The sequence below is a fragment of the Aquamicrobium sp. LC103 genome, assembly GCF_001014615.2.
GTDB lineage: Bacteria > Pseudomonadota > Alphaproteobacteria > Rhizobiales > Rhizobiaceae > LBCQ02.
Genome location: NZ_LBCQ02000001.1, coordinates 504,950 through 692,684 on the forward strand (window position 1 = coordinate 504,950; position 187,735 = coordinate 692,684).

General features: G+C 65.5%; 189 protein-coding genes and 3 tRNA genes (1 of these 192 only partly in view). 98 read left to right on the plus strand and 94 right to left on the minus strand.

Annotation, left to right across the window (positions count from 1 at the left end):
- From XW59_RS02460 to rimM, 5 genes are all read right to left on the minus strand, one after another.
- Positions 1-131, minus strand: the beginning of a protein-coding gene (locus XW59_RS02460) for a GNAT family N-acetyltransferase (protein WP_047145505.1). It extends 391 nt beyond the left edge of the window; only the first 131 of its 522 coding nucleotides appear in the window; it begins with the start codon at positions 129-131; the stop codon falls past the left edge of the window.
- A complete protein-coding gene (locus XW59_RS02465) occupies positions 128-949 on the minus strand; it encodes a class I SAM-dependent methyltransferase (RefSeq protein ID WP_047145506.1) in 822 nt (273 codons plus the stop codon). The genes XW59_RS02460 and XW59_RS02465 overlap by 4 nt, the downstream gene beginning before the upstream one ends.
- 89 nt (positions 950-1,038) lie before the next feature.
- Complete coding sequence (rplS, locus tag XW59_RS02470) at positions 1,039-1,545, minus strand: 50S ribosomal protein L19 (RefSeq protein WP_047145507.1); 507 nt, start codon at positions 1,543-1,545, stop codon at positions 1,039-1,041.
- Between the two features lie 189 nt (positions 1,546-1,734).
- Positions 1,735-2,460, minus strand: coding sequence for a tRNA (guanosine(37)-N1)-methyltransferase TrmD (gene trmD / locus XW59_RS02475; RefSeq protein WP_047145508.1), 726 nt, complete (start codon positions 2,458-2,460; stop codon positions 1,735-1,737).
- Positions 2,457-3,056 carry a ribosome maturation factor RimM gene (rimM, locus tag XW59_RS02480; RefSeq protein ID WP_047145509.1) on the minus strand — a complete coding sequence of 200 codons (600 nt, stop codon included), beginning with the start codon at positions 3,054-3,056 and terminating at the stop codon, positions 2,457-2,459. Before rimM ends, trmD begins: the two co-directional genes overlap by 4 nt.
- 120 nt (positions 3,057-3,176) lie before the next feature.
- Between rimM and XW59_RS02485 the strand changes: the two genes are divergently transcribed.
- From XW59_RS02485 to XW59_RS29245, 3 genes are all read left to right on the plus strand, one after another.
- Positions 3,177-4,115, plus strand: a complete 939-nt coding sequence (locus tag XW59_RS02485; protein WP_047145510.1) for a tyrosine recombinase XerC — start codon at positions 3,177-3,179, stop codon at positions 4,113-4,115.
- Positions 4,116-4,177: 62 nt separating this feature from the next.
- The gene (locus XW59_RS02490) at positions 4,178-5,248 is read left to right on the plus strand and encodes a TraB/GumN family protein (RefSeq protein WP_047145511.1); all 1,071 of its coding nucleotides are present in this window, start codon (positions 4,178-4,180) and stop codon (positions 5,246-5,248) included.
- Positions 5,249-5,357: 109 nt separating this feature from the next.
- Entirely contained in the window at positions 5,358-5,525 is a 168-nt protein-coding gene (locus tag XW59_RS29245; RefSeq protein ID WP_170990092.1) for a hypothetical protein, read from the plus strand.
- 155 nt (positions 5,526-5,680) lie between these two features.
- Here the strand turns inward: XW59_RS29245 and XW59_RS02495 are convergent, their stop codons facing one another.
- The gene (locus tag XW59_RS02495; RefSeq protein WP_047145512.1) at positions 5,681-6,715 is read right to left on the minus strand and encodes an aspartate-semialdehyde dehydrogenase; all 1,035 of its coding nucleotides are present in this window, start codon (positions 6,713-6,715) and stop codon (positions 5,681-5,683) included.
- A 113-nt stretch (positions 6,716-6,828) separates the two neighbouring features.
- Complete coding sequence (locus XW59_RS29770; protein WP_281406216.1) at positions 6,829-6,951, minus strand: hypothetical protein; 123 nt, start codon at positions 6,949-6,951, stop codon at positions 6,829-6,831.
- Between the two features lie 142 nt (positions 6,952-7,093).
- On the opposite strand from XW59_RS29770, the gene XW59_RS02500 reads away from it, so the two are divergent.
- From XW59_RS02500 to XW59_RS02520, 5 genes are all read left to right on the plus strand, one after another.
- The gene (locus XW59_RS02500; RefSeq protein ID WP_047145513.1) at positions 7,094-7,489 is read left to right on the plus strand and encodes a DUF6152 family protein; all 396 of its coding nucleotides are present in this window, start codon (positions 7,094-7,096) and stop codon (positions 7,487-7,489) included.
- A gap of 140 nt (positions 7,490-7,629) precedes the next feature.
- The gene (locus XW59_RS02505) at positions 7,630-7,965 is read left to right on the plus strand and encodes a hypothetical protein (protein ID WP_246665973.1); all 336 of its coding nucleotides are present in this window, start codon (positions 7,630-7,632) and stop codon (positions 7,963-7,965) included.
- 57 nt (positions 7,966-8,022) lie between these two features.
- Complete coding sequence (locus XW59_RS02510) at positions 8,023-8,862, plus strand: UDP-2,3-diacylglucosamine diphosphatase (protein WP_136068188.1); 840 nt, start codon at positions 8,023-8,025, stop codon at positions 8,860-8,862.
- Positions 8,863-8,897: 35 nt separating this feature from the next.
- On the plus strand, positions 8,898-10,166 hold the full coding sequence (locus XW59_RS02515) for a DUF3419 family protein (RefSeq protein ID WP_082137576.1): 1,269 nt from the start codon (positions 8,898-8,900) through the stop codon (positions 10,164-10,166).
- 1 nt (position 10,167) lies between these two features.
- Positions 10,168-10,845, plus strand: a complete 678-nt coding sequence (locus tag XW59_RS02520) for a class I SAM-dependent methyltransferase (protein ID WP_047145515.1) — start codon at positions 10,168-10,170, stop codon at positions 10,843-10,845.
- A 165-nt stretch (positions 10,846-11,010) separates the two neighbouring features.
- Here XW59_RS02520 and leuB read toward each other — a convergent pair whose 3' ends face one another.
- The 4 genes from leuB to XW59_RS02540 all read right to left on the minus strand — a co-directional run bounded on the left by leuB (position 11,011) and on the right by XW59_RS02540 (position 13,830).
- Complete coding sequence (gene leuB, locus XW59_RS02525; RefSeq protein ID WP_047145516.1) at positions 11,011-12,117, minus strand: 3-isopropylmalate dehydrogenase; 1,107 nt, start codon at positions 12,115-12,117, stop codon at positions 11,011-11,013.
- 154 nt (positions 12,118-12,271) lie between these two features.
- Complete coding sequence (locus XW59_RS02530) at positions 12,272-12,652, minus strand: RidA family protein (RefSeq protein ID WP_047145517.1); 381 nt, start codon at positions 12,650-12,652, stop codon at positions 12,272-12,274.
- A 19-nt stretch (positions 12,653-12,671) separates the two neighbouring features.
- Positions 12,672-13,277, minus strand: coding sequence for a 3-isopropylmalate dehydratase small subunit (gene leuD / locus XW59_RS02535; RefSeq protein WP_047145518.1), 606 nt, complete (start codon positions 13,275-13,277; stop codon positions 12,672-12,674).
- A gap of 118 nt (positions 13,278-13,395) precedes the next feature.
- Positions 13,396-13,830 carry a glyoxalase superfamily protein gene (locus XW59_RS02540; protein ID WP_047145519.1) on the minus strand — a complete coding sequence of 145 codons (435 nt, stop codon included), beginning with the start codon at positions 13,828-13,830 and terminating at the stop codon, positions 13,396-13,398.
- 289 nt (positions 13,831-14,119) lie between these two features.
- Between XW59_RS02540 and XW59_RS02545 the strand changes: the two genes are divergently transcribed.
- Positions 14,120-14,557, plus strand: coding sequence for an OsmC family protein (locus XW59_RS02545; protein WP_047145520.1), 438 nt, complete (start codon positions 14,120-14,122; stop codon positions 14,555-14,557).
- A 155-nt stretch (positions 14,558-14,712) separates the two neighbouring features.
- Entirely contained in the window at positions 14,713-15,837 is a 1,125-nt protein-coding gene (locus XW59_RS02550; protein ID WP_137326966.1) for a Glu/Leu/Phe/Val dehydrogenase dimerization domain-containing protein, read from the plus strand.
- 78 nt (positions 15,838-15,915) lie between these two features.
- Here XW59_RS02550 and msrA read toward each other — a convergent pair whose 3' ends face one another.
- From msrA to ccmA, 7 genes are all read right to left on the minus strand, one after another.
- Positions 15,916-16,515 carry a peptide-methionine (S)-S-oxide reductase MsrA gene (gene msrA, locus XW59_RS02555; protein ID WP_047145682.1) on the minus strand — a complete coding sequence of 200 codons (600 nt, stop codon included), beginning with the start codon at positions 16,513-16,515 and terminating at the stop codon, positions 15,916-15,918.
- A gap of 85 nt (positions 16,516-16,600) precedes the next feature.
- Positions 16,601-17,644 (minus strand): DUF2332 family protein, encoded by a 1,044-nt coding sequence (locus XW59_RS02560; protein WP_047145521.1) that lies wholly within the window; start codon positions 17,642-17,644, stop codon positions 16,601-16,603.
- Between the two features lie 20 nt (positions 17,645-17,664).
- Positions 17,665-18,249 (minus strand): DsbE family thiol:disulfide interchange protein, encoded by a 585-nt coding sequence (locus tag XW59_RS02565; RefSeq protein ID WP_047145522.1) that lies wholly within the window; start codon positions 18,247-18,249, stop codon positions 17,665-17,667.
- Positions 18,246-18,413 carry a heme exporter protein CcmD gene (gene ccmD, locus XW59_RS02570; protein ID WP_047145523.1) on the minus strand — a complete coding sequence of 56 codons (168 nt, stop codon included), beginning with the start codon at positions 18,411-18,413 and terminating at the stop codon, positions 18,246-18,248. Before ccmD ends, XW59_RS02565 begins: the two co-directional genes overlap by 4 nt.
- A complete protein-coding gene (locus XW59_RS02575; protein ID WP_136068190.1) occupies positions 18,410-19,183 on the minus strand; it encodes a heme ABC transporter permease in 774 nt (257 codons plus the stop codon). The genes ccmD and XW59_RS02575 overlap by 4 nt, the downstream gene beginning before the upstream one ends.
- 107 nt (positions 19,184-19,290) lie before the next feature.
- Positions 19,291-19,956, minus strand: a complete 666-nt coding sequence (gene ccmB / locus XW59_RS02580) for a heme exporter protein CcmB (protein ID WP_047145524.1) — start codon at positions 19,954-19,956, stop codon at positions 19,291-19,293.
- Between the two features lie 130 nt (positions 19,957-20,086).
- Positions 20,087-20,695, minus strand: coding sequence for a heme ABC exporter ATP-binding protein CcmA (gene ccmA / locus XW59_RS02585; RefSeq protein ID WP_047145525.1), 609 nt, complete (start codon positions 20,693-20,695; stop codon positions 20,087-20,089).
- A gap of 279 nt (positions 20,696-20,974) precedes the next feature.
- Here ccmA and acnA point away from each other — a divergent pair, with 279 nt between their 5' ends.
- On the plus strand, positions 20,975-23,665 hold the full coding sequence (gene acnA, locus XW59_RS02590) for an aconitate hydratase AcnA (RefSeq protein ID WP_047145526.1): 2,691 nt from the start codon (positions 20,975-20,977) through the stop codon (positions 23,663-23,665).
- A gap of 190 nt (positions 23,666-23,855) precedes the next feature.
- Here acnA and XW59_RS02595 read toward each other — a convergent pair whose 3' ends face one another.
- A complete protein-coding gene (locus XW59_RS02595; RefSeq protein ID WP_047145527.1) occupies positions 23,856-24,527 on the minus strand; it encodes a ceramidase domain-containing protein in 672 nt (223 codons plus the stop codon).
- Between the two features lie 141 nt (positions 24,528-24,668).
- On the opposite strand from XW59_RS02595, the gene XW59_RS02600 reads away from it, so the two are divergent.
- Both XW59_RS02600 and XW59_RS02605 read left to right on the plus strand, forming a co-directional pair.
- Positions 24,669-25,427, plus strand: coding sequence for a DUF1223 domain-containing protein (locus tag XW59_RS02600; protein ID WP_136068212.1), 759 nt, complete (start codon positions 24,669-24,671; stop codon positions 25,425-25,427).
- A gap of 537 nt (positions 25,428-25,964) precedes the next feature.
- Entirely contained in the window at positions 25,965-26,351 is a 387-nt protein-coding gene (locus XW59_RS02605) for a DUF2794 domain-containing protein (protein ID WP_047145529.1), read from the plus strand.
- A gap of 46 nt (positions 26,352-26,397) precedes the next feature.
- On the opposite strand, the gene XW59_RS02610 is transcribed toward XW59_RS02605, so the two are convergent.
- From XW59_RS02610 to XW59_RS02625, 4 genes are all read right to left on the minus strand, one after another.
- Positions 26,398-26,964: a GNAT family N-acetyltransferase gene (locus XW59_RS02610; RefSeq protein ID WP_047145530.1), complete on the minus strand. Its 567-nt coding sequence runs from the start codon at positions 26,962-26,964 to the stop codon at positions 26,398-26,400.
- 100 nt (positions 26,965-27,064) lie between these two features.
- Entirely contained in the window at positions 27,065-27,844 is a 780-nt protein-coding gene (locus XW59_RS02615; protein ID WP_047145531.1) for a Bax inhibitor-1/YccA family protein, read from the minus strand.
- Positions 27,845-28,160: 316 nt separating this feature from the next.
- Positions 28,161-30,710, minus strand: a complete 2,550-nt coding sequence (locus tag XW59_RS02620) for an ABC transporter permease (RefSeq protein ID WP_047145532.1) — start codon at positions 30,708-30,710, stop codon at positions 28,161-28,163.
- Positions 30,711-30,724: 14 nt separating this feature from the next.
- Positions 30,725-31,423: an ABC transporter ATP-binding protein gene (locus tag XW59_RS02625; RefSeq protein WP_047145533.1), complete on the minus strand. Its 699-nt coding sequence runs from the start codon at positions 31,421-31,423 to the stop codon at positions 30,725-30,727.
- Between the two features lie 61 nt (positions 31,424-31,484).
- On the opposite strand from XW59_RS02625, the gene XW59_RS02630 reads away from it, so the two are divergent.
- From XW59_RS02630 to XW59_RS02680, 11 genes are all read left to right on the plus strand, one after another.
- Positions 31,485-32,129, plus strand: coding sequence for an arylesterase (locus XW59_RS02630; protein WP_047145684.1), 645 nt, complete (start codon positions 31,485-31,487; stop codon positions 32,127-32,129).
- Between the two features lie 131 nt (positions 32,130-32,260).
- Entirely contained in the window at positions 32,261-32,860 is a 600-nt protein-coding gene (gene thpR / locus XW59_RS02635; protein ID WP_047145534.1) for an RNA 2',3'-cyclic phosphodiesterase, read from the plus strand.
- Positions 32,861-32,929: 69 nt separating this feature from the next.
- Complete coding sequence (locus XW59_RS02640; RefSeq protein WP_047145685.1) at positions 32,930-33,301, plus strand: YkvA family protein; 372 nt, start codon at positions 32,930-32,932, stop codon at positions 33,299-33,301.
- A 271-nt stretch (positions 33,302-33,572) separates the two neighbouring features.
- A complete protein-coding gene (locus tag XW59_RS02645; RefSeq protein WP_047145535.1) occupies positions 33,573-34,076 on the plus strand; it encodes an invasion associated locus B family protein in 504 nt (167 codons plus the stop codon).
- Positions 34,077-34,243: 167 nt separating this feature from the next.
- Positions 34,244-35,470, plus strand: a complete 1,227-nt coding sequence (gene rlmN / locus XW59_RS02650; RefSeq protein ID WP_047145536.1) for a 23S rRNA (adenine(2503)-C(2))-methyltransferase RlmN — start codon at positions 34,244-34,246, stop codon at positions 35,468-35,470.
- Positions 35,471-35,475: 5 nt separating this feature from the next.
- The gene (locus XW59_RS02655; RefSeq protein WP_246665985.1) at positions 35,476-35,928 is read left to right on the plus strand and encodes a hypothetical protein; all 453 of its coding nucleotides are present in this window, start codon (positions 35,476-35,478) and stop codon (positions 35,926-35,928) included.
- A 148-nt stretch (positions 35,929-36,076) separates the two neighbouring features.
- Positions 36,077-37,207, plus strand: a complete 1,131-nt coding sequence (locus XW59_RS02660) for a TRAP transporter substrate-binding protein (protein ID WP_137326967.1) — start codon at positions 36,077-36,079, stop codon at positions 37,205-37,207.
- Between the two features lie 69 nt (positions 37,208-37,276).
- A complete protein-coding gene (locus XW59_RS02665; RefSeq protein ID WP_047145539.1) occupies positions 37,277-37,936 on the plus strand; it encodes a TRAP transporter small permease subunit in 660 nt (219 codons plus the stop codon).
- Positions 37,933-39,354 (plus strand): TRAP transporter large permease subunit, encoded by a 1,422-nt coding sequence (locus XW59_RS02670; RefSeq protein WP_047145540.1) that lies wholly within the window; start codon positions 37,933-37,935, stop codon positions 39,352-39,354. Before XW59_RS02665 ends, XW59_RS02670 begins: the two co-directional genes overlap by 4 nt.
- Positions 39,355-39,360: 6 nt before the next feature.
- Positions 39,361-39,546: a hypothetical protein gene (locus tag XW59_RS02675; RefSeq protein ID WP_047145541.1), complete on the plus strand. Its 186-nt coding sequence runs from the start codon at positions 39,361-39,363 to the stop codon at positions 39,544-39,546.
- A gap of 121 nt (positions 39,547-39,667) precedes the next feature.
- Positions 39,668-40,891, plus strand: a complete 1,224-nt coding sequence (locus tag XW59_RS02680; RefSeq protein WP_047145542.1) for an argininosuccinate synthase — start codon at positions 39,668-39,670, stop codon at positions 40,889-40,891.
- A gap of 276 nt (positions 40,892-41,167) precedes the next feature.
- Here the strand turns inward: XW59_RS02680 and XW59_RS02685 are convergent, their stop codons facing one another.
- The gene (locus XW59_RS02685) at positions 41,168-41,995 is read right to left on the minus strand and encodes a lytic murein transglycosylase (protein WP_047145686.1); all 828 of its coding nucleotides are present in this window, start codon (positions 41,993-41,995) and stop codon (positions 41,168-41,170) included.
- A 324-nt stretch (positions 41,996-42,319) separates the two neighbouring features.
- Here XW59_RS02685 and XW59_RS02690 point away from each other — a divergent pair, with 324 nt between their 5' ends.
- The 9 genes from XW59_RS02690 (at position 42,320) to XW59_RS02730 (ending at position 51,578) form a co-directional block, all read left to right on the plus strand.
- On the plus strand, positions 42,320-42,997 hold the full coding sequence (locus XW59_RS02690) for a DUF1236 domain-containing protein (RefSeq protein WP_047145543.1): 678 nt from the start codon (positions 42,320-42,322) through the stop codon (positions 42,995-42,997).
- A gap of 305 nt (positions 42,998-43,302) precedes the next feature.
- A complete protein-coding gene (gene ffh, locus XW59_RS02695; RefSeq protein ID WP_047145544.1) occupies positions 43,303-44,880 on the plus strand; it encodes a signal recognition particle protein in 1,578 nt (525 codons plus the stop codon).
- Positions 44,881-44,891: 11 nt separating this feature from the next.
- Positions 44,892-45,239, plus strand: a complete 348-nt coding sequence (locus XW59_RS02700; protein ID WP_047145687.1) for a chorismate mutase — start codon at positions 44,892-44,894, stop codon at positions 45,237-45,239.
- On the plus strand, positions 45,236-45,742 hold the full coding sequence (locus XW59_RS02705; RefSeq protein ID WP_047145545.1) for a GNAT family N-acetyltransferase: 507 nt from the start codon (positions 45,236-45,238) through the stop codon (positions 45,740-45,742). Before XW59_RS02700 ends, XW59_RS02705 begins: the two co-directional genes overlap by 4 nt.
- Before the next feature lie 29 nt (positions 45,743-45,771).
- On the plus strand, positions 45,772-46,200 hold the full coding sequence (gene rpsP, locus XW59_RS02710) for a 30S ribosomal protein S16 (RefSeq protein ID WP_047145688.1): 429 nt from the start codon (positions 45,772-45,774) through the stop codon (positions 46,198-46,200).
- Positions 46,201-46,431: 231 nt separating this feature from the next.
- Positions 46,432-47,142 carry a DUF899 family protein gene (locus XW59_RS02715; protein ID WP_047145689.1) on the plus strand — a complete coding sequence of 237 codons (711 nt, stop codon included), beginning with the start codon at positions 46,432-46,434 and terminating at the stop codon, positions 47,140-47,142.
- Positions 47,143-47,267: 125 nt separating this feature from the next.
- Complete coding sequence (locus XW59_RS02720; RefSeq protein WP_047145546.1) at positions 47,268-48,083, plus strand: methyltransferase domain-containing protein; 816 nt, start codon at positions 47,268-47,270, stop codon at positions 48,081-48,083.
- A 139-nt stretch (positions 48,084-48,222) separates the two neighbouring features.
- Positions 48,223-50,361 (plus strand): TonB-dependent siderophore receptor, encoded by a 2,139-nt coding sequence (locus tag XW59_RS02725; RefSeq protein ID WP_082137570.1) that lies wholly within the window; start codon positions 48,223-48,225, stop codon positions 50,359-50,361.
- Positions 50,361-51,578, plus strand: a complete 1,218-nt coding sequence (locus XW59_RS02730) for an MFS transporter (protein ID WP_047145547.1) — start codon at positions 50,361-50,363, stop codon at positions 51,576-51,578. The genes XW59_RS02725 and XW59_RS02730 overlap by 1 nt, the downstream gene beginning before the upstream one ends.
- A gap of 22 nt (positions 51,579-51,600) precedes the next feature.
- On the opposite strand, the gene XW59_RS02735 is transcribed toward XW59_RS02730, so the two are convergent.
- A complete protein-coding gene (locus XW59_RS02735; RefSeq protein ID WP_047145548.1) occupies positions 51,601-52,281 on the minus strand; it encodes an FCD domain-containing protein in 681 nt (226 codons plus the stop codon).
- A 114-nt stretch (positions 52,282-52,395) separates the two neighbouring features.
- Here XW59_RS02735 and XW59_RS02740 point away from each other — a divergent pair, with 114 nt between their 5' ends.
- Positions 52,396-53,373 carry a bile acid:sodium symporter family protein gene (locus tag XW59_RS02740; RefSeq protein WP_052958147.1) on the plus strand — a complete coding sequence of 326 codons (978 nt, stop codon included), beginning with the start codon at positions 52,396-52,398 and terminating at the stop codon, positions 53,371-53,373.
- A gap of 25 nt (positions 53,374-53,398) precedes the next feature.
- Here XW59_RS02740 and XW59_RS02745 read toward each other — a convergent pair whose 3' ends face one another.
- Positions 53,399-54,013 (minus strand): MarR family transcriptional regulator, encoded by a 615-nt coding sequence (locus XW59_RS02745; protein WP_246665974.1) that lies wholly within the window; start codon positions 54,011-54,013, stop codon positions 53,399-53,401.
- Positions 54,014-54,168: 155 nt separating this feature from the next.
- On the opposite strand from XW59_RS02745, the gene XW59_RS02750 reads away from it, so the two are divergent.
- Complete coding sequence (locus tag XW59_RS02750; RefSeq protein ID WP_047145549.1) at positions 54,169-54,777, plus strand: superoxide dismutase; 609 nt, start codon at positions 54,169-54,171, stop codon at positions 54,775-54,777.
- Positions 54,778-54,844: 67 nt separating this feature from the next.
- The gene (locus XW59_RS02755; protein WP_137326968.1) at positions 54,845-55,954 is read left to right on the plus strand and encodes a hypothetical protein; all 1,110 of its coding nucleotides are present in this window, start codon (positions 54,845-54,847) and stop codon (positions 55,952-55,954) included.
- A 51-nt stretch (positions 55,955-56,005) separates the two neighbouring features.
- Here the strand turns inward: XW59_RS02755 and XW59_RS29250 are convergent, their stop codons facing one another.
- The 6 genes from XW59_RS29250 to XW59_RS02780 form a co-directional block, all read right to left on the minus strand.
- Positions 56,006-56,182: a hypothetical protein gene (locus tag XW59_RS29250; RefSeq protein WP_170990093.1), complete on the minus strand. Its 177-nt coding sequence runs from the start codon at positions 56,180-56,182 to the stop codon at positions 56,006-56,008.
- A gap of 58 nt (positions 56,183-56,240) precedes the next feature.
- Positions 56,241-56,504, minus strand: coding sequence for a cell division topological specificity factor MinE (minE, locus tag XW59_RS02760; protein WP_047145551.1), 264 nt, complete (start codon positions 56,502-56,504; stop codon positions 56,241-56,243).
- A complete protein-coding gene (gene minD, locus XW59_RS02765) occupies positions 56,501-57,316 on the minus strand; it encodes a septum site-determining protein MinD (RefSeq protein ID WP_047145552.1) in 816 nt (271 codons plus the stop codon). The genes minE and minD overlap by 4 nt, the downstream gene beginning before the upstream one ends.
- A 31-nt stretch (positions 57,317-57,347) precedes the next feature.
- Positions 57,348-58,100, minus strand: coding sequence for a septum site-determining protein MinC (gene minC / locus XW59_RS02770; protein WP_047145553.1), 753 nt, complete (start codon positions 58,098-58,100; stop codon positions 57,348-57,350).
- Between the two features lie 470 nt (positions 58,101-58,570).
- Positions 58,571-58,645, minus strand: a tRNA-Gly gene (locus tag XW59_RS02775).
- Positions 58,636-58,845, minus strand: a complete 210-nt coding sequence (locus XW59_RS02780; RefSeq protein WP_082137571.1) for a hypothetical protein — start codon at positions 58,843-58,845, stop codon at positions 58,636-58,638. Before XW59_RS02780 ends, XW59_RS02775 begins: the two co-directional genes overlap by 10 nt.
- A gap of 3 nt (positions 58,846-58,848) precedes the next feature.
- Here XW59_RS02780 and XW59_RS02785 point away from each other — a divergent pair, with 3 nt between their 5' ends.
- From XW59_RS02785 to XW59_RS02800, 4 genes are all read left to right on the plus strand, one after another.
- Complete coding sequence (locus XW59_RS02785) at positions 58,849-59,346, plus strand: prolyl-tRNA synthetase associated domain-containing protein (protein ID WP_047145554.1); 498 nt, start codon at positions 58,849-58,851, stop codon at positions 59,344-59,346.
- A 114-nt stretch (positions 59,347-59,460) separates the two neighbouring features.
- Positions 59,461-60,384, plus strand: coding sequence for a thioredoxin (trxA, locus tag XW59_RS02790; RefSeq protein ID WP_246665986.1), 924 nt, complete (start codon positions 59,461-59,463; stop codon positions 60,382-60,384).
- 62 nt (positions 60,385-60,446) lie between these two features.
- Positions 60,447-61,118, plus strand: a complete 672-nt coding sequence (locus XW59_RS02795) for an LON peptidase substrate-binding domain-containing protein (RefSeq protein WP_047145693.1) — start codon at positions 60,447-60,449, stop codon at positions 61,116-61,118.
- Between the two features lie 35 nt (positions 61,119-61,153).
- Positions 61,154-61,360 (plus strand): Trm112 family protein, encoded by a 207-nt coding sequence (locus tag XW59_RS02800; RefSeq protein ID WP_047145694.1) that lies wholly within the window; start codon positions 61,154-61,156, stop codon positions 61,358-61,360.
- 176 nt (positions 61,361-61,536) lie between these two features.
- On the opposite strand, the gene XW59_RS02805 is transcribed toward XW59_RS02800, so the two are convergent.
- The 3 genes from XW59_RS02805 to XW59_RS29580 are packed head-to-tail and all read right to left on the minus strand — an operon-like array spanning position 61,537 to position 67,338.
- Complete coding sequence (locus XW59_RS02805) at positions 61,537-64,887, minus strand: error-prone DNA polymerase (RefSeq protein WP_047145556.1); 3,351 nt, start codon at positions 64,885-64,887, stop codon at positions 61,537-61,539.
- Positions 64,884-66,449, minus strand: coding sequence for a DNA polymerase Y family protein (locus XW59_RS02810; protein WP_246665987.1), 1,566 nt, complete (start codon positions 66,447-66,449; stop codon positions 64,884-64,886). The genes XW59_RS02805 and XW59_RS02810 overlap by 4 nt, the downstream gene beginning before the upstream one ends.
- Complete coding sequence (locus XW59_RS29580; protein WP_136068192.1) at positions 66,334-67,338, minus strand: hypothetical protein; 1,005 nt, start codon at positions 67,336-67,338, stop codon at positions 66,334-66,336. The genes XW59_RS02810 and XW59_RS29580 overlap by 116 nt, the downstream gene beginning before the upstream one ends.
- A gap of 203 nt (positions 67,339-67,541) precedes the next feature.
- On the opposite strand from XW59_RS29580, the gene XW59_RS02820 reads away from it, so the two are divergent.
- Complete coding sequence (locus XW59_RS02820) at positions 67,542-67,964, plus strand: metallopeptidase family protein (RefSeq protein WP_047145558.1); 423 nt, start codon at positions 67,542-67,544, stop codon at positions 67,962-67,964.
- 350 nt (positions 67,965-68,314) lie between these two features.
- Here the strand turns inward: XW59_RS02820 and XW59_RS02825 are convergent, their stop codons facing one another.
- Entirely contained in the window at positions 68,315-68,521 is a 207-nt protein-coding gene (locus tag XW59_RS02825) for a DUF1737 domain-containing protein (protein ID WP_047145559.1), read from the minus strand.
- Positions 68,522-68,534: 13 nt separating this feature from the next.
- Complete coding sequence (locus XW59_RS02830) at positions 68,535-69,407, minus strand: CoA ester lyase (RefSeq protein ID WP_047145560.1); 873 nt, start codon at positions 69,405-69,407, stop codon at positions 68,535-68,537.
- 113 nt (positions 69,408-69,520) lie between these two features.
- Here XW59_RS02830 and XW59_RS02835 point away from each other — a divergent pair, with 113 nt between their 5' ends.
- Complete coding sequence (locus tag XW59_RS02835) at positions 69,521-70,690, plus strand: FAD-binding oxidoreductase (RefSeq protein ID WP_047145561.1); 1,170 nt, start codon at positions 69,521-69,523, stop codon at positions 70,688-70,690.
- 20 nt (positions 70,691-70,710) lie between these two features.
- On the opposite strand, the gene XW59_RS02840 is transcribed toward XW59_RS02835, so the two are convergent.
- The gene (locus tag XW59_RS02840; RefSeq protein WP_047145562.1) at positions 70,711-71,958 is read right to left on the minus strand and encodes a ubiquinone biosynthesis hydroxylase; all 1,248 of its coding nucleotides are present in this window, start codon (positions 71,956-71,958) and stop codon (positions 70,711-70,713) included.
- 113 nt (positions 71,959-72,071) lie between these two features.
- On the opposite strand from XW59_RS02840, the gene tesB reads away from it, so the two are divergent.
- The 6 genes from tesB (at position 72,072) to XW59_RS02870 (ending at position 79,539) form a co-directional block, all read left to right on the plus strand.
- Positions 72,072-72,947: an acyl-CoA thioesterase II gene (gene tesB / locus XW59_RS02845; RefSeq protein WP_137326969.1), complete on the plus strand. Its 876-nt coding sequence runs from the start codon at positions 72,072-72,074 to the stop codon at positions 72,945-72,947.
- 224 nt (positions 72,948-73,171) lie between these two features.
- On the plus strand, positions 73,172-73,510 hold the full coding sequence (locus XW59_RS02850) for a P-II family nitrogen regulator (RefSeq protein WP_047145564.1): 339 nt from the start codon (positions 73,172-73,174) through the stop codon (positions 73,508-73,510).
- A 28-nt stretch (positions 73,511-73,538) separates the two neighbouring features.
- Entirely contained in the window at positions 73,539-74,885 is a 1,347-nt protein-coding gene (locus XW59_RS02855) for an ammonium transporter (RefSeq protein WP_047145695.1), read from the plus strand.
- Positions 74,886-75,106: 221 nt separating this feature from the next.
- Positions 75,107-77,734 carry a DNA translocase FtsK gene (locus XW59_RS02860; RefSeq protein ID WP_047145565.1) on the plus strand — a complete coding sequence of 876 codons (2,628 nt, stop codon included), beginning with the start codon at positions 75,107-75,109 and terminating at the stop codon, positions 77,732-77,734.
- A gap of 158 nt (positions 77,735-77,892) precedes the next feature.
- Complete coding sequence (locus XW59_RS02865; RefSeq protein WP_082137572.1) at positions 77,893-78,603, plus strand: outer membrane lipoprotein carrier protein LolA; 711 nt, start codon at positions 77,893-77,895, stop codon at positions 78,601-78,603.
- Positions 78,604-78,732: 129 nt separating this feature from the next.
- Entirely contained in the window at positions 78,733-79,539 is an 807-nt protein-coding gene (locus XW59_RS02870) for an exodeoxyribonuclease III (RefSeq protein WP_047145566.1), read from the plus strand.
- Positions 79,540-79,542: 3 nt separating this feature from the next.
- Here XW59_RS02870 and XW59_RS02875 read toward each other — a convergent pair whose 3' ends face one another.
- Entirely contained in the window at positions 79,543-79,998 is a 456-nt protein-coding gene (locus XW59_RS02875) for a cyclic nucleotide-binding domain-containing protein (RefSeq protein ID WP_047145567.1), read from the minus strand.
- A 58-nt stretch (positions 79,999-80,056) separates the two neighbouring features.
- Positions 80,057-80,740 (minus strand): response regulator transcription factor, encoded by a 684-nt coding sequence (locus tag XW59_RS02880; RefSeq protein WP_047145568.1) that lies wholly within the window; start codon positions 80,738-80,740, stop codon positions 80,057-80,059.
- 152 nt (positions 80,741-80,892) lie between these two features.
- On the opposite strand from XW59_RS02880, the gene XW59_RS02885 reads away from it, so the two are divergent.
- On the plus strand, positions 80,893-81,411 hold the full coding sequence (locus XW59_RS02885) for a L,D-transpeptidase family protein (RefSeq protein ID WP_047145697.1): 519 nt from the start codon (positions 80,893-80,895) through the stop codon (positions 81,409-81,411).
- A gap of 60 nt (positions 81,412-81,471) precedes the next feature.
- Here the strand turns inward: XW59_RS02885 and XW59_RS02890 are convergent, their stop codons facing one another.
- From XW59_RS02890 to tsaD, 5 genes are read right to left on the minus strand one after another with little or no spacing between them, the layout of a single operon-like run.
- A complete protein-coding gene (locus XW59_RS02890) occupies positions 81,472-82,131 on the minus strand; it encodes a methyltransferase (protein WP_047145569.1) in 660 nt (219 codons plus the stop codon).
- Positions 82,128-82,556, minus strand: a complete 429-nt coding sequence (locus XW59_RS02895; protein ID WP_047145570.1) for an EVE domain-containing protein — start codon at positions 82,554-82,556, stop codon at positions 82,128-82,130. Before XW59_RS02895 ends, XW59_RS02890 begins: the two co-directional genes overlap by 4 nt.
- Entirely contained in the window at positions 82,556-82,852 is a 297-nt protein-coding gene (locus tag XW59_RS02900; protein WP_047145571.1) for a YciI-like protein, read from the minus strand. Before XW59_RS02900 ends, XW59_RS02895 begins: the two co-directional genes overlap by 1 nt.
- A complete protein-coding gene (locus XW59_RS02905; protein WP_047145572.1) occupies positions 82,849-83,868 on the minus strand; it encodes an NAD(P)H-dependent glycerol-3-phosphate dehydrogenase in 1,020 nt (339 codons plus the stop codon). Before XW59_RS02905 ends, XW59_RS02900 begins: the two co-directional genes overlap by 4 nt.
- Entirely contained in the window at positions 83,865-84,950 is a 1,086-nt protein-coding gene (tsaD, locus tag XW59_RS02910; RefSeq protein ID WP_047145698.1) for a tRNA (adenosine(37)-N6)-threonylcarbamoyltransferase complex transferase subunit TsaD, read from the minus strand. The genes XW59_RS02905 and tsaD overlap by 4 nt, the downstream gene beginning before the upstream one ends.
- Before the next feature lie 113 nt (positions 84,951-85,063).
- On the opposite strand from tsaD, the gene hemC reads away from it, so the two are divergent.
- The 6 genes from hemC to XW59_RS02940 all read left to right on the plus strand — a co-directional run bounded on the left by hemC (position 85,064) and on the right by XW59_RS02940 (position 91,285).
- Positions 85,064-85,993 (plus strand): hydroxymethylbilane synthase, encoded by a 930-nt coding sequence (hemC, locus tag XW59_RS02915; RefSeq protein WP_047145573.1) that lies wholly within the window; start codon positions 85,064-85,066, stop codon positions 85,991-85,993.
- A complete protein-coding gene (locus XW59_RS02920; RefSeq protein WP_047145574.1) occupies positions 85,984-86,709 on the plus strand; it encodes a uroporphyrinogen-III synthase in 726 nt (241 codons plus the stop codon). The genes hemC and XW59_RS02920 overlap by 10 nt, the downstream gene beginning before the upstream one ends.
- A 110-nt stretch (positions 86,710-86,819) precedes the next feature.
- A complete protein-coding gene (locus XW59_RS02925; RefSeq protein ID WP_047145575.1) occupies positions 86,820-88,319 on the plus strand; it encodes a hypothetical protein in 1,500 nt (499 codons plus the stop codon).
- Between the two features lie 15 nt (positions 88,320-88,334).
- Positions 88,335-90,005, plus strand: a complete 1,671-nt coding sequence (locus XW59_RS02930) for a heme biosynthesis protein HemY (RefSeq protein ID WP_047145576.1) — start codon at positions 88,335-88,337, stop codon at positions 90,003-90,005.
- A gap of 88 nt (positions 90,006-90,093) precedes the next feature.
- On the plus strand, positions 90,094-90,567 hold the full coding sequence (locus XW59_RS02935) for a TerB family tellurite resistance protein (RefSeq protein WP_047145577.1): 474 nt from the start codon (positions 90,094-90,096) through the stop codon (positions 90,565-90,567).
- Between the two features lie 7 nt (positions 90,568-90,574).
- Positions 90,575-91,285: a glutamine amidotransferase gene (locus tag XW59_RS02940; protein WP_047145699.1), complete on the plus strand. Its 711-nt coding sequence runs from the start codon at positions 90,575-90,577 to the stop codon at positions 91,283-91,285.
- Between the two features lie 10 nt (positions 91,286-91,295).
- On the opposite strand, the gene XW59_RS02945 is transcribed toward XW59_RS02940, so the two are convergent.
- Positions 91,296-92,531, minus strand: coding sequence for an MFS transporter (locus XW59_RS02945; RefSeq protein WP_047145578.1), 1,236 nt, complete (start codon positions 92,529-92,531; stop codon positions 91,296-91,298).
- 228 nt (positions 92,532-92,759) lie between these two features.
- Positions 92,760-92,835 (minus strand) — tRNA-Ala (locus tag XW59_RS02950).
- 200 nt (positions 92,836-93,035) lie between these two features.
- On the opposite strand from XW59_RS02950, the gene XW59_RS02955 reads away from it, so the two are divergent.
- Genes XW59_RS02955 through XW59_RS02965 form a run of 3 tightly spaced genes read left to right on the plus strand, consistent with a single transcriptional unit; the run spans position 93,036 to position 94,291 of the window.
- The gene (locus XW59_RS02955; RefSeq protein WP_047145579.1) at positions 93,036-93,326 is read left to right on the plus strand and encodes a YggT family protein; all 291 of its coding nucleotides are present in this window, start codon (positions 93,036-93,038) and stop codon (positions 93,324-93,326) included.
- A 4-nt stretch (positions 93,327-93,330) separates the two neighbouring features.
- A complete protein-coding gene (locus XW59_RS02960) occupies positions 93,331-93,663 on the plus strand; it encodes a DUF167 family protein (protein ID WP_047145580.1) in 333 nt (110 codons plus the stop codon).
- A gap of 28 nt (positions 93,664-93,691) precedes the next feature.
- Positions 93,692-94,291: a hypothetical protein gene (locus XW59_RS02965; RefSeq protein ID WP_047145581.1), complete on the plus strand. Its 600-nt coding sequence runs from the start codon at positions 93,692-93,694 to the stop codon at positions 94,289-94,291.
- Between the two features lie 12 nt (positions 94,292-94,303).
- Here the strand turns inward: XW59_RS02965 and ppa are convergent, their stop codons facing one another.
- The 5 genes from ppa to XW59_RS02990 form a co-directional block, all read right to left on the minus strand.
- A complete protein-coding gene (ppa, locus tag XW59_RS02970) occupies positions 94,304-94,837 on the minus strand; it encodes an inorganic diphosphatase (RefSeq protein WP_047145700.1) in 534 nt (177 codons plus the stop codon).
- A 105-nt stretch (positions 94,838-94,942) separates the two neighbouring features.
- Positions 94,943-95,449: a GNAT family N-acetyltransferase gene (locus XW59_RS02975; RefSeq protein ID WP_137326970.1), complete on the minus strand. Its 507-nt coding sequence runs from the start codon at positions 95,447-95,449 to the stop codon at positions 94,943-94,945.
- Positions 95,450-95,535: 86 nt separating this feature from the next.
- Entirely contained in the window at positions 95,536-96,171 is a 636-nt protein-coding gene (locus XW59_RS02980; protein WP_047145583.1) for a TPM domain-containing protein, read from the minus strand.
- Positions 96,172-96,180: 9 nt separating this feature from the next.
- Positions 96,181-97,026: a YgcG family protein gene (locus tag XW59_RS02985; RefSeq protein ID WP_047145584.1), complete on the minus strand. Its 846-nt coding sequence runs from the start codon at positions 97,024-97,026 to the stop codon at positions 96,181-96,183.
- Between the two features lie 25 nt (positions 97,027-97,051).
- A complete protein-coding gene (locus XW59_RS02990) occupies positions 97,052-97,687 on the minus strand; it encodes a LemA family protein (RefSeq protein WP_047145585.1) in 636 nt (211 codons plus the stop codon).
- Positions 97,688-97,868: 181 nt separating this feature from the next.
- Between XW59_RS02990 and XW59_RS02995 the strand changes: the two genes are divergently transcribed.
- From XW59_RS02995 to XW59_RS03010, 4 genes are read left to right on the plus strand one after another with little or no spacing between them, the layout of a single operon-like run.
- On the plus strand, positions 97,869-98,099 hold the full coding sequence (locus XW59_RS02995; RefSeq protein WP_047145586.1) for a hypothetical protein: 231 nt from the start codon (positions 97,869-97,871) through the stop codon (positions 98,097-98,099).
- Positions 98,100-98,102: 3 nt separating this feature from the next.
- Positions 98,103-98,987, plus strand: coding sequence for a pyridoxal kinase PdxY (pdxY, locus tag XW59_RS03000; RefSeq protein ID WP_047145587.1), 885 nt, complete (start codon positions 98,103-98,105; stop codon positions 98,985-98,987).
- Positions 98,984-99,745: a DUF429 domain-containing protein gene (locus XW59_RS03005; RefSeq protein WP_137326971.1), complete on the plus strand. Its 762-nt coding sequence runs from the start codon at positions 98,984-98,986 to the stop codon at positions 99,743-99,745. Before pdxY ends, XW59_RS03005 begins: the two co-directional genes overlap by 4 nt.
- A gap of 43 nt (positions 99,746-99,788) precedes the next feature.
- Positions 99,789-100,433 carry a carbonic anhydrase gene (locus XW59_RS03010; protein WP_047145589.1) on the plus strand — a complete coding sequence of 215 codons (645 nt, stop codon included), beginning with the start codon at positions 99,789-99,791 and terminating at the stop codon, positions 100,431-100,433.
- Between the two features lie 70 nt (positions 100,434-100,503).
- On the opposite strand, the gene XW59_RS03015 is transcribed toward XW59_RS03010, so the two are convergent.
- Both XW59_RS03015 and XW59_RS03020 read right to left on the minus strand, forming a co-directional pair.
- The gene (locus XW59_RS03015) at positions 100,504-101,760 is read right to left on the minus strand and encodes a multidrug effflux MFS transporter (RefSeq protein WP_047145590.1); all 1,257 of its coding nucleotides are present in this window, start codon (positions 101,758-101,760) and stop codon (positions 100,504-100,506) included.
- Entirely contained in the window at positions 101,757-102,227 is a 471-nt protein-coding gene (locus XW59_RS03020; protein ID WP_047145591.1) for a MarR family transcriptional regulator, read from the minus strand. Before XW59_RS03020 ends, XW59_RS03015 begins: the two co-directional genes overlap by 4 nt.
- Before the next feature lie 142 nt (positions 102,228-102,369).
- On the opposite strand from XW59_RS03020, the gene XW59_RS03025 reads away from it, so the two are divergent.
- Entirely contained in the window at positions 102,370-104,424 is a 2,055-nt protein-coding gene (locus XW59_RS03025; protein ID WP_047145592.1) for a M3 family metallopeptidase, read from the plus strand.
- A gap of 16 nt (positions 104,425-104,440) precedes the next feature.
- Here XW59_RS03025 and XW59_RS03030 read toward each other — a convergent pair whose 3' ends face one another.
- Positions 104,441-104,656 (minus strand): hypothetical protein, encoded by a 216-nt coding sequence (locus tag XW59_RS03030; protein ID WP_136068196.1) that lies wholly within the window; start codon positions 104,654-104,656, stop codon positions 104,441-104,443.
- A 187-nt stretch (positions 104,657-104,843) separates the two neighbouring features.
- Between XW59_RS03030 and typA the strand changes: the two genes are divergently transcribed.
- Together typA and XW59_RS03040 are read left to right on the plus strand one after the other, a co-directional pair.
- Complete coding sequence (gene typA, locus XW59_RS03035) at positions 104,844-106,670, plus strand: translational GTPase TypA (RefSeq protein ID WP_047145594.1); 1,827 nt, start codon at positions 104,844-104,846, stop codon at positions 106,668-106,670.
- 79 nt (positions 106,671-106,749) lie between these two features.
- On the plus strand, positions 106,750-107,046 hold the full coding sequence (locus XW59_RS03040) for a hypothetical protein (protein ID WP_136068198.1): 297 nt from the start codon (positions 106,750-106,752) through the stop codon (positions 107,044-107,046).
- Positions 107,047-107,078: 32 nt separating this feature from the next.
- On the opposite strand, the gene XW59_RS03045 is transcribed toward XW59_RS03040, so the two are convergent.
- A complete protein-coding gene (locus XW59_RS03045) occupies positions 107,079-107,714 on the minus strand; it encodes a DUF1062 domain-containing protein (protein WP_047145596.1) in 636 nt (211 codons plus the stop codon).
- A gap of 385 nt (positions 107,715-108,099) precedes the next feature.
- On the opposite strand from XW59_RS03045, the gene XW59_RS03050 reads away from it, so the two are divergent.
- Positions 108,100-108,711, plus strand: coding sequence for a LysE family translocator (locus tag XW59_RS03050; protein WP_047145597.1), 612 nt, complete (start codon positions 108,100-108,102; stop codon positions 108,709-108,711).
- Positions 108,712-108,715: 4 nt separating this feature from the next.
- On the opposite strand, the gene XW59_RS03055 is transcribed toward XW59_RS03050, so the two are convergent.
- Positions 108,716-109,282 carry a peroxidase-related enzyme gene (locus XW59_RS03055; protein WP_047145598.1) on the minus strand — a complete coding sequence of 189 codons (567 nt, stop codon included), beginning with the start codon at positions 109,280-109,282 and terminating at the stop codon, positions 108,716-108,718.
- Between the two features lie 123 nt (positions 109,283-109,405).
- Between XW59_RS03055 and XW59_RS03060 the strand changes: the two genes are divergently transcribed.
- Positions 109,406-114,181, plus strand: coding sequence for an NAD-glutamate dehydrogenase (locus XW59_RS03060; protein WP_047145599.1), 4,776 nt, complete (start codon positions 109,406-109,408; stop codon positions 114,179-114,181).
- Between the two features lie 16 nt (positions 114,182-114,197).
- Entirely contained in the window at positions 114,198-115,613 is a 1,416-nt protein-coding gene (locus XW59_RS03065; RefSeq protein WP_136068200.1) for an MFS transporter, read from the plus strand.
- A 40-nt stretch (positions 115,614-115,653) separates the two neighbouring features.
- Here XW59_RS03065 and purH read toward each other — a convergent pair whose 3' ends face one another.
- The 4 genes from purH to htpX all read right to left on the minus strand — a co-directional run bounded on the left by purH (position 115,654) and on the right by htpX (position 121,619).
- On the minus strand, positions 115,654-117,270 hold the full coding sequence (gene purH, locus XW59_RS03070; RefSeq protein WP_047145601.1) for a bifunctional phosphoribosylaminoimidazolecarboxamide formyltransferase/IMP cyclohydrolase: 1,617 nt from the start codon (positions 117,268-117,270) through the stop codon (positions 115,654-115,656).
- A gap of 156 nt (positions 117,271-117,426) precedes the next feature.
- Positions 117,427-119,124, minus strand: coding sequence for a heparinase II/III family protein (locus XW59_RS03075; RefSeq protein WP_047145701.1), 1,698 nt, complete (start codon positions 119,122-119,124; stop codon positions 117,427-117,429).
- A gap of 99 nt (positions 119,125-119,223) precedes the next feature.
- Positions 119,224-120,624, minus strand: a complete 1,401-nt coding sequence (locus tag XW59_RS03080) for an RsmB/NOP family class I SAM-dependent RNA methyltransferase (protein WP_047145702.1) — start codon at positions 120,622-120,624, stop codon at positions 119,224-119,226.
- Complete coding sequence (htpX, locus tag XW59_RS03085) at positions 120,615-121,619, minus strand: zinc metalloprotease HtpX (RefSeq protein ID WP_047145602.1); 1,005 nt, start codon at positions 121,617-121,619, stop codon at positions 120,615-120,617. Before htpX ends, XW59_RS03080 begins: the two co-directional genes overlap by 10 nt.
- Before the next feature lie 102 nt (positions 121,620-121,721).
- Between htpX and XW59_RS03090 the strand changes: the two genes are divergently transcribed.
- From XW59_RS03090 to XW59_RS03100, 3 genes are all read left to right on the plus strand, one after another.
- Positions 121,722-121,946 carry a DUF1674 domain-containing protein gene (locus XW59_RS03090; protein WP_047145603.1) on the plus strand — a complete coding sequence of 75 codons (225 nt, stop codon included), beginning with the start codon at positions 121,722-121,724 and terminating at the stop codon, positions 121,944-121,946.
- Positions 121,947-122,333: 387 nt separating this feature from the next.
- Positions 122,334-123,656 (plus strand): TadE/TadG family type IV pilus assembly protein, encoded by a 1,323-nt coding sequence (locus XW59_RS03095; RefSeq protein WP_052958138.1) that lies wholly within the window; start codon positions 122,334-122,336, stop codon positions 123,654-123,656.
- Positions 123,657-124,038: 382 nt separating this feature from the next.
- Positions 124,039-124,260 carry an excalibur calcium-binding domain-containing protein gene (locus tag XW59_RS03100; protein WP_047145704.1) on the plus strand — a complete coding sequence of 74 codons (222 nt, stop codon included), beginning with the start codon at positions 124,039-124,041 and terminating at the stop codon, positions 124,258-124,260.
- A 48-nt stretch (positions 124,261-124,308) separates the two neighbouring features.
- Here the strand turns inward: XW59_RS03100 and acs are convergent, their stop codons facing one another.
- Positions 124,309-126,264 carry an acetate--CoA ligase gene (gene acs / locus XW59_RS03105; protein WP_047145705.1) on the minus strand — a complete coding sequence of 652 codons (1,956 nt, stop codon included), beginning with the start codon at positions 126,262-126,264 and terminating at the stop codon, positions 124,309-124,311.
- A 305-nt stretch (positions 126,265-126,569) separates the two neighbouring features.
- On the opposite strand from acs, the gene XW59_RS03110 reads away from it, so the two are divergent.
- Positions 126,570-126,842, plus strand: a complete 273-nt coding sequence (locus XW59_RS03110; protein WP_047145604.1) for an usg protein — start codon at positions 126,570-126,572, stop codon at positions 126,840-126,842.
- Between the two features lie 81 nt (positions 126,843-126,923).
- Here the strand turns inward: XW59_RS03110 and XW59_RS03115 are convergent, their stop codons facing one another.
- Positions 126,924-127,958, minus strand: a complete 1,035-nt coding sequence (locus tag XW59_RS03115; protein WP_047145605.1) for an aldo/keto reductase — start codon at positions 127,956-127,958, stop codon at positions 126,924-126,926.
- Positions 127,959-128,115: 157 nt separating this feature from the next.
- Complete coding sequence (locus tag XW59_RS03120) at positions 128,116-129,315, minus strand: MFS transporter (protein WP_047145606.1); 1,200 nt, start codon at positions 129,313-129,315, stop codon at positions 128,116-128,118.
- Between the two features lie 122 nt (positions 129,316-129,437).
- Here XW59_RS03120 and XW59_RS03125 point away from each other — a divergent pair, with 122 nt between their 5' ends.
- On the plus strand, positions 129,438-130,346 hold the full coding sequence (locus XW59_RS03125) for a LysR family transcriptional regulator (protein ID WP_047145607.1): 909 nt from the start codon (positions 129,438-129,440) through the stop codon (positions 130,344-130,346).
- A 5-nt stretch (positions 130,347-130,351) separates the two neighbouring features.
- On the opposite strand, the gene XW59_RS03130 is transcribed toward XW59_RS03125, so the two are convergent.
- The 3 genes from XW59_RS03130 to XW59_RS03140 are packed head-to-tail and all read right to left on the minus strand — an operon-like array spanning position 130,352 to position 131,829.
- A complete protein-coding gene (locus tag XW59_RS03130) occupies positions 130,352-130,762 on the minus strand; it encodes a type II toxin-antitoxin system VapC family toxin (RefSeq protein ID WP_047145608.1) in 411 nt (136 codons plus the stop codon).
- A complete protein-coding gene (locus tag XW59_RS03135) occupies positions 130,762-131,130 on the minus strand; it encodes a DUF1508 domain-containing protein (protein ID WP_348639291.1) in 369 nt (122 codons plus the stop codon). The genes XW59_RS03130 and XW59_RS03135 overlap by 1 nt, the downstream gene beginning before the upstream one ends.
- Before the next feature lie 39 nt (positions 131,131-131,169).
- On the minus strand, positions 131,170-131,829 hold the full coding sequence (locus XW59_RS03140) for a YggS family pyridoxal phosphate-dependent enzyme (protein ID WP_047145609.1): 660 nt from the start codon (positions 131,827-131,829) through the stop codon (positions 131,170-131,172).
- A gap of 139 nt (positions 131,830-131,968) precedes the next feature.
- On the opposite strand from XW59_RS03140, the gene leuS reads away from it, so the two are divergent.
- The 3 genes from leuS (at position 131,969) to XW59_RS03155 (ending at position 136,256) form a co-directional block, all read left to right on the plus strand.
- Positions 131,969-134,611 carry a leucine--tRNA ligase gene (gene leuS, locus XW59_RS03145; RefSeq protein ID WP_047145610.1) on the plus strand — a complete coding sequence of 881 codons (2,643 nt, stop codon included), beginning with the start codon at positions 131,969-131,971 and terminating at the stop codon, positions 134,609-134,611.
- On the plus strand, positions 134,598-135,242 hold the full coding sequence (gene lptE, locus XW59_RS03150; protein WP_082137574.1) for an LPS assembly lipoprotein LptE: 645 nt from the start codon (positions 134,598-134,600) through the stop codon (positions 135,240-135,242). The genes leuS and lptE overlap by 14 nt, the downstream gene beginning before the upstream one ends.
- Positions 135,243-135,356: 114 nt before the next feature.
- Positions 135,357-136,256, plus strand: a complete 900-nt coding sequence (locus XW59_RS03155; RefSeq protein WP_246665975.1) for a 1-acyl-sn-glycerol-3-phosphate acyltransferase — start codon at positions 135,357-135,359, stop codon at positions 136,254-136,256.
- On the opposite strand, the gene fsa is transcribed toward XW59_RS03155, so the two are convergent.
- Positions 136,253-136,906 carry a fructose-6-phosphate aldolase gene (gene fsa / locus XW59_RS03160; RefSeq protein ID WP_047145612.1) on the minus strand — a complete coding sequence of 218 codons (654 nt, stop codon included), beginning with the start codon at positions 136,904-136,906 and terminating at the stop codon, positions 136,253-136,255. The genes XW59_RS03155 and fsa overlap by 4 nt on opposite strands.
- Positions 136,907-136,997: 91 nt before the next feature.
- Between fsa and XW59_RS03165 the strand changes: the two genes are divergently transcribed.
- Complete coding sequence (locus XW59_RS03165) at positions 136,998-139,202, plus strand: primosomal protein N' (protein WP_047145613.1); 2,205 nt, start codon at positions 136,998-137,000, stop codon at positions 139,200-139,202.
- A gap of 11 nt (positions 139,203-139,213) precedes the next feature.
- Here the strand turns inward: XW59_RS03165 and XW59_RS03170 are convergent, their stop codons facing one another.
- The 3 genes from XW59_RS03170 to XW59_RS03180 all read right to left on the minus strand — a co-directional run bounded on the left by XW59_RS03170 (position 139,214) and on the right by XW59_RS03180 (position 140,799).
- Complete coding sequence (locus tag XW59_RS03170) at positions 139,214-139,663, minus strand: type II toxin-antitoxin system VapC family toxin (protein WP_047145614.1); 450 nt, start codon at positions 139,661-139,663, stop codon at positions 139,214-139,216.
- Positions 139,660-139,902, minus strand: coding sequence for a type II toxin-antitoxin system Phd/YefM family antitoxin (locus tag XW59_RS03175; RefSeq protein WP_047145615.1), 243 nt, complete (start codon positions 139,900-139,902; stop codon positions 139,660-139,662). The genes XW59_RS03170 and XW59_RS03175 overlap by 4 nt, the downstream gene beginning before the upstream one ends.
- Positions 139,903-139,995: 93 nt before the next feature.
- Positions 139,996-140,799, minus strand: coding sequence for an endonuclease/exonuclease/phosphatase family protein (locus XW59_RS03180; protein WP_047145616.1), 804 nt, complete (start codon positions 140,797-140,799; stop codon positions 139,996-139,998).
- A gap of 215 nt (positions 140,800-141,014) precedes the next feature.
- On the opposite strand from XW59_RS03180, the gene XW59_RS03185 reads away from it, so the two are divergent.
- From XW59_RS03185 to XW59_RS03220, 8 genes are all read left to right on the plus strand, one after another.
- Complete coding sequence (locus XW59_RS03185; RefSeq protein WP_047145617.1) at positions 141,015-141,410, plus strand: DUF4345 family protein; 396 nt, start codon at positions 141,015-141,017, stop codon at positions 141,408-141,410.
- Between the two features lie 240 nt (positions 141,411-141,650).
- On the plus strand, positions 141,651-142,211 hold the full coding sequence (locus tag XW59_RS03190) for a F0F1 ATP synthase subunit delta (protein ID WP_047145618.1): 561 nt from the start codon (positions 141,651-141,653) through the stop codon (positions 142,209-142,211).
- A complete protein-coding gene (atpA, locus tag XW59_RS03195; RefSeq protein WP_047145619.1) occupies positions 142,211-143,740 on the plus strand; it encodes a F0F1 ATP synthase subunit alpha in 1,530 nt (509 codons plus the stop codon). Before XW59_RS03190 ends, atpA begins: the two co-directional genes overlap by 1 nt.
- 33 nt (positions 143,741-143,773) lie before the next feature.
- Entirely contained in the window at positions 143,774-144,649 is an 876-nt protein-coding gene (locus XW59_RS03200) for a F0F1 ATP synthase subunit gamma (protein WP_047145620.1), read from the plus strand.
- A gap of 75 nt (positions 144,650-144,724) precedes the next feature.
- The gene (gene atpD / locus XW59_RS03205) at positions 144,725-146,296 is read left to right on the plus strand and encodes a F0F1 ATP synthase subunit beta (RefSeq protein WP_047145621.1); all 1,572 of its coding nucleotides are present in this window, start codon (positions 144,725-144,727) and stop codon (positions 146,294-146,296) included.
- 105 nt (positions 146,297-146,401) lie between these two features.
- Positions 146,402-146,809: a F0F1 ATP synthase subunit epsilon gene (locus XW59_RS03210; RefSeq protein ID WP_047145622.1), complete on the plus strand. Its 408-nt coding sequence runs from the start codon at positions 146,402-146,404 to the stop codon at positions 146,807-146,809.
- Between the two features lie 133 nt (positions 146,810-146,942).
- Entirely contained in the window at positions 146,943-147,476 is a 534-nt protein-coding gene (locus XW59_RS03215) for a superoxide dismutase family protein (RefSeq protein ID WP_052958140.1), read from the plus strand.
- A 71-nt stretch (positions 147,477-147,547) separates the two neighbouring features.
- Positions 147,548-148,465, plus strand: coding sequence for a M23 family metallopeptidase (locus tag XW59_RS03220; protein ID WP_246665976.1), 918 nt, complete (start codon positions 147,548-147,550; stop codon positions 148,463-148,465).
- A gap of 128 nt (positions 148,466-148,593) precedes the next feature.
- Here XW59_RS03220 and XW59_RS03225 read toward each other — a convergent pair whose 3' ends face one another.
- The 10 genes from XW59_RS03225 to obgE all read right to left on the minus strand — a co-directional run bounded on the left by XW59_RS03225 (position 148,594) and on the right by obgE (position 158,465).
- Positions 148,594-149,109, minus strand: a complete 516-nt coding sequence (locus XW59_RS03225) for an RNA pyrophosphohydrolase (protein WP_047145625.1) — start codon at positions 149,107-149,109, stop codon at positions 148,594-148,596.
- A 5-nt stretch (positions 149,110-149,114) separates the two neighbouring features.
- Positions 149,115-150,236, minus strand: coding sequence for a divergent polysaccharide deacetylase family protein (locus tag XW59_RS03230; RefSeq protein ID WP_246665977.1), 1,122 nt, complete (start codon positions 150,234-150,236; stop codon positions 149,115-149,117).
- Positions 150,237-150,414: 178 nt separating this feature from the next.
- Positions 150,415-151,740 (minus strand): S41 family peptidase, encoded by a 1,326-nt coding sequence (locus XW59_RS03235; protein WP_047145627.1) that lies wholly within the window; start codon positions 151,738-151,740, stop codon positions 150,415-150,417.
- Positions 151,730-153,052, minus strand: coding sequence for a murein hydrolase activator EnvC (locus XW59_RS03240; RefSeq protein WP_136068202.1), 1,323 nt, complete (start codon positions 153,050-153,052; stop codon positions 151,730-151,732). Before XW59_RS03240 ends, XW59_RS03235 begins: the two co-directional genes overlap by 11 nt.
- A 144-nt stretch (positions 153,053-153,196) precedes the next feature.
- The gene (gene rlmH, locus XW59_RS03245; protein WP_082137575.1) at positions 153,197-153,676 is read right to left on the minus strand and encodes a 23S rRNA (pseudouridine(1915)-N(3))-methyltransferase RlmH; all 480 of its coding nucleotides are present in this window, start codon (positions 153,674-153,676) and stop codon (positions 153,197-153,199) included.
- 33 nt (positions 153,677-153,709) lie between these two features.
- Positions 153,710-154,108 (minus strand): ribosome silencing factor, encoded by a 399-nt coding sequence (gene rsfS / locus XW59_RS03250; protein ID WP_047145630.1) that lies wholly within the window; start codon positions 154,106-154,108, stop codon positions 153,710-153,712.
- 137 nt (positions 154,109-154,245) lie between these two features.
- Positions 154,246-154,857 carry a nicotinate-nucleotide adenylyltransferase gene (locus tag XW59_RS03255; RefSeq protein WP_047145631.1) on the minus strand — a complete coding sequence of 204 codons (612 nt, stop codon included), beginning with the start codon at positions 154,855-154,857 and terminating at the stop codon, positions 154,246-154,248.
- 102 nt (positions 154,858-154,959) lie between these two features.
- The gene (locus XW59_RS03260; RefSeq protein WP_047145632.1) at positions 154,960-156,246 is read right to left on the minus strand and encodes a glutamate-5-semialdehyde dehydrogenase; all 1,287 of its coding nucleotides are present in this window, start codon (positions 156,244-156,246) and stop codon (positions 154,960-154,962) included.
- A 4-nt stretch (positions 156,247-156,250) separates the two neighbouring features.
- Positions 156,251-157,432 (minus strand): glutamate 5-kinase, encoded by a 1,182-nt coding sequence (proB, locus tag XW59_RS03265; protein WP_047145633.1) that lies wholly within the window; start codon positions 157,430-157,432, stop codon positions 156,251-156,253.
- A gap of 1 nt (position 157,433) precedes the next feature.
- Positions 157,434-158,465, minus strand: coding sequence for a GTPase ObgE (gene obgE, locus XW59_RS03270; protein ID WP_047145634.1), 1,032 nt, complete (start codon positions 158,463-158,465; stop codon positions 157,434-157,436).
- A 110-nt stretch (positions 158,466-158,575) separates the two neighbouring features.
- On the opposite strand from obgE, the gene XW59_RS03275 reads away from it, so the two are divergent.
- The gene (locus tag XW59_RS03275) at positions 158,576-159,436 is read left to right on the plus strand and encodes an endonuclease/exonuclease/phosphatase family protein (protein WP_047145635.1); all 861 of its coding nucleotides are present in this window, start codon (positions 158,576-158,578) and stop codon (positions 159,434-159,436) included.
- Between the two features lie 13 nt (positions 159,437-159,449).
- Here the strand turns inward: XW59_RS03275 and XW59_RS03280 are convergent, their stop codons facing one another.
- The 7 genes from XW59_RS03280 to rplU form a co-directional block, all read right to left on the minus strand.
- On the minus strand, positions 159,450-160,748 hold the full coding sequence (locus tag XW59_RS03280; protein WP_047145636.1) for a TRAP transporter large permease: 1,299 nt from the start codon (positions 160,746-160,748) through the stop codon (positions 159,450-159,452).
- Positions 160,748-161,215: a TRAP transporter small permease gene (locus XW59_RS03285; protein WP_047145637.1), complete on the minus strand. Its 468-nt coding sequence runs from the start codon at positions 161,213-161,215 to the stop codon at positions 160,748-160,750. The genes XW59_RS03280 and XW59_RS03285 overlap by 1 nt, the downstream gene beginning before the upstream one ends.
- A complete protein-coding gene (gene dctP, locus XW59_RS03290) occupies positions 161,216-162,352 on the minus strand; it encodes a TRAP transporter substrate-binding protein DctP (protein ID WP_052958141.1) in 1,137 nt (378 codons plus the stop codon).
- A 2-nt stretch (positions 162,353-162,354) separates the two neighbouring features.
- Entirely contained in the window at positions 162,355-162,786 is a 432-nt protein-coding gene (locus XW59_RS03295; protein ID WP_052958142.1) for an OsmC family protein, read from the minus strand.
- Positions 162,787-162,952: 166 nt separating this feature from the next.
- Positions 162,953-163,543 carry a GNAT family N-acetyltransferase gene (locus XW59_RS03300; RefSeq protein ID WP_047145639.1) on the minus strand — a complete coding sequence of 197 codons (591 nt, stop codon included), beginning with the start codon at positions 163,541-163,543 and terminating at the stop codon, positions 162,953-162,955.
- A 129-nt stretch (positions 163,544-163,672) separates the two neighbouring features.
- Entirely contained in the window at positions 163,673-163,942 is a 270-nt protein-coding gene (rpmA, locus tag XW59_RS03305) for a 50S ribosomal protein L27 (RefSeq protein WP_047145640.1), read from the minus strand.
- A 25-nt stretch (positions 163,943-163,967) separates the two neighbouring features.
- The gene (rplU, locus tag XW59_RS03310; protein WP_047145641.1) at positions 163,968-164,405 is read right to left on the minus strand and encodes a 50S ribosomal protein L21; all 438 of its coding nucleotides are present in this window, start codon (positions 164,403-164,405) and stop codon (positions 163,968-163,970) included.
- Between the two features lie 354 nt (positions 164,406-164,759).
- Between rplU and XW59_RS03315 the strand changes: the two genes are divergently transcribed.
- Positions 164,760-164,849 (plus strand) — tRNA-Ser (locus tag XW59_RS03315).
- 211 nt (positions 164,850-165,060) lie between these two features.
- Here the strand turns inward: XW59_RS03315 and XW59_RS03320 are convergent.
- The 4 genes from XW59_RS03320 to XW59_RS03335 form a co-directional block, all read right to left on the minus strand.
- Positions 165,061-166,086 carry a DUF5677 domain-containing protein gene (locus XW59_RS03320; protein ID WP_047145642.1) on the minus strand — a complete coding sequence of 342 codons (1,026 nt, stop codon included), beginning with the start codon at positions 166,084-166,086 and terminating at the stop codon, positions 165,061-165,063.
- Positions 166,087-166,614: 528 nt separating this feature from the next.
- Positions 166,615-168,051 carry an O-antigen ligase family protein gene (locus tag XW59_RS03325; RefSeq protein ID WP_052958143.1) on the minus strand — a complete coding sequence of 479 codons (1,437 nt, stop codon included), beginning with the start codon at positions 168,049-168,051 and terminating at the stop codon, positions 166,615-166,617.
- A 16-nt stretch (positions 168,052-168,067) separates the two neighbouring features.
- On the minus strand, positions 168,068-168,808 hold the full coding sequence (locus XW59_RS03330) for a glycosyltransferase family 25 protein (protein WP_047145643.1): 741 nt from the start codon (positions 168,806-168,808) through the stop codon (positions 168,068-168,070).
- A 227-nt stretch (positions 168,809-169,035) separates the two neighbouring features.
- Positions 169,036-169,728, minus strand: coding sequence for a TetR/AcrR family transcriptional regulator (locus tag XW59_RS03335; RefSeq protein WP_246665978.1), 693 nt, complete (start codon positions 169,726-169,728; stop codon positions 169,036-169,038).
- Between the two features lie 27 nt (positions 169,729-169,755).
- Here XW59_RS03335 and XW59_RS03340 point away from each other — a divergent pair, with 27 nt between their 5' ends.
- Together XW59_RS03340 and XW59_RS03345 are read left to right on the plus strand one after the other, a co-directional pair.
- Positions 169,756-170,919, plus strand: a complete 1,164-nt coding sequence (locus XW59_RS03340; RefSeq protein WP_047145645.1) for an efflux RND transporter periplasmic adaptor subunit — start codon at positions 169,756-169,758, stop codon at positions 170,917-170,919.
- Positions 170,916-174,002 carry an efflux RND transporter permease subunit gene (locus XW59_RS03345; RefSeq protein ID WP_047145646.1) on the plus strand — a complete coding sequence of 1,029 codons (3,087 nt, stop codon included), beginning with the start codon at positions 170,916-170,918 and terminating at the stop codon, positions 174,000-174,002. The genes XW59_RS03340 and XW59_RS03345 overlap by 4 nt, the downstream gene beginning before the upstream one ends.
- An 86-nt stretch (positions 174,003-174,088) precedes the next feature.
- Here XW59_RS03345 and purU read toward each other — a convergent pair whose 3' ends face one another.
- Entirely contained in the window at positions 174,089-174,940 is an 852-nt protein-coding gene (gene purU / locus XW59_RS03350) for a formyltetrahydrofolate deformylase (RefSeq protein ID WP_047145647.1), read from the minus strand.
- Between the two features lie 320 nt (positions 174,941-175,260).
- Here purU and XW59_RS03355 point away from each other — a divergent pair, with 320 nt between their 5' ends.
- The 6 genes from XW59_RS03355 to XW59_RS03380 all read left to right on the plus strand — a co-directional run bounded on the left by XW59_RS03355 (position 175,261) and on the right by XW59_RS03380 (position 181,583).
- Positions 175,261-176,706, plus strand: coding sequence for a hypothetical protein (locus XW59_RS03355; protein WP_246665979.1), 1,446 nt, complete (start codon positions 175,261-175,263; stop codon positions 176,704-176,706).
- A 168-nt stretch (positions 176,707-176,874) separates the two neighbouring features.
- Positions 176,875-178,179: an ABC transporter substrate-binding protein gene (locus tag XW59_RS03360; protein ID WP_047145648.1), complete on the plus strand. Its 1,305-nt coding sequence runs from the start codon at positions 176,875-176,877 to the stop codon at positions 178,177-178,179.
- A gap of 111 nt (positions 178,180-178,290) precedes the next feature.
- Positions 178,291-179,172, plus strand: a complete 882-nt coding sequence (locus XW59_RS03365) for a branched-chain amino acid ABC transporter permease (RefSeq protein WP_047145649.1) — start codon at positions 178,291-178,293, stop codon at positions 179,170-179,172.
- Complete coding sequence (locus XW59_RS03370) at positions 179,172-180,134, plus strand: branched-chain amino acid ABC transporter permease (protein ID WP_047145711.1); 963 nt, start codon at positions 179,172-179,174, stop codon at positions 180,132-180,134. Before XW59_RS03365 ends, XW59_RS03370 begins: the two co-directional genes overlap by 1 nt.
- Positions 180,122-180,883, plus strand: coding sequence for an ABC transporter ATP-binding protein (locus XW59_RS03375; protein ID WP_047145650.1), 762 nt, complete (start codon positions 180,122-180,124; stop codon positions 180,881-180,883). Before XW59_RS03370 ends, XW59_RS03375 begins: the two co-directional genes overlap by 13 nt.
- On the plus strand, positions 180,876-181,583 hold the full coding sequence (locus tag XW59_RS03380) for an ABC transporter ATP-binding protein (RefSeq protein ID WP_047145651.1): 708 nt from the start codon (positions 180,876-180,878) through the stop codon (positions 181,581-181,583). Before XW59_RS03375 ends, XW59_RS03380 begins: the two co-directional genes overlap by 8 nt.
- A 519-nt stretch (positions 181,584-182,102) precedes the next feature.
- On the opposite strand, the gene XW59_RS03385 is transcribed toward XW59_RS03380, so the two are convergent.
- Positions 182,103-182,564, minus strand: a complete 462-nt coding sequence (locus XW59_RS03385) for an Lrp/AsnC family transcriptional regulator (RefSeq protein WP_047145712.1) — start codon at positions 182,562-182,564, stop codon at positions 182,103-182,105.
- 149 nt (positions 182,565-182,713) lie between these two features.
- Here XW59_RS03385 and XW59_RS03390 point away from each other — a divergent pair, with 149 nt between their 5' ends.
- The 3 genes from XW59_RS03390 to XW59_RS03400 all read left to right on the plus strand — a co-directional run.
- Positions 182,714-186,142, plus strand: coding sequence for an indolepyruvate ferredoxin oxidoreductase family protein (locus XW59_RS03390; RefSeq protein WP_047145652.1), 3,429 nt, complete (start codon positions 182,714-182,716; stop codon positions 186,140-186,142).
- A gap of 110 nt (positions 186,143-186,252) precedes the next feature.
- Positions 186,253-186,609: a YciI family protein gene (locus XW59_RS03395; protein WP_047145653.1), complete on the plus strand. Its 357-nt coding sequence runs from the start codon at positions 186,253-186,255 to the stop codon at positions 186,607-186,609.
- A 313-nt stretch (positions 186,610-186,922) separates the two neighbouring features.
- The coding region (locus tag XW59_RS03400) for a CHASE3 domain-containing protein (protein ID WP_137326972.1) at positions 186,923-187,735 on the plus strand (813 nt) is incomplete at its 3' end.

A 187,735-nucleotide genomic window follows, 5' to 3' on the forward strand; every position in this document is an offset into this window, starting at 1 on the left:
AGCCGCGCCTCCTCCTCGACGCTCGCGCCGAAGGATTGCGGGCTCTCGGCAAGTCCGGCCAGCCGCAATCTGCGGCAAGCCTCAACGTCCTGCCTCGTCAGGATCCTGATCGCTGCCGGCGTGCGGTTCATGGGCCCTTCCTTGTCGCGCCGATGGAAAAGGACATCGGGATACGCGGCATGCCGGCCGGCAGCACGAACTGGTCCTCTCCCGCCTCGACCAGATCGGGGAAGGCGCGCCAGACGACGATCTCGTGCTCGTTGAGGAAGTCGATCGACATGCCGGCGGTAATCAGCGCGTTGACGACGTCGCCGATCGGATGGATCCATTCGTAATGAAGGCCGTTCTTCACCGGCCGCTCGTCGCCCGTATAGGTCTGAGCGTCGTCCCAGTGAAGCGGCTCGGCCATGGGCGTGCGCCAGCCATATTCCAGTTCCAGCCTGCCGTTGCGCGCCTCGTACTGGAGCATTTGCGGGTGGCCGTCGAGGAGATAGAGGCGGCCGCCGGGCTTCAGCACGCCGGCCACGGCGCGCGCCCAGGCGCGAATGTCGTCGAGCCAGTTGATCGCGCCCCAGGTGACGAAGGCCATGTCGTAGGTTTCGCCGAGCGCCCGCGGCGCGTCGTAGATGGAAGCCTCGACGAAGCGTGCCTTGGTGCCGGCGCGGGCCGCGAAGTCGCGCGCGGCGGCGAGCGCCTTCGACGAGAAGTCGAGCCCGGTGACGCTCGCCGCGCCCAGATGCTTCAGGCTCAGCGTGTCGAGCCCGATATGGCATTGCAGATGCACGATGTGCTTGCCTGAAACGTCGCCGATTTCGCGTGTTTCAAGCTCGTGCAGCGACGATCCTCCGGCCAGCACCTTGTCGATGCGGTAGGAGCCGGTCGTGTCGGTGGCGTGCAGTTCGGCCCGGTCGTTCCAATTGGCCAGGTTGGCGGCGGTATAGACGTCCAAAGTCCCCTCCCGGACGATAAGCGATGCCAAAAATGAAAATGGCGGCCAGCGGCCGCCATGATCGAGAAACCTGCCGCAAAGGCCAGGTCTTATTCGGCGGTCGCGGCCTTCTCGGCGGCCTCGGCAGCGGCCTTTTCCGCTGCCAGCGCCTCGGCGGCGGCGATCTTCTCGGCCTCGATGCGAGCCTTCTCGGCGTTGAGCGCTTCGCGCTCCGCGTCGTTCAGCTTGCGGGCGCGCACGCCGGTGTTCTCGGAAATGCGGGCCGACTTGCCGCGGCGATCGCGCAGATAGTAGAGCTTGGCGCGACGGACCTTGCCGCGGCGCACGACTTCCACGGCCTCGACCAGCGGCGAGTAGACCGGGAACACGCGCTCCACGCCTTCGCCGTAGGAAATCTTGCGGACGGTGAAGTTTTCCTGGAAGCCCGAGCCGGAGCGGGCGATGCAGACGCCTTCATAGGCCTGCACGCGGGTGCGCGAGCCTTCGGTGACGCGGACCTGCACGCGAACGGTGTCGCCGGGCTGGAATTCGGGGAGCTTGCGCTTTTCTTCGATCTTCGCGGCCTGCTCGGCCTCGATCTGACGGATGATGTCCATCGCTAACCTCTTCTTGTTCTTCGAACAGCCAGAGCGCTCTACGCTCGCCTCGCAGTAATCTCGACCGCTTGGCTATGTTCTGCCGATAACGAGACCGACAAGACAGGAGCGAATAGTCAGTAATTGTTGACGGGTCCGGAAGTCATCTCCGGGCTTCGAGCGGCCACATACACCTTAAAAGGCCGTTTGTCACGGCCCGGCGCGTCCTTTTTTTGAAGCCGCAAGAGCCGTGCCGGCCTCCAGCAGGTCCGGGCGGCGCTCCCTGGTCAGCCGCCGCGCCTCCTCGCGCCGCCATTCGGCGACGCGTGCGTGATTGCCCGAGGTGAGGATTTCGGGAATGCCGCGTCCTTCGAATTCCTGCGGCCTCGTGTAGTGCGGATGCTCGAGCAGCCCGCCCTCGAAGCTTTCCTCCGCGCCCGAGGCCTCGTTGCCCATCACGCCGGGCAGGAGCCGCACCACCGCGTCGAGCAGCACCAGAGCCGCCGGCTCGCCGCCCGAAAGGATGTAGTCGCCGATCGAGACCTCCTCCAGCGCGCGCGCCTCGATGACGCGCTGGTCGACGCCTTCGAAACGTCCGCACAGGATCACCGCGCCGGGGCCGTCCGCAAGCTCGCGGACGCGCGCCTGGGTCAGCGGCCTGCCGCGCGGGCTCATCAGCAGCTTCGGGCGCGCGTCGCCCTGGGGCGCGGCGTGATCGATGGCTTTCGCCAGGATATCGGCGCGCATGACCATGCCCGCGCCGCCGCCTGCCGGCGTGTCGTCGACGGTGCGGTGGCGGTCGCTGGCGAAATCCCGGATCTGCACTGCTTCAAGCGACCAGGTGCCCTCCTCCAGCGCGCGGCCGGCGAGCGACATGCCGAGCGCGCCCGGAAACATCTCCGGATAGAGCGTGAGCACGGTCGCGCGAAAGGTCATCGATTGCCTCCGGCCGATTTCGAGCCACGTGGCCGACCCTTCGGCTGCCGCAGGGGCCGATCCTCGGCATCCTCCTCATCGTTCCCGATCAGCCCGGCAGCGGCGCTGTCGAGCTGGACGAAGCCTTCGGTCACCGAAACCGTCGGAATGGCGGCGAGCGTGAACGGCACCATCACCGCGCGGCCGCCGGCGAGCTTGACCTCGACGATGTCGCCGCCGCCGAAATTCTGGATCGACGCCACCTTGCCGATCGCCTCGCCGGTCTCGTCCTTGACGGACAGGCCGACGAGGTCGGCATGGTAGAATTCGTCCTCATCGAGATCGTCGGGCAGCATCGAGCGATCGACATAGAGCGCGGTGCCGGTCACGGCCTCGGCCGCGCTGCGGTCGGTGATCTCCTTGAATCTCGCCACCACCACCTCCTTGGCCGGGCGCAGATCGAGAAGGGTGAAGCGGCGCCCGTCCTCGGCATGGAGCGGACCGTAGTCGCCCAGCGCGAGCGGGTCGCCGGTGAAGGTCTTCACCCGTACTTCACCCTTTATGCCGTGCGGCGCGCCGATCACGGCCATCTGGATGGGGTTCTTAGGTTTCGCCATGGATCGCGGCTCCTTCCGGCATGTCTGTAGCCGCGAGAGAGTGGCTTTTCAATCGCGCTCTCTTCACCTGCCGCTAACGCCTCGGGCGCAAGATGCGGGGAACACGAAGGTTTCGCACTCATGGAAGAATTCCTCATCTCCGCCAGGCCCGATCTGCAGGAGGCGCGCGCCGAATGGCTGAAGACGCTTGCCAACGAGCGCCGGCTGGCGATGCTGACGGTGGATGCCTACGAACGCGACACGCGCCAGTTCCTGCAGTTCCTTACCGGCCATTGCGGCGGCCCGCCCGGCCTCTCCGATATTGCAGAACTGAAGCCGGTCGACCTGCGCGCGTTCCTCGCCCATCGCCGCAATGGCGGGGCGGGTGCCCGTTCGCTGGGGCGCGGGCTTTCCGGAATACGCTCCCTTCTGCGCTTTCTCGAGCGCCGGGGCATGGCGAATGCGGCGGGTGCCGTCGCGATGCGCGCGCCGAAGCAGCCCAAATCGCTGCCCAAGCCGCTGACGGCGCAGGACGCCAAGCGGGTGGTGGCCGCGCGCGAGCAATTGGCCGAGGAGCCCTGGATCGCGGCGCGCAACGCGGCGGTGCTGACGCTTCTCTACGGCTCGGGCCTGCGCATTTCGGAGGCGCTGGGCTTGACCGGGGCCGATCTCGCGCAGCCGTCGGACACGGTTCTGCGCATCGTCGGCAAGGGCGGCAAGACGCGGCTGGTGCCGATCCTGCCGGTGGCGCTGCAGGCAGTGGCGGAATATCGCCGCCTCTGCCCCTACCATCTTTCGCCGGAAGCTCCGCTCTTCCGCGGCGCGCGCGGCGGACCGCTCGCTCCGGCGATCATCCAGCGCGAGATGCAGAAGATGCGCAGCGCTCTCAACCTGCCGGACACGGCGACGCCGCACGCGCTTCGTCACTCCTTCGCGACGCATCTACTGGCGCGCGGCGGCGATCTGCGCACCATCCAGGAACTGCTCGGCCATGCGAGCCTTTCCACCACGCAGGTCTATACCGGCGTCGACACCAGCCGCCTGCTCGAAATTTACGACGCCGCGCATCCGCGCGCCTGACCGCGTCAATTTTCGGGTCCTGCTTAACGGTTTCGCCGCTTTTGCGGAGCTAGATAGCCGGCATGAAACAAGCCCGTTCCATCGCCGACCGCGCCGCCGATCTGACGCTTCGTCTCATCGCCGCCTTCAACCTGCTTTTCCTCGCGTGTTTCCTGATGGTGACGATGCTCGCCGTGTCGAAGGCGCGCGCCGAGGAGACGATCGCCTGCGCCGGCACGGATCTCTTCACGAAAATGGAGCGGGACGACCCCGAAAAGCTCGCTGGTATCCGCGCCGAGGCCGCGAAGACCGAGAATGGCGAGGCGGTCCTTTGGAAGGTCGAGAAGGAGGGCAGGGCTCCCTCCTACCTATTCGGCACCATGCACATGTCCGATCCGCGGGTCGTGAGCCTGGGCGCCCGGGCACAAGAGGCGTTCGACACTTCCTCGACCGTCGTCATCGAAACGACCGACGCGCTCGACCAGGCGAGGATGATGGCGGCTCTGGCGCGCCAGCCGGAGTTGATGATGTTCACCGACGGAACGACGCTCTCGTCGCTGATACCCGAGGAAGACCGCGATGTTTTCGCGGCGGCGCTGAAGGAGCGCGGCATCCCGCCGGCGAGCATCGAGAGGATGAAGCCGTGGATGCTGTCGGCGATGCTGGCGCTGCCGGCCTGCGAGATGAAGCGCAAGACCGCGGGCGCGCCGGTCCTCGACGCGAAACTCGCGGCCGACGCGCAGCTTGCCGGAAAGTCGCTGGCGGGGCTGGAGACGGCCGCCGACCAGCTCGGCGCCATGGCGTCGCTGCCGATGGAGTTCCACGTCCGCGGGCTCGTCGACACGCTCAAGCTCGGCGACGAGATCGAGGACGTGATGGAGACGATGGTCGTGCTCTACACGAAGGGCGAGACCGGGATGTTCTGGCCGTTCTTCCGCGCGGCGCTGCCGGGCGCCGACGACGAGGCCGCCGGCTATGCCGCCTTCGAGGAAACGATGGTGACGGCGCGCAACCGGACGATGGCGGAGCGGGCCGCCCCGATCATCGACGAGGGCGGCGCCTTCGTCGCGGTCGGGGCGCTGCATCTGCCCGGCCGGGAGGGTCTCGTGGCGCTGTTGCGCGCGAAGGGTTACAGCGTCACCGCCGCGGAATAGCGGCTTTCCACCACGGCCGAGGTTTCGCCGCCCACAACAAAGCGTGATTTGGTGGGTCGGCAATCGACTGTTAACCTTCCCTTGCGTCACGCAGCGAAGGAGACAGACGATGAAGACAGTTCTCGTACTTGCCGCCGCTTTAGGTCTTTCGGTTTCGGCAGCTTCGGCCGCATGCTCGGGCCACAAGAACACCACCGCCTCGACCGATCAGACCACCGTCGCCAGCATTTCCGGCGACGCGTCCAGCGACGGTCAGGTCAAGAAGGAAAAGAACTAAGCTTCGGCCTTGATGCCGTAACGCACCCGGCGCCGCGAGCACGCGGCGGCGGGTTCTTTGCATGCGGCGGCCGCCTTTAGCGATTGCCGGCAATTCTTCCATGAAACGAAGCGTCCTCGCACGGAGGGGGGATGTTCCCGGCCTCCGTGAACGCGTCAGGCGGCGCGCTTCTTCGGCTGGATCAAACCCTTGGCGACGAGGAGTTCGGCGATCTGCACGGCGTTGAGCGCCGCGCCCTTGCGCAGATTGTCGGAAACCACCCACATGTTGAGGCCGTTCTCGATGGTCTGGTCGTCGCGGATGCGCGAGATGTAGGTCGCGTCCTCGCCCGCCGAATCGAGCGGAGTGACATAGCCGCCGTCCTCACGCTTGTCGACGACGAGGCAGCCCGGCGCGTCACGCAGGATGTCGCGCGCCTCGTCGGCGGTGATCGGGTTCTCGAACTCGATGTTGACGGCCTCGGAATGACCGATGAACACGGGCACGCGCACGGCGGTGCAGGTGACCTTGATCTTCGGGTCGAGCATCTTCTTGGTCTCGGCCATCACCTTCCACTCTTCCTTGGTGGAGCCGTCCTCCATGAAGACGTCGATGTGGGGGATGACGTTGAAGGCGATGCGCTTGGTGAACTTCTTGGCCTCGACGGGGTCGGCGACGAAGACGGCGCGCGTCTGGGTGAAGAGCTCGTCCATGCCCTCCTTGCCGGCGCCGGAGACCGACTGGTAGGTCGCGACCACGACGCGCCTGATCGTCGCCTTGTCGTGCAGCGGCTTGAGCGCGACGACGAGCTGCGCGGTCGAGCAGTTCGGGTTGGCGATGATGTTCTTCTTCGTGAAGCCGGCGATGGCGTCGGCGTTTACCTCGGGCACGATCAGCGGCACCTCGGCGTCGTAACGCCAGGCCGAGGAATTGTCGATGACGACGCAGCCCTGCTTGCCGATCTTCGGCGACCATTCCTTCGAAACATTGCCGCCGGCCGACATCAGGCAGATATCGGTGTCGGAGAAATCATAGGTGTCGAGCGTCTTCACCTTCAGCGTGCGGTCGCCGTAGGAAACCTCGGTTCCCTGGCTGCGGCGCGAGGCGAGCGCCACGATCTCGTCGGCCGGAAAGCCGCGCTCTTCGAGAATGTTGAGCATTTCGCGCCCGACATTGCCCGTGGCGCCGGCAACTGCAATCTTGAAACCCATTCCGGTAACTCCTCAATCTCTCCGCTCGTTTCGCTTGGAGAAAACCCGCTGGCCGCTTTGCGGGTCTCGCCCCCGGGCCGGACCCGGGGAGAGGGCGAGCAGGCCAAGGGAAGTCAGACCGTTTTGGTCGTCGTTTTGGCCGTGGTTTTGGTCAGCGAGACGCGCGCGCGACCGCGCCCGGAGATCATCCGGTCGGATATGTCGAACGCCTGGATAGCCTTCAGCGGGCCGTGCATCTCGATTGTCCCAATTCGCGCTTGGCCTTTTACGCGCTTCCGCACAGGAGTCAATCTGACGCGGCGGCGCGTTCATCTCGAAGTGATTTGACCTCGCGCCCGAGCACCATAGTTTTCAATGAGGGCAGGGAAGGAGGATCGAATGAACATTTCGCCCACGGCGGGCAGGTTGATCGGAACGGCGCTGGCGGCCGGCCTCGCGCTCGCTTCCACGGCTGCGGCGCTGGCGCATCACGGCTGGGCCTGGACCGAGGAAGGCTTCTTCGAGCTGACCGGCACGATCACCGCCATCTATTACGGCAATCCGCATCCGGCCCTCGACGTCGACGCTGAGGGCGAGAGCTGGCGGGTCGATCTCGCCACGCCGCGGGCGACCGCGAATGCGGGCTTCATGGAAGACACGGCAAAGGTCGGCGACGAGGTGACGGCCATCGGAAACCGCTCGCGCGACCAGTCTGAACGCGTGATGAAGGCCGTGCGCATCATCGTCAACGGCGAAACCTACGACGTCTATCCGAACCGGGTGCCGACAAACTGACCGAAAGCATTCTCGACATTCTGGCGGGGATCGAGCGCCTTCCGCTGGTCGGCGCTCTGAAGGTCTCCTTCTACGTTTATCCGCTGGTCAACGCGCTGCACATCCTCTCGATCGGCGCGCTCGTCACATCGGCGATCGTGATGGACATGCGCATCCTCGGGCTCGCTGGATTCGTCGAGCGCCAGCCGCTCATCAGGCTGATGCGCGAGATCGCGATTGCCGCCTTCTCCCTGGCGGTGCTGACCGGGATCGCGCTGTTCTCGATCCGCGCCCAGCAATACGCGACCAATCCGGCCTTCCAGGTAAAGATGATGCTGATCGTCGTCGCCGGGCTGAACTTCTGGGCCTTCAGCCATCTCACGGGCAAGACGGGTGAGCACGAAGCCTACAGCCCGGCCGCCCGACTCCTCGCCGGTCTTTCCGTTTTCATCTGGGTCGGCGTGCTGGTCGCCGGCCGCTTCATCGGGTTTATCTGAGCGCTCGCCCGCGGCGGCGTCATTCGCGTGTCATGCAAACTTGCTCAAAGGCGCGGCATGACGAACGCAGCGATCGATGATTCGATGAGCCATTCGGTAAGCCGCCGCTACAGAACGCTTTTCATCTCAGACGTGCATCTCGGCACGAAGGGCGCCCAGGTGGAGGCGCTGCTGGAATTCCTCAGGCAGCATGACGCGGACACGATCTACCTCATCGGCGACATCGTCGACGGCTGGCGGCTGCGCTCGGCCTGGTACTGGCCGCAGGCACACAACGACGTCGTCCAGAAGCTGCTGCGCAAGGCGCGCAAGGGCGCGCGCATCGTCTACATCCCCGGCAATCACGACGAGTTCCTGCGCGAGTTCTGCGGCACGCATTTCGGCGGCATCGAAATCCATGACACCGCGTTGCACCAGGCGGCGGACGGCAAGCGCTATCTCGTCATCCACGGCGATGCCTTCGACGTCGTCGTCCACCACGCCAGATGGCTCGCCTTCCTCGGCGACTGGGCCTACGAGATCGCGCTGGCGCTCAGCACGCGCATCAACCTGGTGCGCCGCAAGTTCGGCTTCACCTACTGGTCGCTGTCGGCCTGGGCGAAGATGAAGGTCAAGCACGCCGTCAACTTCATCGGCCGCTATGAGGAAACCCTTGTCAACGAGGCGCGGCGTCACAATGTCGACGGCGTGATCTGCGGCCATATCCATAGCGCCGCGCTCCGGGACGTCGAGGGCGTCACCTATCTCAACACCGGCGACTGGGTGGAAAGCTGCACGGCGATCGTCGAGCATGCCGACGGCCGGATGGAACTCATCGACTGGTCGAAGCACAGCGAAACGCTGACGCAGCAAAGAACCGCCGCCGCGCCGCTGTGGCGGCGGCGCGCGGCAGCCTGACCAACGACAACACGGCGGAAATGGGAGCACGATCCATGAGCACGGCGGAAGTCCTTTCCCGATCCGCGAGCCAGGCGGAGCGCAGGCAGGCGAGGCGACGGCTCAACCGCGCCGTGCGCCAGAGCCCGCTGCTTTCGCCCACAGGGCTTTCGGAGCGCCTGTTCGCGAAGCTTTTCAACGGCCTGGTCTATCCGCAGATCTGGGAGGACCCGGTCGTCGACATGGCGGCGCTGGCGATCGCTCCCGGCGACCGCATCGTGACCATCGCATCTGGCGGCTGCAACGCGCTCTCCTACCTGCTCGCCGATCCGGCGCGGATCGAGGCGGTCGACCTCAATCCCGCCCATGTCGCCTTCAACAGGCTGAAACTTGCGGCACTCGAGCATCTGCCGGGCTACGATGCGTTCTACAGCTTCCTCGGCAAGGCCGACGAGAAGGCCAATATCGAGGCCTATCAGCGGTTCATCCGGCCGCATCTCGACACGTTCAGCCGCGCCTATTGGGAAAAGCGCGACCTGCGTGGCCGGCGGCGCATTTCGATGTTCTCACGCAATCTCTACCGTCACGGGCTCCTCGGCCTGTTCATCGGCGCCGGCCACGGGGTCGCCCGCCTCTACGGGGTGAACCCGCGCGATCTGCTGCAGGCGCGGACGATGGAGGAGCAGCGCGCCTTCTATGACCGCGCCATCGCGCCGCTGTTCGAGAAGCGGATGGTCCGCTGGGCGACGGCGCGCAAATCGTCGCTCTTCGGGCTCGGCATTCCGCCCCGCCAGTACGACGCGCTGGCAGGCGCGGGCGACGGAGGCATGGCCGGGGTCCTGCGGGAGCGGCTGGAGCGGCTGGCATGCGACTTTCCGCTCGAGGAGAACTACTTCGCCTGGCAGGCGTTCGGGCGCGGCTACTGCGCTTCGGGAAGCGGGCCGCTGCCGCCCTATCTCTCCCGGGAGAATTTCGAAACGGTGCGCACCCGCGCCGACCGGATGAGCGTGGTCAATCTTTCCTTCACCGAGCTTCTCGCGGGCAAGCCCGGCGCCTCCGTCGACCGTTTCGTGCTGCTCGACGCGCAGGACTGGATGTCCGACGCGCAGCTCAACGAGCTTTGGCGCGAGATCACGCGGTGCGCGGCGCCCGGAGCGCGGGCGATCTTCCGCACCGCCGCGCCGGAGAACCTGCTGCCGGGGCGGGTCGTTCCGGCGGTTCTGGAGCGCTGGGACTATCGCGAGGCCGAATCGCTCGCTTTCCATGCCGGCGACCGCTCCTCCATCTATGGCGGGTTCCACCTTCACGTGCTGAAGGATGATTGAGATGGCGGCGCAGATCGAGCACGGCAGGCTGATGGACCGGGTCTACCGCCATCAGCGCCATTTCTACGACGCCACCCGCAAATACTACCTGATCGGGCGCGACCCGATGATCGAAGGGCTCGCGCCGCCGGTGGGCGGCACGGTGCTGGAGATCGGCTGCGGGACGGGGCGGAATCTCGTCAAGGCGGCGGCGCTCTACCCGGATGCGTCGTTCTTCGGCATCGACATATCAGCCGAGATGCTGGCGACCGCCGGCAAGGCGGTGGTGGCGGCGGGCGAGGAACGCAGGATCAGGCTCGCGCTCGCCGACGCGGCAGGGTTCGAGCCGCAGAAGGTTTTCGGCCGGCAGGCCTTCGACCGCGTCTTCATTTCCTATGCGGTGTCGATGATCCCCGCCTGGCGGCAGGTGATGGAGAAGGCGGTGGAAATACTGGAGCCCGGCGGCTCGCTCCACATCGTCGATTTCGGCGATCTCGACCATCTGCCGCCCTGGTCCAGGGCGGCGCTCTACAAATGGCTCGAATGGTACCATGTGACGCCGCGCGGCACGTTGTTCGAGACGAGCGCGGAACTCGCCGAAAGCCACGGCTGCGTGGTGGAGGAGCGGCGTCTTTACCGCGGCTTCGCCTGGATATCGGTCATCCGTCGCCAAGCGGCCGGCCTGCGGCAGGCCGCCTGACGCGTTTCTCGGTCTTTAGGGCGTTTCCAGATGAAATGGAATCGTCGCCTGGAACGCCCGCTTGTCTCGTCCGTCCTTCGGACCCCCGCTTCGCAGGGGAGGAACCCAGCGCCGCGGACCGCCGCACCGTGGTGGAGGGGTGTTTCGGCGAAAACCTGAACTGCCCTAGCCGCGCAGGAAGGCGGCGGCGATCGCGTCGCCCATCGCCGTCGTGCCGATCTCCGTCATGCCTTCCGACATGATGTCCCTGGTGCGCAGCCCGTCGTCGAGAACCTTCGAGATCGACGCTTCGAGACGGTCGGCCTCGGCCACCATGTTGAAGGAATAGCGCAGGCACATCGCGAAGGAGGCGATCATGGCGATCGGGTTCGCCGCGCCGGTTCCGGCAATGTCGGGCGCGGAGCCGTGCACCGGCTCGTAGAGCGCCTTGCGCGACCCGGTCTTGGCATCCGGCGCGCCGAGCGAGGCGGACGGCAGCATGCCGAGCGAGCCGGTCAGCATCGCCGCCACGTCCGACAGCATGTCGCCGAAGAGGTTGTCGGTGACGATGACGTCGAACTGCTTGGGCCAGCGAACGAGCTGCATGCCGCCGGCGTCGGCCAGCATGTGGTCGAGCTTGACGTCGGAATATTTGGCCTTGTGGGTGGCCGTCACCACCTCGTTCCAGAGCACGCCCGACTTCATGACGTTGCGCTTTTCCATGGACGTCACGTGATTGCGGCGCGTGCGCGCCAGCTCGAAGGCGACGCCGGAAATGCGCTCGATCTCGAACGTGTCGTAGACCTGGGTGTCGATCCCGCGCTTCTGGCCGTTGCCGAGATCGATGATCTCCTTGGGCTCGCCGAAATAGACGCCGCCGGTAAGCTCGCGCACGATCAGGATGTCGAGGCCCTCGACCACCTCCTGCTTGAGCGAGGACGAGGCGGCCAGCGCCGGGTAGCAGATCGCCGGACGCAGATTGGCGAAGAGCTCCATGTCCTTGCGCAGGCGCAGCAGGCCGGCCTCGGGCCGCACCTCATAGGCGACACCGTCCCATTTCGGCCCGCCGACCGCGCCGAACAGGACGGCGTCGGCGGCGAGCGCCTTTTCCATGTCGGCTTCGGAGATCGCCTCGCCGTGGGCGTCATAGGCCGAGCCGCCGACGAGACCCTCATCCGTCTCGAAACCGGCATTCATCTCCTTGTTCATGACATCGATCAGCTTCCGGACCTCGCTCATCGCCTCGGGGCCGATGCCGTCGCCGGGAAGTAGAAGAAGCTTGCGCGATGCCATGGGTAGACCTTTCCGAAAGTTTCGTGAAACCGTCGTCTTGCTATCCGCAGCCGATACGGCATGCAAGACCCAATCGTCGGGCCAGAAACCCGTCGTCGCGCTGGAAATACCGGAAAAACGACGCGAAGATGCCGGAGCTTACCGGCCGGGCGGTCTAGTTGTCCCTCAGCGCCGTCACCTCGATCTCGATCTTCATTTCCGGCTCGTTGAGCTGGCAGACGATCATCGTGGCGGCGGGGCGGATATCGCCGAACGCCTCGCCGAGGATCGGGAAGACGAGATCGACATAGGACCGGTCGGTGACGTAATAGTGGGCGCGCACCACGTCCTTCATAGAGAAGCCGCCTTCATCGAGGGCCGCCCCGATGGTGGCGAGGCAATTGCGGGTCTGCTCCTCGACCGTCTCCGGCATGGTCATCGTAGCGTAGTCGTAGCCGGTCGTTCCGGACACGAAACACCAGTCGCCTTGCACGACGGCGCGCGAGTAGCCGGCCGTCTTCTCGAAGGGCGAGCCGGTGGAGATCAGTCGGCGCATCGATCCGCGGCCCGTTCGTTCAGGCCCAGGGGCGGCTTTCGGCGTTGCGCTTCTCGAAAACGTCGATCGACGGCGCCTTCTCCATGGTCAGGCCGATATCGTCGAGCCCGTTGAGCAGGCAATGGCGCTTGAAGTCGTCGAGGTCGAAGCTGATGCTGCCGCCGTCGGGTCCGTGGATCTCCTTGGTCTCGAGGTCGACGGTCAGCGTGGCGTTGGCGCCGCGCTCGGCATCGTCCATCAGCTTCTCGAGGTCCTCGGGGCTGACGGTGATCGGCAGAATGCCGTTCTTGAAGCAGTTGTTGTAGAAGATGTCGGCGAAGGAGGTGGAAATCACGCAGCGGATGCCGAAGTCCAGCAACGCCCACGGAGCGTGCTCGCGGCTCGATCCGCAGCCGAAATTGTCGCCCGCGACGAGGATCTGCGCCTTGCGGTAAGCCGGCTTGTTGAGCACGAAATCGGGATTCTCGGACCCATCCTCATTGAAGCGCATCTCGGCGAAGAGACCGGTGCCGAGGCCGGTGCGCTTGATCGTCTTGAGATAATCCTTCGGGATGATCATGTCGGTGTCGACATTGACGATCGGCAGGGGCGCCGCAACGCCGGTGAGTTTGGTGAACTTGTCCATTTTCGTATACCCGTCGGTTCTGGGCGAGAGCGCTCGCTGGCCCTGCTTTACACAAGGTCGCGCCGTAACGCAAAGGGGCGGCCGTGAAAGCCGCCCCTGGTCGCCGGGATCGTCGGGTTCAGGCGCGGTTGAGCGCCATGACGCCGGTTTCCGTTCCGGTCAGCCGGCGCGAGCGGCCGTCGGCGCCGACGATCATCTCGATGCGCTTCCTCTCGGAGGAGAAGAGCTTCGAGGTGACGACGTCGACCGGAGGGTCGAAGGCGACGGTCACGCGCCAGAGATCGGGCTTGATCGTCTCGGACAGACCGATGACGCGGCCCTGGGCGGGGTTGCCGTTGAAGGTTCCCTCGACGCGCTCGCCGACGGCGAAGGGCGCCGTCGCGTCCGGCGCCTTGCGCGCAGGCCTTGCGGCCAGCGTGTTCCAGTCGCGCTCGCCGTTCTGGCGAGCGACGAGTTCCAGCGCCTTGCCATGCGAGATGGCGATGCCGTCGGCGGCGAGCGCGTCGCGCAGCCTGCGGGCGTGGGATTTGTAGTCCGATGAAGTACGGGTCATCGTTTGCTCCTATAAGGCGAGCGGCATTTTGTCTGACGGGAGCCCGCATTGCCGTTTCGGCCGTCGCAAGACAGGGAAACGATGTCGAAGGGAAGCTTCACCATGGCGTCGAGCCTGCGGGCGGCGGGTGCTTCCGAACCCGAGCGGCTCAAATAGTCATCGTCGCGGCAAATATCAATGGCGTCGCGGAAAGCCGCGCGCGGCCGTGGATCAATCCCTCGCACTGCCCTATCTCTTATGATGCCGCGGCGTCCGCCACGGCATCATCAACGCAGGACGGGAGACGACGATGCAACGCCAGGCCATTGCGAACTGGAAGGGCTCACTCACCGAGGGCAGCGGAACGCTCGATACGCAGAGCGGCGCTTTCGCCGGCCAGCCCTATTCCTTCAAGGGCCGCTTCCAGGACGAGGACGGCAAATCAGGCACCAATCCGGAGGAACTGATCGCGGCCGCGCATGCCGGCTGCTTCGCCATGCAGCTTTCGCATTTCCTCGCCGAGAACGGCACGCCGGCCGAAAATCTCGAGGCCAAGGCGGTGGTGAGCTACGGCCCGGCAGCCGGCGGCGGTTTCGAGATCACCGGAAGCAGCATCAGCCTCGTCGGCAAGGTGCCCGGCATGGAAGAAGCGAAATTCATCGAACTGGCGGAAAAGGCGAAAGCCGGCTGCCCGGTCTCGAAGGCGCTCGGCGCGATCAGGATTTCGCTCGACGCGAAGCTTGCCTGAAGGAGTCGCGGCCGGAAATTTTCCGGCTGCGACATTTTCGCTCCCGGAGAGGTCTTCCCGCGCAACGGAAGTTCGATCCGGGGGACCTATTCGCAACCAAAAAACCGCGATCGGCATTAACATCCCGAGGCAGTTGACCATTCGGGAGGAATGTCATGCTGCAGTCCTACGAGACGCGCACCCTGCGTCCGCTGAAGAGCGGATCTTCGCTGAAACTCACCGACATCACGGCGCGGGCGACCCGCCTGGAAGCCTATGACGGCCACGAGCGGATATGGCTCGGCGAGGATCACGAGCGCGGCCTGACCGCGATCGTGGCGATCCACAACACGGCGCTCGGGCCCGCGCTCGGCGGCACGCGCGTCTGGCCGCATCCGACGTTCGAGGCGGCGCTGACGGACGCGCTGCGCCTGTCGCGCGGCATGACCTACAAGGCGGCGATCACCAACATGCCCTACGGCGGCGGCAAGGCGGTCATCGTGGCCGATCCGAGGACCGACAAGACGCCGGCGATGCTGGAAGCCTATGCCGAGATGCTGGCCGCGCTCAACGGGCAGTATTTCACCGGGGAGGATGTCGGACTGACGCTCGCCGATGCCGACTTCCTGCGCGCCCGTACCCCCAACGTCACCGGCACGACGATCGGCGGCAGCGGCAACCCTTCGCCGGTCACCGCGCAGGGCGTGTTCCTGGGCATCAAGGCCGCGCTGCGCCACCGCAACGGCAACGATGCGATGTCGGGATTGCGGATCGCGGTGCAGGGGCTCGGCTCGGTCGGCTGGTCGCTCTGCGAGAAGCTGCATGCGGAAGGCGCCTCGCTGGTCGTCGCCGATCTCGACGAGGCGCGGGTGCGCAAGGCTATGGAAACGTTCCACGCCGAGGCCGTGGCGGGCGACGCGATCGTCGCGGCCGATGTCGACCTCTTCGCCCCCTGCGCGCTCGGCGGGATACTTTCGGCCGACACGATCCCGACGCTGAAGGCGAAGATCGTGGCGGGCGCGGCGAACAACCAGCTCGAACGGCACGAGGACGCGCGGCGCCTGATGGCGCAGGGCGTGCTCTACGCGCCCGACTACGTCATCAATGCCGGCGGCCTCATCAACGTCGCCACCGAGCTCGATCCGGATGGCTATGACCGCGAGGCGGCCATGACTAAAGTCGAACTTATTCCGCAGACGCTTTCGGATATCTTCCGCCGCGCCGATTCCGATGCGAGGCCGACGAACGACATCGCCCAGGCGATGGGCGAGGAACGTATCGCCAGGGCGCGCGCCGCCTGATCGGCAAGGAGTTGCACGGGGGAGCCGGCCGGGAAGACCGCCCAAAAGAGGCGGCCCCGGCCGCATCCCCCCGGAACGTCAGCTTCCCTTGACGCCCCGGTGGGCCGCCGCGCCCCAAACCTCCTCGAGGCGGGCATCGCGGCCACAGGCGCTGCGGTAATATTTGTAGCGCAGCGGATTCTTCCTGTAGTAGTCCTGGTGATAGTCCTCCGCCGGCCAGAAGGTCGGCGCGGCGCCTATCGGCGTCACGACGTTCCTGCCCAGCTCGTTCTGCGCGTCCGCTTTCGCCTTCTCGGCTTGCGCGGCCTGGTCCGCGCCGATCGTGTAGATGCCGGTGGTGTAGCTGTGGCCGCGGTCGCAGAACTGCCCGTCGCCATCGGTGGGGTCGACCGAGCGGAAGAAGATTTCGAGAAGCTGGGCGTAGCTCACCGCGGCCGGATCGAACTCGATGCGGACCGCCTCGCGGTGGCCGGGATGGTTCTGGTAGGTGGGATTCTCGTTGGTTCCGCCGATATAGCCCGAGACGGTGGAAAGCACGCCGGGCACATGGTCGAAATCCGATTCGACACACCAGAAGCAGCCGCCGGCGAAGATCGCGGTTTCCCGGTCGGCCGACCAGGCGGGGGAGGAGCTTGCGGCAAGAAGGAGAAGCAAGGCGGCGGCGTGGCTGCGGAACATGATCATTCCCTCGGTTTCACCACGATATTGCTAGCATCGCCCGCGCGGCTTTCAACTCAAGCCGCAACAAGCCTTCGTGAACGGATCAGCCGGTCCACTCGATCCAGCGGCCGTGGAAGTCGCATTTCGCCAGTCGTCGGGTCTCGCCGCCGGGCCAGGTCGTCACGCTCAACGTCGCCCATCCGTCATTGGGATCGCGCGGCTCCATGCGCAGCCTCGCGATCGGAGCCTCCCCCGTGGCACCTTCTCCCGCCTCGGCGAGCGCGGCAAGCACCGCGTCCTTGGTGTCGCGCGGCATATATTGCCACATGATGGAATGATATATCACGAGCGCGGCATGCTTCGGACGGTCCGCCAGCGTCTGGCGGACGAAGGCGGCGGCGTCGGCCTTGGCAAGCGTGAAGGGCACGGAGGCCGTGAGCGAAATCGCGGCGTCGAGCCGTGCGAGCCGCATCGCCTGATCCGGCCAGACATAGGAGCGCAGCCGCAGGCGGTCGGCTTCCTTCGCCACCTCGATCGGGGTGATGTCGCAACCGTTCCGCTCGGCAATCTCCAGCCGACCGGAGAGCGGGGGCGGCGCGCCACGCGTTTCCGGTGAAAGCCTGACCGGCGAGGCCTCGTCACCCCACTGCGCGTCGCCGTAGCGATAGTGGAACCTGTCGAAGAGAAGATTGAGGCCGGCGCTTGCGCCGATCTCGCACAGCGCCAACGGCAGCCCGGTTTCGATCGCCACCTTCAGGAAGCCCGGCAGGAGCATGGCCGAGCGAGCGATCTCGTTGGTCTGCGGGGCGGAATCCAGCGCGCGGAGCAGGCGGATGTCATGCTCGGCGAGGGCCTGCGATACGGCCTCAGCGAGCCGCTCGTCGTCGGCGACGTTCGGCGGATAGGCGGCGGCCAGCCTGCGATCGTCCCCGCTCAGCACGAGCGCGTGCAACCCGCCGCAAAGCCTGAGCGCGAGCGCGTCGGCGCGCGGGTTTCCCGGCCAGGAGCCGACGCGGCGGCCGGTCCGTGTCGTATCGTCGACGAGTTCGACGAGGAGCCGGCAAAGCCGGGCGGTGAAAGGGGAGCCGAGCGTGTCGCAGGCTTGCGCCTGTTGCTCGAAATGACGGGCGATCTCTTCCGGTATCATCGCCCGGCAGAGTAGCCGGATCAATTAGAGGTAGAAAGCGCTTTTTCGATCCGGGGCATCAGCTCGGCGGAGACCGATTGCGGCGTGAACGGGCCGACATGCTTGTAGAGAATGCGGCCGTCCTTGCCGACGAGGAAGGTCTCCGGCACGCCGTAGACGCCCCAGTCGATCGCCGAGCGGCCGGAGGAATCGACGCCGACGGCGGAGAAGGGATTGCCGAGCTCGCCGAGGAAGCGGCGCGCGTTCTCCGGCTTGTCCTTGTAGTTCAGCCCCGCGATCTCGATGCGCCCGTCCTTCGCCAGGTCCATGAGCAGCGGGTGCTCCTGCCTGCAAGGGGCGCACCATGAGGCCCAGACATTGACCAGCGTCACCTTGCCGTCGAATTGCGAGGAATCGAGGCCGGGAAGGTCCATCTCCTCGAGCGGCGGGAGGTTGGTCGCGGGCGCTTCCGCTCCGATCAGCGCGGAAGGCACGACGGAATTGTCGCGCCCGGAGAGCAACTGAACCAGAAAGACACCGGCCAGCAGCGCGAAGACCGCAAGCGGAAGAAAGGCCAGCCAAAGTCGCCTGCGGCCCCGCGAACCGGTCGGCGCCTCGGTACTCACCGCCGAACCTCGCCCCGCGCCGAGCGGCGGCGCACGCCGCTTGCCTCGAGCTCGGCCAGCTCGCGGCGGCGGGCGCTCTGGTCGAGCAGTATCCAGCCGATAAGGCCGACGATGACGATCGCCGAGACGGCGTAGGCGGCGCCGACATAGAAAGCGTGGCTCATGCCGTCACCCCCTCCTGCCTGTCGGCGCTGCGGGCCGCGAGCCGGCGCATGGCGGCGACGCGCCGGCGCCAGATTTCCGAGCGCATCGCCATCAGATGCAGCGTGAAGAAGAGCAGGGTGAAGCCGAGCGCGCAGACCAGCAGCGGCCAGAGCATGCTCGGATGGATGGTCGGGCCGTCCAGGCGCAGGACGGAGGCGGGCTGGTGCAGGGTGTTCCACCAGTCGACCGAGAATTTGATGATCGGAATGTTGACGAAGCCGACCAGCGTGACGATCGCCGCGGCGCGCGCGCTCCTCGACGGATCGTCCAGCGCGCGGGTCAGGGCGATGATGCCGAGATACATCAGGAACAGCACGAAGACCGAGGTCAGCCGCGCGTCCCACACCCACCAGGTGCCCCACATCGGCTTGCCCCAGATCGAGCCGGTGGCGAGCGCCAGCATGGTGAAGGCGGCACCGATCGGAGCCGCGGACTTCAGCGAGACGTCGGCGAGCGGGTGGCGCCAGACCAGCGTTCCTATCGCCGAGAGTGCCATCAGCGAGTAGCACATCATGGCCAGCCAGGCGAAGGGCACATGGATATACATGATGCGCACGGTGATGCCCTGCTGGTAGTCTTCCGGCGCGGTGAAGCCGAGATAGAGACCGACGATCAGCAGGAGCGCGCTGGCGCCGCCCAGCCACGGGATCAGCCGCCCGGCGAGCGCGATGAAGCGCGTCGGATTGGCAATATCGGTCCAGGACCTGATCGTGGCGGTGGTTTCGCTCATGCCTGCCTCAATAAACCCGCGCGCCGCGCTTCGCAATTGATCGCCTTTGCCGCAGGCGGGCCGGATCAAGCGAATGTGAAGCCGGCTCCGCTCCGGCCGGACGCTTGTCAGTCGGCATTGGCCTTCAGCGCCAGCGCGGCGGCGAACGGTCCGATTACGGCGAAAAACAACGTCAAGGCGGCGAGAATGAGGAAGGGCGGCAGAAAGGGCTGCGGGCCGGTGGTCGCCGCGTAGCAGGCCGAGACGCCGAAGATCAGCACGGGTATCGCCAGCGGCAGGATCAGCACGGAGACCAGCAGTCCGCCGCGCGGCAGCGCGACGGCGACGGCCGCGCCGACCGCGCCGATGAAGGCGATGGCCGGCGTGCCGACGAGCAGCGTGGCGAAGGCGGCGGCGATGCCGATCGGCTCGATGTTCATGAAGATGCCGAGCAGCGGCGAGGCGATGACGAGCGGCAGGATGTTCGCCACCCAATGGGCGAGGCATTTCACCAGCACGCTCAGCGCCAGCATGTGGCGGCCGTCGGCGAGGACGAGGAGGTCGAGAGAACCATCCTCGCGATCGGCCTGAAACAGCCGTTCGAGGCCGAGAAGACCGGCGAGCAGGGCGCCGATCCACAGGATGGCCGGGCCGATGCGGGCAAGCAGGTTGAGGTCCGGCCCGACGCCGAAGGGGATCACCGCAACGACCGCGAGAAAGAAGATCACGCCGACCAGCGCCCCGCCGCCGGCGCGGATGCCCAGGCGAAGATCACGGAGGAAGAGGGCTAGCATGGCTGGCCTCTTCCATTGCTCCGCGCATGCCGGAGACGGTGTTTCGCCCCGCCTTCGCGGGAGGCTATCCTTGAAGGGACGCCACATGGCTCCGTGCCTCCTGGAGGGGGCAGGGTTTCGAAGGAAGTGATCATCGGCCCGCCCCCATCCGCAACTCCCCGACGCCCTCGAGGCCGAGCGGCAGGTGGGTGGCGGCGATCAGGATGCCGCCCTTTTCGAGATGCGCGCGCATCAGGCCGGCGAAGCGGCGCTCCGAACCGGCGTCGAGCCCGGCCGTCGGCTCGTCGAGCAGCCAGACGGGCCGATGGCTCACCAGGAGCTTGGCGATACAGACGCGCCGGCGCTGGCCGGTGGACAGATAGCCGAAGGGCAGCGAACCGATGCCGGGCAGGCCGACCATTTCGAGCGCCTCGGCCACGTCGAGATGCGGATCGCCGTGGAAATCGCGCCAGAACCGCAGGTTCTCCGCGACCGTCAGCGCCGTCTTCATCGCGTTCTGGTGGCCGAGATAGTGCGAAGCGGCGGCGACCGTCGGCCACTCCTCGCTGCCGCCTTCGAGGCGAATCACGCCTTCGGCCGGCGGCAGCAGCCCCGCCAGGATCCGCAGCAACGTCGATTTGCCGGAGCCGTTCGGGCCGGTGACAAGGAGCCCGCCGCCCGCGGCGAGAACGATGTCGATGCCGGCGAATATCGTCTCGCCGCCGCGCTCTCCGCTCAGTTTCTCGGCCGTCAGCCGCATTTGCACCTCTCGTTCCGGCAGCCGTCGGCACGCGCGGTGCGATGCAGCAAATTTGCCTCGACTCGGTCTAGAACTATTCTACGAAATTCTCTATATGCGGGACAACCGTGCCAGCGGTCGGCACGGGAACCAATTTGCGCCGAACCAGCGCGCGCGCCGCCTTGAACGGCCGGGTCGCGGGGAACGGACAGCGGAAATGACCGTACCCGCACCTTTGCGCGTGTTAGCATGCCACTGGCGTCCGTTTCCCAATCGGCAACCGACAGTTAGGGATCGCACGTGTCAAAATCACTCGACAGCTACAATTGCCGCAGAACGCTCAATGTGGGCGGCTCGGAATATGTCTATTACAGCCTGCCCGAGGCCGAGAAGAACGGCCTGACCGGCGTCTCGCAGCTTCCCTTCTCCATGAAGGTGCTGCTGGAGAACCTGCTGCGCAACGAGGACGGGCGCTCCGTCACCAAGGAGAGCATCGCGGCCGTCGCCGGCTGGCTCGCCGACAAGGGAACGGCGGGCGTTGAGATCGCCTATCGCCCGGCGCGCGTCCTCATGCAGGACTTCACCGGCGTTCCCGCCGTCGTCGACCTTGCCGCCATGCGCGACGCGATGGCCTCGCTCGGCGGCGACCCGCAGAAGATCAACCCGCTGGTGCCGGTCGATCTGGTCATCGACCACTCGGTCATCGTCGACGAATTCGGCACGCCGCTGGCCTTCGCGCGCAATGTCGAGCTGGAGTACCAGCGCAACGAGGAACGCTACAAGTTCCTGAAATGGGGACAGCAGGCATTCCGCAATTTCCGCGTCGTGCCGCCCGGCACCGGCATCTGCCACCAGGTGAACCTCGAATATCTCGGCCAGGTCGTCTGGACGAAAGAGGAGGATGGCGAAACCACCGCCTATCCGGACACCTGCGTCGGCACCGATTCGCACACCACGATGATCAACGGCCTGGGCGTGCTCGGCTGGGGCGTCGGCGGCATCGAGGCGGAAGCCGCGATGCTCGGCCAGCCGGTCTCCATGCTGTTGCCGGAGGTCATCGGCTTCCGCCTGACCGGCAGGCTCAAGGAAGGCGTGACCGCGACCGACCTCGTCCTGACCGTCACCCAGATGCTGCGCAAGAAGGGCGTCGTCGGCAAGTTCGTCGAGTTCTTCGGCCCGGGCCTGTCCTCCATGACGCTCGCCGACCGCGCCACCATCGGCAACATGGCGCCGGAATATGGCGCGACCTGCGGCTTCTTCCCGGTAGACGGCGAGACGGTGAAGTACCTCACCACCTCCAGCCGCAGCGACGAGCGCATCGCGCTGGTCGAGGCCTATTCCAAGGCACAGGGCATGTGGCGCGAGGACGGCATCGCCGATCCGGTCTTCACCGACACGCTGGAACTCGACCTCGGAGAGGTCGTGCCGTCGATGGCCGGCCCGAAGCGTCCCGAGGGTCGCGCGCCGCTCGGCGACATCGCCCCGAATTTCGCCAAGGCACTCGAGACCGAGTACAAGAAGACGGTCGACACGGCGAAGCGCTATGCGGTCGAGAGCGAGGATTTCGATCTCGGCCATGGCGACGTGGTGATCGCCGCGATCACATCGTGCACGAACACCTCGAACCCGAGCGTGCTGATCGGCGCCGGCCTGCTGGCGCGCAACGCCAACCGGCTCGGCCTGAAGCAGAAGCCCTGGGTGAAGACCTCGCTGGCCCCGGGCTCCCAGGTCGTCGCCGAATATCTCGAAAAGTCGGGCCTGCAGAAGGAGCTCGACCAGATCGGCTTCAACCTGGTCGGCTTCGGCTGCACGACCTGCATCGGCAATTCCGGCCCGCTGCCGGGGCCGATCTCCAAGACCATCAACGAGAAGGGTCTGATCGGGGCGGCCGTGCTTTCCGGCAACCGCAATTTCGAAGGCCGCGTCTCTCCGGACGTGCAGGCGAACTACCTCGCCTCGCCGCCGCTGGTCGTCGCCTACGCGCTGGCCGGCACCGTGACGAAGGACCTCACCACCGAGCCGCTCGGCGAGGACAAGGACGGCAATCCGGTCTTCCTGAAGGACATCTGGCCGTCGACGGCGGAAATCCAGGAATTCATCGCCGCCAACGTCACCCGCGACCTCTTCGCCCGCAAATATGCCGACGTTTTCAAGGGCGACGAGAACTGGCAGAAGGTGCAGGCTCCGAGCGGCCAGACCTACACCTGGGACGATGATTCGACCTATGTGCAGAACCCGCCCTATTTCGTCGGGATGGGCACGAAGCCGGGCGCGATCGGCTCGATCCGCGGCGCGCGGGTGCTGGGCCTGTTCGGCGACAAGATCACGACCGACCACATCTCGCCGGCCGGTTCGATCAAGGCGGCCTCGCCGGCCGGCAAATACCTCACCGATCACGGCGTCGGCGTCGCCGACTTCAACCAGTACGGCACGCGGCGCGGCAATCACGAGGTGATGATGCGCGGCACCTTCGCCAACATCCGCATCCGCAACCACATGCTGGGCGAGAACGGCAAGGAAGGCGGCTACACGATCCACTATCCCTCGAAGGAGGAGATGTCGATCTACGATGCCGCCATGAAGTACAAGGAAGAAGGCGTGCCGCTGGTGATCTTCGCCGGCGTCGAATACGGCAACGGCTCGTCGCGCGACTGGGCGGCCAAGGGCACCAACCTGCTCGGCGTGCGGGCGGTGATTGCCCAGTCCTTCGAGCGCATCCACCGCTCCAACCTGGTCGGCATGGGCGTCGTTCCGTTCGTGCTCGATGAGGGCACGAGCTGGGCTTCGCTCGGTCTCAAGGGCGACGAGATGGTCACGATCGAGGGCCTCGAGACGATCAAGCCGCGCCAGAAGATGGTGGCCAAGGTCGCCTATGCCGACGGCACGGAAAAGGACGTCCCGATCCTCTGCCGCATCGATACGCTGGACGAGCTCGACTACTTCAAGAACGGCGGCATCCTGCAATACGTGCTGCGCGATCTGGCGGCGTAAGCGGCGCCTTTCCCTTCTCCCCGCCTCGCGGGGAGAAGGTGGCCCGAAGGGCCGGGTGAGGCGGGGAGCCGCTGGCTTTGCAATGGCCCCTCCACCATGCTTCGCATGGTCTTCCTCCCCCGCTTCGCAGGGGAGGACCAGCGTCGCGGCAGTCCGCGGCGTTGTTGCTCCCGTTTACAGGGCGGAAATTCTACTCGCTCCCGACCGGCTTCCCATATCTCGCCACCGCCGCCAGCAGCACGCCGAGCATGAGGCCGTTGAGCGTGTGCCACAGGAAATGCGTGCCGATCGGCAGCGCGGCACAGACGTGCGGGTCGAGCGCGCGGAAGGCGACCGACGCAACGAAGATCGCGGCGGCCGCGATGTTGTACCAGCCGGCGGGGTTGCCCGCGCGGATCACCATTGCTCCGAAGAAGACGAGCGCAAGGAACGGCGGCAGGTAGCCGGTCGAGCCGTTGGAGGCCTCTCGCAGCCAATCCGGAACGAGGGCGGTGATCACGCCCGCCGCGATATAGAAGGCGATGAAGATCGACAGCGCCCTTGGCCATTCCATCGCCAGGAAGCGGCGCAGATTGAGAAGCGTGTAGGCGAGCGTGAAGCCGGCAATCGGAAGGATGTCGGCCCATTTGGTAAGCTCGTTGGCGAAGGTGTGGAACAGGCCGGAGCCGATGCCGATCGCCACCACCCACCAGCCGAGAAGCTCGGCGAAGGTGCCGGTCTGCTTGCGGCGAACCTCGCGGACGCCCCACAGGCCGGCGGCGACGAAAGCGAGATTCGTCAGCGCATTGAGCGGTTCCGACCAGAATTCCGGCCCCGTGCGTTCGCAATAGAGGTCGACATGGGCGGTCAGGGCTTCGAGCATCGCTTCTCCTGGGGGAAGGCCGCCTTTTGGCACAAAGGTTTCACCGCAACGTGACTTTCGATTGAGCCTCCTATTAGCCTAATCTAAAAGCATCAAGAAAAGGGTTCCCCGAAGAACCTGTAGAAAAGAACCGGGATGATCATGGGCCTTACCACCCTCAGGCTGGCAATGGCCGCGCTTTTCCTTGTCCTATCGTCGGGCGCGCAAGCCGATCAGACAAGCATGCGGCCGAAGGCCGTGGTGGAACTGTTCACCAGCCAGGGGTGCAATTCCTGCCCGCCCGCCGACGAGCTGCTCGCGGAGCTGGCGCGTTCCGGCGAGGTGGTGGCGCTCGCCTATCACGTCAATTACTGGGACTATCTCGGCTGGCGCGACACCATGGCCACGCCGGACAACACCGGCAGGCAATATGACTACAACCGGCAGTTCGGCAACCGGTCCGTCTACACGCCGCAGGCGGTCATAAACGGCCGCGAGCACGTCAACGGTGCCAAACGCTACAAGGTCGAAGGCGCGATGGAGCGGCTGGCCGCGTCGGCGAAGGGCATGAAGGTCGACGTGAACGCCCACTACACCGGGAACACGCTGGTGATCGAGACGAGCGGCGGTGCGGCGGGGCCGGGCGGCGCGCAAATTCTCCTGGTCTATTTCAGGCCGGTCACGCCGGTGGAGATCGAGCGAGGCGAGAACAAGGGCCGTACGGTCACCTACTGGAACGCGGTTTCCGGCTTCCACAGCGCCGGCATGTGGCACGGCAAGGCCTCGCGCATCGAACTGCCCCTGAGCGAGGTCTACAAGAAGGGCGCCGGCGGCTGCGCGGTGCTGATCCAGGAGATGGGCAAGAACGGCCTGCCGGGGGCGATACTCGGCGCGACGATCATCAACCGTCCCTCGAGCTGAAGCGTTTCTCCTGAAACCGGTATCCGTTTTCGTGTCAAGGACATGCGTAACAAGAGCCTGAAGCGCGGTCAGCGAATCCGAAAGATCGCGTCTGCAAAGCGGACTGTCGGCAGGTTCCTCCCGCGTGGACAACAAAAAACCGACGCTGAAGGATTTCCAGCGCCGGCCATATCTTGCTTTGGGATCGTCGTACCGTCGATATCTCCGGACAAAGACCGGAGTTGGTTCGATCCGACCCAGACCCCGTGGGCGGGGGGCTTGGGGTTACGGAGCCGCGCCGGACCGAACCGTCTCAGGCAACGAGGGGATGGTCGCCATACATTGGGGCGCGAACTAGGATAAAAAACGGCAACAATGTGGCGAGCCATCACCAATGACGACAGTCTGTCCCCGTTCGTGAGAAATTCGCGAATGTTTTCAACCATGAGATTCAGCCCCCTAGCGACACACGGAGAAAGCGCAGCCCGACCTCTTGCAATTTCACCGCCGACGCGCGACCTTTCCGACGTCGTCAAACCGTCATGAAAGGTATGATGAATGACCGATCGCGGAGCCGGGGCGGAGGATAGGGAGGATTCCGCAATACTGATCCCGCTCCACGAGGCGCGCCGCGAGCGAATGGAGCTGCCGGTCACTTTCCACCGGCGAGAGCTCGATCTCATTCTTCGACTGTACGGACAGATGGTCGCCGCCGGCGAATGGCGCGACTATGCGATCGACCATCTCAAGGATCGCGCTATTTTCTCCGTCTTCCGCCGGACCAGCGAGGTTCCGCTGTTTCAGATCGTCAAGGCGCCGGAGCTGGCGCGGCGCCAGGGCGCCTTTTCCGTGGTTGCCGCCAGCGGCCTGATCATGAAGCGCGGCCACGAACTGCAGCGCGTGCTCGGCGTGTTCGACAAGAAGCTGAAGCTCGTTCAGGCCTGACGCCCGCCGAGGCCGGTCGTAGGACGATCCCCTTCCAGCAATCTCCCTAAACGCCTCTGAACCTGCGCTCGGGCATCGATGCGGCGTCAGGCGGAAGCGTGTCGCCGCCATTCATCTCAAGCTGCATGAAGGCCGTGTCCAGCCAGCGTCCGTGCTTGTAGCCGGAGCCCCGCAGCGTACCGGCGGGGCGGAAACCAGCCTTTGCATGGAGCTTCACCGAAGGGCTGTCGGCATGGCCGTCGCCGATGACGGCGATCATCTGGCGGAATCCCAGCGCCTCGGCCTCGGCGATCAATCGCGTCAGAAGCACCGAGCCGACACCCTTGCCCCCGGCCTGTGGAGCGACATAGACCGAATCCTCCACGGCGAAGCGATAGGCGGCGCGCGGCCGGAAAGGTCCCGCATAGGCGTAGCCCACCACCTCGCCGGCGATCTCGGCGACGATATAGGGAAAATCCCCCTTGGCGAGCGCTTCGAAGCGGGACGCCATCTCCAGCCGGTCCGGCGGTTCCAGTTCATAGCTCGCCGTGCCGTTTGTCACGGCGTCGGCGTAGATGGCGGTTATCGCGTCGATGTCCTCGCGCGTCGCCGGGCGTGTCGCGACGTGGTCCATGCGTCCCCTCGTGTTGTCCGGCGCATGATTGCGGCTCTTGCGGGCAAAAGAAAAGGGCGGCCGTGAAGCCGCCCTTCGGAATCCTCGATCCGGTTTGCCGTTATTCGCGGTTGCCCAGGAACTGCAGCAGGAACATGAACATGTTGATGAAGTCGAGGTAGAGCCTGAGCGCGCCCATGATGGCCTTGCGGCCGGCCACGAGCGTGCCGTCGCCCTCGTAGTACATTTCCTTGATCTGCTGGGTGTCGTAGGCGGTCAGGCCGGCGAACACCAGCACGCCGATCGCCGAGATGGCGAACTGCAGGGCCGAGGACTGAAGGAAGATGTTGACCAGCATCGCGAGGATGAGGCCGAACACGCCCATGATCAGGAACGAGCCCATGCCGGACAGGTCGCGCTTGGTGGTGTAGCCGAAGAGCGACAGCGCGCCGAAGGCGGTGGCGGTGATGAAGAAGGTCTGCACGATGCTGGCGCTGGTGTAGACCAGGAAGATCGACGACAGCGAAACGCCCATCAGCGCCGCGTAGGCCCAGAAGGTGGTCTGCGCCGCCGAAAGGCTCATCTTCTCGACGCGGAACGACAGGAAGAACACCAGTGCGAGCGGGGCAAGCATCACGACCCAGCGCAGCGGCGAGCCGTAGAGCGCCGTGCCGAGCCCGGTCAGCATCTTTCCGTTGCCGAGCGTTGCAACCGCGGCAGCCGGATCGGAGGTCGTGGCAAGCGAGACGGTCGCCAATGCGGCGACGCCGGTTATCGCGAGGCCAAGCGCCATCAGGTTGTAGACCCTGATCATGTATGCGCGCAGGCCCTCGTCGATGGCAGCGTCGGCGCGTGTGCCGGTCGTCGCGACGCGTGCCTGATAGTTGCGAAGGTCAGCCATAATTTCCTCTTTTCTGCTCCTGTTCCGTCGGGTGTCGGGCATGCGCCCAGGCGCCGCTGGCGGAACTCCAGCATGCCTACGGCGAAATATGCTCATTCTTGATGGCCAGGACAAGGCCTGTTGCACGTCGAAACCGCGCGTGAAGGCCGCAAAAGTCCACTTTTCGACCCTTCGGGAGGCATGGAGACCCCGGCTGACGGTTTTGTGATGCGGCTTCGGGAGCAATCTCGAAAAACGGGAGCCGGTTTTCGGACGAAAATCAGGCCCCGGCAAGGAATAGGCCCCCGACGACGATTCGAGAAAAACTCCGTCAGCTCTACAGATTGCGCAGGATCGGAGCGGCCTTGTGGCCGAGGATGCGCCAGGTGCCCGCAAGGCCGAAGCCGACCGTCAGAACGAGCGCGATCAGTATCGTCGACACGGCCACTTCCGGCAGGAAGACGGAGGGCAGCGACATGATGCGCGAGACGACGAACCAGGCGGCCGCGCCGCCCGCGGCGAGCGCGAAGACCGCGGTGGCGAGGCCGATCAGCAGATATTCGATCGAGAAGGCCCTGATGAGCGTGCGTCGCGTCGCGCCGAGCGTCTTCAAAACGACGGCGTCGTGGATGCGCGCATTGTTGCCGGCGGCGAGCGCGCCGGAGAGCACCAGCACCGAGGCGACGAGCGCCACGGCGGCGGCCGCGCGGATCGCGACCGCGAGCTGCGCGACGATGTCGTTGACGATGTCGAGCGCGTCCTTGACGCGCACGCTGGTGACGGCCGGGAAGTTGCGGGTCACCGCATTGAGGATGCGGGCCTCCTCGGCGCTCGAGGCGGAGGAATCCATCAGCGTGGCGAGCCACGAATGCGGCGCGCCGGCAAAGGTGTTGGGCGAGAACACCATGACGAAATTGATGCCGAGCGATTCCCATTCCACGGCGCGCAGATTGGCGATCCGCGCGGTGATGTTGCGGCCGAGCACGTTCACCGTGACCGTGTCGCCGATCTTGAGGCCGATCTCGCGCGCTTCCTCAGCGGCGAAGGAGACGAGCGGCTCGCCCGAATAATCGGCCGGCCACCATTCGCCCTCGGTGAGGGTCGAGTTCTCCGGCACGTTCTGGGCATAGGTGATGCCGCGATCGCCGCGCAGCACCCAGGCGCCTTCCGGCGGAACCTGGATCTCGCGGATGTCGGTGCCGTTGAGCGCCATGATGCGGCCGCGCAGCATGGGAACGCGCACCAGCTTGCCGTCGGGAGCCTCGGCCTCCACCAGTGAGGCGAAACGGTCGACCTCGCCGCTCTGGATATCGACGAAGAAGAAGTTGGGCGCCTGCGCCGGCAGATTGCCGGCGATCTGGCGGCGCAGATTGCCGTCGATCAGCGCCAGCGTGACGAGCAAGGTGAGCCCCAGGCCGAGCGAGAGCACGACGGAAGGGGTCAGCGCGCCCGGGCGATGGATGTTGCCGATGGCGAGCCGCAGGGCAGTGGAGCGGACGCGCGGGCTTCGGCGCGCAAGCCATTGCACCAGATAGCCGACGAGGCGCAACACCAGGAACGCGAAAACGGTGGCGCCTACGAAGATCACGGCTATGCGCCGATCGGCGGAGAACCAGATCGCCAGCAGCGCGAGCAGGATCGCAAGTCCCGCCGCCGCCGCGACATAGACGAGCCGCGGCATGCCGTGTCCCGCGAAACCCATCTCGCGGAAGAGCGCTGTGGCCGGCACGTCGCGGGCGCGGCCGAGCGGCAGCACGGCGAAGGCGAGCGTCACCAGAATGCCGAACAGGGCGGCCATCGCCAGCGCGCCGGGATAGATGCCGCCCGCCGCCGGGATCGGCAGCACCGAGGAGAGCATGGCGCTTGCCGCGAAGGGCATCAGCGCGCCCAGCACGAGGCCGGCTGCGATGCCGAGCGCCGCGATCATCGATATCTGCACGAGATAGACCACGAAGACGAAACGGCCGGAGGCGCCGAGGCTCTTGAAGGTCGCGATCACGCCGCGCTTGCCGTCGAGATAGGCGCGCACCGCGTTGGCGACGCCCACCCCGCCGACGACCAGCGCGGTGAGGCCGACGAGGGTCAGGAATTGCGAGAAGCGCTCGATGTTGGAGGAAAGCGCCGGCGCGGCATTGTTGCGGTCGCGGATGCTCCAGCCGGATTCCGGAAATTCCTCGCCGGCGCGCGTGCGGATTTGCTCGATGTCGGCATTGGTGACGCCGGGAATCCGGGCCTTGTAGGAATATTCCACCAGGCTGCCGGGCTGGATCAGGCCGGAAGCGCGCAGGCCGTCGAGCGAGACCATCAGGCGCGGCGCGAGCCCGAACCCGTCCGAGATCGCGTCCGGCTCGGTCACGATCCTCGCGCGCAGCTCGAATTCGGAATTGCCGAGGCTGATGCGGTCGCCGATCTCAACGCCGAGACGCTCGAACAGGATATCGGCGGCCGCCGCGCCATAGACGCCGTCCGACTGCGCAGTCAGCCGGTCCAGCGGCAGAGCGGGCTCGGCGGTGAGTTCGCCGTAGAGCGGATAGGCGCCGTCGACCGCCTTCACCTCGACCAGCGTCTGGTCGGAGCCGTCGGCAAGCCGTGCCATGGAGCGCATCGAGGCGCCCTCAGTGACGTCGCCGAGTCCGTCGACGAAGGCGCGCTCCCGCTCGTCCGCCTCGCGGTGGATGAGCTGGAAGCGGATGTCGCCGCCGAGCAGGACCTGGCCCTGGCTTTCCACGCCGGCGGTGATGGCGCGGGCGACCGAGTTGACGCCGCCGATCGCCGCCACGCCGAGCGCGATGCAGGTGAGGAAGATCATGAAGCCGGAAAGCCCGCCGCGCATCTCGCGCAGCGAAAAGCGGAAGGCGAGACGGAGCGTACGCGCGAAGCCGTTCATGTGCGCACCGGCCGCTAAGCCGATACGGCGGTTAGCGCCGGCGGGTTTTCTATCCGGCCCGAGCGCATGGCGATCTGCCGCGTGCAGCGCGCGGCGAGCGCCGGATCGTGGGTGACGAGCACCAGGGTCATGCCGCGTTCCTCGGCCTTGGCGAAGAGCAGATCCGCGATCTGCCGGCCCGTCGCCTGGTCGAGATTGCCGGTCGGTTCGTCGGCGATGAGGATCTTCGGCTCGGGCGCCAGCGCGCGGGCGATCGCGACGCGCTGCTGCTCGCCGCCGGACAGTTCGCCGGGATAGTGGGTGACGCGCTCGGCCAGCCCCACCGCCGCAAGCTCGCGCGCGGCGACGCCGAAGGGGTCGTCGTGGCCGGCAAGTTCGAGCGGCACCGCGACGTTCTCGAGCGCCGTCATGTTCGGGATCAGGTGGAAGGACTGGAACACGATGCCGACATTGCGGCCGCGAAAGGCGGCAATCTCGTCCTCGCTCCTGCCGTTGAGCAGTTCGCCAGCGATCCGGACCTCCCCCGAATCGACGCGCTCGAGGCCGGCCAGGACCATCAGCAGCGTGGACTTGCCGGAACCGGAAGGCCCGACGATGCCGGTCGCCTCGCCGCCGGTCACGTCGAGGCTGACGCCCTTCAGCACATGCACGGAGGAAGCGCCTTCACCCAGGGTCAAGGAAACGTCTTTCATCTGGATGACGGCTTCTGTCACGGCGATATGGTCCTATATGATGGCGGCGGGCAGGTTGCCGCACCAATATGGGTTGAAAATCATGGCTTTCAAACAGTTCCTCGGCGGCTTGATCGCGACCTTCCTGGCCGTTTCGACGGCGATCGGCGCGGCGAACGCGGAAACGTTCAAGATCGTCGGCCTCGGTGACAGTTTGATGGCCGGATACATGCTGGATGCCGGCGAATCCTTCCCGGAAAAGCTTGAAGAAGCGCTGAAGGCGCGCGGTCACGATGTCGTGATCACCAATGCCGGCGTGTCGGGAGACACGACCAGCGGCGGTCTTTCCCGGCTCGACTGGTCCGTGCCCGACGATACCGACCTCGTCATATTGGAGCTCGGCGCCAACGACATGCTGCGCGGCATCCCGCCGGAACTGACCGAGCGCAATCTCGTTTCGATGATCGAGCGCCTGCGCGAGCGCGGCATCGAAATCCTGCTTGCCGGGATGATGGCCGCGCCCAATCTGGGCAGCGGTTATGCGGACGAGTTCAATGCCATCTATCCACGCCTCGCCGAAAAATACGACCTCGCCTTCTACCCGTTCTTCCTCGACGGGGTGGCGGCGGAGCGGAGCCTGCTTCTCGACGACGGGATGCACCCCAACCCGCAGGGCGTGGATCGCATGGTCGAGGGCGCCTTACCCGCGGTCGAAAAGATGCTTCCGGACAAGGCCGACAATTCCTGACCACATTTTGCCGGCTGAATGGCAGGCGGCGGACCATCCACAAGGGGGATCGCCGCAGCGCACAAAACCGCTTGCCCAAGGGTGCGATCGGTGATTCGCTGTCCAAGAGCAGTCGATTCGAGGAGGTAGCAATGCCGCGACTTTTCACCGCCCTCGAGATACCGCGTGACGCCGCCCTTTCGCTCTCCCTCCTGCGCGGCGGACTTCCCGGAGCACGCTGGATCGATGTCGAAAGCTATCACCTGACGCTGCGCTTCATCGGCGATGTCGAGGGCCATGTGGCCGACGAGATCGCCAATGCGCTCGACAGGGTGCGCCGGCCATCCTTCAGCCTGACCCTTTCCGGGGTCGGGGCTTTCGGGTCGAAGAAGCCGCATTCCATCTACGCGGGCGTCATGCCCTCGCCGGAACTCAACGCGCTGCAGGCGGAGATCGAGCGGATCTGCCAGCGCCTCGGCCTGCCGGCCGACCCGCGCAAGTTCGTGCCGCATGTCACGCTGGCAAGGCTGCGCCATGCGAGCCCGCTCGACATCGCCGGCTATCTCTCGGCGCGCGGGAATTTCGCGACGCTCCCCTTCAAGGTCAACCGCTTCGTGCTGATGTCGTCGCGCGATTCGGTCGGCGGCGGTCCCTATATCGTCGAGGAGGCGTGGCCGCTCGCCGGCGGCGACACGAGGCGGCAGGTCGAGCATGCAGGCAACGCGCATCACGCCTCGCGCATCATGCGGTAGAGGCCGGAGCCCGCACTTGCAATGACCGGCGCCGGCGCCCACATCTTCGCCGTCATGGAGAAGGATGCGATGGACGAGGCCAGGATGGCGGAAATCCTTCGGCCGGTCGGAGCCGAGGAGAACGAGCGCCGCGAGGAACGCGTGCGCGGCCAGTTCTGGCGCACGGCCAAGCGCGCCGCGCGCCAGATCCCGTTCATGGGGGAACTGGCGGCGGCCTATTATTGCGCGCTCGACCAGAATACGCCGACACGGGTTCGCGGCACGCTGCTCGCCGCGCTCGCCTATTTCGTCCTGCCGATCGACCTCGTTCCGGATTTCCTGGTCGGTTTCGGTTTCACCGACGACGTGGCGGCGCTGACCGCGGCGATCACGGCGGTGCGCGCGCATATCACCCCCGCCCATCGCGAGGCTGCCCGCAGGGCGCTCGCCGAACTCGACTGATTCTTTCGGCGTCCGCGCCGAATCCGGACGCTTCAGGTCAAATTCTCGCCTTGTTTCGTGTTTTCAACGCGTGAAGAGGGACTTCGAAAGTCGCAGCCGAAAGCGGGGAAACCGCTCGGCACGGGCGGGGTAGGCAAAGTGGCGGTGCGCCGGTTTCGGCGGAGTTCACCCTTTGGTAACCCTGATTAAGTTAGCGTGAAGGCAACGGGCCCGCTCGGGCGCGGCTCTACAAGCCTTTACACGGACCAGGACAGGGATAACGGTTACGACGATGCGTGGACTTATATCGACGATTTCCTGCCTCGCAATGCTCGCGGTCGCCTCGCCGGCGCTCGCTCAGTCTGCCACGAAGATTGGCCAGCACAATGCATGGGGCACCTATTCGTATCAGGCTCAGAACGGCAAGGTTTGCTACGTCCTGACCGTTCCGACCGACAAGCAGCCTACGAGCCTCGACCATGGCGACATCTATTTCTTCGTCAGCCAGAAGCCGGGCCAGAACGTCTCCTACGAGCCGCAGTTCATCGCGTCCTACGATTTCCAGTCGAACTCGAAGGTGCAGGTGACGGTGGGCGACAGGAACTTCACCATGTTCACGCGCGGCAAATCCGCGTGGATGGAGAATGCGGCGGAAGAGCCGCAGCTCATCGCCGCCATGCGCGGCGGCGCCGACATGAAGGTCCAGGCGAAGTCCGGCCGCGGCAACGACACCAACTACACCTTTTCACTGCGCGGCATAACCGCGGCGCTGAACTCGATCCAGAGCTGCAACTGAAGCAAACGAGCAGGAATGCCGAAAGGCCGGGGCAGCGCTCCGGCCTTTCGGCGTTGAAGGCGGCGGCGGGTGACGCGCGGCGACCTTCGTGATATGAGCACCTGAAACTCCGGCCGGGCCCGCAATATATAGGTCCGCATTGGCCGGACAGTGGATTTCCAGAAACCATGACGCTTTCGCTCGATCTTACCAGCAACGACACGCGCGCCGCGCTGCGCCCGCTCACCAGTGAGAAGCCGTCCCTCATCGGCCTGACCCGCGAGGAGATGGCCGACGCGCTGGGGAAGGCCGGCGTGCCCGAGCGCCAGCGCAGGATGCGCGTGCAGCAGCTCTGGCACTGGCTCTATGTGCGCGGCGTTTCCGATTTCTCGCAGATGTTCAACATCTCGAAGGATCTGCGGACGACGCTCGACGCCCATTTCACCGTCGCCCGGCCGGAGGTGGTCGAGGAGCAGATCTCCAACGACGGCACGCGCAAATGGCTGTTCCGCTTTCCGCCGCGCGGGGCCGGCAGGCCGGTCGAAATCGAGACGGTCTACATTCCCGAGGAAGGACGCGGCACGCTCTGCATCTCCAGCCAGGTCGGCTGCACGCTTACCTGCTCCTTCTGCCACACCGGCACGCAGAAGCTGGTGCGCAACCTGACGGCCGAGGAAATCCTCGCCCAGCTCATGACGGCGCGCGACCGGCTCGGCGACTTTCCCGACCGCGACACGCCCGACGGCGCGATCGTGCCGGCGGAGGGCCGCAAGGTGTCCAACATCGTGATGATGGGCATGGGCGAGCCGCTCTACAATTTCGAGAACGTCAAGAAGGCGCTGCTGATCGCGTCGGACGGCGACGGGCTTTCCCTGTCGAAAAGGCGCATCACGCTGTCGACCTCCGGCGTCACGCCGGAGATCGCCCGCACCGGCGAGGAGATCGGCGTCATGCTCGCCATTTCGCTGCACGCCGTGCGCGACGATCTGCGCGACATGCTGGTGCCGATCAACAAGAAGTACCCGCTCGAGCAGCTCATGGAGGCCTGCAGGAACTATCCCGGCCTTTCCAACGCGCGCCGCATCACCTTCGAATATGTGATGCTCAGGGACGTCAACGATTCGCTCGACGACGCCAAGGAACTGGTGCGGCTTCTGCGCGGCATACCGGCCAAGATCAACCTGATCCCGTTCAATCCGTGGCCGGGCACCAACTATCAGTGCTCTGACTGGGAAACGATCGAGAAGTTCGCCGATTACATCAATCAGGCCGGCTACGCCTCGCCGATCCGTACCCCGCGCGGGCGCGATATCCTCGCCGCCTGCGGCCAGCTCAAGTCCGAATCGGAGCGGATGCGGAAATCCGAGCGGCTGGCGCTGGAAGCCATGATGATCGCGGGGCACGGCGAGGCTTGAGCAGCGTGTTCGCCTATCTCACGCGCTTCGCCGTCATCCTGTTCGGCTATGTGGTGGCGTCGCTCGCGGCGGCCGCCTTCCTCAATCTTCTGCTGCTCGGCGCCGTCGGCTTCGCCGAGGAGGCGCCCGCCGACGCGGTGACGATGTCGGTCGCGGTCACCGCGCCGTTCCTCGCCATGCTGGTCGCCTACTACGCCTTCGTTCCGGCGATGGCGGTGATTCTCGTTTCCGAGATCCTCGGCAAGCGCGACTGGCTCTTCCACGCGATCGGCGGCGCCGGCGTGGCGCTTTGCGTGATCGTGCTCTCCTTCATGGGGCTGGAAGGCCCGTTGGCCGGCGACGGCTATTCGTTCGTCGCCGCGGTCATCGGGGCGGGCATCGTCGGCGGGATCGCCTATTGGCTGGTCGCCGGCCGTTCCGCCGGGCGCGGACTGGAACGGGTCGCCGACCCGGACTGACCGGTCTTCCGACAAACGCGTCTTCTTGCCGGCGCGAAAAACTCTTATCCCAACGTCCAAGTTGAAGCCTATTGCGCCAAGTACGCGATCGCCTATTCTGTCTCCGCTGAAAATAAAAACAACAAACAGCACAAAGGGAGGAGATAGAATGTCTGACAGTGCATTTTCTCGCCGTAAATTCCTTAAGAACGGAGCTTTCGCAGGCGCGGCCGCCACGGGTGCCCTGGCGGCGCCGGCCGTGCTTGCCCAGGCACCCGTAACCATCAAGATGCAGACCTCGTGGCCTGCTTCCGACATCTGGATGGATTTCGCCCGCCAGTATATCGAGCGGGTGGAGCGCATGTCCGCCGGCCGGATCAAGTTCGAACTTCTGCCGGCCGGCGCGGTCGTCGGCGCCTTCCAGGTGCTCGACGGCGTCAATGACGGCGTCATCGACGCCGCCCACACCGTTCCGGTCTACTGGTACGGCAAGCACAAGGCAGCGTCGCTGTTCGGCACCGGCCCGGTGTTCGGCGGCAGCGCGACCACGATGCTCGCCTGGTTCCATCAGGGCGGCGGCAAGGATTTCTACCGCGAGCTCACGCAGGACATAATGGGGCTCAACCTCTACGGCTTCTACGGCTTCCCGATGCCGGCGCAGCCCTTCGGCTGGTTCAAGAATCCGGTCACCCAGGTGGCGGAGGTCAACGGCTACAAATACCGCACGGTCGGCCTTGCGGCGGACCTCATGCAGAGCATGGGCATGAGTGTCGCCCAGCTTCCGGGCGGCGAAATCGTGCCGGCCATGGAGCGCGGCGTCATCGATGCCTTCGAGTTCAACAACCCGTCGTCCGATATCCGCTTCGGTTCGCAGGACGTGGCCAAACACTACATGCTCTCATCCTATCACCAGGCGAGCGAATCCTTCGAGTTCCTGTTCAACAAGGACGTGTTCGACGATCTCGACGAGGACCTGCAGGCGATCCTCGAATATTCGGTGGAGGCGGCCAGCACCGCGAACACGGCGCTTGCGCTCGACAACTACTCCGCCGATCTCGCCAAGCTGCAGAACGACCATGACGTGACCGTGCATCGCACGTCGAAGGAGATACTCGACGCGCAGCTCAAGGCATGGGACCAGATCATCCCGACGCTCGAGGCCGACCCGTTCATGAAGCGCATTCTCGACAGCCAGCGCGAATGGGTCGAACGCGTCGTGTTCTACGAACTGATGAACTCGGCCGACCTGGCGCTCGCCTACGAGCATTACTTCCCAGGCAAGCTGAAGCTCGAAGGATAAGCCTTCCACCTGAAGCCGGTCCGGCGGCGAGAGTTGACCCGCCGGGCCGCCTCTGAGGGGATTTCTCGGATGCTCCGCTATATCGCATTCGCCGACGAGTTGTCGGCGTGGTTCGGCAAGGTGTTCGCCTGGGGCGTGGTGGTGATGGCGCTGGGCGTCGGCTACGAGGTCGTCGTCCGCTACTTCTTCCGCGCACCGACCGCCTGGGCCTTCGACCTGAGCTACATGCTCTACGGCACGCTGTTCATGATGGCCGGCGCCTACACGCTGTCGCGCGACGGCCATGTGCGCGGCGACTTCATCTACCGTTTGTGGAAACCGCGCACCCAGGCCGCGCTGGAGCTGGTGCTCTACATCATCTTCTTCTTTCCCGGCGTGACGGCGCTGGTGTTCTCGGGGTGGAAATACGCCAGCCGTAGCTGGCGCTATCTCGAGGTCAGCTCGAACAGCCCGGCGGGCGTGCCGATCTTCCAGTTCAAGACGGTGATCGTCGCGGCCGGCATCCTGCTCTTCCTGCAGGGGATCGCGCAGGTCTTCCGCTGCATCGTGTGCCTGCGCACCGGCGAATGGGTCAAGGCCGCCGAGGACGTCGAGGAACTCGACAAGGTGCTGCTCGAGACACAGAGCCTGGACGTGCTCAGGCACGGCGCGGAAGCGGTCGACATTCCCTCGGGCCTCGACCCTTCCACTATCGATCCCGGCAAACCGCAGGACGGTGACCCCCGATGACAGACGCTCACATCGCCGTCGGGATGCTGCTCATCCTGATCCTCACCATCTTCCTCGGCTTTCCCGTCGCCTTCACGCTGATGGCGCTGGGCGTGGGCTTCGGCTACTACGCCTATTTCGACGCGGGCCGGATGTGGCGGGCCTATGACCGCGCCGTGGAATCCGGCGCCGACGCCTTCACCCAGTGGGAGACCTGGCTCGGCGGCTTCTTCAACAACCGCATATTCGATCTTTTCGTCAACCAGACCTATTCGGTGATCCAGAACGACGTGCTCACCGCGATCCCGCTGTTCCTGTTCATGGGCTACATCGTGGAGCGCGCCAACATCGTCGACCGCCTGTTCTCCACGCTCTACATCGCCACGCGCCGGCTGCCCGGCTCGATGGCGGTCGCGGCGCTCGTCACCTGCACGCTCTTCGCCACCGCCACCGGCATCGTCGGAGCGGTGGTCACGCTGATGGGGCTGCTGGCGCTCCCAGCCATGCTCAAGGCCAAGTACGACGTGCGCTACGCGACCGGCGTCATCTGCGCCGGCGGCACGCTCGGCATCCTGATCCCGCCGTCGATCCTGCTCATCGTCTATGCCGCGACATCGGGCATATCGGTGGTGCGCATGTATGCGGCGGCGCTGCTGCCCGGCCTTCTGCTGGCCGGGCTCTATCTGGCCTATGTGATCACGCGGGCGGTGCTGAAGCCGAGTCTGGCGCCGCAGCCGACCAAGGAGGAAACCGGCGACCACAGCGCGATCGAGATCGCGTGGATGATGCTCACCTCCTTCGTGCCGCTCGCCTTCCTCATCCTCGCCGTGCTCGGGGCGATCCTGTTCGGCTTCGCGACGCCCTCGGAGGCGGCCGCCATCGGCGCGCTCGGCGGCCTGATCCTCGCCGCGGTCTACCGGGCACTGACATGGCAGAGGTTGCGGGAATCGGTCTATCTGACGGCGCGCACCTCGGCGATGGTCTGCTGGCTGTTCGTCGGCTCGGCCACCTTCGCCTCCGTCTTCGCCTATCTGGGCGGGCAGCAATTGATCAGCGATTTCGTGACCGGCCTCGACATGTCGCCGCTGATGTTCCTGATCATGGCGCAGCTCATCATCTTCATCCTTGGCTGGCCGCTGGAATGGACGGAGATCATCGTCATCTTCATCCCGATCTTCATACCGCTGCTGCCGCATTTCGGCATCGACCCGCTGTTCTTCGGCATATTGGTGGCGGTCAACTTGCAGACGGCGTTCCTGTCGCCGCCGATGGCGATGTCGGCCTACTATCTGAAGGGCATCTCGCCCGCCCACGTGAAGCTCACCGACATCTTCATCGGCATGATGCCCTACATGGCGATCGTCATCCTGTGCATGGTGATCATGTATGTCTTTCCAGGCATCGTCTTCTCCCTGCCCAACGCGATCTACGGAGGCTAGGCGGCCATGGGAATGAAACGGTTCCTCGCGCTTTTCGCCCTCGTCGTCTTCGCCGCCTTCTGCAGCGTGGTGGTGATCTTCGTGCCGCATGTGGCGCTGGCGATCACCATATTCATCGGCCTGGCGCTCGCGGGTTACGACATCTGGGATCAACTGTTTCGCCGCCGCGGCCGGCCGGCGGGGCGAAGCTAGATTCCGGACGAGGCGTGGGGCCGCGGCTGGGCCTTGCCCGCGCGGACATTCCTGATAAAAGTGCCGCCGAAGAAAACGGGCGGCGCGGGCCGCCGCGATGTCACGGAAATCCGGGGTCAGAATGTCCAAGTGGAAAGACGTCAAGAAGGTGGTGCTGGCCTATTCGGGCGGGCTCGATACCTCGATCATCCTGAAGTGGCTGCAGACCGAGCTCGGCGCGGAAGTCGTCACCTTCACCGCCGATCTCGGCCAGGGCGAGGAACTCGAGCCGGCACGCAAAAAGGCGGAGATGCTCGGCATCAAGGAGATCTTCATCGAGGACGTGCGCGAGGAATTCGTGCGCGATTTCGTCTTCCCGATGTTCCGCGCCAATGCCGTCTATGAAGGCGTCTACCTGCTCGGCACCTCGATTGCCCGACCGCTGATCTCCAAGCATCTCGTCGACATCGCCCGCCAGACGGGCGCCGACGCGATCGCCCATGGCGCCACCGGCAAGGGCAACGACCAAGTCCGCTTCGAGCTTTCCGCCTATGCGCTGAACCCCGACATCAAGATCATCGCGCCGTGGCGCGACTGGTCGTTCAAGAGCCGCACGGACCTGCTCGACTTTGCCGAAAAGCACCAGATCCCGGTCGCCAAGGACAAGAAGGGCGAGGCTCCCTTCTCCGTCGACGCCAACCTGCTGCACTCCTCCTCCGAGGGCAAGGTCCTGGAAGATCCGGCGCAGGAAGCGCCGGAATACGTCCACATGCGCACCATTTCGCCGGAGGCAGCGCCCGACAAGGCGACGATCATCAAGATCGGCTTCGAGAAGGGCGACGCCGTTTCGATAGACGGACAGCGTCTGTCGCCCGCGACGCTGCTGGCAAAGCTCAACGATTATGGCCGCGACAACGGCATCGGCCGTCTCGATCTGGTCGAAAACCGCTTCGTCGGCATGAAATCGCGTGGAGTGTATGAAACCCCGGGCGGCACGATCCTGCTCGCGGCGCACCGCGCCATCGAGTCGATCACGCTCGATCGGGGGGCGGCACACCTCAAGGACGAGCTGATGCCGCGCTATGCCGAACTGATCTATTACGGCTTCTGGTTCTCCCCGGAGCGCGAGATGCTGCAGGCGGCGATCGATCTCAGCCAGAAGAACGTCGAGGGCGAGGTGACGCTGAAGCTCTACAAGGGCAACGTCATGGTCGTCGGCCGCGAGAGCGCGAAATCGCTCTATTCCGACAAGCTGGTCACCTTCGAGGACGACCGCGGCGCCTACGACCAGAAGGATGCCGCCGGTTTCATCAAGCTCAACGCGCTGCGGCTGCGCACACTGGCCGCCCGCGACCGCAAGGGCTGATCCGGCCTTTTCGAGGATAGGAAGCGAAGAGCCCGGCCATCGCGCCGGGTTCTTTGTTTCCGGCGCCTGTTCGCCGTCCCGTCTTTCCGATGCCGGACAGAGGCCGCGACGCTCCTCGAGCCTGCCAGGCGGCACTCCTGCGCGATGCCCGCGGAAGGCGAGGGAAACGGGCGGGGCGGCCGCGCACCACCGGTTTCCCCGAAAAGAAAAGACCCGGCACAAGGCCGGGTCCGTCATCTGCTTCGCGCCCTCGTCGGAGGGACGAGCGCCGTGAGATCAGTTGCCGTCGATTTCCGCGCCGATGATGGCGATCGCCTGCTGGTAGACGCGAGCCGCGTTCCAGCCCTGCAGGGCGCCGAAATTCGCCTGGCCGGGCTGGTAGCCGCCGCCGGGGCGCCAGCCATGGCCGCGCAGGAAATTCGCCGTCGAGGCGAGCGCGTCGGCGCGCGATCGGATCAGATCGACGCGGCCGTCGCCGTCGCCGTCCACGCCATATTTCAGAACGTTCACGGGCAGGAACTGCGTCTGGCCGATCTCGCCATGGGCGGCGCCGATGGCGTCGGGGTTGAGCGAGCCGTTCTGCACGAGCTGCAAGGCCGCGTAGAGCTGGTTGGTGAAATAATCGGAGCGCCGGCAGTCATAGGCGAGCGTGGCGACGGCGGAAAGGATGTGCTGGTTGCCGAGGAAGCCGCCGAAGCCGGTTTCCATGCCCCAGATGGCGAGCAGCGGGCCCGCCGGCACGCCGTAGCGGCGCTCGATGCTGGCGAAGAGCTGCGCGTGCTGCCGCTTCAGGGACTTGCCCTTGGAGGCGATCTGCTTGCCGCCGCGCCGCTGCATGAACTGGTCGAGGGACAGCTTGAAGCTCTTCTGGTTGCGGTCGGCCGCGATCGTCTTGCTGGCGTATCTGGTGCGGTCCAGTGCCCGCAGGGCGGATTCGCCGATGCCGCGAGAGGCGGCTTCCTGGCGGAACTGGACTTTCCAGTTCTCGAATCCGCCTGAATTGTTTCCGCATTGCGCGGCCTGAGCCGTACCCGCCGAGAGCCCGAGGGTCCCGAGAGCAATGAATGCGGCTGCGAACAGCCCACCCCATCCAGACGTCGCCATTCCCATCTCCTGATGTCCCCAGTGGGGGACTTTGCCAACGAAAGACCGCCGACTAGCCGCCCGCGCGTTGATTTTCAAGCTCCGCGCCGCAACGCGGAGCGATGCGGCACTTATAAACGAAATGCCGTTACCGGTGCCTTACTCGCTGTGGCTTCGCAATGGAAGATGACAATGTTGTGATCTCCGCCCGGAACTTGGGCCTGGCAGTAACGTTGCATCCCAACTGTTGTAATAAAGTGTCATCGGCTCCTCGTGTCTTTTCGGAACTCCCTAATATGCCGGCCCGTTAGGGCTGCGAAGGGAAACGCCACAGGAGTAGGATCAATGAAGACCAAGCTTCTCTTATCGGCCGCGGGCGCCGTTCTTGCGATGACTGGCGCGGCGATGGCGCAAACGGTCGTCGTGGCGACCACCGATCTCAACATGCGCGCCGGACCCGGCCCCCAATATCCGGTGATCGGCGCGATCGCCATCGACGGCGAGGCGATGCTCGACGGCTGCCTGGAAAGCGGAAGATGGTGCCAGGTCAGCTATAACGGCGTCCAGGGCTGGGCCTATTCCGACTATCTGATCGCCGATAGCGGCGGTGTCGAGGTGGTCGTGACCGAGCGCCCGGCGGAAATGCAGGTTCCCGTCGTCACTTACGACGATACGGATGAAGTGGCCGCGGGCGGTGTCGCGGGCGCGGCGACCGGCGCCGTCGCCGGCGCGATCATCGGAGGGCCGGTTGGCGCGGCCGTCGGCGGCATAGCGGGCGCGGCGACCGGCGGCGCGGCCACCAGCGTGCTGGTCGAACCCACGCCGGAAGTTCGCGACTACGTGCTCCAGCACGAGGTCGAGCCGGTCTATCTGGAAGGCGAGGCCGTGGTGGGCGCGAGCCTGCCGGAGACCGTCGAGGTCCGGGAGATTCCGGACTATGAATATCGCTACGTCTATGTGAACGGGCAGCCGGTTCTGGTCGAGCCCGAGACACGACGCATCGTCTACGTCGTTCGCCAGTAGCTCGTATCGCGGACGGTGAAGAAGGCCGCCGGCAGCGCGCCGGCGGTCTTCCTGCGTGAAAAACGCGGTAAAACTTGACTCCGCCGGCGTTTTCCTGTCTAGAGGCGCCGAATTCAGCGACGAGTGATAACTCCGAGCCGCCGACCGGGACGACCCTGTGCAGGAAATCGCACATCGATCCCGGAGGTCAACACCCGGCAGCGCGATGCGCCCCCGGGTGCTTTTCGGCTTTGGGTTTGGCACGGGCGCGGAAAGGCACTACCTCTTCGGCAGTCGATTTGGTTGCCAGAGGACAGGACAAGCGGATGTTTGAATCACTTCAGGAACGCCTCGGTTCGATATTGAACGGCCTCACCGGTCGTGGCGCGCTTTCGGAAGCCGACGTCTCGGCCGCGCTGCGCGAAGTGCGCCGCGCGCTGATCGAGGCCGACGTCGCGCTGGAGGTGGTGCGTCCCTTCGTCGACCGCGTGCGCGCGAAGGCGGTGGGCGCGGAAGTCCTGAAGTCGATCAAGCCCGGCCAGATGGTCGTCAAGATCGTCCATGACGAGCTGATCGAGACGCTCGGCGCGGAAGGCGCCCCGATCGATCTCAACGCGCCCGCGCCGGTCGTCATCATGATGGTCGGCCTGCAGGGCTCGGGCAAGACCACGACCACAGGCAAGATCGCCAAGCGGCTCACGGAGCGTCAGAACAAGAAGGTTCTGATGGCGTCGCTCGACACGCGCCGCCCGGCCGCGCAGGAGCAGCTTCGCCAGATCGGCGAGCAGGTGAAGGTCGCGACGCTGCCGATCGTCGCCGGCCAGTCGCCGGTCGACATCGCCAAGCGCGCCGTCCAGGCGGCTAGGCTCGGCGGTCATGACGTGGTCATTCTCGACACCGCCGGCCGCACCCATATCGACGAGCCGCTGATGGCGGAGATGGCCGACATCAAGCGCGTCTCCTCGCCGCACGAAATCCTGCTCGTCGCCGACTCGCTGACCGGCCAGGACGCGGTCAACCTCGCCAAGAATTTCGACGAGCGCGTGGGCATCACCGGTCTCGTGCTCACCCGCATGGACGGCGACGGGCGCGGTGGCGCGGCGCTTTCCATGCGCGCCGTCACCGGCAAGCCGATCAAGCTGATCGGCACCGGCGAGAAAATGGATGCGATGGAGGAATTCCATCCCAAGCGCATCGCCGATCGCATCCTCGGCATGGGCGACATCGTCAGCCTCGTCGAGAAGGCCGCCGAGACCATCGACGCGGAAAAGGCCGCGGCGATGGCCAAGAAGATGCAGTCGGGCAAGTTCGACCTGAACGACCTGGCCGACCAGCTCGCCCAGATGCAGAAGATGGGCGGCATGGGCGGCATCATGGGCCTGATGCCGGGCATGGGGAAGATGAAGGACCAGATGGCGGCCGCCGGCCTGGACGACAAGATGTTCGGCCGCCAGATCGCCATCATCCAGTCGATGACGAAGGCGGAGCGGGCAAATCCGGATCTCCTCAAGCACAGCCGCAAGAAGCGCATCGCAGCCGGCTCGGGCACCGACGCCGCGCAGATCAACAAGCTTCTGAAGATGCATCGCCAGATGGCCGACATGATGAAGGCCATGGGCGGCAAGGGCAAGGGCGGCGGCATGATGCGCGGCCTGATGGGCGGCATGGCGCAGAAGATGGGCCTGGGCGGTCTCGGCGGCATGGGCGGCATGCCCGACCTTTCCAAGATGGACCCGAAGCAGCTCGAGGCGCTGCAGAAGCAGGCCGAAGCGGCGGGTCTCGGCGGCGGCCTTCCCAAGGGCCTGCCGGGCGGGTTGCCCGGTGGAATGCCCGGCCTGCCCGGCGGATTGAAGCTTCCCGGCCTGCCGGGAGGAGGATTGCCCGGACTGGGCAAGAAGAAATGACGAGGGAGACGATGAGCGAAGCGGACGACGTGGAAAAGGCGAAGGAAATCCTGGCGGGCTACCGCGCATCGATCGACAATATCGATGCCGCGCTGATCCACATGCTGGCCGAGCGTTTCCGCTGCACCCAGGCCGTGGGCATGCTCAAGGCCGCGCACGGCCTGCCGCCGGCCGATCCGGCGCGCGAGCAGATCCAGATCGAGCGGCTGCGCAGGCTGGCCGACGAGGCCAATCTCGATCCCGATTTCGCGGAGAAGTTCCTGAACTTCATCGTCCGCGAGGTCATCCGCCATCACGAGGCGATCGCCGAGACGCATGGCGCGAACCAGTCCGATGCGGTCGAAAGGACGGCGTCTTGACGATACCTGTCCTCGAAACCGAGCGGCTGTCGCTGCGGGGCTGGCGAAAGGATGATTTCGCCGCCTACGCCGCGTTCTGCGCGGACGAGGATCGTGTCCGCTATATCGGCGGCGCGAAGAACGAATATCAAGCCTGGACGGCATTTGCCGCCATGGCGGGCGAGTGGCTGCTCAACGGCTACGGCCTGTTCGCTGTCGAAGAGCGGCAGGAAGGGCGTATCGTCGGCTATGCCGGGCTGTGGCACCCGCCCTATATCGACGAGCCGGAGTTGGCATGGGGTCTCTATGCTGGGTTCGAAGGCCGCGGCTATGCCGCCGAGGCGGCACGCGCGGCGCGCGACTGGGCGGCCGAAGCGCTCGGCCTGCCGCCGCTGATGAGCTTCGTTCACCCCGAGAATCTGCCGTCTCAGGCGGTAGCGAAACGGCTGGGTGCGGCACCCATGCCACCAACCACGCTGCGCGGCGAGCCGCGCCTGCAATTCCGGCACGCATTGCCGGCTTGAAGCATGCCATTATCGAAAGGACCGAAACCATGGCACTGAAAATCCGACTGGCCCGCGCTGGCTCCAAGAAGCGCCCCTACTATCATGTCGTCGTCGCCGACGTGCGCAGCCCGCGCGACGGCCGTTTCATCGAGCAGCTCGGCTCGTGGAACCCGATGCTCCCCAAGGACGGCGAGCGCGTGAAGCTAAACGAGGAGCGTATCAAGCACTGGCTCGCCAACGGCGCGCTGCCGACCGACCGCGTGTTGCGCTTCCTCGACGAGGCCGGCATCTCCAAGCGCGACGCGCGCAGCAACCCGAAGAAGGCCGAGCCGGGCAAGAAGGCGCAGGAGCGCGTCGCCGCCGCCAAGCAGGCCGAGGAAGAAGCCGCCGCCAAAAAGGCTGACGCCGAAGCAGCCGCCGCCGAGGCCGCTGCCGCTCCGGCCGAAGAGGCGCCGAGCGAGGAAGCCGCCTCCTGATCGCTTCGCATTCGCGAAAAACGGAAAATGGCGGGCCTGTCCCGCCATTTTTTGCCCGCAAGGCGCTTTTTTGAACCGCGACCGTCGGCCTGCGACGTCATTTGTTTGTCAGGATCGATCCCCGCGACGGCGGTCGAAGCTCCTTCGTCTTTGACATCGGCCCATTATGTTGATATCAACGTTAATGCGGGGCAGGATCACATGGATCGCGAGAAGCGACAGGGAGCGGCCATGAACACGCAGACAGAACTTGTTCCCGCCAAGGAACTGGCGGAGAAGAACCGCGCCGGCTTTCCGAACGAAAGCGCCGAGTACAGAAGGGCGCGCAACGCGCTTCTTGCCGAGGAGATCGAGCTGAGGCGGCATATCGAGCGCGTCGCCGAGCTGCGCCGCAGGCTTCCGCCGGGCGGCGAGGTGACGAAGGACTATCGTTTCACGGGCGAGACCGGCCCGGTCAGCCTCGCCGAGCTCTTCGGCGACAAGGATACGCTCGTCGTCTACAGCTATATGTTCGGCCCGCAGCGCGAGAAACCGTGCCCGATGTGCACGTCGCTGATGGGATCGTTCGAAGGCAAGGTGCCCGACATCGAGCAGCGCGTGGCGCTGGCGATGGTCGCGCGTTCGCCGATCGAACGGCTGGTCGAGGCCAAGAAGGCGCGGGGATGGACGCAGTTGAAGGTCTATTCCGACAGCGATGGCGCCTATACGCGCGATTATGTCAGCGCGGAGGACGCGGATGTTCCCGGCTACACGGTCTTCACCCGCGGGGACGGCAGGATCCGGCATTTCTGGAGCGGCGAGATCGGCGGCGACATGGTCGATCCCGGCCAGGATCCGCGCGGCGCGCCCGACATGGACCCGTTGTGGACCCTTCTCGACACCACGCCGGAGGGCCGCGGCGCGGATTGGTATCCGAAGCTTGAGTATCGCAACGGCGGCTAGCCGCGATCGTCGGCCTGAACAGCCGAAGCGGCGGCTTAAGCTTTTTGGGCAGCTTTTGCCGGTTCCGCCGGACACCTATAAAATAGCCGCAGCTCGTCCAGTTCCCGCCGACGAGGAGGGAGAGCATGGCAGAACCCGACACATATCTGCTTGGCCGCGCCGAAGCAGAGGAAGCTCGCCTCAAGGGCCAGATCGCCAATCTCGCGCCCGATTCCGACGCGCAGCTCGACCGGATAGGCATAAGGCCGGGTGAACGCGTCGTCGATCTCGGCTGCGGTCCCGGCGGGGTGCTGCACCTGCTCGGCAAGCGCGTCGGCCACACCGGCTCGGTTCTCGGCATCGAGCGCAGCCCGCATTTCGTCGATCTCGCCCGCCGCTTCGCCGCCGGCCACGGGCTGACGCAGGTGGAGGTTCGCGAAGGCGACGCCTACGATACCGGGTTGCCGCGCGCCTCCTTCGACGGCGCGCATATGCGGCTCGTCCTCGTCAACGTGCCGCAGCCCGAACGTATCGTGCGCGAAATGGTGTCGCTCGTGCGGCCCGGCGGCTGGGTCGCCAGCTTCGAAGCGGACTATCTGGCGCATCTGTGCGACCCGTCGCTGCCTGCCTGGAGCCGGCTTCTCGAAGCCTATGGCGCCTATTCGGAGGCTCAGGGGATCGACCTCCACGTCGGCCGGCGCACCCATCGCCTGTTTCGCGACGCCGGCGTCGAGGACATCCATGTCGATGCGATCCTGCATGTCTATCCACCCGGCCACGACCGGCGGCCGATCCTCCGCGATTTCATCAACAATGTGCGCGGCGGGCTGCTGGAGGGAGGCTTCATCGCGCAGGCGGATCTCGACAGGGACATCGAGGCGCTTGAGCGTCATCTCGCCGATCCCGAGGTGCTGGTGACGTCGCATATTTTCTTTCGCCTCGTCGGCCGTATGCCGCCGTGACGCATATCCGGCCCGACCGTTACCCCTGCGCAACATGCCGACGCGCGCGGCGCGCGGCGGCGACATTTTAACTTGACTCCAAAACTCAATTTTGTGAGGCGCTACATCCAAACCGAACCGAGGGATGTGGAGAGGTCTCATGCGCGCCCGATCGACAAGCGGAAGCCTGAAGCTGGCATTGATGGGAGGTGCCGCCGCGCTCGTCGTGCAGTCGCACGGAGCGCTCGCCCAGGACGGCTCGGAGACGATCATGCTCGAGCGGCTGACGGTGGAGGCGGAGAGCGGCGACATCCTAGTCCAGGACGGCTATGTGGCGCGCCAGGACCGCATTGGCTCGAAGATCGACACGCCGCTCGCCGAAATACCGCAATCGATCTCGGTGGTGACGCAGGACCAGATCGAGGACCAGAAGCCGCGGACCCTCAACGAGGCGCTCGGCTACACCGCCAGCGCCAATCCCAACGGCTACGGCTTCGACAGCCGCTACGACGCCTTCTACCTGCGCGGCTTTCCGGCTCACTACAACAGCATCTTCCGTGACGGTCTGCGCCAGTACAACGGTCCTTCCGCCTGGTTCAAGACCGAGCCCTACGGGATGGAGGGCATCACGGTCCTCAAGGGCCCGGCCTCCTCGCTCTACGGCGTCAGCGGCGCCGGCGGCATCGTCAACATCGTGACCAAGCGGCCGAAGGACGAGCAGTTCCGCGAGGTCGAGGCGCTGTTCGGCAACAACGACCGCTACCAGGCGGCGTTCGACTTCTCAGGTCCGGTGAACGACGAGAAGACCATCCTCTACCGCATGACCGGCCTTGGAAGGCTGTCCGATACCGATCTGCCGGGCTATTCCGACGACAAGCTCTATCTGGCGCCGGCCCTCACCTTCAAGCCGGACGAGGACACCAAGCTGACGATCCTCAGCGAATATTCGCAGTCGGTCACCGGTTCCACCGCCTTCTTCTACAATCCCACCTACGGTACCGCCTCCGACATCTATTCCGGCGATCCGGCCTGGAACGATTTCAAGAACAAGCAGGGCCGCATCGGCTACGAATTCGAGCACCGCTTCAACGATCTGCTCACGGTGCGCCAGAACCTGCGCTACAGCGCCGTCGATTCCGACCTCAAATATAGCGGGTTCTGCACCGATCCGGACGAACTCGAATACTACAATTGCGAATACCCCGGCCGCAGTTGGGGTCACTACAAGGAGAAGACGAAGAACTTCGTCGTCGACAACATGGCGCAATTCGAGTTCGACACCGGCCCGGTCGAGCACACGGCGATCGCCGGCTTCGACTATGGCTGGTCTGACTACGACGCCCACTCGGCTCGCTCATATGTTTCCGTCGAGGATATCAGGTCGGCGCCGTTCTCCTTCGCCGGCAGCCAGGAGACCAGCCAATACGGCGTCTATCTGCACGACCAGATGAAGTGGAACAACTGGACGCTTTTTCTGAGCGGGCGGCACGATTGGGTCGACACCAAGAGCGTCGACTATCTGGAACGGGAAACGAACCAGACCGACCGGGAATTTTCCGGCCGCGTCGCGCTCTCCTACAGGACCGATTGGGGCGTCATTCCCTATGCCAACTACTCGACCTCGTTCTCGCCCAATCTCGGCTTCGTCTACGACGGGGTGACAAACGAGCGACGCCCCGCGCAGCCGACCAAGGCCGAGCAGATCGAGTTCGGCGTCAAATACGAGATTCCCGATACCAACGCGGTCGTCAGCGCCGCCTATTTCGACATCTCGCAGAAGAATGGCGTGGTGCTCGACGGTACGTTCGACGACGCCGGCAACCAGCGTCAGCGTCAGCTCGACCTGAGCTCGCGCGGCTTCGAGCTGGAGGCCAACGCCTCCTTCGACAACGGCTTCGGCCTGATCGCCTCCTACACCTATATGCGCATGAAGATCGAAGAGGGATTGCCCGGAACGGTCGGCAACGAGCTCTCCTCCACGCCCAATCACATCTTCTCGCTCTGGGGCCGCTACGACTTCCAGGAAGGCGCGCTTGCAGGGCTCGGCCTGGGTGCCGGCGTGCGCTATGTCGGCGAGAGTTATGGCGACGACCAGAACACGTTCAAGAACGCCGATCGCGCCTTCGTCGACGCAGCGATCTCCTACGATTTCGGCGCCCGCAATCCCGAACTCGACGGCCTGATGCTGCAGGTCAACGCGAAGAACCTGCTCGACACGCGCAAGCAGATCTGCACGGTCGGAAACTGCTATCTCGACGAAGGCCGCTCGGTCTTCGGCAGCCTGCGCTATCGCTTCTGATGCAGCGAGAGCGCGAGGTTCAGGCGCGGCCCTCGCCGATCGGCGTCTTCGCGACGGTCGGCGGGCTCTATGTCGCGCAAAGCGTTATCGGCGGCATCACCTGGAGCGGGTTGCCGGCGGTCATGCGCGCCGAGGGACTTCCGCTCGACCGCATCGGCCTGCTTTCGCTGATCATCCTGCCCTGGGCGCTCAAATTCCTCTGGGCGCCGGCGGTGGAGCGATACCGCCTTCCCTCGACGGGGCCGGCGCGCACGGCAACCATCGTGCTTGCCGGCGGCCTCGTCTCGATCATCGGCCTCGCCGTCGTCGGCGCCATCGGCCCGGCGGCTTTCATTCCGCTGATCGCCTGCCTGACGGTGGTGGCATTCGCCGCGGCTACGGTCGACATCGCCTGCGACGGCTATGCGGTGCAGAGCCTGTCCAGCGAGCACCACGGCTGGGGCAACGCCGCGCAGGTTGGCGGCGCCTATCTGGGCTCGGCGATCGGAGCAGGGCTTTTTCTCGTCCTCGTCGACGTTTCCGGCTGGCGGCTCGCGGTGTGGAGCATGGCGCTGCTTCTGTTCCTGCTCGGCCTGCCTTTCCTGCTCGGCGCTTCGCGCCGCGAGGCGCACGAGGTGCGCGGCCACGTGCCGTCGCTTCGCTCCGCGCTGAGAAGACGGGAGATCCGCCGCGGGCTGGCGGCCGCCGCGATCTACGTGATCGCGCAGAAAGCCGGGCTGGCGATGCTCGGTCCGTTTCTCATCGATGCCGGGCTGGACCTCGCCACCGTCGGCCTGCTCAACGGCGTCGGCAGCATGTTCGTCGGCGTTGCCGCCGCCCTGCTGGGCGGCGCGCTGGTGAGGCCGTGGGGCATTCGCAGCGTGCTGGTGACGGCGCTCATCCTGCAGGCGGCGTGCTTCGCCTTCTTCGCGGCCTACGATTTCGGCGACAGCGCGGCGGCCACGCTTTTGATGGTCGTTGCGGTGGCCAGTTCGTCCGGCATCCTCGCCGTCGGCTTCGTGGCGCTCTATGCGCAGTTCATGCGCTGGTCCGATCCGAAGCAGGCCGGCGTCGATTTCACGCTCTTCCAGTGCATGGATGCGCTGGTGAGCATGGCCGGCGGCGTTGCGGCCGGTTATGTGGCGGAGCATTTCGGCTATGGCGTCTTCTTTGCCGCGGCGGGCATGATCGCCGCGCTCGCCGTGCCGGCGATCGGCCTCGTCGCCGACCGGCACTGAGCGGCGATGTCGTCCTCGGCGACTATTCGACGAGGCTCCTGATAACCGCGAGGTGCTCGGCCATGGCTGCCCGCGCGCCGGCCGCGTCGCGAGCGGCTATGGCATCGACAACCCGCAGATGCATGGCGCCCTGCCTGGCGGCATATTCCTTTCTGTGCGCTTCGCGAAAAACAGCATCGTGGCGGCGCTGCCAGCGCATGCGCCCACGCACCGAAGCCAGGGTCTCCAGAGCGGCGGCGAGCAAAGGATTGCCGGTCGCATGTGCGATCGCCTTGTGGAAGGCATCGTCCGCAGCCTCGTAGCGCCGCCAGTCTTCCGCCCGCCCGGTTTCCAGCGCCAGTTGCCGCAAGGCGGCCACTTCCCCGGCGCTTGCGGTATCGGCGGCCGCGGCCGCTATCGACGGTTCGATGACGAGACGCGCCTCCATGAAATCTGCCGGTGACGCCATATCGTAGAGCAATTGCGGCGGCACATAGTCTCCGCGCGGTCGCGGCCCGATGAACGTGCCCTTTCCCTGATGGCGCCAGATCAGCCCTTCCCGCTCGAGCCGTCCGAGCGCACGGCGCAGGGTCTCGCGGCTGCATCCCAGCTTTTCGGCAAGCCGGCGTTCCGGCTCCACCCGATCCTGCGGACCCAGTCCGGACCGGTCGAAATGGCGTCGCAGCCGGGTGACCGCATCCTCGACACGAATTCGCGACGGCATCGTTCCTCACCTCCTTTCCAGACCAATTTGTAGACCAGTTCGACGCGCGTGTAACCCAGCCGGCGAATTTGTGGCAGGCGGCGTTCGCCGCCGATGTTCGAGGCGATGCGAACCATGAGAATCAAGCTCGATCCATTCCTGATCCTGATGCTGGCCGCGGTGCTGGTGGCCAGCTTCCTTCCCGCGGAGGGGCAGGCCGCGACGGTGGTGGACCGGCTGGGCACCATCGGTGTCGGTATCCTGTTCTTCGCGCATGGCGCCGCCCTGCCGCACAGGGCGATACTTTCCGGACTGAAGCAGTGGCAGCTGCACCTGTTCATCTTCGCGACGACCTTCATCGTCTTTCCGATCGCGATCCAGCCTCTCGGCCTGCTGCCGGAGAGCATCCTGCCGACCGATCTGAGGCTCGGCTTCGTCTATCTGGCGGTGCTGCCTTCGGCGGTCTCTTCCTCGATCGCGTTCACGGCGATGGCAAAGGGAAACGTGCCGGCGGCCGTGTGCAATTCGGCGGGGTCGAACGTGTTCGGGCTGCTTCTGACGCCGCTGCTGATGACGCTCTTCATCAGCGCCTCCGCCGCCGGCGCCATCGACCTGACGCATGCCCTGCGCGACGTTCTCCTCGAGCTCCTGCTGCCTTTCGCGCTCGGCCAGGCGATCCACACCAGGGTCGCCGACTTCATGGCGCGCCACAAGCACCGGCTGGAGCAGTACGATCAGTCGGTGATCGTGCTGATCATCTATTCCGCCTTCTCGCAATCGGTCGCCGCGGGTCTTTGGAGGACATTGCCGGTCGGAGCGCTCGCGCTTGCCGCGATCCTCTGCGTGGCGCTGTTGGCGGCGATCCTTGCCTTCACCACTTTCGGCGCGCGGCGCCTCGGCTTTTCGAGGGGCGACGAGATCGCGGCGGTGTTCTGCGGCTCCAAGAAAAGCCTGGCCTCCGGCCTGCCCCTAGCGCAGGTGCTTTTCGCCGGCGCTCCCGGCTTCGGCATGATCGTGCTTCCGATCATGCTCTACAACCAGATCCAGATCATCGTCGGCGCGATGCTGGCGCGGCGCTACGCGAATGCCGGGCCCGAAACGGCCGAGGCGTGAGTTTACGTCGATGCTTCCGGCGCGCTCAACTCGCCGGCTGTTCCGCACGCTCGCGGATCGAGTAGGTGCAGCGCCGGCCGCCCGAAAGCAGGTGCTCCTCGCGCGCGATGGCGACATCCGGCCCCAGCACGGACTGGAACACCTCCATCTCTGCCCGGCAGAAGCCGCGGCAGGCGGCGGCTGCGGCGCAGATCGGGCAATGGTTCTCGATGAGCGTCAGCGAGCCGTCCTCCTCCTCCCTCCATTCGGCCATGTAGCCTTCGCCGCTGCGGATGGCGGCGAGAAGGGCGACCTTTTGCTTGAGATCGGAGCAGCGTTCCAGCGCCTGGGCGTAGCCGCGTCTGGTCAGTTCCTCCCGCTTGGAGATCATCCTTTCAAGGGCTTGTTCCCCGAGCTCGGCACGGACGATCCCGAGCAGTTGGACGGTCAGGTCGGCATGCGTGTCGGGAAAGCGCGCCTGCGCCTTCGCGGTCAGGCTCCAGTTCTGCCTCGGGCGGCCCACGCCCCTTATCTCCGGCGCGGCTTCCACCAGGCCGTCCTCGGCGAGCCGCGTGAGCTGCTGGCGCGCCGCCTCGCCGGTTATCTTCAGAAGCTCGCCCAGCCGCGCGCTCGACAGCGCGCCATGCATCTTCAGCGCCATGAGAATGCGTTCGGATGGGCCGCGCGGGCCCCAGCTATTTTCCAAGTTTCGACTTGACATATTCTCGGCGCCGGTTTTCAAAGTGGATGCTTGTTTAAATAGCCGCAGCGCCGCGCCATCGCAAGCGCGCAGGCTTCAGCAAAGGAGATTGAGAAATGGCTTTCGAGCTTCCGGCACTTCCCTACGGATACGACGATCTGGGCGAGGGCGGCATGAGCCGCGAAACGCTCGAGTTCCATCACGACAAGCATCACCAGGCCTATGTGACGGCGCTGAACGGCTTCGTCGAGAAGGACGACGCGCTCAAGGGCAAGTCGCTCGAGGAGATCATCGCTCATGCCAGCGGCCGGCCGGAACTGGCGCCGGTCTTCAACAATGCCGGACAGCACTGGAACCACATCCATTTCTGGCAGGCATTGAGCCCAAGGGGCGGGCGCCTGCCGGGCAAGCTCGAAGAGAAGATCGTTTCCGATTTCGGCAGCGTTGCGGCCTTCAAGGACGCCTTCAAGGCGGCGGCCGTCGGGCAGTTCGGATCGGGCTGGGCCTGGCTGGTCCTCGGCGGCGACGGCAGGCTCGCCGTCACCAAGACGCCGAACGGCTCCAATCCGCTCGCCACGGGCGAGGGCAAGCCGCTGCTCGGCCTCGATGTATGGGAGCACAGCTACTACATCGACTTCCGCAATCGCAGGCCGGACTATGCCGCGAATTTCCTCGACAAGCTTGCGAATTACGAATTCGCCGAGGCCAATCTGCTGGCCGCCTGAGCGGTTTAGAAACTAGAACCGTCATCGATCCCGGGCGGATGGTGCCGCCCGGGATCGATCGAATTTCATGAAGAGCACGATTTCCATGCGGACCATTTCCTTCAAGGAAACCGAAGCGCTCCTGGAACGAGCGGCCGACCTCATCTCCAGCATCGTGAAGGTGGTCGTTCCCATCGCCTCGATCCTGGGGGCGATCGTGCTCGTCGCCTATCTCAACCGTTCGGGGGCCGGGCTTCCTCCGGACGGAGCGAGCGCGCTGTTTCTGCTTTTCCTCGCGGCCACCTTGACGACCGTATTCGGAATTATGGTTCTGATACTGCTCCTGCCGGGAGCATCGAAGATGATGCTTGCCGGCGAGAACACAAGGAAGCTGTTCGGCGAACTCTTTGCAGGAAGCCCTCGAAGGCCGGGATGGGTGTGGGCATATACGAAAGCGTATCTGTCGTTCTACCCGCCATTTCTCGCCTTCATGCTGGTGATGGTCGCATCTACCTTTCTCGTCGATCGCTTTCCCGGCGCCCTCGCGCCGATGCTCGGCCTTGCGATGGTGGGAGCTGTCATTGGGCTAGTGGCCATCTATCGGGTGCGAAACCGTTCCCTTGCCGGCTTTGGAGAGTTCCTGCTGGCGTCATCGTTCGCCTCCTTCGTTTCCGTCTTCGCCGTCGTGTTCATCGCGTCGTTCCTGACCGCGATTCTGTCCGATGCCGTCGCCGGACTGCAGGGGATTCCCATGCCTGCGCTCGTCATCGTCTTCTTCGCCGCGCTTGTCGGCCTGCATTGGGCGATGAATATCGCCGCGTTCACGCCGCTCCAGCTTTCCGCCGCGAGCGGTGCATTGCTGATCTTCGCGGTGTTGTTCTGGCCGGGCCCGTCCTATGTGGGCGGCATCGCCCTGCGCGTGCTGGGAAGCGGCGGCCACCTGCCGGTGACGCTCATGGTCAAGTCGACCAAAGCCGATGGCGGAGCGGAGCCGGTAACCGGCTGCCTGATACTGAATTCGAGTTCCCAGGTCATACTCCGCCCCACCACGGTGAGGGCGGAGTGTCGTCCGCTGCTGCCTTCCCTGGCCTCGGAAGATCGTCCCGGGCCGTTTGCGGGAGTGGTGAATTACGGCGCGGGCGAGATCGCGACCATCTCGGAGTTCGTGTCCCGATCTTCCGACGGGACGGCCGAATAGCGACAGGATCGCGCCAGGACCGCCAGCCGCGCTTGCGCCGCGGCGAGAGCGCTAGCCGGCGTGCGAGGCCGAGGCGCTCGATGCGCCGGCCGCCGCCTCGCAGACCTCCACGTGCTTGGCCAGCGCCTCGTTGGACATCATCGCGCTGATCGTGCGGATGTCGCGGTTCTGGAACTTCGGCATCTGCTGGAGTTCCTTGAGGCGTTCGAGAAGTGCGACGCGCGTCATGCTCGTCTCCTTTCCTTCGGTCGGGCGGCTCAACGTGCCGCGGTTAAGGGCGGCTGCGTCAGGCCGCCCGCACTCCCGCCTTCAGCGGGATCTCGATGTCGACTTCCAGCGTCGAGACCTGCTCGCCGCGGTCCATCTTCACCTTGACCTTGTCGCCGTCGACCTGGACGTGCTTGGCGATGACGGCGAGGATTTCCTCGCGCAGTTGCGCCACCAGGTCGGAATGGCCGACGGAAGCCCGTTCATGGGCGAGCAGCACCTGCAGGCGCTCGCGCGCCGTCGGTGCCGAGCTCTTCTTGCTGAAGAAGTTGAAGATGCTCATGCCGCCCTCCTTCCGAATATCTTGCTGAACAGTCCGCGCTTCTCGCCCGGAATGGCCATCGGAACCGCTTCGCCGGCGAGCCGGCGCGCCGCGTCGAGATAGGCGAGCGCCGGCGCGCTGCGGTTGTCGGCAAGCGTGACCGGCGCGCCGAGATTGGAGGCGCGCAGCACGTCCATGCTCTCGGGGATGATGCCGAGCAGCGGGATCGACAGGATTTCGAGCACGTCGTCGACCTTCAGCATGTCGCCGCGCTCGGCGCGGGCGGCGTCGTAGCGGGTCAGCAGCAAATGCTTCTCCACCCGGTCGCCGCGCTCGGCCCTGGCGGTCTTGGCGTCGAGAAGGCCGATGATGCGGTCCGAATCGCGCACCGAGGAGACTTCCGGATTGGTCACCACCACCGCCACGTCGGCGTGGCGCATGGCGAGCGTCGCGCCGCGCTCGATGCCGGCCGGGCTGTCGCAGATGATCCAGTCGAAGGACTTCCTCAATTCGTCGATCACCCGCTCGACGCCGTCGGCCGTCAGATTGTCCTTGTCGCGGGTCTGCGATGCCGGCAGCAGGTGGAGCGTTTCCAGCCGCTTGTCGCGGATCAGCGCCTGCGTCAGCTTGGCGTCGCCCTGGATGACGTTGATCAGGTCGTAGACGACCCGGCGCTCCGCGCCCATGACGAGGTCGAGATTGCGCAGGCCGACGTCGAAGTCGACGACCACCGTCTTCTCGTTGCGCTGCGCCAGCGCCGCGCCGAGCGCGGCGGTGGAAGTCGTCTTGCCGACGCCTCCCTTGCCCGATGTGACCACGATTACTTTCGCCATTTCGCTCTCCTGTTCTCCCGTCCGCCGCAGCTCAGTTCAGTGTTTCCGCCATGATCGCGTCGCCTTCCAACCAGAACTGGACGGCCTGGCCGCGCAGCTTGCGGTCCATGTCCTCCGCCGTCTTGTAGAGGCCGTCGATCGCGAGCAGCTCCGCCTCCAGCTTGCGGCAGAAGATGCGCGCCGAGGCGTTGCCGACCGATCCCGCCAGGGCGCGTCCGCGCAGCGTTCCGTAGACGTGGATCGAGCCGCCGGCGATGATCTCCGCGCCCGACGCGACCGAGCCGACGACGGTGACGTCGCCTTCGGGAAAGATCACCGATTGCCCGGAACGCACCGGTTCCTTGATGATGATGGAAGGCATCGAGCGAACCGGCTGCGCTTCGGCGGGCGACGCGGGCTTTGCCGGGCTGCCGTGATCGTCACCGCGCGCATCCACTGCCTCTTCGACCGACGGCGCCTCGAAATCGGCCGCCGCGCGTCCGCCGCTCATGGCCGGCGGCAGGCCAGGGCCGAGCAGCGAAGGGCGCGCGCCCTCGATGCCCATGACCTGCACGTTGCGTTGCGCGAGCGCGCCGATCAGGTCCGTCAATTGCGCTCGGTCGATATTGAGGTTCTCGACGTCGAGGACGATCGGCCGCCGCAGGAAGAAACCCGCCGAACGTGCCGCCAGATCGTCGAGCCGGGCGAGCCATCCGTCGAAGGGCGGTTCCGGCGACAGCACCAGCGCCAGGAAGGATCGGCCCTTGAGTCGGATCGGGCGGGTGTCTGTTAGTTCTTTGGTCATCTAGGTTAATTTTCCGTTGCTGTGATCTAGGCGGGCGATGGTTAACCAATGGTTAACGATCATGCCCGACATGGGGCTGGACGCTGGATTTGATCGGATCGGCCGCATTTATCCGTGGAAAGCCTGCAGCGCATGGTTGCAAGCCCGCGAGCACCATTTCCGGAAGGTTTAGTCGCGGGCAGGATAACTGAGTCGCGCGGCGCGGCGCAGGCCTTTAAGCGCGAATCGGGGCGCCATCCACATGCCAGGGCAAAGACTACCGTCGCTGCCGGAAGGCAGAGCCGCATCCGGTAAACACCGCTCCGGTTCGCGCCGCTCGTCGACGACGATGCCGCGGTTTCATGCTGCCTCGCCACGGCGCGCGACAACCTCGATGCGGCGCCTTTCGGCGGCATCGATCGGTTATGTTCAATTTGCCTGGAAAACACGAAAGCCGCGACGATGCGCGGCTTTGGACAGTTTTTGAAAACTGGAGCGGGCGAAGGGATTCGAACCCTCGACCCCAACCTTGGCAAGGTTGTGCTCTACCCCTGAGCTACACCCGCTCGTGCGGAACCCGTCCGCAAGCCGCGCCTATATGGCCGAACTCAGCTTCGATTGCAACAGGGAAAATAACGGCATTTTTCAACAACGGCGGTAAATCGCCAGGAACGAGCTTCGCACGGATGCGGGCCGCGATCGACAGGTTGACGAAGCCGCACTTCGCGTGGAGAAACAACGTGGACCTTTCGAAAAAAAACGCCACGATATGCAGCTTTCTCCCGAACAGCTTCTCCAACACCTCGCCGGATTGGGCATCGTCGCGACGACGGTGCGACATCCGCCGCTCTACACCGTCGCCGATTCGCAGGCATTGCGCGGCGAGATTCCCGGCGCCCACACCAAGAACCTGTTCCTGAAGGACAAGAAGGACGATTTCTTCCTGCTGACGGTCGGGGAAGAGGCGGTGGTGGACCTGAAGCAGATCCATCATGTCATCGGCGCGTCCGGCCGGGTTTCGTTCGGAAAGCCGGAAAAGCTGCTGGAGCTGCTCGGCGTGCAGCCGGGATCGGTGACCGCCTTCGGTATCGTCAACGACGTGAATTGCAGGGTGAAGCTTATTCTCGACGAGACGCTGATGGAGAACGAGGTGATCAACGCGCATCCGCTGACCAACGAGGCGACGACGTCGATTGACCGCGACGACCTCGTCCGCTTCATCGAATCGACCGGCCACCAGGCGCATGTCTTGAAACTGACCGCCTGAAAGCCACATTGTAGCAATCGGGCTCGCATTCGCCACGCGGGCGGCGCCGGCCCCCAGCCGATCTGAAGGGAAATCATGAGCGCTCAAGACAATCCGTATGCCGATGGCTACGCAATGCAATATTCGCAGGACGGAACCGGCGGGCAGGACGGTCCGGAGGGCGCGGATGTCGTCAAGGACACGACGACCGCCTCCTTCGCCGCCGACGTGATACAGGAATCGCGGCGCCAGCCGGTTCTCGTCGATTTCTGGGCGCCGTGGTGCGGACCCTGCAAGCAGCTCGCGCCCGCGCTCGAGAAGGTCGTGCAGGAGGCGCGGGGCCGCGTGAAGCTCGTCAAGATGAACATCGACGAGCATCCCTCGATCGCGGGGCAGCTCGGCATCCAGTCGATCCCCGCCGTCATCGCCTTCCGCGACGGGCAGCCGGTGGACGGTTTCATGGGCGCCATTCCGGAAAGCAAGATCCGCGAGTTCGTCGACAAGGTGGCGGGGCCGGACAACAGCGCGCAGGAAGACCTGGCCGAGGCGCTCGCCGCCGCCGAGGAGGCGCGCCAGGCCGGCGACCTCGCGACCGCGACGCAGATATTCGCCGCGATACTGCAGCAGGCGCCCGACAACGTCGACGCCATCGCCGGGCTCGCCGACACGCTTTTCGAGGCGGGCAACGTCGATGATGCCGCCGAGGTCCTGGAGCGCGCGCCCGCGGACAAGGCCGACGCGCCGGCGATTGCCGCCGTGCGCGCGAAAATGGCGCTGGCGGAGCAGGCTTCCGCGCTGGGTGACGCTGCCGAGCTCGAGCAGCGGCTGGCGGCCGACCCCAAGGACCACCAGGCGCGCTTCGACCTGGCGCTGATCCAGAACGCCAAGGGGCAGCGCGACGAGGCCGCCGACAATCTGCTGGCCATCATGAAGGCCGACCGCACCTGGCAGGACGACGGCGCGCGCCAGCAATTGCTGAAATTCTTCGACGCCTGGGGCATGATGGACGAGGCGACGCTGGCGGCACGGCGCAAGCTCTCCTCGCTGCTGTTCTCCTGACGGAGAGGCGGCGCGGCTTTCGCCAGACACGAGGATTCGCAACCCGCAGCGGGAGGATGCAAGTGCAGGCTGGAAATGCGCGGTACCGGACGGCGAGCGATCTGCCGGAAGTCCTGCCGGTTTTTCCGCTGACGGCCGCGCTGCTCCTGCCCGGCGGGCGCATCCCGCTGAACATCTTCGAGCCGCGCTATCTCGAAATGGTCGATCATGCGCTCGCGCATGACCGGCTGATCGGCATGGTGCAGCCGCGGCTGGACGGCGCAACGCGGCCGGACGGCGAACCCGAAATATGCGATGTCGGCTGCATCGGCCGGCTCACCTCCTTCGCCGAAACCGGCGACGGGCGCTATCTGATCTCGCTGCAGGGCGTCTGCCGTTTCCGCGTGGTTTCGGAAAAGACGGTGAAATCGCCGTTCAGGCAATGCGGCGTCAATTGCTTCGCCGCCGATCTCGACGAGGACGCGGGGGCCGCCGATGTCGACCGCTCGGCGCTGCTGAAGGCGTTTCGCGCCTATCTCAAGGCCAATGATCTCGACGCCGACTGGGACAGCATCAGCCGCGCCGAGAACGCGACGCTGGTCAACGCGCTTTCGATGATGGCGCCCTACGGCGCGGCCGAGAAGCAGGCGCTGCTGGAAGCGCCCGACCTGAAGACGCGCGCCGAAACCCTGATCGCGATCACCGAAATGGCGCTGGCGCGCGCCGACGACGATTTCGGCACCAGCCTGCAATGAGCGGCCCGGACGAACCTGCCGGAAAGGAGGACGCGATGGGCGAGACGGAGCGGCATTTCGGCATCGACCCGAAGCTTCTGGAGATGCTTGCCTGTCCGCTGACGAAGGGACCGCTGCGATGGAGGGCGGAGCGGAGCGAGCTGGTCTCGCGCTCGGCAAGGCTCGCCTATCCGGTCCGCGACGGCATTCCGATCATGCTGCCTTCGGAAGCGCGCCGGCTGACGGACGACGAGGAGAATTGAGGATCGGCCCGCGTCGAGGCTGAAGCGCCGTATCCGGATCTGCTGCTTGGCGTGTCACGTGTCAGCATTGGGCGCGCCCTATTTCTTGTCCAAGATCCTGCCCGGCATGCATGGGGACGCTTCAGAGAAACTGGATGCGGCGCCGGAGTGAAAGCGCAGCGCGATTGTGACGGCAATCAATGAAAGTTCCTGCCCTTCGGCATGACCCTGGCGGCTTCCGCCGAAAGCAGCCTGCCGCCGGGTGAAAGCAGGTCGGCCGCCTCGTTGCGGTTCTTATCGGCACGGCTGTCGGCCGATGTCTTCCCGGCCTCGTCCGAGCGGAAATAGACGCGGGGCGTGTCGGCGAAAAGCTCGCCGAGCCGCGGGCTCAGATCCTCGATCCGTTCCGCCACGATATGAATGACGCCCGAGGCCGATTGGAGACGCCCGATGACGCGCACCAGCCGCGCGCCCAGGACGATCGGGCGGTGACGCTCGAAAACCTTTTTCCAGACGATGGCATTGGCGATGCCGGTTTCGTCCTCCAGCGTCATGAAGATCACGCCCTTGGCCGAACCCGGCCGCTGGCGGATGAGAACGAGGCCGGCGACCGAAACGCGCGTGCCGTTGGCAAGCTTGTCGAGCCTGAAGTTTTGGAGGGCGCCTTCCTCGTCGAACCTCTGACGCAGGAAGGAGACCGGGTGAGCCTTGAGCGACATGGAAACCGTGCGGTAATCGTGGAATACATGCTCGCCGAGAGGCATGGAAGGGAGCTGCATCTCCTCCTCGAAATCGCGTAGCCGAAGCTCCGGCCGCTCGAAGAGCGGCAGACGTTCGGCAGCACCCTTCTCGTCGAGCGCCCGCACGGCCCAGAGCGCCTCGCGCCGGTCGAGCCCCAGGGAGCGGAACGCATCGGCCTCGGCAAGCCGCTCGATGACGCTTCTCGTCAGGCCCGAGCGCAGCCACAGGTCGCGCACGGAATCGTAGCCGGCGCCGCGATGCAGGACGAGCAGCTTCATGTCCTCTTCCGAAAGGCCCTTGACCTGCCGGAAGCCCAGCCGGACGGCATGGCATGTCCGGATGGTTCCGCGCATTCCGGCATGGCGCGGGGCGATGCGCGCGGGATCGAGGGGGGCTTCCTCCAGCGTGCAATCCCAGTGGGAAAGATTGACGTCGACCTCGCGGATCTCCACCCCGTGCTCGCGCGCGTCGCGCACGAGCTGCGCCGGGCGGTAGAAGCCCATGGGCTGGGAGTTGAGGATCGCCGCGCAGAAGACGTCCGGATAATAGGCCTTGAACCAGGAGGAGGCGTAGACGAGCAGGGCGAAGGAGGCGGCGTGGCTTTCGGGAAAGCCGTATTCGCCGAAGCCCTCGATCTGCTTGAAGCAGCGCTCGGCGAAATCGCGCTCGTAACCGCGCGAAACCATGCCCTCGATCATTTCCTTCTTCAGCGTGCCGATGGTTCCGGTGCGCCTGAAGGTCGCCATGGCGCGGCGCAGCTTGTCGGCCTTGGCGGGCGAGAAGCCGCCGGCCACGATGGCGATCTGCATCGCCTGTTCCTGGAACAGCGGCACGCCGAGCGTCTTGGAAAGAATCTCTTTCAGTTCGGGCTTGGGATATTCCGGATCTTCCCTTCCTTCCCTCCGCCGCAGATAGGGGTGCACCATGTCGCCCTGGATCGGGCCGGGCCGCACGATCGCCACCTCGATGACGAGGTCGTAGAAGCATTTCGGCCTGAGGCGCGGCAGCATCGACATCTGCGCCCGGCTTTCCACCTGGAAGACACCGATCGTGTCGGCCCGGCTGATCATGGCGTAGACAGGCCCTTCCTCCTCGGTGCGGTCGGAGATGGCCGAGAGCGTCAAGTCGAGGCCGTAATGCGCCTTCATCAGGCCGAAGCAGCGCTGCAGGCAGGTGAGCATGCCGAGCGCGAGGATGTCGACCTTGAGGAGGCCGACGGAATCGAGGTCGTCCTTGTCCCATTCGACCATCTTGCGGTCGTCCATCGCGGTCTTGACGATGGGCACGATTTCGTCGAGCCGGTCCTTGGTGATGACGAAGCCGCCGACATGCTGGGAGAGATGGCGGGGAAATTCCAGTATGTCGTTGGCGCGGTCGATGACGTGGCGGGAGCGGACGTCCGTCAGGTCGAGGCCGCCGGCCCTGGCCTCCGTTTCCCCCAGCTCGGCGGACGACCAGCCCCAGATCGAGCCGGAAAGAGCCGACATCACATCCTCGGAAAGCCCCATGGCCTTGGCGACCTCGCGAAGCGACGAGCGGCCGCGATAGGTGACGACGGAAGCGGCGAGCGCGGTGTGCTTGTTGCTGTACTTCTCATAGACGTACTGCATGACGATTTCGCGTTTCTCATGCTCGAAATCGACGTCGATGTCCGGCGGCTCGTTGCGTTCCTCCGAGATGAAACGCTCGAACAGGCTGCTGATCTTGTCGGGCCCGACCTCCGTGATGCCGATGCAGTAGCAGACCACGGAATTGGCGGCCGACCCCCGTCCCTGGCAGAGGATCCCTTCCGTGCGCGCATATTGGACGATGTCGTGAACGGTGAGGAAATAGCGCGAATATTGCAGGCGGTCGATGAGCGCCAATTCCTCCCTTATGCGCTTGGCCGTGTCGGCGGACACGCCGCCGGGGAAGCGCCGCGCCGCGCCTTCCCATGCCAGGCGTTCCAGCTCCTGCTGCGGGGTCGCGCCGTCGCGGGTCGGCTCGTCTGGATAGTTGTGCTGCAACTCCTTCAGGGAAAAGGTCAGGCTTTCCTCGAAGCGGATGGTCTCGGCCAGCGCCTGTTGATGGTCGCGGAAGAGCCGTGCCATTTCCGAGGGCGGCTTCAGATGGCGTTCCGCATTCGCGGCGAGCTCGAAGCCGGCCTCGGCGACGGGAATGTTGAGCCTGATCGCGGTCAGCACATCCTGGAGCGGGCGGCGCTCGGCGGCGTGATAGCGCACGTCGTTGACCGCCATCAGCGGCAGGCCGAGCCTTTCGGCGAGGCCGGCGGCCTGGGCCAGGCGAAACCGGTCGTTGCCGCCATAGGACGGTGCGGCGGCGATGCGCAAGGCGTCGCCGAAGCGGTCCTTCAGGAGCCGCAGCAGGGAAAGCGCGTCTTCGGCGGGCTTCTCCAGGCCGGGCATGACCGCCAGCGACATGGATCCCCCCCATTCGAGGAAATCCTCCAGCCTGAGATCGGGAGCGCCCTTCTCGCCGCGGGCATTGGCGACGGTCAGCATGCGGCAGAGATGGCCCCAGCCGGCACGATCCCGCGGATAGGCGAGGACGTCCGGCGTGCCGTCCGAAAAGACCAGCCGGGCGCCCGGATGATAGGCGAGGCCCTCCACCTTCGCCTGCTGCCACGCGCGCACCACGCCGGCGACCGTGTTGCGGTCGGCAAGGCCGAGGGCCGAATGGCCGGAGAGGCTTGCCGCCACGACGAGCTCTTCCGGCTTCGAGGCGCCGCGCAGGAAGGAGAAATTCGACTGCACGGCGAATTCGGCATAGGGGATGGGCTTATAGGGGGTGGCCTTGTCCGCGCTCATGCGAATATCCCATGCATGAACCAGCGCGGCATCTCCTTCGAGGCGCCGTAGAGGCCCTGGCGGTAAAGCCAGTAACGGCGGCCCTGTTCGTCCTCGACCCGGAAATAGTCGCGCGTGGGCGCATCGGCCCTGTCGTGCCACCATTCCGGCGCGATGCGTTCGGGTCCCTCGGAGCGGGCGACCTGATGCAGGACGCGGCGCCAGCGGAAGCGCAAAGGCGGCCCTTCCGGCACCTCGACCGCCATGACCTCGACCGGCTCCGGCGAGGCGAAGAGGCGGATGGGGCGTTCCGGCGCGGCTTCGGCGACGGCTGCGGCCGGCACCGCTTTTCCACGCGTGGGCTGCTTTGCGAAGGGGAGGTTCGCGACCGCGCGTTCGGGAATGTGGCTTTGGGCCGGAACCGGCGCGAGCAGGGCGTCGTCGCCGAGCCTGGCGCGGATGCGGTCGGCAAGGAGGGCGAGCGTATCGCCGCCATCGTCGGCATCGCCATGGAGATCGGCCTGCGCCATCTCGAACGGGGCGAGGAGGGCCGCCGACAGCCGCACGAGCTCGAAGCCGCAATCGGCATCGAGACCGTTTTCGAGCGCGGCGAGCCTTTCATGGAACAGCCGCTGGACGAGCGCCGGCTCGCGCAGGGGGCGCGAGGCGCCGACCGCGATGCGGCGCACCGCGCCGTCGACCCTGAAGAGCAGAAGCTCCAACGTCCTGGCGCCCTCGCCGCGCCGTTCGAGATCGGGCTTCAGGCTTGCCGTGAGCAGGACCACCAGCCGTTCTATGTCCTCCATGAGGATCACGGGTTCGGCGAGGTGGCGCTCGACGGAGAGGGGCGCGACCGGCAGGCGCGGGGAAACGGCCTCCTCGACCCGCCCGAGAGCCTGATCGAGCCGGACGAGCAGCATCGCGCCGAAGCGGCGGGCAAGAGGCGCGCGCGGCGCCGAAAGCAGCGCGCCCACGGTGCGCAGCCCCACGCTTTCGAGACCGGCGCGCACGGCGGGATCGAGACGCAGGGCCGACAGCGGCAGCGGCGCCAGAGCTTCCGCCTCGCGGCCCTCGTCCAGGATGGAGGGGCATATCTCTCCAGGCCGACCTTGCCCGAAAGCCCGCTCCAGTTCCTCGGGCACAGGCGCTAGGAAATGCGCCGCCGCCCAGGCCGCGCCCGGCGTGGAGGCGAGGCCGGCCCGCACGTCGAAGCCTTGCTGGAGGAACCGGCGGCCGGCATCCTCGAGCAGCGCCCTTTCGCCGCCGAAAAGATGGGCGCAGCCGCTGATGTCGAGAAAGAGCCCGTCCGCTCCGTCTATCGCCACCAGCGGCGTGTAGCGGTCGCACCAGTCGGCGAGGCCTTCGAGCAGCCGTCTGTCCGCCTGCGGATCGGCTTCGACGATCTCGGCGCCCGGATACATCGCGCGCGCATCGGCAAGTCCCATGCCGCGCTTCAGGCGCAGCGTCTCAGCCCGCTCGTCGAGGGCGACGATGCGCTGGGTGTTCCTCTCGTGGTGGCTGACGAGGAGGGGCGGCGGCGACGGCCGCTCCGCCTGCGGCCGGGAACGCCAGGACCTCCCCAGACGCTGCCGCATGATCCTGTCCGTCGGCAGATGGGGAAACCACAACGCCAGTATCCTGCGCGGGGGCGTCGGCAAGTCTTTCGTGAAAGGTGCGTTCATCGGAGTTCCATTCGAGCGTGAACTGGGCGGTCATGGCCGTCCGGCTTCGGGTGACTGCGGCATTGAAGGCGGGCCGGCCGATCGAGCCCGGCAGGGGCATGGAAAGGATCTGGCGGGGCGCGGCCGGAGCCGAGGCCACCAGGAAGCGCACGGGCGCCGCGGTGGGTTCGGGCTGCGCTGCCTGGCGCAGAAGCAGGAAGGGTCGTTCGGAGAGCTGGGCGCGCCGGTGCAGGCGGCGCGTCGCGGTAAGGTCGAGCCGTGCCGCAGTTCCCCGCATTTCCAGGATGACGGCGGCGAGCGCCTTCAGCCCGGCCGCCTCCTCGGCGATCCAGAGCGCTTCCTCCAGCCTGCCGGCCCGGGAGAAGAGGAGGCTCTCGGGCCTGATGCCGAAACGCGAAAGCAGCCCCGGCGCGTAGGGCATGCCGGCTTCGCGGAAGATCTCGCTCGTGCCGATCCACAGGACCGGGCCGGCGACCCGGCCGTGCGCGAGGGCAAGACCGGCAAGGGCGAGCGCGAAGCCCGCCGTCGCGCCGGCGTCGCGGGTCTGGCGGCCGTGGATCTCGGTGAGGGCGGCGTTGGGCAGGCCGCCGCCCAAAACCGCGTCCAGGCGCTCGACGCCGGTCGGGAGGGGAGCGATGCCGGGAATGCCGGCGCGGCGCAGCACGATCCCGGCCTCGTCGGCGCGGGCCGTTTCCGGCGCCTCCAGCCTCTCGGGCAGGACCCCTTCGATCCTCGCTATTTCCCGGCGTAAGGCAAAAACGGCCTCGTGCGCCACGGCGGACGTCGCCATGTCACTGCTCTTTCGGTATATGTTCTCGTTATGTTCCTATGGATTCCAGAGCGTGCCGAAAGAGTCAAGCAGAGTCTGAAAAAGAATTTATTCCTTTTCGGACGTCTTCAGGATCGGCGCTTGGAAGCCAAAATCGACTCTAGCCCCTAACAGGGCTCGAAAGCGGCATTGCGAAAGGCTATATGGCCCCCAAAGGACGAAATATGGCCCGTATCTACAACACCCGTGCCTGGCACGATCAGCTTTCCCCCTCGCTCGAGGAATTCGAACTTCTTGCGCTCGAGACCTATGCGCATCTGCCGCAGGAATTCCGCACGCTGACTGGTGAGATCGTCATCCAGATAGCCGAGTTCCCGACCGAGGAGATCATGGACGACCTGGCGCTGGAGACGCCCTTCGACCTGCTCGGCCTCTTCGAGGGGCGCGGCATCGCGGAGCGCTGGAACCCGGCCACCGGCGAGGGTCCCAACCGCGTCACGCTCTACCGCCGCGCCATCCTCGACTATTGGTCGGAAAACGAGGAGACGCTGGGCGACATCGTCACGCATGTGCTCGTGCACGAGATAGGCCATCATTTCGGCCTCTCCGACGACGACATGGAAAAGATCGAGGAAAGCGCGGAATGATGCCGGCGCATTGATAGTCGGTGCGTCCTTCGAGGCTCCCCTTCGACAAGCTCAGGGTCGCACCTCAGGATGAGGGAGGTTGTGCATCGAGCTTGCGGTGAGATGCGCGAAAGCCAATTATTTGCTAATATTTACCCCCCACACAAGGGGAAGCGGCCTGGCGGTCAGGACGCGGTGCGTACTCATGGTTGGACATAATTCTGCGCGGCTGCCCGTCTCCCTGTGGGGAGGGTAGTCGGCAAGAGTCGCCATTCAAGAAACGGCAGGGGCTTTCGAGCGTGCAGCCCTCCCTCATCCTGAGGTGCGAGCGCAGCGAGCCTCGAAGGACGCACCAGGCGTTGGTCGCCGGCTCACTGCTCGCCGAGCTTCATCTCCGGATCGTATTCCTTGCCCTCGACGTCCTTCACCACGGCCTGGCCGCAGCGCATCGTCTTCGTCTCCGCGTCGAAGGCATAGGTGGGCGAGCCGTAAATGTGCCAGCCCTTGTTCAGGGCGGCCGTCACCTTGTGGCAGAAGCTCGCATCGTCGGGCCCGGTGAGAAAACGGTAAAGTCTCATCTGCTTTCTCCTGTCATTGTCCGGCCTTGGCGAGAAGCCGTTCCGCCTGGTCGAGATGCAGCCGCTCGACCATCCTGCCATTGAGCGAGATCACGCCCTTGCCGGCATTTTCGGCAAGCGCGAAGGCGGCGCGTATGGAAAGCGCCTCCTCGATCTCCGCGTCCGACGGCGAAAAGGCGCGGTTGGCCGGCTCGATCTGCGCCGGATGGATCAGCGTCTTGCCGTCGAAGCCCATATCGCGGCCTTCGGCGCATTCGCGGCCGAAAGCCTCGAGGTCGCGGAAAACGTTGCTCACGCCGTCGAGCACGTCGAGCCCGCCGGCGCGCGCGGCCAGCACCATCTGCATCAGCCAGGGCGTGAGATAGCGCCGGTCGGCGGTGGCCCGCACGCCGGTTTCCTTGACGAGATCGTTGGTGCCGGCAACCAGGCAGGCGAGCCTCGCGCCGCGGTCACGGCCGAGTTCGGCGATCGATCCGATGTTGAGCACCGCCTTCGGCGTCTCCACCATCGCCCAGAGCGACAGCGACGGTCGGGCATCGACGTCGTCGAGCATGTCGTTGGCTTCGAGAATGTCGCGGGCGTTGTCGACCTTGGGCAGCAGGATCGCGTCCGGGCGGCACTCGCGGGCAGCGAGGAGATCGTCCGCCCCCCACTCGCTCGAAAGCGCGTTGACGCGGATCACCATCTCGCGCGGACCCTTTTCGAGCCCGCCGAAGAACGCCTTGAGCCTTTCGCGGGCCGTCGCCTTCTCGGCAGGCGCAACGGCGTCCTCGAGGTCGACGACGACGGCGTCGCAGTCGAGCGACGCGATCTTGGCGAGCGCCTTGTCGTTGACGGCGGGGACATAGAGCACCGAGCGGCGTGGGCGGGGCGGTCTGATCTGCATGGTTCTTCTTGGCGCAACGGAATCCCCGACGCAAGGGGCAAGCACCCCCTTGCGGGCGCATGGCGAAACTGGTTCCTTCCGCGCAAGGGCCATACCGAAGGAAAGGGTCTCAAATGGCGAATTTCGACGTCGTCATCGTCGGCGGCGCGATCGTGGGCAGCTCGATCGCCTATTTCCTGCGCGAGGAAGGGTTTTCCGGCTCGATCGCGCTCGTCGAGCGCGACCCGCAATTCGCCCATGCCGCGACGACGCTTTCCTGCGCGTCGATCCGACAGCAATTCTCCATCCCTGAGAACATCCGCCTGTCGCAATTCACGCTGCGGCTTTTCCGCGACCTGAAATCGCGTTTCGGCGAGGACGCCGATATCGGCTTCAGGGAAAAGGGCTATCTCATTCTCGCCGGCGAGGCGGGGCTCGACATATTGAAGTCGAACCACGCCGCGCAAGCCGCGGAGGGGGCCGACATCGTGCTGGAGGATCCCATGGCGCTGGAACGGCGCTTCGCCTGGCTTTCGACGGAAGGGGTGAGCGCGGGCGCCTATGGCCGCTCCGGCGAGGGCTGGTTCGACGCCCACGCGCTGCTGATGCTGTTCCGCAGGGCGCTGAAGGAGCGCGACATCGCCTTCCTGTCGCAGCCGGTGACGGAGATCGCGCGCGCCGGCGACAAGGTGACCGGCGTACGGCTGGCCGATGGCGAGATGCTTTCGGCGGGCACCGTGATCAACGCCGCCGGGCCCGATGCCGGCAAGGTCGCCACCATGGCCGGGCTCGTCCTGCCGGTCGAGCCGCGCAAGCGCTCGGTCTTCGTCTTCGAGGCGCGCGAGCGTTTCGAAGACATGCCGCTGATGGTCGACCCGAGCGGAATCTATGTGCGGCCGGAAGGCTCCGTCTACATCACCGGCGGCGCCGAGGACGAGGAAAGCGAGGGGCCCGCCAACGCGGACGATTTCAATCCCGACTGGCCGCTGTTCGAGGAGGCGATCTGGCCGGTTCTCGCCACCCGCGTGCCTGCCTTCGAGGCGATCAAGCCGACGCGCGCCTGGGCCGGACACTACGACTACAACACGCTCGACCAGAACGCGGTGATCGGCCCGCATCCCGAGGTGGCGAATTTCATCTTCGCCAACGGCTTCTCGGGTCACGGGCTGCAGCAGGCGCCCGCCGTCGGCAAGGCGATCGCGGAACTGCTGGTCCATGGCGGCTACCGCACGATCGACTGCTCGGCCTTCGGCTACGAGCGGATCGCCGCGGGTCGAGCGTTTCGCGAGCTCAACGTGATCTGAGCGAAAGCCGCCGTCCGCTGTCAGATCGCCTCGCCGCGCAAGAGGCGCGGGGCCTCGCCGGAAAGGCCGGACGCCTGTCGGATGAAGAATTCCTTGAGGCGCGGCATGCGCTGGACCAGGCCGAGGCCGAAGTCGCGGGCAGCCCGCATCGGCCCGAAATCGTTGGAGAACATGCGGTTGAGCACGTCGGTGGTGGCGCCCATCTGGAAGGTGTCGAAGCGGCGCCACAGCTGGTAGCGCTCGAGCACGTCGATCGCTCCGATGTCCTGGCCGAGCCTGTCGGCCTCCACTATCGTCTCGGCAAGGGCCGCGGCATCCTTGAAGCCGAGATTGAGTCCCTGGCCGGCGATCGGATGGATGCCGTGGGCGGCGTCGCCGGCGAGCGCGAAGCGCGGCTTGACGAAATCGCGCGCCAGCATCAGGCCGAGCGGCCATGCCCGCGGCTTGCCCTCGATGCGGATCTCGCCGAGCTTGAGGCCGAAACGCTGCTCCAGCTCCATCTCGAAGACGATCTCGTCTTCCGCGACGAGGCGATTTGCGTCCTCGGTGCGCTCGGTCCAGACGATGGACGAGCGGTTGCCGGACAGGGGCAGGATGGCGAAGGGGCCGGCCGGCAGGAAGTGTTCCTCGGCACGGCCGTGATGCGGACGCTCATGCGCGATGGTGCAGACGATGCCCGACTGGCCGTACTCCCAATGCACGGTCTTGATGCCGGCCATGTCGCGCAGCCGCGACTTCACGCCGTCGGCGGCGACGAGGAGGCGCGTGCGCAGCGTGACGCCGTCGGCGAGATGCACCAGCGTCTCCTGCGCGCCGGTCTCGAAGCCGGTGACGCCGACGCCCTCGATGATGTCTATGCCGAGTTCAACGGCGCGCTTGCGCAGCGCGCCGTTGAGGACCTTGTTGGCGACCATGTGGGCGAAGGCCTCGCCCGGCGCCACTTCGCCGTCGAAGGTCAGGAAGACGGGGCGAACGGGATCCGAGGTGCGCGAATCGGTGACGATCATCTCCGTCATCGCCTGGGCTTCGGGCGCGATTTCGTCCCAGCAGCCGAGCTGGGCGAGCATGCGCGTGGCCGCCGCCGCGACCGCCGAGGCGCGCGTGTCGTTGCGCCACACGCCTTCCGGCGCGGCGTCGACGACGGCGACGGCGAGATTGGGCCTCGCCTGGCGTATCGAAACGGCGACGGCGAGGCCGACATAGCCGGCCCCCGCCACGAGAACGTCGAGACGGTCCTGAAAACCGGAAGCGCTGTCGGTCCTAGCCATCGAAAATCCTCTCTTCCGCCGGTATGCCCGGAATAATCCGCCTCGCCTTGACTTGTTCCGGCGTTCCTGTTGGAAACCTTCAACCACGTTCGCAAGCCGAGGAAAACCGCCACATGTCACAGGCCATGCAGGAGCTTCTCGCCATACTCGACCTGGAGAGGCTCGAACACAACCTGTATCGTGGTCGCAGCCCGCAATCCGGCTGGCAGCGCGTGTTCGGCGGGCAGGTGATCGGCCAGGCGCTGATCGCCGCGCAGCGCACGGTCGCCGCCGACAGGCACGTGCATTCGCTGCATTGCTATTTCATGCGGCCGGGCGATCCGACCGTCCCCATCGTCTACGAGGTCGACCGGCTGCGCGACGGCGGCTCCTTCACCACGCGGCGGGTGACCGCGATCCAGCACGGCCACGCGATCTTCTCGCTCGAATCCTCCTTCCAGCTCGACGAAGAGGGGTTGGACCACCAATTGCCGATGCCGCTGAACGTGCCGCCGCCGGAGGAACTGAAGACCCAGTTCGAGCTCCTGGAGGAGACCGGCCACGAGGTTCCGGATTCCGTGCGACGCTTCTGGGCGCGCGAGCGGCCGCTGGAGATCAAGCCGGTCAATCTGGAGCACTACACCACGCGCGCGAAGCTGCCGCCCTATCAGAACGTATGGGTGCGCATCACCGGCAAGGCGCCGGACGAGCGGCCGCTGCAGAGCGCGATACTCGCCTATCTCTCCGACATGACCCTGCTCGATACCTCGACCTTCGCGCATGGCCGCACCGGCTTCGACCCGGACCTGCAGATGGCGAGCCTGGACCACGCCATGTGGTTCCACCGCCAGACCGGGCTCGACGATTGGCTGCTCTACACGCAGGACAGTCCGAACGCGATCGGCTCGCGCGGGTTCTCCCGCGGGTTCCTCTATTCGCGCGACGGCACCCTGATCGCCTCCACCGCGCAGGAGGGGCTGGTTCGCGTGCGGACGAAGCCTTCTAAATAGGCAATTTTCAAAATTTGCTTGTTTTTTACGCATATCGGCTGACGCCCGTGCGGCGGCGGCCGTGGGCGAAACGATGATTTTCCAGCAATTATAACTTCTTAAGCCGCGTGCGGAGCAATTGGCACGCGGCTTGAATCACACTTTGCGCTCATCGGCTGTCCTGGGGGAAGGCCGGCGATGTCACCGAAAACGCGGGGACCCGCATCAGCAAAGGGTGAAACCTTATGAAAATCGTGATGGCAATCATCAAGCCGTTCAAGCTGGACGAGGTGCGCGAAGCGCTCACCGCCGTCGGCATCCAGGGCCTGACCGTCACCGAAGTCAAAGGCTACGGGCGTCAGAAGGGGCATACCGAAATCTACCGCGGCGCGGAGTACGCCGTCAGCTTCCTGCCGAAAGTGAAGATCGAGGTCGCGGTGGCGCCAGACATGGTCGACAAGGCCGTCGAAGCGATCTCCAACGCCGCCAAGACCGGGCAGATCGGCGACGGAAAGATATTCGTCTTTTCCATCGAGCAGGCGGTTCGCATCCGCACGGGCGAAACCGACACCGACGCGCTTTGAGCCGCAGATTCGATTTATGGAGATTGCAATGAACCTACCTACGTCCTTCAAGCCCGCGCGGGTCGGCCTTCTGGCCTCACTCGCCATGGGCGCCTTCGGAACGCTCGCAGCCTTCGCCCAGGAAGCCGCGGAGGAGGCGCCCGAGGCGGCCGCCTCCGCGCTCGACACCGGCGACACCGCCTGGATGCTGGTCTCGACCATCCTCGTCCTGTTCATGATCCTGCCGGGCCTTGCCCTCTTCTATGGCGGCCTCGTCCGCGCCAAGAACATCCTCTCCGTGCTGATGCAGTGCACGATGATCACCGCCGTGGTGATCGTGGTGTGGGTGCTGTGGGGATATTCCTTCGCCTTCGGCGGCAGCGAGAGCGCCTTCTGGGGCGGCTTCGGTAAGCTCTTCCTCTCCGGCGTGACGCCTGACTCGGAATCGGGCAGCATTCCCGAACTGGTCTTCATCTGCTTCCAGATGACCTTCGCCTGCATCACGCCCGCCCTCATCGTCGGCGCCTTCGCCGAGCGCGTGAAGTTCGGCGCCGTGGTGCTGTTTACCATCCTGTGGGTCACCTTCGTCTACTTCCCGATCGCCCACATGGCGTGGGACGCCAACGGCCTGTTCTTCGGCTGGGGCGCGATGGACTTCGCCGGCGGCACCGTCGTCCACATCAATTCCGGCATCGCCGCCCTCGTCGGCGCGATCATGATCGGCAAGCGCACCGGCTACGGCAAGGACAACATGGCTCCGCACTCGCTGCCGCTCACCCTGATCGGCGCGTCGATCCTGTTCGTCGGCTGGTTCGGCTTCAACGCCGGCTCGGCGCTCTCGGCCAGCGGCGGCGCGGCTCTCGCCATGATCAACACCTTCACGGCGACCGCCGGCGCGATCATCGGCTGGGTGGCCGTCGAGAAGATGGCGCGCGGCAAGGCCTCGATGCTGGGCGGCGCCTCCGGCATCGTCGCGGGCCTCGTCGCGGTGACGCCGGCGGCGGGCTTCGTCGGTCCGGTCGCCGCGATCTTCCTCGGCCTCGTCGCCGGCGTGGTCTGCTACTACTTCGTGGCGATCGTGAAGGCGAAGGTCGGCTATGACGACGCGCTCGACGTCTTCGGCATCCACGGCGTGGGCGGCATCGTCGGCGCCATCGGCACCGGCTTCCTCGCCTCCACCTCCTTCGGCGGCGTCGGCTACGAGGAGGGCGTCACCATGGGCGGGCAGGTCTGGACCCAGATCATCGCCGTGCTGGTGACGATCGTGTGGTGCGGCGTCATCAGCGCCATCCTCTACAAGGTGGTCGACCTGATCATCGGCCTGCGTCCGGCGGTGGAAGACGAGGCGCAGGGCCTCGACATCACCTCGCACGGCGAAGTGGCCTATCATTCGTGATCATGCGGCGGGGCGGCTCGTCCGCCCCGCGCGACAAATCCCGTCGTGACGGTTGTTCTCGGCCGTCACACTTTGAGGCCCGGCTCCGTCCGGGCCTCTTTTTTTCCGGCGTGCTCCGCGATCCGCCATGGTTAATGCCGTCTTAACCTTCCCGTCGCTAGGGTGGGCGTAAATCCACGCGCACCGTTCGGCTGCGCGACCACAGGCAACGGATAAGACGCATGCGTTCGGGAATGACCGCCCAAATGGCAATCGGCGACACGGGATACGGCATCAAGGGCTTCCTGCACCGGCAGTTGACGCGCGTGATCGGCCTCGCGGTCTTCGCGCTGGTCGCGTTCTGCCTGGCGAGCCTCGGTACCTGGAACGTGGCCGATCCCAGCTTCAGCTTCGCCACCGACAATCCGGTGACCAATGCGATGGGCTATCCCGGCGCGGTCTTCGCCGACCTCGCCATGCAGTTCTTCGGCCTTTCCTCCGTGCTCGCGCTCGTGCCGGCGCTGGCCTGGGGCTTCTGGCTGGTGAGCGCGCGCGGCATCGACCGCATGCCGACGCGTGCCGTCGCATGGTTTGCCGGCTCGGTGCTGGCCGCCGGGCTCGTCGGCTGCGTCGGCGCGCCGCCGACATGGCCGCTGCCGTCGGGTCTCGGAGGCGTGTTCGGCGACCTGACCCTGAACATCCCCTCCTGGCTTGCCGGAGGCTATCCGTCCGGTGCCGCCGCCGTGCTCACCGCGCTTGTCCTGGCCGGGCCGGCCATGTGGCTCCTGCTTTTCGGTTCCGGCGCGATCTCGCGGCCCGCCCCCGCTCCCGACAAGCCGGTCAAGATGCCGGTCAAGCGCCGTGCCGTGCGCGAGGAGGAAGTGTACGAGGAGGAAGACGACGAGGAGGAGGACGATCGCGGCGGCGGCATGCTGGCGATCGGCGCCGTCGTCCACTGGTGGCTTTCCGTCCGTGCGTTCCTGCGCCGCAAGCTCTCCTTCGCCGCGCCCGTGATGGCCCGCGTCCGCTCGCGGCCGGAAGAGGACGACGACGAATTCGCCGATTTCGCGCCGTCGCCGCGCCGCGCCGCGCCGCGTGTCGAACCTGGCTTCGGCGCGCCTTCGATGCCCGAGATCGATCCGCCGTTCGACATGGACGACGACGGATATGACGATTTCGACGACGATACGATCATCCGCCCGACCTCAGCGCGCGCCGCGCCTGCCGGCCAGCCGCAGGTCCAGAATTTCCGTTCGCCGACGCCGGCGCGCGTCGAGAATCCGGCGCCGCGCCCGCAACCCGGCGCGCGCGTCCAGCGCGAGGCGCAGACCTCCTTCATCGGCTCCGGCGATTTCGAAATGCCGTCGCTGCATTTCCTGTCGGAGCCGAAGAACGTCGCGCGCGATCCGTCGCTGTCGAAGGACGCGCTCGAACAGAACGCGCGGCTTCTGGAAGGCGTGCTGGAGGATTTCGGCGTCAAGGGCGAGATCATCCACGTTCGTCCCGGCCCGGTCGTCACGCTCTACGAGCTGGAGCCTGCGCCCGGCATCAAGTCGTCGCGCGTCATCGGCCTCGCCGACGACATCGCCCGCTCGATGAGCTCGATCGCCTGCCGCGTCGCCGTCGTGCCGGGCAGGAACGCCATCGGCATCGAACTGCCGAACTCGAAGCGCGAGACCGTCTATCTGCGCGAAATCCTGGCCAGCAAGGATTTCGAGGTGACCAAGGCCAGGCTGGCGCTGGCGCTCGGCAAGACCATCAATGGCGAGGCGGTTATCGCCGATATCGCCAAGATGCCGCACGTGCTGGTGGCCGGCACCACCGGCTCGGGCAAGTCGGTGGCGATCAACACCATGATCCTGTCGATCCTCTACCGGATGACGCCGGAACAGTGCCGACTGATCATGATCGACCCGAAGATGCTGGAGCTTTCCGTCTATGACGGCATCCCGCATCTGCTGACCCCCGTCGTAACAGATCCCAAGAAGGCCGTCGTCGCGCTCAAATGGACGGTGCGCGAGATGGAGGACCGCTATCGCAAGATGTCCAAGGTGGGCGTGCGCAACATCGACGGCTTCAACCAGCGCGTCGGCGCGGCGCAGAAGAAGGGCGAGCGGATCAGCCGCACCGTGCAGACCGGCTTCGACCGCGAGACCGGCGAGGCGATCTACGAGACGGAGGATCTCGACCTCGAGCCGATGCCCTACATCGTCGTCATCATCGACGAGATGGCCGACCTGATGATGGTCGCCGGCAAGGACATCGAGGGCGCGGTGCAGCGTCTCGCGCAGATGGCGCGCGCGGCCGGCATCCACGTCATCATGGCGACGCAGCGGCCTTCGGTCGACGTGATCACCGGCACGATCAAGGCGAACTTCCCGACCCGCATTTCCTTCCAGGTGACCTCCAAGATCGACAGCCGCACCATTCTCGGCGAGCAGGGCGCCGAACAGCTGCTCGGCATGGGCGACATGCTCTACATGGCCGGCGGCGGGCGCATCCAGCGCGTTCACGGTCCCTTCGTCTCCGACGAGGAGGTGGAAAAGGTCGTCGCGCATCTCAAGCTGCAGGGCGTGCCGGAATATCTCGACGCCATCACTGAGGACGACGAGGACGACGAGGACGGCGGATCGAGGGGCGGCGGCTCCGGCGGCGGTTTCGAGGATTCCGAGGATCCCTACGACCAGGCGGTGGCGGTGGTGCTGCGCGACGGCAAGGCATCGACGAGCTACATCCAGCGGCGCCTCGGCATCGGCTACAACCGTGCTGCCTCGATCATCGAGCGCATGGAGCAGGAGGGCATCGTCGGCCCGGCGAATCACGCCGGCAAGCGCGAAATCCTCGTGCCGACCGAAGACGACAAGTTTTAAGCCGGCGCGCATTTTTCGCGGAGCCCGCGTGAAACCAATTGCCTGCGAAACCGTTGCTTTGCGGCGATATGCGAACGACGCGGAGAGCAGAGCCGAGCCCAATTTCGGCCCAACTGAACGCCTATCTGACCGGCTTACCGTCAAGGAGCAGAGTTGCCATGGACAAGAAGCGGATCGAAGGAAAGACGAAGCCCGGCGCCCGGACCGAAAGGTCGGGGATCACGCGGCGCGGCTTTCTCGGCGCAACCGCCGCCTTTGCCGCCCTCGCCGCGGCCGGCAATGTCCATAAGCCGTTCTCCTTCCTCGGCGAGGCGCAGGCGCAGGCCGACGTCGCGCAGCGCATCGCCCAGCATTTCTCGAGCGTCAAGACGATGATGGGCGAGTTCGTCCAGTTCGGTCCGCGCGGCGAGCAGACCGGCGGAAAGTTCTATATCCAGCGGCCGGGCAAGATCCGCTTCAACTACGAGGCCCCGTCGACCTTCAAGGTCACCTCCGACGGGCGCTCGGTGGTCCTGGAGAACACCAGGCTGAAGACCGCGGACGTCTACCCGCTGGCGCAGACGCCGCTCAAGCTGCTGCTCGACGAGAGGATCGATCTTTCGGGCAACAAGGTGCGCGGCGTGAAGCAGGAGAACGACCTCACCACGATCCAGCTTGCCGACAGGTCGATGTTCGGTAACGCCACCATCACCATGATGTTCGACCCGAAATCCTACGATCTGCGCCAGTGGACGATCACCGACGCTCAAGGCAAGGAAACGACGGTCATGATCTTCAACGTCCAGCAGGGCGTCACTTTCGATCCCTCCGTCTTCAGGATCGACGAAAGCAACATCAACCACTGGAACCGGCAGCAGCAGGGGCGCTGAGCCGGGGCCTTGGCAGGCTTATCTGTGGAATAACCCCTGAGCCGCCGATGCGACCCATCGGCGGCTTGTGTTTATGCGGCGGGGCTGGCAGTTTTCGCGGCGTTTCAAACCGGATGCCGGAAAATTCCCATGCCGTTCTCGATCGCGACCTGGAACATCAACTCCGTGCGGCTGCGCATGCCGCTGGTCGAGCGGTTCCTCGCCGAACACCAACCGGACGTTCTGTGCCTGCAGGAGACCAAGTGCCCGGACGATCTGTTTCCGAGCGCCGCCTTCCGCAAGGCCGGTTACGAGCATGTCGCCATAAGCGGGCAGAAGGGCTATCACGGCGTCGCGACCGTGGCGCGCAGGCCGATCGAGATCGTCGAGAAGCGCGAGTTCTGCAAGATGGGCGACTGCCGGCATATCTCTGTCCATGTCGAGGCGGGCGGGCGGCGCATCCTGGTGCATAATTTCTACGTTCCGGCGGGCGGCGACGAGCCCGATCCGGCGATCAATCCGAAATTCCGCCACAAGCTCGACTTTGTCGCGGAAATGCACGAGGTGCGCGCGCTGCAGGATGACGGCTATTCCTCGATCCTGGTCGGCGACCTCAACATCGCGCCGCTGGAGGAGGACGTCTGGTCACACAAGCAGCTGCTCAACGTGGTCAGCCATACGCCGGTCGAGACCGAGGGACTGGAGGGCATGCGCCGCGGCGGCAACTGGGTCGACCTCATGCGCCAGCACACACCGCCGCCGGAGAAGATCTACACCTGGTGGAGCTATCGTGCCCGCGACTGGGAGCTCTCCGATCGCGGCCGGCGGCTCGACCATATCTGGTCGTCGCCCAATCTTTCCGGCAACCTGGCCGGCCTCGAGGTGCTGCGGGCGGCGCGTGGCTGGGATCGCCCGTCCGACCATGTACCGGTCATCGCCAGTTTCGATCTCGACTGAAAATCAGGACGAGAAGCGCGGGCCGACCCGCTCTATCCGCTCGAGGAGGTCCTGAAGCTCGGCGGTGATGCGGCTGTGCAAATGCGCCGCCAGTTCGGGATATTCCTCGAGGATGCGCCGGAACAGGGTACGGTTGAGGCGCACGACCTCGACATCGGCCTCCGCCGCCGCGCTCGTCAGCCGCTTGGTCTCGGTGATCAGCGCCAGCTCGCCGAGGATCGCGCCGGGACCGAGGCGCGCCAGGACCGTCTGCCCGCCATTGATCTCGCGGTAGAGGACGACCTGGCCGCTCGCCACCACATAGGCGCAATCGGCGGGGGCATCCTCGGCGTAGATCTCGCGTCCGACGGAGAAGCGCATGGTTTCGGCGCCGAAGGCGAGGAGACGCAACTGTTCCGCTGTCAGGTCGGCAAACAGACCCACCCCGGACAATATGCGAATGTCGTCGTCAAGCGCCAATTGGATGTCCCTGTTTGCGCGCCCCCCTTTCGGTTCTTCGACCGCAGGGGGGATTCAGTCAAGGGACGAGCTTGTATCCGCCGCTTTCTGTCACAAGAATCTCGGCATTGGAGGGATCGCGTTCGATTTTCTGGCGCAAACGATAGACATGGGTTTCCAGCGTATGGGTCGTGACGCCGGAATTGTACCCCCACACCTCCTCCAGAAGAACGTCCCGGGTCACCACCTTCTGATCGGCCCGGTAGAGATATTTGATGATGGAGGCTTCCTTCTCGGTCAGCCGAACCTTGCCGCCGCGCTGGTCGGTGAGAAGCTTCTGACTGGGCTTGAAGACATAGGGCCCGACCTGGAAGGTCGCGTCCTCGCTCTGCTCGTGCTGGCGGAGCTGGGCGCGGATGCGGGCAAGCAGCACGGCGAAGCGGAAGGGCTTGGTGACATAGTCGTTGGCGCCCGCCTCCAGGCCGAGGATCGTGTCCGAATCGGTGTCCTGTCCCGTCAGCATGATGATCGGCGCCTTGAAGCCGCCCTTGCGCAGGAGCTTGACCGCTTCGCGACCGTCCATGTCGGGCAGGCCGACATCCATGATGAGGAGATCGACGATGCCGGCACGCGCCGTCTGCACGCCCTTGGTGGCGGTTTCTTCCTGCAGAACCTCGAATTCTTCGCAGAGCGCCAGTTGCTCTGCGAGAGTCTCGCGCAAATCTGCGTCGTCGTCGACGATGAGGATGGTGCGTGACGTCATGTTCTACCCGTTTGTTGGCAATACGCAGAGGACCGGAATCGGTTTATACGAATGCTGACAGCAAAAAAGAAACTCACGGTGATTTGTTCCACGTGCGATCTTATCCCAAAAATCATGAGCGGAATTGGGCAGATGAAAAAAGAAAGGCCCCTATAGTTAATCTCACGGTCCGCGCGCGGCCGGGAAAACGCTGCGAGGGCATCCTGCAATGGGGTCATCTCGCATTTCCGTGCGCGCTGGGGCGTGGCGGCATCAGCGCGTTCAAGCGCGAGGGCGACGGGGCGACGCCGCTGTCGCGCATGCGGCTGCTGAACGGCTATTTCCGCAAAGGCCGCATAGCCGGCTTGCGCTCCAGCCTGGCCATGGCGCCGATCGGTGATCGGGACGGCTGGTGCGACGCGGCCGGCGACCGCAACTACAACAGGCCGGTGTCGCTTCCCTATCCGGCAAGCCATGAGCGCATGCTTCGCGCCGACCGGCTCTACGACTGCTGCATCGTTCTCGACCACAACATCCGTCCGCGCCGGCGCGGCATGGGCAGCGCGATCTTCTTCCACATCGCCAAGGACGGATTCCCGCCGACGGAGGGCTGCGTGGCCGTCGCGCCGGGCACGATGGCGCGACTGTTGCCGAGGCTGTCGCGGAAGACGATATTGCGGGTGGCGAGGTGACTTCGCGAAAATTACGGGGAAGTCAGGCTTTGCGATGGTGCAAAGCAGCCACGGGTCCCCTCACGCCAGCCGCCACACCGTCGTCTTCTTGACCTCCGCGTCCTCGAGCGCGCGGGTGACCGCGACCTCGTAGGTCGCCAGCGGCTCCAGCCCGGATTTCGGCAGATAGGCGCGGCCGGGATCGCCCACCAGCACCGTCGCGCCGCGGGCGTGCAAATCGGCGAACCAGGGCAGGAGCCGTTCGGCGAAGGCGCGGTCGTAGAAGACGTCGCCGGCCAGCACCACGTCCCAGCCTTCGTCGCCGCCGACGAGGTCGGCGTCGGTGAAGGCAAGGGCGACGTGGTTCGCCGCGGCGTTGAGCCGGATCGCTGCTTCGCAGAACGGGTCGATGTCGGCGGCGGTCACGCCTGCCGCGCCGGCCTTCGCGGCGGCGATGCCGACGAGGCCCGAGCCCGAGGCGAAATCGAGCACGCGCTTTCCCCCGACACTATCGGGATTGTCGAGGATGAAGCGCGCAAGCGCCTGTCCACCGGCCCATGCGAAGGCCCAGAACGGGGGCTGCAGGCCGATTTCCTGCAATTCCTCCTCGGTGCGCCGCCACAGATCGTGTGCTTCGTCCGCGAGGTGAAGCGCGATTTCCGGCACGTGCGGCGGGGCGAGCAGGGCGGTGTTGGCGAGGATGAAATCCTCCGCCTCGCCCGGCCCGAGCCCGCGGGTCACGGCGCGGGAACCAGCCCGCCCATGCGGCAGACCTCCACCCACTCCTCGGGGGAGACCGGCTGGACCGAAAGACGGGAATTGTTGACGAGCACCATCCCGGAAAGCCTAGGATTGGCCTTGATCTCCTCGAGCGTGACCGGCCGCGGCACGTCCTTCACGGCGCGGATGTCGACGCATTCCCAGCGCGGGTCGTCGGTTGTCGTGTCGTGATGGGCGAGCTTGCAGACCTCGACGATGCCGACGACCTCGAGACCCTCGTTGGAATGATAGAAGAAGCCGAGATCGCCGAGCTGCATGGCGCGCATGTTGTTGCGCGCCTGATAGTTGCGTACCCCGTCCCATTGCTCGCCGGTTTCGCCCTTGGCCTTCTGCATCTCCCAGGACCATTTGAAGGGTTCGGATTTGAACAGCCAGTAGGCAGCCATCACTTCGCCTCGGGATTCTTGAAGACCCAGTTCCAGGCGCTGATCTCGACGGCCTCGAACAGGCCGGCCCTGGCGTAGGGATCCTCGGCCGCGATCTTCTCGGCCGCGGCGCGGTCCTCCGCCTCGACGGCGACGAGGCTGCCGGTGGGCTTGCCCTCGGCATCCAGGAAGGGGCCCGCGAATTTCAGCTTGCCGGCGGCGTCGAGCCCGTTGAGATAGTCGACATGGGCCGGGCGGTTCGAAAGGCGAACCTCCAGATGTCCGGGCTTGTCCCGGCAGATCAGCGTGAAGATCATCCTCGTTTCTCCGTCTTGGTTGCTTCGTTGGCCGTTTCGCTCTTCAGCGGGCGCGACATCAGCGCGGCAACCGCGCCGGCGATCGTCGTCCTGCCTGAGAGAATGTCGTCCACCGCCTCGATGATCGGCGCCTCGATGCCGCGCTCGCGGGCGATGGCGGCGGCGATGCCGGCGGTGGCGACGCCTTCGGCCAAGGGGCGGCCGACAAGACTTTCACCACGCCCCAGCGCCACCCCGTAGGCGAAATTGCGCGATTGGGCGGAGCCGCAGGTGAGCACGAGGTCGCCGAGGCCGGAAAGGCCCATCAGCGTTTCCGGCTCGGCCCCGAACGCCATGCCGACGCGGCGCAGCTCGACGAAGCCGCGGGTGACGAGCGCGGCCTGCGCGCTCGCGCCGAGGCCCGCCCCGGAGACAGCGCCAGCCGCGATGGCAAGCACGTTCTTCAGCGCGCCGCCGATCTCCACGCCGACGAGATCGGTCGTGGAGTAGCAGCGGAAATGCGGCGCCGTCAGCAGGCCGGCGAGTTCCGCCGCGCGCGCGTGATCCTCGCAGGCGACGGTGACGGCGGTCGGCAGGCCGCGCACCACGTCGGTGGCGAAGCTCGGGCCGGAAAGCGCGGCGATCAGCGCGCGAGGCAGCATTTCGGCGGCGATCTCTGAAAGCAGCTTGCCGGTGGCGCGCTCGATGCCCTTGGCGCACAGCACCAGCGGCGTGCCGGGCGCAAGCCTGCCGTCGAGAGCGGTGAAGAGTTCGCGCATGGTCTGCGCCGGCACCACGGCGAGCACGCAATCGGCGCGGCCGAGCGCCTCGTCCATGTCGCCGGTGGCCGAAAAGCCTTCGTCCAGGGTGATGCCGGGCAGGTAACGCGGGTTCTCGCGGCGCGTGTTGATCGCCGTTACCGTTGCCTCGTCCCGCGCCCAGATGGTGGCTTCGCGGCCTGCCCTCCGCATGGTCGCGGCGAGCGCCGTGCCCCACGCACCGCCGCCCAGAACGGCTATCTTCCGCTTGGCGGTCATGCCTTGGCTCCACGTTTTCCCGAACCGATGATGGGCGTAGCGCCCGAATCGAGCGGCCAGCGCGAGCGCGGCGCCATCTCCATCGCGTCCGCGCCGGCCAGCCCGGCGCGAAGCCGCTCTATTCCCGCCCAGGCGATCATCGCCGCATTGTCGGTGCACAGTTCCAGGGGCGGCGCGACGAGACGCATGCCGTGTCCGTGACACAGGCTTTCCAGCGTCGCGCGGATCGCCTTGTTGGCCGCGACACCGCCCGCCACCACGAGGGCCGGCGCGGCGAGGCCGGGACAGGTCTCGCGAAAGCGTGCGAGGCTGCGCCCGACGCGTTCCTCCAGCGTCTCCGTGATCGCCCGCTGGAAGGAGGCGCAGATGTCGGCGACGTCCTCTTCCGACAAGGGCGCGATCGCGGTCGCAGCCTGACGCACGGCCGTCTTGAGCCCGGAGAAGGAAAAGTCCGGCCGTGCCTCGCCTTTCAGGGGACGCGGGAAGTCGAAGCGCGCGGCGTTGCCCTTCGCAGCCTGCCGCTCGACGTTCGGGCCGCCCGGATAAGGCAGTCCGAGCAGCTTGGCCGTCTTGTCGAAGGCCTCGCCGAGCGCGTCGTCGATCGTCGAGGCCCAGCGTTCGTAGTCGCCGACGCCCCGCACGAGGAGGATCTGCGTGTGGCCGCCGGAAACGAGCAGCAGCAGGTATGGGAAGGCGAGGCCGTCGGTCAGCCGCGCGGTGAGCGCGTGACCCTCCAGGTGATTCACCGCGATCAGCTCCTTGCCGCCCGCCGCGGCGAGCGCCTTGGCGGTCATCAGCCCGACGATCAGCCCGCCGATGAGGCCGGGGCCGGCCGTCGCCGCCACGCCGTCGACCTCGCCGAGGCTCGTTCCGCTTTCCTCGAGTGCCGCCGCGATCACGCCGTCCAGCGCCTCGACATGCGCCCGCGCGGCGATCTCCGGCACCACGCCGCCGAAGGCCGCATGCTCCTCGATCTGGCTGAGCACCACGTTGGAGAGGATTTCCGGGCGGCCGCCGTCGAAAGCGACGACGGAAGCCGCCGTTTCGTCACAACTCGTTTCTATGCCAAGCACGCGGATCATGCCGCCCGATCCAATCCTGAGGGCGGCCATGTTGCCCGACCGCACTTTCCCCGGTAGGTAGGCCGGGGCCGATTACCAATGTCGGCCGGGAACTATCACGGACCAAGCCGCTCATGCAAACAGATGTCTTGAAGATCGGAACGCGAGGCAGCGCGCTGGCGCTGGCGCAGGCATCGGAGACGCGCGCGCGGCTGATGGCGGCGCACGGTATGGCCGAGGAAGCCTTCGAGATCGTCGTGATCTCGACGAGCGGCGACCGCATCCAGGACCGGCCGCTTTCGGAAGCCGGCGGCAAGGGACTCTTCACCAAGGAGCTGGAAGAGGCGCTGTTCGACGGCCGGATCGACATCGCCGTCCATTCGTCGAAGGACATGCCCACGGTGCTGCCGGACGGGCTGGAGCTGTCCGTTTTCCTCGAGCGCGAGGACGTGCGTGACGCCTTCATCGGCCGCGCCAGCGCGAAGCTCGCCGACCTGCCGCAGGGCGCCGTCGTCGGATCGTCCTCGCTGCGGCGCCAGGCGCTCATCCGCCGGCTGCGGCCGGACATCAAGGTGGTGACCTTCCGCGGCAACGTCCAGACGCGGCTCAGGAAGCTGGAGAATGGCGAGGTCGAGGGCACGCTGCTCGCTCATGCCGGGCTGAAGCGGCTGGCACTCGGCCACGTCATCACCGAATTGCTGCCGGTCGAGCTCTTTCCGCCGGCGCCGGGCCAGGGCGCAATCTGCGTCGAGAGCCGCATCGGCGACGACAGGGTGAAGGCGGTGCTGGATCCGATCGGCCATCTGGCGACGGCGCAGGCGCTCGCCTGCGAGCGGGCCTTTCTCGCCGCGCTCGATGGTTCCTGCCGCACGCCGATCGCCGGCCATGCCGTCGTGGAGGGCGAACGTCTCGCCTTTCGCGGCATGATCCTCACGCCGGACGGGCGCGAGGTCCACGAGATCGAGGCGGAAGGGCCTGTCGCCGATGCGGCGAGGCTCGGCGCGGATGCCGGCGCGCGGGTGCGCGACAAGGCCGGCCCCGGATTCTTCGACGGATGGTCGTGAGGCGCATCCTCGTCACGCGCCCCGAGCCCGGCGCAAGCGCGACGGCAAGCCGGCTCGCGGCCGAGGGTTTTCAGCCGGTGAAGCTGCCGCTGACGGAAATCCGTTCCGTGCCGGTTTCCGGCTTGCCCGACGCCGACATGTTCGATGCGGTGGTGGCGACCAGCGGCAACGCGCTGCGTCATGCGCCGCCGCAACTGCTCGCCAGCCTTTCCGGCAAGCCGCTCTTCGCCGTCGGCGAACGGACGGGCGATCTGGCGCGCGACGCGGGGTTTTCCCGCGTGACGGCGGCCGCTGGCGACGCGGTGAGCCTCGTGGCCACGATCCGCGACACGCTGCCCCTCACCTCCCGCCTCGCCTATCTCGCCGGTCGCTTGCGGACGCCGGGTTTCGAGGACAAGCTTGCCTCCCTCGGCTTCGCGCTGGAACTGATCGAAACCTACGACGCGCCGCCCGTGGACTATGACGACGGCGAGCTTGAAGCCGCGCTGGGCGGCGAGCCGTTCTTCGCGGCATTGGTCTATTCCACGCGCGGCGGCGAATTGCTGGCGGAACTTGCCCGCCGCGAACCCGTTGAAAGCCTGCTGGAGAATGCGTTGTTCTTCTGCATTTCGAGCCGGTCGGCCGAAGCCGTGAGGGAGATCGCGTCGGAGCGGATTCGCGTGAGCGCGGAACCGTCGGAGGAAAGCTTGATGGGACTAATCGGCGCAGAAGGATGAGCATTCGTCCAAAGTCATCCCTTTTAAGCGCGCAAGCATGTTATTAGATCAGGCCGACATTCCGATCGGCGTTGACGATCCGACTTTCTCGAACAAAGGGAGCCCCCGGCATGGTCAAGCCGCCCAGAACGCGTCATTCGAAGACCAGCAAGGAACCGGTGACGATAGACCTGGCGCCCGGTGAGGTCTCGCGGGTGAAGGCCGCGGCGGAAAAGGCGGATGCAGCGAAGGGCGCCGCGCCGGAGCAATCTCCAGGCGTGTCGACGGCAGGACCGGGCAATGCCGCAGAAAAGATCCCCGCGGCAGCGTCCTCCACGGCCAAGACCGCCGCAGGCGCCGCCGGTTCGGCTTCGGCCAAGCCGGCGGAGAAGACGGAAGGTCCGGCGAAGCCCGCCGAGATGCCGGGCACCGCCGGGCAGACGTCATCCGCGAAGGCCGATGCCGCGGCGAGCGCCACCACGAAGGCGGATGCGGCGGGCAGCAAGCCTTTCGTCGGTCGCCAGGAAAGCGCGCAGCCTTCCGACCCAGAGCGAAAGCGCGGCGGGCTCGGCAGGCTTGCGGCGGGCCTCGTCGGCGGCATCGCCGCACTTGCGCTGGCGGCGGGGCTGCAGGTCGCCGGCCTCATTCCGGGCGCCGGCCCGGCAAGCGACGATGACGATGCGGCGATTCAGTCGCTGGAGGCGGATATCGGAGAGCTGCGCCGCTCTTTGGCCGAAATCGGCGAGCGACAGGCATCACCAGACCCGCAGCTCGGCAATCGCGTCGCCGGCGCCGAGGAGCGCATCGCCGCCCTGTCATCGGAGGTGGAGAAGCTTTCCTCCGACATTGCCGGTCTCGGTACTGCGCCGCGCGTGCAAGGAGATACGGCGCTTCCGGTCGATCTCGGTCCGCTCGAGGAGCGCATCGCCTCGCTGGAAACCGGGCTCTCCAATGTCGACCGCTCGGGCGCGCCCCAGGAGATGCTTTCGGCGATGGACGAGCAGGTTTCCACGCTGCGGCAGGAAATCCAGACCGCGCGAGAAGCGCAGTCGGCTGTCGCCGGCAGACTCGACACGCTGGAAAGCGATCTTGCCGGTCTCACCGGACGTGTCGACGAGCAGGCGGAAAAGCCTGGAACGGCGCTGGTGATTTCCGCCTCCGCGCTGAAGGCGGCGATCGACCGAGGCTCGCCGTTCACGACCGAGCTGGAGACCTATGCGACGCTCGCGCCGGAAGCGCCACAGGTGGCCGAGCTCAGGAACCTTGCCGCCGCGGGCGTGCCGACGCGCGCCGACATCGCCGCGGAAGCCGGCGCGGCCGCCAATGCGATGATCGCCGCCGTGCGACCCGTCGATCCCGACGCCGGCATCGTCGACCGGCTCTGGACGAGCGCGCAAGGGCTGGTCTCCGTGCGCCCGGTCGGCGTGGTCGAGGGTGGGGGCGTGCCGGAGATCGCCGCCCGCGTCGAGGCGGCGGTGAAGGCCGAGGATTACGCCCGCGCGATCCAGGAGTTCGAAAGCCTGCCTGACAATGCCAAGGCGGCGGGCAACGCCTTCATCGAGAAGGTACGCGCGCGTCACGCGGCAGATCAGCTCGTCGACGAGGCGGTCGCCGCCGCGCTCAAGGGCTGAGATTGGGAGAACCAGATGCTGCGTATCCTCTTCTTCCTTCTCCTCGTCTTCGCCCTCGGCCTCGGCTTTGCCTGGCTCGCCGACCGGCCGGGCGATCTCGTCGTCACCTTCAACGGTTACCAATATGAGGTGACGCTGATGGTCGCGGCGGTGATCGTCACGGCCATCGTGGCGGCGGTGATGATTGCCTGGTGGCTGGTCAAGAGCATTTGGAACAGCCCCTATACGATCTCGCGCTATTTTCGCGTGCGCCGACGCGACCGCGGATACCAGGCGCTGTCGACCGGCATGATCGCCGCCGGCGCCGGCGACGCCGCGCTGGCGCGCAAGAAGAAGAAGGAGGCGATGAAGCTGATCAGCGCCGATCAGGAGCCGCTGATCCATCTCCTCGACGCGCAGGCGTCGCTGCTCGAGGGCGACCATGAGGCGGCGCGGCGGAAATTCGAGGCGATGCTCGACGATCCGGAAATGCGTCTCCTCGGCCTGCGCGGGCTCTATCTCGAAGCGGAACGCCACGGCGATCGCGTCGCCGCCCGGCACTATGCCGCGCGGGCGGCGGAAGCCGCGCCGCAGCTCGGCTGGGCCGCCAACGCGACGCTGGAGGAAAAGACGCAGGACGGCGACTGGGACGAGGCATTGCGCATCGTCGACGCGCAGAAATCGACGCGCCAGATCGAGCCGGCATCGGCCAACCGCAAGAAGGCCGTGCTTCTGACGGCGAAGGCGATGTCGATGCTCGACGCCGATCCCGCCGGCGCGAAGAACGCGGCGCTGGAGGCCAACCGGCTGGCGCCCGACCTCGTCCCTACCGCGCTCGTCGCCGCGAAGGCGCTGTTCCGATTGGCCGACACCCGCAAGGGCGCCAAGATACTGGAGGCGGCATGGAAGAAGGAGCCGCATCCGGAGGTCGCCGAGGTCTATGTCCATGCGCGGCCGGGCGATTCCACCCACGACCGGCTTACGCGGGCGAAGAAGCTGCAGTCGCTGCGCCAGAACAATGTCGAATCCTCGCTTGCGGTCGCGCGCGCCGCGCTCGACGCGGGCGAGTTCCGGCTGGCGCGGGCGGAGGCGGAAGCTTCGATCCGGCTCGGACCGCGCGAAAGCGCCTATCTGCTCCTCGCCGATATCGAGGAGGCCGAAACGGGCGACCAGGGCAAGGTGCGGCAATGGCTCGGCAAGGCGATGCGCGCGCCGCGCGACCCGGCCTGGGTGGCCGACGGCTTCGCCTCGAAGAAATGGGCGCCGGCCTCGCCCGCGACGGGCAGGCTCGATGCCTTCGAGTGGCGCGCGCCCGTGGAGCAGCTTGCCCCGGTCGTCGAGCAGGAGGAGAGGCCCGCCGCCGACGAGCCGAGGCAGATCGTTCCGGTGCCTGTGCCGTTTGCGCCGCCCCGCCGCGAGGAAGAGATCGAGGAAGCGGCGATCGATGCGCCGAAGCCGGCCGAAAAGACGGAAGCCCCCCGGCCGGCGGAGGAGGCTTCCGCGGCGAAGCCGGCCGAGCCGGTGAAGAAGCCGGAGCCCTCCGGCGAGCAGCGTGCCCCGGCAAGCGTCGCTCCGGCGCCCGTGCTCGATGCCGAGCCGCCCGAGGAGGAAGGCGAACGCGTGTCGCCGATCCGCCTGCCGGACGATCCCGGTGTCGAGCCGGAGGAGGCCGAGGAGAGCGAGGCGCGCCGCTTCCGGTTGTTTTAGACGGAGCATCCGCGCTAAATAGGAATGGTTCACCGATCCGGCCGGGACGGCAAAATGGCGTCCGGCGTTCTCGACAGGCAACGCTCACATGCTTGAAAGACTGATGTCCTTCCTCAAGGAACTGCCCGGCGTGGGCGATGCGGACCAAGTGCCGGGCGCGGACGATCCGCGGGTAGCGGCGGCGGCGCTGATGTTCCATGTCATCGACGCGGACGGGGTTCGCGAGGACGCGGAGCGCAAGAAGCTGCGCCAGGTGCTGGCGGACGCCTATTCGGTCAGCGGAAGCGAGCTCGAGGGCATCATCACGGCCGCTGAAAAGGCGGAGCGGGAGGCGGTCGATCTCTTCGCCTTCACAAGCGTGCTCAACCGCCAGCTCGACGGGAACGCGAAGATCGAGTTCATCGGTATCCTGTGGGAAATGGTCTATGCCGATGGCGAAAGCCACGAACTTGAGGACAATATCGTCTGGCGCGTGGCCGAGCTGATCGGCGTCTCGCCGCGCGACCGCGTGCTGATGCGCCAGAAGGTACGCGGCGACGCCGCAGGTGACGGAGACGACTGACGGAAAGATGACGCAGCCGTACAAGGGACAGATACTGGTCGTGCTCCATCAGGAGCATTCGAGCCCCGGCCGGGTCGGCCAGCTTCTCGTCCAGCACGGTTACCATCTGGACATCCGTCGCCCGCCGCTGGGCGATGCCCTGCCGGATACGCTGGAGGAGCATCGGGGCGCCGTGGTGTTCGGCGGACCGATGAGCGCCAACGATCGGGAGGAATATGTTCGCCGCGAGACCGACTGGCTCGCCGTGCCGCTCAGGGAGGACAAGCCGTTCCTCGGCATCTGCCTGGGCGCGCAGATGCTGGTCAATCATCTCGGCGGCAAGGTCGAGGGCCATGGCGAGGGACTGGTCGAGATCGGCTGGTATCCGCTGCAGGCGACGGAGGAAGGCCACGCGCTGATGGAATGGCCGGACATGGTCTACCAGTTCCATCGCGAGGGCTTTTCGCTGCCCTCGGGCGCGACGCTGCTCGCCAGCGCCGAGACCTATCCGAATCAGGCTTTCCGCTACGGCCGCAACGCCTGGGGCATACAGTTCCACGCCGAGCTGACGCGGGTGATGATGCAGCGCTGGGTGGTGCGCGGCGCGCAACGCTTCGTGCTGCCGGGAGCCCAGCCCGGTCGCGATCATCTGAACGGCCGCATGCTCTGGGACATGAAGCTGAAGCGCTGGCTCGAACATTTTCTCGAATTGATCTTCGAGGCGAAGCCGGCGAAGTAGCTCGCCTGCGCTACACCCTGCCGTCGAGCCGTCGCGCCTTGCGCAATTCCGGGAAGAGCCAGGCCCAGAGCGCGGCGATGCCGATCGCGCCGACGCCGCCGAAGACCACCGCCGGCACCGTGCCGATCAGCGCCGCCATGGAGCCGGCGCGGAATTCACCGAGCTCGTTGGACGCGCCGACGAAGACCATGTTGACGGCGTTGACGCGGCCGCGCACGCGGTCGGGCGTCCAGAGCTGGATCAGGGTTTCCCGGATATAGACGCTCACCATGTCGGAGGCGCCGAGGAGCGCGAGCGCCAGGATCGACAGCCAGGGCGCCGTAGACATGCCGAAGGTCGCGGTGAACAGGCCGAAGAAGCCGACGAAGACGAACATGATGATGCCGGCATGGTCGCGGATCGGGTGGCCGGCGAGCCAGAAGGCGACCGCCAGCGCGCCGATGCCGGGCGCCGCGCGCAGCAGGCCGAGCCCCCAGGGACCGAGCTCGAGAATGTCGCGGGCATAGACCGGCAGCAGCGCGATGGCGCCGCCGAGCAGCACCGCGAAAAGGTCGAGCGAGATGGCGCCGAGCACGATCTTCTCGCTGCGGATATAGGAAAAGCCGGCAAACAGCGTTTGCAGCGAGGGCTTCTCGCTTTCGGTGTGCTGCGCCGGTTTCGGAATGGAGAAGACGAGCACGCCGGCGACCGCCATGAAGACGGCGGCGACGGAATAGGCCGCTTCCGGGGCAAGTCCGTAGAGCAGGCCGCCGGCCACCGGTCCGACGATGGTGGCCGTCTGCCAGGCGGAGGAGTTCCACGCCACGGCGTTGGCGAAATCCTCGGGCGGCACGAGATTGGCGACCAGGGAGGCGGCGGCCGGCCCGAAGAAGGCGCGCGCCACGCCGAAGACGGCGAGCACGACGAAGACCTCGGCAGCCGAGGTCAATCCGCGCAGAGTGAGGACGAGCAGGGCGATCGCGCAAAGCGCCTCGAGCACGGCGGCGAGCCCCATGATGAGACGGCGGCCGAAGCGGTCCGAGGCGACGCCCGTCACCAGGAAGAGAAGCAGCGACGGCGCGAACTGGATCAGCCCGACCAGACCGAGGTCGAAGGGATCGCGCGTCAGATCGTAGATCTGCCAGCCGACCGCGACCGAGACGATCTGGGTGGCGAATGTGGTGAGGAAGCGGGCTGCCCAGAACCGCAGATAGGAAGAGTGGCGAAAGGCGGCGTATCGATCGTCGGAAGCTGCGGAGACGTGCATCTGGGGAGGAATATCCGGAATGTCGAGGCGCCGGTGCAGGCACCCTGACATGCTCTAACCTATTTCATCCTTGCGCGCGCGCTGTTTGAGAGCCTGGCCCAGTGTTTTTCGAGATGGATGCGGGCGTGAGCGCGCATCCAATTCTCGCCGCGGGCGAGTTCTTCGAAAAGGAAGATCGTCAACGAATGCGATGGCGACGAAGACAGACGATGCCGGGAAATAATCCGTTGGTGGAGCTGAGGGGGATCGAACCCCTGACCTCGTCATTGCGAACGACGCGCTCTCCCAGCTGAGCTACAGCCCCGTCCAGCGGATGGGCGGCATTTATGAGCCGAGGGTCGTTCCTGTCAAGCGCCGTTTGAAACGATACCTCATCGAAGTGCCGCATTCGGCCTTGCCGGTGTGGCGCCAGCGCCGCATCATGGACGCGGCCGCGTTGCAATCGGGACTTGCCGCCGTGCGCGCCAATAGCTACATGTCGCGGGGGTTAAAAGGGAGACCGGCATGCTCGCACTCATCCAGACCATCGTGCTCGCGCTCGATCTATTCTGGTGGCTCATCATCGCCTCCGCGATCTTCTCGTGGCTCTATGCGTTCAATGTCGTCAATCCGCGCAACCAGTTCGTCGGCACGATCGGCAACGCACTGTTCCGCATCACCGAGCCGGCCTTGCGGCCGATCAGGCGCTACCTGCCCGATCTCGGCGGCATCGACATCTCCCCGATCATCCTGCTGCTCATCATCTTCTTCATCCGCCAGTTCCTGCTGACCAGCGTCGCGCCCGCCGTCATCTGAGGCGATGGCCGCCGAGACGTTCTTCCGGCGTCGAGAGGACGGAGCGGAGCTCTTCGTCCGCCTGACGCCGAAATCGGCGAAGGAAGGGCTCGAGGGCGTGGAAGGCACGGCCGACGGGAAGTTCCACCTCAGGGCGCGGGTGCGCGCCGTGCCCGAGAAGGGCAAGGCCAATCAGGCGCTCGTCAAACTCGTCTCCAAGCGGCTCGGCGTGCCGGCGGGTGCGATCTCGATCGTTTCCGGCGACACCGCTCGGACGAAGACCCTGCGGATCGTCGGCGATCCGACGGAAATCGAGACGCGGCTGAAAATGCTGGGCCAATCGGGGCGCTCCGGCTAGACTTCGCGCGTTCACAAGGGAGGTCTTCATGCGTGCGAGCCTGATTGCTCTCGTCATCGGTGTCCTGGCTGGTCCGGCCGCGGCCGAGGAGATCGAGAGCGTCTACACCGATCTCGTGCAGGAGGAGCATTGCTCGGTCTTCGCCTCCGCCGAGAACGGCGACGGCGACTGGGTCGACATGGCGTGCGCCGGCTATCGCGGCTACCCGGTCGTCATCCGCTACTCGGATCAGCGCGAATCCGTCTTCTACGGTTTTCCCGCCGACGGCGATGCATCGCTCGTCTGGGAAAGCTTCGACGCCTTCAATGCCAGCGATGCAAAGGTGGAATGGCGCGTCGCGCGCGAAGAGGGAGGCGAAACGCCGTTCGCCACCATCCATCGCTGGTCGGTGAGCGATGCCGACGATCCCGAGGAGACGATCGAGGTTCTGGTGGTCGAGAAGGTCGGCCTGATCGGGGAGGGAGACGGCTGCGCGGTCGCCTATGTCGTCGCGACCGGCAACGAGGGCGCCAACGAACGGGCGCGGCTGATCGCCGACACGCAGGCGCGCGATTTCGCCTGCGGCGACCAGCCGACGATGGAAGGCGGCGAGGTGCCGGTGCCTTCCTTCAGTCGCGGGGATAACTGACGCGGTTTTGCGTCAGCCCTTCTTGGCGGCGCGCTCGATCGCCTCGACGATCATCTGCCGCGCGGCGGAAGCGTCGCGCCAGTCGCCGATCTTGACCCACTTGCCGGGTTCGAGATCCTTGTAGTGTTCGAAGAAATGCTCGATCTGCTTGAGCGTGATCTCCGGCAGGTCTGAATGGTTGAAGACGGTCTCGTAGCGGCGGGTCAGGTGCGGCGAGGGAACGGCGATGATCTTCTCGTCCTTGCCGGCATTGTCCTCCATGACGAGCACGCCGATCGGCCGGACATTGATCACGCAGCCGGGAATGAGCTGGCGCGTGTTGCAGATCAGCACGTCGATCGGGTCGCCGTCCTCGGACAGCGTGTGCGGCACGAAGCCGTAATTGCCGGGGTAGGTCATCGGCGTATAGAGGAAACGGTCGACGACCAGCGTGCCGGCTTCCTTGTCCATCTCGTACTTGATCGGCTGGCCGCCGACCGGCACCTCGACAATGACGTTGACGTCTTCGGGTGGGTTGTCGCCGATGGAGATGGCGTCAATGCGCATATTCATGGTTCCTGTTCGTTCAAGAATGCCCCTGGGCGCTGCCGATATACCGCGATGCAGCATATTGCAATGCGGCGAAGGGCTATGAGGAGGGATGCGGCGGGGTCAGTCCCAGACGAAGGCGACCTTGCGCAGGGCCTTCTGGTCGAAAACTTCTACGCCCTCGGCGATGTCGCGGCCGCCGGCGCCGGCGTAGAAGCCGAGGGCGTTGGAGTTCTCCTCGAGCGCCCAGACGACAAGGCCCTTGAGGCCGTGGGTGACGAGCTTCTCGCGCGCGGCGGCGAAGAGGCGGGTGCCGAGGCCGATGCCCTGATATTCGGGACGCAGATAGAGTTCGTAGATCTCGCCCTGCTGCGGCAACTCGCGGGCGCGGTTGCGGCCGAGTGTCGCGTAGCCGGCGATGACGCCGCCGATCTCGATGACGAGCACGGTGGCGGCGCGGCGAATGGCGTTCGCCCACCATTGCGTGCCGCGGCGGCTGATCATCGAGGTGAGCGCCCGATGCGGGATGATTCCGGCATAGGCGCCCTGCCAGGCCTCATGATGGACGTCGGCGATCGCCGCCGCGTCGCGCGGTTCGGCTTTTCGGATGTCGATCGATAGCGTCTTCATGATTTGTTAAGCATAAACCCCGTCGCCGCCATTCGGCAAGCGCGAGGCAAGTGCTCGGATTCGTTCCGCACAGCGTTTATCGGCGGTCAGATCTCGACGACGCGGTCCGGCAGTTCGTTGGGATTGTCGTCGCCGTCCGGAAAATGCTCCGAAAGAAGTAAGCCGGCGCGGCGAATGCCCTGTGAGAGGCCGTCGAAGAGACGATCCTCCCTCGCATTCTTCACGAGCACGGCGACGATGGCGTTCCACTCCTCCTGATCGACACGTGCGCTGATGCCGTCATCGGCCAGCACTTCGGCGTAGTGCTCGGCGAGCGAGACGAAGATGAGGATGCCGGTGCGCCGGCTGGTGAGATGGATGTTGTGGGCGAGGAACTGCTTCAGCGCATTGTCGTGAGCACGAAGATAGCGCAGGCGCCGCGGCACGAAGAAGATGCGCAGCGCCGGAAACACCCAGATCACGCCGAGTGCCGCGGCGAAGGCGAGTATCTGCGCGGCGGCGAAGACGGCAATCGACATGTCGGCCCAGTCGCGGTCGAGGACGAAGGCGACGAGCTGGCTTATGATCAGCATGCCGAGCGCGAGCACGAAGGCGGCCGGATAGAAATAGCTGTCGCTGGTTCGCGCCACCACGCAGTAGATCTCGCCGGAGGTCCGTTCCTCGGCTTCGCGGATCGCTTCCGAAAGGGCGAGGCGCTGTTCGTCGGTGAGAGGTTTCGTCATTCGCCCATCCTACCAGCTTCCCGAGGCGCCGCCGCCGCCCGACGAGCCTCCCCCTCCGGAGAAGCCGCCGCCGCCCGACCAGCCGCCACCGCCGCCGCTCCAGCCGGAGCCGGAGGAGCGGCGGCGCGAGCCTTGCCCGATGGTGATGTCCATGCCCAGCCAGCGATAGCGGCCGGGGCCGAGCTTGCGTCCGAAGACAGGCGCCAGCACGGCGAACAGGAACGAGCCGAAGAACAGGCATACCCACACCGCGATGAAGATCATGGCCACGAAGGGGACGCCTTCCTCCTCCTGCCGGTTGCGCTCGGCGCGCGCCTCGAGCTCGGCCGCATTGCCCTCGAGCACGAGGATGATGTCGTCGACGGCTTTGGTGATTCCGCCGGAAAAATCGCCGGCACGGAAGGCCGGCACCATGTTCTCGATGATGAGCCTGGAATGGAGGTCGGTGAGAGTGCCTTCGAGGCCGTAACCCACCTCGATACGCATCTTGCGGTCGTCGCGCGCGACGAGCAGCAATATGCCGTTGTCCTCGCCGGCCTGGCCGAGCTTCCAGGCGCGGAACAGGCGATTTGCATAGGGCTCCAGCGCTTCTCCGTCGAGCGAGGGAATGGTAGCGACGACGATCTGATCCGAGGATTTCTGCTCGAACGCGGCGAGCTTCGCGTCAAGGGCCTGACGCGAGGCGGCGTCCATCATGCCGGCGCTGTCGACCACGCGCCCGGTCAGCGCCGGCAGCTCGGCGGCGAAGGCGGCGGCGAGAAGGGCAAGCCACAGCACGGCCGCGGCGACTGCTCCGTATGCCGCCGTCCGGTGTCCGCGACGAAGCTGCGGGTGAAGCGCTGCTGCCGTGCTCATTGCGGAAGCCGCCGCCAGTGCCCGGTCACCCGCCCTGATTGGTTCCGAAATCGACCTGCGGCACCCGCATCTGCTCCTCGGGGATCGTGAAGGTCTGGTAGGGCTGGTTGTCGGTGAACCAGAGCTTCGCCCAGATCATGGTCGGCAGGGTTCGAAGCGAGGTGTTGTAGACCCGCACCGCCTCGATATAGTCGCGGCGGGCGACGGCGACGCGGTTTTCCGTCCCTTCGAGTTGCGCCTGGAGGGCGAGGAAGTTCTGGTTCGACTTCAGGTCGGGATAGTTCTCCACGACGGCGAGCAGGCGCGACAGCGCGCCGGTGAGGCCGGCCTGACCGTCCTGGAAGGCCTTGAAGGCTTCCGGGTCCTGCAGCATCTCCGGCGTGACCTGAACCTGCGTCGCACGCGCACGCGCCTCGACCACGCCTTCGAGCACTTCGCGTTCCTGCGCGGCGTAGCCTTTCACGGTCTCCACCAAATTGGGGATGAGATCGGCGCGGCGCTGATACTGGTTGAGGACTTCGCTCCAGGCAGCCTTCGCCTGTTCCTCGTTCGTCGGGATGGTGTTGAAGCCGCAGCCCGAAAGCAACGGCACGAGCAACGCGAGAAGCAGCACGGCGAAGGCGCGGCGCGGCTTCACCCCTGTAAAGGCCCGAACTTGCATGGATCGATCCCCTCGAAAGGTTGAATGCGCGGCGAGCTTAGCGTTATTCGTGTACAAAAGGAATCCCGATGGCCCGGCGGGAGGTTGCGCGAGGGACGCGCTGGCACAGCGTTTTCTCGCGCAAGCCGGTTCGCAGTTTCCCGGCCATGCTCTAATCTCACCGAAACGGGAGCAACAAGCCATGAGCAGGGACGACGACAGGAACGTCGAATCGCGGCGCATCATCGATCGCGTAGGCGCGGAAACCGAGGCATCCATGGCCAAGCGCGTCTCCGACCACATGTCCGGCCGCGACGCCGACGAGAAGGATTGGGCGGAGCTCTGGGGCACGCGCATCGGCCGATGGCTGGGGCTCGCGCTGCTGATCTACCTCGTCTATTGGCTGATCAATTTCGTAGTGAGCAATGGCTGAAGCATGAGCAATCAGGAAAACCAGGCACCGCGTGCGGTCATCGTCGTCTCCAGCCATGTGGCGCGCGGCTCAGTCGGCAATCGCGCGGCGGTCTTCGCGCTGGAAACGCTCGGCTTTCCCGTGTGGGCGGTGCCGACCGTCATCCTGCCATGGCATCCCGGGCACGGCCGCGCCACGCGCATCGTGCCGCCGGCCGACGGGTTCGCGGCGCTGATGCGCGACCTCGAGGGCGCGCCGTGGCTGGGCGAGGTCGGCGCGGTCCTCTCGGGCTATCTCGGCGATGCCGCGCAGGCCGAGGCCGTCGCCTCGCTCGTCGCGGCGGTGAAGGCGCGAAATCCGAAAGCGCTCTATGTCTGCGACCCGGTGATGGGGGATGCCGGCGGGCTCTACGTGCCCGAGGCGGTCGCGGCCGCGATGCGCGACCGCTTGCTGCCCGTGGCCGATATCGCGACGCCCAACCGTTTCGAGCTGGAATGGATGCGCGGGCGTCCGCTCGCGGACAACAAGGCCGTCATCGATGCGGCGCTCGAGGCCGGCCCCGAAACGATGCTGGTGACGTCGGCGCATGCGATGATGGCCGGCTCGACCGGCAATCTGCTGGTTCGGCGCGGTGAGGTCATCCTTGCCGAGCACCGCGCCGTCGCCAATGCGCCGAACGGTCTCGGCGACCTCACCTCCGCCCTGTTCCTGTCGCGGATCATGGGCGGACAGACGGCCGAGAAGGCGCTGCAGGCGACGACGGCCGCCGTCTTCGAGATACTGGCGCGGGCGACGAAGCGAGGGGCCGACGAGCTCATGCTCGAAACCGACGCGCAAAGCCTCTCCCATCCAATGGCGATGGTGCAGATGCGCCGCATCCTTCATTCCGGCGGCGAGCGCCGCTCATGAATTTTCCGGTCGTTGCGGGTGTCGACGGCTGCAAGGCGGGATGGGTGGCGGTGATGCGCCGTGGCGGCCGGCTGGAAGCCGGCGTCTTTCCGAGCTTTGCCATGCTCGTCGATCTCCTGCCTGGCGAGGCGGTGATCGCCGTCGACATGCCGATCGGCCTGCCGGACAGCGCCGGACATGGCGGGCGGGGACCCGAGGCGCTGGTGCGCCGGCATCTCGGCCAGCGCCAGTCGAGCGTCTTTTCCATTCCCTCGCGCGCTGCCGTCTATGCCGAGACCGGACCGTTCCCCGACGTGGGGGAATGGTACGCCGCCCACCGCCGGGCCAGCGTGGTGGCGCGGGCGACTTCCGAACCTGCGAAGGGCATTTCGATCCAGGCGTTCGGCATCTTCTCCAAGATCAGGGAGATCGACCGGCTGCTGATCGAGCGCCCGCAACTGCGTGGCCGGGTGATCGAATCGCATCCCGAAGCCGCCTTCTGGCGGCTGAACGGCGAAAGTGCGATGGAACTGCCGAAGAAGGTCAAGGGCAGGATCAATCCGGCGGGCATGGAGGAGCGCAAGCGGCTGCTCGATCGCTGCGGGGTGGAGCGGGCGTTCCTGGACGCCATTCCGCCGCGCGGAGCGGCCGAGGACGACTATCTGGACGCGGCGGCGATGATGCTGATCGCCGCGCGCCATGCGCGGGGCGAGACGGTTCCGTTTCCCGATCCGCCGCTTGTCGATACCCTGGGCAATCCGATCGCGATCTGGACTTAAGCTCGTTGTTGCGCGGTTCGCACTTTCCCGCTACTGGCAAGGCATGAGCCATTTACCGGAAAAGCTGCTTCAGGGTTACCGCAACTTCATGAAGGGGCGCTATGCCGCCGAGCGGGATCGCTACCGCGAATTGGCGCGAGAGGGCCAGTCGCCGGAGACGCTGGTGATCGCCTGCTGCGATTCGCGTTCCGCGCCGGAAACGATATTCGACGCTTCTCCCGGCGAGCTCTTCGTGGTGCGCAACGTCGCCAATCTGGTGCCGCCCTACCAGCCGGACAGCCATTTCCATGCGACCTCCGCCGCGCTGGAATTCGCTGTACAGAGCCTCAAGGTCAAGAACATCGTGGTGATGGGCCACGGCCGCTGCGGCGGTATTCGCGCCGCGCTCGACCCGGCGGCGGAGCCGCTTTCGCCCGGAGATTTCATCGGCAAGTGGATGGGAATGGTCGCACCGGCGGCCGAGATCGTCAGCGGCAACACGATGATGACGTCGGTCGAACGCCAGACGGCGCTGGAGCGCATCTCCATCCGCTTCTCGCTCACCAATCTGCGGACGTTTCCCTGCGTCTCGATCCTCGAGAAGAAGGGCCGGCTGACGCTGCATGGCGCCTGGTTCGACATCTCGTCGGGCGAATTGTGGTCGATGAATCCCGAGACCGGGGATTTCGAGCGGCCGGAGCTCGACTGAGCCTAGGTCCCAATCGCTTCGTTCGAGCATCGGATGATCGGAAGGTCGATGCCGCCGAAGGCCCGATGCTCTATTCGACGCGCGCCACCAGCACCTTCGAGAAGACCGGCTCGGGAAGCCTGCGCCAGACCAGCCATGCGACGATCGCAAGCAGTCCCATGCAGGGGATGATCGTGGCCATCGCCATCACCGGGTCGCCGAAGAGCGCGGCGATGCCGCCGCCGACCAGCCCGCCGCCCATCTGGAAGAAGCCGCCGAGCGCCGCCGCGGCACCGGCGATGTGCGGGAAGGGCGCGAGCGACGCGGTCGACATCGCCGGCATGATGAAGGCGATGCCGAAGGCGTAGCAGGCGACAGGCCCCATGACGGTCAGGAAGGTGGGTTCGGTGACGCGCAGGAGAACCGCGAGCGCGATGCTGCCGACCGCCATGCAGACAAGGCCGAGCGGCACGATGCGGTAGGCGCCGTAGCGGCGCATGAGCTGGCGCACCACCAGCGAGCCCACGAAGAACATGCCCGACTGCATCAGCATGCCGAAGCCGAATTCGGTGGGCGAGAGGCCGACGCGGTTCATCAGGATGAAGGGCAGCACGGTCGCCTGCGTGTAGAGCGCGCCGAGCGAGCCGGCGAGCACCAGGCTGGAGGTGAGGAAGTAGCCGCTGCGAAGAAGCGAGCCGTAGGAGTGCGCAAGCGCGCGCGGCCGGATGCGCGAAAGATCGCGCTCGACCGTCTCGACCATGAAGATCCTGGCGACGACGATGATGGCGAAGCCCATCAGCAGCATGAAGACGAAGATGGCGTGCCAGCCGAACAGCTCCATCGTGACGCCGCCCAGCGTCGGTGCGAAGGCCGGGCCGACGCCGAGGATGAGCCCGATGAGGTTCATGATGCGCGCGGAACGCTCGTTGGTGAAGAGATCGCGCACGATGGCGCGCGAGATCGCCATGCCGACGGCCGCGCCCACGCCCTGTAGAAAGCGCGCCGCGATCAGCACCTCGACGGTGGGAGAGAGCAGCGCGAGCGTGGTGGCGACGAGATATATGCCCATGAAGGCCATGGTGACGGGTTTGCGGCCGAAACCGTCCGACAGCGGGCCGCAGACGAGCTGCGCCAGAGCGAAGCCGGCGAAATAGAGCGACAGCGTCATCTTGACCGCCGCCTCGGTGCTGCCGAAGGCGCGCACGATTTCCGGCATGGCCGGCGTGAAAAGCGCCATTGAAATCGGCCCGACGGCCACGAGAAGGGCGCCGAGCAGGCTCACGCGCCTCTCGCTCATGACCGGAACGGGGGGTGCCTTCGCGGCCGGATCCTGCGTCTGCACGTTCATGCCGCCGCTCCCGCCCTGCTGCTTTCCGCCTTCTCGGAGAAGTTCGCGCGCACCGTCTTCAGCATGTCCTGGAGCATAGCCCATTGCTCGGCAGTGAGCCCGCGCGACGCATCCTCGCGGATCGCCGCGCTGATGTTCCTGATTTCGGGCAGGACGCGTTCGGCCGCCTCGGTCAAATGGACGAGCTTGGCGCGGCGATCGGCCGGATCGGGCGTGCGGCGGATGAGGTCCCGCGCCTCGAGACGGTCGAGATAGGCCGAAAGCGTCATCGCCTCGACATTCATGCGTTCGGCCAGCACCGACTGGCGCACGGTGCCGGCGCGGGCGGCATGCGAAAGGGCGCGGGCTTCGCCGGAGGTGAGGCCGAGGCCCGCCTCCGCGGTGCGGCGGTCGATCTCGGCGCGCAACAGGCGGGAAAGGTCGGCAATGAGGAAGCCGAACGTATCGGTGTCGGTTCGTTGGGGCATGATCAAATTGTAAGTAAGACTTATAATAAGCTCCACTTAGTTCTTCTGCTGCACTGCGTCAAGGCGGGTTGCGATCACGCCTTCGTGGTCCTACATCTGACCGGTCCGGTCCGCCTGCCCAATTCCATCGCAGAGGTTTTTCATGTCCGCATCCCCCGTCGATCCTTCCCGCCATCCGCTGACGCTTTGGACGGGGCCGCTCGGGCTGCCGGATTTCACGGCCATTTCCGACGATCAGTTCGCGGACGTGTTCGACGCCGCGCTTGCCGCGCATCGGGACGAGGTCGAGGCGATCGCGCAAAATGCCGATGAGCCGACGATCGAGAACACGCTTGCCGCGCTGGAGCTTGCCGGCGAGCCGCTCGGCCGCGTCTCGGCGATCTTCTGGTGCCGGGCTGGCGCCCACACCAACCCCGACATTCAGGCGCTGGAGCGCGAGATCGCGCCGAAGATGTCGCGGCATTATTCCGCGCTCTTCATGAACGAGGCGCTGTTCTCGCGCATCGACAGGCTGTACGCGGCGCGCGAGACGCTGGGGCTCGACGCCGAGACCCTTCGCGTCCTGGAAAAGACGTGGAAGCGCTTCGTCAAGGCGGGCGCCAAGCTCGACGGGGGCGACAAGAAGCGGCTTGCGGAGATCAACGAGCGTCTCGCCGGGCTCGGCGCTCAGTTCGGTCAGAACGTGCTTGCCGACGAAGCGAACTGGGCGCTGTTTCTCGACGGCGGCGACGATCTCGCCGGGCTGCCGGACTTCCTGAAGGACGCCATGGCGCAGGCGGCCGAAACGCGCGGCCGGGAAGGCAAGTACGCGGTGACGCTGTCGCGCTCGATCATCGAGCCGTTCCTGACCTTTTCCGCCAGGCGCGACCTGCGCGAGAAGGCGTTCGAAGCCTTCATCCGGCGCGGCGAGAATGGCGGCGAGACCGACAATGGCGCGATCGTGAAGGAAACGCTCGCCCTTCGCGCCGAGAAGGCGAAGCTGCTCGGCTATGAAAGCTTCGCAGCGCTGAAGCTCGACGACACGATGGCGAAGACGCCGAAAGCCGTGCTGGAACTGCTGGAGCCGGTCTGGGACAAGGCCCGCGAAAAGGCCGCCGCCGACCAGGCCGACCTGCAGCGGATCGCGGCGGCCGGCGGCGGCAACGATGCGATCGCCGCCTGGGACTGGCGCTATTACCAGGAGAAGCTGCGGGCGGAGAAATACGCTTTCGACGAGGCGGAACTGAAGCCTTATCTCCAGCTCGACCGCATCATCGACGCCTGCTTCGAGGTCGCGGGAAGGCTGTTCGGGCTGTCCTTCGAGGAGAAGCAGGGCGTCGCCGCGTGGCATCCGGACGTACGCGTCTTCGAGGTGAGGAACACCGACGGCTCGCACCGCGCGACCTTTCTCGCCGACTATTTCAACCGGCCTTCCAAGCGCTCCGGCGCCTGGATGAGCTCGCTCGAACCCGGCCACAAGCTTGGCGAGGGCGCTTCGCCGATCATCTACAATGTGATGAATTTCGCCAAGCCGCCGAAGGGGCAGCCGGCGCTGCTTTCGATGGACGACGCGCGCACCCTCTTCCACGAATTCGGCCATGCGCTGCACGGCATGCTGACGGAGGTCACCTGGCCGTCGGTTTCCGGCACCTCGGTCAGCCGCGATTTCGTGGAGCTGCCCTCGCAGCTCTACGAGCACTGGCTGACCGTGCCCGAGATCCTCGAAAAGCATGCCGTCCACTACCGCACCGGCGAGCCGATGCCGAAGGCGCTGCTCGACAAGATGCTGGCGGCGCAGACCTTCAACGCCGGTTTCGCCACGGTCGAGTTCACCGCCTCGGCGCTGATCGACATGGCCTATCACGCGCAGCCCGAGGCGCCCGCCGACCCGCTGGCCTTCGAAGCCGAAACGCTGAAGAAGCTCGGCATGCCGGAGGCGATCGCGATGCGCCACCGCAGCCCGCATTTCCTGCATGTGTTTTCCGGCGACGGCTACTCGGCCGGCTACTATTCCTACATGTGGTCGGAGGTGCTGGACGCCGACGCCTTCTCCGCTTTCGAGGAGACGGGCGACGTCTTCGACGCCGAGACGGCGCGGAAACTCAGGACCCATATCTATTCGGCCGGCGGATCGCGCGACCCGGAAGAACTCTACATCGCCTTCCGCGGCAAGATGCCCTCGCCGGAAGCGATGATGGAGAAGCGCGGACTGATTTGACGCGGAAGAGCGCGGCTCAGCAGCCGCGCGCCGCGCTTTTGACGGCCTTGGAGGTCGAGCAGGTCACGGCGTCGTAGTCGATGCCGTACTGGCCCGGCACGTAGGATTCGTCGAGAACGAAATCCTGCTCGTCGAACGGGACGTTCTGCGGGGCAAGCGCCCAGGCGGCGCCGATCATCAGCGGGAACGCGGCGATTGCCGCCAGCTTCGCGAGATACAGGTTTCTGATCATGGTCATTACCTAGTGTCGGGACGGCGTAACGCAAGAATGTTAATAAAGTTGCAACCTTAAAATTTCCTGAACCTTGCGTCGCGAAAGACCGCCCTCTTTCGCAAAAGCGAAAAAACCTGTATGAGCGCCGCAACTGAAAACGCCGCGCGTCGTTTCATGCGCAGGCCAGACCCCCGAGAAGATATTTATGAACCTTCGTAACATCGCGATCATCGCGCACGTCGACCATGGAAAAACCACCCTCGTCGATGCGCTCCTGAAGCAGTCGGGCTCGTTCCGCGAAAACCAGCGCGTCGCAGAGCGCGCCATGGATTCGAACGATCTCGAGAAGGAGCGCGGCATCACGATTCTCGCCAAGGCGACCTCGGTCGACTGGAAGGACACCCGCATCAACATCGTCGACACGCCCGGCCACGCCGATTTCGGCGGGGAGGTCGAGCGCATCCTGTCGATGGTCGACGGCGCGATCGTGCTGGTCGATGCCGCCGAAGGCCCGATGCCCCAGACCAAGTTCGTCGTCGGCAAGGCGCTCAAGGTCGGCCTCCGCCCGATCGTGGCGATCAACAAGATCGACCGTCCGGACGCGCGCGCCGACGAGGTCATCAACGAGGTGTTCGACCTCTTCGCCGCGCTCGACGCCACCGACGAGCAGCTCGACTTCCCGATCCTCTATGGTTCGGGCCGGGACGGCTGGATGGCCGAAAGCCCGGAAGGCCCCAAGGAAGATGGGCTTGCGCCATTGTTCGATCTCGTCCTGAAGCATGTGCCGGAGCCGGCCGTCGAGCCCGGCCCGTTCCGCATGATCGGCACGATCCTGGAAGCCAACCCGTTCCTCGGCCGTATCATCACCGGCCGTATCGCGTCGGGCACGCTGAAGCCGAATCAGGCGGTCAAGGTTCTGCATCATGACGGCTCGCTGCTGGAAAATGGCCGCGTCTCGAAGATCCTCGCCTTCCGTGGCCTCGAGCGCCAGCCGATCGAGGAAGCACAGGCCGGCGACATCGTCGCCATCGCGGGCCTGCAAAAGGGCACCGTCGCCGACACTTTCTGCGATCCGTCCGTCTCCGACGCGATGCAGGCGCAGCCGATCGATCCGCCCACCGTCACGATGTCCTTCCTGGTCAACGATTCGCCACTGGCCGGCACCGAGGGCGACAAGGTGACGAGCCGCGTCATCCGCGACCGCCTGCTCAAGGAGGCCGAGGGCAATGTCGCGCTGAAGATCGAGGAATCGGCCGACAAGGATTCCTTCTACGTCTCCGGCCGCGGCGAATTGCAGCTCGCGGTCCTGATCGAGACGATGCGCCGCGAAGGCTTCGAGCTCGCCGTGTCGCGTCCGCGCGTCGTCATGCAGAAGGACGAGGCTGGCCAGCTTCTCGAGCCGGTCGAGGAAGTCGTCATCGACGTCGACGAAGAGCATTCGGGCGTCGTCGTGCAGAAGATGTCCGAGCGCAAGGCCGACATGGTCGAGCTGCGTCCGTCGGGCGGCGACCGCCAGCGCCTCGTCTTCCACGCGCCGACGCGCGGCCTGATCGGCTATCAGTCGGAGCTTCTGACCGATACGCGCGGCACCGCCGTCATGAACCGCCTGTTCCACTCTTACCAGCCCTACAAGGGCGAACTGCCCGGCCGCACCAACGGCGTGCTGATCTCCAACGATCAGGGCGAGTCGGTGGCGTTCGCGATGTGGAACCTCGAGGATCGCGGCCCGATGGTCATCGACGCCGGCGTCAAGGTCTATGCCGGCATGATCATCGGCATCCATTCGCGCGACAACGATCTCGAGGTGAACGTGCTGAAAGGCAAGAAGCTCACCAACATCCGCGCCGCCGGCAAGGACGAGGCGGTGAAGCTGACGCCGCCGATCCGCATGACGCTGGAACGCGCGCTCGCCTGGATCCAGGACGACGAACTGGTGGAGGTGACGCCGAAATCGATCCGCCTGCGCAAGCTCTATCTCGACCCGCACGAGCGCAAGCGCTTCGAGAAGCAGAAAGTCAGCGGCGCTGCCTGAGGCCAACGAAGCAGACGGCGGGCGGCTCGTTCGACTGACCGTCTACTACAGCGTCATGGAGGCGAAGATCTGTGTCTCCATGCTGGCGGCGCATGGCATATACGCCTTTGCGCCGACCGAGCTTGCGAACAACGCGCCGCACATGATGACTGCTTTCGGCGGCATACCGGTCTCCGTGGTCGAAAGCGACTACGAGGCGGCGAAGGCGCTGCTCGACGATGTTCTCGAAAGCGAGCCTGCGCCACCGCCCAAGCCTTGGTGGAGGACGCTGTCCGATGGCCTTGTCGGCCTCGGCGTCCTGACGCTCTTCGGGCTTCCGCCGGCGCCGAAGCCGCCGCCGAGCGGCGGCGGCGGGCCGGATTCGGTGGAGGAGTGACGGCACCGGCAAGGGCCGCCCCCGGGATTCCGTCAATTTTCATTTCCGTCGCCGGCGGCCCGGCGGGCGATGTCGCATGCCTCGGGCAGTTCCCGCAGGTCGAAGACAACCCGCGTTCCGTTCCGCACCGGCCTGCGCAGCACAGCCGCGCCGCCGGGGGTGATCGCGACTCGGCCTTCCTCGTGGAGCCGCAGCAGGCGCGATCGCGATAACCCGAGACCACCGGCCAGCAAGCGGTCGAGGCGCGTCGAAACGGGCAGTGCCGAAACGATTTCCAGTTCCAGCCTTCGCGCGTTTTCCTGTCCGCGGGACTGGACTTCCTTGCATATCAGGAACTCCGTTGCCTCCTCGACGCGGCTTGCCCTGCTCCTCAGCCCGGCAACATCCCAGGCGAAGTGGCGGGCAAGCTCAGGATCGTTCGAGGTGAGGGCCTCAAAAGCGGCGGCTTCGAGCTCATGCCGGTTGCGACGCTCGAAAATCGGAAAGTTCCAGGTGTCGTCGCAATGGCTGCATTTATAGATCAGCCATGCGTCGATGCGCTTGCCGTTGGCATTGACCCTGAATTTTCCGCTGCTGCGGAAAGGCCTCTCGCAATCGCAGCGACTGCAGGAAATCCAGGGTTGGGGTGCGGTCCGGGGTACGATCGTCCATCTGACGGAACGGGACATGCCGAATAACTCTTCCGGTTCGGAAGTCCGTCAGGCCGGCGATGTCGAGATGCCTCGCTGCGAGGCGCGGTGTGGCGGTGTGAAATCGGGAGCGGGCGCGCCGGGCGGAAGCGTGCCGGCAGCGGTTCAGTCATGCCAAACCGGTCTCGAACCGCAATCCCGACGAACACATGAAAACAGGCTGCGCGAAGCGCGGCCCAGCGTGACGCGATGATGTGGATGAGACCGGCGGTTACGTTGGCAAAACAGAGGCCTGGAAGTTGCAATCGGGAGGCGACTTCTAGCCCCGCGCCGCTGGTTCGGCAAGGGGCCATCCGCGGGGCGCTACCATCTCCTCTCGTCTTCGGCTAATGTCGAGCCCAGGCATCTCAACGAAGATCATCCAATGGAACCCTCCTCGCTTCTCATCTTCGCCGGCGCGCTGCTCGTCGCCGCCGGCTCGCCGGGACCGTCGATCGCGGCGCTGGTGGCGCGCGTGATTTCGAAAGGGTTTCGCGACGTCTTCCCCTTCTTGCTCGCCATGTGGATCGGCGAGGCGATCTGGCTGTCGATGGCGGTGTTCGGCCTCGCCTTCGTGGCGCAGACCTTCCACCTCGCCTTCCTCGTGCTGAAATGGGCGGGCGTTGCCTATCTCGCCTGGCTTGCCTGGAAGATGTGGTCGGCGCCCGTCGAGATCAGGGACGGAGAGATGCCGAAGACGGAATCGCCGCTGCGGCTGTTCCTGGCGGGAATGGCCGTCACGCTCGGCAATCCGAAGATCATGATGTTCTACATGGCGCTTTTGCCGACCATCATCGATCTCGGAGGCGTGACCGTGCTCGGCTGGGCGGAACTGACCCTGACCATGGCGCTGGTGCTGGTCGCGATCGACCTGACCTGGGTGGCGGCGGCCGCGCAGGCCCGGCGTGTCCTGAGGAGCGCGCGCGCCATGAGGATCGCCAACCGCGTCAGCGCCGCGACCATGGCGGGCGCCGCCGCGGCGATCGCCTCGCGGTAGGAGCCTACCGCGCCATCGCGTGATATTCGGCGTTCGGCCGCATGTCGACGGCGGCGGCGACGCGGTTCGACATGTTGAAGAAGGCGGCCGTAGAGGCGATGTCCCAGATGTCGCGGTCGCCGAAGCCGGCTTCGCGGAGCGCCTTGCGGTCCGCTTCCTCGATCTTGTCCGGCGTCTCGGTCAGCTTGACGGCGAAGTCGAGCATCGCCTTCTGCTTCGGAGTCAGTTCGGCAGCGCGGTAGTTCATCACCATCATCTCGCCGAGCGCGGGGTCGCCGGAGAGCTGGCGCACCGCGGCGCCATGCGCGGTGAGGCAATAATAGCAATGGTTCACCGACGAGACGGCGACCGCGATCATCTCGCGCTCGAGCTTGGAGAGGCCCGATTCGCCGAGCATCAGGTCGTTGTACATGTCGGTGAAGGCGCGCAGCTTCTTCTCGTCGAAGGCGTAGGAGAGGAGCACGTTGGGGACGAGGCCGAGCTTCTCCTCGCACTTGGCGAAATAGGCCCTGGTGGCTTCCGAAAGCTCGCCGGACGGCTCCAGATTCAGCGCTGTCACCTTTTCCTTCATTGCCTTCACCTCCCTTTCATCGAAATTGGGCAAATTTGACTCCGCCGGCTCGCTTGCCGGTCGCCAAACATGGTTTGTCTGCTACGATGCGGACAAAAATCACCCGCGGGAGATCGAAACGCAATGGCTGCACGCAAAAAACGGTCGACATCGGCAACCAAAATCTCCGATGGCGCCGCGGTGAAGCTCGCCGAATTTTTGAAGGCGCGCGCTCCGGCCGAGGACCTTGCCGAATACGATGCTTCCGTCTTCGCCAAGGCCGCCGAGCTCGCCTACGACGCGCTGAGGAAGCACCGCCGGGGCGACAGCGTCGTCTCCATCCGCAACGAGCCGGGCATTGAGCGGCACGGCCGGCAGATGACGGTCATCACGGTCGTCAACGACAACATGCCGTTCCTGTTCGATTCGATCCTGGGAGAAATCGCCGACAGCGCCGGCGAGCCGGCGCTGGTGCTGCATCCGGTCATCATGGTCAAGCACGATCGCGGCGGGGTTTCCGAACTGTGCAGCGACGGTTCGGCGGCAAAGGGCTTCGCGGATGCCGACCGCGTCAGCGTCATCCATGTCCATGTCGCAAGGCTGACCGAGGACGAGATCGGCGGTCTCGAGACGCGGCTGCATCACATCCTCAATCAGGTGCATGCCGCCGTATCGAACTGGCGGCCGATGCTCGCCCGCCTCGACCAGGCCATCGCCGATTTCCGCTACGCGCCGGTGCCGCTCGACAAGGACGAGGTCGCCGAGGCGATCGCTTTCCTCGAATGGCTGCGCGACGACAATTTCACCTTCCTCGGCATGCGCGAGTTCCGCTACAGCGGCGGCGAGAAGAACGGCACGCTGGAGCGCTCGAGCAAGCCGGGGCTCGGCATCCTCGCCGATCCCAACGTGCTTGTGCTGCGCCGGGGCACCGAAGCGGTGACCACGACGCCGGAAATCCGCGCCTTCCTGCATGGGCCCGACCCGCTGATCGTGACCAAGGCGAACGCAAAGTCGGTCGTCCACCGGCGCATCTATCTCGACTATATCGGCGTCAAGACCTTCGACCAGAAGGGCAGGCTCACCGGCGAATTGCGCATCGTCGGCCTCTTCACCTCGACGGCCTATACGCGCTCGGTGCTGAAGATACCCTATCTCCGCTCCAAGGTGAGCGCGGTGATCGCGAAATCGGGCTTCGACCCGCACGATCATTCCGGCAAGGCGCTGATCAACGTGCTGGAATCCTATCCGCGCGACGAGCTTTTCCAGATCAGCGTGCCCATGCTGCGCAAGCATGCCGAGGCGATCCTCGCCCTGGGCGAGCGGCCGCGCGTGCGTGTGCTGTTCCGCGTCGACCAATTCGACCGGTTCGTCTCCATCCTCGTCTTCGTTCCGAGGGATCGCTACGATTCCGAGGTGCGCGAGCGCATCGGAGCCTACCTGAAGCGCGTCTTCGACGGTCGTTTGTCGGCTTACTATCCGGCGTTTCCGGAAGGCAATCTCGCCCGCGTCCACTTCATCATCGGGCGCTCGGGCGGAAAGACGCCGAAAGTGGAGCAGTCGGTGCTGGAAGCGGGCGTGCGTTCCATCGTGCGCACCTGGGAGGACGCGATGCGCGAGGTGGCTGGCGACGGCGAGGCCGATCCGGCGCTCATCGCCATCGCGAACGGCTTCCCGCAAAGCTATCGCAACAGTTTCGCGCCGGACGTCGCGCTTCTCGACGCCCACTACATCAAGGGGATCGGGCCAGACGACCCGATCGCCGTCGACTTCTACCACCTGCCCGGCCATCCGCCGCAGGGCGCGGCGCTGAAGATATATCACCACGGCGAGCCGGTGGCGTTGTCGCGGCGCGTGCCGCTTCTGGAGAATATGGGCTTCCGCGTCATCAGCGAGCGCACCTTCGAGGTGCCTGGCGAAGGGGCGGCGGGAACGATCTTCATCCACGACATGGAACTGGAAAACGCCTACGGAGCGCCGATCGACCTTTCCGACGAAGGGGCGCTGCTCGAGGAAGTGTTCCTTTCCGTCTGGAGCGGCATCTCCGACAACGACCGCTATGCCGCGCTGGTGCAGACGGCGGGCCTGAGGGCGCGCGAGATCACCATCCTGCGCGCCTATGGCCGCTATCTGCAGCAGGCGGGGATTCCGCAAAGCCAGGATTTCGTGGCCGCGGCCCTCAACCGCTATCCAGACCTCTCTCGCGCGCTGTTCTCCCTGTTCCAGGCGAGGTTCGATCCGCAGGCCGCGGCCGAAAGCGAGATCACGATCCGCCACGTGAAAGCGGCGCTGAAGGACGGCCTCGATGCCGTGCCCAACCTCGACGACGACACCATCATCCGCCGGTTCCAGAACCTGATCGAATCGACGCTGCGCACCAATTGCTACGCGCCGGAAAGCGCCGAGCCGCGCTCGCTCGCCTTCAAGCTGGATTCGCGCGCGCTGACCGGTCTGCCCGAGCCGCGTCCGTGGCGCGAGATCTTCGTCTACGGGCCGGAAGTGGAAGGCGTGCACCTGCGCTTCGGCCCGGTGGCGCGCGGCGGCCTGCGCTGGTCCGACAGGGCGCAGGACTACCGCACGGAGGTGCTGGGGCTGGTCAAGGCGCAGCAGGTCAAGAACGCCGTCATCGTGCCGGTCGGCGCGAAGGGCGGCTTCTATCCCAAGCGGTTGCCGGCAGGCGGCAGCCGCGGCGAGACATTCGAGGCGGGCAAGCGTGCCTATGTGAACTTCGTCTCCTCGTTGCTCTCGGTCACGGACAATCTCGACGGCGACCGCGTGGTCGCTCCCGCCGGCGTCATCCGGCACGATGGCGACGATCCCTATTTCGTGGTGGCCGCCGACAAGGGGACGGCGACCTTCTCCGACACCGCCAACGCGATCAGCCAGGCCCATGATTTCTGGCTGGACGACGCCTTCGCCTCCGGCGGCTCGGCAGGCTACGACCACAAGAAGATGGGCATCACCGCGCGCGGCGCCTGGGAGGCGGTGAAGCGCCATTTCCGCGAGATGAACAAGGACATCCAGTCCGAGCCGTTCACCGTCGTCGGCGTGGGCGACATGTCCGGCGACGTGTTCGGCAACGGCATGCTGCTTTCGCCCTGCACGAAGCTCGTCGCCGCCTTCGATCACCGCGACATCATCATCGATCCCGATCCGGATCCCGAAACGTCGTTCGCCGAACGCAAGCGCCTGTTCGAGCTGCCTCAGTCGAGCTGGCAGGACTACGACCGTTCCACGCTTTCCGAAGGCGGCATCATCGTCTCGCGCAGCCAGAAATCGGTGACGCTGAGCCCGCGGGCGGCCGAGGCGATCGGGCTCGCCGCGACGACGGCCTCGCCGACCGAGATCATGAACGCGATCTTGAAGGCGCCGGTCGAGCTCCTGTGGTTCGGCGGCATCGGCACCTATGTCCGCGCCTCGGGGGAGAGCAACGCCGACGCGGGCGACCGCGCCAACGACGTCATCCGCGTCAGCGCCGGCCAATTGCGTGTGAGAGTGGTGGGCGAGGGCGCCAATCTGGGCATGACGCAGCGGGCCCGCATCGAATACGGGCTGGCCGGTGGACGCTGCAATTCCGATGCGATCGACAATTCGGGCGGGGTCAATTCTTCCGACGTCGAGGTCAACATCAAGATCGCTCTCGCCTCCGCGATGCGGCGTGGCGCGCTGACCCGGCCGGCGCGCAACAAATTGCTGGCGGAGATGACCGAGGAGGTCGCCGGACTGGTGCTCGCCAACAACTACCGCCAGCCGCTGGCGCTGTCGCTGGCGCGCCGGCGCGGGCTTGCCGACCTCGGCCATCAGGAGCGTTTCATGGAGGCGCTGGAGGCGCGCGGCCTGCTCGACCGCGGCGTCGAACTCCTGCCGGGAGTGCAGGCGATCGCCGAGCGCGAGCTGCGCGGCGAGCCGCTGACGAGAGCTGAGCTCGGCGTTCTCCTCGCCTATGCCAAGCTCGTCCTCTTCGACGACATAGTGACGACCGGCCTGCCGGACGATCCGCATTTCGACGCGGACCTGATGGGCTATTTCCCGCAGCGCATGGCGAAGAAATACGCCGACGACATCCGCTCGCACCGGCTGCGCCGCGAGATCGTCGCGACGCTGCTCGCCAATGACGCGATCAATCGCGGCGGCCCGTCCTTCGTCAGCCGGATGCAGGACCTCACCAGCCGCTCGGCGGCCGATGTCGTCGCGGCCTACGCCGTGGTCCGCGACGGCTTCGAGCTGCCGGCGCTCTATGGCGAAATCGACGCGCTCGACAACAGGATCGACGGCGACCTGCAGCTCGATCTCTACCAGCAGGTCGGACGCCTCGTTTATTCCTCGACGGCGTGGTTCCTCAAGAACGACGAGGGTCACGAGACCGTAGGCGCGCGGATTTCACGGCTGCGGGACGCGCGCCGCACGCTGGAGCCGAGGCTGGAGGCGATGCTGCCCGCTTCCACGCGGGAGCGGCAGGCCGAGCGCGCGCACGGCCTGTTCAAGGGAGGCGTGCCGGAAAGGCTCGCCGGCAAGATCGCATTCCTCAACATCGAGGAGCTGATTCCCGACATCGCCAAGGCGGCCGAGGCCTCGGGTGCCGACCTGATCGACGGGGCGAAAGCGTTCTTCGCGGTGACGGAGGCGTTCCGCGTCGGACGCATCTCGGATGCCGCGCGCACCATAACGCCCGCCGACTATTATGACGGGCTGGCGCTTTCGCGCGCAATCGACATGATCGGCGCCGCACGGCGCGGCATCACGGTCGCGGCGCTCGCGGCGGGGCCGAAAGCGGACGAGCCGGTTTCGACTTGGCTCGATGCCGGAGGCGACCGCATCGCGCGGACGCGGGAGCGGCTGCAGGCGCTGACGGAGGGTGGCGACATCACGGTCTCGAAGCTGACGGTTGCCTCGGGGCTGATGTCAGACCTGATCGGCGATTGACGCGGGCGGCCCGACAATGGCAGGCGATCAGCCTGCGGAAAAGCGGAGGGGGAGCATGGACGAAGTCAGGCGCGTCGCCACGTCGCGGCGCGGCATCTGGGGGTGGATGTTCTTCGACTGGGCCGCGCAGCCGTTCTTCACGGTGGTCACGACCTTCATCTTCGGGCCCTACGTGGTGTCGCGCATGGCGAGCGATCCGGCCATGGGCCAGGCCGCCTGGGGCTACGGCATCGCCATCGCCGGCTTCTTCATCGCGATCCTTTCGCCGGTGCTCGGCTCGATCGCCGACCAGACCGGCCCGCGCAAGCCGTGGATCGCTTTCTTCGCCGCCATCAAGATCGCAAGCCTGTGCGCCTTGTGGTTCGCCGCCCCCGGCTCGCCGCTGGTGCCGGTGATTCTCGCCTTCTCGCTGGCCTCGATCGCCGCGGAGTTCTCCACCGTCTTCAACGATTCGATGATGCCGCGCCTCGTCTCCAAGGCCGAGATCGGCAGGGTTTCCAACATAGCCTGGGGTCTCGGCTATCTCGGCGGCATGATCGCGCTGATCTTCGTCGTGACGATGCTCGCCGGCTCGCCCGAGACGGGCAAGACGATCATCGGAGCCGATCCGCTGTTCGGCCTCGATCCGAAGCTCGGCGAGGATGCCCGTGCCACGGGCCCGATGTCCGCGCTCTGGTATTTCATCTTCATCCTGCCGATGTTCTTCTTCACCCCCGACGGCGCCAAGGGCAAGGCGATCGGTCCCGCGGTGCGAGAGGGGCTTGCGGAGCTCAAATCGACCCTGGGCGAAGTGCGCCGGCGCGGCGGCATATTGCGCTTCCTGATCGCGCGCATGGTCTATCAGGACGGCGTCAACGCGCTGCTGGCCCTTGGCGGCGTCTTCGCGGCGGCGATGTTCGGCTGGTCGGTCACCGAGATCGGCGTCTTCGGGATCATCCTCAATATCGTGGCCATCTTCGGCTGTTGGGTCGCCGCACAGCTCGACACCGCGCTCGGCTCCAAGACGGTGGTGATGATCGCGCTGATATTCCTGCTCGTCGCCACTGTCGGCATCATCTCGACCGGCCCCGGTTTCACCCTCTTCGGCGCGCTGATGCTGCCGGGCGAGGATACCGGCGGCCTGTTCGGCACCCCGGCGGAGAAAGCCTATATCGTCTTCGGCCTGTTGATCGGGCTCGCCTTCGGCCCGGTGCAAGCCTCGTCGCGCTCCTATCTGGCACGCAGCGTCACCGCCGACGAGGCCGGCCGCTATTTCGGCATCTACGCCCTGGCGGGCCGGGCAACGAGCTTCGTCGCGCCGTTCCTGGTCGCGACGGTCACGGCGATCAGCGGCTCGCCCCGACTCGGCATGACGATGATCCTGCTGTTCCTCGCCGGAGGCATGGCGCTTCTGTGGCCGACGCCATACCCGGCGGACAAGATGGAGGAGTAGGCATCCCTTCCTTCTCCCCGAGGAGGGAAGGAAGAGCGGCTCAGTGCCGGAAATGCCGGACGCCGGTGAACACCATCGCGATGCCGTGCTCGTCGGCGGCGGCGACCACCTCCTCGTCGCGCATCGAGCCGCCGGGCTGGATGACGGCGGTCGCGCCGGCCTCGATGGCCGAGAGAAGCCCGTCGGCGAAGGGGAAGAAGGCGTCGGAAGCGACGACGGAGCCCTTGGTCAGCGGCTCGGCCGAGCCCGCTGCTTCGGCGGCGTCGATCGCCTTGCGCGCGGCGATGCGGGCGGAATCCACGCGGCTCATCTGACCGGCCCCCACACCGACCGTGGCGCCGTCCCTGGCATAGACGATCGCGTTCGACTTCACATGCTTGGCCACGCGGAAGGCGAAGCGCAGATCGGACATCTCGGCATCGCTCGGCGCGCGTTTCGTCACCACCTTCAGGTCGAGGTCGTCGACCACGGAATTGTCGCGTGACTGGACGAGCAGCCCGCCGGCGACCGATTTGACGGCCATGCCCGCCGCGCGCGGGTCGGGCAGGCCGCCGGTGACGAGCAGGCGCAGGTTCTTCTTCGCGGCGACGATGGCGGCGGCCTCTTCGGACGCTTCCGGCGCGATGATGACCTCGGTGAAGGTCTTGACGATCTCCTCGGCCGCTTCCGCGTCGAGCAGGCGGTTGAGCGCGACGATGCCGCCGAAGGCGGAGACGGGGTCGCAGGCCAGCGCCTTGAGATAGGCCGATTTCAGGTTGTCACCCTCGGCCACGCCGCAAGGGTTGGCATGCTTGATGATGGCGACGGCGGCGGTGCGCGCCGGATCGAACTCGGCGACCAGCTCGAAGGCGGCGTCGGTGTCGTTGATGTTGTTGTAGGAAAGCTGCTTGCCCTGGAGCTGGCGCGCGCTCGCCACGCCGGGCCGCCTGTCGCCATTGACGTAGAAGCCCGCCTGCTGGTGCGGGTTCTCGCCGTAGCGCATCACGTTCTCCAGCCTGCCGCCGAAAGCGCGCCAGGTCGGATGTTCGATCTCCAGCGCCTCGGCGAACCAGCCGGAGATCGCGGCATCGTAAGCCGCGGTGCGGGCATAGGCCTTGGCGGCGAGCTCCTGGCGAAACCGGTAGGGCGTCGCGCCGTCATTGGCCTTCAAGGTGTCGATGAGGCGCGGATAATCGGCCGGGTCGGTGACGATCGCCACATAGGCATGGTTCTTGGCGGAGGCGCGGACCATTGCGGGGCCGCCGATGTCGATGTTCTCGACGACCGAGGGATAGTCGCCGCCCGCGGCGCGCACCTCCTCGAACGGATAGAGATTGATGACCGCGATATCGATGGCGCCGATGCCGTGCTCGGCCATCGCCGCCTTGTGCTCCTCGTCGTCGCGGATGGCGAGCAGGCCGCCATGGACGGAAGGGTGCAGCGTCTTGACGCGGCCGTCCATGATCTCGGGGAAACCGGTGATGTCGGAGACGTCCTTCACCGGAATGCCTGCTTCGGCGATCGCGCGCGCGGTGCCGCCGGTGGAAACCAGCTCGACGTCCGCCTCGTGCAGCGTGCGGGCGAGTTTCAGCAGGCCGGCCTTGTCGGAAACCGACAAAAGCGCGCGGCGCGCCTTCACCAGATCAGGTGCGGGAATTTTCTTCGAGGCGACGGCCATGGTGCGGGGCTCCGGGATCGGTAAGGAAGAGATGCGCGGGGGCCTATCACAACCCGGCCGCATTGAAAACGCCGCGCTGCCGCCGAAGGCGGCATTCCCCGAGCCAATCGAAAAACATTCCGAAGGCCTGGTCAGGGAGAGGTGAACCGGCCGACCCTAGAGCTTCTGAATACGCCAGTGGATCTCGGGATGTTCGGACGCCTTGAAGCTCAGCACGATCTGGCTGCTGCGGCGCGGCCCGCCGAGGCCTGCGAAGAAAAGCGATTCCTCCACCGCCGGCAGAAGCTCCTGGCAGGAAAACACCCAGCCGTCGCCGTCCCGCGCGCTCAGGATCAGCCGCTGGTGCCGGTCCTCGAAGAGCTCGATATGAGGATGGAGGTGGAAGCGCACCTGAACGGCGTCGCGGCCATTGGCGCGTGCCGTGTCGCCGCTCGAGCGGAAGAAGCGGTCGATGCCCTCGACAAGCTTGCCTTCGGCCGACAGCGACAGCTCGCGCTGATGGTAGAGGCCGAAGCGCGGCACATAAGCGTCGTGGCTCGCCACGAAGCCCTGGGTGCCGTCGCCGTCGGTCCGTTCGCACCGCACCCGCCGCGGTCCGTTGATGAGAGGCGTGCCGAGCAGACGGGTCAGACGCGGCGACAGGACGAAGCGGCCCGACGAAGTGTCGTTCACCGTCGCGGTGGAGTGCGCCGCCGTGGAGCGCGCGAGCGGGCGGAAATCCTCCGCGCCATAGGTGTCGACGCCGCAATTGACGACGAAATGATGCCGCCCGGAGGAGAGCTCGAAGGAGAGGCAGCCCGCCTGTGCCTGGTGCGACAGTTCGGTCGGTGGCGGAGCGCCCGCGTCGGCGATCACCGTGGTGGTGCCCATCGCGAGGCGCTCGTAGCCCGAATGCGGCGCATGCAGGAGCGGAGCGCCGGCGGTGTCGTCATGGTGCAGGATCGCCGCGATGCGGTCGTGGCTGGTCGCGCCCATGCCGTTGAACCGCGCCAGCGTGCCGTCCTGGTGGCGGAAGAAGCGCAGCGCCGGCAGCATGCGTTCCACCGCGCCGATCAGAGCCTCCGGCGGGGCCTCGGCCTGGTTGGAATAGGTCTGGCGCAGCGGTAGGAGGTCGGCAAGCAGTTCCAGCACCGCCTCCGGATTGCGGGAGACGTGGCCGCCGTCGGGAAATATCTGGCGTTCGAGCTCCGCGCTCAGATGCTTGCTGGCGCTGCGGATCGCCGAAGAGGGAACCGGCAGCGAGAGCGCGGCGAAGGCGAGCGCTATGCGGGCTCTCAGCCGCTCCTCGCCGTCGGGCATTTCGGCGGCCACCGCGCGCAGATAGCGGATCTGAAGGGTAAGCGACTTGAGGAAGGCGCGATAGAAGGGGAACTCGGCGCCCTGCAGCACGACGGCGGAATGCTGCAGCCACGAGATGATGCGACGCGCGGTGACGGCCGGTTCCCAGGCGACGCCGGAAATCCGCCTGCCGTAAATGGAAATCCAGTCCGATACGAGCGCCCGTGCATTGGCCGAAGCGAGATCGGTGCCGGCGGCGCGCATGTGGCGCAGCCAGCGGAAACCATGCAGCGAGCGCTGCCAGGCCGGGTTCGCGACGTCGGTCTGGAAGGGCGACGCGCCGACGGTGTCGACCGTGAAGCCGCCGAGCGGGAAACGGCCATGGTAAATCTCATGCGCGATCTGCGGATCGGCGAGGCGCAGATCCGGAGGCGCGATGAGCACGCGCTCCGGCGTTCGGCCCGTGAAACGCCAGCGATAGATCGGGCCGGCGCGCAATCGCCGCCGCACCCGTCGCCAGATTTCCGAGGCGACAAGAATACAAAGCTGCGGGGCGTCACCCCTCGCAATCGTCAAAATCCGCACCCTCCTTGCCGCGTCGCCCCGACGCGACCTTCGGGAATAGCTTAGATGATTCAAGAGTTTGTGCGAAGGCGAAATATCGGCGGAAGGGTTTCACCCCGTCCTTCGCATGCGCGCGGCGTAGAATCCGTCGAGTCCGGAGAGCCGCGGCGAGGCGTTCGCGAAGCCCGCGGGTGTCGTGCGCAGCGCACCGTGCGCGGCACGGAAATCCGGCGAGAAGGGAAATTCGTCCGCCGCGACGGGAACCGGAATTACGTCCGACGTCTCCGCCAGAAAGGTGTCGTAGAGCGCCTCGCCCTCCTCCGGATCTAGCGAGCAGTTGGAGAAGACGACGAGCCCGCCGGGCTTGACCAGCTTCACCGCCTGGTCGAGCAGCCGGCGCTGCAGCGCGGCGAGCTTGGAGATGTCCTCGGGCGACTTGGTCCAAGGCACGTCGGGATGACGGCGCACCGTTCCCGTGGAAGAGCAGGGCGCATCGAGCAGCACCGCGTCGAAGAGGGCTTCGGGCTGGTATTTCGCCATGTCCGCGACGACGATCTCGGCGGAGAGCTTCAGCCGGTCGAGGTTCGCGGCGAGCCGCTTCGCGCGGTTGGCGGAGAGGTCGAGCGCGGTGACCTTCGCGCCGGCATGGGCAAGCTGCGCGGTCTTGCCGCCGGGGGCGGCGCAGAGATCGGCGACGCGAAGGCCGGACACGTCTGCCAGCATGCGCGCCGGAATGCTTGCCGCCGCGTCCTGTACCCACCATTCGCCCTCGGCGAAGCCGGGCAGTTCGGCGACCGGCCCATCGAGCCTTTCGAGCCGCACGCTGCCGGTCGGCAGCACGATGCCGCCGAGCCGCGCCGCCCAGCCGGCTGGATCGGATTTCACGGTCAGGTCGATCGGCGCCTCGACGCGGTGAGCCTCGAGGATCGCGGCGGTTTCGTCGTCGCCATAGGCGGCGCGCAGGCGCGCGGCGAACCAGTCGGGGGCTTCGACGGTTTGTGCGAGCGCAGCCGGCAGGGCGCGCTCCTTGCGCCGCGCGATCTCGCGAAGCACCCCATTGACGAGGCCGGAGAAGCGCGCGGTGCGCGGGTCGGACTTCGCATGGCTGACGGCGAGGTCGACGGCCGCGCTGTCGGGAATGTCGAGGAACAGCATCTGCGCCGCCGCGACATGCAGGATGTGGCTCAGCGAATGCGCGTTGGCCGGCAGGGGGCGGTCGAGGCGTGCGACGATCAGCGCCTCGACCGTGCGGCGGAAGCGCAGCGCCGTCGCGAGGATCGCCCGCACCAGCGCGCGGTCGCGCATGTCGAGCGCGAGGAATTGCGGATGGCCGTGATCGTGGTCGGTGAGCCCGTCGAGCGAGGTGCCCGCATCCACCACCGCGCCGAGAAGGCGCGCCGCGGTGCGACGCGCCTGCAGTCCGGCAATGTCATCGCCGGGGGAGGCATGTTGCTTTCGGGTGCGAGCGTTGCGGTTTCCTGCGGCAGCCGGCGTGCCGGCGTTCACGACCAGGGACCCTTGCGACCGCTGCGCGGTCCGGTGGGGTTGTTGCCCCAGGGGCTCGGCCGCTGCTCGCGGGGCTTGGGCGCATCTGCGCGGCCGGCACCATGGCTCCACGGGCCTTGCGGGGCAGCCGAGGGCGCGTGATCCTGCCGCGGCGTGCCGAACTCGGCGGCCATGGCCTGGAGGGCGGCGATGCGGTTGTCGGTGTTCGGGTGGGTGGAGAACAGATTGTCCATCCGCTCGCCCGAAAGCGGGTTGATGATGAACATATGCGCGGTCGCGGGGTTGCGCTCGGCATCGGGATTGTGGATCGCCTTGGCGCTGCGCGCGATCTTGTCGAGCGCGGAGGCGAGCCAGATCGGGTTGCCGCAGATCTCCGCGCCGCGGCGGTCGGCGGAATATTCGCGCGTGCGGCTGATCGCCATCTGCACCATCATCGCGGCGAGCGGAGCGACGATCATGGCGACGAGCACGCCGACGATGCCGAGCGGATTGTTGTTGTCGCGATTGCCGCCGAAGAAGAAGGCGAAATTGCCGAGCATGGAGATCGCGCCCGCGAGCGTGGCGGTGATCGTCATGGTCAGCGTGTCGTGGTTCTGCACATGGGCGAGCTCATGCGCCATCACGCCGGCGACCTCTTCGGGCGAGAGACGGCTCAGGAGGCCGGTGGTGGCGGCGACGGCCGCGTTCCGCGGGTTGCGGCCGGTGGCGAAGGCGTTGGGCTGCGGGTTGTCGATCAGATAGACCTTGGGCATCGGCAGGCTGGCGCGCGCGGCGAGATCGCGCACGATGCGGTAATATTCCGGCGCGCTGCGCTCGTCGACCTCGGTGGCATGGTGCATGCGCAGCACCATCTTGTCGGAATTCCAGTAGCTGAAGATGTTCATGCCGGCGGCGATCAGGAAGGCGATCGTCATTCCGCCCGATCCGCCGATCAGATAGCCGACGCCCATGAAAAGCGCGGTCATGAACGCCAGAAGCATGGCAGTGCGGACAAGATTCATTAACAGCTCCGGTTTCGAGGCCGGCCGGGTCGATCCGGCCGGTGCATTGGCTTATATGATGGTAACCATGAACCGCGGTTTCAATATTCCGGCAGTGCACGCATGACCAGCAGCAACGACGAGACACCCACGATAGACGAAGTCGCCGAGCCGCGCGCCAGGAAACTTTCGCCCGCCGCCGAACGGGCGCTGGCGGAAGCGGAGGCGCGCCGCGCCGAAGCGCTGAAGAAGGAAGCGGCCCTGCCCAGGGAACTTGGCGGGCGTGGCGGAAACGATCCGGCCCGCTACGGCGATTGGGAGGTCAAGGGCATGGCCAGCGACTTCTGAGGCGTTCTACGGCGCTGCCGTCGAAGGCGAGGAAGCGGCCGCCGCGCTGCTCACACTTGCCATGGTGCGGGATATGAGGGCGGCGCGCCTATCGCAAGGGCCTTGGGCCTGTCCCGAAATGAGCGGTGGTGCCGAAACGGGACGGCCGGCCTGTCCCGCTTCGGGAAATTTCCGGCATTGGGCAAGGGCGTAACCTGCCGCGCGATGTGAACGGGGCAACACGGTTGCGACGATTCATAAGCGCTTAACCATCCCAAGCGCGAAAATTATTCGAAAACAGTTTGTTAGAGTTGTTCCTAATAAAAGGCCGCACTTTCGTTCGGAGGCGGCCCGCAATCTGCAGGTGTGTTTCCGACAGTGCGGGGCTGTCGCGAAGGGAGACATGTCATGCAGGCAATGAGAGGTAGCCTCCGGAGGATCGCGGCGCGTTTCGTCCGCTCGACGGAGGGCAATTTCGCGGTGATGATGGGCGTCGTCGCCTCGGTGCTGGCGCTGTCGGCGGGCTACGCACTCAACACCGCGCAACTCTATCACGCCAAGTCCAACCTGCTCGCGGCGCTCGACGCCGCCGTCACCTCGACGGCGCGCGACCTGACGACCGGCAAGATCGAGGAGAAGGATGCCCGCACGATCGTCGAGGCATTCCTGTTGGCCAATGGCGACCGCGCCTTTGCCGGCCCCGGTCGCGTCACGCTCGACAGCGTCGTCATAGACAGGGTCGCAAGCACGGTTTCCGCGCAGGCGAGCGTGGTGGTCGACGTGGCCTTCCCGCTCTTCGGCACGCTGAACCGCCAGCGCATCACCACCGATTCAGCCGCGCTCTACTCGGACAAGAAGATCGAGGTGGCGATGATGCTGGACGTGACGGGTTCGATGCAGGGTCAGAAGATCCGCGACCTGAAGACGGCGGCCAAAAATGCGGTCGACGCGTTTCTGGTCGGACAGAATCAGGCCGACCCGCGTGTGCGCGTCGCGATCGTGCCTTATGCGGATGCGGTGAACACGGGCTCGCTCTCGAATTACGTCTATGTCGAGCGGAACCGAAATTCCGAGGCGGAACCGCCAAGCGCAAGCGATCCCAAGGCGGTAGCCGGCGGCGGTCCCGACAGATGCGCCACGGACCGTGAAGGAAGGCAGCAATTTACGGATGCCGACCCCTACACCGCGATGGTCAATCGCGACTATCGCCTGGAGTTCTGTCCCACGGCCGCCCTACGGCCGCTCTCTGCCGATCAAGCCGCATTGAAAGCCGTGATCGATGGCTTCACCGCGAACGGACACACCGCAGGGCAGATCGGAATACAATGGAGTTGGTACATGCTTTCGCCACAATGGGCGAGCGTGCTGCCTGCGTCGGCGCGCCCCCAGCCTCATGATCCGAAGGCGGTCGCCAAATATGCGATTCTGATGACTGACGGCGAGTTCAATACGGCTTTTGCCGACGTCACCCACGGACAGAATGTTCGCGACCAAGCGTCGAAATCGCGCTCCTATGCCGAACGGCTCTGCTCCGAAATGCGCAAGCAAGGCATCGAGATATTCACCGTCGGATTCATGCTGAAGGCGAATGCGAAAGCGGTGATGCGCAATTGCGCAACGCCCGACAGCGGCGGAATCAAGCACTATTACGAGGCGGCGACAGGCGAGGAACTCGACGCCGCCTTCCAGGAAATCGCCCGCAACATCGAGCGCCTGGCACTGACCAGATAGCCGGCGGCGTCTCCCGCCGCGCAAAGGAAAAGGGCCATCCGAAAAGGATGGCCCCCGTGTTTCCGTTCGCGGCGCGGCCTCGTGGCGGCAGCAAGGCTGCCGGCCGCGCGTCACGCGCCTGTCAGGAAGAATGCTTCCCGAAAGGACGATCCGCCGGGGCCACGCTCAGGAACATGGAATCACTCGACATCGGATCACCTCCTTTCAGTTCGTTGAACACGACCACAAGGTGGGGTGTTTCGCGCCGCGGCGCAAGGGCCTTTGTTGTCGGTCGTGCGTCCGCTAACGTGTCGCCGGGTATTTGGGGGCTGAGATGGGCAGGTTTGCGAACACGCTGTCGATGATGCTTGTCGTTACGACGCAGGCATCGACGTCATTTGCAATGACGGGGTTCCATGACGAACCGCGATGGGTGCAATCCGGCCCGGTTCAACTCGCTCAAGGAGCGCGCTCCTGCAAGCAAGTGAGCTCCTGCGAGGAGGCGGTGGAGCTTTGGTGCGGCGGTTATCGGCGTGCGGATGGGGATGGCGACGGCATTCCTTGCGAGAACGTCTGCTCGAGCAAGGAAGAAGTGGACCGCATCCGAGAAGAGATCGGCTGCTAAAATGGAAGGCATGCGGGGCTTCCACCTGTGTGGAAGCCCCTGGCGCCTTCACTTCTTCTTGTTCTGCCGATTGGCGACCAGGTCGTCGACCACGGCGGGATCGGCGAGCGTCGACGTGTCGCCCAGCGCGCCGAAATCATCCTCGGCGATCTTGCGCAGGATGCGGCGCATGATCTTGCCCGAGCGGGTCTTGGGCAGGCCGGGCGCGAACTGGATGAGATCGGGCGCGGCGATCGGGCCGATCTCCTTGCGTACGTGGGTGACCAGCTCCTTGCGCAGGTTATCCGACCATTCGACGCCGTTCATCAGCGTGACGTAGCAGTAGATGCCCTGGCCCTTGAGGTCGTGCGGATAGCCGACGACGGCGGCTTCCGACACCTTGTCGTGGGAAACGAGGGCGGATTCTACCTCGGCCGTGCCCATGCGGTGGCCGGAGACGTTGATGACGTCGTCGACGCGGCCGGTGATCCAGTAATAGCCGTCCTCGTCGCGCCGACAGCCGTCGCCGGTGAAGTACTTGCCCTTGTAGGTCGAGAAATAGGTCTGCACGAAGCGCTCGTGATCGCCATAGACGGTGCGCATCTGGCCGGGCCAGGAATCGGCGATGCAGAGATTGCCGTCGGCGGCGCCGTCGAGCACCTTGCCTTCATTGTCCACGAGCTGCGGCTGGACGCCGAAGAAGGGGCGCGTCGCCGAGCCCGCCTTGAGATCGGTCGCGCCGGGAAGCGGCGTGATCAATATGCCGCCGGTCTCGGTCTGCCACCAGGTGTCGACGATCGGCACCTTCTTGTTGCCGACGACGTTGAAATACCATTCCCAGGCTTCCGGGTTGATCGGCTCTCCGACGGAGCCGAGCACGCGCAGCGACTTGCGCGAGGTCCTGGTCACGAACTTGTCGCCGGCGCCCATGAGCGCGCGAATCGCGGTCGGCGCGGTGTAGAAGATGTCGACCTTGTGCTTGTCGACCACCTCCCAGAGGCGCGAGGCTGAAGGATAGTTCGGCACGCCCTCGAACATCAGCGTGGTGGCGCCGTTGGCGAGCGGGCCGTAGACGATGTAGCTGTGACCCGTCACCCAGCCGACGTCGGCCGTGCACCAGTAGATGTCCCCGTCGTGATAGTCGAAGACGTATTGGTGCGTCATCGAGACGTAGACGAGATAGCCGCCGGTCGTGTGCAGCACGCCCTTGGGCTTGCCGGTCGAGCCCGAGGTGTAGAGGATGAAGAGCGGGTCCTCGGCCTTCATCTTCTCCGGTTTGCAGTCAGCCTTAACGGCACGGACCTCGTCGTGGTACCAGAGGTCGCGGCCGTCGGCCCAGCCGATCTTGCCGCCGGTGCGACGCACCACCAGCACGCTCTTGACCTTGACCTTGTTCCTCGCGGCGATCTCGATCGCCTTGTCGGTGTTCTCCTTGAGCGGGATCGCCTTGCCGCCGCGCAGGCCCTCGTCGGCGGTGATCACGAAGGTCGATTCGCAGTCGACGATGCGGCCGGCGAGCGCGTCGGGCGAGAAGCCGCCGAAGACGACCGAATGGATGGCGCCGATGCGCGTGCAGGCGAGCATCGCATAGGCAGCCTCAGGGATCATCGGCATGTAGATGGTGACACGGTCGCCTTTCTTGACGCCGTGCTTCTTCAGCACGTTGGCGAGCCGGCAGACATGCTCGTGGAGCTCTTTATAGGTGATCTTCCTGTCGTCGTAGGGGTTGTCGCCCTCCCAGATGATCGCCACCTGGTCGCCGCGCTTCTTCAGGTGGCGGTCGATGCAGTTGTAGGAGACGTTGGTCTGGCCGTCCTCGAACCATTTGATCGAGACCTTGCCGGAGAAGGAGGTGTTCTTGACCTTGGTGTAGGGCTTGAACCAGTCGATGCGCTTGCCGTGCTTGGCCCAGAACTTGTCGGGGTTCTTCACGCTCTGGTCGTACCATTTCAAATAGGTGTCGTTGTCGATCAGCGCGTCTTTCTTCCACGCCGGCTGGACGCGATGGATCTTTACATCGGACATTCTTTCCTCCGGGATCTGTGCCGGCAGCCCGAAGCAGCCGGCGAAGCGGACGACCGCCGCCATTCGCGCGCATTATTAACATTCCGCGCCTCGCCACAACATAGACGATGGATTCGAGCGGCCGCGATGTCGCAGACGTTCGGCAGGCTTGGTCCAGTCGCCGCTAGCAGTGGTCGGAGGCGGCTGCTAAATGGCTGAATTTAAAAGTAAAATGCACGTGATCCATGGAGATTTCAATAGACGGTTAACCAAAACGACCGCACATTGGCGATGTGGAGGAGCAACCTCGACGAGGTATCTGACCCATGCGCGACGAAACCGAAATGGAACTGATGCTGCGCGGCTACGGCCTCACCACTGCCGAGATTCTTTACCGGCTGCCGGACCACCCCGGCCTCCTGCAGACCTTCATCTGGCAGCATTACGACCTCGCTCCGAAATTTCCGGCGCTTTACGGTTTTCTCGACTTCTGGCAAGCGAAGCTGGACGGCCCGCTGCATTCGGTGCGCTACACCCACAAGCGGCTGATCTCGCCCAGCGAATGGCGCAATGTCAGCGGCGAACTGGTGCTGCATTGAAGCGGTCAAGGAACGGCGGCGGCCAGGCGTTCCGCCGATCCTGAGTCGGGCTATTCGCGACGACGGTAGCGTTTCGGTCGATCAAACCGCCGGTGGGTTGAGCCGGGCGAATCCTTCCTGCCGGCGATAGGGAAAGTAGGGGTATGGAGCGGTGGTCTCGCTCGCCGCATCGAGCCTCGCCACCTGGTCCGGCGTCAGCGACCAGCCGACGGCACCAAGGTTCTGGCGCAACTGCTCCTCGTTGCGCGCGCCGATGATGACGGAGGAGACTGTCGGGCGCTGCAACAGCCAGTTGATGGCGATCTGCGGAACGGTCCTGCCGGTTTCCTCGGCAATGGCATCCAGCGCATCGACGACGCGGTAGAGGAGTTCGTCTTCGACCGGCGGGCCGAAGCTCGCCGTCTCGTGCAGCCTGCTCGTCCCTGGAAGCGGCTTGTCGCGCCGGATCCTGCCGGTGAGACGACCCCAGCCGAGCGGGCTCCACGCCAGCGCGCCTACACCCTGGTCGAGGCCGAGCGGCATCAGCTCCCATTCATAGTCGCGCCCTACGAGCGAATAGTAGACCTGATGCGCGACGTAACGCGGCCAGCCATGCCTGTCGGCCGCGGCCAGCGACTTCATGAGCTGCCAGCCGGAGAAGTTCGATACGCCGACATAGCGCAGCTTGCCGGCCCGGACGAGGTCGTCGAGCGTGGAAAGCACCTCCTCGACGGGCGTGCCGGCGTCGAAGGCATGAAGCTGCAGGAGGTCGATATAGTCGGTGCCGAGGCGCCTCAACGCATCCTCCACCGCGCGGATCAGGCGAGGGCGCGACGAACCGGCGTCGTAAGGTCCATCTCCCATCGGCAGCGAGGTCTTGGTCGAGATCAGGATTTCGTCGCGGCGACCCTTGATCGCCTCGCCCAGAACCTCCTCCGAGGCTCCAGCGGAATAGACGTCGGCCGTGTCGAAGAGGTTCACGCCGGCTTCCAGGCAGATGTCGACGAGGCGGCGGGCTTCCATCGCGTCGGTGTTGCCCCAATTGCCGAAGAGCGGGCCCGTGCCGCCGAATGTGCCCGCGCCGAAGCTGAGGGCGGGAACCTTCAGTCCGGATGCTCCGAGACGTCGATATTCCATGGATAAATCTCCTAGAGTTTCGGTTCTGGTGTCTTGCGTGCTTCGAGGCTCGCTTCGCTCGCACCTCAGCATGAGGATGCGTCAGGGCCTGACCGCTAGCGTTCCCATGTCGAGGCGGTTCGACCGAATGGTCGGGCTTTGAAGGCTGGACAAGGGCTCACTCGGCCGGATCGGGGCAGACCGCGGCCGGCGCAAGCCTCTCGCCGTCCCGTTTTTCGAGGCGCAGCGCGAGGAACGCAACGGCCAGGGCTGCCAGCGGCACGAGGCCGGCGATCCAGGTGACCGAGCCGAGACCCGGTCCGTGGTCGATGACGAGACCGCCGAGCCCTGCACCTATGGCGTTGCCGAGATTGAAGGCTGCGATGTTGAAGCTCGATGCGAGCCCTTGGCCGGCGCCTTCGGCCTTCTGCAGCACCCACATCTGCAGCGGCGCGACGGTGGCGAAGGCGGCCGCGCCGAACAGGCCGATGGCCGCGACCGCCAGAACCTGATCGTGGATCGCGAAGGTCATGGCGAGCAGAACGGCGGAGAGCGCGACGAGGCTGCCGAGCATGGTCGGCACGAGGCGCCTGTCGGCGAGCTTTCCGCCGAGCAGATTGCCCACCACGAGCCCGCCGCCGAAGACCAGCAGGATCGGCGAGACGGCGGCGTCCGAAAAGCCGGTGATCCGCGTGAGGATCGGGGCGATGTAGGTGAAGGCGGCGAACACGCCGACCCAGCTCAGCACCGTGGTGAGCAGGCCGAGCAGGACGGGGCGACGAGAAAGCACGGCGAGCGCGCCGCCGGTGTCCGCCTCCTCGTCGGCGGCGGGCTCATCCCTCGGGACGAGCAGCGCGATCACCGCGAGCGCCGCGATGCCGATCAGCGTCACCGCCCAGAAGGTCGAACGCCAGCCGAACGCCTGGCCGAGCCAGGTGCCGAAAGGAACACCGAGAATGTTCGCGACCGTCAGGCCGGTGAACATGATCGCGATCGCCGATGCCTTCCTGTTGGGCGCGACGAGGCCGGTGGCGACGACGGAGCCGACGCCGAAGAAGGAGGCATGCGCGAAGGCGGTGAGCACGCGCGCCGCCATCAGCGTCCAGTAGTCCGGCGCCAGCGCGCAGGCGAGATTGCCGATCGTGAAGACGACCATCAGGCTCATGAGCAGGGTCTTGCGCGACCATTTTCCGGTGAATGCGCCGAGCAACGGCGCGCCGGCGACGACGCCGAGCGCGTAGCCGGATATCAGCAGGCCGGCCGACGAGATCGAGACGCCGAGATCGGCGCTGACCTCGAGCAGAAGGCCCATGATGACGAATTCGGTGACGCCGATGCCGAAGGCGCCGGCGGTGAGGGCATAAAGGGCAAGGGGCATGGGGCGCGCTCCGTGATAAAGGGAAGGCGCCGATGGATGCGCCCGCGCCGAAGAAGATCGTGACGTTTCCGGCTGTGAACCAGCCTTGCCGAGGGCACATTTTCTGTGAAATAGATTCACGGATGGCGAGACCCGAGATCAACCGTTCCGGCGAGATCGAAGTGTTCGTGCGCGTGGTGGAAGCTGGGAGCTTTTCCGCCGCCGCGCGCGAACTGCGCATGACGCCGTCCGCCGTCAGCAAGCTGATCGCGAGGCTGGAGACACGGCTAGGCGCCCGCCTGGTGAGCCGCTCGACGCGCAAGCTGCAGCTCACGCCGGAAGGCGCCGGCTTCTACGAAAGCGGCACGCGCATACTCGCCGACATGCTCGCGGCCGAGCGCGAGGCGGCGGCGGGAGCGGCGCCGCGCGGGCGGCTGCGTGTCAACAGCTACGTGCCGTTCGGCCAGCACAGGCTGATCCCGCTCCTGCCGCGCTTTCTCGAACGATATCCGGACGTGGCGGTGGACCTGGTGCTGACCGACAACGTCATCGACCTGATGGAGGAACGCGCGGACGTTGCCATCCGCGCCGGTCCGCTCGGCGAATCGAGCCTGATCGCGCGCAAGCTCGGCCAAAGCCCGATGGTGCTGATCGCCGCTCCTTCCTATCTCGAAAGGCGCGGCGTGCCGCGCAGCCCGCGCGACCTTTCCTCGCACAATCTCATGGATTTCTGCTTCGTGCGGCGAATCGGCGGCTGGCCGTTCATCGACGAGGCGGGCGAGGCGATCATGATCAATCCGGCAGGCAACACGCTGGTCAGCGACGGCGAGGCCATGCGGCGGATGGCGATTGAGGGGGCGGGCATCGCCCGCCTTGCGCGCTGGCATGTCGGTCCCGACATCGAGGCGGGGCGGCTGACGCCTCTGCTGGGATCATTCAATCCCGGCGATCAGGAAGTCACCCATGCCGTCTATGTCGGCCAGGGCAAGCACCTGCCGGCGCGGGTGCGGGCGTTCCTGGATTTTCTAGTGGAACATGCAAGATTGTATTGAGTCGTTCAGGCCGGCGCGTCGGACCATGGATTAAGCACGGCAACGCCGGTGCCATCGAAATCGGCGATATTTCGGGTGACGACCGTCAGGCCATGGACAATCGCAGTTGCCGCTATCAGCGCATCGGCTTCGCCGCGCCTATGGCGAGCGGAAAGCCTACCCCATTCGAGGGCGACATCCTCCGTTATCGGCAATATCCGATCGCCATTCTCCTGTCTGAGCGTTTGCAACCATTTCTCAAGCTCGCGTGCCTTAGCCGGCTTACTGGCACGCACCATTTCAATGCCGCGTTCGATCTCGCCCAATGTGATCACGCTTAGGTATACTGAGCCGGAATCTACCGACGACAACCATGCCACCGGTTCCGGAACGCCTTTGTGGGCATCCGAGAACGTGTTGGTATCGATGAGATACATCAGAAATCGATAGGTGGCCGGCTGGATGCCTTGCTCCGCCGGTTGACTGCCTCGTACATTTCCTCCGGCCAATCGGGTCCGGAAAGTATATGGCTGATCAGCGTCGGCCTGTTTTCAGCGACGCTTGCGGTGCCCACGCCACGCTTGACGCTGTCGATCGCCTTCAGGGCTTCCGACTTCGAAGTGTATCCCCCAGACCTGAAGACGACCTCGCCGTTCGGTGACACATAGCGAAAGCGGATATGGCCGTTCCTGTCCCGGAGCAATTCGAAACGCGCTCTGCCCAGCTCTCGTTCGTTCGATCCGGCCGTTTCAGATGCAGCTTTTCCTTGCATTCGAAGTGCTCCTGCTTGAAGTCTGCACATCATACCAAGTGTTTTGCCCTGACACCACGGCACATTCCACGCTCAGCGCGTTCCAAAAATCGCCGAGCCGACCCGCACGCTCGTCGCGCCGAACCGGATCGCGGTCTCGTAGTCGCCGGACATGCCCATCGAAAGCTTCTCGACGCCGGCCTCGCGGGCGATCTTTTCGAGCAGGGCGAAGTGCGGTCCCGGATTCTCGTCGAAGGGCGGGATGCACATCAGCCCCTCGATCGCGAGGCCGTGCACGTCGCGACAGCGCGCGACGAAGGCGACCGCCTCGCGCGGATCGATGCCGGCCTTCTGCTCCTCGAGACCGGTATTGACCTGGACGTAGAGCCGCGGCGCCTTTTCCTGCCTGGCGATCTCCTTGGCGATTTCGGCGGCGATCTTTTCGCGGTCGACGGTCTCGATCACGTCGAAGAGCGCGACGGCTTCCTTCGCCTTGTTGGATTGCAGGGGACCGATCAGATGCAGTTCGATGTCGGGAAATTCGGCCCTGAGCGCCGGCCACTTGCCTTGTGCCTCCTGGACGCGATTCTCGCCGAAGACGCGCTGGCCCGCCCCGATGACCGGCCGGATCGCGTCGGCGTCGAAGGTCTTCGAGACGGCGACGAGCGTGACAGTGCCTGCCGCGCGCGCCGCGACCTCCGCCTTCGAAATGTTGGACTTTACCGATTCCAGGCGCGAAACCGCGTCTTCCATGTCTCATTCCTGCTGTTTTTGGCCTCTGCCATGCCCATATGGTTGACGCTTCCGGGAAAGCATGGTGAAGGCAGGGTCATCTTTGAACTGACAGCTCGCCTGCGGCAGCTTCCGATGTCTTTTAGGTGAAAAACCGGTCATGGCAACCGAACGATACAATCCGCGCGCTTCCGAATCCAAATGGCAGAAGGCCTGGGAGGAAGCGAAGATCTTCGAGACGAAGAACGACGACCCGCGCGAGAAATACTACATGCTGGAGATGTTCCCCTATCCGTCGGGGCGCATCCATATGGGCCACGTTCGCAACTACACGCTCGGCGACGTCATCGCCCGCTACAAGCGTGCGAAGGGTTACAACGTCCTGCATCCGATCGGTTGGGATGCGTTCGGCCTGCCGGCCGAAAACGCCGCGCGCGAGCGAGGCGTTGATCCGCGCGAGTGGACCTACGCGAACATCGAGACGATGAAGGCGCAGCTCAGGACGATAGGGTTGTCCTGGGACTGGGCGCGCGAGTTCGCCACCTGCGATCCCGCCTACTACAGGCACCAGCAGAGGATATTCCTGGATTTCTGGCGGGCCGGGCTGGTCGAACGCAAATCGGCCAAGGTCAATTGGGACCCGGTCGACATGACCGTGCTCGCCAACGAGCAGGTGATCGACGGGCGCGGCTGGCGCTCCGGCGCGCCGGTCGAACTGCGCGATCTCACCCAATGGTTCTTCAAGATCACATCGATGAGCCAGGAGCTGCTGGACAGCCTCGACACGCTGGACAAATGGCCGGAGAAGGTCCGCGTCATGCAGGCGAACTGGATCGGCCGGTCGGAGGGCCTGCAGATCCGCTGGCCGCTGGACGAGGGCACGACGCCTTCCGGCGAGAGCGAGCTCGAGATCTACACGACCCGGCCGGACACGATCTTCGGCGCGTCCTTCATGGCGATCGCCCCCGACCATCCGCTGGCGAAGAAGGCAGCGGAGGGCAATTCCGAACTGGCGGCCTTCATCGAGGACGTCCGCCGGCGCGGCACCTCGGCGGCGGAGTTGGAGACGGGCGAGAAGGTGGGCTTCGATACCGGCATTCGTGCCGTGCATCCGTTCGATGCGAACTGGACGCTGCCGGTCTATGTCGCGAACTTCGTGCTGATGGATTACGGCACCGGCGCCATCTTCGGCTGCCCGTCGGGCGACCAGCGCGACCTGGATTTCGCCAACAAATACGGCCTGCCGGTCGTGCCTGTGGTGATGCCGGAAGGAGCCGACGCGGCGACCTTCCAGATCACCGAGGAGGCCTATACGGACGACGGCGTGATGATCAATTCGCGCTTCCTCGACAGCATGAAGCCGAAGCAGGCGTTCGACGAGGTGGCCACGAGGCTGTCCGGCGTCACGACAAACGGTGGCCCGATGGCCGAGCGCAAGGTGCAGTTCCGCCTGCGCGACTGGCTGATCTCGCGCCAGCGCTATTGGGGCTGCCCGATCCCGGTCATTCATTGCGACGATTGCGGCGCGGTTCCGGTTCCGGAGAAGGACCTGCCGGTCGAACTGCCGGCCGACGTCACCTTCGACAAGCCCGGCAATCCGCTCGACCATCACCCCACCTGGAAGCGCGTCTCCTGCCCGAGCTGCGGCAAGGCGGCCAGGCGCGACACCGACACGATGGACACGTTCGTCGATTCGTCCTGGTATTTCGCCCGTTTCACCGATCCGTGGAACGAGACGAGCCCGACGACACTGAAATATGTCGACGGGCCGACGGGCTGGATGCCGGTCAATCAGTATATCGGCGGCATCGAGCACGCGATCCTGCATCTGCTCTATTCGCGCTTCTTCATCCGGGCGATGCGCATCACCGGCCATCTGAACGCCGTCGACGAACCGTTCGAAGGCATGTTCACGCAGGGCATGGTGGTGCACGAGACCTACCGGCTCGGCAGCGGCCAGAACGGTTCCTGGATCACGCCCGCCGAGGTGCGGATCGAGGAGAGTGACGGCAAGCGCCGCGCTTTCCTGATCGGTACCGGCGAGGAGGTCGAGATCGGCTCCATCGAGAAGATGTCGAAGTCGAAGAAGAACGTGGTCGACCCCGACGACATCATCGCGAGCTACGGCGCGGATACCGCGCGCTGGTTCATGCTGTCGGATTCTCCGCCCGAGCGCGACGTGATCTGGACCGAGGCCGGCGTGGAAGGCGCGCACCGCTTCATGCAGCGCGTCTGGCGGCTGGTCTCGGAGGCCGCGCCCGTGCTTGCCGGCGTTGCTCCTGCCTCGAGCCGCGAGGGCGAGGGGGCCGGGATATCCAAGATCACCCACAAGACGTTGAAGGCCGTCGGCGAGGACATCGAGCGGCTCGGCTTCAACAAGGCCGTCGCCCGCCTCTACGAGCTCGTCAACGCGCTTTCGCCGCAAATAGCCGCGCTTGCCGCGGGCAAGGAGGCGGCGGCGAAGCCGGCCGCGCGCGAGGCGGTCGAAAGCCTTTTGGCGATGATCGCGCCGATGATGCCGCATCTGGCCGAGGAGTGCTGGACGGTGATCGGCGGCAAGGGCCTGGTCGCGAATCAGCCCTGGCCGAAATTCGATCCCGCGCTGGTGGTGGACGATGAAGTCACGCTTCCCGTGCAGATCAACGGCAAGAAACGGGGCGATTTGACAATCGCCCGAAACGCGGATCAATCTGCGGTCGAAAAGGCGGCGCTCGAGCTCGATTTCGTTCAGAAGGCGCTCGACGGGAAACCGCCGCGCAAGGTGATCATCGTGCCGCAGAGAATCGTCAATGTCGTTGCCTGATCATAGACGCCGGGTGCGCAAGGCTCTCCTGGCCGGTGCGGCGTTGGGACTTGTCGCGCTCGCCGGCTGCACGGTGCGGCCGCTTTATGGCGACGTGACCTCGGCCACCGCGCCGGGCGGAGCGACGAGCGCGGCGCTCGCCTCCGTGGCCATCAATCCGGTGAACGATCGTGTGGGCCAGGAGGTCAGGAACCAGCTGATCTTCCTGCTCAATGGCGGTGCCGGCCAAAGCGCAAGCCCCGTACATACCGTCGATCTCCGCGTCACCTCCCGCAGGACCAGCGCGGCCAGGGTGCAGCCGACGACTCAGGATCTCGAGCCGACCGCCGCCGTCGTGACGGTGCGCGCGGGTTACACGATCACCGAGCGCGCGACCGGACGGCGCATCGCCGCCGGCACGCGCCAGGTCGTCTCGCCTTATGACATCCCGCGGCAGGAATTCGCCGCGGTCAGGGCTGAACGCGATGCGGAGAACCGCGCCGCGCGGGAACTCGCCGAACTGCTTCGGCTGGTGATCGCTCAGGAGCTGGTGAAACCGTCCTCGAACGCGATTCCCGCCATCGTCTCCTCGCCCGACGAGCTAGAAGGGATCTCCAATGTCCGCACGCCAGGCCAACTAGAGGTTCGCTAGCGCCGGCGCCGGAACCTTTGGGTTGCATTCCAGTTAACTGGCGATGTCACAAGGTCGTCACTCTTGTGGGCCAGACATCGCCGGAAGGAAGGGGATGAGATGGATTTCCGCACGATGCCTTCGTTGACATCCGCACTGGTACGGGAGAGGGACTGGTATCTGGGAAATCCCGATCACGTGGTCGACCAGCTCATCGCCGAGCGCGCCACCAAGCTTTCGCGCAATCCGCTCTGGCCGGTGCTGCGGCCGGTTCTCTACCGCTGCTTCAACTATCGCCAGGCCGTTTCGATGGCCGACGAGATCGCCGACGTCTCCGGCTGGGAGGCGTTCAGCTATCTCAGCGATCTCCTCGCGCTGAACATCTGCATCAAGGGCAAGGAAAACATCCCGGCCACGGGCGGCTTCGTGCTCGCACCCAGCCATCCGACCGGCATCGCCGACGGCATCGCGGTGTTCGATCTCCTGAAGGATGCCCGCCCCGACATGGCGATCTTCGCCAATCGCGACGCGCTCAGGGTCACGCCGCAATTCCGCGACATGATCATCCCGGTGGAATGGCGGCAGGGCGAGAAGACACATTCCAAGAGCCGCGACACGCTCGAAATGACGGCACGCGCCTTCGCCGCCGGCAAGGCGGTGGTGCTGTTCCCATCGGGTCGCATCGCATACTGGAACGAAGGCCGGCTGACCGAGCGGCCCTGGCAGAATTCGGTGGTCGCGCTCGCGCGCCGCTACAATGTCCCGATCGTTCCCGCCAACATCACCGCGCGCAATTCCGGCCTGTTCTACTTCCTGTCGAAATATTCGACCGAATTGCGCGACATGACCGTCTTCCACGAGCTTCTGAACAAGAAGCGCATGTCCTTTACCATCACCGTCGGACGACCGGTCGCGCCCGAACTTCTAGACGGCGACGCCGCCGAGGCGACGACGCTGCTCCAGAAATACGCGGTGGAGACGCTGGCGGCCGATCCGGCCGCCGTCTTTTCGCCCGAGAAATCCGTCGCGACCTAGCCGATCTTCTGGCCGGTCTTCGCCCAATCGGCGAGAAAGGCCTCCAGGCCCTTGTCGGTCAGCGGGTGCTTGACCAGCGCCTTCAGCGTCGCCGGCGGCACGGTCGCGACATCGGCTCCGATGAGCGCGGCGCGCTTCACATGATCGACGGTGCGGATCGAGGCGGCGAGGATTTCGGTGTCGAAGCCGTAATTGTCGTAGATCTGCCGGATCTCGGCGATCAGCTCCATTCCGTCGAAGCCCATGTCGTCGAGGCGACCGATGAAGGGCGAAATGAAGGTGGCGCCGGCCTTGCCTGCCAGCAGCGCCTGATTCGCCGAGAAGCAGAGCGTTACATTGACCTTGCGGCCGTCGGAGGTGATGGCCTTGCACGCCTTCAACCCGTCGAGCGTCAGCGGCACCTTGATGCAGATGTTGTCGGCGATCTTCGACAGGAAGTCCGCCTCGCGCATCATTTCGCCATACTCGGTGGCGACGACCTCGGCGGAGACCGGACCTTCCACGATGCTGCAGATTTCCCTGGTGACCTCGACAATGCTGCCGCCGGACTTCAGGATCAGCGAAGGATTGGTGGTGACGCCGTCGAGCAATCCGAGATCGTTGAGTTCGCGGATTTCCTTCACGTCGGCGGTGTCGACGAAGAATTTCATGGGGTATCTCCTTGGCAATTTCCAGCGTCGCGGGAGGCGCGTCTTCGTTCGGCCTTTGCTCTAACGCAAAGTCCGGGCAAGGTCACCTGCAATGAAACAAGATTCGCCCGAAAGCATGGCGGCTGAAAACCGCAGCGCCGTAGTTCCCGTGCTGGTCCCGATGCCGGCGGAGCGGCCGTATTCCTATTCCGTGCCGCCGGGCATGACGGCCGTGCCCGGTTCGATCGTGCGCGTGCCGCTCGGGCCGCGCCAGGTGGCGGGCGTCGTCTGGGACACGCCGGTCGACGCCGTCGACCCGAGGAAGCTGCGGCCGATCGAGGAGGTCTTCGACTGCCCGCCGATCGACGAGAAGACGCGCCGCTTCGTGGATTGGATATCCTCCTACACGCTGTCGCCGCCGGGCATGGTGGCGCGGATGCTCCTGCGCGTGCCCGCCGCTTTCGATCCCGAACCGCCCCTCGAAGGCATCGTCTGGGCGGGCTCCGAGCCGGATCGGATGACCGATGCTCGCCGCCGCGTGCTGGAGCTCGCCGCCGACGGCCTGGCCTGGACGCGTTCCGGCATCGCCCACGCCGCCGGCGTGTCGCTGACGGTGGTGGACGGGCTGAAGGCGCAAGGCCTGTTCGAAACGGTGGAAATTCCGCCGCGCCCGGTGGTGGCGGCGCCCGACCCCGGCTTCGCCGCACCCGAGCTCACGCTCGATCAGACTTCCGCCGCACGAACGCTGCGCGAGAAGGTGGAAAGCGGCGGCTTTTCCGTCACGCTCCTCGACGGCGTCACCGGTTCGGGCAAGACGGAGGTTTATTTCGAGGCGATCGCGGCCGCGCTGGAAAAGGGCGCGCAGGTGCTGGTGCTCGTTCCGGAAATCGCGCTGACCCAGCAATTCCTCGAGCGCTTCCACGACCGGTTCGGCGCGCGGCCGGCGGAATGGCATTCGGATCTCGCGCCGAAAACGCGCGAGCGCGTCTGGCGGCAGGTCGCCGAAGGCCGGGTCCGCGTCGTTGCCGGCGCGCGCTCGGCGCTCTTCCTGCCCTTCAAGGAACTCGGCCTGATCGTCATCGACGAGGAGCACGACCCGGCCTACAAGCAAGAGGATCGCGTCTTCTACAATGCGCGCGACATGGCGGTGCTGCGCGGCCATCTCGGCGACTTTCCGGTTGTGCTCGCCTCGGCCACGCCCTCGATCGAAAGCCGGGTCAACGCGCAGCAGGGCCGCTACGGCCGCGTCGTCCTGCCCGGGCGCTTCGCCGAGGCGGCGCTGCCCGATCTGAAGGCGATCGACATGCGCCGCTCGCCGCCCGCCCGCGGCGGCTTCCTGTCACCGGTCCTGCTCGGAGAGATGAAGCGCACGCTCGAGCGCGGCGAACAGTCGCTGCTCTTCCTCAACCGGCGCGGCTATGCGCCGCTCACGCTGTGCCGCGTATGTGGCCACCGCTTCCAGTGCCCGGACTGTTCGAGCTGGCTGGTCGAGCACCGCTTTCGCGGCCAGATCGTCTGCCACCATTGCGGCCACGCCGAGAAGCGGCCCGAAGCCTGCCCCGAATGCGGCGCGCTCGACCATCTCGTGGCATGCGGCCCCGGCGTGGAGCGGATAGCGGAAGAGGTCGTGGGACATTTCCCCGACGCGCGCACCATCGTGCTCTCCTCCGACATGCTGGGCGGGGTTAAGCGGCTGCGGCTGGAGCTGGAGGCGATCTCCAAGGGCGAGGCGGACATCGTCATCGGCACGCAGCTCGTCGCCAAGGGTCACAATTTCCCGAACATGACGCTGGTGGGGGTGGTCGACGCCGATCTGGGGCTCGCCAATGGCGATCCGCGCGCCGCCGAGCGCACCTTCCAGCTTCTGAGCCAGGTCACCGGGCGTGCCGGGCGGACCGGCAAGAAGAGCGCCGGCCTGCTGCAGACCTATCAGCCGGAACATCCGGTGATGCGCGCGATCGTCTCCGGCGACGCCGAGACGTTCTACGAACGCGAGATCGCCGAGCGCGAGCGGGCCGCGCTTCCGCCGTTCGGCCGGTTGGCCGGCATCGTGGTCAGCGCGGCCACCCGCGCGGAGGCCGAGAGCCACGCGCGTGCGTTGCGCCGTGCCGCGCCGCATTCGAAAGAGATCGCCGTGCTCGGACCGGCCGAGGCGCCGCTGGCGCTCGTCGCCGGCCGTCACCGCTTCAGGCTGCTGATACACGGTGAACGGCGAGCCGATATGCAGGGCTTCGTCCGCGACTTGCTGATTGCCGGGCCGAGGGCAAGGGGGTCGGTCAGGGTCCAGGTCGACATCGACCCGCAGAGCTTTTTGTAAACTTCTGGAAATCAGCCCGGCAGTTTCTCGAAGGGATTGGCGTAGTCTACTTCGAGGAATTGGAAATGCCTGCCGTTTGTCGTCAGGAGCGTCATGCCGTGCGTCTTGGCGATCGCAGCGATAAGCACGTCGGCGAGCCCGGGATTGCGACCCTTCGCCGTTGCCGCATCATCGATGGCTCCCGCGACCCTCGCAACATTCGCATCTATTGCGGCGATACGATCGCCGAACAATCCTATCAGGCCGTCGAGCCATTCTCCCAGCCGATCCGCGCGGACATCGCCCCCGGCCCGCCGCAGCTTGCGGACGTCCCTCTCGATTTCCGCAACGGCGATCGACGGGATGAAGAGCGTTTCGGCTTCGCCCTGTTCCGCCATCCAGCGCTTGATTCCCTCGGAAGCGGGTGATCGCTCAGGAGCGAATGCGGAGAGGACCGACGTGTCCAACAGGAAACGCGTCAAAGCTTCACCTCGCGCATCCTGCTCTCGCTGCGCTCGAATTCCACTCCACCGGGAAACTCCGTAAGAAACGTTCCGAGATTTGGCCTGTGCAGCGGATAAAGCTTGCGCGCGTCCTCGACCGATACGACGACCGCCGCCGGCTTGCCGTGCCGGGTGATGATCGTCGGCTCGCCGTTCTCGGCCGCGTCGATCAACGCGGACAATCCGGCTTTCGCCTCTCGAACCTGCACGGTTTTCATAGCCACTCCATTGTGGTCACATGTAGTCATAATATAATGTTGAGGAAGAAAGCGCAAAGGCAATTGCAAGCCAGTCGACGGCACTTGCCGCGATCAGCGGAAATCGAGCAGCAATGCCCGATGATCGGACACTTCCGGCGCCGCGACGACATCGAAGTGCCGGACATCGACTTCAGGCGTGACCAGCATGTAGTCGGCGAAACGTCCGTTCTTTTCGTAGTAGGAGGTTCGCGTGTCGGAGAAGCCGCGCGTGGTCACCAGGTCGGAAAGCCCGAGACGTCCCAGTTCGTCGAAGGTCACGCTGTCCGGCAGCACGTTGAAGTCGCCGCACACGATCAGGCGTTCGCCCTCGCGCCGCACGTTGCCCACGAGGCCGGCCAGCGCGCGTGCCTGCTCGCGGCGCGCGGGCGTGTCGCCCTTTCCGGCCGTGTCGCGGAGGCCGTGCATCTGGGCGATCGTCACGGTGAAGCCGTCCTCGTAATCCATCAGCCGGAAGCAATGCGCATTCCTGGCGCGCGGATGACCGCCCCAGCCATTGCCGGAAAAACCGCCATGAACGAAATCCATCGCCTGGGCGATCACCGGCAGGTCGGATCGGATAAAGGTCGCCAGTCCGAATTCGGAAGGCACGATCGTTTCGCCGTCGAAAAGGTCGCCGCGCGCGGCCGGCGCGAAAAAGGCATCGTGGGTGGGGAGCGCCGCCCTTATCTCCTCGTAGAGATTTGCCCTCTGGAGAAGTTCGTGGCTCCCGTCTCGATAGACGAGCCAGTCGGCCTCGGATGCGGGGGTGCGCACGACCTCCTGCAGGCACAGGACGTCCGCGCCGCAGCTTGCCAGATATTCCATCAGCGGAGCATGCAGCCTGCCGCCCCAGACGTTCAGAGAAACGACACGCAACGTCACACCGATCTCCCGCTTCCATGCGATTCGTCATCCTTGTCGAAGGCGGGAGCACCGGCAAGAGCCGCATGCCTTCGAAAAATCGGCAAGGTTCGGCAATCTTCCTGTGAAATGCGCACCGCCGAAGCCGTCTTCGTGCTCTGCCGTCTGGCATGTGCGGCAGCCTTCTATAGAATGCGGCGCGGATTCATCCCACCTTCGAGGGGACTCATATGGGAATCGCATTTCCATGGCCGATGAGCCAGGGCGAGTGGCTGGCGTGGACGTCGGCCGCGGTCACGATCCTGTTCGGCCTGATCATGTTGTTCGCGCCGCGCATCACATTGCGCGTCCTGCGGCTGCAACCCCGGGAGAATCATCCCGAGGCGGTCGGAGAGGCTAGGACGAGCCTTGCCGGCTTTTATCTGGGCGTCGGCCTCGCCTGCATCCTGCTGGCGCAGCCGCTTCTCTACATCGCGCTCGGTTTCAGTTGGGGACTGGCGGCTTTCGGCAGGATCGTCTCGATGCTCTCCGACAACGGCAACACCTTCTACAACTGGATCGCGCTGGTGCTCCAGGCGGTGCTTGCGGCCTTCGCGCTCAGCTTCGCGCTGGGGCTGATTGCCTGATTTCGGAGGGCGTGTCCGTCGATTGCGACAGGCATGCGACAAAACTGCCGCAAATCCATGGTCCTCGGCGTGTTGCGAGTCGCGGAAGCCTGTGCTAGACGGCAATCGACTTTTGGCCGAGGGGCGTTGCGAGCCAATCAACCCGGTCGGGAAAAATCAACAAGGTCAAAGATTTAGCCAGAGTTCAACGCTCCAGTAGCAAAATCTTGCGGCCTGTCAGGCAGAGAGAAACGACGGTCCGTGGCACAGTCTGGTTCGATGATCTCCGGTGTAGCTGAACGATATGCTCGTTCGCTGTTCGAACTCGCTTCCGATGCAAAGGCAATCTCCAAGGTCGAAACCGACCTTGCGCGTTTCGAGGGTCTGCTCGAAGGCAGTGCCGATCTGCGGCGCCTGATCGAAAGCCCGGTATTTTCGGCCGACGACCAGCTCAAGGCGATTTCCGCGGTCGCCGACAAGGCGAAGATTACCGGTCTCGTCGGCAATTTCCTGCGTGTGGTGGCCAAGAACCGCCGCCTCTTCGCCGTTCCCGGCATGATCCGTGCGTTCCGCAAGATCGTCGCCGAGAGCCGCGGCGAGACCGTTGCCGAGGTTACCGCAGCCCATGCGCTGACGGCCGCGCAGCAGACGGAACTCAAGGCCGCGCTCAAGGGCGTTGCCGGCAAGGACGTCTCGATCAATGTCACGGTCGATCCCTCCATTCTCGGTGGTCTCGTCGTCAAGGTCGGATCGCGCCAGATCGACACGTCGCTCAAAACAAAACTCAATTCGCTTAAGCTCGCACTGAAAGAGGTCGGCTGATGGATATCCGCGCCGCGGAAATTTCCGCAATTCTGAAAGATCAGATCAAGAATTTCGGCAAGGAGGCTGAGGTCTCCGAGGTCGGTCAGGTTCTCTCCGTCGGCGACGGCATCGCGCGCGTCTATGGCCTCGACAACGTCCAGGCGGGCGAGATGGTCGAGTTCCCCGGCGGCATCCGCGGCATGGCGCTGAACCTCGAAGCCGACAATGTCGGCGTCGTCATCTTCGGCAACGACCGCGACATCAAGGAAGGCGACACCGTCAAGCGCACCGGCGCGATCGTGGACGTGCCGGTCGGTCCGGAGCTGCTCGGCCGCGTGGTCGACGCGCTCGGCAATCCGATCGACGGCAAGGGCCCGATCAAGGCCAAGGAACGCCGCCGCGTCGACGTCAAGGCCCCCGGCATCATTCCCCGCAAGTCGGTGCACGAGCCGATGTCGACCGGCCTCAAGGCCATCGACGCGCTCATCCCGGTCGGTCGCGGTCAGCGCGAGCTGGTCATCGGCGATCGCCAGACCGGCAAGACCGCCATCATTCTCGATACCTTCCTCAACCAGAAGCCGCTCAACGACGGCGACGACGAGAGCCAGAAGCTCTACTGCGTCTACGTCGCCGTCGGCCAGAAGCGCTCGACCGTCGCCCAGCTCGTGAAGGTGCTCGAGGAGCGCGGCGCGCTCGAATATTCGATCATCATCGCCGCGACCGCTTCGGATCCGGCCCCGCTGCAGTACATCGCGCCTTTCGCCGGCTGCGCCATGGGCGAATATTTCCGCGACAGCGGCAAGCACGCTCTCATCGCCTATGACGATCTGACCAAGCAGGCGGTCGCCTATCGCCAGATGTCGCTGCTGCTGCGCCGTCCGCCGGGCCGCGAGGCCTATCCGGGCGACGTCTTCTACCTGCATTCCCGCCTGCTGGAGCGCGCGGCGAAGATGAGCGACGAGATGGGCGCCGGTTCGTTGACCGCCCTTCCGGTCATCGAGACGCAGGCCAACGACGTCTCTGCCTACATCCCGACCAACGTGATCTCGATCACCGACGGCCAGATCTTCCTCGAGACCAATCTGTTCTTCCAGGGCATCCGCCCGGCCGTGAACGTCGGCCTCTCGGTGTCGCGCGTCGGCTCGGCCGCGCAGATCAAGGCGATGAAGCAGGTTGCCGGCTCGATCAAGGGCGAGCTCGCGCAGTATCGCGAGATGGCCGCCTTCGCGCAGTTCGGTTCGGATCTCGACGCCGCCACGCAGCGCCTGCTGAACCGCGGCGCCCGCCTGACGGAGCTCCTCAAGCAGCCGCAGTTCTCGCCGCTGAAGACCGAGGAGCAGGTCGCGGTGATCTTCGCCGGCGTCAATGGCTATCTCGACAAGCTGGCGCTCAACCAGGTGTCGAAGTTCGAGCAGGGGCTGCTGGTCCACATGCGCTCGGACGGCAAGGACGTCCTGGACGCCATCCGCAAGGAGAAGGCGCTTTCCGACGACCTGCGCGCCAAGCTCAAGGCCGAAATCGACGCTTTCGCCAAGAATTTCGCCTGAGGCCGTCCGGAAAACCAGAGTTAGGGTAGCCGCATGGCTTCACTGAAAGACCTTCGCAACCGCATCGCCTCGGTCAAGGCGACGCAGAAGATCACCAAGGCGATGCAGATGGTCGCCGCGGCGAAGCTGCGCCGTGCCCAGGAGGCCGCCGAGGCCGCGCGTCCCTATTCGGAGCGCATGGCGGCGGTGTTGGCCAATATCGGCCAGGCGGTGACGGGCACCGACGCTCCGCCGCTGATGGCAGGCACCGGCAGGGACGACGTTCATCTGCTGATCGTCGCCACCGCCGAGCGCGGCCTGTGCGGCGGCTTCAACTCGCAGATCGCGCGCCTCGCCCGCGAGCATGTCCGCAAGCTGCTCGCCGAGGGCAAGACGGTGAAGATCATCACCGTCGGCAAGAAGGGCTACGACATCCTTCGCCGCGACTTCCAGAAGCTGATCATCGATCGGGTGGAGCTGCGCGACGCCAAGCAGGTCGGCTTCGTGCACGCCGACGGCATTGCGAAGAAGGTGATCTCGCTCTTCAACGAAGGCGGTTTCGACGTCGCCACGCTGTTCTATTCCGAGTTCAAGTCGGTGATCAGCCAGGTGCCGACGGCACAGCAGCTCATCCCCGCCTCGACCCCCGCGGTCGAGTCGGAAGCGGGCGGCAGCGCCCTCTACGAATACGAGCCGGAAGCGGGCGAAATCCTCGCGGATCTCATCCCGCGCAACATCTCGGTGCAGGTCTTCCGCGCGCTGCTGGAAAACGCAGCCGGCGAGATGGGCGCCAAGATGACCGCGATGGACAACGCCACGCGCAATGCCGGCGACATGATCAACAAGCTTTCGATCACCTACAACCGTCAGCGCCAGGCGCAGATCACGAAGGAACTGATCGAAATCATTTCGGGCGCCGAAGCGCTCTAGTCGCCCGATCGCGGAAGGCAACGCGCCTTCGCGTGATCGGACGGGAAACAGGAACGGACCAAGAGGGTACTGACGATGGCTAAAGCAGCTACACCCAAGAAGACCCCGGCGGCAGCCGCCAAAGCCGCAGCGACCCCGAAGGCCGCCGCAGCGAAGGCGCCGGCCGCCAAGAAGGCAACTCCGGCGAAAGCAAGCCCGGCGAAGGCAACCGTGGCGAAAGCCGTGGCCACCGGCGCGGTCGGCAAGGTGCGCCAGGTCATCGGCGCCGTCGTCGACGTGGCTTTCGAGGATCACCTGCCGGCGATCCTGAACGCGCTGGAGACGGACAATCAGGGCAACCGCCTCGTGCTCGAGGTCGCCCAGCATCTCGGCGAGAACACCGTCCGCACGATCGCGATGGATTCCACCGAAGGTCTCGTGCGCGGCCAGACCGTGACCGACACCGGCGCTCCGATCTCCGTGCCGGTCGGTCCCGAAATGCTCGGCCGCATCATCAACGTGATCGGCGAGGCGATCGACGAGGAAGGTCCGCTCGGCGCGACCCAGACGCGTCCGATCCATGCTCCCGCTCCCGAATATGTCGATCAGTCCACGGAAGCGGCGATCCTCGTCACCGGCATCAAGGTCATCGACCTCCTTGCGCCTTACGCCAAGGGCGGCAAGATCGGCCTGTTCGGCGGCGCCGGCGTCGGCAAGACCGTTCTGATCCAGGAGCTGATCAACAACATCGCGAAGGCCCATGGCGGCTATTCCGTGTTCGCCGGCGTCGGCGAGCGCACGCGCGAGGGCAACGACCTCTATCACGAGTTCATCGAATCGGGCGTGAACAAGAAGGGCGGCGGCGAAGGCTCCAAGGCCGCGCTCGTCTACGGCCAGATGAACGAGCCGCCCGGCGCCCGCGCCCGCGTCGGCCTCACCGGCCTGACCGTCGCCGAGTATTTCCGCGACCAGGGCCAGGACGTGCTGTTCTTCGTCGACAACATCTTCCGCTTCACCCAGGCGGGCTCGGAAGTGTCGGCGCTTCTCGGCCGCATCCCTTCGGCGGTGGGCTATCAGCCGACGCTCGCCACCGATATGGGCGCGCTGCAGGAACGCATCACCACCACCAACAAGGGTTCGATCACCTCGGTGCAGGCGATTTACGTGCCGGCGGACGATCTGACCGACCCGGCGCCGGCGACCTCGTTCGCCCACCTCGACGCGACCACCACGCTCAACCGCTCGATCGCGGAAAAGGGCATCTATCCGGCGGTCGATCCGCTCGACTCCACCTCGCGCATGCTCGATCCGCAGATCGTCGGCGAAGAGCACTATGCCGTCGCCCGTGACGTGCAGCAGACGCTGCAGCGTTACAAGTCGCTGCAGGACATCATCGCGATCCTGGGCATGGACGAGCTTTCCGAAGAGGACAAGCTGACTGTCGCCCGCGCCCGCAAGATCGAGCGCTTCCTGTCGCAGCCGTTCTTCGTCGCCGAGGTGTTCACCGGCGCGCCGGGCAAGCTGGTCGACCTCGCTGACACGATCAAGGGCTTCAAGGGCCTCGTCGCCGGCGAGTACGACCACCTGCCGGAAGCGGCCTTCTACATGGTCGGCTCCATCGAGGAGGCGATCGAGAAGGCCCAGAAGCTGGCTGCGGAAGCGGCATAAGGCAGGCGAATAGCGAACAGGGAGTAGCGAATAGGGAAACAGTCGACGGTGCGGGATAGCCTTCCAACTATTCGCCATTCGCCATCCGCTATTCGCTAATAAGACATGGCTGACGCTTTCAAGTTCGAACTGGTCTCGCCCGAGCGACTCCTCGTTTCGGAGCAGGTCGAATCGGTGGTCATTCCGGGAACGGAAGGCGAGATGACCGTCATGGCCAACCACGCCCCGCTGATGACCACGGTCAAGCCAGGCGTCGTGACGGTGAAGACGGCGGCCGGCGCGGAAGAGCGCTATGTCGTGTTCGGCGGCTTTGCCGACGTCCTTCCCGAGGCCTGCACGCTGCTCGCGGAGTCCGCGGTGGCCGTTCGCGACATCGATCGCGACGACCTCGCCCGCCGCATCCAGGACGTGAAGGAAGACGTTACCGATGCCAAGGACGACCTTTCCCGCACCAAGGCGGAGGAGCTGCTCGGCCAGCTCACCACGCTGGAAGGCGCGTTGCGGGCGGCCTGACGACGCGACATCGGACGTTCTCGAAGCCGGGCGGTTCGCCCGGCTTTTTTGTTGGCAGATTGCAGCGCGCGCCCGCTTGCAACGAAATGCCCCCGGCATCGTTCCCCCTTATCACCGTTCGAAGGAGGAACCCATGAAACGAAGTCTCGCACCATTCGCTTGCGTGCTGGCACTTTTTGCCGCGCCGCACGCGATCGCCCAGGAAACCGGCGTTTCCGCCACCGCGACCATGCAAGGTCCCGGCGGCGAGGATCTCGGGCGTGTCACCTTCGCGGAGACGCCGTCCGGCCTGCTGCATGTGTTCGTCGAGATGACCGGCCTGCCCGCCGGGCCACACGGCTTCCATATCCATGAAACCGGGTCGTGCGAGACCGACGGCGGTTTCGAATCGGCCGGCGGCCACTATGCCGGAGACCGCGAGCACGGGGTCATGTCGCGGAACGGGCCGCATCCCGGCGACTTTCCGAATGTCCATGTCGGACAGGACGGCCTGCTCAAGGTCGAGTTCTTCACCGACCGCCTTTCGATCTCCGAGGGCGACAATCCGCTGATGGACGAGGACGGCTCAGCCGTCGTCGTGCATGCCGATCCGGACGACTACGAAAGCGATCCATCCGGCCATTCCGGAGACAGGATCGCCTGCGGCGTGATAGAACAGCCGACATGATCGCCCGCCTGTTCGGATTTCTGCTCCTTTCCTTTTTCGCCTTTCCCGCTCATTCCCAGGAGGATGGAGACATGGAACTCGGCCGCCGGCTGACGACCGATTTCCAGGAAGGCCGCTACGAGGTGATCTGGGAGCGGATGACGGAGGAGATGCGCGCCGCGCTCGGTTCGAGCGGGACCCTGGCGGAACTCGCGAAAGCGATGGAAAGCCAGTTCGGCGCGGAGAAGGCGACCATTTTCGAGGAAGCGGAGCCACATCTCGGCTACCGCATCTATCAGCGCATTGCGGAACATGAGAAGGGTCCGCTGCCGGTGCTGACGCAATGGACGCTCGACGGCGACGACAGGGTCGCCGGCTTCTTCGTGCGTCCGCGCCAGCCGCCCGCGGCTTCCGATTTCCTCGACTACGAGACCAAGGCAACGCTTCGCCTCCCTTTCGAAGGCGAATGGCATGTCTACTGGGGCGGGCGCACGCCGGAAGACAATTATCATGCGGTCGATCCGGGCCAGCGCTTCGCGTCGGATTTTCTCGTCGTCACCGACGGCTCCAGCAGCCGCGGAGAGGGGACGAGGCTTGAAGAATATCATTGCTGGGATCGGCGGATACTCGCGCCTGCTTCCGGCACGGTGGCCGCCGCGGTGGACGACCTGCCCGACAATCCGCTCGGCGAGATGGATCCCCGGAACCCGGCCGGCAACCATGTGGTTCTCGATCTCGGCAATGACGAATATGCCTTCCTTGCGCATCTCAAGGAGGGCAGCGTCGGCGTCGAAAAGGGCGATTCGGTCCAAGCCGGACAGGAAATCGGCCGCTGCGGCAATAGCGGCAACAGTTCGGAACCGCACCTTCACTTCCATCTGCAGACGACGCCGTCTCTCGGCGCGGGCGAGGGACTGCCGGCGTTCTTCCGCGATTACGTCGCCGATGGCGAACGGGTGGAGAAGGGCGAACCCCAACGCGGGCAAACCGTCGCGCCCGAGGCGGACTGAAAGCTCATTCCGAGAAGGAAGGGAGCTGCGGAGGCGCGGCCGACCGCTTCCGGGATGACTCTCGGCCGGGTCAGCCACCGGTACGGTTTGCGCGTCGGCGGATGGCGTTGCGACAGGCCGGTGCGAATCTACCTCGCCAGATGGCGAAACGCCGAGACGACCTCCTCATAGACCTTGCGCTTGAAGGGGACGATCAGCTCCGGCATCTCGGCCATGGGCTTCCAGGCCCAGGCGTCGAATTCGGCGTCGTGGCCGCCGGGCGGCGGGTTGATGGCGATCTCGCTCTCGTCCCCGTCGAAGCGGAAGGCGAACCATTTCTGCGTCTGGCCGCGATATTTGCCCTTCAGAGCGATGCCGAGGAGGTCTGGGGGCAGATCGTAATTGATCCATAGTGGCGCCTCGGCAAGCAGCGTCACCGAGCGCATGCCGGTCTCCTCGTAGAGCTCGCGCCGCGCCGCCGGCAGCGGATCCTCGCCCTTGTCGATGCCGCCTTGCGGCATCTGCCAGAGCTTCTCCGTGCCGGCCATCTCGCTGTCTTCCTCGGCGATGCGGCGGCCGGCCCAGACGAGCCCCTCGCGGTTCAGCACCATGACGCCCACGCAGGGCCGGTAGGGCAATCCGCTGAAATCCTTTTCCTTTGCCATTCCTGCTATCCTCGCTCGGGATCGTTCGCTACCGCCGAAATCGGCACGATCTCGATGCCGCGCCGCCTTGCCTCCGCGATCCAGCCGGCGACCGCATCGACCGTTGCGTCGAAAGCGGAGCCAGTGCCGATGGCGAAGCCTTTCGCCCGCGCCGTCCGCTCGAGATCGTCCAGCCTGCGCAGGATTTCGCCGCGTTCGCGTACGCCGTCAAGCGTCATGTCCGCGGCGGCGAAGGGCACGCGGTTCCGCGCCGCCATTTCGGGCGCGAGGCTGCGGGCGGAGGAGCCGTCGTCGAAATACATCAGGCCGCGTTTACCGAGCTCGCCGAAGAAGGGCGGCATCGCGTTTCCGTCGGTCACGAATCGCGCGCCCATATAGTTCATGATGCCGGTGTAGTTGGTGATGCGCGACAGCGCCCAATGGAGCCTGTCGCGGTTCTCCGCTTCAGCCGCTTCCACGGTCAGCGTGTTGCGGCCAGGATCGACATTCGGATAGTCGAAAGGCTCGAGCGGCACCTGCATGACGATCTCATGTCCCTGGCGGCGGGCCGTCTGCATCCAGCGGTCGAGGCTATTGCCGCCGGATGCGAATGCCAGCGTCACCTCGGGCGGCAGCTTCGCGATCGCGTTCTGCGTGCCGGTCTGCGAGACGCCGAGCCCGCCGATCACGATCGCGACGCGCGCGCCGCGCGCGCCGGACCAGGGCCGCGCATAGACGTCGAAGGGCCGTCTTCCGTCGGCGCCGCGCCTGGGTAGTGGGCCGATATCGGTCTCCTCGATCAGATCGCGGTCGGGCAGGTGCGCGACCAGCGGGTTCTGGCCGAGAGCGGACGGGTCGCGAATGACGACCACGCTTTGGCCCGCCGCGTCGGGCGGGTTCACCTTTATGATGGAGGGACCGCCTGCGACATAGCCCGTCGAGGCCGGGGGGACGGGAGCGGTTGCGGCCGCATCCGCGGGCTCGGGCGTGGAAACAACCAGCGGAGGCGGATTGCGAAAGGGCTTTTCCCGGAACGCGATGGCGCCGGACGTGCCGAGGATCGCGATCGAGACGAGGGAAAGAACCGCGCCGCCGGCGGTGAGCCTCGGTCGCGAGCCGCCGCGTGGCCGCTTTCCCCTGGGTTCCAAGCCGAGAGGGCGCTCCATCTCTCCTTGGTGAAATGCCTTGTTCACGGGCGATAATCCGCGTCCTTGCCGTCGGGAACAAAGGAGTATCCGGAAAAATTTACCGGCGTCCGTCGGGGAACGCCGGTAAAATCCTGGATCGCCGCGGCTCCGGCCCCCGTTGAAGGAGCCGCGGAACGCCTTACTGGTTCAGAACCGCGCGGTCCGGATTGGGCGGGAAGGCCGGATCGGTCTTCGCGCCGCGCAGGAGATCCAGCGCGTAGTTGAGCTGGATGTCGTCCTTCGCCTCCGGCGGCACATAGGCCGCCGAGCCCGAACCCTGGTCGTCTTCCTCATTGCCCTTGATGTGGCCACGCAGATCGGATTCGCCGCGGGACACGTCGCGTCCGAGCAGTTCGTCGGGCAGCGGCTGCTCGACCTTGATGTCGGGCGTGATGCCCTTGCCCTGGATCGAGGTGCCTGCAGGCGTGTAGTAGAGCGCAGTGGTCAGCCGCAGCGCGCCGTTCTCGCCGAGCGGGATGATCGTCTGCACGGAACCCTTGCCGAAGGACTGGGTGCCGACCACAGTCGCGCGGCGATGGTCCTGCAGGGCGCCGGCCACGATTTCCGACGCGCTCGCCGAACCGCCATTGATCAGCACGATCACCGGCTTGCCGTCGATCTCGTCGCCGGGGCGGGAATCGAAGCGCGTGATGTTCTTCGCGTCGCGCCCACGGGTCGAGACGATTTCGCCGCGGTCGAGGAAGGCGTCGCTGACGCTGACCGCCTGATCGAGCAGGCCGCCCGGGTTGAGGCGCAGGTCGAGCACATAGCCCTTGAGCTTGTCGTCGGGAACTTCCTTCTTGATATCGGAGATCGCCTGCTTGAGATCGTCGAAGGTCTTCTCGGTGAAGGAATTGATCTTCAGGTAGCCGACGTCGCCTTCCACCCGCGAGCGGACGGCCTTCACCTTGATGATGTCGCGAACGATCGTCAGCTTGATGGGCTGCGAGGCGCCTTCGCGCACGATCGTCAGCTCGATCGGCGTGTTGACGGCGCCGCGCATCTTGTCGACCGCGTCGGAAAGGGTCAGGCCGCGCACCTCGTCGCCATCGATCTCGGCGATCAGGTCGCCGGCGAGCACGCCGGCGCGGGCTGCCGGAGTGTCCTCGATCGGCGCGATGACCTTGACCATCTCGTTTTCCATCGTCACCTCGATGCCGAGGCCGCCGAATTCGCCCTTGGTCTGCACGCGCATGTCCTGCGCGGCGTCCGGATTGAGATAGGACGAATGCGGGTCGAGCGAGGTGAGCATGCCGTTGATGGCGCTCTCGACCAGCTTCTTGTCCTCGGGCTCCGTGACATATTGGGCGCGCACGCGCTCGAATATGTCGCCGAAGATCGCGAGCTGGCGATATGTCTCCGAACCGGCCGCGTTCGCCGTTGTACCGGTGCCACCATGCACGAGGCTCATGGCGGACGCGCCCATCAGGGCGCCGGCAACCAGAAGCGACAACTTACGTACCATTTCCTGTCCTTCCAGAACTACGCTCCGCCCACCATGGGGCCGGATCGACGGGTTTTCCATCCTTGCGAAACTCTACATAGAGTTCCGGTCCGGAATTTTCACTTCCGAATGCCATGGCGCTTGCCACCCTGGCCTCGCCCATCACGCCCACCGGCTCCCCGGCCAGTACGGACTGGCCCTGCGTGACGCTGATTCTTCCCATCCCCGCCAGCACCACATGATAACCATCGCCGGCATCCAGTATCAAGAGTTGACCATAGGAGCGGAAGGGTCCCGCATAGAGCACCGAACTGTCGGACGGCGCGGTTACGATTGCGGCCGAATGTGTCGCGAGCATGTCGCCCTGCATGGTTCCGCCGCTGCCGTCGCCCTGCCCGAAGCGGCGGACGACATGGCCGGCAACAGGAAAGCCGACCTGGCCGCGGCCGGCGGAAAACGGGATTCGCCCCGGAAGCGTGGGGTTCAAGGGCTGCGCGCGCCTTGCTTCCTCCCTTTCGGCCTCCTTCAAGGCCGCCAGGCGGCTCTCTTCCTCCGCCTTGCGGTTGGTCTCGATCTCGGCTTCGAGCGCGTCGATCAGCTCGCGCAGGCTGCCCGCCTCGGCGGCAAGCTCGCTCGAGCGTTGCTTCTCGGCGGCGAGTTTTCCTTCCGATTCCGTCTGCAGGCGCTGCTTTTCCTCAAGAAGAAGTGATAGCCGTTCCTGCTCGGCGACCTGTTCGGCGATGGTGCCGCGCAGCCGCTCGCGCTCGCTTTCGATCGAGGCGGTGACGCGCGACAGCTCCTTCAGGTCGGCAATCAGTATTTCGGTCTCCGCGCGCAGCTCCGGCACGACGGCGCCGAGCAGGATCGCGCTGCGCACGGAGGAAAGCGCATCCTCCGGCTTGACGAGGATCGCCGGCGGCGGGTTGAGCCCCATGCGCTGGAGGGCCGCCAGCACCTCGGCGAGCACGCCACGCCGTGCGGAGAGGGATTCGCGGATGCCGCCCTCCTGCAGGCGCAAATCGTCGACCTTGGCGGAGATCTCGGAAATATCCTGGCCGAGCTTCCGCTCGGTCTTCGCAGCCTGGATGAGGGCGGCGGAAAGCGAGGCGTTGTCCTTGCGGATCGCCGCGATCTCCCGCGCGATCTCCTCCTGCCGTTCCTCCGAAAGGGTGATCTCGTGCGAGAGGCGTTCATATTCGCTGGCGGTATTGTCGCGTCGGCTCTCGAGGTCGGCAGCGCTTTGCGCCGCGGTCGCCGGAAGAACGGCAATGCCAAGGAGCAGCGCCAGCGCGGTTGACGCGAGCGTCCCTGAAAATCGAAAGCCGGTCTTCATTCCATCCATCATGCCCGGATATTTCGAGCCGACCCTAAGCCGCGTTCGTTAACGAAACATCAACCATGAGCGCGGCGGCGTCCCGTTCGGACAATCATACGGCAAATGTGTCGAATCTTCGCGTGCTTTCAGGAAAAGCGCCTCTCAGACGCGATGGTAGGGGTGGCCGGAAAGGATGGTGGCGGCGCGGTAGAGCTGCTCGGCGAGGAGCACGCGGACAAGTTGATGCGGCCAGGTCTGGGCGCCGAAGGAGAGGATGAAGTCGGCGGAGGAACGCAGCCCTGAATCATGCCCGTCGGGGCCGCCGATGGCGAAGACGAGCTGTCTGCGCCCGCCGTCGCGCAGATCGGCGATAAGCCTGCTTATTTCCGGGGAAGAGGGATTCCTGCCGCGCTCGTCGAGCAGGAAAAGGGCCGCGTCCCTGCGGAAGCCTTCCAGCGCGGACGCTTCCTCGCGGCATCGTTCGGCGGCGCTGCGCGCCCGAGATTCAGCGATCTCCGTAACGCCGGAGAATTCCAGCCCGACCGCCGGGCCGGTTTTCGCAAACCGGTCCAGATACCTGCCTGCCAATTCCCGCTCGGGGCCAGCCTTCATCCGGCCCACGGCGTGGACTGATACGCGCATTTCAGCCTCGCCACCTTTGCCGGCGAATACGGCTCAGTGAACCGTTTCTTCCTCCAGGTCGGGCGCCTGCCACATCTTCTCGATGTTGTAGAACTCCCGGACCTCGGGGCGGAAAACATGGACGATCACGTCGCCGGAATCGATCAGCACCCAGTCGGCGTTCGACAATCCCTCGACGCGTGGGAAACCGAGGCCGGCGTCCTTGAGCGCCTTGATGAGATGATCGGCGACCGCCGCGACATGACGATGGGAGCGCCCGGACGCGACGACCATGTAATCGCCGAGGCTGGATTTTCCCTGTATGTCGATGGAGACGATGTTCTCGGCCTTGGAGTCGTCCAGACTGGCAAGGACGGTTTCGAGGGCACGGGATACTTCGGCGCTGCCGCTTACCCCTGCCGGCGAAGGCTGAAGATCGGCCTTCTTCTGTATTGCTGTTCTCAGTGTCTTTCCTTTCGAACAAGAACAAGCTCGTCCGCGAAATTTCGCCGACCTCTCATAGATAGGCAGAGTCGTCTTACAGTTTCAAGACGTCGGCATGTTTTGCGGCCTTCGCGCACCATTTTGGATCAGTCTTGCCGTCCGCTCCGGGAGGTTTTCCGGCTGGCGTTACGGATCGCCGTGGAGGAGAGGAGGGAGCGCGGGCCGTGGATGAAGGTCCATGCCGGCGGTTTCATGCGCGCCAGGAGCGGTGCGTCCTTCTCGTCGATCCGGGCGTGATCGAAGGTCTTCGCCATGACCGAGGACATGAAGGCGAGGGTGGAGCCCGGCCGGTCGATGACGGCGATGGGGAAGGTCATCGCGATGTCGTGCCAGCGCTGCCAGCGGTGAAACTCCGCGAGGTTGTCGGCACCCATGATCCAGACGAAGTCGACGCCCGGATTGCGCGCCTTCACCAGTGCCAGCGTGTCGGCGGTGTAGCGGATGTGGTGGGCGGCCTCGAATGCGGTCACCTTGATGCGCGGGTCCCTGGCGATGGCCTCCGATAGAGCGAGGCGCTCGGCCAGCGGCGCGAGCTCGCGGCCTATCTTCAAGGGGTTGCCGGGAGTGACGATCCACCAGAGCTGGTCGAGGCGCAGCGATCGCAGCGCGATCTCGGCGACGAGCGCGTGGCCGGCATGGGGCGGATTGAAGGAGCCGCCGAACAGGCCCACCTGCATGCGCTTCTCGACATGCGGCATGCGGAGGTAGCGTGGCTGAACGGGGTGCTCCACGAGGGGAGATGTCATGTGCGCGGGCCAGAAAGGGTGAACAGCGACGTCACTGGACAGGATGCTTCCGGCTCACGGCCGCACCTGCCCGGTTCCACGCACCCGGTATTTGAAGGAGGTGAGCTGCTCGACGCCGACCGGTCCGCGCGCGTGCATGCGCCCGGTGGCGATGCCGATCTCCGCGCCCATGCCGAATTCGCCGCCGTCGGCGAACTGCGTCGAGGCATTGTGCAGCAGGATCGCCGAATCGATTTCGTTGAAGAAACGCTCCACCGCGGCGGCATCCTCGGCGATGATCGCCTCGGTGTGATGCGAGGAATAGCGTTCGATATGGTCGATCGCGCCGGAGACGCCGTCGACCAGCTTCACCGAGATGATCGCGTCGAGATATTCGGTCGACCAGTCCTTCTCGGTCGCCGGTTCGGCCGCGGGGAAGGCGGCGCGGACCGCCTCGTCGCCCCGGATTTCGCAGCCGGCCCTCGCCAGCGCCTCGAGGATCGGCAGGAGATGGGTGCCGGCCACCGCGCGGTCGACCAGCAGGGTCTCGGCCGAGCCGCAGATGCCGGTGCGCCGCATCTTGGCGTTGACGGCGATCGAAACCGCCATGTCGAGATCGGCCGATTTGTCGATGTAGAGATGGCAGATGCCTTCGAGATGCGCGAAGACCGGCACCCGCGCTTCGGTCTGGACGCGCTCGACCAGGCTGCGTCCGCCGCGCGGCACGATCACGTCGAGATTGCCGCCAAGCCCCTTCAGCATCTCGCCGACGGCGGCGCGGTCGGTGGTCGGCACGAGCTGGATCGCGTCCTCGGGAAGGCCGGCCGCCTGCAATCCCCCGACCAGGCAGGCATGGATGGCGGAGGACGAGTTGATGGAGTCCGAGCCGCCGCGCAGGATGACGGCGTTGCCGGCCTTGAGGCAGAGCGCGCCGGCATCGGCCGTCACGTTGGGGCGGCTCTCGTAGATCACGCCGATGACGCCGAGCGGCGTGCGCACGCGCTCGATGTGCAGGCCGTTGGGCCGGTCCCATTCGGCGATTACGTCGCCGACCGGATCGCGCAGCGCGGCGACTGCGCGGATGCCGTCGGCCACCGCGCGGATACGGTCGGGCGTCAGCTTGAGACGGTCCATCATCGCCGGAGAAAGCCCGGCTTCCTCGCCATTGGCCATGTCGATGGCATTGGCTTCGAGTATCCGGTCCTGATGGCGGAGGACGCAATCCGCCATCGCGACGAGCGCGGCATGCTTGCGCTCGGCCGAGGCGAGGCCGAGCGGTCGGGCGGAGGCGCGGGCCTTGCGGCCGATCTCCGCCATCAGGACGGCGAAGTCCTCGCTCGTCTTTTCATGCGCCTTCAGCATGATGCTAGCCTTCCATCTCTTCTTCCCGCGTCCTGGCGATCATCGACCGCGACATCACCAGATCGTCACGATGAACCATAGCGGAGCGCGCCTCGTAGCCAAGCGTTTTTCCGATCTCGGCCGTCTTCAATCCGGCGATCCTCACGGCATCCGCGGCATCGTAGGCGACCAGGCCCCGCGCCACCTCCGCCCCGTCCGGCCCCACGACCGCCACCGTGTCGCCGCGCGAGAAACTGCCCGACACCAGCGTCACGCCGGCCGGCAGAAGCGATTTGCCGGCCAATAGCGCGCGGACGGCGCCGGCGTCGACGCCGATGCGCCCCGCCGGCTCGAGATGGCCGGCGATCCAGGTCTTGTAGCCGCGCACCGGCGTGTCGCTCGCCCGGAAATAGGTGGAGCGCTCGCCGGCATCGATGGCGGAAAGCGGGTTGAGCCGGGTGCCGGCGGTGATGATCATCGCCGTGCCGGCGGCGGTCGCGATCTTGCCGGCGTCGAGCTTGGTGCGCATGCCGCCGCGCGACAGTTCCGAGGCGGCGGCGCCAGCCATCGCCTCGATGTCGGGCGTGATGCGCTCGACGAGGGGGATGAACTCGGCATCGGGCCGCAGCGCCGGCGGCGCGGTGTAGAGGCCGTCGATATCGGAAAGCAGGATCAGGAGGTCGGCGCCCATCATGGTGGCGACGCGGGCCGCGAGGCGGTCATTGTCGCCATAGCGGATCTCGGACGTCGCGACCGTGTCGTTCTCGTTGATGACCGGGACGGCGCCGAGCTTCAGCAGCGTGGAGATGGTGGCGCGGGCGTTGAGATAGCGCCTGCGCTCTTCCGTGTCGCCGAGCGTCACCAGCACCTGGCCGGATTTCAGCCCCTTGAGCGAGAGCTCGTCGGACCACGCGCCGGCAAGCGCGATCTGGCCGACGGCCGCCGCGGCCTGGCTCTCCTCCAGCCTGAGCGCACGGCGCCCCATGCCGAGAATGGTGCGGCCGAGGGCGATGGCGCCGGAGGAGACGACGAGCACTTCGCAGCCTGCCTGGCGCAAATCGGCGATGTCGGCGACCAGCGATGCGAGCCAGTCGCGCTTCAGACCCGTTTCACGGTCGACCAGCAGAGCCGAGCCGATCTTGACGGTGATGCGGCGATGGCGGGAAAGCGGCTTGGCGGTCGATTGCGATTCGGAACGGGCTTTCATCCTACTTCACCCAACGCTCGTCCTTGACCGGCGCGTCCCCGCGCCGAGCCTCCTCGACCACGGCGATCAGCGCGCGCAGCGCCTCCTCGACACCTTCGCCGGAGACGGCCGAGAGCAGGATGGGTGTCCGGCCGGCCGCGCGTTTAAGGGCGGCGGCCTTCTTCTTGCGCTCGTCCACGTCGAGCGTGTCGACCTGGCTGAGCGCGACGATCTCCGGCTTGTCGGCGAGGCCGTGGCCATAGGCTTCGAGCTCGCCGCGCACGGTCTTGTAGACCTTGCCGGGGTGTTCCTCCTGGGCGGAGACGAGATGCAGCAGGACGCGGGTGCGCTCGACATGGCCGAGGAAACGGTCGCCGATGCCGACGCCTTCATGCGCGCCCTCGATCAGTCCCGGAATGTCGGCGATGACGAATTCGCGCGCGTCGATGCGGGCGACGCCGAGGCCGGGATGCAGCGTGGTGAAGGGATAGTCGGCGATCTTCGGCTTGGCCGCCGTGACCGCCGCCAGGAAAGTCGACTTGCCGGCGTTGGGCTGGCCCACGAGCCCGGCATCGGCGATGAGCTTCAGGCGCAGCCAGATCGTGCGCTCGTCCCCCGGCAGGCCCGGATTGGCACGCCGCGGCGCCTGGTTGGTCGAGGTCTTGAAATGCTGATTGCCGAAGCCGCCATTGCCACCCTTGGCGATGAGGAAGCGTTCGCCGACCTCGGTGAGATCGCAGATCAGCGTCTCGTTGTCCTCTTCGTAGATCTGTGTGCCGGCGGGCACCTTGAGCGTGACGTCGGCGCCCTTGGCGCCGGTGCGGTTGCGGCCCATGCCGTGCATGCCGGTCTTGGCGCGGAAATGCTGCTGGTAGCGGTAGTCGATCAGCGTGTTGAGCCCGTCGACCACCTCGATCCAGACATCGCCGCCGCGACCGCCGTCGCCGCCGTCCGGCCCGCCGAACTCGATGAACTTCTCGCGTCGGAACGAGACGGAGCCGGCGCCGCCGTCGCCCGAACGAATATAGACCTTGGCCTGATCAAGAAATTTCATCTGATTGACAGTTCGTGTTTGCCGTTGTTCTTCGAAAGCTGCTCTAGCGCATGGGAGGCTTCAGCGCGAGGGTGAATGACGCGAAAATCAGGCGAGGGGATGAAGCAATCATGCAATGCGTCACCTACAACATCCAGTACGGCATCGGACTCGACGGTGAATATGACATCGACCGCATCGCCGAAAGCGTGCGCGGGGCCGATGTCGTCGCCCTGCAGGAGGTCAGTCGCAACAACCCGAAGAACCAGGGCCGCGACATGGTCGCCGAGATCGCCGCGCTGCTGCCGGAATATTTCTTCGTCTACGGGCCGAATTTCGAAGTCGACATGGGCTCGCATGTCAAGGACGGCAAGGCGGTGAACCTGCGCTTCCAGTTCGGCAACATGATCCTTTCGAAGACGCCGATCCTGTCCTCGCGCAACCTGCTCCTGCCGCGCGGACGCTCGATCGACAAGCTCAACCTCCAGCGCGGCGCGCTGGAAGCGATGATCGAGACGCCTGCCGGACCCATCCGCTTCTATTCACTCCATCTCGACCACCGCAGTCCCGACGAGCGCGTCCGCCAGCTTTGCTTCCTCATGGACAGGGTGCTCGCCTATCCGGCGGAGGGCGGCGCGCTGACCGGAGTGGGCGAACTCGGCTTTCCCGAGCCGCCGCGGCCGGAGGAATTCCTGCTGCTCGGCGATTTCAACATGCTCTCCGGCTCGGAGGAATATCTGCGGCTCACCGGCAGGCCGGACCATGAGTTCGGCATGCCGCTGGTCGCGCATCTGCCCGTCGACGCCGCGGCGCGTGCCGGCGCGGAGACGATCACCTGGGTCGACCCGGTGCGCCCGGGCGACACCTCTCGCCACAAGCGCATCGATTATTGCTTCGTCAGCGCGGGACTGGCCTCGCGGATCAAAGCGTGCCGGGTCGACCGGGAGGCGGTCGGTTCGGACCACATGCCGCTGTGGCTGGAGCTCGCCTGATTTCAGCGGGCGGTCAGCGCATGGTTTCCGGCAGCCATGTCGCGATCTGCGGAAAGTAGATCAGCAGCAGAACCACGGTGAGAGACGCCGCGACGAATGGCCATATGCCCGCGAAAATCCGCGCGGCCGGAACGCCCGTCGCCCGCTCGAGCACGAAGACGTTGAGCCCGATTGGCGGCGTCAGCATGGCGATCTCCATCAGCACGGTCAGGTAGATGCCGGTCCAGATCGGATCGTAGCCGATCGCCATCGTGATCGGCAGCACCAGCGGCAGCGTCAGGATCAGCATGCCGAACGTATCCATGATCGCGCCGAGGAACAGGTAGACCAGCGCCAGCGCGATGAGAATGGACTGCGGCGAGGCGTCCAGGTGCGAAACGAGGCCGACCACGGCATCGGTCAACCGCGTCTGCACCAGGAAGCGCGACAGGATGATGCCGCCGGTCAGGATCAGGAATATCGCAGCCGTGGTGCGCAGGGTTTCCTTCAGCGCCTTGCGCAATCCGTCGAGCGTCAGCCTCCGGCCGACGAGCGCGATCGCCAGCACGCTGAAGACGCCGATGCCGGACGCCTCGGTGGGCGTGAAGATGCCGGCATAGATGCCGCCGATGACGATGACGAAGATCAGAAACACCGACGCGAGCCCCACCGCGTGGGTGGAAAGCGGGGGGAGAGCCTCGTCGGAGACCGTGGCGGACACGGCCGGATACTGGCTGCGCTGGACCATGACCGCGCCGATGAACGCGCATGTCAGGATGAGGCCGGGGACGATGCCGGCGATGAACAGCGCGCCGATGGATGTCTCGCTCCACACGCCGTAGATGACCAGCGGCACGCTGGGGGGAATGATGATCGCCAGGGTAGCCGCGCTTGCCACCGTCGCCGTCGAGAGCTTCTCGCTGTAGCCGCGCTTGATCATCTGCGGCACGGCGATGTTGCCCATGGTCGCGACGGCCGCGACGCTCGAACCGGTCACGGCGCCGAACCCGGCCGATGCGAGAACCGTCGACACGCCCAACCCGCCCGGCACGCGGCGCAATCCCCGCTGGGCGAGCGAAAAGATGTCTTCCGCGAGGCCGGCATGAAAGATGAGCTGACCCATCAGGATGAAGAGCGGAACGGCGATGAACAGGAAATTCGTCCCGTTGTCCCAAAGCGCCAAGCCGATCTGAGTCAGGGCCTGCGATGGTCCGGAAAGGATCGCGTAGCCGATCGTGCCGGCTCCGAGCAGCGCGTAGCCGACCGGCAGGCCGAGCACGACCACGATGAGCATCGCGCTCATCACCAGAATGCCTATCGTCAGCGGTTCCATCAGCTTCGCCCGTCCGAAAAGGCGCGAAACGCGCGAATGAATTCCGCGAGGGCGGACAGCGCGGCCGAGAAGACCACGAAGGCCGCGAACGGCCAGAAGCTGATGGCGATCAGCTCCGCCCGGTCCCCGTAGCGATGCATGTCCTGCGCGAGGAGAAGGACGGCGTAAGCGATCACGATGCCGACGAGGCCGGTCAGCATGTGCCGTATCGTGACCCAGAGCCGCCCCGCCTTGCCGCGGAAAAGCTTGTCGAGCAGGCCGACGCGGATGTGCTGGTCGTCCATGCTCACGCCGGGCAGGGCCGCCACCACGACCAGCAGCAGCAGAAGCTCCTTGACGTCGTTACCCCACCGCAAGGGCAGGTTAAGCACGTAGCGCAGCACGACATCCGCCGTGACGAGAATCGCGAGGCCGGGCAACACGAGATAGGCTGCCCAGCCCTCGACGAAGGCGATGATGCGCCGCATCTAGCGAGCCGCGGGCACGAGGCCTTCGACGGGCGAATTGACCGTCAGCTCGAAGATCGTTTCCGCGCTCGCGTCGCCATATTCGGCTTCCAGCCGCCGGATGTCGGCGAGAAGCTCGCGCGCCGGCAGGCCCTCGGCCTCGCGGGCCTCCACCCAGTCGTCGAGCAGCGGCTGAAGGGCCGCCTGCCATTCCTGCTTTTCCCCGTCGCCGAGTTCGATCAGCTCGACGCCGTTGTCGGTGTAGGTCTTGAGCGCCTGCTCGCGAAACTCGACGCCAAGGCGCTGGCTCACGGCGTGGGCGATGTTCTGCTGAAAGCTGGCGAAGGTCGGCTTCAGCTCGGCCGGCAGGCTCTCATAGGCATCGCGGTTGATGCAGGTGTCGATGTGCTGGGCGGTCAGGCCGAGGCTGGTGTGGTACTTTGCCAGCTCATAGATCTTGAACGGCACGAATCCCGGATCGACCCAGATCACCGCATCCGCGATGCCCTGCTGGAATGCGGTATAGATTTCCGGGAACGGGATGTTGAGCACGGTGATGCCGAGCGCCTCGGCGGCCTCCGGCGGGAAGCCTTGCGCGATGACGCGCAGGCCGCGGATGTCCTCGGGCGTGCGGATCGGCTTCTTGCTCATGATGTCGGAAACGCCGGCGATTGCCGTGTAGCCGTAGAGAACCCCGCGTCCGTCCCATTCGGGAACGAAGTATTTCGGCGCGAGCTCCTGGACGATCCGTGTCGCGACGACCGGATTCGACGGCGTGACGAAGGGCAGCTCGAACGCCTTGTGCAGCGGGAAGCCGCTGCCCTCGTAGGAGGTGTAGCAGGCGGCATAGTCGCTGACCCGGTTGCGCACCGCGCGCCAGCCATCGGCGGCGGCATGCAGCGTGCCGCCGTGGAACTCCTCGATGGTCAGCTTGCCGTCGGTCGCCTCCTTCAGCCAGGTGAAGCCCTTCGTCCACACTTCCGGCACCAGGGAGGCGGCAGGGTTCGGCGAGGAGAATTTCAGCGAGACGGGATCGCCTTCATAGGCCGCCCGCGGCTCCGCGGCCGGAACCTCGTGGGCCAGCCAATCCGCGACCGTGAACGCGTTCGCCGGCGCCGCCACCAGCGCCAGCGTGAGGGACAGCAGCAGACGACGCATGATTACTCCTTTGGTCGCTTCGTTGGTTCGGCGCGATGTCCCGCAATGACGGTGTCACCGGCTCTCAATGTATTGCTGATGGTGCAGATGTCCTCGGCCGCCTCGACGAGGCGATCCTGCGTCGCGTCATCGAGGGCGTCGCCGAAATGCACGGCAACCTCGAAGCGCCCGAGCCGGCTCGGCTCGTCCTCGGCCTTGATGGCGTCCACCGTGACGTCGATTTCCCCGAGCTGGCCAAGGTTCGCCGCGCGCGCCGCGATGCGCACGCTCGCCGCGATACAGGCGGCAAGCGCGGCAGCCTGTATTTCCAGGGGCGTGAAACCGTCCGCCTTGGGAGAGAAGACGGCGTCGATGACCTGGTCGCGGTCATTGGAGATTCTGCACGCCGCCGCGGTCGCGCTGTGTGCAAAGACGCGCGCCGATTTTACCGCCATCCTTCAGCCCCTCATTCTATGCCGACTGCCACAGATAACAGGAGCGTAGGTCCGGAAGAAGGTAGTAAATTCCACGAAAAAGGAAACATGAAGCTTATCCAGCCGGTTTCGTGCCGGCTGGATGGAATCGTTTTGCCAATTTCTGGCCGCTCGCGATCGGCGACGGTCACATCCTGCCCCAGCTCCTGAGGCTCACCCAGGTGCTGCGGTCGAGCGCGTAACGCTCCACCGGAACGCGACCGGCCACCAGCGAATCCAACATGCCCTGACCGGCATACTGGAAGCCGCATTTGTGGATCACGCGGCGCGAGGCCGGGTTGATCACGCGGCAGGATACGTCGAGGCGATCGATCGTGGTCGCGCGGAAGGCGAGGTCGACCAGCGCATGGGCGGCTTCCGTGGCATAGCCGCGGCCCCAATAGGGCTGACCGATCCAGTATCCGAGCTCCAGCCCGCCCGGCGTCGGATGCAGCCCGGCGCAGCCGATGAAGGCGCCGTTGCCGGCAAGCGTCAGCGCATAGGCGCAGCCGGCGCGCTCGTCGGTACGCGAAGCCTGGATGAAGGCGCGCGCCTCGCGCTCGCCGTAGGGGTACGGCATGCGCGCCAGCATCTCGGCCACCCTCGGATTGTTGGCGAGCTCGGCGAGTTCCGGCACGTCGTCGTCATGCGGCGGGCGCATGACCAGCCGTTCCGTCACCAGAACGGGGCAGTCTATTCTCGGACTTTCGTCCTCGACGTCTTCCTTTTCCGCAACCATGGCTCAGTCCTCCAGATGAAAAGCAAAGAAAAAGGGGAGATGGCGTCCCATCTCCCCTTGATCCTTTTCTGGACTGTCCAGACACCGGTTCCCGAGATGGGGCGCCGGTGTTTGTGGTGCGGATCCGGCTTACTCCGCTGCTTCCTTGATCGGGTTTACCGATACGTAGGTTCGGCCGTTGGCTTTCTTGGCAAACGACACGGCACCTGCTTCGAGCGCGAAAAGGGTATGGTCCTTGCCCATGCCGACATTCACGCCGGGATGCCACTTGGTGCCACGTTGACGAATGATGATGTTGCCGGCGAGGACGGCCTCACCGCCGAACTTCTTCACGCCAAGGCGCTTGGATTCGGAATCGCGACCGTTGCGCGAGGAACCGCCAGCTTTCTTATGTGCCATCGGTGTTCTCCTTCAGATCCTGTTCTTATTCGCCGTCCGCCGGGGCGGCGGCTTCCTTGTCGGCCTTCGCGCGCGGCTTCTTCGCCGCCTTCGACTCACCGGCTTCGGCCTTTGCTTCCTTCTTCGCGGCAGCCTTGGAAGGCTTCGCGCCGTCGGTCAGGATTTCCGAAATGCGCACGGTGGTGAGAAACTGGCGATGACCGCGCTTGCGGCGCGAATTCTGACGGCGGCGCTTCTTGAACGCGATGACCGTCTTGGCCCTGCCCTGCTCGACGATCTCGACGGCAACGGTGGCACCGTCGACGAACGGGGCGCCGATCGTCACCTTGTCGCCCTCGCCACAGGCCAGAACCTCGCCGAGCTGCACGATGTCGCCGGCTTCGCCGGCCAACTTCTCGATCTTCAATACGTCGTCGGCGGCAACGCGGTACTGCTTGCCTCCGGTCTTGATGACTGCGAACATTTTTTGCCTTTCGCTGTTCCGTCCGGCCTCTGTCGACCGCGTCTTCCGCGGTCCGGCCGTCTTTTTGTCAGTCGGTTATGGTTGATGGTGGCGTTCAAAATGCCGCTGGGCGCCAAAAAGAACGACCGGCGCGGAAATCTCCACGCCGGATTTGGGCCGTCGATACCGCAGAAGGTCAGGCAAGTCAAGGCGAAGCGCGGAAACGCTCCGCGGGTGTGACGGGCGGAAGGATGCCCGTGGCTTTTCGATGAAATCGGACGGAAGACGAGACATTTCGCGGCGAATTGCTCTTGTCGAGCCGCGCTTCAATGGCTATGTGTGCGCCCGCGCCGATATCGGCGAACCACGCCCCGCGGAGAGGTGGCAGAGTGGTCGAATGCACCGCACTCGAAATGCGGCATACTCGCAAGGGTATCGTGGGTTCGAATCCCACCCTCTCCGCCATTGGCCGATCGCCACCAACTGGCATAGTGAACCGCCAAACACCGCCATTTTCACGCTAAAATCCACGTTATCTGGCAAGCCAGCCTTCACCTGTATCCGCCGCCGACGTGTTGCGACCGGGAGCGGACCGCCGGCTTTCCATCAGCGAATGAAGGAAAGCTGGTATGGACAGTTTTGAACCACTCTGACAGAGACTTACTTCGCAGTGGATTTATTGCGTGATAGCGGCTTTGCGCCTTTGAGCAGCTTCGAACGTCCGCCGCTCGATTTCTCTAGCGAGCTTGTTCATCCGGTTCGCCATTCGAAAGAGCGTATCGGCGAATGCGAGGCGGTCTAAGTTCGGCTTCGTCAGCAATAGGAGAGACGTGCATTCTACCATGCTCGTGGCCGCAAATATCAGCGGGCCGACCATCCCGGAATTGCTCGGTCCCACGAGCAGGACGTCTTCTTGAGCTTCGCACATGCCTAGAAGTTCATCCAAGGCGCGATGGTTGCTGTGAACATGAAGCGATGCGTGTTGATACAGCGATTTCCCGTCAGCCTTTCCAGCAAGTTCGGCCAACTTTTCGAATGTCGGGTGTTTTTGACCAGTGATTGCGCAAGCCCACCCGTTTCTTCGCTTTAGCTCAGGTCCAAATTTCTCGATGGCGTACTCGGCTTGCGCTTTAAGATGTTGTCGCTCGTCGGTTTCGTCTTCCTCCTGCGCATCGTTCCACGCTTGGACCCGTGAGTGCGCGAGATACCTTAATGCTAGCTCCTGCCCCGCTTGGCGGATCAGGAAGGCAACAACGCTAGTTTCGTAGAGCGTCCGCCATCGTGCTAGAGCCCCGTCCGCGAAGCCACCCCTGAGCAAGCAGATGATTTCAGCGGTGACAAGCAAAGCCTTCGCGTGAAGGTGTGTCATCGCTTCAAACACGTAATCCTGTTCGGCAACCGCGGTGGGACGGTGGTGCTGATTGAAATCTCGTCCAATTTCTTCGCAAGATACCCATATAGTTTCGATCAGGTCGAATGCCTTGCGCCAACGTCGGAAGTTTCGCCGTTCAAAAGCCTCCCGCTCCTTGCTACGACCCACCAGCATGTCAGGCGCGGTTTCCATAAGCGTTCGGTATAAAGCTCGCCCCGCGCTTTTCGTTGTCTGTTCCGCGACGCGAACCATTTGTTTCGTGGTTAGCTCCTTACCCGCATCCTGTGCCTGCCGGATGATGCGTTCAAATTCACTCTGTAGTTCATCCATCGTCCAAGGTTCGCCGGTCGACTTCGGAGATTCCTGCCGATGTTTCACAGCCAAGTCACCGTGTGCCGAAGTTCTACCTCAACCTGCTCCACCTGATAGGTCAGATACATTTCCGCCTCATGTAATTGGTGCCAGAACAATCGATGCCAGAGCATTTGAACTCCGACAAGAGAACGTCAGCTTACTCGTCTCGTTCGTCGGAAATGGTAGTCCGCTCCCGCACCCTATTGTGGCCCTTCGCTCTCGCCTCAATTTTGGAGGGCTATAGTGTAGACATAGTTCTCCGTTTCGTCGGCTTCGGCCCGCCATTGGCCGACGATTGCCCTCTAGCCCGTGATCGCCGATTGCCGCACGCCCACCAGGCGGCGTAGCGAACCGTCACCGACTGTTCGCAGCCCTCGATACGGTCGAAATGCCAGCGCCGCGTGGCTCAAAGCCGGTCATCTCCTTACCGCCAGCTTGAGCCATTTGCTGGTGAAACGTCGGTGAGGCGCTTTTGTGTGTTTGGCTTTCGGGCCCCGCCGCGGATCACGCCGGCAGGCGCTGCTTCGCCTCGTGCTGGTCCGGCGCTTCCGGCTTCGGCAGGAACATGTACCGGTTCTTGCCCGTGTCCACCTCCTGCATGAGGAAATGGCAGTAGAAGGCAAAGCTCGCCGCGCACCACATGAAGGATTCGCCGATCGCCAGGCGGACGTTCGAATTGTTGGTGATGGTCATGGCGAAGAAGACGAGCAGCGAGATATAGCACTGCACGGCGGCGGCGGGGACCAGACCCCGGCGATATGCCCGCCACACGCATCTCACCGCCCATACGAAAAGCGCGAAATAGAACACCAGCCCGGCGATGCCGTAGCGGATCGCGATCTCCAGATAGCCGTTGTGCAGGAGGTTGAAGTCGGTCTGCGGATAGGCGCGGTCCTGCCAGAAGTGGAGCCATGCCACGCCGTTGCCGAAGAGCGGTGCGCGGCCCACGATCTCGAGGGCGCTCGCCCAGAGCATCAAGCGTTCGCGGAAACCCTGCGGGGCGCTCGGGTCGTCGATGGCACGGGCCATGCTTTCCATGAAGCCGCCGCCATTGCCGATGTCCGCCGCGAGGCGAAGCGTGGCGTTGAACGTGTCGTCGGCGACGCTCTGCATGCCGTCGCCGAGCAGCGCCACCAGAATGCCGGCCGCGACGATGCATCCGAGCATCACGTAGAGCCCGGCGCGGCTGTGGCTCAGCGCGATGAGGAGGATCGCCTGGAGCGGCAGGGCGACGGCAAGCGACAGCCAGACGCCCTTCGATTGCAGGCCGTAGACATTGACGATGCCGAGCAGGAAGGTGACGATCGCCATGGCGGCGAGGCCGCGCCTCAGCGCGGGGCGAAGGTTTTTGCGCCGCATCACCTCATGGGCGAAGGGCAGCATGCAGAGCACGATCATTCCCGTGCCGACGGCCGCGTGGATGGGATTGTGGTGGAGGCCGAACCAGGCGCGCTGGCCGCTTTGCAGGGCGCTCGCGTCGAACGAAGCCGCGACGACGAGAAAGCTGATACAAGCGAAGGCCAGGATCAGGACGAAGGGACGCCTGATGAAGACGAGGAAGGTATAGCCGAGCGTGGAATAGAGTATCGGCAGGAGATAGATCCCCTCCGAGGAGCCGATCCCCATCTCCCGATGAAAGACGAATGTGTAGGCGATGCGCAGCCCGACACAGATCGCCCATGCCACGCATATATGGGCCATGAGGCCGATGGATGGCCTGTCGGGCTTCAGATAATAATGCGTCAGCCCGACGAGCGCGAATATGAGGCCGGCATATCTGTAGGTGTCGGACTCGAACCAGACGGCGGAGATGAGACCCAGCGCGAACAATAAATAGAGAGTGTCGAAATAGGGCGCATGCGCGCTTGTGAACCCGCCTATCTTCCCGGACAGGCGGCGAACATTCTCGACGAGGGCTTGTGCTTCCTTGGGAACGGTCACGGCGCGCAAGTTCCGCCTATCTTTTGTGAGCGTAGAGAGCGCGGTAGAGATAGTCCCGGCCCCGGAACACTGCCGTGGGCGTCCGCTTCCAGAAGGGAAACTTCGTCGCCCTGTAGGAATCGCGGCTGGATATTTCGGAGGCGGAGCTGTTTGGCGAAAACTTCACGATGCCTTCCAAGACGGAGTAGAATTCAATCCCGTTGTCCCAATATCTTTCCAGCGCTATGTCCCACGGGAGGTCCATGACGGCAAGGCGCATATATAGCTTCCTCGCCCCCTCGCGCGAGACGAGATAGGCGGCCGCCGACCCTTGCGGACCATGCATCGTCCGGCCGATCTCGACGCCGAGCTTCGAACGCGTCCACGACACGAAGCCCGTGGTGCGGTGGTTGATAAGCTTGATTACGTCGAAATTCAGGTCCGTATCGATGATCGACTGCACCAGCGGACCGGTCGATGGCTCGAACTGGACGTCGTCCTCGACGATCACCGCGTAAGGCACGCCCGAATCATATACGGCCCGCAGTGCCCTGAGATGGCTTCTGTAGCAGCCATATTCGCCCGGCAGGATCGTCCGACCATGGCGCAGTCCGAACTTCGCGACGTTCACGTCGATCCAGTCGGAGGCGGGAACGGCTCTTCCGTCCACTCCCTCGACGCGGATGATCTCGATGCCGCATGCCTGCGCGCTTGCTTCTATGCGCTTCCAGCGTTCCGCCGATCTTTCCAGATTTATCCCGAAGAATGGTACTGTCATTGCGGATGGATCGTCACCGTTATCGTTGCCGTCGCCGGGAAAACGGCGGTCGCGGGCTCTCGTTCACCGCAGATGTACTGGATCGGCGCTTGCTGATCCAGCCGAATTGCAAGCCCGTCCGCCATTGCGTCGCCGCGCGTCCGGCGACCGCGAAAAAAGGCGGTCTGTTTTTCCGAAAGGCGTCTTGGCCGAGTTGCCGGGCCGCGGCCATTTCCGGAAAGCGGAGGTCAGTGCCGCGCTTCTTCCCGCTTCCGGACATCGCGTTCGCAGCCGACAAGCTTGCGCAGGCCTTCCATCACCTGCGCGAACTCCTTCTCGTCGATGATCTCGAGATTGAGCAGTTCCATGCTGCGGATGCCATGCAGCGAGAGATAAGCGATCATGGCCATGGTGGGGTTTTCGGCATTGGACTTCATGCGGTCGAGAAAGGCGCGTTGATAACGCCTGACCGGGGTGACGAAGTCCTGGTCCTCGGCCAATGCCGCCAGCAGGCTGGCGGGCGGCGGCTGCCTGCGTTTATGCTCCTGCAGGAAGAGCTCCATATATGCGTCCACCACGCTGTTGGGTGCGCCGTCGCTTTCCTCCTCGCGCGCGGACAGCGCTTCCTCGAATTCGCGCAGGAAGCTTTCGACCAGGCTTTGCACCAGCTTCGCCTTGTTGGGAAAGTGATAGAGCAACCCGCCTTTCGAGACGCCGGCGCGCGCGGCGACGGCATCGAGGGACAGATTTCCGGGGCCGACCTCGCGCGCGATGGCCTCGGCTGCCTCCAATATCTTCCGCTTCGCCCCCCGCGCGTCCTTCTTCATCGGCTTTCCAGACTTGACATTACCGTCCAGACGGTACAGTAAGTGCGCTGCAATTATCAAGCCTGTTGTGAGCCTGGCAGTGCTGTCGCATCGCCGGGTTTCGACCGTCTCCATAGCCTGCGACCAGAAAGCGCCCGGATCATGATCAAACGTCTCATCATCGCGATCATCCTGCTTGCCGTCCTCGTCGGCGGGCTCGTGGGCTTCAATATGTTCCGCGACCGCGCGATCGAGAACTTCTTCGCGAACATGCCCGTCGCGCCGGCGACCGTGTCGACCGTCACCGTCGAACCACAGACCTGGACACCGGCGATAGACGCGATCGGCACGGTGAACGCGATCCGCGGCGTGGATCTGACGGTGGAAATGGCGGGCGTGGTCAAGGATCTTCGCTTCCTCGCGAACCAGAAGGTCAGCGAGGGCGACGTGATCGTGCAGCTCGACGACGTCGTGCAGCGCGCGGATCTCGATGCGGCGCGCACCCAGGCGCAGCTCGACAGGCAGACCCTCGAGCGCGCGGCCGAGCTGCAGAAGCGCGGCGCGGGCACGACCGTGGCGCTGCAGGCGGCGGAAGCGGCGGAGGCGAACTCCTCCGCCCAGGTGGCGAAGCTCGAGGCCGTGCTTCAGCAGAAGCAGTTGCGCGCGCCCTTCGGCGGCACGCTCGGCCTGATCCGGGTGGACGAAGGCCAGTACATCACGCCGGGCACCGTCGTGGCCTCGCTGCAGGACCTCGACACGATGCGCGCCGATTTCACGATTCCCGAACAGCAGCTTCCGCAACTGCGGGTCGGCCAGCCGGTCAGCCTGACGCTGGACAATCGCGACGAAGTGTATCGCGGCGAGGTGATCGGCATCGATTCCAAGGTCGATCCGGCCAGCCGGCTCGTCCTGGTCCGCGCGGCGATAGAGAACCCGAACGCCAGCATCACTCCCGGCCAGTTCGCCCGCATCAAGGTCGAGCTTCCGACCGAGGACAGCGTCGTGGCGCTGCCGCAGACGGCGGTGGTGACGAGCCTTTACGGCGACTACGTCTATGTGGTGCGCAAGAAGGAGCCGGCCGAAGGCCAGCCCGCCGAGCAGGAAAGCGCCGAGAATTCGGAAGCCGCCGGGCAGTTGGAGGCACGGCAGGTCTTCGTCAAGGTCGGACGCCGGTCCGGCGGTCTCGTCGAGGTCACCGACGGCGTGAAGGCCGGCGACGTAATCGTCACGGCCGGCCAGAACCGCCTGTCGACCGGCACTCCGGTCGTCATCGACAACACGATCAACCCGGCCGGTGGGGACGCCTCGCAGGCGGCAGCGCAATGAACATTTCCAGCATCTTCATCCGCCGACCCGTCCTGTCGACGGTTCTGGCGTGCCTGATCCTGCTCCTGGGCTTCCAGGGCATTTTCAACCTGCAGGTGCGTCAGTATCCGGAGGTCGAGGAAACGGTCATCACGATCACGACGACCTATCCGGGCGCCAGCGCCGACCTGATCCAGGGCTTCATCACGGCGCCCATCTCCGCTGCCGTCGCCACCACGGAGAACATCGACTACGTGACTTCGCAGAGCCGCCCCTCGGCCAGCGTCGTGACCGTGCAGATGCGGCTGGGCTCCGATCCCGACGTGGCGCTGACGGAGGTCATGTCCAAGGTGCAGCAGGTGCGCAGCGAACTGCCCACCGACGCGGAGGACCCGACCATCGTCAAGGGCACGGGCATGCAGTTCGCCACCATGTATCTGGCGCTGCAGAACCCCAACATGACGGATGAGCAGGTCACCGAATACATCGACCGCGTCATCCGCCCGCGCATGTCGACGATCCCCGGCGTCGCCGAGATCCAGGTGATGGGCGCGGCGAACTATTCGATGCGCGTCTGGGTCGATCCCGTGCGGCTCGCAGCCCGCGGCCTCACCGCGGCGGAGGTTCTGGCCGGCATCAATTCAGCGAACTTCCTCGCCGCTCCCGGCAAGACCAAGAACGAATACGTCGCCTACGCGATCACCATGCAGTCGACGCTGCAGACGCCGGAGGCCTTCGGCGCGCTGCCGCTCAAGGCCGAGGGGGACGACGTCGTGCGGCTGAGGGACGTCGCAAGCGTCGAGCTGGCCGCCGAAAGCACCGACATGGTCGTCACCTTCAACGGCCAGCCGGGAACCTTCATCGGCGTCTTCCCGACGCCGGCCGCCAATCCGCTCGACGTGGCGGCGGCGGTGAAGACCGAGCTGCCCGCCATCCAGGCGAGCCTGCCCGACGGCATGACCATCACCATGATGTACGACGCGACCGAATCGATCAGCGCCTCGATCCGCGAAGTCTTCACGACCATCGCCGAGGCCGTCGCCATCGTCGTCGTCATCATCCTGCTCTTCCTCGGCTCGTTCCGCTCGGTTCTCATGCCGATCGTGACGATCCCGCTGTCCTTGATCGGCGTCTGCTTCGTGCTGTTCACGCTCGGCTATTCGATCAACCTGCTGTCGCTCCTGGCGATGGTCCTGGCGATCGGCCTGGTCGTCGACGACGCCATCGTGGTGGTGGAGAACATCCATCGCCATATCGAGGAGGGCCTTTCCCCCCGCGAGGCGGCATTCGTGGGCATGGAGGAGATAACGGGTCCCATCGTCGCCATGACGATCACGCTCGCCGCCGTGTTCGCGCCGCTGGCCTTCATCGGCGGGCTCACTGGCTCGCTGTTCCGCGAATTCGCCATGACGCTCGCCGGAGCGGTCATCATCTCCGGCATCGTCGCGCTGACGATCACGCCGATGATGTCGGCCCGGCTGCTCAAGCGCGGCGGCCACAGCCGCTTCCAGCAATTCGTCGACCGCAATTTCGACCGCCTGGCCGACGGCTACGAGAAGCTGGTCTCGGGCTCGCTGAACTATCGCCCCGTCACGCTGCTGATCGTCCTCGTGCTGGTTTCGCTGACCGGTTATCTCTTCATGAAGACGTCGAGCGAGCTCGCGCCGGAAGAAGACGAGGGCGCGCTGTTCTCGCTCGTCACCGCGCCGCCCTACGCGACGACGGCGTACACCAAGACCTATACCGACCAGATGCGGGAGCTGACCAAGGACATTCCCGAGCTGGATGCGAACTTCTCCATCGTCGGTTTCGGCGGACAGACCAATTCCGGCATCGCGCTCTGGGCCTTCAAGGACTGGGCGGAGCGCGACCGTTCGCAGGCGGAAATCCAGCAGGACATCCAGCAGCGGCTTTCCAAGGTCGCGGGCGTGGAAGCGCTGGTCTTCGCGCCGCCGTCATTGCCGGGCGCGGGCGGCGGCCTGCCGATCTCGATGGTCATCCAGTCGACCGGCGATCCGAGCCGCGTCTACGAGGTGGCCGAGGAGATCCGCCAGAAGGCGCAGGCCAGCGGCCGCTTCATCGTGGTGCAGAACTCGCTGAAATACGACGCTCAGCAGGTCGTCGTCACGATCGACCGCGACCGCGCGGCGGCGCTCAACCTGCCGATCCGCGACATCGGCACGACGTTGAGCCTGCTGGTCGGCGGCGGCTCGATCGCGCAGTTCGACCGCGATTCGAACAGCTACGACATCATCATGCAGGTGCCGGACGAGTACCGGAACAATCCGGAACGGCTCGGTGATTTCTTCGTGCGCAGCGCAACCGGCGAGATGGTTCCCCTTTCGGCGATCGTCACCATATCCACCGACGTTGCCGCCGCCGCGATCGAGCAGTTCAACCAGTTGAACTCCGCGACGATCTCGGCGCTTCCGGTTCCGGGCGTGACCACCGGCGACGGCCTCGCGGTGATCGAGGACATAGCCCGGCCGTTGCTGCCGGAGGGCTTCTTCATCGACTATTCGGGGCAGTCGCGGCTCGAGATCGAGCAGGGCAACACGATCATGATCGCGTTCGCCCTGGCGGTGGTCGTGATCTACCTGGTGCTCGCGGCACAGTTCGAGAGCTTCCGCGATCCGCTGATCATCATGATGTCGGTGCCGCTGTCGATCTTCGGCGCGATCGTGCCGCTCAATCTCGGGCTCGGAACGCTCAACATCTACACCCAGGTGGGCCTGATCACGCTGATAGGCCTGATCACGAAGCACGGCATCCTGCTGGTCGAGTTCGCCAATCAGCAGAGGGTGGAGCATGGGCTCGACCGCTTCGATGCGATCGTCGCGTCGGCCAAGGTCCGACTGCGGCCGATCCTGATGACCACCGCCGCGATGTCGCTCGGCGTCGTGCCGCTCATCATCGCCTCCGGCGCGGGTGCCGCGGCGCGCTACTCGATGGGCCTCGTCATCTTCACGGGCATCATCATCGGAACGATGTTCACGCTCTTCGTGGTGCCGATGTTCTACACCTACATCGCCGACAGGGAAGTGTTCCGCGACGAGGACGAGCGGGCGGGCAGCCGGCCGGTGCCGCAGGAAGGCACGGCGTAAGTCCAAGCTGTTACCCTGACGAAAAAGGACCGGCCGTCACGGCCGGTCCTTTTGCTTTTTGGCCCTTGTTCCGGCCGCGCAGCGGATCAGAAAACGACCGTCTTGTGGTCGTTCAGCATGACGCGGGATTCCAGGTGCAGCTTGACCGCGCGCGCCAGCACGCGGCTTTCGATGTCGCGGCCGACGGCGACGAAGTCCTCCGCGCTCATGGCGTGGGTGACGCGCTCGGTCTCCTGCTCGATGATCGGCCCCTCGTCGAGGTCCGGCGTGACATAGTGCGCGGTCGCGCCGATGAGCTTCACGCCGCGCTCGAAGGCCTGGTGATAGGGCTTGGCGCCCTTGAAGCTCGGCAGGAAGGAATGGTGGATGTTGATCGCGCGGCCGTAGAGCCGCTTCGACAGATTGTCGGAAAAGACCTGCATGTAGCGGGCGAGGACGATCAGCTCGGCGCCGGTTTCCTTGGCAAGGCCGAGCAGCTTTTCCTCCTGCTCGGCCTTGTTGCCCTTGTCGACGGGCCAGTAGTGGAAAGGAATGCCTTCCAATTCCGCCGCGCGGCGGCTGTCCTCGTGATTGGAAACGACCGCGGCAACCTCGGCGTTCAGCCAGCCGACCCGGATCTGATAGAGAAGATGCAGCATGGCATGGTCGAATTTGGAGACCATGATGATGATCTTCGGCTTGCGGCCGGCATCGACCAGCGCCGTCTTCATCGAGAAGCGCTCGATCGGCGATTTGAGCGCGCGCTCCAGATGCTCCCTCGACGTTTCGCCGGGAGCCGCGAAGGCGATGCGCATGAAGAAGCGGTTGGTCCGGCGGTCCCAGAACTGGCTGCTCTCGGCGATGTTGGCGCCGATCGAGGCGAGTTCGGTCGTGACGGCGGCGACGATGCCCGGGCGATCCTCGCAGGACAGGCTTAAGATATGAACTTGGTCGGGCATGACAGTCGAGCTCCGGATGGGATTTGATGTGCCTGCCACCTGATCCGCGGGGCGCTCTTCGATCAACGTCCCGCCGGCAGGTGCTTCGGTCATAGGCAATAGCCCATACGACAGACGGCCGGATATACGGAATCCGACATCAGCTTGCGCAAGGCGATCGCCGGTGCCCTCATTGCAGGTGATGCTTCGCTATGGCAGTAACGGCTCGACTGAATTTTCGGGGCGGTGCCCCGAGGGCTCGCGTGGGGGGCACCATGATGGCCGTTGTCGCTTCAGGGGGCTGGAATGTTTGCGCATAAGCCGGGGTGGCGGGCGGCTCCATGACCGCCAGGGGCGTCGATCGCCGATATATCGGGACAGCGTTGGGGCTCTCGGCGCTTGCCGCCGCGATCACGCTCGCATCCACGGCCCCCGTGCTCGCGCATGCGGCCGATCGCGGCCATGTGCTCATCCTGCCCACGGGCTATTACCTCTTCGGCGGGGCGGCGGCGGTTGCGCTGAGCTTCCTGGTGCTGGCGCTGGTCCCTCCAGGTTGTCTCGACCGGCTCTTCTCGTTCAGGCGCAGCCTGGCGGTTGCGCCGACATGGCCGAGGCTGGCAGCGAGCACGGCGAGCTTCCTGTGCTTCGTCGTCCTCGTCGCGGCCGGCTATCTGGGCAGTCGCGATCCGCTTTCCAACCCGTTGCCGCTCACTTTCTGGACACTGTTCTGGATCGGCCTCACCCTTCTGCAGGGCGTGTTCGGAAACATATGGTGGTGGATCAATCCGCTCTATGCGCCATGGCGGCTGCTTTCCGCCGTGCTCGGCCGGAACCGCGCGCCCGAATTGCCGCGCGGCCTCGGCTACTGGCCGGCGGTCGCGCTCTTCCTCGGCTTCGCCTGGTTCGAGCTCGTCTACCCGGCGCCGGACGACCCGGCGCGGCTGGCGAGCGTGCTTGCCGTCTATTTCGCCGCCAACCTGTCGGCAGCGCTGATCTTCGGCTATGAGGCATGGACGCGGCAGGGGGAATGCCTCTCGGCCTTCCTCGGCATGATCGCGAAGCTCGCCGTCGTCGAGGGCTGCGAGCCGCGGCGGAAGCGGCGGGCGCTGCGCTTTTGCCTGCCGGGGGCGAAACTCTCCAGCGCGGAACCCCTGCCGTCAAGCGGTGTCGTCTTTCTGCTTCTCGCGTTGAGTTCGGTCTCCTTCGACGGGCTGATGCGGACCTTCTTCTGGCTCGGGCTCAACGACGTCAATCCGCTGGAGTTTCCCGGCCGCAGCGCGGTCGTCGGCATCGGCAGCTACGGGCTCGTGGCGATGTTCGCCGCGCTGGCCGCCGCCTTCTTCGCGGCGGTCGCCCTGGGCGACCGGCTTTCGGGAAAGTCCGCCGGCATCGCGGCCGCCGCGGGCGCGCTCGTCTGGTCGATCATCCCGATTTCGATGGCCTATCATTTTTCGCACTACCTGACCGCGCTTCTGGTCAATGGGCAGTATGCGCTCGCAGCACTGTCGGATCCGCTGATGAACGGCGCCGATCTCTTCGGCACGGCGGGTCTGCACGTGCAGGCGGGCATCGTCATGGGCGCGCGCTCGGCCTGGGCGATCTGGAACCTGCAGGCGGCGGCGATCATCGCCGGACATCTGCTCGCGGTGGTCGTCGCGCATGCCATCGCCTACCGGCTCTACGGCTCGGCCGCGCGGGCCACCCGCAGCCAAATCCCGCTCGCCATTCTGATGGTCGTCTACACGATCTTCGGCCTATGGCTGCTTTCTTCGCCGACGGCCGCGTAAAGGGCCTGCCAGCGGGGCCGAATCATGGCATATGCCGTTACGTAAAGACGACCTTGTCAGGCCCGATGATTGGTGATTTAGTTTGTACACATGCAATTTTCGCACATCGAAAATGCATTGGAAAAACGGCGAAAAGTCCGGTCAAGAACACTCCGAGGGGAACCGAAAATGACTGACAGACGCAACGTTTCCAGCATCATCCGCAATCCGATCTCGCGGCGCTCCGCGCTCAAGGGATTGGCCGCCACCGCCGCCATCGGCACCGCTCCGGGCTTCGTGCGCTATTCGCAGGCGCAGTCCTCGGCGCCGATCAAAATCGGCTTCCAGGCGCACCGCACCGGCATCGGCGCATCCTACGGCCGCTGGTACGAGCGCACCACGGCGGCGGCGGTGAAGCTCATCAACGAGGCGGGCGGCATCAACGGCCGGCCGATCGAGATCATCACCGAGGACGACGGCACGGACGCAGCGCGCGGCGCGGAGGTGATCGAGAAATTCGCCAACCAGCACAAGACCGACATCGTCTACGGCACGCTCTTCAGCCATGTGGTGGTGGGGTCGGCGCCGGCGGCGGGTGAGTTGAAGATGCCTTATTACGTGGTCAGCGAGGGCTATCACGTCGCTTCGGGCAAGATGAACCGCTGGGTGCTTCAGCCGGGCATCACCGACGTCAAGGCGCAGACGCGCTCGGTGGCGCCCTGGATCACGTCCAATGTCGGCAAGAAGATCACCATGATCTATCCCGACTACGCGTTCGGCCACGACCACCGCGATTTCTTCGCGCCGGCGGCTGTCGAGCAGGGCGGCGAGGTGATCGCGCAGATTCCGATCCCGCCGACCGAAACCTCGTTCACCCGCTATTTCCCGCAGATCCCAGCCGACACAGACGTGATCTACCACGTCATGGTCGGCCCCGCCGTGCTCACCTTCGTGAAGGAGCTGGGCGAGTTCTACGGCGGCAGCGGGCCGGCGCTCTTCGGTTTCATCGATTCGCTCGAGGCGGTCGACATCAACAGCCCGGGGCTCGAGTTCCTCGAGGGCTCGCATTTCTGGGAAGGCATGCCGCGCTACCTGCAGGAGGGGGCGTCGGAGGCCGAGATCGCCTATCGCGACGCCGTCGGCCTCGACGAGAACGGCGCCAGCGTCAACGATCCGAAGGATGTTTCCACCAACGCCCACAGCTTCGGCTGCTGGGAGACGCTCTACGTCATCAAGGCGGCGATGGAGGCGGCCGACTACAAGGGTCCGGAAGATCGCGCCAAGCTGATCGAGGCGACCGAGGCGATGACCGAATTCGCCGAGGGCAAGGAGCATCCGCAGGGCGACAAGGTGTTCAACGGCAAGATCCACCAGTGCTTCGGCCACCAGAACATTTCCGTGGTGGAGAACCAGAAGCTCAAGGTGGTTCACCGGACTTCGATCGAGGACGGCATGTACGAACCGGAAGCCGACTACACGACGCAGACGCTGTGAGCATTTCCCGCGGATGAATGTGTTAGGACGACGCTCCACGTTGCCCCCCTACGGCCGACAAGCGAGAGGGGGGGGCGGCGGAACGCAAACGTCGCACCCGTGTGTCGGCTGATGGGCTTCGGACCCTACTTCCTGCTCGCTTCGCTGGAGGGTCTCGTCACCGCCGCCGTGCTGACGCTGACGGCGCTGGGCCTGTCGCTCGTCTTCGGCGTGATGCGGGTGGTGAACGTCGCCCATGGCGAGTTCTTCATGCTCGGGGCGGTGCTTGCCTGGGCGATCTCGACCGCCTTCGCCGGACATCCATCGATCGGCTTTGCCGCCGCGTTGCTCGTCAGCCCGCTCGTCGTCGGCGGGGTCGCCCTTCTTGCCGAACGGCTGGTGCTTCGCCGGCTGAACTATGATCCCGAAGCCACGATCGTCGCGACGATCGGCCTGCTCTATATCGTCCAGCAGCTGGCGCTGACCTTCTACGGGCCGGATGCGCGGCCGGTGCAGGCGCCATTCAACATCCGCGTGACGCTGCCCTGGTTCGGCTATTCCGGCTACAAGCTCGCCGTCATCGCCGCCGCGATCGTGCTCGTCATTGCGACATGGCTCGTCCTGACGCGCACCAAGGTCGGCCTCGTCATGCGTGCCACGCAATATGACCGCGAGACCGCGCAGGCCTTCGGCATTCCGGTCGATCGCGTCTATGCGGGCGTCTTCGCGCTCGGCGCGATGCTCGCCGCGATCGCCGCGGTGCTCGTCGTGCCGATCCAGCAGGCGCACTACCTGATGGGGCGCGATCCGCTGCTTCTGTCCTTCATCGTCGTCATCATCGGCGGGCTGGGATCGCTGCGCGGGACGGTCGTCGCCGCCGTGCTGATCGGGCTCAGCGACGGCATCATCTCCGTCTTCTTCTCGCCGACGCTCGCCAAGATGCTGGCGACGCTGCTGGTCGCGCTCGTCCTGGTGTTCCGGCCGCAGGGCCTGTTCGGGGCGGCGACGAGATGATGCCGGGAGCTGGAAGCCGTCGCGCCGTCGCGCTTCACCTCGCGGTGATCGCGGTGCTGTTCGCGCTCAACTTCATCCTGCCGGAATATCACCGCGGCATCTTCTCGCGCGTCATGGTGCTCGCCGTCTTCGCCATGGGCTACAACATTCTCTTCGGCTATACGGGACTGCTCAGCCTCGGCCATGCGATGTTCTTCGCCGCCGGCCTCTATGGTGCCGGCCTGCCGCTCTACCATCTCGGCTGGGGCGTGCCGGAAAGCTTCGTCGTGGGGCTCGCCTGTGGCGTCGTTCTCTCCGCGGCCGTGGGCGTGCTGGCGCTGCGGACCACCGGCGTCGCATTCATGATCGTCACCATGATGTTCTCGCAGGTCTTCTATCTCGCGACGCTCTATTTCACGACCTACACGCGCGGCGAGGAAGGGCTGGTGCTGCCGCAGGCCGCGCGCCGCGTCGAGCTCGGCGGCGTCGCGCTCGACCTGACCAACCCGGCGTCGCGCTACATGATCGCGCTCGCCATGTTCTCGATCGTGCTTCTGGCAACCCTCGCCCTGGTGCGCGCGCCTTTCGGACGGACGCTCGTCGCGATCCGCGAGAACGAGGAACGCATGCGCATGCTCGGCTACGACGTCTTCCGCGCCAAGCTCTCCGCCGTCATCCTCTCGGGCCTGTTCTGCGCGGCGTCGGGGGCCGCCTATGCGCTGCTCTTCGGCTATGTCGGCTCCGGCTTCGCCTCGATCCAATATTCGATCCTGCCGCTGCTGTGGGTGCTGCTCGGCGGCGCGGCGACGACGCTCGGCCCACTGATCGGCACGCTTTTCATGTTCTACGTGATCGACATAACCTCCGCCTACACATCGGCCTATCTGCTTCTCGTCGGCGTCGCCCTCATCCTGCTGATCCTGTTCTTCCCCAGGGGACTGCTCGGCAGCATTCGCGAAAGGTGGTTGCCGTGGCTGCCGTAAGCGTCAAAGCCGCCGTTCCCCTGATCGAGACGCGGGGGCTGACGCGCGACTTCGGCGGCCTCCGAGCCGTCAACAGCGTCGATTTCTGGCTCGACGGCGGCGAAATCCGCGCCATCATCGGGCCGAACGGTGCCGGCAAGACAACCTTCGTCAGCCTCGTCTGCGGCCGCATCCTGCCGTCCTCGGGCGCGATCCGCTTCGACGGACGGGACATCACGCGCTTGCCGGCGCACAAGCGCGTTCTCGCGGGCATCGCCTATACGTTCCAGATCACCAGCATCTTTCCGCGCCTTTCCGTCTACGACAATGTCGCGCTTTCCGTGCAGCGCCGGCTTCTCAAGTCGGGCAGGGTGCACGGCGCCGAACTCGACCGCGGCGTCAGGGACGTGCTTGGCCGTGTCGGGCTTGCCGACCGTGCCGCGACGCTGGCCGGGAACCTCGCCTACGGCCACCAGCGCCTCGTGGAGGTGGCGATGGGGCTGGCGCTCGATCCGCGCCTGCTCATCCTCGACGAGCCGACGCAAGGGCTGTCGGACGGCGAGATCGAAACCTTCGTCGGCCTCGTGCGCGAGATCGCGAAGGAAGCGACGATACTGCTGATCGAGCACAACATGCATGTGGTGATGGAGCTTGCCGACAGGATCACGGTGATGAATTTCGGCTCGGTGCTGGCCGAGGGGGCGCCGGAGGAAATCCGCGCCAATGAAGAGGTCCAGCGCGCCTATCTCGGGACGGGCGCCGATGGCTAGCACGCTCGCGATCGACGGCCTCGACGCCTTCTATGGCGAGGTGCAGGTGCTGCGCGGCTTCAAGCTCGACCTTCAGCAGCACGAGGTTCTGTGCCTGCTCGGGCGCAACGGCGCCGGCAAGACCACGGCGCTGAAGGCGATTATGGGGCTGGTGCCGGCAAGGGCCGGTTCGATCATCAAGGACGGCCGGGATCTGACCAAGCTCGCGCCGCATGAGGTGCCGAGGACGGGTGTCGCCTATGTGCCGCAGGGACGCCGGCTCTTTTCCGAGCTGACGGTTGCCGAGAACATCGAGATCGGCCTGATGGCGCGCGGCAAGGGACGCACGACGCGGGAATCCGTGCTCGACCTCTTCCCGGTGCTGCGCGAGCGGCTTTCACAGCGTTCCGGCACGCTCTCCGGCGGCGAGCAGCAGATGCTCGCCATGGCGCGCGCTCTCTGCCTCGAACCCGACGTGCTGCTGCTCGACGAGCCGACCGAAGGGCTTATGCCGTCGATGATCGCGAAGATCCGCGAGACGGTGGCCGGGTTGCGCGAGCGCGGGGTCTCGACGATCCTCGTCGAGCAGCGGGTGGACGCCGTGCTTTCGCTCGCCGATCGCGTCGCCTTCATCGAGAACGGGCAGAACCGCGAGACGCTACCGGTTCAGGCCGTCCGCGACGATCCGGCCTTCGTCCGCCGCTATGTGGGCGTGGAGTAGGGCGCGTCGTTGTGGCGCCCTGCGTCCTTCGAGGCTCCCCTTCGACAAGCTCAGGGTCGCACCTCAGGATGAGGGAGGGTGTGGACCGGGTTGCGCGTCGTAGGCTCGATGGCTCGCCGTGTCGTCGGAAATCGAATGGTCACGAAGGACCTTCGAGCGAGCAATGAGTTCGGTCTTGTTGCTTTTGGATTGAAGAGCTTTGGCGCCCTTTCATCTCGTCGTGTTTTAGAAAGCCCGCCTTGTAGCTACTTAAACCCTGCCTCATGGCTGCCGACGTTCGACAAAGGCAGCGCCCTTCGAGTTCACATTGAGGATGTGGAACCCTCCTCAAGGTGCGAGCGGAGCGAGCCCTCGAAGGACGCACGTGTTTCATATTTAAAACCTGCCTTGTAGCTCCTGACGTTTGATCACAGGCAGCGGCCTTCCAGCTCCCAACCTATGCGATGCGTGCACGACCTCCCTCATCCTGAGGTGCGACCCTGAGCTTGTCGAAGGGGAGCCTCGAAGGACGCACATATGTCACACCGGCACCGAGCTTTCCTGCTTGATCTCCTTCAGCACCAGATTGGTGCGCACATTGGCGATGCCGGGCAGGCGGAACATGAAGCCTTCCAGGAAGGCGTTGTAGGTGTCGAGGTCCTCGCAGACGACGCGAAGATGGTAGTCGGCCTCGCCGGTGGTGGCGTAGCAATCCAGAACTTCCGGACGTCGTTTCACTTCCGAAATAAACGTATCGACATGCCGATGGTCGTGGCGCGTCAGGGTGACGTGGACCACGGCGTGGAAGCCCAGGCCGGTCCTGGGCGCGTCGAGTATCGTCGCATAGCGCCTGATGACGCCGGCTTCCTCCAATGTCCTCACTCGCCGCCAGCAGGCCGACGCCGACATGCCGGCGGTTTCCGCCAGCTCCTGGTTGGAGATGCGGGAATTGGCCTGCAGCGCGCGCAGAAGGCGGCGGTCCTGTTCCTCCAGTTTCGTCATGTTCGAACCCATCCTGGATGATTTATATCGTAAAATCACTCAAATCGGATAATCCTGCCAGATTGGCATGATGGCAAGGTCAATCTGGCAAGTTCTTTCAGCCGCATGGGAGTAGACTGTTCTCCAGGCATATCCGGGAGGATGCACCCATGACCGCGCACGAGCCGCTTCGGACGCTTTCCGGCTATCGGCTGAACGACCGCTACAGCCGGAAGCGGGGACGGGTCTTCATGACCGGCACGCAGGCGCTGGTGCGCATCGCGCTCGATCAGGCGCGGCGCGATCGCGAGGCGGGGCTCGGCACCGCCGGCTTCATTTCCGGCTATCGCGGCTCGCCGCTGGGCGGGCTCGACCTCGAATTGTGGAAGAACCGCGAACTCGTCGCGGAAAACCGCATCGAATTCCTGCCGGCGGTGAACGAGGATCTGGCGGCGACCGCGGTGCTCGGCAGCCAGCAGGTCGAGACCAATCCGGACGCCCGGGTCGAGGGCGTGTTCGCCATGTGGTACGGCAAGGGGCCGGGCGTGGACCGCTCCGGCGACGCACTGAAGCACGGCAATGCCTACGGCTCGTCGCCGCATGGCGGCGTGCTGGTGGTCGCCGGCGACGACCATGGCTGCGTCTCGTCGTCGATGCCGCATCAGTCCGACGTCGCCTTCATGGCCTGGTTCATGCCGACGCTCAATCCGGCGAGCGTTTCCGAGTATCTCGCCTTCGGCGAATATGGCTATGCGCTGTCGCGCTTCTCCGGCATGTGGGTCGGCTTCAAGGCAGTTTCGGAGACGGTGGAATCCGCCGCCTCTTTCGAGCTGCCGTCCGACCGGGCCTTCGAGACGCCGGATTTCCACATGCCGCCCGGCGGGCTTCACTATCGTTGGCCGGATCTGCCCGGTCCGCAGATCGAGGAGCGGATGGAGGCGAAGAAGCAGGCCGTCTTCGCCTTTGCCGAGGCGAACCCGATCGACCGCCACGTCTATCAGGTCGAGCATGCGCGGTTCGGCATCGTCACCACCGGCAAGGGCCATCTCGACCTGATGGAGGCGCTGCGGCTGCTGGGCGTCGGCGAGGCCGAGTGCCGCAGGCTCGGCATCGACATCTACAAGGTTGGCATGGTCTGGCCGCTCGCCCGACGCGACGCGCTGGATTTCGTGCGCGGCAAGGAGGAGGTGCTCGTCGTCGAGGAGAAGCGCGGCATCATCGAGAGCCAGTTCAAGGAATATTTCTACGACTGGCCGGGCGACAAACCGAAGCGCATGGTCGGCAAGCGCGACGAGAACGGCGCGCGGCTGGTGCCCTGGACGGGCGAGCTCTCGCCGCGCCAGCTCGTGCCGATCGTGGCGCGGCGGCTGGACGGCATCTTTCCCGGCGAGCGCTTCATGCGGCGCGCCGAGGCGGTGCTGGCCGGGCCGAAGATATCGATCTCGGTCGAGGGCGCGACGCGCACGCCCTATTTCTGCTCGGGCTGCCCGCACAACATTTCGACCAAGGTTCCCGAAGGCTCGAAGGCGCTCGCCGGCATCGGCTGCCATTTCATGGCCAGCTGGATGGACCGCGAGACCTCCTCGCTGATCCAGATGGGCGGTGAGGGAGTGAACTGGGCGGCATCGTCGCTGTTCACCGGCAAGGGCCACGTCTTTCAGAATCTCGGCGAGGGAACCTGGTATCACTCGGGCTCGATGGCGATCCGCCAGGCGGTCGCGGCGAATGCCAACATCACCTACAAGATCCTCTACAACGACGCCGTCGCCATGACCGGCGGGCAGCCGGTGGACGGCCCGGTCAGCGTCCAGGCGATCGCACATTCGGCGCGCGCCGAGGGCGTGGAGCGCATCGCGCTGGTCTCCGACGAGCCCGGCAAGTTCTCCCTCCGCGACCTGCCGGCGAGGGCCACCATCCACCATCGCCGCGAGCTCGACGCGGTGCAGCGCGAGCTGCGCGAGGTGAAGGGCGTCTCCGTGCTCATCTACGAGCAGGCCTGCGCGACAGAAAAGCGCCGCCGCCGCAAGCGCGGCACGCTCGATGATCCGAAGAAGTTCGTCGTCATCAACGAGCTCGTCTGCGAGGGCTGCGGCGACTGCTCGGTGGAATCGAACTGTCTTTCCGTCGAGCCGGTCGAGACCGAGTTCGGCGCCAAGCGCCGTATCAACCAATCTTCCTGCAACAAGGATTTTTCCTGCGCGAACGGGTTCTGCCCGAGCTTCGTGACGGTGGAAGGCGGGACGCGGCGGAAGAGGACAGGCGCCGAGATCGACGTCGAGGCGCTCGGAGCGGACCTGGCCGAACCGGACCTTCCCGTGCTCGATCGGCCCTACGACCTCTTGATCACCGGCGTCGGCGGCACCGGCGTGGTGACGGTCGGCGCGCTGGTGACGATGGCGGCACATCTCGAGGCCAAGGGCTCGTCTGTGCTCGACTTCACCGGCTTCGCCCAGAAATTCGGTCCCGTGCTTTCCTTCGTGCGCATCGCGGCCGCGCCGGCCGCGCTCAACCAGGTGCGCATCGATGCCGGCGCGGCGGATGCCTTGATCGGCTGCGACATCGTCGTCTCCTCGTCGCCCAAGGCATCCGCGGCCTATCGGCCGGGCATGAGGGCGGCGCTCAACCTGGCCAGCATGCCGACCGGCGACATCGTGCGCCGCCGCGACGCCGATCTCGCGGTCGACCGGCGCCTCGACGCGATCCGGCAGGTGGTTGGGCGGGAGGCGGTTGCCGCCGTCGACGCCAACGCGCTTGCCGAAAGGCTGATGGGCGATATGGTCTTCGCCAATGTGATGATGCTTGGCTTTGCCTGGCAACAGGGGCTGGTGCCGGTTTCGCTCGCAGCGTTGCGGCAGGCGATCGAACTCAACGGCGTGGCGGTGGAGGAGAACCATCGCGCCTTCCTCCTCGGCCGTATCGCCCAGGCGCGCCCGCAGGAACTCGCCGGCCTGCTGCGTCCCGCGCAATCGCCGCCGCAGACGCTCGACCAGATCGTCGCGCGGCGCGAGGCCTTCCTGACCGACTATCAGGATGCCGTGTATGCGGCGCGCTACCGGAGGCTGGTCGACAAGGTACGCGCGGCCGAGAAGCCGCTCGGCTCGGAAAGGCTGACGGAAGCCGTCGCCCGCTCGCTGTTCAAGCTGATGGCCTACAAGGACGAGTACGAGGTGGCGCGGCTGCACATGCGAACCGGCTTCGAAACCCGGCTTTCGGAGGAGTTCGAAGGCGATTTCCGCATTGTCCGCCATTTCGCTCCGCCTTTCCTCGCCTCCGGCAAGGATGCGCGCGGCAGGCCGCTCAAGCGCTCCTTCGGGCCGTGGGTGAGGGGCCCCTTGAACGCGCTTGCCCATGCGAAGCGCCTGCGCGGCACCTGGTTAGACCCGTTCGGCCATACGGCCGAGCGGCGCATGGAACGTGGGCTGATCGGCTGGTACGAGGAGATCGTGGAAAAGGGGCTGCTGAAGTTGTCGGCTTCGAGCCATGACAGGCTCTGCGAAATCATGGCGCTTCCCATGCAGATCCGCGGCTACGGTCCGGTCAAGCACGAGGCGGTCGAAACGGTGAAGCCGCGGATCGAGGCGGAGATGGCGCGGCTGTAGTCGTCCACCGACTTGCAGTTGATGTCGGTATGATCCAGGGCGCTTCGGTTGCTGCTGGACCGGCGGCACGGCATTGGGCATAGTCCGCACCCCATGACGGAGGAAGCCCGATGCTCTACGCCCTGCTCTGCTACAATTCCGAGGACGCCATGGCCGCACTCTCGAACGAGGAGGAGGCGGCGATGATGGCGCGGATACGCGCCGTCGAGGAGAAGATCGTGCTGAAGAGCCGGATGGGGCCGACCATGCGGCTGAAGCCGACCGGTGCGGCGAAGTTCGCTCGCGCGGGCAAGCCCTCGGCGGTGGTCGACGGCCCCTACGCAGAAACCAAGGAGCAGTTGCTGGGCTTCTGGATCCTTGACTGCGAGAGCATGGACGACGCGGTCGAGGCGGCCCGGCTGATCGCCGGCGAGCGCGCGGTCGGCGGGATAGAGATACGGCCTATCGCCGAGTTCAATCCCGCCTAGAGGCGTCCCGAGCCCTCGCGCCAGCCGTCACACATACTTTCTTTTCGTCGTTTGAATCCTTTCCGAAACAGTTTCCGGGTTTCGCGTCCGCGAGGGCGAGGGTGATGATTCACGCCCTGCGCGAAACCGCTCCGTGCGGGCATCGTTTCGGTTGTGTAACGCCTTAATGCCATCTCCAAAATTCAACGCCGATCGGTCCCGATTAGCCGATTGTTAAGTTCAGGCGGTCCAAGACGGACCTACGTTCCAGGGGCGGGGAGTTCAATGCGCCGCAAGCTTTTCTTGCGGCCGACCGGACTGATTGGGGGCAATCGTGAAATTCACGAATCTGAAGACATCGCGCAAGCTCGGCGTTGCGTTCTTCGCCATCGTCGCGACCATCGTGGCGATGTGCGCGGTTATATTCTGGAACCTTACCCTGACGACGAACGCACAGCGTGACCGCGAGGCGGCCACGCAGGCTTTCGCCGCGGCCAAGGAGGCGCAATATCGACTCTCGCGTCAGGAAAACAGCCTGCGCGGCTTTCTCCTCACCGGCGACGTTTACTATGTCGAACGGCTGGAATCGCACCGCGCCGATTTCGACCGCCAGCTCGACATCCTGCAGGCGCTCAAATCCGACGACACCAGGATCGTCGTCGGCATCGACAGCGCGCGCTCGGCGATCAATGCGTGGTGGACCGATGTCGTCGAGGAAGGCAAGCGCCTCGCCGCCGATCCGATCACACGTTTCAGGGCGGTCGAGATGTCCGGCCGCAACGGCATCGCCGATACGTTCATGGAGCAGATCGAGAATGCGCTCGACGGAATTATCACGCGCGTCGAGGAGCAGATCACGATCGCGGGCGACGTGGCCGAGGCCGCGGGAGAGTCGACCGAGAAAGTCCTCTACGTTGGTCTGGGGTTTTCGGTTTTGATCTCGCTTGGGCTTGGCTTTTTGCTGTCTCGGATGATCGCGGCTCCGGTGACGGCGCTGACTGGGGTTATGGGGCGGCTTGCCGGGGGCGACAATTCGGTCGTTGTGCCGGCGGTTTCGCGTCGCGACGAGATCGGCGAGATGGCGCGTGCGGTGGAGGTGTTCAAGCAGGCGGCGCTCGCCAAGCTGCGTGCGGAGGCGGAGGCGGCC

Coding starts and splice junctions, on each gene's coding strand:
- purU (WP_047145647.1), bottom strand. CDS start 174,940: ATGCCCGACCAAGTTCATATCTTAAGCCTGTCCTGCGAGGATCGCCCG.
- XW59_RS03300 (WP_047145639.1), bottom strand. CDS start 163,543: ATGGTTGCGGAAAAGGAAGACGTCGAGGACGAAAGTCCGAGAATAGAC.
- XW59_RS03390 (WP_047145652.1), top strand. CDS start 182,714: ATGACCGCGCACGAGCCGCTTCGGACGCTTTCCGGCTATCGGCTGAAC.
- XW59_RS02490 (WP_047145511.1), top strand. CDS start 4,178: ATGAAACAAGCCCGTTCCATCGCCGACCGCGCCGCCGATCTGACGCTT.
- XW59_RS02500 (WP_047145513.1), top strand. CDS start 7,094: ATGAACATTTCGCCCACGGCGGGCAGGTTGATCGGAACGGCGCTGGCG.
- XW59_RS02960 (WP_047145580.1), top strand. CDS start 93,331: ATGGCCGCCGAGACGTTCTTCCGGCGTCGAGAGGACGGAGCGGAGCTC.
- XW59_RS03365 (WP_047145649.1), top strand. CDS start 178,291: ATGGGCTTCGGACCCTACTTCCTGCTCGCTTCGCTGGAGGGTCTCGTC.
- XW59_RS03140 (WP_047145609.1), bottom strand. CDS start 131,829: ATGGAAGACGCGGTTTCGCGCCTGGAATCGGTAAAGTCCAACATTTCG.
- XW59_RS02545 (WP_047145520.1), top strand. CDS start 14,120: ATGCAACGCCAGGCCATTGCGAACTGGAAGGGCTCACTCACCGAGGGC.
- XW59_RS02685 (WP_047145686.1), bottom strand. CDS start 41,995: ATGGCGACGTCTGGATGGGGTGGGCTGTTCGCAGCCGCATTCATTGCT.
- ppa (WP_047145700.1), bottom strand. CDS start 94,837: ATGCGCATTGACGCCATCTCCATCGGCGACAACCCACCCGAAGACGTC.
- XW59_RS02485 (WP_047145510.1), top strand. CDS start 3,177: ATGGAAGAATTCCTCATCTCCGCCAGGCCCGATCTGCAGGAGGCGCGC.
- tesB (WP_137326969.1), top strand. CDS start 72,072: ATGTCACAGGCCATGCAGGAGCTTCTCGCCATACTCGACCTGGAGAGG.
- XW59_RS03125 (WP_047145607.1), top strand. CDS start 129,438: ATGGCGAGACCCGAGATCAACCGTTCCGGCGAGATCGAAGTGTTCGTG.
- XW59_RS03320 (WP_047145642.1), bottom strand. CDS start 166,086: ATGGATGAACTACAGAGTGAATTTGAACGCATCATCCGGCAGGCACAG.
- dctP (WP_052958141.1), bottom strand. CDS start 162,352: ATGCGTCGTCTGCTGCTGTCCCTCACGCTGGCGCTGGTGGCGGCGCCG.
- XW59_RS03200 (WP_047145620.1), top strand. CDS start 143,774: ATGGCTTCACTGAAAGACCTTCGCAACCGCATCGCCTCGGTCAAGGCG.
- XW59_RS02615 (WP_047145531.1), bottom strand. CDS start 27,844: ATGGCTGACCTTCGCAACTATCAGGCACGCGTCGCGACGACCGGCACA.
- XW59_RS03330 (WP_047145643.1), bottom strand. CDS start 168,808: ATGACAGTACCATTCTTCGGGATAAATCTGGAAAGATCGGCGGAACGC.
- XW59_RS02520 (WP_047145515.1), top strand. CDS start 10,168: ATGGCGGCGCAGATCGAGCACGGCAGGCTGATGGACCGGGTCTACCGC.
- XW59_RS02905 (WP_047145572.1), bottom strand. CDS start 83,868: ATGACCGCCAAGCGGAAGATAGCCGTTCTGGGCGGCGGTGCGTGGGGC.
- XW59_RS02495 (WP_047145512.1), bottom strand. CDS start 6,715: ATGGGTTTCAAGATTGCAGTTGCCGGCGCCACGGGCAATGTCGGGCGC.
- XW59_RS02965 (WP_047145581.1), top strand. CDS start 93,692: ATGCGTGCGAGCCTGATTGCTCTCGTCATCGGTGTCCTGGCTGGTCCG.
- ccmA (WP_047145525.1), bottom strand. CDS start 20,695: ATGCGGCTGACGGCCGAGAAACTGAGCGGAGAGCGCGGCGGCGAGACG.
- XW59_RS03100 (WP_047145704.1), top strand. CDS start 124,039: ATGACGGGGTTCCATGACGAACCGCGATGGGTGCAATCCGGCCCGGTT.
- XW59_RS02840 (WP_047145562.1), bottom strand. CDS start 71,958: ATGGCTAGGACCGACAGCGCTTCCGGTTTTCAGGACCGTCTCGACGTT.
- pdxY (WP_047145587.1), top strand. CDS start 98,103: ATGAGCAATCAGGAAAACCAGGCACCGCGTGCGGTCATCGTCGTCTCC.
- XW59_RS02985 (WP_047145584.1), bottom strand. CDS start 97,026: ATGAGCACGGCAGCAGCGCTTCACCCGCAGCTTCGTCGCGGACACCGG.
- XW59_RS03010 (WP_047145589.1), top strand. CDS start 99,789: ATGAGCCATTTACCGGAAAAGCTGCTTCAGGGTTACCGCAACTTCATG.
- minE (WP_047145551.1), bottom strand. CDS start 56,504: ATGAGCATCTTCAACTTCTTCAGCAAGAAGAGCTCGGCACCGACGGCG.
- XW59_RS02680 (WP_047145542.1), top strand. CDS start 39,668: ATGTCCAAGTGGAAAGACGTCAAGAAGGTGGTGCTGGCCTATTCGGGC.
- XW59_RS03185 (WP_047145617.1), top strand. CDS start 141,015: ATGGGAATCGCATTTCCATGGCCGATGAGCCAGGGCGAGTGGCTGGCG.
- rplS (WP_047145507.1), bottom strand. CDS start 1,545: ATGGACATCATCCGTCAGATCGAGGCCGAGCAGGCCGCGAAGATCGAA.
- XW59_RS02900 (WP_047145571.1), bottom strand. CDS start 82,852: ATGATCTTCACGCTGATCTGCCGGGACAAGCCCGGACATCTGGAGGTT.
- XW59_RS02510 (WP_136068188.1), top strand. CDS start 8,023: ATGACGAACGCAGCGATCGATGATTCGATGAGCCATTCGGTAAGCCGC.
- XW59_RS02605 (WP_047145529.1), top strand. CDS start 25,965: ATGACCGATCGCGGAGCCGGGGCGGAGGATAGGGAGGATTCCGCAATA.
- XW59_RS03005 (WP_137326971.1), top strand. CDS start 98,984: ATGAATTTTCCGGTCGTTGCGGGTGTCGACGGCTGCAAGGCGGGATGG.
- XW59_RS02670 (WP_047145540.1), top strand. CDS start 37,933: ATGACAGACGCTCACATCGCCGTCGGGATGCTGCTCATCCTGATCCTC.
- XW59_RS02785 (WP_047145554.1), top strand. CDS start 58,849: ATGCAGCTTTCTCCCGAACAGCTTCTCCAACACCTCGCCGGATTGGGC.
- XW59_RS03045 (WP_047145596.1), bottom strand. CDS start 107,714: ATGTCCCGTTCCGTCAGATGGACGATCGTACCCCGGACCGCACCCCAA.
- tsaD (WP_047145698.1), bottom strand. CDS start 84,950: ATGATCCGCGTGCTTGGCATAGAAACGAGTTGTGACGAAACGGCGGCT.
- obgE (WP_047145634.1), bottom strand. CDS start 158,465: ATGAAATTTCTTGATCAGGCCAAGGTCTATATTCGTTCGGGCGACGGC.
- XW59_RS03395 (WP_047145653.1), top strand. CDS start 186,253: ATGCTCTACGCCCTGCTCTGCTACAATTCCGAGGACGCCATGGCCGCA.
- XW59_RS03090 (WP_047145603.1), top strand. CDS start 121,722: ATGACCAGCAGCAACGACGAGACACCCACGATAGACGAAGTCGCCGAG.
- XW59_RS03385 (WP_047145712.1), bottom strand. CDS start 182,564: ATGACGAAACTGGAGGAACAGGACCGCCGCCTTCTGCGCGCGCTGCAG.
- XW59_RS03025 (WP_047145592.1), top strand. CDS start 102,370: ATGTCCGCATCCCCCGTCGATCCTTCCCGCCATCCGCTGACGCTTTGG.
- XW59_RS03055 (WP_047145598.1), bottom strand. CDS start 109,282: ATGAAGGAAAAGGTGACAGCGCTGAATCTGGAGCCGTCCGGCGAGCTT.
- XW59_RS02895 (WP_047145570.1), bottom strand. CDS start 82,556: ATGGCTGCCTACTGGCTGTTCAAATCCGAACCCTTCAAATGGTCCTGG.
- XW59_RS03235 (WP_047145627.1), bottom strand. CDS start 151,740: ATGGTACGTAAGTTGTCGCTTCTGGTTGCCGGCGCCCTGATGGGCGCG.
- XW59_RS03215 (WP_052958140.1), top strand. CDS start 146,943: ATGAAACGAAGTCTCGCACCATTCGCTTGCGTGCTGGCACTTTTTGCC.
- XW59_RS02990 (WP_047145585.1), bottom strand. CDS start 97,687: ATGCAAGTTCGGGCCTTTACAGGGGTGAAGCCGCGCCGCGCCTTCGCC.
- XW59_RS03285 (WP_047145637.1), bottom strand. CDS start 161,215: ATGCGGCGCATCATCGCCTTCGTCGAGGGCTGGGCAGCCTATCTCGTG.
- atpD (WP_047145621.1), top strand. CDS start 144,725: ATGGCTAAAGCAGCTACACCCAAGAAGACCCCGGCGGCAGCCGCCAAA.
- XW59_RS03135 (WP_348639291.1), bottom strand. CDS start 131,130: ATGATGTGCAGACTTCAAGCAGGAGCACTTCGAATGCAAGGAAAAGCT.
- hemC (WP_047145573.1), top strand. CDS start 85,064: ATGCAAACAGATGTCTTGAAGATCGGAACGCGAGGCAGCGCGCTGGCG.
- fsa (WP_047145612.1), bottom strand. CDS start 136,906: ATGAAATTCTTCGTCGACACCGCCGACGTGAAGGAAATCCGCGAACTC.
- rimM (WP_047145509.1), bottom strand. CDS start 3,056: ATGGCGAAACCTAAGAACCCCATCCAGATGGCCGTGATCGGCGCGCCG.
- XW59_RS02630 (WP_047145684.1), top strand. CDS start 31,485: ATGGCTTTCAAACAGTTCCTCGGCGGCTTGATCGCGACCTTCCTGGCC.
- XW59_RS02530 (WP_047145517.1), bottom strand. CDS start 12,652: ATGCGCCGACTGATCTCCACCGGCTCGCCCTTCGAGAAGACGGCCGGC.
- XW59_RS02805 (WP_047145556.1), bottom strand. CDS start 64,887: ATGAGCGCGGACAAGGCCACCCCCTATAAGCCCATCCCCTATGCCGAA.
- XW59_RS02690 (WP_047145543.1), top strand. CDS start 42,320: ATGAAGACCAAGCTTCTCTTATCGGCCGCGGGCGCCGTTCTTGCGATG.
- XW59_RS02870 (WP_047145566.1), top strand. CDS start 78,733: ATGCCGTTCTCGATCGCGACCTGGAACATCAACTCCGTGCGGCTGCGC.
- rlmN (WP_047145536.1), top strand. CDS start 34,244: ATGACGCTTTCGCTCGATCTTACCAGCAACGACACGCGCGCCGCGCTG.
- acs (WP_047145705.1), bottom strand. CDS start 126,264: ATGTCCGATGTAAAGATCCATCGCGTCCAGCCGGCGTGGAAGAAAGAC.
- htpX (WP_047145602.1), bottom strand. CDS start 121,619: ATGAATCTTGTCCGCACTGCCATGCTTCTGGCGTTCATGACCGCGCTT.
- XW59_RS02745 (WP_246665974.1), bottom strand. CDS start 54,013: ATGGCGCTGAAGATGCATGGCGCGCTGTCGAGCGCGCGGCTGGGCGAG.
- leuB (WP_047145516.1), bottom strand. CDS start 12,117: ATGGCATCGCGCAAGCTTCTTCTACTTCCCGGCGACGGCATCGGCCCC.
- XW59_RS03095 (WP_052958138.1), top strand. CDS start 122,334: ATGCAGGCAATGAGAGGTAGCCTCCGGAGGATCGCGGCGCGTTTCGTC.
- minC (WP_047145553.1), bottom strand. CDS start 58,100: ATGACCAAAGAACTAACAGACACCCGCCCGATCCGACTCAAGGGCCGA.
- XW59_RS03165 (WP_047145613.1), top strand. CDS start 136,998: ATGAAACAAGATTCGCCCGAAAGCATGGCGGCTGAAAACCGCAGCGCC.
- XW59_RS02740 (WP_052958147.1), top strand. CDS start 52,396: ATGAGAATCAAGCTCGATCCATTCCTGATCCTGATGCTGGCCGCGGTG.
- trxA (WP_246665986.1), top strand. CDS start 59,461: ATGCAATATTCGCAGGACGGAACCGGCGGGCAGGACGGTCCGGAGGGC.
- XW59_RS03210 (WP_047145622.1), top strand. CDS start 146,402: ATGGCTGACGCTTTCAAGTTCGAACTGGTCTCGCCCGAGCGACTCCTC.
- leuD (WP_047145518.1), bottom strand. CDS start 13,277: ATGGACAAGTTCACCAAACTCACCGGCGTTGCGGCGCCCCTGCCGATC.
- XW59_RS03065 (WP_136068200.1), top strand. CDS start 114,198: ATGGCAGGCGATCAGCCTGCGGAAAAGCGGAGGGGGAGCATGGACGAA.
- XW59_RS02560 (WP_047145521.1), bottom strand. CDS start 17,644: ATGATACCGGAAGAGATCGCCCGTCATTTCGAGCAACAGGCGCAAGCC.
- XW59_RS03255 (WP_047145631.1), bottom strand. CDS start 154,857: ATGCCGCATGTCGAGAAGCGCATGCAGGTGGGCCTGTTCGGCGGCTCC.
- XW59_RS02720 (WP_047145546.1), top strand. CDS start 47,268: ATGGCAGAACCCGACACATATCTGCTTGGCCGCGCCGAAGCAGAGGAA.
- ffh (WP_047145544.1), top strand. CDS start 43,303: ATGTTTGAATCACTTCAGGAACGCCTCGGTTCGATATTGAACGGCCTC.
- purH (WP_047145601.1), bottom strand. CDS start 117,270: ATGGCCGTCGCCTCGAAGAAAATTCCCGCACCTGATCTGGTGAAGGCG.
- XW59_RS03120 (WP_047145606.1), bottom strand. CDS start 129,315: ATGCCCCTTGCCCTTTATGCCCTCACCGCCGGCGCCTTCGGCATCGGC.
- XW59_RS03295 (WP_052958142.1), bottom strand. CDS start 162,786: ATGGCGGTAAAATCGGCGCGCGTCTTTGCACACAGCGCGACCGCGGCG.
- XW59_RS02930 (WP_047145576.1), top strand. CDS start 88,335: ATGCTGCGTATCCTCTTCTTCCTTCTCCTCGTCTTCGCCCTCGGCCTC.
- XW59_RS03115 (WP_047145605.1), bottom strand. CDS start 127,958: ATGGAATATCGACGTCTCGGAGCATCCGGACTGAAGGTTCCCGCCCTC.
- XW59_RS29245 (WP_170990092.1), top strand. CDS start 5,358: ATGAAGACAGTTCTCGTACTTGCCGCCGCTTTAGGTCTTTCGGTTTCG.
- XW59_RS02855 (WP_047145695.1), top strand. CDS start 73,539: ATGAACCTACCTACGTCCTTCAAGCCCGCGCGGGTCGGCCTTCTGGCC.
- XW59_RS02620 (WP_047145532.1), bottom strand. CDS start 30,710: ATGAACGGCTTCGCGCGTACGCTCCGTCTCGCCTTCCGCTTTTCGCTG.
- XW59_RS02660 (WP_137326967.1), top strand. CDS start 36,077: ATGTCTGACAGTGCATTTTCTCGCCGTAAATTCCTTAAGAACGGAGCT.
- thpR (WP_047145534.1), top strand. CDS start 32,261: ATGCCGCGACTTTTCACCGCCCTCGAGATACCGCGTGACGCCGCCCTT.
- XW59_RS02540 (WP_047145519.1), bottom strand. CDS start 13,830: ATGACCCGTACTTCATCGGACTACAAATCCCACGCCCGCAGGCTGCGC.
- XW59_RS02640 (WP_047145685.1), top strand. CDS start 32,930: ATGGACGAGGCCAGGATGGCGGAAATCCTTCGGCCGGTCGGAGCCGAG.
- XW59_RS02600 (WP_136068212.1), top strand. CDS start 24,669: ATGGGCCTTACCACCCTCAGGCTGGCAATGGCCGCGCTTTTCCTTGTC.
- XW59_RS02925 (WP_047145575.1), top strand. CDS start 86,820: ATGGTCAAGCCGCCCAGAACGCGTCATTCGAAGACCAGCAAGGAACCG.
- XW59_RS02920 (WP_047145574.1), top strand. CDS start 85,984: ATGGTCGTGAGGCGCATCCTCGTCACGCGCCCCGAGCCCGGCGCAAGC.
- XW59_RS03175 (WP_047145615.1), bottom strand. CDS start 139,902: ATGAAAACCGTGCAGGTTCGAGAGGCGAAAGCCGGATTGTCCGCGTTG.
- XW59_RS02675 (WP_047145541.1), top strand. CDS start 39,361: ATGGGAATGAAACGGTTCCTCGCGCTTTTCGCCCTCGTCGTCTTCGCC.
- XW59_RS02550 (WP_137326966.1), top strand. CDS start 14,713: ATGCTGCAGTCCTACGAGACGCGCACCCTGCGTCCGCTGAAGAGCGGA.
- XW59_RS02645 (WP_047145535.1), top strand. CDS start 33,573: ATGCGTGGACTTATATCGACGATTTCCTGCCTCGCAATGCTCGCGGTC.
- XW59_RS03240 (WP_136068202.1), bottom strand. CDS start 153,052: ATGAAGACCGGCTTTCGATTTTCAGGGACGCTCGCGTCAACCGCGCTG.
- XW59_RS02865 (WP_082137572.1), top strand. CDS start 77,893: ATGGACAAGAAGCGGATCGAAGGAAAGACGAAGCCCGGCGCCCGGACC.
- minD (WP_047145552.1), bottom strand. CDS start 57,316: ATGGCGAAAGTAATCGTGGTCACATCGGGCAAGGGAGGCGTCGGCAAG.
- XW59_RS03355 (WP_246665979.1), top strand. CDS start 175,261: ATGACCGCCAGGGGCGTCGATCGCCGATATATCGGGACAGCGTTGGGG.
- XW59_RS02820 (WP_047145558.1), top strand. CDS start 67,542: ATGGCCCGTATCTACAACACCCGTGCCTGGCACGATCAGCTTTCCCCC.
- XW59_RS02515 (WP_082137576.1), top strand. CDS start 8,898: ATGAGCACGGCGGAAGTCCTTTCCCGATCCGCGAGCCAGGCGGAGCGC.
- XW59_RS03130 (WP_047145608.1), bottom strand. CDS start 130,762: ATGTATCTCATCGATACCAACACGTTCTCGGATGCCCACAAAGGCGTT.
- XW59_RS03370 (WP_047145711.1), top strand. CDS start 179,172: ATGCCGGGAGCTGGAAGCCGTCGCGCCGTCGCGCTTCACCTCGCGGTG.
- XW59_RS03110 (WP_047145604.1), top strand. CDS start 126,570: ATGCGCGACGAAACCGAAATGGAACTGATGCTGCGCGGCTACGGCCTC.
- XW59_RS02940 (WP_047145699.1), top strand. CDS start 90,575: ATGACGCAGCCGTACAAGGGACAGATACTGGTCGTGCTCCATCAGGAG.
- rpmA (WP_047145640.1), bottom strand. CDS start 163,942: ATGGCACATAAGAAAGCTGGCGGTTCCTCGCGCAACGGTCGCGATTCC.
- XW59_RS03030 (WP_136068196.1), bottom strand. CDS start 104,656: ATGATCAGAAACCTGTATCTCGCGAAGCTGGCGGCAATCGCCGCGTTC.
- XW59_RS02595 (WP_047145527.1), bottom strand. CDS start 24,527: ATGCTCGAAGCCCTGACCGCCCATGTCGACCTCTATTGCGAACGCACG.
- ccmD (WP_047145523.1), bottom strand. CDS start 18,413: ATGAGCCACGCTTTCTATGTCGGCGCCGCCTACGCCGTCTCGGCGATC.
- ccmB (WP_047145524.1), bottom strand. CDS start 19,956: ATGCTAGCCCTCTTCCTCCGTGATCTTCGCCTGGGCATCCGCGCCGGC.
- XW59_RS03380 (WP_047145651.1), top strand. CDS start 180,876: ATGGCTAGCACGCTCGCGATCGACGGCCTCGACGCCTTCTATGGCGAG.
- XW59_RS29770 (WP_281406216.1), bottom strand. CDS start 6,951: ATGCACGGCCCGCTGAAGGCTATCCAGGCGTTCGACATATCCGACCGG.
- XW59_RS03345 (WP_047145646.1), top strand. CDS start 170,916: ATGAACATTTCCAGCATCTTCATCCGCCGACCCGTCCTGTCGACGGTT.
- XW59_RS02700 (WP_047145687.1), top strand. CDS start 44,892: ATGAGCGAAGCGGACGACGTGGAAAAGGCGAAGGAAATCCTGGCGGGC.
- XW59_RS03155 (WP_246665975.1), top strand. CDS start 135,357: ATGCCTTCGTTGACATCCGCACTGGTACGGGAGAGGGACTGGTATCTG.
- XW59_RS02730 (WP_047145547.1), top strand. CDS start 50,361: ATGCAGCGAGAGCGCGAGGTTCAGGCGCGGCCCTCGCCGATCGGCGTC.
- XW59_RS02850 (WP_047145564.1), top strand. CDS start 73,172: ATGAAAATCGTGATGGCAATCATCAAGCCGTTCAAGCTGGACGAGGTG.
- XW59_RS02860 (WP_047145565.1), top strand. CDS start 75,107: ATGCGTTCGGGAATGACCGCCCAAATGGCAATCGGCGACACGGGATAC.
- XW59_RS03340 (WP_047145645.1), top strand. CDS start 169,756: ATGATCAAACGTCTCATCATCGCGATCATCCTGCTTGCCGTCCTCGTC.
- XW59_RS02750 (WP_047145549.1), top strand. CDS start 54,169: ATGGCTTTCGAGCTTCCGGCACTTCCCTACGGATACGACGATCTGGGC.
- XW59_RS02665 (WP_047145539.1), top strand. CDS start 37,277: ATGCTCCGCTATATCGCATTCGCCGACGAGTTGTCGGCGTGGTTCGGC.
- proB (WP_047145633.1), bottom strand. CDS start 157,432: ATGAAAGCCCGTTCCGAATCGCAATCGACCGCCAAGCCGCTTTCCCGC.
- XW59_RS03260 (WP_047145632.1), bottom strand. CDS start 156,246: ATGCTGAAGGCGCATGAAAAGACGAGCGAGGACTTCGCCGTCCTGATG.
- XW59_RS02825 (WP_047145559.1), bottom strand. CDS start 68,521: ATGAGACTTTACCGTTTTCTCACCGGGCCCGACGATGCGAGCTTCTGC.
- XW59_RS03275 (WP_047145635.1), top strand. CDS start 158,576: ATGCAATGCGTCACCTACAACATCCAGTACGGCATCGGACTCGACGGT.
- XW59_RS03050 (WP_047145597.1), top strand. CDS start 108,100: ATGGAACCCTCCTCGCTTCTCATCTTCGCCGGCGCGCTGCTCGTCGCC.
- XW59_RS03060 (WP_047145599.1), top strand. CDS start 109,406: ATGGCTGCACGCAAAAAACGGTCGACATCGGCAACCAAAATCTCCGAT.
- rpsP (WP_047145688.1), top strand. CDS start 45,772: ATGGCACTGAAAATCCGACTGGCCCGCGCTGGCTCCAAGAAGCGCCCC.
- XW59_RS03225 (WP_047145625.1), bottom strand. CDS start 149,109: ATGGCAAAGGAAAAGGATTTCAGCGGATTGCCCTACCGGCCCTGCGTG.
- XW59_RS02505 (WP_246665973.1), top strand. CDS start 7,630: ATGGACATGCGCATCCTCGGGCTCGCTGGATTCGTCGAGCGCCAGCCG.
- XW59_RS02980 (WP_047145583.1), bottom strand. CDS start 96,171: ATGACGAAACCTCTCACCGACGAACAGCGCCTCGCCCTTTCGGAAGCG.
- XW59_RS02945 (WP_047145578.1), bottom strand. CDS start 92,531: ATGCACGTCTCCGCAGCTTCCGACGATCGATACGCCGCCTTTCGCCAC.
- XW59_RS03015 (WP_047145590.1), bottom strand. CDS start 101,760: ATGAACGTGCAGACGCAGGATCCGGCCGCGAAGGCACCCCCCGTTCCG.
- XW59_RS02725 (WP_082137570.1), top strand. CDS start 48,223: ATGCGCGCCCGATCGACAAGCGGAAGCCTGAAGCTGGCATTGATGGGA.
- XW59_RS03360 (WP_047145648.1), top strand. CDS start 176,875: ATGACTGACAGACGCAACGTTTCCAGCATCATCCGCAATCCGATCTCG.
- trmD (WP_047145508.1), bottom strand. CDS start 2,460: ATGACCTTTCGCGCGACCGTGCTCACGCTCTATCCGGAGATGTTTCCG.
- XW59_RS02715 (WP_047145689.1), top strand. CDS start 46,432: ATGAACACGCAGACAGAACTTGTTCCCGCCAAGGAACTGGCGGAGAAG.
- XW59_RS03335 (WP_246665978.1), bottom strand. CDS start 169,728: ATGGAGACGGTCGAAACCCGGCGATGCGACAGCACTGCCAGGCTCACA.
- XW59_RS02935 (WP_047145577.1), top strand. CDS start 90,094: ATGCTTGAAAGACTGATGTCCTTCCTCAAGGAACTGCCCGGCGTGGGC.
- XW59_RS02830 (WP_047145560.1), bottom strand. CDS start 69,407: ATGCAGATCAGACCGCCCCGCCCACGCCGCTCGGTGCTCTATGTCCCC.
- lptE (WP_082137574.1), top strand. CDS start 134,598: ATGTCGTTGCCTGATCATAGACGCCGGGTGCGCAAGGCTCTCCTGGCC.
- XW59_RS02995 (WP_047145586.1), top strand. CDS start 97,869: ATGAGCAGGGACGACGACAGGAACGTCGAATCGCGGCGCATCATCGAT.
- XW59_RS29580 (WP_136068192.1), bottom strand. CDS start 67,338: ATGGCGACGTCCGCCGTGGCGCACGAGGCCGTTTTTGCCTTACGCCGG.
- XW59_RS02610 (WP_047145530.1), bottom strand. CDS start 26,964: ATGGACCACGTCGCGACACGCCCGGCGACGCGCGAGGACATCGACGCG.
- rplU (WP_047145641.1), bottom strand. CDS start 164,405: ATGTTCGCAGTCATCAAGACCGGAGGCAAGCAGTACCGCGTTGCCGCC.
- leuS (WP_047145610.1), top strand. CDS start 131,969: ATGGCAACCGAACGATACAATCCGCGCGCTTCCGAATCCAAATGGCAG.
- XW59_RS02880 (WP_047145568.1), bottom strand. CDS start 80,740: ATGACGTCACGCACCATCCTCATCGTCGACGACGACGCAGATTTGCGC.
- XW59_RS02800 (WP_047145694.1), top strand. CDS start 61,154: ATGGGCGAGACGGAGCGGCATTTCGGCATCGACCCGAAGCTTCTGGAG.
- XW59_RS03040 (WP_136068198.1), top strand. CDS start 106,750: ATGCTGGCGGCGCATGGCATATACGCCTTTGCGCCGACCGAGCTTGCG.
- XW59_RS02735 (WP_047145548.1), bottom strand. CDS start 52,281: ATGCCGTCGCGAATTCGTGTCGAGGATGCGGTCACCCGGCTGCGACGC.
- XW59_RS02575 (WP_136068190.1), bottom strand. CDS start 19,183: ATGAGCGAAACCACCGCCACGATCAGGTCCTGGACCGATATTGCCAAT.
- XW59_RS02955 (WP_047145579.1), top strand. CDS start 93,036: ATGCTCGCACTCATCCAGACCATCGTGCTCGCGCTCGATCTATTCTGG.
- XW59_RS29250 (WP_170990093.1), bottom strand. CDS start 56,182: ATGACGCGCGTCGCACTTCTCGAACGCCTCAAGGAACTCCAGCAGATG.
- XW59_RS02835 (WP_047145561.1), top strand. CDS start 69,521: ATGGCGAATTTCGACGTCGTCATCGTCGGCGGCGCGATCGTGGGCAGC.
- XW59_RS02755 (WP_137326968.1), top strand. CDS start 54,845: ATGAAGAGCACGATTTCCATGCGGACCATTTCCTTCAAGGAAACCGAA.
- msrA (WP_047145682.1), bottom strand. CDS start 16,515: ATGTTCCGCAGCCACGCCGCCGCCTTGCTTCTCCTTCTTGCCGCAAGC.
- XW59_RS03220 (WP_246665976.1), top strand. CDS start 147,548: ATGGAACTCGGCCGCCGGCTGACGACCGATTTCCAGGAAGGCCGCTAC.
- typA (WP_047145594.1), top strand. CDS start 104,844: ATGAACCTTCGTAACATCGCGATCATCGCGCACGTCGACCATGGAAAA.
- XW59_RS03280 (WP_047145636.1), bottom strand. CDS start 160,748: ATGGAACCGCTGACGATAGGCATTCTGGTGATGAGCGCGATGCTCATC.
- rlmH (WP_082137575.1), bottom strand. CDS start 153,676: ATGCGCGTATCAGTCCACGCCGTGGGCCGGATGAAGGCTGGCCCCGAG.
- XW59_RS03020 (WP_047145591.1), bottom strand. CDS start 102,227: ATGCCCCAACGAACCGACACCGATACGTTCGGCTTCCTCATTGCCGAC.
- XW59_RS02975 (WP_137326970.1), bottom strand. CDS start 95,449: ATGAAGACGCTATCGATCGACATCCGAAAAGCCGAACCGCGCGACGCG.
- atpA (WP_047145619.1), top strand. CDS start 142,211: ATGGATATCCGCGCCGCGGAAATTTCCGCAATTCTGAAAGATCAGATC.